The 204663-nt window shown below is 46.3% G+C and carries 197 protein-coding genes and 1 other annotated feature (1 of these 198 only partly in view); of the genes, 169 read left to right on the top strand and 28 right to left on the bottom strand.

The genetic code is table 11. From position 1 onward, the window contains the following. A partial coding sequence (locus tag P364_RS37565; protein ID WP_024630699.1) for a BclA C-terminal domain-containing protein occupies window positions 1-667 on the top strand: 667 nt, incomplete at its 5' end. A gap of 104 nt (window positions 668-771) precedes the next feature. Here P364_RS37565 and serA read toward each other — a convergent pair. Next, window positions 772-2367: a phosphoglycerate dehydrogenase gene (serA, locus tag P364_RS0113790; protein ID WP_024630698.1), complete on the bottom strand. Its 1596-nt coding sequence runs from the start codon at window positions 2365-2367 to the stop codon at window positions 772-774. A 199-nt stretch (window positions 2368-2566) separates the two neighbouring features. Continuing rightward, window positions 2567-2797, bottom strand: a binding site (T-box leader). A 348-nt stretch (window positions 2798-3145) separates the two neighbouring features. Between serA and P364_RS0113780 the strand changes: the two genes are divergently transcribed. Genes P364_RS0113780 through P364_RS0113770 form a run of 3 tightly spaced genes read left to right on the top strand, consistent with a single transcriptional unit; the run spans window position 3146 to window position 5000 of the window. After that, window positions 3146-3739, top strand: coding sequence for a type II CAAX endopeptidase family protein (locus P364_RS0113780; RefSeq protein WP_024630696.1), 594 nt, complete (start codon window positions 3146-3148; stop codon window positions 3737-3739). Further along, on the top strand, window positions 3736-4188 hold the full coding sequence (locus P364_RS35320; protein WP_024630695.1) for a hypothetical protein: 453 nt from the start codon (window positions 3736-3738) through the stop codon (window positions 4186-4188). Before P364_RS0113780 ends, P364_RS35320 begins: the two co-directional genes overlap by 4 nt. Next, complete coding sequence (locus tag P364_RS0113770; protein ID WP_024630694.1) at window positions 4176-5000, top strand: metallophosphoesterase; 825 nt, start codon at window positions 4176-4178, stop codon at window positions 4998-5000. The genes P364_RS35320 and P364_RS0113770 overlap by 13 nt, the downstream gene beginning before the upstream one ends. Window positions 5001-5095: 95 nt before the next feature. On the opposite strand, the gene P364_RS0113765 is transcribed toward P364_RS0113770, so the two are convergent. Continuing rightward, entirely contained in the window at window positions 5096-6028 is a 933-nt protein-coding gene (locus P364_RS0113765; RefSeq protein WP_024630693.1) for a polysaccharide deacetylase family protein, read from the bottom strand. Window positions 6029-6122: 94 nt separating this feature from the next. Here P364_RS0113765 and P364_RS0113760 point away from each other — a divergent pair, with 94 nt between their 5' ends. The 18 genes from P364_RS0113760 (at window position 6123) to P364_RS0113675 (ending at window position 19416) form a co-directional block, all read left to right on the top strand. Next, entirely contained in the window at window positions 6123-6479 is a 357-nt protein-coding gene (locus tag P364_RS0113760; protein WP_024630692.1) for a hypothetical protein, read from the top strand. A 187-nt stretch (window positions 6480-6666) separates the two neighbouring features. Continuing rightward, window positions 6667-7281, top strand: coding sequence for a genetic competence negative regulator (locus tag P364_RS0113755; protein ID WP_024630691.1), 615 nt, complete (start codon window positions 6667-6669; stop codon window positions 7279-7281). Between the two features lie 43 nt (window positions 7282-7324). After that, window positions 7325-8020: a glutamic-type intramembrane protease PrsW gene (prsW, locus tag P364_RS0113750; protein WP_024630690.1), complete on the top strand. Its 696-nt coding sequence runs from the start codon at window positions 7325-7327 to the stop codon at window positions 8018-8020. A 118-nt stretch (window positions 8021-8138) separates the two neighbouring features. Continuing rightward, the gene (locus P364_RS37805; protein WP_167666101.1) at window positions 8139-8309 is read left to right on the top strand and encodes a hypothetical protein; all 171 of its coding nucleotides are present in this window, start codon (window positions 8139-8141) and stop codon (window positions 8307-8309) included. A 122-nt stretch (window positions 8310-8431) separates the two neighbouring features. After that, complete coding sequence (gene ypeB / locus P364_RS0113740; protein WP_024630689.1) at window positions 8432-9778, top strand: germination protein YpeB; 1347 nt, start codon at window positions 8432-8434, stop codon at window positions 9776-9778. Between the two features lie 154 nt (window positions 9779-9932). After that, window positions 9933-10586, top strand: coding sequence for a flagellar brake protein (locus tag P364_RS0113735; protein ID WP_024630688.1), 654 nt, complete (start codon window positions 9933-9935; stop codon window positions 10584-10586). Window positions 10587-10654: 68 nt separating this feature from the next. Continuing rightward, window positions 10655-10870: a hypothetical protein gene (locus tag P364_RS0113730; RefSeq protein WP_024630687.1), complete on the top strand. Its 216-nt coding sequence runs from the start codon at window positions 10655-10657 to the stop codon at window positions 10868-10870. A gap of 115 nt (window positions 10871-10985) precedes the next feature. Beyond that, window positions 10986-11690 carry a (d)CMP kinase gene (cmk, locus tag P364_RS0113725; RefSeq protein ID WP_024630686.1) on the top strand — a complete coding sequence of 235 codons (705 nt, stop codon included), beginning with the start codon at window positions 10986-10988 and terminating at the stop codon, window positions 11688-11690. Further along, complete coding sequence (locus P364_RS0113720; protein ID WP_024630685.1) at window positions 11687-12274, top strand: lysophospholipid acyltransferase family protein; 588 nt, start codon at window positions 11687-11689, stop codon at window positions 12272-12274. Before cmk ends, P364_RS0113720 begins: the two co-directional genes overlap by 4 nt. Before the next feature lie 145 nt (window positions 12275-12419). Continuing rightward, complete coding sequence (gene rpsA / locus P364_RS0113715; RefSeq protein ID WP_024630684.1) at window positions 12420-13634, top strand: 30S ribosomal protein S1; 1215 nt, start codon at window positions 12420-12422, stop codon at window positions 13632-13634. Window positions 13635-13818: 184 nt separating this feature from the next. Further along, window positions 13819-15141 (top strand): ribosome biogenesis GTPase Der, encoded by a 1323-nt coding sequence (gene der, locus P364_RS0113710; RefSeq protein ID WP_024630683.1) that lies wholly within the window; start codon window positions 13819-13821, stop codon window positions 15139-15141. 11 nt (window positions 15142-15152) lie between these two features. Continuing rightward, window positions 15153-15776, top strand: a complete 624-nt coding sequence (gene plsY, locus P364_RS0113705) for a glycerol-3-phosphate 1-O-acyltransferase PlsY (RefSeq protein WP_024630682.1) — start codon at window positions 15153-15155, stop codon at window positions 15774-15776. Next, a complete protein-coding gene (locus P364_RS0113700) occupies window positions 15769-16809 on the top strand; it encodes an NAD(P)H-dependent glycerol-3-phosphate dehydrogenase (RefSeq protein ID WP_024630681.1) in 1041 nt (346 codons plus the stop codon). Before plsY ends, P364_RS0113700 begins: the two co-directional genes overlap by 8 nt. Window positions 16810-16909: 100 nt before the next feature. Further along, a complete protein-coding gene (locus tag P364_RS0113695) occupies window positions 16910-17185 on the top strand; it encodes a stage VI sporulation protein F (protein WP_024630680.1) in 276 nt (91 codons plus the stop codon). 171 nt (window positions 17186-17356) lie between these two features. Further along, complete coding sequence (locus tag P364_RS0113690; protein ID WP_024630679.1) at window positions 17357-17536, top strand: DUF2768 family protein; 180 nt, start codon at window positions 17357-17359, stop codon at window positions 17534-17536. Between the two features lie 82 nt (window positions 17537-17618). Beyond that, entirely contained in the window at window positions 17619-18236 is a 618-nt protein-coding gene (locus tag P364_RS0113685) for a hypothetical protein (protein ID WP_024630678.1), read from the top strand. A gap of 18 nt (window positions 18237-18254) precedes the next feature. Continuing rightward, window positions 18255-18608 carry a 2Fe-2S iron-sulfur cluster-binding protein gene (locus tag P364_RS0113680; RefSeq protein ID WP_024630677.1) on the top strand — a complete coding sequence of 118 codons (354 nt, stop codon included), beginning with the start codon at window positions 18255-18257 and terminating at the stop codon, window positions 18606-18608. A gap of 34 nt (window positions 18609-18642) precedes the next feature. Then, window positions 18643-19416 carry a hypothetical protein gene (locus P364_RS0113675; protein WP_024630676.1) on the top strand — a complete coding sequence of 258 codons (774 nt, stop codon included), beginning with the start codon at window positions 18643-18645 and terminating at the stop codon, window positions 19414-19416. A gap of 146 nt (window positions 19417-19562) precedes the next feature. On the opposite strand, the gene P364_RS0113670 is transcribed toward P364_RS0113675, so the two are convergent. Continuing rightward, the gene (locus tag P364_RS0113670; protein ID WP_024630675.1) at window positions 19563-19883 is read right to left on the bottom strand and encodes a tautomerase family protein; all 321 of its coding nucleotides are present in this window, start codon (window positions 19881-19883) and stop codon (window positions 19563-19565) included. 313 nt (window positions 19884-20196) lie between these two features. Between P364_RS0113670 and spoIVA the strand changes: the two genes are divergently transcribed. The 5 genes from spoIVA (at window position 20197) to P364_RS0113645 (ending at window position 26092) form a co-directional block, all read left to right on the top strand. Beyond that, window positions 20197-21675 (top strand): stage IV sporulation protein A, encoded by a 1479-nt coding sequence (gene spoIVA / locus P364_RS0113665; protein WP_024630674.1) that lies wholly within the window; start codon window positions 20197-20199, stop codon window positions 21673-21675. Window positions 21676-21892: 217 nt separating this feature from the next. Beyond that, on the top strand, window positions 21893-22990 hold the full coding sequence (locus P364_RS0113660; RefSeq protein ID WP_024630673.1) for a sugar ABC transporter substrate-binding protein: 1098 nt from the start codon (window positions 21893-21895) through the stop codon (window positions 22988-22990). A gap of 109 nt (window positions 22991-23099) precedes the next feature. After that, window positions 23100-24617 (top strand): sugar ABC transporter ATP-binding protein, encoded by a 1518-nt coding sequence (locus tag P364_RS0113655; protein WP_024630672.1) that lies wholly within the window; start codon window positions 23100-23102, stop codon window positions 24615-24617. Further along, a complete protein-coding gene (locus P364_RS0113650) occupies window positions 24614-25600 on the top strand; it encodes an ABC transporter permease (protein WP_024630671.1) in 987 nt (328 codons plus the stop codon). The genes P364_RS0113655 and P364_RS0113650 overlap by 4 nt, the downstream gene beginning before the upstream one ends. Before the next feature lie 219 nt (window positions 25601-25819). Further along, window positions 25820-26092: an HU family DNA-binding protein gene (locus P364_RS0113645; RefSeq protein WP_024630670.1), complete on the top strand. Its 273-nt coding sequence runs from the start codon at window positions 25820-25822 to the stop codon at window positions 26090-26092. Window positions 26093-26158: 66 nt separating this feature from the next. Here the strand turns inward: P364_RS0113645 and P364_RS37560 are convergent, their stop codons facing one another. Beyond that, a complete protein-coding gene (locus tag P364_RS37560) occupies window positions 26159-26320 on the bottom strand; it encodes a hypothetical protein (protein ID WP_161634208.1) in 162 nt (53 codons plus the stop codon). 147 nt (window positions 26321-26467) lie between these two features. On the opposite strand from P364_RS37560, the gene mtrB reads away from it, so the two are divergent. The 33 genes from mtrB (at window position 26468) to P364_RS0113475 (ending at window position 54711) form a co-directional block, all read left to right on the top strand. After that, complete coding sequence (gene mtrB, locus P364_RS0113635; protein WP_024630669.1) at window positions 26468-26689, top strand: trp RNA-binding attenuation protein MtrB; 222 nt, start codon at window positions 26468-26470, stop codon at window positions 26687-26689. Window positions 26690-26787: 98 nt separating this feature from the next. Further along, the gene (locus P364_RS0113630) at window positions 26788-27339 is read left to right on the top strand and encodes a hypothetical protein (RefSeq protein ID WP_024630668.1); all 552 of its coding nucleotides are present in this window, start codon (window positions 26788-26790) and stop codon (window positions 27337-27339) included. 101 nt (window positions 27340-27440) lie between these two features. Continuing rightward, window positions 27441-28304 carry a heptaprenyl diphosphate synthase component 1 gene (locus P364_RS0113625; protein ID WP_024630667.1) on the top strand — a complete coding sequence of 288 codons (864 nt, stop codon included), beginning with the start codon at window positions 27441-27443 and terminating at the stop codon, window positions 28302-28304. A 15-nt stretch (window positions 28305-28319) separates the two neighbouring features. Next, on the top strand, window positions 28320-29048 hold the full coding sequence (locus P364_RS0113620; protein ID WP_024630666.1) for a demethylmenaquinone methyltransferase: 729 nt from the start codon (window positions 28320-28322) through the stop codon (window positions 29046-29048). Further along, complete coding sequence (locus P364_RS0113615; RefSeq protein ID WP_024630665.1) at window positions 29041-29907, top strand: UbiA-like polyprenyltransferase; 867 nt, start codon at window positions 29041-29043, stop codon at window positions 29905-29907. Before P364_RS0113620 ends, P364_RS0113615 begins: the two co-directional genes overlap by 8 nt. Before the next feature lie 2 nt (window positions 29908-29909). Beyond that, complete coding sequence (locus P364_RS0113610) at window positions 29910-30527, top strand: UbiX family flavin prenyltransferase (RefSeq protein ID WP_029880979.1); 618 nt, start codon at window positions 29910-29912, stop codon at window positions 30525-30527. 335 nt (window positions 30528-30862) lie between these two features. Beyond that, window positions 30863-31837 carry a polyprenyl synthetase family protein gene (locus P364_RS0113600; RefSeq protein ID WP_024630662.1) on the top strand — a complete coding sequence of 325 codons (975 nt, stop codon included), beginning with the start codon at window positions 30863-30865 and terminating at the stop codon, window positions 31835-31837. A 193-nt stretch (window positions 31838-32030) separates the two neighbouring features. Beyond that, window positions 32031-32474 (top strand): nucleoside-diphosphate kinase, encoded by a 444-nt coding sequence (gene ndk, locus P364_RS0113595; RefSeq protein WP_024630661.1) that lies wholly within the window; start codon window positions 32031-32033, stop codon window positions 32472-32474. Between the two features lie 24 nt (window positions 32475-32498). Beyond that, complete coding sequence (locus P364_RS0113590) at window positions 32499-33293, top strand: CheR family methyltransferase (protein ID WP_024630660.1); 795 nt, start codon at window positions 32499-32501, stop codon at window positions 33291-33293. Between the two features lie 247 nt (window positions 33294-33540). Further along, complete coding sequence (gene aroC, locus P364_RS0113585) at window positions 33541-34710, top strand: chorismate synthase (RefSeq protein ID WP_024630659.1); 1170 nt, start codon at window positions 33541-33543, stop codon at window positions 34708-34710. A 1-nt stretch (window position 34711) separates the two neighbouring features. Beyond that, entirely contained in the window at window positions 34712-35806 is a 1095-nt protein-coding gene (gene aroB / locus P364_RS0113580) for a 3-dehydroquinate synthase (protein WP_024630658.1), read from the top strand. A 4-nt stretch (window positions 35807-35810) separates the two neighbouring features. After that, window positions 35811-36188, top strand: coding sequence for a chorismate mutase (gene aroH / locus P364_RS0113575; RefSeq protein ID WP_024630657.1), 378 nt, complete (start codon window positions 35811-35813; stop codon window positions 36186-36188). 49 nt (window positions 36189-36237) lie between these two features. Beyond that, the gene (locus P364_RS38470; RefSeq protein ID WP_256984761.1) at window positions 36238-36369 is read left to right on the top strand and encodes a hypothetical protein; all 132 of its coding nucleotides are present in this window, start codon (window positions 36238-36240) and stop codon (window positions 36367-36369) included. 326 nt (window positions 36370-36695) lie between these two features. Beyond that, window positions 36696-38267, top strand: coding sequence for an anthranilate synthase component I (trpE, locus tag P364_RS0113570; RefSeq protein ID WP_024630656.1), 1572 nt, complete (start codon window positions 36696-36698; stop codon window positions 38265-38267). 86 nt (window positions 38268-38353) lie between these two features. Then, on the top strand, window positions 38354-39376 hold the full coding sequence (trpD, locus tag P364_RS0113565; RefSeq protein WP_029880978.1) for an anthranilate phosphoribosyltransferase: 1023 nt from the start codon (window positions 38354-38356) through the stop codon (window positions 39374-39376). Next, a complete protein-coding gene (gene trpC / locus P364_RS0113560; protein ID WP_024630654.1) occupies window positions 39366-40157 on the top strand; it encodes an indole-3-glycerol phosphate synthase TrpC in 792 nt (263 codons plus the stop codon). The genes trpD and trpC overlap by 11 nt, the downstream gene beginning before the upstream one ends. Further along, window positions 40154-40891, top strand: a complete 738-nt coding sequence (locus P364_RS0113555; protein ID WP_024630653.1) for a phosphoribosylanthranilate isomerase — start codon at window positions 40154-40156, stop codon at window positions 40889-40891. The genes trpC and P364_RS0113555 overlap by 4 nt, the downstream gene beginning before the upstream one ends. Further along, complete coding sequence (gene trpB, locus P364_RS0113550) at window positions 40888-42087, top strand: tryptophan synthase subunit beta (RefSeq protein WP_024630652.1); 1200 nt, start codon at window positions 40888-40890, stop codon at window positions 42085-42087. Before P364_RS0113555 ends, trpB begins: the two co-directional genes overlap by 4 nt. Continuing rightward, the gene (trpA, locus tag P364_RS0113545; RefSeq protein WP_024630651.1) at window positions 42084-42890 is read left to right on the top strand and encodes a tryptophan synthase subunit alpha; all 807 of its coding nucleotides are present in this window, start codon (window positions 42084-42086) and stop codon (window positions 42888-42890) included. Before trpB ends, trpA begins: the two co-directional genes overlap by 4 nt. A gap of 86 nt (window positions 42891-42976) precedes the next feature. Further along, on the top strand, window positions 42977-44077 hold the full coding sequence (hisC, locus tag P364_RS0113540) for a histidinol-phosphate transaminase (protein WP_024630650.1): 1101 nt from the start codon (window positions 42977-42979) through the stop codon (window positions 44075-44077). 27 nt (window positions 44078-44104) lie between these two features. Beyond that, complete coding sequence (locus P364_RS0113535) at window positions 44105-45199, top strand: prephenate dehydrogenase (protein ID WP_024630649.1); 1095 nt, start codon at window positions 44105-44107, stop codon at window positions 45197-45199. A gap of 719 nt (window positions 45200-45918) precedes the next feature. Further along, complete coding sequence (locus P364_RS0113530; protein WP_024630648.1) at window positions 45919-46512, top strand: RNA polymerase sigma factor; 594 nt, start codon at window positions 45919-45921, stop codon at window positions 46510-46512. Next, window positions 46509-47144: an anti-sigma factor family protein gene (locus tag P364_RS0113525; RefSeq protein WP_024630647.1), complete on the top strand. Its 636-nt coding sequence runs from the start codon at window positions 46509-46511 to the stop codon at window positions 47142-47144. The genes P364_RS0113530 and P364_RS0113525 overlap by 4 nt, the downstream gene beginning before the upstream one ends. Before the next feature lie 40 nt (window positions 47145-47184). After that, entirely contained in the window at window positions 47185-47784 is a 600-nt protein-coding gene (locus P364_RS0113520; protein WP_024630646.1) for a histidine phosphatase family protein, read from the top strand. Window positions 47785-48250: 466 nt separating this feature from the next. Next, window positions 48251-49369, top strand: coding sequence for a hypothetical protein (locus tag P364_RS0113515; RefSeq protein WP_024630645.1), 1119 nt, complete (start codon window positions 48251-48253; stop codon window positions 49367-49369). A 44-nt stretch (window positions 49370-49413) separates the two neighbouring features. Beyond that, window positions 49414-49920 carry a gamma carbonic anhydrase family protein gene (locus P364_RS0113510; RefSeq protein WP_024630644.1) on the top strand — a complete coding sequence of 169 codons (507 nt, stop codon included), beginning with the start codon at window positions 49414-49416 and terminating at the stop codon, window positions 49918-49920. A gap of 23 nt (window positions 49921-49943) precedes the next feature. Next, a complete protein-coding gene (locus P364_RS0113505; protein ID WP_024630643.1) occupies window positions 49944-50123 on the top strand; it encodes an IDEAL domain-containing protein in 180 nt (59 codons plus the stop codon). A 163-nt stretch (window positions 50124-50286) separates the two neighbouring features. Further along, window positions 50287-50709 (top strand): DUF2487 family protein, encoded by a 423-nt coding sequence (locus P364_RS0113500; RefSeq protein WP_024630642.1) that lies wholly within the window; start codon window positions 50287-50289, stop codon window positions 50707-50709. Between the two features lie 193 nt (window positions 50710-50902). Then, entirely contained in the window at window positions 50903-51445 is a 543-nt protein-coding gene (locus P364_RS0113495; RefSeq protein ID WP_024630641.1) for a ubiquinol-cytochrome c reductase iron-sulfur subunit, read from the top strand. Window positions 51446-51460: 15 nt separating this feature from the next. Next, entirely contained in the window at window positions 51461-52132 is a 672-nt protein-coding gene (gene qcrB / locus P364_RS0113490; protein ID WP_017687726.1) for a menaquinol-cytochrome c reductase cytochrome b subunit, read from the top strand. A gap of 21 nt (window positions 52133-52153) precedes the next feature. Next, complete coding sequence (locus tag P364_RS0113485) at window positions 52154-53035, top strand: menaquinol-cytochrome c reductase cytochrome b/c subunit (RefSeq protein WP_024630640.1); 882 nt, start codon at window positions 52154-52156, stop codon at window positions 53033-53035. A gap of 113 nt (window positions 53036-53148) precedes the next feature. Continuing rightward, entirely contained in the window at window positions 53149-53775 is a 627-nt protein-coding gene (locus P364_RS0113480; protein WP_024630639.1) for a DUF1405 domain-containing protein, read from the top strand. 66 nt (window positions 53776-53841) lie between these two features. Continuing rightward, window positions 53842-54711 (top strand): sporulation protein YpjB, encoded by an 870-nt coding sequence (locus P364_RS0113475; RefSeq protein WP_024630638.1) that lies wholly within the window; start codon window positions 53842-53844, stop codon window positions 54709-54711. A gap of 107 nt (window positions 54712-54818) precedes the next feature. Here P364_RS0113475 and P364_RS0113470 read toward each other — a convergent pair whose 3' ends face one another. Next, on the bottom strand, window positions 54819-55688 hold the full coding sequence (locus P364_RS0113470) for a YitT family protein (protein WP_024630637.1): 870 nt from the start codon (window positions 55686-55688) through the stop codon (window positions 54819-54821). A gap of 173 nt (window positions 55689-55861) precedes the next feature. On the opposite strand from P364_RS0113470, the gene P364_RS0113465 reads away from it, so the two are divergent. The 25 genes from P364_RS0113465 (at window position 55862) to P364_RS0113345 (ending at window position 80599) form a co-directional block, all read left to right on the top strand. Further along, complete coding sequence (locus tag P364_RS0113465) at window positions 55862-56191, top strand: nucleotide pyrophosphohydrolase (RefSeq protein ID WP_024630636.1); 330 nt, start codon at window positions 55862-55864, stop codon at window positions 56189-56191. Between the two features lie 51 nt (window positions 56192-56242). Next, window positions 56243-56767: a tetratricopeptide repeat protein gene (locus tag P364_RS0113460; RefSeq protein ID WP_236642079.1), complete on the top strand. Its 525-nt coding sequence runs from the start codon at window positions 56243-56245 to the stop codon at window positions 56765-56767. Between the two features lie 75 nt (window positions 56768-56842). Continuing rightward, entirely contained in the window at window positions 56843-57646 is an 804-nt protein-coding gene (gene dapB / locus P364_RS0113455) for a 4-hydroxy-tetrahydrodipicolinate reductase (RefSeq protein WP_024630634.1), read from the top strand. Window positions 57647-57657: 11 nt separating this feature from the next. Further along, window positions 57658-58098: a methylglyoxal synthase gene (mgsA, locus tag P364_RS0113450; protein WP_024630633.1), complete on the top strand. Its 441-nt coding sequence runs from the start codon at window positions 57658-57660 to the stop codon at window positions 58096-58098. Continuing rightward, window positions 58095-58796: a bacillithiol biosynthesis deacetylase BshB1 gene (bshB1, locus tag P364_RS0113445; protein WP_024630632.1), complete on the top strand. Its 702-nt coding sequence runs from the start codon at window positions 58095-58097 to the stop codon at window positions 58794-58796. Before mgsA ends, bshB1 begins: the two co-directional genes overlap by 4 nt. Window positions 58797-58892: 96 nt before the next feature. After that, window positions 58893-60053 (top strand): N-acetyl-alpha-D-glucosaminyl L-malate synthase BshA, encoded by a 1161-nt coding sequence (gene bshA, locus P364_RS0113440; RefSeq protein WP_024630631.1) that lies wholly within the window; start codon window positions 58893-58895, stop codon window positions 60051-60053. An 81-nt stretch (window positions 60054-60134) separates the two neighbouring features. Continuing rightward, complete coding sequence (locus P364_RS0113435) at window positions 60135-61433, top strand: CCA tRNA nucleotidyltransferase (RefSeq protein WP_024630630.1); 1299 nt, start codon at window positions 60135-60137, stop codon at window positions 61431-61433. After that, window positions 61420-62397: a biotin--[acetyl-CoA-carboxylase] ligase gene (locus P364_RS0113430; RefSeq protein WP_024630629.1), complete on the top strand. Its 978-nt coding sequence runs from the start codon at window positions 61420-61422 to the stop codon at window positions 62395-62397. The genes P364_RS0113435 and P364_RS0113430 overlap by 14 nt, the downstream gene beginning before the upstream one ends. Window positions 62398-62736: 339 nt before the next feature. After that, on the top strand, window positions 62737-63612 hold the full coding sequence (gene panB, locus P364_RS0113425; protein WP_024630628.1) for a 3-methyl-2-oxobutanoate hydroxymethyltransferase: 876 nt from the start codon (window positions 62737-62739) through the stop codon (window positions 63610-63612). Beyond that, the gene (panC, locus tag P364_RS0113420; protein ID WP_024630627.1) at window positions 63609-64505 is read left to right on the top strand and encodes a pantoate--beta-alanine ligase; all 897 of its coding nucleotides are present in this window, start codon (window positions 63609-63611) and stop codon (window positions 64503-64505) included. Before panB ends, panC begins: the two co-directional genes overlap by 4 nt. Further along, window positions 64498-64881, top strand: a complete 384-nt coding sequence (panD, locus tag P364_RS0113415) for an aspartate 1-decarboxylase (protein WP_024630626.1) — start codon at window positions 64498-64500, stop codon at window positions 64879-64881. The genes panC and panD overlap by 8 nt, the downstream gene beginning before the upstream one ends. Before the next feature lie 93 nt (window positions 64882-64974). Beyond that, on the top strand, window positions 64975-65628 hold the full coding sequence (locus P364_RS0113410; RefSeq protein ID WP_024630625.1) for a tetratricopeptide repeat protein: 654 nt from the start codon (window positions 64975-64977) through the stop codon (window positions 65626-65628). Between the two features lie 142 nt (window positions 65629-65770). Next, on the top strand, window positions 65771-68632 hold the full coding sequence (dinG, locus tag P364_RS0113405) for an ATP-dependent DNA helicase DinG (RefSeq protein ID WP_024630624.1): 2862 nt from the start codon (window positions 65771-65773) through the stop codon (window positions 68630-68632). Between the two features lie 238 nt (window positions 68633-68870). Beyond that, window positions 68871-69524, top strand: coding sequence for a redox-sensing transcriptional repressor Rex (locus P364_RS0113400; RefSeq protein ID WP_024630623.1), 654 nt, complete (start codon window positions 68871-68873; stop codon window positions 69522-69524). Further along, a complete protein-coding gene (locus tag P364_RS0113395; RefSeq protein WP_024630622.1) occupies window positions 69511-70815 on the top strand; it encodes an amidohydrolase in 1305 nt (434 codons plus the stop codon). The genes P364_RS0113400 and P364_RS0113395 overlap by 14 nt, the downstream gene beginning before the upstream one ends. 41 nt (window positions 70816-70856) lie before the next feature. Beyond that, window positions 70857-71387: a cell wall elongation regulator TseB-like domain-containing protein gene (locus tag P364_RS0113390; protein ID WP_024630621.1), complete on the top strand. Its 531-nt coding sequence runs from the start codon at window positions 70857-70859 to the stop codon at window positions 71385-71387. A 303-nt stretch (window positions 71388-71690) separates the two neighbouring features. Further along, entirely contained in the window at window positions 71691-72218 is a 528-nt protein-coding gene (locus P364_RS0113385) for a hypothetical protein (RefSeq protein WP_024630620.1), read from the top strand. Then, window positions 72211-73713, top strand: coding sequence for an AAA family ATPase (locus P364_RS0113380; protein ID WP_024630619.1), 1503 nt, complete (start codon window positions 72211-72213; stop codon window positions 73711-73713). The genes P364_RS0113385 and P364_RS0113380 overlap by 8 nt, the downstream gene beginning before the upstream one ends. 133 nt (window positions 73714-73846) lie before the next feature. Continuing rightward, window positions 73847-74719: a 3-hydroxyacyl-CoA dehydrogenase family protein gene (locus tag P364_RS0113375; protein ID WP_024630618.1), complete on the top strand. Its 873-nt coding sequence runs from the start codon at window positions 73847-73849 to the stop codon at window positions 74717-74719. Then, window positions 74716-75921 (top strand): acetate/propionate family kinase, encoded by a 1206-nt coding sequence (locus tag P364_RS0113370; RefSeq protein WP_024630617.1) that lies wholly within the window; start codon window positions 74716-74718, stop codon window positions 75919-75921. Before P364_RS0113375 ends, P364_RS0113370 begins: the two co-directional genes overlap by 4 nt. A gap of 102 nt (window positions 75922-76023) precedes the next feature. Further along, window positions 76024-77319 (top strand): asparagine--tRNA ligase, encoded by a 1296-nt coding sequence (asnS, locus tag P364_RS0113365; protein ID WP_024630616.1) that lies wholly within the window; start codon window positions 76024-76026, stop codon window positions 77317-77319. Continuing rightward, complete coding sequence (locus tag P364_RS0113360; RefSeq protein WP_236642447.1) at window positions 77319-78041, top strand: DnaD domain-containing protein; 723 nt, start codon at window positions 77319-77321, stop codon at window positions 78039-78041. Before asnS ends, P364_RS0113360 begins: the two co-directional genes overlap by 1 nt. 282 nt (window positions 78042-78323) lie before the next feature. After that, on the top strand, window positions 78324-78827 hold the full coding sequence (locus tag P364_RS0113355) for an RNA polymerase sigma factor (protein WP_236642080.1): 504 nt from the start codon (window positions 78324-78326) through the stop codon (window positions 78825-78827). Next, a complete protein-coding gene (locus tag P364_RS36170) occupies window positions 78817-79269 on the top strand; it encodes a hypothetical protein (RefSeq protein ID WP_024630613.1) in 453 nt (150 codons plus the stop codon). The genes P364_RS0113355 and P364_RS36170 overlap by 11 nt, the downstream gene beginning before the upstream one ends. Before the next feature lie 37 nt (window positions 79270-79306). Further along, window positions 79307-80599: a hypothetical protein gene (locus tag P364_RS0113345; RefSeq protein WP_024630612.1), complete on the top strand. Its 1293-nt coding sequence runs from the start codon at window positions 79307-79309 to the stop codon at window positions 80597-80599. Between the two features lie 131 nt (window positions 80600-80730). Here the strand turns inward: P364_RS0113345 and mtnB are convergent, their stop codons facing one another. The 7 genes from mtnB to P364_RS0113310 all read right to left on the bottom strand — a co-directional run bounded on the left by mtnB (window position 80731) and on the right by P364_RS0113310 (window position 88127). Next, the gene (mtnB, locus tag P364_RS0113340) at window positions 80731-81384 is read right to left on the bottom strand and encodes a methylthioribulose 1-phosphate dehydratase (protein ID WP_024630611.1); all 654 of its coding nucleotides are present in this window, start codon (window positions 81382-81384) and stop codon (window positions 80731-80733) included. Between the two features lie 2 nt (window positions 81385-81386). Continuing rightward, window positions 81387-82064, bottom strand: a complete 678-nt coding sequence (locus P364_RS0113335; protein WP_024630610.1) for a 2-hydroxy-3-keto-5-methylthiopentenyl-1-phosphate phosphatase — start codon at window positions 82062-82064, stop codon at window positions 81387-81389. Further along, a complete protein-coding gene (locus tag P364_RS0113330) occupies window positions 82061-83284 on the bottom strand; it encodes a 2,3-diketo-5-methylthiopentyl-1-phosphate enolase (protein ID WP_024630609.1) in 1224 nt (407 codons plus the stop codon). The genes P364_RS0113335 and P364_RS0113330 overlap by 4 nt, the downstream gene beginning before the upstream one ends. After that, on the bottom strand, window positions 83281-84141 hold the full coding sequence (proC, locus tag P364_RS0113325) for a pyrroline-5-carboxylate reductase (protein ID WP_024630608.1): 861 nt from the start codon (window positions 84139-84141) through the stop codon (window positions 83281-83283). Before proC ends, P364_RS0113330 begins: the two co-directional genes overlap by 4 nt. A gap of 36 nt (window positions 84142-84177) precedes the next feature. After that, window positions 84178-85425 (bottom strand): glutamate-5-semialdehyde dehydrogenase, encoded by a 1248-nt coding sequence (locus P364_RS0113320; protein WP_024630607.1) that lies wholly within the window; start codon window positions 85423-85425, stop codon window positions 84178-84180. A gap of 28 nt (window positions 85426-85453) precedes the next feature. Beyond that, window positions 85454-86557 carry a glutamate 5-kinase gene (proB, locus tag P364_RS0113315; protein ID WP_024630606.1) on the bottom strand — a complete coding sequence of 368 codons (1104 nt, stop codon included), beginning with the start codon at window positions 86555-86557 and terminating at the stop codon, window positions 85454-85456. A gap of 361 nt (window positions 86558-86918) precedes the next feature. Continuing rightward, window positions 86919-88127 (bottom strand): pyridoxal phosphate-dependent aminotransferase, encoded by a 1209-nt coding sequence (locus P364_RS0113310; protein WP_024630605.1) that lies wholly within the window; start codon window positions 88125-88127, stop codon window positions 86919-86921. Between the two features lie 151 nt (window positions 88128-88278). Between P364_RS0113310 and P364_RS0113305 the strand changes: the two genes are divergently transcribed. The 3 genes from P364_RS0113305 (at window position 88279) to P364_RS0113295 (ending at window position 89785) form a co-directional block, all read left to right on the top strand. Next, window positions 88279-88623 (top strand): ABC transporter substrate-binding protein, encoded by a 345-nt coding sequence (locus P364_RS0113305; RefSeq protein ID WP_024630604.1) that lies wholly within the window; start codon window positions 88279-88281, stop codon window positions 88621-88623. A 69-nt stretch (window positions 88624-88692) separates the two neighbouring features. After that, complete coding sequence (locus P364_RS0113300) at window positions 88693-89514, top strand: carbon-nitrogen family hydrolase (RefSeq protein ID WP_024630603.1); 822 nt, start codon at window positions 88693-88695, stop codon at window positions 89512-89514. A gap of 85 nt (window positions 89515-89599) precedes the next feature. Continuing rightward, window positions 89600-89785 (top strand): hypothetical protein, encoded by a 186-nt coding sequence (locus P364_RS0113295; RefSeq protein WP_024630602.1) that lies wholly within the window; start codon window positions 89600-89602, stop codon window positions 89783-89785. A 217-nt stretch (window positions 89786-90002) separates the two neighbouring features. Here the strand turns inward: P364_RS0113295 and P364_RS0113290 are convergent, their stop codons facing one another. Further along, on the bottom strand, window positions 90003-90923 hold the full coding sequence (locus tag P364_RS0113290; RefSeq protein WP_024630601.1) for a LysR family transcriptional regulator: 921 nt from the start codon (window positions 90921-90923) through the stop codon (window positions 90003-90005). Window positions 90924-91277: 354 nt separating this feature from the next. On the opposite strand from P364_RS0113290, the gene P364_RS0113285 reads away from it, so the two are divergent. From P364_RS0113285 to nagA, 7 genes are all read left to right on the top strand, one after another. Continuing rightward, entirely contained in the window at window positions 91278-93176 is a 1899-nt protein-coding gene (locus tag P364_RS0113285) for a beta-glucoside-specific PTS transporter subunit IIABC (RefSeq protein ID WP_024630600.1), read from the top strand. 35 nt (window positions 93177-93211) lie between these two features. Continuing rightward, window positions 93212-94051: a BglG family transcription antiterminator LicT gene (gene licT / locus P364_RS0113280; RefSeq protein ID WP_024630599.1), complete on the top strand. Its 840-nt coding sequence runs from the start codon at window positions 93212-93214 to the stop codon at window positions 94049-94051. 27 nt (window positions 94052-94078) lie between these two features. Then, window positions 94079-95536 carry a glycoside hydrolase family 1 protein gene (locus P364_RS0113275; RefSeq protein ID WP_024630598.1) on the top strand — a complete coding sequence of 486 codons (1458 nt, stop codon included), beginning with the start codon at window positions 94079-94081 and terminating at the stop codon, window positions 95534-95536. Window positions 95537-96167: 631 nt separating this feature from the next. Next, on the top strand, window positions 96168-96644 hold the full coding sequence (locus P364_RS35310) for a hypothetical protein (protein ID WP_052016615.1): 477 nt from the start codon (window positions 96168-96170) through the stop codon (window positions 96642-96644). 219 nt (window positions 96645-96863) lie between these two features. Next, entirely contained in the window at window positions 96864-97088 is a 225-nt protein-coding gene (locus P364_RS38715) for a GNAT family N-acetyltransferase (protein ID WP_081717974.1), read from the top strand. A 192-nt stretch (window positions 97089-97280) separates the two neighbouring features. Continuing rightward, a complete protein-coding gene (locus P364_RS0113260; RefSeq protein WP_024630597.1) occupies window positions 97281-98066 on the top strand; it encodes a DeoR/GlpR family DNA-binding transcription regulator in 786 nt (261 codons plus the stop codon). Window positions 98067-98092: 26 nt separating this feature from the next. Continuing rightward, window positions 98093-99235: an N-acetylglucosamine-6-phosphate deacetylase gene (gene nagA, locus P364_RS0113255; RefSeq protein ID WP_024630596.1), complete on the top strand. Its 1143-nt coding sequence runs from the start codon at window positions 98093-98095 to the stop codon at window positions 99233-99235. Between the two features lie 344 nt (window positions 99236-99579). Here the strand turns inward: nagA and P364_RS0113250 are convergent, their stop codons facing one another. Next, entirely contained in the window at window positions 99580-100419 is an 840-nt protein-coding gene (locus P364_RS0113250) for an AraC family transcriptional regulator (protein ID WP_024630595.1), read from the bottom strand. 281 nt (window positions 100420-100700) lie between these two features. Between P364_RS0113250 and P364_RS0113245 the strand changes: the two genes are divergently transcribed. The 25 genes from P364_RS0113245 (at window position 100701) to P364_RS0113125 (ending at window position 135986) form a co-directional block, all read left to right on the top strand. Further along, window positions 100701-101573 carry a chitosanase gene (locus P364_RS0113245; protein WP_029880974.1) on the top strand — a complete coding sequence of 291 codons (873 nt, stop codon included), beginning with the start codon at window positions 100701-100703 and terminating at the stop codon, window positions 101571-101573. An 87-nt stretch (window positions 101574-101660) separates the two neighbouring features. Further along, window positions 101661-104249, top strand: a complete 2589-nt coding sequence (locus tag P364_RS0113240) for a metallophosphoesterase (RefSeq protein ID WP_024630593.1) — start codon at window positions 101661-101663, stop codon at window positions 104247-104249. A 350-nt stretch (window positions 104250-104599) separates the two neighbouring features. After that, window positions 104600-106021, top strand: a complete 1422-nt coding sequence (leuC, locus tag P364_RS0113235) for a 3-isopropylmalate dehydratase large subunit (protein WP_024630592.1) — start codon at window positions 104600-104602, stop codon at window positions 106019-106021. A 32-nt stretch (window positions 106022-106053) separates the two neighbouring features. Next, on the top strand, window positions 106054-106671 hold the full coding sequence (leuD, locus tag P364_RS0113230; protein ID WP_024630591.1) for a 3-isopropylmalate dehydratase small subunit: 618 nt from the start codon (window positions 106054-106056) through the stop codon (window positions 106669-106671). A 274-nt stretch (window positions 106672-106945) separates the two neighbouring features. Then, complete coding sequence (locus P364_RS0113225) at window positions 106946-108352, top strand: N-acetylmuramoyl-L-alanine amidase family protein (protein ID WP_024630590.1); 1407 nt, start codon at window positions 106946-106948, stop codon at window positions 108350-108352. A gap of 258 nt (window positions 108353-108610) precedes the next feature. Beyond that, complete coding sequence (locus P364_RS0113220) at window positions 108611-110023, top strand: N-acetylmuramoyl-L-alanine amidase family protein (protein WP_024630589.1); 1413 nt, start codon at window positions 108611-108613, stop codon at window positions 110021-110023. Window positions 110024-110058: 35 nt separating this feature from the next. After that, window positions 110059-110742: a GerMN domain-containing protein gene (locus P364_RS0113215; protein WP_024630588.1), complete on the top strand. Its 684-nt coding sequence runs from the start codon at window positions 110059-110061 to the stop codon at window positions 110740-110742. A 72-nt stretch (window positions 110743-110814) separates the two neighbouring features. Beyond that, window positions 110815-113553: an S-layer homology domain-containing protein gene (locus tag P364_RS0113210; RefSeq protein ID WP_024630587.1), complete on the top strand. Its 2739-nt coding sequence runs from the start codon at window positions 110815-110817 to the stop codon at window positions 113551-113553. Window positions 113554-113716: 163 nt separating this feature from the next. Further along, window positions 113717-114412: an endonuclease III gene (gene nth, locus P364_RS0113205; protein WP_024630586.1), complete on the top strand. Its 696-nt coding sequence runs from the start codon at window positions 113717-113719 to the stop codon at window positions 114410-114412. A gap of 23 nt (window positions 114413-114435) precedes the next feature. After that, window positions 114436-114708, top strand: a complete 273-nt coding sequence (locus P364_RS0113200) for a hypothetical protein (RefSeq protein ID WP_024630585.1) — start codon at window positions 114436-114438, stop codon at window positions 114706-114708. Window positions 114709-114739: 31 nt separating this feature from the next. Then, entirely contained in the window at window positions 114740-114922 is a 183-nt protein-coding gene (locus P364_RS0113195; RefSeq protein WP_024630584.1) for a hypothetical protein, read from the top strand. Between the two features lie 79 nt (window positions 114923-115001). Next, the gene (locus P364_RS0113190) at window positions 115002-118673 is read left to right on the top strand and encodes a dynamin family protein (RefSeq protein ID WP_024630583.1); all 3672 of its coding nucleotides are present in this window, start codon (window positions 115002-115004) and stop codon (window positions 118671-118673) included. A gap of 321 nt (window positions 118674-118994) precedes the next feature. Next, the gene (locus tag P364_RS0113185; protein WP_024630582.1) at window positions 118995-120767 is read left to right on the top strand and encodes an ABC transporter ATP-binding protein; all 1773 of its coding nucleotides are present in this window, start codon (window positions 118995-118997) and stop codon (window positions 120765-120767) included. After that, entirely contained in the window at window positions 120764-122614 is a 1851-nt protein-coding gene (locus P364_RS0113180; protein ID WP_024630581.1) for an ABC transporter ATP-binding protein, read from the top strand. The genes P364_RS0113185 and P364_RS0113180 overlap by 4 nt, the downstream gene beginning before the upstream one ends. 136 nt (window positions 122615-122750) lie before the next feature. Continuing rightward, window positions 122751-123938, top strand: a complete 1188-nt coding sequence (gene purT, locus P364_RS0113175) for a formate-dependent phosphoribosylglycinamide formyltransferase (protein WP_024630580.1) — start codon at window positions 122751-122753, stop codon at window positions 123936-123938. Next, a complete protein-coding gene (locus tag P364_RS0113170; protein ID WP_024630579.1) occupies window positions 123928-124386 on the top strand; it encodes a GNAT family N-acetyltransferase in 459 nt (152 codons plus the stop codon). Before purT ends, P364_RS0113170 begins: the two co-directional genes overlap by 11 nt. 365 nt (window positions 124387-124751) lie before the next feature. Next, window positions 124752-125537, top strand: coding sequence for a CAP domain-containing protein (locus tag P364_RS0113165; protein ID WP_024630578.1), 786 nt, complete (start codon window positions 124752-124754; stop codon window positions 125535-125537). A gap of 244 nt (window positions 125538-125781) precedes the next feature. After that, window positions 125782-126648 carry a GDSL-type esterase/lipase family protein gene (locus P364_RS0113160; RefSeq protein ID WP_024630577.1) on the top strand — a complete coding sequence of 289 codons (867 nt, stop codon included), beginning with the start codon at window positions 125782-125784 and terminating at the stop codon, window positions 126646-126648. Further along, window positions 126649-127614 (top strand): ABC transporter ATP-binding protein, encoded by a 966-nt coding sequence (locus P364_RS0113155; RefSeq protein ID WP_024630576.1) that lies wholly within the window; start codon window positions 126649-126651, stop codon window positions 127612-127614. After that, on the top strand, window positions 127607-128596 hold the full coding sequence (locus tag P364_RS0113150) for an ABC transporter permease (RefSeq protein ID WP_024630575.1): 990 nt from the start codon (window positions 127607-127609) through the stop codon (window positions 128594-128596). Before P364_RS0113155 ends, P364_RS0113150 begins: the two co-directional genes overlap by 8 nt. A 76-nt stretch (window positions 128597-128672) precedes the next feature. Then, on the top strand, window positions 128673-130652 hold the full coding sequence (gene parE / locus P364_RS0113145; RefSeq protein ID WP_024630574.1) for a DNA topoisomerase IV subunit B: 1980 nt from the start codon (window positions 128673-128675) through the stop codon (window positions 130650-130652). A 12-nt stretch (window positions 130653-130664) separates the two neighbouring features. After that, window positions 130665-133127 (top strand): DNA gyrase subunit A, encoded by a 2463-nt coding sequence (gene gyrA / locus P364_RS0113140; RefSeq protein ID WP_024630573.1) that lies wholly within the window; start codon window positions 130665-130667, stop codon window positions 133125-133127. 229 nt (window positions 133128-133356) lie between these two features. Further along, window positions 133357-133794: a MarR family winged helix-turn-helix transcriptional regulator gene (locus P364_RS0113135; protein WP_024630572.1), complete on the top strand. Its 438-nt coding sequence runs from the start codon at window positions 133357-133359 to the stop codon at window positions 133792-133794. A 237-nt stretch (window positions 133795-134031) separates the two neighbouring features. Further along, a complete protein-coding gene (locus P364_RS0113130; protein ID WP_024630571.1) occupies window positions 134032-134478 on the top strand; it encodes a MarR family winged helix-turn-helix transcriptional regulator in 447 nt (148 codons plus the stop codon). Further along, window positions 134475-135986 (top strand): DHA2 family efflux MFS transporter permease subunit, encoded by a 1512-nt coding sequence (locus P364_RS0113125; protein WP_024630570.1) that lies wholly within the window; start codon window positions 134475-134477, stop codon window positions 135984-135986. Before P364_RS0113130 ends, P364_RS0113125 begins: the two co-directional genes overlap by 4 nt. Window positions 135987-136100: 114 nt before the next feature. Here P364_RS0113125 and P364_RS0113120 read toward each other — a convergent pair whose 3' ends face one another. The 3 genes from P364_RS0113120 to P364_RS0113110 all read right to left on the bottom strand — a co-directional run bounded on the left by P364_RS0113120 (window position 136101) and on the right by P364_RS0113110 (window position 138165). Beyond that, window positions 136101-136445: an MGMT family protein gene (locus tag P364_RS0113120; protein WP_024630569.1), complete on the bottom strand. Its 345-nt coding sequence runs from the start codon at window positions 136443-136445 to the stop codon at window positions 136101-136103. 122 nt (window positions 136446-136567) lie between these two features. Beyond that, on the bottom strand, window positions 136568-137299 hold the full coding sequence (locus P364_RS0113115; RefSeq protein ID WP_024630568.1) for an RluA family pseudouridine synthase: 732 nt from the start codon (window positions 137297-137299) through the stop codon (window positions 136568-136570). A 2-nt stretch (window positions 137300-137301) separates the two neighbouring features. After that, window positions 137302-138165, bottom strand: a complete 864-nt coding sequence (locus P364_RS0113110; protein ID WP_024630567.1) for a class I SAM-dependent methyltransferase — start codon at window positions 138163-138165, stop codon at window positions 137302-137304. Window positions 138166-138535: 370 nt separating this feature from the next. Between P364_RS0113110 and P364_RS0113105 the strand changes: the two genes are divergently transcribed. From P364_RS0113105 to P364_RS0113095, 3 genes are read left to right on the top strand one after another with little or no spacing between them, the layout of a single operon-like run. Next, window positions 138536-138988, top strand: coding sequence for a flavodoxin (locus tag P364_RS0113105; protein WP_024630566.1), 453 nt, complete (start codon window positions 138536-138538; stop codon window positions 138986-138988). Window positions 138989-138994: 6 nt separating this feature from the next. Further along, window positions 138995-139798, top strand: a complete 804-nt coding sequence (locus P364_RS35300; RefSeq protein WP_024630565.1) for a hypothetical protein — start codon at window positions 138995-138997, stop codon at window positions 139796-139798. Between the two features lie 52 nt (window positions 139799-139850). Beyond that, window positions 139851-140417, top strand: a complete 567-nt coding sequence (locus tag P364_RS0113095; RefSeq protein ID WP_024630564.1) for a nitroreductase family protein — start codon at window positions 139851-139853, stop codon at window positions 140415-140417. A gap of 22 nt (window positions 140418-140439) precedes the next feature. Here P364_RS0113095 and P364_RS0113090 read toward each other — a convergent pair whose 3' ends face one another. Both P364_RS0113090 and P364_RS36860 read right to left on the bottom strand, forming a co-directional pair. After that, on the bottom strand, window positions 140440-141897 hold the full coding sequence (locus P364_RS0113090; RefSeq protein ID WP_024630563.1) for a 4-hydroxyphenylacetate 3-hydroxylase family protein: 1458 nt from the start codon (window positions 141895-141897) through the stop codon (window positions 140440-140442). A gap of 204 nt (window positions 141898-142101) precedes the next feature. Beyond that, window positions 142102-142254 carry a DUF1540 domain-containing protein gene (locus P364_RS36860; protein ID WP_072733378.1) on the bottom strand — a complete coding sequence of 51 codons (153 nt, stop codon included), beginning with the start codon at window positions 142252-142254 and terminating at the stop codon, window positions 142102-142104. Between the two features lie 362 nt (window positions 142255-142616). Between P364_RS36860 and P364_RS0113080 the strand changes: the two genes are divergently transcribed. Further along, window positions 142617-143429, top strand: a complete 813-nt coding sequence (locus P364_RS0113080; RefSeq protein ID WP_024630562.1) for an AAA family ATPase — start codon at window positions 142617-142619, stop codon at window positions 143427-143429. 160 nt (window positions 143430-143589) lie between these two features. Here the strand turns inward: P364_RS0113080 and P364_RS0113075 are convergent, their stop codons facing one another. Both P364_RS0113075 and P364_RS0113070 read right to left on the bottom strand, forming a co-directional pair. After that, the gene (locus P364_RS0113075) at window positions 143590-145053 is read right to left on the bottom strand and encodes a sensor histidine kinase (protein ID WP_024630561.1); all 1464 of its coding nucleotides are present in this window, start codon (window positions 145051-145053) and stop codon (window positions 143590-143592) included. Next, entirely contained in the window at window positions 145038-145724 is a 687-nt protein-coding gene (locus P364_RS0113070; RefSeq protein WP_024630560.1) for a response regulator transcription factor, read from the bottom strand. The genes P364_RS0113075 and P364_RS0113070 overlap by 16 nt, the downstream gene beginning before the upstream one ends. 190 nt (window positions 145725-145914) lie before the next feature. On the opposite strand from P364_RS0113070, the gene P364_RS0113065 reads away from it, so the two are divergent. From P364_RS0113065 to P364_RS0112990, 16 genes are all read left to right on the top strand, one after another. Next, a complete protein-coding gene (locus P364_RS0113065; RefSeq protein ID WP_024630559.1) occupies window positions 145915-146634 on the top strand; it encodes a YceI family protein in 720 nt (239 codons plus the stop codon). A gap of 245 nt (window positions 146635-146879) precedes the next feature. Further along, entirely contained in the window at window positions 146880-151244 is a 4365-nt protein-coding gene (locus tag P364_RS36165; RefSeq protein ID WP_024630558.1) for a glycosyl hydrolase 53 family protein, read from the top strand. Between the two features lie 159 nt (window positions 151245-151403). Further along, window positions 151404-152420: an iron-hydroxamate ABC transporter substrate-binding protein gene (locus P364_RS0113055; RefSeq protein ID WP_024630557.1), complete on the top strand. Its 1017-nt coding sequence runs from the start codon at window positions 151404-151406 to the stop codon at window positions 152418-152420. Window positions 152421-152662: 242 nt separating this feature from the next. Continuing rightward, window positions 152663-153703: an SPFH domain-containing protein gene (locus P364_RS0113050; RefSeq protein ID WP_024630556.1), complete on the top strand. Its 1041-nt coding sequence runs from the start codon at window positions 152663-152665 to the stop codon at window positions 153701-153703. After that, window positions 153700-154803 (top strand): hypothetical protein, encoded by a 1104-nt coding sequence (locus P364_RS0113045; protein WP_024630555.1) that lies wholly within the window; start codon window positions 153700-153702, stop codon window positions 154801-154803. Before P364_RS0113050 ends, P364_RS0113045 begins: the two co-directional genes overlap by 4 nt. A gap of 80 nt (window positions 154804-154883) precedes the next feature. Further along, window positions 154884-155597, top strand: coding sequence for a response regulator transcription factor (locus tag P364_RS0113040; protein WP_024630554.1), 714 nt, complete (start codon window positions 154884-154886; stop codon window positions 155595-155597). Beyond that, window positions 155594-156583, top strand: a complete 990-nt coding sequence (locus P364_RS0113035; protein ID WP_029880967.1) for a sensor histidine kinase — start codon at window positions 155594-155596, stop codon at window positions 156581-156583. Before P364_RS0113040 ends, P364_RS0113035 begins: the two co-directional genes overlap by 4 nt. A gap of 182 nt (window positions 156584-156765) precedes the next feature. Next, window positions 156766-157536 (top strand): ABC transporter ATP-binding protein, encoded by a 771-nt coding sequence (locus P364_RS0113030; protein ID WP_024630553.1) that lies wholly within the window; start codon window positions 156766-156768, stop codon window positions 157534-157536. Continuing rightward, on the top strand, window positions 157511-159460 hold the full coding sequence (locus P364_RS0113025) for an ABC transporter permease (protein ID WP_024630552.1): 1950 nt from the start codon (window positions 157511-157513) through the stop codon (window positions 159458-159460). The genes P364_RS0113030 and P364_RS0113025 overlap by 26 nt, the downstream gene beginning before the upstream one ends. Window positions 159461-159575: 115 nt before the next feature. After that, the gene (locus P364_RS0113020) at window positions 159576-160307 is read left to right on the top strand and encodes a ZIP family metal transporter (RefSeq protein WP_024630551.1); all 732 of its coding nucleotides are present in this window, start codon (window positions 159576-159578) and stop codon (window positions 160305-160307) included. 188 nt (window positions 160308-160495) lie between these two features. Beyond that, entirely contained in the window at window positions 160496-160774 is a 279-nt protein-coding gene (locus tag P364_RS0113015) for a hypothetical protein (RefSeq protein WP_024630550.1), read from the top strand. Window positions 160775-160927: 153 nt separating this feature from the next. Further along, on the top strand, window positions 160928-161578 hold the full coding sequence (locus tag P364_RS0113010; protein WP_024630549.1) for a hypothetical protein: 651 nt from the start codon (window positions 160928-160930) through the stop codon (window positions 161576-161578). Next, complete coding sequence (locus tag P364_RS0113005) at window positions 161575-162135, top strand: hypothetical protein (RefSeq protein ID WP_236642081.1); 561 nt, start codon at window positions 161575-161577, stop codon at window positions 162133-162135. The genes P364_RS0113010 and P364_RS0113005 overlap by 4 nt, the downstream gene beginning before the upstream one ends. 72 nt (window positions 162136-162207) lie before the next feature. Continuing rightward, a complete protein-coding gene (locus P364_RS0113000) occupies window positions 162208-162960 on the top strand; it encodes an SMI1/KNR4 family protein (RefSeq protein WP_024630547.1) in 753 nt (250 codons plus the stop codon). A 3-nt stretch (window positions 162961-162963) separates the two neighbouring features. Then, a complete protein-coding gene (locus tag P364_RS0112995; RefSeq protein WP_024630546.1) occupies window positions 162964-164265 on the top strand; it encodes a hypothetical protein in 1302 nt (433 codons plus the stop codon). A gap of 43 nt (window positions 164266-164308) precedes the next feature. Beyond that, window positions 164309-164920: an SMI1/KNR4 family protein gene (locus P364_RS0112990; RefSeq protein ID WP_024630545.1), complete on the top strand. Its 612-nt coding sequence runs from the start codon at window positions 164309-164311 to the stop codon at window positions 164918-164920. Between the two features lie 94 nt (window positions 164921-165014). Here the strand turns inward: P364_RS0112990 and P364_RS37800 are convergent, their stop codons facing one another. Continuing rightward, window positions 165015-165317, bottom strand: a complete 303-nt coding sequence (locus P364_RS37800; RefSeq protein WP_094937035.1) for a hypothetical protein — start codon at window positions 165315-165317, stop codon at window positions 165015-165017. Between the two features lie 193 nt (window positions 165318-165510). Between P364_RS37800 and P364_RS0112980 the strand changes: the two genes are divergently transcribed. Beyond that, window positions 165511-166218, top strand: a complete 708-nt coding sequence (locus P364_RS0112980) for a cupin domain-containing protein (protein WP_024630543.1) — start codon at window positions 165511-165513, stop codon at window positions 166216-166218. A 125-nt stretch (window positions 166219-166343) separates the two neighbouring features. Here the strand turns inward: P364_RS0112980 and P364_RS0112975 are convergent, their stop codons facing one another. Then, entirely contained in the window at window positions 166344-167390 is a 1047-nt protein-coding gene (locus tag P364_RS0112975; RefSeq protein WP_024630542.1) for an aromatic ring-hydroxylating oxygenase subunit alpha, read from the bottom strand. A 356-nt stretch (window positions 167391-167746) separates the two neighbouring features. On the opposite strand from P364_RS0112975, the gene P364_RS0112970 reads away from it, so the two are divergent. Together P364_RS0112970 and P364_RS0112965 are read left to right on the top strand one after the other, a co-directional pair. Next, window positions 167747-168199, top strand: a complete 453-nt coding sequence (locus P364_RS0112970; protein WP_024630541.1) for a carboxymuconolactone decarboxylase family protein — start codon at window positions 167747-167749, stop codon at window positions 168197-168199. Window positions 168200-168232: 33 nt separating this feature from the next. Continuing rightward, window positions 168233-169159 carry a sigma-70 family RNA polymerase sigma factor gene (locus P364_RS0112965; RefSeq protein ID WP_024630540.1) on the top strand — a complete coding sequence of 309 codons (927 nt, stop codon included), beginning with the start codon at window positions 168233-168235 and terminating at the stop codon, window positions 169157-169159. 174 nt (window positions 169160-169333) lie between these two features. Here the strand turns inward: P364_RS0112965 and P364_RS0112960 are convergent, their stop codons facing one another. Next, a complete protein-coding gene (locus P364_RS0112960) occupies window positions 169334-169978 on the bottom strand; it encodes a spore coat protein (RefSeq protein WP_024630539.1) in 645 nt (214 codons plus the stop codon). A gap of 131 nt (window positions 169979-170109) precedes the next feature. On the opposite strand from P364_RS0112960, the gene P364_RS0112955 reads away from it, so the two are divergent. Both P364_RS0112955 and P364_RS0112950 read left to right on the top strand, forming a co-directional pair. Continuing rightward, window positions 170110-170643 (top strand): hypothetical protein, encoded by a 534-nt coding sequence (locus P364_RS0112955; RefSeq protein ID WP_024630538.1) that lies wholly within the window; start codon window positions 170110-170112, stop codon window positions 170641-170643. Window positions 170644-170677: 34 nt separating this feature from the next. Then, on the top strand, window positions 170678-171409 hold the full coding sequence (locus P364_RS0112950; RefSeq protein ID WP_024630537.1) for a DUF1361 domain-containing protein: 732 nt from the start codon (window positions 170678-170680) through the stop codon (window positions 171407-171409). 78 nt (window positions 171410-171487) lie between these two features. Here P364_RS0112950 and P364_RS0112945 read toward each other — a convergent pair whose 3' ends face one another. Further along, the gene (locus tag P364_RS0112945; RefSeq protein ID WP_024630536.1) at window positions 171488-172468 is read right to left on the bottom strand and encodes a serine hydrolase domain-containing protein; all 981 of its coding nucleotides are present in this window, start codon (window positions 172466-172468) and stop codon (window positions 171488-171490) included. 320 nt (window positions 172469-172788) lie between these two features. Between P364_RS0112945 and P364_RS0112940 the strand changes: the two genes are divergently transcribed. The 8 genes from P364_RS0112940 to P364_RS0112905 all read left to right on the top strand — a co-directional run bounded on the left by P364_RS0112940 (window position 172789) and on the right by P364_RS0112905 (window position 182512). After that, on the top strand, window positions 172789-175125 hold the full coding sequence (locus tag P364_RS0112940) for an ABC transporter permease (RefSeq protein WP_024630535.1): 2337 nt from the start codon (window positions 172789-172791) through the stop codon (window positions 175123-175125). A gap of 11 nt (window positions 175126-175136) precedes the next feature. Next, window positions 175137-175901 (top strand): ABC transporter ATP-binding protein, encoded by a 765-nt coding sequence (locus P364_RS0112935; RefSeq protein ID WP_024630534.1) that lies wholly within the window; start codon window positions 175137-175139, stop codon window positions 175899-175901. A gap of 27 nt (window positions 175902-175928) precedes the next feature. Next, on the top strand, window positions 175929-177254 hold the full coding sequence (locus P364_RS0112930) for an MFS transporter (RefSeq protein WP_024630533.1): 1326 nt from the start codon (window positions 175929-175931) through the stop codon (window positions 177252-177254). Between the two features lie 198 nt (window positions 177255-177452). Continuing rightward, window positions 177453-178526, top strand: coding sequence for an ankyrin repeat domain-containing protein (locus tag P364_RS0112925; protein ID WP_024630532.1), 1074 nt, complete (start codon window positions 177453-177455; stop codon window positions 178524-178526). A gap of 410 nt (window positions 178527-178936) precedes the next feature. Beyond that, window positions 178937-179743 carry a helix-turn-helix transcriptional regulator gene (locus P364_RS0112920; protein ID WP_024630531.1) on the top strand — a complete coding sequence of 269 codons (807 nt, stop codon included), beginning with the start codon at window positions 178937-178939 and terminating at the stop codon, window positions 179741-179743. Between the two features lie 126 nt (window positions 179744-179869). Further along, window positions 179870-180823 (top strand): aldo/keto reductase, encoded by a 954-nt coding sequence (locus tag P364_RS0112915; protein WP_024630530.1) that lies wholly within the window; start codon window positions 179870-179872, stop codon window positions 180821-180823. 231 nt (window positions 180824-181054) lie between these two features. Then, entirely contained in the window at window positions 181055-181639 is a 585-nt protein-coding gene (locus tag P364_RS0112910; protein WP_024630529.1) for a cupin domain-containing protein, read from the top strand. A 204-nt stretch (window positions 181640-181843) separates the two neighbouring features. Next, the gene (locus P364_RS0112905; protein WP_024630528.1) at window positions 181844-182512 is read left to right on the top strand and encodes a hypothetical protein; all 669 of its coding nucleotides are present in this window, start codon (window positions 181844-181846) and stop codon (window positions 182510-182512) included. A gap of 162 nt (window positions 182513-182674) precedes the next feature. Here the strand turns inward: P364_RS0112905 and P364_RS0112900 are convergent, their stop codons facing one another. Continuing rightward, a complete protein-coding gene (locus P364_RS0112900; protein ID WP_024630527.1) occupies window positions 182675-183562 on the bottom strand; it encodes a LysR family transcriptional regulator in 888 nt (295 codons plus the stop codon). A gap of 112 nt (window positions 183563-183674) precedes the next feature. On the opposite strand from P364_RS0112900, the gene zwf reads away from it, so the two are divergent. The 5 genes from zwf (at window position 183675) to P364_RS0112875 (ending at window position 189614) form a co-directional block, all read left to right on the top strand. Next, window positions 183675-185192, top strand: a complete 1518-nt coding sequence (zwf, locus tag P364_RS0112895) for a glucose-6-phosphate dehydrogenase (protein WP_024630526.1) — start codon at window positions 183675-183677, stop codon at window positions 185190-185192. A 39-nt stretch (window positions 185193-185231) separates the two neighbouring features. After that, window positions 185232-185897: a fructose-6-phosphate aldolase gene (gene fsa, locus P364_RS0112890; protein WP_024630525.1), complete on the top strand. Its 666-nt coding sequence runs from the start codon at window positions 185232-185234 to the stop codon at window positions 185895-185897. A gap of 60 nt (window positions 185898-185957) precedes the next feature. Beyond that, window positions 185958-187376 carry an NADP-dependent phosphogluconate dehydrogenase gene (gene gndA, locus P364_RS0112885; RefSeq protein WP_024630524.1) on the top strand — a complete coding sequence of 473 codons (1419 nt, stop codon included), beginning with the start codon at window positions 185958-185960 and terminating at the stop codon, window positions 187374-187376. Window positions 187377-187658: 282 nt separating this feature from the next. After that, on the top strand, window positions 187659-188765 hold the full coding sequence (locus P364_RS0112880; RefSeq protein WP_024630523.1) for a metallophosphoesterase: 1107 nt from the start codon (window positions 187659-187661) through the stop codon (window positions 188763-188765). A 255-nt stretch (window positions 188766-189020) separates the two neighbouring features. Continuing rightward, on the top strand, window positions 189021-189614 hold the full coding sequence (locus P364_RS0112875) for a 5' nucleotidase, NT5C type (RefSeq protein ID WP_024630522.1): 594 nt from the start codon (window positions 189021-189023) through the stop codon (window positions 189612-189614). A gap of 31 nt (window positions 189615-189645) precedes the next feature. Here the strand turns inward: P364_RS0112875 and P364_RS0112870 are convergent, their stop codons facing one another. Beyond that, window positions 189646-190527 (bottom strand): AraC family transcriptional regulator, encoded by an 882-nt coding sequence (locus P364_RS0112870; RefSeq protein ID WP_024630521.1) that lies wholly within the window; start codon window positions 190525-190527, stop codon window positions 189646-189648. A 138-nt stretch (window positions 190528-190665) separates the two neighbouring features. Here P364_RS0112870 and P364_RS0112865 point away from each other — a divergent pair, with 138 nt between their 5' ends. From P364_RS0112865 to P364_RS0112810, 10 genes are all read left to right on the top strand, one after another. Continuing rightward, window positions 190666-193377 (top strand): alpha-L-rhamnosidase, encoded by a 2712-nt coding sequence (locus tag P364_RS0112865; RefSeq protein WP_024630520.1) that lies wholly within the window; start codon window positions 190666-190668, stop codon window positions 193375-193377. Window positions 193378-193554: 177 nt separating this feature from the next. Continuing rightward, window positions 193555-193791 carry a VOC family protein gene (locus P364_RS0112860; RefSeq protein WP_024630519.1) on the top strand — a complete coding sequence of 79 codons (237 nt, stop codon included), beginning with the start codon at window positions 193555-193557 and terminating at the stop codon, window positions 193789-193791. Between the two features lie 57 nt (window positions 193792-193848). Further along, entirely contained in the window at window positions 193849-194382 is a 534-nt protein-coding gene (locus tag P364_RS0112855) for a GNAT family N-acetyltransferase (protein WP_024630518.1), read from the top strand. A gap of 138 nt (window positions 194383-194520) precedes the next feature. Continuing rightward, window positions 194521-195609 (top strand): acyltransferase, encoded by a 1089-nt coding sequence (locus P364_RS0112850; protein ID WP_024630517.1) that lies wholly within the window; start codon window positions 194521-194523, stop codon window positions 195607-195609. A gap of 179 nt (window positions 195610-195788) precedes the next feature. Beyond that, entirely contained in the window at window positions 195789-196349 is a 561-nt protein-coding gene (locus P364_RS0112845; RefSeq protein ID WP_024630516.1) for an AAA family ATPase, read from the top strand. Between the two features lie 23 nt (window positions 196350-196372). Next, the gene (locus P364_RS0112840) at window positions 196373-196678 is read left to right on the top strand and encodes a hypothetical protein (protein ID WP_024630515.1); all 306 of its coding nucleotides are present in this window, start codon (window positions 196373-196375) and stop codon (window positions 196676-196678) included. 811 nt (window positions 196679-197489) lie between these two features. Next, window positions 197490-198329 (top strand): BglG family transcription antiterminator LicT, encoded by an 840-nt coding sequence (gene licT / locus P364_RS0112825; protein WP_024630513.1) that lies wholly within the window; start codon window positions 197490-197492, stop codon window positions 198327-198329. A 366-nt stretch (window positions 198330-198695) separates the two neighbouring features. Next, entirely contained in the window at window positions 198696-200612 is a 1917-nt protein-coding gene (locus tag P364_RS0112820) for a beta-glucoside-specific PTS transporter subunit IIABC (protein WP_024630512.1), read from the top strand. 35 nt (window positions 200613-200647) lie between these two features. After that, a complete protein-coding gene (locus P364_RS0112815) occupies window positions 200648-202090 on the top strand; it encodes a 6-phospho-beta-glucosidase (protein ID WP_024630511.1) in 1443 nt (480 codons plus the stop codon). A gap of 311 nt (window positions 202091-202401) precedes the next feature. Further along, a complete protein-coding gene (locus tag P364_RS0112810; protein WP_024630510.1) occupies window positions 202402-202800 on the top strand; it encodes a RidA family protein in 399 nt (132 codons plus the stop codon). Window positions 202801-202924: 124 nt separating this feature from the next. On the opposite strand, the gene P364_RS0112805 is transcribed toward P364_RS0112810, so the two are convergent. Further along, window positions 202925-204085 (bottom strand): S8 family peptidase, encoded by a 1161-nt coding sequence (locus P364_RS0112805; protein WP_024630509.1) that lies wholly within the window; start codon window positions 204083-204085, stop codon window positions 202925-202927. Window positions 204086-204303: 218 nt separating this feature from the next. On the opposite strand from P364_RS0112805, the gene P364_RS0112800 reads away from it, so the two are divergent. After that, window positions 204304-204663, top strand: partial view of a GNAT family N-acetyltransferase gene (locus tag P364_RS0112800; RefSeq protein WP_024630508.1) — the 5' portion only. The gene runs 165 nt beyond the window's last position; only the first 360 of its 525 coding nucleotides appear in the window; its start codon is at window positions 204304-204306; its stop codon lies beyond the right edge, outside the window.

The raw sequence follows: 204663 nt of genomic DNA, 5'->3' as shown, positions 1-204663 counted from the left end.
AACGGGAAGCACTGGAGTCATTGGGGATACCGGAGATACAGGAGCAACGGGAGTCACAGGCGTAACCGGAGATACAGGAGCAACGGGAGTTACGGGAGCTACTGGTGTGAGTGTAACGGGAAGTACAGGAGTCACCGGAGAGACTGGAGTTACTGGAAATACAGGAGCACTGGGAGTCACGGGGGCTACTGGTGTCAGTGTAACGGGAAGCACTGGAGCCACTGGAGATACAGGTGCAACGGGAGCAACCGGAGCAACCGGAACTTCTGTAACTTCGAATTCGGCATTTGCTGAGAACACAAGTGGTACCATTGTTGTAATTTTGGGTGGAACATTGATTCCATTGCCGAATAACCAAAATATAGGCACTGGCATAACCGTCAATGGAACGAATGATACCTTCACTCTTGCCAATGCAGGGCGCTACTATATCTCTTATAAAATAAATCTGACAGCCGCACTTGCTATTCAATCCCGTATTTTACTTAACGGGACAGCTATTCCAGCGAGTGTTGTATCCCCAGTACTCTCTCTCAGTCAGTTGCAATCAGACTTTATTGTGACGGTTACAGCCGGATCTACTATCCAGTTCCAATTATTTGGGCTTGTTGCTACAGCTATCCTTTCTCCACCAGGGGCTACTATAAACATTATTCAATTAGCTTAATGCATGAATTACGCTCTTAAAAAGTAATTTTTGAGTTACAAAGAAGAGACGAACCCGATAAGGTTCGCCTCTTCTTTTTGTCTTATAAGTGTATAATCCGGCAATTAATTCAAAACGATTTCAACAGCAGTATTGATTTCTGGAAGGGCTGCAAGTTGCACAAGCACGTCTTTTGGAACTTCCTTGTCAACAGTCAAAATCATGATAGCAGCTCCACCAATGATTTTACGTCCAACCTGCATGGAGGCGATGTTAACTTCATTTTCTCCAAGCAATGTCCCAACACGTCCGATGATACCCGGTTTATCATTATGCGAAATCAAAATTTGATGACTTTCCGGAGCAATATCCACTGGGAATTTGTCCAGACGTACGATTCGCTCTCCGTAACCAGCAAGAAGTGTGCCCGCAACACGACGCTCTTCAGCATCCTGAGTCGTTACAAGTGTAACGGTAATGAGATTGGTAAACCCTTTAGTGGTCGATGTTTGGCTAACCACTACGTTGAGATCCCGCACTTTAGCTAAATGCATGGAGTTGACAATATTGGCTTCCCCGCCTAAATGTCTTGCCAGAATACCTTTTACAATGTAACGAGTCAAAGGAGAAGTATCCACTTCAGACAGATCTCCAGCATAGTCGATCCGAATTTCCTGAACCGCATTTTGAGTGATCTGAGCTGCAAAACTACCCAGTGTTTCGCCCAGTTTAAAATACGGCTGCAGTTTGTTCATTACAGTTGGGGCTACTGCAGGCATGTTAACCGCGTTTTTGAACGGTTCATTGCGAAGGATATGCAGGACTTGCTCGGATACGTCGATCGCTACATTTTCTTGTGCTTCTACTGTGGATGCACCAAGGTGAGGCGTGACAATAATGCTAGGATGATTTAGGAAAGGGTGATCAGCAGCTGGTGGCTCGCTCTCGAATACGTCGAAGGCTGCACCGGCAACGATACCTTCATCAATGGCTTCAACAAGTGCCATTTCGTCAACAACTCCACCGCGGGCACAGTTAATAATACGCATGCCTTTTTTCATCACTTCGAATTGTGGGCGGGAAATCATATGGTGTGTCTCAGGTGTTAATGGTGTGTGAACGGTCATGAAATCAGCATTGCGAATGATATCATCCACACTAGCTAACTTAACTTGAAGTTTCTCCGCACGGTCTTGAGTGAGGAACGGGTCATAAGCCAGAATATCCATTCCGAATGCTTTGGCACGTTTAGCTACTTCGCTACCGATCCGTCCCATACCGAGCACACCCAGCGTTTTATTTCTTAACTCCACACCCAGGAAGGTTTTACGATCCCAAGTACCTTGAATGGTTTTGGCATATGCCTGAGGAATATGTCGTGCCAGTGCCATCATCATGGCAAATGTATGTTCACATGTCGTAATCGTATTACCGTCAGGGGCGTTAATAACAATGATACCGCGTTGGGTAGCAGCTTCCAAATCAATGTTATCTACACCTACACCAGCACGTCCGATGACTTTGAGGTTTGTACCTGCCGTCATAATACGATCCGTTACACGAGTCTGACTTCGAACCAGAAGGGCATCATAATCGCCGATAATTGCAATAAGCTCATCTTCGCTAAGACCTGTTTTCTTCTCAACTACAACATCATTTGCATCCACCAGTTGCTGAATTCCCAGATCACTAATGGGGTCCGACACTAACACTTTGTACATGGTTTCTTCCTCCTTAGGTATGTGTATCTATATCGTCAAGGTTTCACCTCACGAAAGAGGCATTCCTTAAAACCGTTGGAACTCTTCCTCCCAACAACGCGGTGTCGCAGCAGAGGAGGAAGGTGTAGCAAATAGGGCAATTCCACGTCTGTACTTTAAAATAAATCAAAAAACTCTCAATCCACATACTGCTTGCGCAATAAGGGACGAGAGTTGTCGTGGTACCACCCTAATTCACCGCCGTTTCGCAACGACAGTCTTAGCGGTCAATGAAGACCGAAGAGGATAACGGGTCTAAACCGATTGCACCTACTCCAATTTCAATGCAATAACTCAGGAGCGCTCAAGATCATCTGCCTGCCACCGATTTGCACCATCCATCGGCTCTCTGTAAGACAAAGCAACGTCTTTTTTCCATCATCGTGTTTAACGTGACTAATTTTTTCATAATGTATCATGGCTGACATGAGCATGTCAATAGGCTTAAATGTTTTAATTCGATTTACTATTATATCATTTCCTTCAGTGGCAAAGGAAGCATACAAATATTAAGAATGGAGCTCCCTAATGGATATAAATAGCTCGATTAGAAGCTGTTTTACGAATTAGATTTTAATGCATTAATGAAATAACGCATTTGATAAAGCTTCGCTTAAAAAACGGGACTTGGGGCAGGCCTTGAACCAATTTGGTTTTTTGGCTATCATTTAGTATACTATCCGATTGGACAACGAACTTGTTATCCATCAAATATAAGTCAAGAGGACAGACACAGGCGATGAAAAAATTAAAGTTTCCCAAGTTCAAGATTCAGAAGGCTGAACCACAGCAACTTACCGAGCGTTTGCTTCTGATCAATCTATACTTTACACAAGGGTTAACTTTGATCATTGGGGTTGTATGGATTTTATTGCAGAAGAGAAATCTGTTTGATGTGCTTGCTTGGCCTGACAGTTACCATTTTATTTGGTGGGGCCTTGGTCTGGCTGGCATTATGCTTGTTATGGACCTGGTTCTTTCTTATGTTATTCCTCAAGAAAGTATGGACGATGGGGGAATTAACGAGATGCTGTTCCGTCAGCGTCCGATCTGGCATATTGTATGCATAGCAGCCATCGTTGCTGTTTGTGAAGAATTGTTATTTCGCGGAGCCATACAGTATGCGTTAGGTCCTTACTGGACAAGTATTTTATTTGCGGTCATTCATATTCGCTATCTGCGGCATTGGATTCCGACGGGTTGGGTATTTGTCTCAAGTTATGGATTGGGTTGGATTTATATGCAATCCGGCACATTATGGGCGCCTATTTTATGTCATTTCATTATTGATTTGGTGTCTGGATTAGCGATACGTTTTCGGAGGGGATCATGAATCAGCAATTAAGTAGAATGAAAACTTACGGCAGTCAGCGCCATCGTAACTCAGATAAGACAGAGACATCTGAGCGTCCTGAAGCTTCTCAAACAAATCTGGTCGTTGAATCAGCTGCCGCCGCAGAGGTAGGAGAACTTACACCGATTACCTCTGTTTCTATACCAAGATCACAACGCAAGTCTTATACATCATCGCTGGAAAGTCCGGTACTTCCCCGGCGGGCACCAGCACGTGCCAATAAAGAACAAAAGCCAACAGAAGAATCCGTTTCCGAAGCGGGCTCACTTCCTACACGGACGGAGCTTCATCCTTCTCGCCGTTTACGGCTCAGTAAACGATTTGTGAATTCACTCATTTTTATATTTGTTTTGCTCACAATCAGTCTGGTTTGGTGGGGAATAAAAGGAGCGCCTCCTCTGAATACTTTTCTTCCATGGCCATGGTAATGCTGGCCTGGGTCGTTGCTGTTTTATTGGCCGGGATTGCATTGCTCGTTCATATGTGGAGGGAGGCCCATCTTCACCACATTGTTACAGAAGAGGTTGAAGTGCCGAATTTACCGTCTTCTTTTGATGGAAGCAAAATACTGTATATATCTGATATTCATAAACGCAAGCTGAAAAACAATGATCTGGAACACCTTCGAAATCAGGTGGACTGGGTTATCATTGGGGGAGATGTGGCAGAAAAGGGAATCTCATGGCCCATCGTCAGACATAATATGAGCTTGTTATCATATATTGCACCTGCGTATACTGTGTATGGAAACCATGATAAAAGAGCAGGAATTGCGCAGCTCGAACGTATATTTCGAGATACACGCGTTCAACTTTTACAAGATTCAACCGCCTATCTTCATAAAGGCAAAAGCAAACTGTGCCTGGTCGGAGTTGATTATCGTTCACGGCGAGGGGATTCGCTTCTTGCTGAATTGGATACAAAAGATTGCAAGATTGCCATCGTGCACGACCCCTTACAGGCTCTTCACTTGAATGAACCTGTGGATCTGATATTGAGTGGTCACACCCACGGTGGACAATTGGTAATTCCGGGCGTCGGCCCCGTGTTTCTAAACAAAGCGTACCGCTCCGTGTCTAGCGGGTGGTTCTCTTTGAAACGTGATGATAAGGATAATGAGCAAGAAGGTAAAATGCTGGTTAGCAAAGGATATGGAACAAATCATTTGCCACTCAGACTTTGTTGTCCAGCAGAGATGCATATCATTACATTGAGAATGCTCTCAAATAAACAGCCTTGATCCGCACAGGATCAAGGCTGTTTGAGTTAACTTTGTATGTTGCTTCGGGTCAATTCCAGATTGGCCACTGAGACTACACCGATTGTAATTGAAATTCAGCGTGCTTCCAGTTCAATGGAGCGAGGGTCGACGAATGTGTAGCCTTTCTGTTCGAGTTTGGTTAACAACTCATCCAATGCTTCAACCGTCCAGGGCAACTCATGCATCAAAATATTACTCCCGGGATTTAATTGATCCAGCACATTCTGAATGACTTTCTCCGGTTTGTCTTTGGTGCTCTTATCCCAATCCAGTGAGCCATTGGACCATGTCATATATAACATGCCGTTATTTTTGACTGTAGCCTTCAGTGCATCATTTCCGGATCCGAACGGCGGGCGGAAGAACTGAGGCTCCACGCCAATCGTTTCTTTTACAATTTTTTGCACATCGGTTACCTGTTTGGCGGCTGCCGTAGTGGACATTTTTTTCAGATCTTCATGATCCCAGGCATGATTTCCTACAACCTGACCACGTTTATGAATGATCTCCAGCAACTCGGGATGACTTTTCACTCGGTATCCGTTAACAAAAAATATTGCTTTCGCGCCATGTTTATCCAATGTGTCGATTAATCCGGTAATCATTTTTTCTTCTTTAGGTCCATCATCAAATGTCAACAATACAACCTTGCTTTCGCTCGTTTTGGCGTTGGGTTTGATGTAATAATTGGCGTTCATGTGATACGTTTTTTCAATATTATCTTCGGTTGTTTGTCCGGAAGTGTTGTCATTTCCTTCCTTTTCTGTAGTGGACGTTTCGTCACGCCTAGGTGATTCTTGATCAGATGTTGAGTCCGTTGTGGACTGGGAATCAGTGGTTTGTGTTTCTTTTGTGCCAGTGGCAGTTGGCTCGTTAGATTGCTCCTGCATCGAATTAACCGATCCATTGCTGGACATCGTGGTTTCAGGCGTTGTTTCGTCCTTGGCTCCACACGCTGACAAGAGCATGCAAACGATCATAATTAAGGCGGTGGTGTGTCTAATCATGAGTTCAACTCGCTTTCCTGTATTTATGCGGAATGAGATGACGCGCTCCCGCAAACACTAGTTGTGATTTTAACATTAAAAGGAGGTTGGTGTAATGAAGGCGTCATCCTTTTTCTGGGGTGTTGTAATTGGTGTAGCAGCCACTTCTTGGCTGTCCAAAGGTAAAATGTCTATGCTGTCTTCCGGTTCATCCCGCAACATGATGAATCAGGCCAAACACAAAATGATGGAGATGACGTTCCCTGGTATGGACGGGTTCAGCTCCAAGTCAAACGAACAAAGCGGAGATTCCCACAAAAGTACGCATAAAAAAACGGCAAAACCGATTACTCCGCAGGAAAAAGAAGAGAACATGAACATGCTTAAAGATTTTATTCGCACCAATCCGGATGTTAAACATGAAGTTGAGCAAATCTTAACTCAAACAAACACAACAGTACCGGGTTTATAAACAAAAACTTCCCATTAGAATCATCCACAGTCTTGTTTTGATGTGGAATGATTCTTTTTTTGTCGATTTTACTTCGTGCATTTGGAGGTATAAAATGATAACATAACTACATAGATTTATTTTCAGCACATATTGTTTTGTGCTTCATAATCTGTTATAAGACTTGCTTATAAAGGGGAGATCCTGTATGAAAATAGAACGATTAAGTCACGATAAGATACGGATTTTCCTGACCTTTGACGATCTGAGCGAGCGCGGAATACAAAAGGAAGATATGTGGCAGGAAATACCTAGAGTTCATGAACTGTTCACTGAAATGATGGACCAGGCTTATTCCGAACTTGGATTTGATGCTACAGGTCCGCTTGCTGTCGAAGTATTCGCACTTCCCGCTCAAGGGATGGTTGTCATTGTTACCCGGGGGAAATATGATCCGCAACAATATGGTTCAGGTAATGAGGATGATCTGCCTGAAGAAGTATATGAGATGGAAGTTACACTGGAGCAAAGCGATTCCATCGTCTATGCATTCAAAGATTTTGAAGTGCTAATTGAGGCTGCACATATGTTGCGTCAGCACGTAACGGATGCTGGAAGACTCTATTCCTATAAAGACAAGTGGTTTTTGCATTTGGAACCGGATGACGTGGATTCCACCAAACACGCAGCGCTGATTGCACTGCTTGCTGAATTTGGTGAAGGGTCTTCAGTTACTCCAGCAGTCATGGAAGAGTATGGAAAGGTTGTTATGCCTGAGCAAGCGATTGAGGTTATTTGCACCCACTTCAAACGTCAGGATTAAGCTCTAGTTGTAATTGCGTTCTTAGTCAGAGGAGGGAATTTCGGTGCTTTTGTTTTCGGTTTTAGCGGCAGCAGTAGCTCCGGGTCTCGCCTTGTTAACATACTTTTATCTGAAAGACCGTTATGACTCTGAACCTCTTCACATGGTATTTCGAGTCTTTCTCATGGGAATTCTGATGGTATTACCTGTGATGATTATTCAGCGTGGCATGATGATCTGGCTTGGAGATAATCCTTATGTTGAAGCCATCCTCATTTCAGGTTGGGTTGAAGAGTTCGTCAAATGGTTTGTGATATACCATATTATCTATAACCATACTGAATTTGACGAGCCTTATGATGGGATTCTTTACTCCGTTGCTGTTTCACTCGGGTTTGCTACGGTTGAGAATGTGTTGTATGCCTTTGCGGGGAATGCTTCCGTCTCTGCCATGTTTATTCGTGCTTTGCTTCCTGTATCGGGTCACGCCATGTTTGCAGTAATTATGGGTTATTACATGGGGCGGGCCAAATTCACGGATGGCAAGAAAAAACGTTGGTTTCTTATGCTTTCACTCGTTTTGCCGTTCTTCTGGCATGCACTTTACGATGTCATTATGAATACCATGGTGAATCATTGGTTGTGGTTCATTGCGCCATTGATGGCGGGATTATGGTACGGAGCAATCGGCAAGATTACGAGGGCCAATAATCGTTCTCCTTTTCGTTTTGTGAAGCGTGAGGAAGAGATTAAATTATAAAAATACGGACACACTGGTGGACATGGAGCGCAACCTGCGCCTGATGCCCTGGTGTGTTTTTTTTGCTGCAACAATAAAAATTCCCGGGGAAAGACAAATAGAAACGGGGATAAGCGTGATGAGAATCAAAATTAAAATCAGATGCAAACAATGTGGAGAACGTTTTACACTGCGAGGCAAGAAGGAACGCGGAAGAATCGAGACCGGTTTTAAACAGTGTTTGTGTGACAATCGGGATCAGTTCGAAATTGAGGAAGATGGCGGTACAACCTGGGTTCAATTGAATTAAACTAACGGCTTGGAACCATTCGTAATAAGCCCGTCATTGGACAGACTGGAAATCGCATGCATAAGAGGTCTTTCTTCGATCCACAATAGAGGTAGTGGCTTAGAAGAAAGGAGACTCTATCGATGTATAAACGTTTAAGTTCAGTTATGTTTCCGATATTTGCAGTTCTGCTAATCGGTGCTCTCGTATGGGGATACCAAGAGAACCAGGAGAAAAATGCAATTCTGATCAAGGCAGAGAATCAATACCAGCGTGCTTTTCACGATTTATCATTTCATATGGACAAATTGCACTCGGAGATTGGGAATACACTGGCGGTTCATGCCACGTCCCAAGGGATGCATCGTAAAGGTCTGATGAACGTATGGCGACTTACCAGTGAAGCGCAAAATGAAATTAACCAATTGCCACTCACGATGCTGCCATTCAGTGAAACGGAGGAGTTTCTCTCCCGCATCTCCAACTTTGCTTACCAAGCGTCCATGCGTGATCTGACCAATGAACCTTTAAGTGAAAAGGAAATGGGTAACCTGAAAAAGCTGTATGCGAATTCATCCGAGATTACCAAAAATCTGCAAAATGTTCAGCAGAAAGTTATTTCGGACCGTTTGCGCTGGATGGATGCGGAGTCGGCTATGGCGACGGAACAGCAAACAATGGATAATACCATCGTGGATGGATTCCGGACGGTCAACAAAAAGGTACAGGAGTACCCTGAACTTGACTGGGGTCCTTCAGTCTCCAGCATTTATGCCAAACGTTCGGTGAAAAAGCTGGATGGCTTACCGATGACCAAAGAGCAGATCCAAACGAAAGCTGCCAAGTTTTCTGACGCCGAGCACAGTAAGATTCAAGTACAGGAAAATGGGAAAGGCACAGATTGGGAATCGTACACAGCCACGATTAATCAGTCCAAAGACAGTAAATTGATGATGGACTTTACACGTAATGGTGGTCTGCTCATCTCATACAGTGACACTCGTCCGATCGGGACAAAGAAAGTAACACGTAAAGATGCCATGTCAAAAGCGGATCAATTCCTTTCCAATAAGGGTTACAAAGATATGAAGGCGGTCAATTACGATGAGTTTGGCAATCTCGGTAACCTGACCTATGTGCGCAAACAAGGCGATACATTGATTTATCCGGAAAAAATGTCTGTTCGAGTAGGTCTCGATAACGGGGATGTTACCGGCTTCCAGGCAAGTGACTTCGTGTATGAGCATCAGAAGAAACGGGAGATTCCAAAAGCTACACTCACAGTTGAACAAGCCCGCAAAAAGCTGAATCCGGAATTCGAGGAGAGCTACGTTCGTAAGTCACTCATTAAGAATGATTACAGCAAAGAAGTTCTTTGTTACGAATTCGGCGGACGCATTAATGGCACGAAATATAGAATTTACATCAACGCCGATACAGGTATGGAAGAAGCTGTTGAGGAAATCAAACCGGTGAATGAGACCACATAACCTCCTGAAGTCAGCAGCTTGTTAAAAGGCAATTAGATTACGAAACAGACCACTAGTTGGTCTGTTTTTTGTTGTCCACTATGAGAAAGGTCATGGTATAATAGTCCTTGTACATATGATGCCAAGATAAAAAGCTAAGGTGGCGGTGAACAGCTTGTTTCCCAAAATAAATGAAGTTTTATACATCCAGATTGCCTCTGCAGATGAAAAAGAGGAAAGCAAAGAATATAAATCACGCATAGCGGATGTGGATGAGCATAGTTTCCTGATCGAAGTTCCGATGCAGCAGGGAAGCAGTCGGTTGAAAAGGTTGTTTATTGGTGAGGAATTGTCCATTTCTTATATTACGGAAGACGGGGTTCGTCATTATTTCAACACGTACGTTACCGGATTTGAAGAAGATGTGGTTCGTCTTGTACGAATTCGCAAACCTTTGCCGGATGACATTACCAAAATTCAACGTCGCAGTTTTCTGCGTGTTCATGCAAACCTTGAAATGGCTATACAGGGTGAAGATCTGACCCGAGCCGTGGGCTTGACTGAAGATATTGGCGGCGGTGGGTTGTCCATTTACGGTGAACCCAGTTTTCCTATTGCGGAAGGGCAAAAGCTGAAATGCTGGCTGCTTATTCCTTATCGTAATGCAGTGATTGAACATGCGAATTTTGAAGCCGAAGTGGTACGGATCAAAACACTGGAAACGGGCAGACAGTTGTGTATGTTAAAGTTTGTGCAGATTTCGGATTCGGAGCGGCAGAAGATCATCAAGTTTTGTTTTGAACGCCAATTGGATTATCGAACGAAATAAGAATCGTGATTGTCTGGATAAAAAGAGACAGTGGCGGGCACTGTAATGGAAAAACGGAGGTTCGGGTTGTGAACAATCTTCGCCATGCGTCCCGCAGATACGAGCGCCTATATTATGTATTGTCCAAGCGAATGGAGAGAAGGGCTCTGAAACTGATTACAGCTCTTCTCATTCTGCTTGTGATCTACCAGTTAATACTTCTTGTGCCTGATATGAAAAAAAATATGACCTCCATTGATCGTCTGGAAGGAACACCAATACAGATACAAAAGGTGCACGAATAATAGCATCACTGATTTGTCTGTTTTTGCATCCATGTGTATAGTGTGGTATAATTTTGACGATGCAGGCAATGCCTGTTTTTTTATTGAGGCTTATCGTTTGAGGAGGAATGCCCCGTTGGCAAGCCAGAACACATCAGAGAACGGGAAGATGAACGTTGCAATTGACGGACCTGCCGGTGCCGGGAAAAGCACGGTGGCCCGATTGGTTGCAGAGGCGCTCGCGTATATATACGTTGATACTGGCGCAATGTACCGTGCGGTAACCCTGCATATGCTTCGGAAAGGTATTTCACCGGAAGATGTGCCAGAGGTGCTTCAGGAAACCCAAAAGCTGGTCATTGATTTACAACCGGATCCCGACGGACAGAAAGTGTTCTGTAATGGGGAAGATGTAACCTCGGAAATCCGCTCCCGTGAAGTGACGGGAATCGTGTCCCGATATGCGCAAATCGAGGGGCTGCGTACGCAATTGGTGGATACACAGCGGCAAATGGCTTTGCGCAAGGGCGTCGTCATGGATGGACGCGATATCGGAACGACAGTATTGCCCGACGCGGAAGTGAAAATCTTCATGACTGCCAGTGTGGAAGAGCGTGCACTTCGCCGCTTCAAAGAACTGGACCCCTCAGAAGGACTGACGTTGCAGCAACTTGAGCGAGACATTGCCACCCGTGACAAATTGGATGAAAGTCGGGAAGTATCCCCGCTTCGTTGTGCTGAGGACGCTACCGTGCTCGATACAACTGAGATGAGCATCCATGAAGTGGTTGACAAAATCGTGTCTTATTGCACAATGGTCAGAGGAGAGATCGGTCTATGATTTACACATTTTGCAGCACATTACTGCGGATCATTTACACCATTCTTTTCCGCCTGGAGGCAGTTGGACGGGAGAACATCCCGAAAGAAGGCGGCGTACTTTTATGTTCCAATCATATCAGTAACTTTGATCCTCCAACGGTAGGTATCAAGATTAGCCGTCAGGTGCGCTTCATGGCTAAAAGTGAATTGTTTGATGTTCCGGTTTTCGGCCGAATTATCAAAGCCGTAGGCGCTTTCCCAGTTAAACGTGGAGGCGTCAGCAAGGAATCCATCAAGACCTCACTCAACATTTTGCGTGATGGTGAAGTGCTTGGCATTTTCCCTTCGGGAAGTCGACACAATGATGGAGGCATCGGCAAAAAAGGGGCAGCGAGCTTCGCTCTCCGAAGTGGTGCTACAGTTATTCCTGCTGCTATTATCGGTAACTACAAGGTTTTTCGTAAGATGAAAGTGGTCTATGGAGCACCAGTGAATTTGGACGAGTTCAAGGAAGATCCATCCGGCGATGCGCTGGAGAGAGCGACGGAGAAGATTATGTCCAAGATTAATGAAATGGTGCAGACAGGCGTGCCAAGCAAATAATGGCGTCGTCGTCAGACAGCTGAGTGCATGTTTCCATATTTTTGAGGGAAGCTAAAGATGTTCATTCAGTGATGAAAGTGTTTTGAACTCTGCTACAGGCAGGTTTGAATATAATGGGGTTTTTGAATTGAGGAGGGTATTTGACATGTCGGAAGAAATGAAAAATCAAGAAGCAACCCAAGATGAGTTGGATCAATTCGTTTCCTTGAAAAAAGGAGATACCGTAAAAGGAACCATCGTCAAATTGGAAGATAACCAAGCCTATGTGAGCATTGGATATAAATATGACGGTGTAATTCCAATTCGTGAACTGTCTTCTCTGCACGTAGACAGCGCGTCTGATGCAGTTGAAGTTGGACAAGAAGTTGAAGCTAAAGTACTTAGCATCGACGACGAGAAAGAAAAACTCGTTCTGTCCAAACGTGCAATCGACAGCGAAAACGCTTGGGATCAATTGCAAAAGCACTTTGAAGACCAAGACGTATTCGAAGTTGTTGTAGCTGACGTTGTTAAAGGCGGTCTGGTAGCAGACGTGGGCGTACGCGGATTTATCCCGGCTTCCATGGTAGAGCGCCATTTCGTTGAAGATTTCAGCGATTACAAAGGACGCACATTGCGTGTTAAAGTGAAAGAGATCGACCGTGAGAACAACAAAGTGATCCTTTCCCAAAAAGACGTACTTGAGCAAGAATTCGAAGCAAACAAAGTTAACGTTATGGCTGGTTTGCAAGAAGGCCAAGTGATCGAAGGTACGGTACAACGCTTGACTCAATTCGGTGCTTTCGTTGATGTAGGCGGAGTAGACGGATTGGTTCACGTATCCGAGCTGGCTTGGACACACGTTGACAAACCATCGGACGTTCTGTCTGAAGGCGATAAAGTAAACGTAAAAGTGCTGAAAGTTGATCCTGAAAAAGGTAAAATCAGCCTGAGCATGAAAGCTGTTCAACCAGGTCCTTGGGAAACAGCTGGCGACAAATTCAACTCTAGCGATATCGTAACAGGTGTTGTAAAACGTCTGGTTGACTTCGGTGCTTTTGTTGAAATCGCTCCTGGTGTTGAGGGACTTGTGCATATCTCGCAAATCTCCCACAAACATATTGGCACTCCGCACGAAGTGTTGAAAGAAGGACAAGAAGTTCAAGTTAAAATCTTGGACATGAACCCTTCTGAGCAACGTGTAAGCCTGAGCATCAAGGAAACTGAAGAAGCTCCTGCTCAAGCACAAAAATCAGAAAGACCAGCAAGAAACAATGCTCCACGTGAAGAAATCAACAACCCGAACGTTTCCATGAGCAATCAAGGTCTGAGCATCACGCTCGGCGAGCGCTTCGGTGACAAACTCAGCAAATTCAAATAAGTTATACATGCATGGTTCTTAGTTATATACTGCATATTTTGCTGAACAATAAAAGCAAGATCGGCGAGCCCCAGCGGGTTCGCCGATTGTTGTTATTGCGAGTATAACGGCATGAAACGTTAGCCAAGACAGGTGTTTTTTGCTATGATGAGTATCGTAAGTATGGACAGGAGGAGTGGAATGTATGGCAAGACCCGTTGTGGCAATTGTCGGGCGACCGAATGTGGGCAAATCCACCATTTTTAATCGGATCATCGGCGACAGATTAGCCATTGTGGAAGACAAGCCGGGCATTACCCGTGACCGTATCTACGGAATCGGCGAATGGAACGGTAAACCATTTAGCATTATCGATACAGGTGGTATCGAAATCGACGGCGAGGACGTCATTTTAAAATCAATCCGGATGCAGGCAGAGCTCGCCATTGAAGAAGCGGATGTTATTGTATTCATGTGTGATGCAAAAGCAGGGATTACGCAATCTGATGAAGAAGTCGCAGAGATGTTGTACCGCTCAGGTAAGCCTATCGTTGTAGCCGTTAACAAAGTGGATAATATCGGGCGTAGTGAGCTCATTTATGAGTTTTATGGATTTGGATTTGGTGATCCAATCGGAGTATCAGGAAGTCATGGTACAGGTGTAGGAGATTTGCTCGACGCCATCGTAGAGAAATTACCTGAACTTGAGGAAGAGACTTACGATGACGATGTCATTCGTGTAGCTCTGATCGGACGTCCTAACGTGGGTAAATCTTCATTGGTGAACGCCATTTTGGGCGAAGAACGTGTTATTGTCAGTGATGTTGCTGGAACAACGCGGGACGCTATTGATACACCGTTTGAAAAAGACGGCCAGCGTTATGTGCTGATCGACACAGCAGGTATGCGTAAACGTGGTAAAGTCTATGAAACCACGGAGAAATACAGCGTAATGCGTGCGATGCGTGCCATTGAGCGTGCAGATGTTGTTCTGATTGTTATTAATGGCGAAGAAGGCATTATTGAGCAGGACAAGCACATTGCGGGTTACGCATTCGAAGCAGGTAAAGCTTCTATGTTTGTTGTGAACAAATGGGACGTTGTCGAGAAGTCTGATAAAACAATGAATGAGTTTGAGAAAAAAATTCGGGATCATTTCCTGTTTATGACTTACGCTCCGGTTGTATTTTTGTCAGCCAAGACAAAACAACGCTTACAAAAATTGTTGCCTGTTGTGCAGCGTGTAGCACAGCAGCATTCTATGCGTGTTCAGACGCATCTGCTTAACGATGTCGTGTCTGATGCAGTGGCGATTAATCCGCCGCCAACAGATAAAGGACGCAGAATGAGAATTAACTATGTGACGCAGGTTGCCGTTAAACCTCCGACCATGGTTATCTTTGTAAACGATCCGGAATTGATGCACTTTTCTTATGAACGTTACCTGGAGAATAAAATTCGTGCAGCGTTTGATTTTGAAGGGACACCAATTCGTATATTTACTCGGAGGAAGTCCGACGAAGGTTAGGGGAGAAGTTTGTGATTTTACAAATCGCAGCGATTGTCCTGAGTTATCTGCTCGGTTCAATCAGCTTTAGTGTCCTCCTTGCAAAAGCACTACGGGGGATCGATATCCGTCAGCACGGAAGCGGAAATGCAGGAGCCACCAATACTTTGCGGATATTGGGAAAAGGGCCGGCAATTCTGGTACTGCTGCTGGATGTACTCAAAGGTATTGCGGCCGTTTGGATTGGGGTTTGGTTCAGCGACGGTTCCAATTGGAGTCCTGCACTTAGTGGTATAGCTGCTATTGCAGGACATAACTGGCCGCTGTACTTCCGTTTCCGTGGAGGAAAAGGAATCGCGACAGCAATCGGTGTGCTCGTGACTCTTGCACTTATTCCTGCGCTGTGCGCCGGGGTATTTGCCATCCTGTCCATCGTATTGACACGATATGTTTCACTGGGTTCCCTTATTTTTGTAGCTTTGACACCGCTCTTCATCCTTGTGTTACCCGGATATTCAATGAGTATCTTCTGGGGAAGTCTGATTATTTGTCTGTTTGCGTTCTGGAGACATCGTACCAATATTGCGAAGCTCGCCAAAGGACAGGAAAATAAATTGGGATCGAAAAACCCTGGAGGGGGAAAACGCGTTGTCTAAAAAAGTTGCTGTTCTGGTTGCGGGCAGTTGGGGTACTGCACTCGCCAGTGTATTGGCTGCCAATCAGCTGGATGTGATCATGTGGACACGTGGTGAAGACCAGGCCACAGAGATCAATACTAAACATACCAACCAACGCTTCCTTCCCGATGCAGAGCTGTCGCCCCGTATTCAGGCAACAACGGATATGGCAAAGGCAGTTGAAGGGGCTTCAGCTGTGTTAATTGTTGCTCCTTCATCGGCGATGCGTTCGGTTGCTCATCAGCTTAAGGCCCATTACAAACCGGAAATGTTAATCATTCATGCAACCAAGGGTTTCGAGACAGAAAGCCTGAAACGCATGTCCACGGTCATATCGGAAGAACTTGAATGTGAAGAGGGACGTGTCGTTGTACTTTCTGGTCCAAGCCATGCGGAAGAAGTGGTTAAGCGTTGCCCAACAACGGTTGTTGTGGCATCACTGGATAAAGCTTCTGCCGAGGCAGCCCAAGGTTTATTTATGAATGCTTATTTCCGTGTGTACACAAATCGAGATATGATCGGTGTAGAGCTGGCGGGAGCGTTCAAAAATATTATCGCGCTGGGAGCAGGTATGTCAGATGGCCTTAACTTTGGTGACAATGCCAAAGCTGCGCTGCTAACACGTGGGCTGGCCGAGATCACACGCATAGGTGTGGAGATGGGAGCGAATCCGCTCACGTTCTCCGGACTTGCAGGAATCGGCGATTTGGTCGTGACCGCGACGAGTCAGCATAGCCGTAACTGGAGAGCAGGTTCCTTGCTCGGTAAAGGCCAGAAGCTGGACGATGTTTTGAGTTCCATGGGCATGGTTGTGGAAGGCATTCGGACCACGCAGGCCGCCCACTTTATTTCTCAGAAATATGGTGTGCAAATGCCGATTGCAGATCAGCTTTATCACGTTCTTTTTCAAGAGAGACAGCCGCGGGATGCGGTTGAAGCATTGATGGGACGTGATCCGAAGACCGAAATGGAAGTCATGACGCTTGAAACCTGGGAGCAGTGGCATTCCTGATGGTCGCGTAGGCGGCTTTCCCGAAATGAGAAAGCTTATTCACCTTTTTTGCGGTACACTCATACTATACACATGAGTATTGCCGGAGGAGGGGAGACGAATGGCTAACAACATTTCCAAGGAAGCGCTGAAAGCGATCAACAAAAAAACAGGGAAATCGATTACGGAAGGTGCCGTCAAAAAATTGGCGAGTACAGTAAAACCGTCCACCATGCAGAATGAAGCTCAGTTGCGCCAACTGATCAAGCAAGTATCCGCCATGGCAAAAGTGCCGGTATCTGAGGATACAGTTCAGGATATCGTGAGTGCCGTCAAAAAAAGCGGATTAAACCCAAACAGTATGGAATCATTAATGAAAATGATGATGAAAAAATAATAGATCGCGCCTGTTCTGCAGGCGATCGAGTAAGACAAAAAGACGAGTCGGCATCTGCCGGCTTGCTTTTTGTCTTTTTTTTGGAAAGTGGAGCTATGTTTCGTGTTATAATAGTTGCAATTGTCACAGTGTCAGTGATGAATAACGGACTGAAGGGGAGAACTCTGGAATATGAACGCAATGGACAAGATGTGGCTGTCATTGGTCGCAATCCTCATTATGGGACTATCTGTATTCCTGATTACGTTTGCTCGTGCCAAAACGAAAGGAATTGTACGGGGAATTCTTTCGTTAATTGCTTTTCTCATTATGCTGATTGGCTTTTTCGGCGGAATAGCTTCTCTAACCTGATCTTTCTCGCCTGAGAGATAACATCCGCATAAACACATCATAAGAACTGACACAACGAAAACGGATGAAGGAAGGTGAGCCGATGAGGCCGCATGAAACGGAGGATCGGACAGGGCGCTATCCGGAATTACACGCGGCTTTGCTGGAGACGGCGAAAGCCTGGGATACAGAGCCTCATACATGGTTGCTTGGGGGCAGCTGTGGATTATTGCTCCAACAGGTGGAGTTACAGCAGGCTCCCAGAGATATTGACATTTACGCTGATATCACCGCGGCGAAGGTGCTGCATAAATCTGCGCCTGGATTGGTGATGGACGAGCCTGTGGTAGATAAGACTGGACCTTATGCCTCGCTGCTTAGTCATTATCAGGTAGGGACATGTGCGTTGGAGCTGGTTGGTGGTTTTGAAGTGTGGGCACGTAAAAGTTGGTACCGTATTGAAATTGAACATGTATTGGCCGAGTATGCACCTGAGGCGAAAGTGGGTTCGTACACATTGCGACTAATGCCGCTTGCGCATGAGCTGTTGTTCAATCTGATGAGAGGCCGAGCCGATCGGTATGAACCCATTGCAAGAGAGATTCGGAAGATACCCGAATTACATCAACCTCTAATGACTTTATTGGGGCAGCAAAATATATGGACAAGTCGATTCAGAGCAGAAGTGGAAGAGCTTGTTGGCTTCGAATGGCCTCAGTAGGTTGAGGGAGGAAGAGTTATGGATTACAATATTACTTTTTTACCACAAAATAAGACGATTCGGCTAAAGCAAGGGGTAACGCTGCTAAATGCTGCACGCCGTGCAGGGGTAAAGATAGCAACTCGTTGTGATGGAAAGGCAGCCTGCCTGATGTGTAAGGTGAAAGTAGATGCGGAATATTTTGCTGCGCTGCATCCACCAACAGATGCGGAGAAGCATAAGCTGGGTTCGCTGCTGGATGCAGGCATCCGGCTATCTTGTCAGGCGAAAGTGCGGGGATCCGTAACGGTTCATGTTCCGGAGGATCCCTTGAAGGCGGCGATTCGTAAACAACTAGAGCGTCAGCAGCAGGAAGAGGACGATTGGTTCTGAGAATACGGAGTGGAACGATTCAAGGAGGATACGGATGAACGTGAATATGACGAAGAACGTGAAGCCACGTGGGCAGAGGCGTCAGATGCAGAAGATGTCCTGTCTACTCGTATTCCTGTTGTTTGCTATGACAGCAACGGGGTGTATGTATCAATCTCAGAGTAATCCCGATCCCAAAGTAGCTTATAAGGAAAGTGTAAGCCGTATTCAAACTGCGGTAGAAGCGTTCCAACAGGATCAGGGGATTTTGCCGATGATCAATGCAGATATGGAAACACCTAAATATGAAAAATTCAGAGTCGATCTGTCCAAGCTGAAACAGCAGGGATATCTGGATGAAATACCCGGAACGGCGTTTGAAAGTGGTGGTAGCGCTTACTTTCTCATTCAGGATGAAGAAGTGAAGCCAACAATTAAAGTCATGGATCTTCAAACCGTGCAGAAAGTAAATGATGTTCAACGAATGGTTAATCAGTATAAGTCCGTACATAACAATCAACTGCCACGCGGGGAAGAACTGTATCCGGATCTATACGCTGTAGATATGGAACAAGCTGCACAGGCTGGTGCCCCAGCGGTTACGTTGAATAGTGTATATTCAGGTCAGGAACTGCCTTTCATGATGGATGACGAGGGCAATGTCTATGTGGATTATGCCTTTGACATTATGCAGGCTGTAGAGAAGTCAGAGAAGACTCCAACGAACGTGGAAGATATGCGTGAATTTTTGCTGGAGCATTCTTATTTTGTCCCTGTAAAATCGGTCGCCTACACGTGGCAGAACAACACTCCGATTGCAAAAAAATAATCATGAGGCATTTATTCGATTCGAATGCATGCAATCCAATGATTGGCCCTAAAAAAAGAGATATTCCGCATTACGGGATATCTCTTTCTTGTATGTTGGTTTAAAGTCACATCATATGGTCCGTAAGCTATACTCAGATAATTTGTTCAGACCTCCACTTTATAACTCAAGTTAAGTTCATCGCCAGGCAATCCTCGAATACCCCAATGACTGCGTGGTGTTTCAAATATGGTAATTTCCACATCATTGGGTGACAGCTTTAACTGTTCATTTATTCGAGTGAATAATTGCTGAATAAGCTCTTTTTTGACTTGATTTGTTCGGCCTTCGAACATGCTGATTTCAATTATGGTATATCCATTTGATCGATCGGCGGGAAAAAGAAAATCCGCTGTGTTCATGGGAAAATAACGATGAAACTTCTTGTTCTCAGCAAGGAACCGGCATAAAAGCTTTGGTACGCTCATAAAGTAGATTGAAATAAAGACGCGCAGTCCGAGAGCGGGGCGATTCTCTTAAGGTCACTACCTTGAGAAAAAAACAAAAAATACGCGTCATAATGCTGCATACGGATACATAAGATGATACTAGTCCAATTGCATGTACGAGTTAACGCCGCTTTCGCCGGTTTCATCAGAATGCAACGTTCGGCGGCGGACGACTTCCGGGCACTCACAAAGGCGGCTCTACCGTTGCAGGGATTTCAGTCTTCTGATTGAAAAAACGAAGCGGATGCTCTTTAGCATTTTTCCTTCGGAGTAATTTAGGGAGGGGATTTCATTGGAGAAAGTGGACATTTTTAAGGACATTGCCGAGCGGACCGGAGGGGATATTTATCTCGGGGTTGTCGGCGCAGTCCGGACAGGTAAATCAACATTTATCAAACGTTTCATGGAAACGATTGTGCTGCCAAACATCACAAACGAGGCAGACCGTGCCAGGGCAGTAGATGAACTGCCCCAGAGCGCAGCTGGCAAAACCATCATGACTACAGAGCCAAAATTCGTACCGAATAACGCGGTTCAAATCAAGGTCGCAGAGGGACTTGATGTCAATGTGCGCCTTGTGGATTGTGTAGGTTACGCAGTGGAAGGTGCCAAGGGATACGAGGACGAGAATGGACCACGCATGATCTCCACGCCTTGGTTTGAAGAACCGATTCCGTTCCAGGAAGCTGCCGAAATTGGCACACGCAAGGTCATTCAGGAGCATTCAACACTGGGTGTCGTGGTCACAACAGATGGCACGATTGCGGAGATTGCCCGGAGCTCCTATGTGGAATCTGAGGAACGTGTCATTGCTGAACTGAAGGAAGTGGGAAAACCATTCGTGTTGGTGATCAACTCGACTCGCCCTCGCAGTGAAGAAGCGCTGCAATTGCGCAGCGAGCTTGCTGCCAAGTATGACATTCCGGTCATGACTCTCAGTGCAGCTACAATGACAGAAGACGATGTGACAGGTGTGCTTCGCGAAGTGCTGTATGAGTTCCCTGTACATGAAGTGAATGTGAATCTGCCGAGCTGGGTAATGGTCCTGAACGAAAATCACTGGCTGCGCAGCAACTACGAAAACTCCGTGCGCGATACCGTTAAGGATATTCGCAGGCTGCGTGATGTGGATCGGGTTGTTGCTCAGTTCATGGAATATGAATTCATCGACCGTGCCGGTCTGAGCGGCATGAACATGGGGCAGGGTGTGGCAGAAATTGATCTGTATGCACCGGATGAATTATACGATCAGATCCTCGTGGAAGTCGTTGGTATTGAAATTCGAGGCAAGGACCATCTGCTGCAGTTGATGCAGGAATTCTCCCATGCCAAGAGGGAGTACGATCGCTTCGCTGAAGCGCTGGAGATGGTCAAAACGACCGGCTACGGTATCGCAGCTCCATCCCTCGCCGAGATGGCACTGGATGAACCAGAGCTCATCCGGCAGGGTACGAAGTTCGGCGTCCGCCTGAAAGCAACCGCACCATCCATTCACATGATCCGGGTCGATGTGGAATCGGAGTTTGCACCGATTATCGGAACGGAGAAACAGAGTGAGGAACTGGTGAGGTACTTGATGCAGGACTTCGAGAACGATCCAATCAAGGTATGGGATTCAGATATGTTCGGTCGTTCGCTGCATTCCATCGTGAGAGAAGGCATTCAGGGTAAAATTGCGATGATGCCAGATAACGCACGATACAAGCTGCAAGAGACACTGGGACGTATCATTAACGAAGGTTCAGGTGGATTGATCGCCATTATTCTGTAAGGCCAAAAGACCGTAAAGGCCCCCCTTTACGGTCTTTTTCTTGTGTTATTTTCATGATTCTGGATGAACTGGATAAGATGATTTGGTTTCTAAAAAAACTTAGCGAGTTTTAGCTTTAAATTACTAAAACCCATTTACATACTAGGGATTAGCCGTTATATTAATATTCAACGATTGTGATCGAGATCACAGAGAGTGTGAACAGGGGGAGAAAGAGATGAGAAGGAAAGATACAAAATGGGTATGGTTGAGTGTGCTGCTTGTATTTACATTGGCGCTGTCCGCTTGCGGAATTAAAAAAGAGCCTGCTTCAACTACAGCTTCTGGCACGACAGAGGACAAGCCTCAAACTGAAGCAGTAACAGGTCCACTCAGTGGAAAACGCATTGCATTGATTATGGAATTTAACACAGGTACGTTCTCGCAGCAATATGTGCAAGGGGTTAAAGAAGAAATCGAAAAATTCGGTGGAGAACTGACTACGTTTGTCGCCGATAATGATAAAGCCAAAATGGTATCGTTGCTCGATAGCGCAATTAACCAGAAGTTCGATGCTATTCTGACGGATCACGGGGATTCCTTGCTGGAGCCTGGCGTGAAAAAAGCAGTAGAACAAAACATTCCGGTTGTTGTGTTCGATGCAGACATTAGTGTTCCGGGAGCAACAGTCTTGTCCCAAGATGATCAGAAGATGGCTGAGCTTACGCTGGAGCAAATGAAAAAAGATATTAATGGACAAGGCAACATCGTAAAAGTATGGGTTGCTGGCTTTGCGCCAATGGAACGTCGTCAGGTTGCTTATGGCAAGTTCTTGAAAGAGAACCCGGACATCAAGGAGATTGCAACGTTTGGTTCAGCACAGAATCCGGCGCTGGATACACAAGCCAAAATGGAAGCGATTCTGAAACAATATCCAAAAGGTGAAATTACAGCGGTATGGACTGCATGGGATGAGTTCGCCAAAGGTGCAGCGCGTGCTATTCAGCAAGCAGGACGTGACGAGATCAAGGTATACGGTATTGACATGAGTGATGAAGATTTGCAGATGATCCAGGATCCGAAAAACCCTTGGGTGGCTTCTGCCGCCGTTGATCCTACAGACATTGGGCGTGTTCAGGTTCGTTATGCGTACCAGAAGCTGAATGGGGATGAGACAGAGGATCAAGTGGTTCTTAATCCGGTGTATGTACAGCGTGATGCGCTGCCTGACAAACAAATCTCCACTTCAGAGCTGTCCGAGTACGTTGAGGGCTGGGGAGGAAGTACACAGGGAATCAAGGATTGGATGTCAGAATACGGAGTTACTGCTAAATAAAGCAGCGTAACGAGGCGCGCCGCAAGGCGCGTTTTTTCTAACCAAGATGAAAATAAAACGACTTGAGAATAGTGATACTCCCAGAGGGGAGCGATTGGAGGTTTGTGTCATGAGTACTGCACCGATTCTGCTTCAAATGGAACATGTCCACAAGCAGTTCGCAGGCATTCCGGCACTGAAAGATGTAGAGTTCTCCGTCAAAGGTGGGGAAATTCATGCGCTGCTTGGTGCGAATGGTGCCGGTAAGAGCACTTTGATGAAAATTCTTTCAGGTGCCTATCAATTGGATCAGGGCACCATCCGGTTAAGTGGGCAAACTCTTCATCTGAATTCACCAGGAGATGCCAAAGCGAGTGGTATTCACTGTGTGTACCAGGAGGTGGATGCTGCACTGGTACCCCAATTGACAGCTGCCGAGAATATTATGCTGGATCAATTGGCATCCCCTGCCGGAGGTTGGTGGAAAAGTCCGCGGAAACTGCAACAGCGTGCAGCTGAAGCTCTGCAGCAGTTGGGAGCGAGCATATCCGTGCACAAAAAAGTAGCTGACCTGACCCTCGCGGAGAAGCAGATGATACTACTTGCACGTATTCTGATTCAGGATGCCAAGGTCATTATTTTTGACGAACCGACTGCGCCGCTGAGCCAGGAAGAAACGGATGCTTTTTTCCGAATCGTACATTTGTTGAAAGAACGCGGAGTGGCATGTATTTTCATTACTCACCGTCTTCCGGAAGTTACAAGTCACTGTGATCGCGTTACCGTTATGAGAGATGGACAACATGTGTTTACGGGTGAGGCACAGGAGCTTACGATCAATGATCTGGTGACGCAGATGCTCGGAAAAGCGTTTGAGGAAGAGTTCCCCAAGACAGAAGCACCGCTCGGTGAAGTGCTGCTGGAAGCACGGGGACTTCAGCGGGGAGTCCGGGTCAAGGGTGTGGATCTGTCTGTTCGTCGTGGCGAAGTGCTTGCTGTGGTAGGGCTTGTAGGTGCGGGGAAAACGGAATGCTCCCGCTTGTTGATTGGTGCAGATCGGCTAGAGAGTGGAGAGATTCGACTTAACCATCGTGAACTTCACCTTTCCCAACCTGCTGACGCCGCGGCTCTGGGCATTGTCTCAGTGCCTGAGGAACGACGGAAACAGGGGATTCTGATTGAGGAAAACGTTGAACGGAATTTGAGCCTTCCCTTGCTTGGACGTCTCAGCAAATTAGGCTTTGTAAGCCGAAAGCGCGAGCGTGAGAATGCGGAATCTTTGGTACAGCAGCTCGGTATTAAAACATCGTCAGTGCGGCAGGAAGTGAAGTATTTAAGCGGCGGCAACCAGCAAAAGGTGGCCATCGGTAAATGGTTGAATGCGGACGCAGACGTCTTTATCTTTGATGAGCCGACAAAAGGTGTCGATATCGGCGCCAAAAGTGACATTTTTCGCATCATTAACGAACTGGCTTTGGCTGGCAAAGCCGTGATCTATTTTACATGTGAATTGGATGAAGGATTGGGTATCGGTGACCGGATCGCAGTTATGTGTGAAGGGACCATCGTAAAAGAATTTAAACGAGGCGAGACTAACCAAGAACAGCTGCTATACTACGCAAGCGGTGGACAAGAGGTGGAAGCATGAAGGATAAATCATTAGATTTTGCGTTCCGTTATGGTGCGATTATCGTTATTATTGGTGTTATTGCATTTTTCGGTATTAAATTGCCTTATTTCTTTACGTACAGTAACTTGACTGATATTTTGGGTTCTATCTCCATTGTGACATTTGTGGCTATCGGTGTTACCTTATCTCTCATTGTAGATGGATTTGACCTCTCGGTGGGGGCAACTGTCTCGCTAACCACTGTCGTTACTGCTTCGTTAATGATTTGGTACCAGCAGCCGCTGGCCGTTGTCATTATTGTCCCTCTAATCATTGGGGCTGTAATTGGTTGGCTTAATGCTTTGCTGATCGTGAAACTCCGTATCCCGGATCTGCTGGCTACACTTGCCACGATGTACATCATTGGTGGAATTCACAAAACGTATGCTCAAGGCTACACGATCTATAACCATATGCAATTCCCTGACGGAAGCAAGGCAGCCGGAGAGATGGACCCCACATTCCTGCAGCTTGGGCAGGGAAAATGGCTGGGAATGCCGATTTCGGTTATTCTGCTGCTCATTGCGGTGATCGGTGTGCATATCTTTTTGACCTATACGAAGTATGGGCGCCAGATGTACGTTACTGGAGGTAATGAGGAAGCTGCACGTCTATCCGGCATCAAGGTAAAAAAGGTGCGTACACTCGCCTATGTAGCTGCTGGAGTGTTTGCTGCAATCGGTGGTATTATCTATGCCTCCAAAGTAGGCTCAGGACAAATTGATGCAGGTTCTCCGTTGTTAATGGAATCCGTAGCTGCTGTGTTTGTCGGTTTCTCTGTATTTGGTGCAGGCAAGCCGAACGTCATTGGAACATTCATTGGCTCCGTTCTAATTGGTGTACTGGTGAACGGTTTAACGATGATGAATGTTCAATATTTCACGCATGATATTGTAAAAGGTGGGGTGCTCGTGCTTGCCCTGGCGGTTACATTTTACGTGTTAAACCGCAACCGCACTTGAAATTGTGTGCTGTCTGTATTAGTATAAAATTTGTTCGGCGTCTGGAACACCCTTGGTTTCAGGCGACATTCTGCCGAAAATGACTGTTGACCGCAGGCCGAGATTTGTGTTCATCACGCTCAAGATGTACGTAGATTTTTTGTGTATGAACGTATATTTCGCTATAAAACGGAAACACAGTATAACATTCAGGACATTGATTCAGGAGGTGAAAAACAAATGAACAAATCAGACTTGATTACACACGTGTCCGAAGCGACTGAATTGTCCAAAAAGGATGTAACGAAAGCGGTTGATGCCGTATTCGAAGCAATCTCTGAGGCTCTTCAAAGCGGAGACAAAGTACAATTGGTTGGTTTTGGGAACTTCGAAGTTCGCGAGCGCTCTGCACGTAAAGGACGCAACCCGCAAACAGGTGAAGAAATCGAAATTCCTGCGAGCAAAATTCCTGCATTCAAACCAGGTAAAGCGCTCAAAGACGGAATTAAATAAGATTTCTACATATTCCATATGTCGACAAAAAGACCGTGACTTGTTCACGGCCTTTTCTTTTGTCTTTTAATCATCTTTCTTCCTGCTGTCCAAAGGCTCTGGCTCATCCGGCTGCTGTGCATAGGCAATCAGAATGAGTTCTTCTCCGGCAGCTGAAGACAGATGCTGTTCAATTTCCTTTAACTGGTGAATATGCTCGTCTGTCAGGTCTGCGGGGGTGTACTTCAACGTGACTCTCCTTTCTGTAGCTGGATAACTTGTAGTATGACCCGGCGGTAACAGATTATTGCGCTCTATTCATATAAGGGCTGGTTGACAAATGAAACAATCTTTATCATCATTAACGCTATTGAACAAGGAGAGGGGATGTGCGTGATGGATCATCCAACCGGCAGTGATTATATCGTCATTAAGGCGGAAGAAAATGGTGTCCAGGTCATTGGCTTAACCCGAGGTCAGGATACCCGTTTCCACCATACGGAGAAGCTGGATAAGGGAGAAGTCATGTTTGCCCAATTTACCAATCATACTTCCGCCATTAAAATCCGTGGAAAAGCCACGCTGATCACCAAGCATGGACAGATTCAGTCGGAATAATGAAAATTGCAGGCATAGCCTGCTTTTTTTCATTGTACAATGAGGTATGAGCCTTTACCGGACAGACTACACTAACAGGTAAGGGCAGGGAGGCATTTATGAAACCGCGGATGATCGTGACTGCTTCACTGCTGGCAACGGTTGCGGCGGTCCTTCTGCTTGTTGCCATACAAACCTTACATATGCGTACCTTGGGCGGTGAAAACGTACAACCCGTTTCTGCCGCGAGGCATCCATTCCAGCTAACGGAAGACAATCTGGTGGACGTGCTGAGTACCTTAAAACTTTCCACACCGATTGCCAGAGTGGAATGGAAACGATCCATTTTGACGCTTGACCTAAAGGTTACCGGAACCGACACAAGTTACACCGAAATCTATGGTAATATGGCTGCTGTGGCTGATCTTGGCTTTCGAAGCCTGGATAACGTGGACCAGGTGATGCTGCGTGTAATGGCTGAGGATGAATGGCTTCATAAAAGGCATTTGCTGCTCGCTGCCGATATTCGGCGTGGGGAGTGGCCGATGTATGCGATCGAAACGCTTCGAGACTGGAAAAGCCCGATCCTCTCCGATGAATTGAAGGACTGGTTTCACATGATGGAGACCGAACTTTGGAAGAAGCAATTCGAAATGTCAAGTCAGGGGTAATAGAATAGCAGGATTCAGTGCGTGCCCGATAAACATATGCTATAATATATAAGATTGTAGTGCAGAAAAGGTTTAACAATGCAAATGCTCGGAGGCTGAGAATGAATTCATATCGCGTACCCCAACTAGCAAAGAAATATACGGATTACGACATGATTCGACAACATACGGAAATCCCATCATTTCCGGATAGCCGGGCTCGTCTGCTGCAGGTATTTGTGGGCCGCACAGACGAAAAGGTGCATGATGAGCTATACGCTCTCGCAACCTCGCTCGTTCAGTTGGCCATGGATACGCATGATCGAATCGATACGATCTCTGGAGAGCGTAGAGAACTGGAGATGCGTTCACGCCAGCTGAACGTGCTTGCCGGAGATTATTTCAGTAGCCGTTTCTATCAGTTGCTTGCCCATGCAGGCAAAATTGAAATGATCGGCAAACTTAGTGGTGCTGTATCCGAAGTGAATGCACGCAAAATGACGCTGTATGAACGGATGAAAAAGCTTCTCGTTTCGGCTGAAGAATACTTGCGTGAAACAATACAGCTGAAGATGCAGCTGTTTCTTTCTTTTACAGGCATGATCCGCGATAACGAAGCGTCGTTATGGAACAATCTGCTGGCCGAATTCAGCTGCTGCGAAGCAATCATGGAAGAGCTGCGGCGGATGAATGACGAACAGAACTTTTATCACAGTTATGCCTTCTGGCATATATACGAGTACGGCAATGATGACGAGCGGAATTTGCTGCGCCAGCCCGAGCCGGATGCAAGAGCATGGAGCGGCATGGTGCTGAAGTATCGGATTGGCGATTTGTTGCTGGACAAGCTTCGTGAATGTACACGCTGTATACAACTGTTGCTGCAAGACGAGGAAGATCAACTGGGCCTGGATGAGTTCGATGCAATCCTGGAGCCTTACCTGACGTATTTGCAGCCTTCACATGCGGCAGTTAGGGAAGATTGAGGGGGAGACAGACGAATGGGGAGCGGAGAGACCAAACCGAAAGAAGAATTTGTCCATTCGGTTTTTCAGAGTATAGCCGGGAAATATGATGTCATGAATGACATTCTGAGTTTCCGCAGGCACAAAGCTTGGCGTAAATTCACCATGAAGAAGATGAATATGTCTAAAGGCGATACCGGGCTCGATTTGTGCTGCGGCACTTGTGACTGGACGCTCGCGATGGCAGAAGCAAGTGAAACGGGTCACATGCACGGACTCGATTTCAGCAGCAATATGCTGGAGGTTGGACAAACCAAGGTTAACGCTGTAAATAGACAAAAACAAATCACGCTGGTACAGGGCAATGCGATGTCACTTCCTTTTGAAGACAATTCATTTGATTATGTCACCATTGGATTTGGACTGCGTAATGTGCCGGATCTAAGACAGGTTCTGTCGGAGATGAAGCGTGTAGTGAAACCGGGCGGCATGGTGGTGTGTCTGGAATTGTCCAAACCAACATGGCAACCGTTTAAAGGCATTTATTATTTTTATTTTGAACAAGTGTTACCGAACCTTGCCAAATTGTTTGCCAAACGTTACGAGCAGTATAAATGGCTGCCTGACTCACTGGCACTTTTTCCAGGAAGGAAGGAACTGGCCGACATTTTCGCAGAAACCGGATTGCAGCAAGTGCAGGCCTATCCTCTAACCGGAGGCATCGCGGCACTGCATATTGGAACCAAGGAGAATCAGCATGTTTAGGAAAATTCGCATCTTTTTAGAAATGATCAAGATTGAACATACGCTTTTTGCTTTACCTTTTGCATTTATGGGAGCCATCCTCGGTTCCATGGTAGTAAATGATACATTCCCGACCTGGATGCAGATTGTATGGGTACTACTGGCCATGATTGGTGCACGGAGCGCAGCTTTTGGGTTGAACCGTATGATTGACCAGGCGATAGACAAGAAAAATCCTCGTACCGCGATGAGAGCAATTCCTGCTGGTTTGTTGAAAAACGGTGAGGTTGTTATCTTTATCGTATTGTCATTTGTACTCTTGTTCTGGGCCTCATCCAACCTTAATGTGTTATCCATGCAGCTGTTGCCAATAGCTGTATTTATGCTGGTATTATATTCATATACCAAACGTTTCACTTGGCTATGCCACATCGTTCTTGGGATGACTATCGGTCTGGCTCCGCTGGGCGGTTGGGTAGCTGTAACGGGTACGATGGATTGGACAGCAGTTGTGCTGTACGTTACGATTGTGTTCTGGACTGCAGGCTTCGATATCATCTATGCATGTCAGGATCTGGAGTTCGATCAGGGAGAGGGCCTTCATTCTATACCTTCTCGTTTCGGTCTTAACAAATCATTGCAGATTGCCAAGGTTTTTCATGTGATTACGGCGGTTGGCTTTCTAGCATTGTTATTGATGACAGATCTGAGCTGGTGGTATGGTGCAGGGATGCTGATTACTTATGGTATTCTTTTCTATGAGCACTATATCGTATCACCAAATGACATGAGCCGAGTACAAACTGCGTTCTTCACGATGAACAGTGTGCTGAGCCTAGTTGTATTTACGTTTACTTTAATTGATCTGGCGGTGAAATAAACATGCAGCAACCGGACAATAAACGACTTGTTGTCGGAATTACCGGGGCCAGTGGAAGTATATATGGCATCAGATTAATAGAAACGCTGCTTGACCTGGAATACACCGTGCATTTGGTGATATCCAATGCTGGCTGGCGTGTATTGAAAGAAGAAATGGACTGGGATGTTACGAACCGGGACCGTGTGCTGGAAGAAAAATTCGGCGGTCGTGCGGGTTCCCTGATCTATCATCCCGTTAGTGATATTGGTGCCTCCATCGCAAGTGGTTCTTTCCTGGCCGAAGGCATGATTATCATGCCATGCTCCATGGGTACTCTTTCATCCATCGCACAAGGGGCGTCGGACAATCTGATGTCCCGGGCTGCCGATGTCATGATGAAAGAGGGAAGAACACTGATTCTGGTGCCGCGCGAGACGCCGCTGCATGCGATCCATCTGGAGAATATGCTGAAGCTTTCCAGGCTCGGTGTCCGAATGATACCGGCCATGCCCGCTTTTTATTACAAACCCCAGACGATGGACGAGTTGATTCTATTCCTGGTGGGTAAAGTGCTCGATAGCCTGCGCATCCCACATCAACTGTTTACAAGGTGGGGAGAACCGGATGAACGGGGATAGGTGGAGTTCCTTACACATTGATCTGCTGATGAAGTGTAGGGTTTTCTTGACCATCCCTGAATCCCGGGGTATTGGTGAGCGCTGATGGTGATGTTTGGATGTGACCACAGCCTTGACCCATGCTCCGGCAGCTTCTGTAATTATGTTTCAGAACAAGTCGCAGAGTTTAATTCCCGGATGTCGGCCTTGACATTCGAAGAAGAGCAGCACGTCTTAGTAGAATACAAGCAGGAAAGGCAAGCCCTGGTTTTTCGTTATGCCTGCAGGCCCGACTTGCTGGAGGGGAAGGTAAGCATGGATTTATGGACTGACAATACGCTGACACGGGTGAACGAATGAAACTATTGGATATTTTCGGGTTGTTAAAAAAAGACATGGACTACATTGAAAAAGAGCTCTATCGCAGTGTTCAGGGAGAACAGAAGCTGCTGAGCGAAACGTCACTTCACCTGCTCAAGGCAGGAGGTAAGCGATTGCGGCCGGTATTTGTGTTACTCGGTGGGAAATTCGGTACATACGACATTGAACGTCTGAAGCTTGTAGCGGTTCCGTTGGAACTGATTCATTCGGCTTCTCTGGTTCACGATGATGTTATTGACAATGCCGCGACACGGCGAGGTAAACCAACCGTGAAGTCCAAATGGGATAATCGGATTGCCATGTACACCGGAGATTATATTTACGGCAAGGCACTTGAAATGACTGCAGGTCTGTCCGATCCGGCGATACACCGTATTCTGGCCAAAGCGATGGTGCAGATGTCCATCGGAGAGATGGAACAAATTCGTGACTTTTTCAATACAGGACAAAGTGTACGTAACTATCTTTTGCGAATTCGTCGCAAAACGGCACTTCTAATTGCAGTGAGTTGCCAGTTGGGGGCTTTGGCTACGCGTGCACCGGAACATGAATCTTCGTTGCTGTACACCTACGGTTACAATGTGGGTATGGCGTTCCAGATTCAGGACGATGTACTTGATCTGGTTGGTACCGAGAAACAACTGGGCAAGCCTCCAGGCAGTGATATGAAGCAGGGGAATATTACGCTGCCTGTCCTGTATGCATTGCAGGAGACCAATTTGCGTGAACCTTTGTTGGAGGAGATAACCCGCATCCAACACGAGGAGGGACGGGCGAGTGCATCGGATGCCATAGGAATGATTCGCCAAAGTCAAGGAATTGCTAAAGCAGAAGCCCTGGCTGACCGATATATGAAGAAAGCGCTCGATGCTCTGGATCAACTGCCTAACATCAAGACCACCAAAAACCTGCGGGATATCGCTCATTTTGTGGTCAAACGTACGCATTAATATGTTTGATCACACTCTAATATGAACGGGGCATCTTTTATGAATGAAGAAGGTCCTTGTGTATATGTTCTCACTAAAAAATTAACGTTCGTGTGATATTCCTCATTGGGAGGATTTGGACATGTATGTTACAATCAAAGAGATTACGTTTACATAATGAAATAACTTTGAACCGTGAGTGAGGAGTGAGCCGATGGATCGTACATTTTTGATGGTGAAGCCGGATGGTGTGCAGCGTGGTTTGATAGGGCGTATCGTTAGCCGTCTGGAAGACAAAGGGTTTAAGTTGGTGGCAGGCAAGCTGGTGCAGATGTCTGAAGATCAGGCCAAACGCCATTATGCTGAACATGAGGGGAAACCGTTCTTCGATGATTTGGTTCGTTTTATCACATCTGGACCTGTATTTGCTATGGTGTGGGAAGGCGACGACATCGTGGCGCTTGCGCGCATCGTCATCGGGAAAACCAATGTGAAGGAAGCGGCTCCGGGTACGATTCGCGGAGATTTCGCCAGCCACACACCGCATAATCTGATTCATGGGGCAGATTCACCGGAAAGTGCCTCTCGTGAAGCAGCAAACTTCTTTGCTCCGGATGAGCTGGTAACGTACGACAAGAGCATCGCAGCCTGGTTGTAATTTTTTAGCCAGAAGGGTGATACGATGCTGGAGCAGGAACAAATACTAGACCCGGATTATTCCGGATTTATTCGGAAAATTAAAGAGAGCACAGGCATTGATCTTGCTCAATACAAGGAAGGCCAGATGAAAAGAAGGCTGACCACACTTCGTAACAAAAACGGATTTCATACGTTTTCTAACTTTTTTGATGCCATGCAGAAGGACAAGTCCCTGTTCTTTGAGTTTCTGGATCGGATGACCATTAACGTCTCGGAATTTTGGCGTAACCCGAATCGCTGGGAGGTGCTGCGTGATGAAATCCTGCCCGAGTTGCTGGGTTCGAAACGCGGCGTTAAAGTGTGGAGTGCCGCTTGTTCCACAGGCGAAGAACCATACACTTTGGCGATGATCCTGGATACGATGGGCATTCTCAAGGGCAGCTCCATTACGGCAAGTGACCTGGATGAAGGTGCTCTCGCCAAAGCCAAGGAAGGGCGTTATATGGAACGCTCGCTCAAAGATGTACCGAAGGATACGGCTAACCGTTACTTCAAGCAGGATGGCTTGGTGTATCGTATTGATGAACAATTGAAAAGCTCGGTCAAATTCATGAAGCAAAATCTGTTGTTGGATCGGTTTGACGAGGGGTATGATCTGATTGTGTGCCGAAATGTCATGATCTATTTTACCGAGGAAGCCAAAAACCTGTTGTATCATAAGTTTGCAACCAGTTTGCGTCCTGGTGGTATTTTGTTCGTAGGCAGTACGGAACAGATTTTTTCCCCGGGACAATATGGTCTAGAGACAGCGGAAACATTCTTTTATCGCAAAAAATAATTTCAGTTCATTCCATAACCGTCTGGTGCGCACATGTATATGTGTCCAGGCGGTTATTTTCATAATGGATGAATGGATATTTCTCTGACACGTCGGAATCTCAATCAATCCCCAATCGAGTCCAATCCATTTTAGGACAACAAACGACCGGCTTTCTTGTCAAAGCCGGTCAGCTATACTATAATAAGCAAAGAAATTATGGGATTTTAGCAATGTGAAGTTTAACAGTTTAAAGGGGGAACGTATTATGAGTTTACGCTATTTAACCGCAGGGGAGACGCACGGACCCCAATTAACCGCAATTATTGAAGGCTTACCAAGCAATCTGAATATTGACTTTGAAGAGCTGAATTTTCAGCTTCACCGCCGCCAGAAGGGCTATGGCCGTGGACGTCGCATGCAAATTGAGAAGGATCAAGCCAATTTCGTTGGTGGTATCCGTCACGGATATACAACGGGTGCTCCCGTAGCACTGGTTGTGCAAAATAATGACTGGAAACACTGGCAGAATATTATGAATATTGAGCCGATTGAAGGCAGTGACGAAGAGAAACGCCGCGTTCATCGTCCGCGTCCAGGACATGCCGATCTGAATGGCGGACTCAAATATAACCTGAAAGATTTGCGTAATGTACTTGAACGTTCCAGTGCCCGTGAGACTACGGTGCGTGTAGCTTGTGGTGCTATTGCACGTCAATTCCTGGCTGAATTCGGAATCAAAGTCGCTGGACGTGTGTTGCGTATCGGGGAAATTGAAGCTCCTTATCAAGATCTGCCGATCGATGAACTGATCGAAGTGACAGAAGCCTCCTCCGTACGTGTGACCGATGCAGAAACCGAGAAGAAGATGGAAGCCTACATCGACCAAATCAAGCAGGAAGGCGACTCCATCGGTGGAATCGTGGAATGCATTGTTGAAGGTGTGCCTGTGGGTCTTGGTAGCCACGTACAGTATGACCGCAAACTGGATGCACGAATCGCACAGGGTGTAATGTCCATTAACGCATTCAAGGGTGTGGAAATTGGTATCGGCTTCGAAGCCGGAACGATTCGTGGTTCTCAGGTGCATGATGAGATCGTTCATAGTGAAGAGAATGGTTACCACCGGGCTACCAACCGTCTGGGCGGATTCGAGGGTGGAATGACGAACGGCATGCCAGTCGTAGTGCGTGGGGTTATGAAACCTATTCCTACGTTGTACAAACCGCTTCAAAGTGTGGATATCGATACCAAAGAAGCATTTACAGCTCAGGTTGAGCGTTCTGATGCATGTGCTGTTCCGGCAGCTAGTGTCGTTATGGAGCATGTAGTAGCCTGGGAAATTGCAAAAGCTTTCCTTGAGAAATTTGGCGGAGACTCCATGGAGGAAATCCGCGCGAACTTTGCCAACTACAATAATCAACTGGAGAATTACTAAGATGCGCCAGCTGACAGTGCAGTTGGAGGAGCGCTCTTATCCAATTCTGATTGGCAGCGGCCTGTTGGCTCAAGCGCCTCAATATTTTGAGCAATATGGCTTAACCAAAAAAAGCCCGCTACTCATTATTACTGATGAGCATGTAGCCCCCAAATACTTGTCCGATCTGGAACAAACGCTGCGTACGGCTGGTTTTACAGTCGTCTCCGCAGTTGTTCCATCTGGTGAAACATCGAAATCCCTTTCGGTATATCAGGACATGATGACTATCGCCATTGAAGGCAAACTGGATCGCAGCTCGGCTATTGTTGCTCTAGGCGGCGGTGTAGTGGGGGATCTGGCTGGCTTTGTCGCAGCTACATATATGCGTGGAATCAAGTTTGTACAAGTGCCTACGACGATCCTCGCGCATGACAGCAGTGTTGGCGGCAAGGTGGCTGTCAATCATCCTCTGGCTAAAAATATGATCGGCGCATTCCATCAGCCAGAGCTGGTGCTCTATGATGTGGATACGCTCCAATCTTTGCCGCCCCGCGATGTCTCGGCTGGTTTGTCAGAGATGCTGAAGCATGGACTGATTCGGGACGGAGCTTTTGCATATTGGTGTGAGGAGCATGCGGAGGATCTGCTTGCTCTTGATCCTGAAGCTCTGGAATATGGTTTAGAACGAGGATGTAGCATCAAGGCAGAGATTGTATCTCGAGACGAACGTGAGAATGGTGAACGTGCATTGTTAAACCTGGGTCATACCATTGGTCATGCTATTGAAGCGATTGCCGGTTACGGCGAATTTCTGCATGGTGAAGCCATCTCGATTGGTATGGCGGGCTCCGCTTTGCTTGGCGAGAAGCTGGGAGCCCCAGCAGGACTCTATGAGGATACGGTTCGTATGCTGCGTTCATTGCGTCTGCCGGTGACGATGCCTGAACATTTGGATACGGATGCATTAATGGATGCGATGATGCACGACAAAAAGTTTCGTGAGGGTCATATGGTCTTCATTATTCCTGACCGGATCGGCGCTGCCAGAATTGTGAAGGATGTACCGGTAACGGCAGTGCGTGACGTCATTGAATTACTTAAGAAGGGAGATTAAAAGCATGGTTACTCGGGGAATTCGCGGGGCCACAACGGTCACGCATAACAACGAAGAGCATATTTTGAAAGAAACGGCTGTACTATTGCAGGAAATCGTGGATCGTAACGAGATCACACCCGAAGATATTTGCAGTGTGTGGATTACGATGACTGGAGATCTGGATGCAGCTTTCCCAGCAAAGGCCATTCGACAGTTGGATGGCTGGGAGCTTGTTCCCTTGATGTGTGCGCTGGAAGTTCCAGTTGAAGGTGCCTTGCCACAGTGCATTCGTTTTATGGTACACGTTAATACAGCAAAAGGTCAGAATGAAATCAACCATGTGTATCTTAACGGTGCACAGTCTCTACGGCCTGATTTGGCGGCACCTTCCAATTCGTAAGATTAGAGTGGTTGTCAAACCATTCGGAATGTTGTATAGTGAGAACCAGTTGAGTAGAGAAGAGATTGAGCTGAGAGCAGCTGAGCTGAGTGGAGTATATAGCAGAGTCCAGCGGGTGGTAACCGGAGCAACAGAAGCCGGTCAACTGATTCGCGGTACGTCGTGCTACGGGATTATTTGATACAGGATGAAGGAAAGCAAGCGTGTCTAGCGACATCGTTTTGTTTTGGTATAACACGACCGATATCCTCATGGTTTTATGAAAGAATGAATGCCATGGATGAGATTCGTGTATGCCGATACATTTCCTTTGTATTTGATGGAAGTATGATGCATCTATACAACAACCTGTGTGATAATTCGGTAAGGATGAATGTATAGGGACTTGTTATTTATGAAGCAACAACTTGTTGAAACAGCTTATAACCAAACCTCTACCTGATGGTAGAGGTTTTTTTGTTGTATATATTACTTTTTCTTCTACCTAATCTGAAAGGACGTGATCTAATGATAACGCCAAACGTTAATCAAGTACTGAAAATGTCGAATGAATATAATCTGATTCCGGTAGTCAAACGGATTCTGGCAGACATGGAGACCCCGATTCGGATTTTTCGCCGTTATGCTGACAACGACCGGGCATTTCTGCTGGAAAGTGTGGAGGGTGGTATTCAATGGGCGAGATATTCCTTCATTGGTACAGATCCGTTCCTGATGATCTCGGCCAAAAAAGGCCGGATTGTGGTAGAAGAAGCGGGACAGATTCGAGAGCTTCCAGGCAAACCGATTGAAGAACTCAAAGCGCTGCTGCGTAAGTATCGCAGTCCGAAGGATGATGAACTGCCGCCATTTACAGGTGGGGCGATTGGTTTCTTTGGATACGATCTGCTGCAATATTATGAAAAGCTCCCGGCCCACGTGCTGGATGATCTGAAAATGGATGATATTCGCTTCATGTTCTGTGACCAGATTATCGTGTTTGACCATGTGAAGCAGCAGATGCTGCTCGTGGGAAATGTGCACGTGAAAGACGGTGCAACGGATGATGATATCCGCCAAGCGTATGCTTTAACTTCTGAGAAGCTGGAACAAGCCGCTGAACGCTTGCAGCAGCAAGGACCTGGGGAGAACCTGAACCCGCGTTCCATTCCAGGAGACGTGGAGCTGGGGGATATTCGATCCAATCTGACGAAGGAACAGTTTATTGGGAATGTAGAGCAGGCCAAAGAGTACATTCGGGCAGGAGATATTTTTCAAGTGGTATTATCCCAGCGTTTCCATATTGATACCGAAGTTTCTCCGCTGCACGTATATCGCGTGCTTCGGACGTTGAATCCATCTCCCTACATGTATTATCTGAAAATGGACGATGAGATTATTGTTGGGACATCACCGGAAGCGTTGGTAAAAGTGGATGGAAACCGCGTAGAGACACGACCAATTGCGGGGACTCGCCCAAGAGGAGCTACGGAAGCAGAAGATCGTGCCTTGGCCGCAGATCTATTGCAGGATGAGAAGGAACGTGCAGAACATCTGATGCTTGTCGATTTGGGACGTAATGATCTGGGACGTGTATCTACCTTCGGAAGTGTGAAATGTGACATGTTCATGGAAATTGAACGATATTCTCACGTCATGCACATGGTGTCTAACGTTACAGGTGAGCTTAGAGATGACAAGGATTTCTTTGATGCATTTCTTTCATGCTTGCCAGCGGGGACGGTATCCGGTGCGCCGAAGCTGCGTGCGATGGAGATCATCGCAGAACTGGAAAAAGAAGCACGGGGTGCTTACGCAGGTGCTATCGGTTATCTTGGTTTCTCGGGAAACATGGACTCTTGTATTACGATCCGAACGATTATTTTCAAAAAAGGAAAGGCGTATGTGCAGGCCGGAGCCGGAATCGTATGGGATTCGGTGCCTGAGAATGAATATGAAGAAACCGTAAATAAAGCCAAAGCGTTGCTGAAGGCGATTCGTACGGCAGAAGCGATGTTTCCTGCCAAAGAGAAGGATCACACTTTGAAACTTGCCAACGCCGATTATTTTGTTACCCCAGCCACGGCTGCACAAAACTGAGAGAGGAGAGACCGGAAATGAATATGAACCCAGTCATGAATGAAGAATCCGAGCGATTCGCAACTGAAGTTAGTCATGCGGAAGGCATGAAGAATGGCCTTGCCAAAATTTTGGAGGGCAGCCATCTGGAGCAAGCGGAAGCACGCGATTTGATGTACTCCATCATGAGAGGTGAAGCCACTCCGGCTCAAATCGGAGGTTTGCTTATGGGCTTGCGGATGAAGGGGGAAACGGTGGATGAAATCACGGGGTTTGCCGAAGCCATGCGTGGGCAGGGCGGAAGGATTCTGACTGACGGCAATGGACTGCTGGACACCTGTGGAACAGGGGGTTCGGGTATTCATAAATTCAACATTTCAACGGCATCTGCTATTATTGCTTCAGCCGTTTCTGTCCGGGTCGCGAAGCATGGCAATCGCTCTGCCTCAGGTAAGGCGGGCAGTGCGGATGTACTTGAAGCATTGGGCGTGAATATTCATCTGGACGGAGAGCAGGCGAGACAATGTCTCGATGAGATCGGAATCTGTTTCTGTTTTGCTCAGGTGTATCACCCTTCCATGAAACATGCAGCTGCACCAAGAAAAGAGCTGGGTGTACGTACAATCTTTAATATGCTTGGACCGTTAACTAACCCTGCCGGTGCGGATCGACAATTGCTTGGTTTATATGACCGCAGCCGGACACCGATGATTGCAGAAGTGCTGAATCGTCTGGGGCTGAAAAGAGCTTTGGTCGTAGCCAGCCATGATGGTTTGGATGAAATCAGCATCTCCGCACCGACCCAGGTATCCGAGCTGCGTAATGGTGAAGTGCATACGTATGACATTGATCCACGTGATATGGGATTATCGTTACATCCACTGGAATCGGTTCTTGGAGGAGATGCGGCTCAGAATGCCGAAATTATTAAAAGGATCTTCCAGGGAGAACGAAGCGCATACCGCGATGTCGTGCTGTTAAATGCCGGGGCATGCATCTATGTATCCGGTCTAGCGAATACCATTGCAGAAGGTGTGTTGATGGCGACAGAAGCTGTAGACTCTGGCAAGGCTGCCAAGAAGTTGGAACAGTTAATTCATACAACGGAGGCGTACAGTCATGTATCTTGATCGAATCGTAGCAACCAAACATAAAGAAGTTGAAGTTCTCGCACAAACATTTCAGATGGACGATGCGCTGAAAAAGATAGAGGCATTATCTCAAACGCGTGGATTCGAGCGTGCCTTATCCGAGAGACGTAACCGTAAGCTGGGGTTGATTGCCGAAGTGAAGAAGGCATCTCCGTCCAAAGGACTGATTCGTCCTGATTTCCATCCGGTAGAGATTGCTTCCGCATATGAACGGGCTGGAGCGGATTGTATATCGGTATTGACTGACGTTTCTTATTTCCAGGGAAATAGCGAATACTTGCAGGCCATTCATCAGACTGTGAACATCCCGCTACTGCGTAAGGATTTTATTATAGATGAACGACAGATTGCCGAGGCAAGGCTGCTTGGCGCGGACGCGGTTTTGCTAATTGCAAGCATTCTGACACCGGAACAGATGCGTCAATATCTGACGTTTGCCAAAAGTTTGGGGCTTGATGCCTTAATTGAAGTTCATGACCGTGCAGAACTGGAGCAAGTACTCGATATTCCGCAGGCAACACTTGTGGGCATTAACAACCGCAATCTGAAAACATTCGAAACCAGTCTGAACACTACGCTGGATTTGATGGACCTGATACCGGATGGTGTGACATTAATCAGCGAAAGTGGAATCGACGGCCCTCAGCCATTGGAATCTCTTATTGAGGCAGGTGTGCACGGTATTCTTGTTGGGGAGCATCTGATGCGTAAGGACGATGTTGAGGCTGCGGTATACGAATTGATGGGACCAAAAGCATGAATGCATTCAATCATGACGGCTCAAGCAGCAGAGAGGTGGATCTGCGAAACCGGCCGGCAGCGGCTGTAAAAATATGTGGACTTCAGGACGTTGAAGTGCTAAAATCGATGATAAACTTGCCTGTGGATTACATTGGTGTTGTCTTTGCCCCATCCCGTCGTCGTATTACGCCTGAACAGGGTGCCGAGCTGAGAACGGTTCTCTTGGGCTGGACGAAGTTCGATCGGCCGAAGCTGGCAGGTGTTTTCGTGAATCCCACGCTCGAAGAGCTGGAGAGCATCATGAAGATTTCACTCCTGGATGTCATTCAGCTGCATGGACAGGAATCGCCGGAATTTTGTGAACAGGTGAAGAAACGCTTCGGGACCGAAGTGTTCAAGGCCTTCTCTTTTCCCAAGGATGAAACAGGTTCATTAGCTGACGATACTGCCTTGATGGCACTTGATCCATATAAAAATGTGGTGGACGCCATATTGCTCGATACGTTTGATCCTCTCTACGGTGGGGGCTCCGGTAAAACCTTTGCATGGGAACGAATTCCTTTCTATGCCGAATGGGCAAGAAAACATGGAATTGCGTTGTTCGTGGCAGGAGGGTTACAGCCGGATAATGTGCAACAACTGATACAGACATATGCACCGGAAGGCGTCGATGTATCCAGCGGCGTAGAGTCCGAAGGTGTGAAAGACATTGCGAAAATAACAGCATTTGTAGAAAGGGTGAAGCAGGCATGACACATCAATTGCCGGATCAACACGGGCGTTTCGGTCCCTTCGGAGGCCGCTTTGTACCTGAGACACTAATGAACGCTCTGATCGAACTGGAGGAAGCATACAGCCACTTCTCCAAAGACGAGGAATTCAATAAGGAACTGAATTATCTGCTAAGCGAGTATTCTGGACGGGAAACGCCTCTATACCATGCAGAGCAACTGTCCCGCCGCTTGGGTGGACCCAAAATTTATCTGAAACGTGAAGACCTGAACCATACAGGAGCGCACAAGATCAATAACGCTATTGGACAGGGATTGCTGGCTAAACGGATGGGGAAAAAGAAAGTCATTGCCGAAACCGGTGCAGGACAGCATGGCGTTGCCACGGCAACAGTTGCTGCTTTGCTGGGTCTTGAATGCAAAGTGTTTATGGGCGAAGAAGATACACAGCGACAACAATTGAACGTATTTCGCATGAAGCTGCTTGGGGCAGAAGTCATTCCGGTGACATCTGGAACACGGACATTGAAAGATGCAGGTAACGAGGCGCTTCGCTACTGGGTTAGTCATGTGGAGGATACCTTTTACGTGCTTGGATCGGTAGTAGGCCCTCATCCGTATCCAATGATGGTGCGTAACTTCCAGCGAGTGATTGGTGATGAGACGCGTCGTCAGATTCAGGAGATTGAAGGACGTCTGCCGGATGTGATTGTTGCAGCTGTAGGCGGCGGAAGTAATGCCATCGGCATGTTCTATCCGTTTATTGGCGACCAGGATGTGAAGCTTATTGGGGTTGAAGCAGCAGGTAAAGGGGTGGACACCGAGTTCCATGCGGCTACGATGAGTAAAGGGACACATGGTGTATTTCAGGGTTCAATGAGTTATCTGCTGCAAGATGAATATGGACAGGTTCAGCCAGCCCATTCCATTTCGGCGGGACTTGATTATCCGGGTGTTGGTCCTGAGCATTCCTATCTCAAGGATATCGAACGGGCAAAATATGTCCCGATTACGGATCAGGAGGCATTGGATGCTCTGCAGTTGCTAAGCCGAACAGAAGGCATTATCCCCGCCTTGGAGTCAGCCCATGCTGTTGCGCAGGTCGTCAAGCTTGCGCCTGAACTCAGCGCTGATGATATCGTTGTGATCTGTCTTTCCGGTCGTGGTGACAAAGACGTTGAATCGATTATGAAATATACAGGAGGGGACTTGGCATGAACCTGATGGACCAGACCTTCCGGCAACTGAAAGAACAGAACCGTACAGCACTTATTCCATTCCTTACGGTTGGAGATCCGGATGTGGATACGACGGTGGAAATCATTAAGGAATTGGAACAGGCCGGGGCGGACATTTTGGAACTCGGAGTCCCCTATTCTGATCCGCTCGCGGATGGACCGGTAATCCAGCGTGCTTCCGAGCGTGCATTGAAAAGTCAGATCACGATTCGGACTTGTATGGAAACCGCAGCAAGAGCTCGTGCCGCGGGTGTGAAACTTCCTTTTGTGCTGTTTACCTACTATAATCCGGTGTTACAGACGGGACTGGATGTGTTTTTTGACGAGTTGGTCAAACATGAGATCAGCGGCATGATCATCCCGGATCTTCCGATTGAGGAAGCAGAGGATATGCGACGCCGTGCGGATGCTGCAGGTGTGCATCTGGTTCCGCTCGTAGCCCCTACGTCCAACGCAAGAATCGAGCGTATTGTCACGGGAGCACGTGGTTTTATCTATTGTGTCTCTTCTCTGGGTGTTACGGGAGAGAGAGCTTCCTTTTTCGATGGGGTAGAGAGCTTCATTGAAACTGTAAAGAGTCTGACAGATCTTCCGGTCGCTGTTGGCTTCGGCATTTCCAGTCACGAGCAGGTAGCGCGTTTCTCCCGGATTTGTGACGGCGTTGTTGTAGGCAGTGCTATCGTTCGTCAGGTGGAGGAAGCCATCCCTCTTCTTGGAAACCCGGATACTCGTCAGGCAGGACTGTTGCAAATTCGCAACTTTGTGGCACAATTAAAAGGATAGGGATTAAATGATGTTACATCCCCGGGGCATGCTCAGTTCATACTGATGCATGTCCATAACTATTTTAAAAACAGGAGGCGGTCGGGTTGAAACCGAAGTCCCAGATTGTCAATCTGCCTGTATATAAACCGGGCAAACCGATTGAAGAAGTGAAACGTGAACTGGGTTTGGAGCAAGTGATCAAGCTGGCCTCCAACGAAAATCCATATGGAAGCTCTCCTGCTGCACTTGAAGCAATCACCAGAGAATTGGTCAATGTAAGCATATATCCGGATGGCAGTTCAACCGAACTGACTGAAGTGCTGGCAAATCATCTCGGTGTGGAGCCGAGTAATCTGATTTTTGGTTGTGGATCGGATGAAATCATTGCGCTGATCACTCGTGCATTTTTCCTCCCGGGAGATGAGAACATTATGGCTGACCAGACGTTCTCTGTATACAAAAGCAATGCTGATATCGAGGGTGCTGTGAGCATTGAAGTACCCCTTAAAGATGGAACTCATGACCTGACTTCCATGCTGGCAGAAATCAATGACAAGACCAAAGCGGTCTGGGTTTGTAACCCCAATAATCCAACGGGTACTATCATCTCTGAGCAGGAATTGACTGCATTTATGGACCGTGTACCATCCCATGTTATGGTTGTGCTGGATGAAGCTTATTATGAGTTTGTAACGGATGAGGCGTACCCACAAAGTGTTCCTATGATTGAGCGTTATCCTAACCTGGTCATTTTGCGGACATTCTCCAAAATCTATGGCCTGGCTTCATTGCGTATTGGATACGGTATTGCACGCCCGGAAGTGATCGATCTGATCAACCGTGTGCGTGAACCGTTCAACACATCACGTTTCGGTCAGGCTGCGGCGAAGGCTGCGCTTGAGGATCAGGCTTTTGTCCAAGCGTGCGCGGAAAAAAATGCGATAGAGCGTGATTACCTGCAGAAAGAATTCACGCGTCTAGAGCTGCCGTTTTTCACTTCGCAGGGGAACTTCATCATGGTTGATCTGGACATGCCTTCTGCAACGGCGTTCCAGTCGCTGTTGAAACAAGGCATCATTGTTCGTCCTGGATTCCATGTATATCCAACATACATTCGTGTGTCCGTTGGTACAACAGAACAGAACCGTGCTTTTGTCACGGCACTGGAGAACACGCTGGCTGAGAAGGCGGTAGCACGCCCTTAAATCTGGCGATGAAAAGAGTGAGGACCCATGAAATTAAAAATTGCAATGATCGGTGTAGGGCTCATCGGCGGATCACTGGCGCTTTGCTTCAAAGACAAGCCTGGTGTTACGGTGATGGGCTACGCTCACCTGCCTGAACTGAAGGACAAGTACATAGCGAGTGGGGTAGTGGATGACGCTACGCTCTCTCTGGAGGAAGCGGTACAGGACGCCGACTTTATTTTTTTGTGCGTACCTGTTGGGCTGCTTGAATCCTATTTTGAACAATTGGTTAAGCTTCCTCTGAAACAAGGATGTATTATTACGGATGTGGGAAGCACCAAAGCGTCCATTGCAGCCTGTGCTGAGCATGTCCGCATGCGTGATGCATACTTTATCGGCGGTCATCCAATGGCCGGATCTGAGCGTGCAGGGGTGGATGCAGCCTCGGCTGTGTTATTCGAGAATGCATACTATGTCTTGACCCCTTCAGAACATGTACCTGAGGAAGCATACGACAGGTTATCTGACCTACTTGCGTATACCCGTGCCCAAATCGTCCGTGTAGAGCCGCTGCTTCATGATGACATTGTGGGAGCGATTAGTCATTTGCCACATGTTATTGCAGTTGCGCTGGTGAACCAGGTGCGTGAATATAATGAATCGAACCCTTTGTACAAAATGCTGGCTGCAGGCGGTTTCCGGGATATCACTCGGATTGCCTCCAGTGACGCCATTGTCTGGAGAGATATCCTGCTGAGCAACCGTGAGGTGCTGCTGGGCTTGCTTAAGGACTGGAATAGCCAGATGACGGCTTTCACCGAAATGCTGGAGCAACAGAATGGTGAGGGCATTGAGGATGCATTCCGTCAGGCACGCGAGTTCCGTAGTGTGCTGCCAGAACGACGGAAAGGCATGATCTCGTCGTTGTTTGATCTTTATACGGATGTGCAGGATGCGCCGGGGATGATCGGCAAGATTGCCACCGAGCTTGGGGCGAATGATATTAACTTAAGCAACATGGAGATTATTGAGAACCGAGTCGATGTGCCAGGTATTATGCGTTTGTCGTTCAGGCAGGAAGAAGAAATGGAACGTGCTAAAACGTTGCTCGATTCCCTAGGATATCAAGTGTGGGTTTAGGCTTTTGGAAGGGGGCGAAAGCCCTCTTTTTTTATGTTGAAAACTAACTGTTACCGTAAATATCCTAAAAAAGGACAAAAAAAAGACCGCTTACATAAGCGGCCATTGCTCACGTGGAGCAATACAGTTATTGGATAGGAGTGGAGAGAAACCATACTGTACTTTTATTATATGTATACGTTTTCATTTTGTCAACACTTTGAGTAAAATTGTTTAAAGTAATTATAACATTCGTAAATTAAGGAAATATAATCCTTGCATAAAGGGGTATAAAACTTAGAGAATGCTTGGTGAAGTGAAGTTGATTGGTGCATTTTTTGAAAATATGTTATAACGAAATTCTTCTGAAATTTTATATTTATTTCGTTTTCACCTAAACTTTTTTGGGTCTTCGTTCGTCCAATATAAGAGTGGCTTCACAAAAGGGATCAAATTGAAGTCATGGACGAGAAAATGGCTGCATAATAATGACTGGTCGGGCTTCAATGGATGCCATGGATTTGCCAGGATGATGCAGACCGTTGTACAATAAATACTGTTAATGTAGAAACGTTGGGGAAATTGCCATTACATAGGGGAATTTGGCGGGAAGGCCTGTTATGGCGCTGAACGCTGTTTTATGCGGTGAAAACCGCAACTTTTTTGTGCCTGTTCGGTAATACATGGATAGAGTCGAACGGGGAGAAGCACATGGATGGGCGAGGAGGGGTCGCACTCAAATGACGGATTCCCAGTTGATTCGAGAGATCAAGGAAGGTAACCTGGAGTTATATTCCGAGCTGATGAGTCGTTATCAGCGTAAAATACTGGCTTTCGTATATCATATGTTGAAAAGTTCTAATATGGAGCTGCTTGCGGAAGATCTCTGTTCTGAGACTTTCTATAAGGCGTTCCGCAGTCTGCACTCATTCCGAGAGGTGGATGCCTCGTTCTCAACCTGGTTATATACCATTGCGAGAAATACGGTACTGAGTGAGCTTCGCAAACAGCGTAGTGGGAGTGTTCCACTTGAAGAGAGCGGTATTGTACCTGTTGCTCCTTCTGAGAATGCGCCAGAGTATGCTGTATTGCGCAGTGAGCGGGTGATGCTGGTTAGGGATGCCATTAACAATTTACCGGAGAAGCAGCGTTCTGCCATTATACTCCGTGAGTATGATCAACTAGACTACCAGGAGATTGCAAATATTCTTGGGCAGAGCGTCAGTTCTGTGAAATCGTTATTGTTCAGAGCAAGGTCAAGCGTAAAAACTCAATTGGAACCTTATTTCTTCGAACCGGTCTACGAGCCATATGAAGGGATGAAGAACCGATGAATTGCAATGAAGCCCAGGAACTGTTTGCACTGGTCTGGGACTTGCCGGCAGCTCATCCTCAGCGGATTGCATTTCATGCTCATCTCGCTGGTTGTGAAGATTGCTCGCAGCAATTTGAGGTTTGGGAAGAAGCTCAAATTCTGCTGCACAGCATACCGGTCCCAGTGACAGAACAACAGGCAGAGAAAGTGAACCGTAATGTTATGGAACGGATCTATGCGGAGTCTCCATGGCTATTGCCGGAAGAGGCAAAGGTTAATCGTTTCTCTGCTGTGATCCGCAAGCATATGTCTTTGTGGATTGCTGCGTTCCTGGCAATTTTCTTATGCAGCTTTTTGTACATGGCGATGTTTAAGCCAGACGTAACAGAAGCTGAGCAGACCAGCGTGGTCTCTACGGGTATATTGGAGACAGGGGTAGCGGGCAGTGAGCCCTCATCCTCCGGATTGTACAAGTACAACATGACGGGAGCGGACAGAGGGAGTATTATTGAGCCCTTCGTTGTGAGCATGGGCCCAGCATATCCTCAATACTGGATGGGGTTGTCGTTGCTTGCAATAGGTATGGCTTTGTTCTCTCTTGGACGTATGCATCGTACCACGAACAAACGCAAACAAGGTGCACGTGCTTAGGTAAAGCTTTCGTTCACCGTATAGAGAAATGAGGGATGAGATGCGTATTGGGCTTATTCGTCACGGTCTAACAGACTGGAATGCGGCGGGACGTATTCAGGGACAAACAGACATACCTCTGAATACGGAAGGTCGTGAGCAAGCTGAGCGTCTGGGTAGACGTTTGCTTGCCGAAGAGTACCGCTGGGACCACATTATTACAAGCGGGCTTTCCAGGGCTCAGGAGACGGGAGAGATTATCTCCGGGCTATTGAATGTTCCACTGCTGGAGCCAGATGCACGCTTGAAGGAGCGGGCGTTTGGTCAAATTGAAGGTCTGACATCCGAGGAGCGTGTTGCTCGCTGGGGCGCTTCCTGGGAGACGCTGGATTTAGGCCAGGAACAGATTGCTGATATTCAGACACGTGCTTTGGGCTTTCTGGAGGATTTGTGGGAGACGTATCAGAACAAAAATGTGCTGATTGTCTCTCATGGCGCCTTCCTTGCGAATCTGCTGTCAGCTTTGTTTAAAGACCGCTATACGGAACGAATTGGAAACTTGTCGCTTACGATTCTGGAAAAGGAACGTGAAGATTGGAGTCCGTTGCTTTATAACTGTACACGACACCTTTCATTGGATCTGGCAAAACAACCTGAGTAATTAACTCAGGTTGTTTTTTTGCGTTATAGCAATGTGTAACTGTCATTCTATAGAGATCGAAATAAACATTTACACGAGAACGGAGAGGACAGAAATAACCTGAGGAAGCGGAGCTAAAAGCTTTCTGAAAGAAAGCTGCATCGTAAGCATACGCTTCGCCTTTATCCCCGGAGTTTACCCTCTGAAAAAAGGGAATCCCAAAAATCTGGGGATAACAGCGATCAGAAGGTTGTTCTGTCATTGGAGTGGCAAGTGTACATATTCTTTAGTTCAATTTCTATATGATTTTGAACCTCTCATTCTTCTTCTGAGCAGGCAACTTCGGGCATAGTATGGTTAAAACATAAAAGATTTGCAAAAAAGAGGTTTAGATCATAGGAATTCCGTCAACGATGTTTACAAAACCAAACTACTCCAGGCCCCGAAGCATCAGCCAAAAAGTAGTCAAGGGCGAGGCGATGGACCCATGAATCTAGCAGATATGCTTACTTTTGCCGATATCGGCCAGCTTAACCGAATAGCAGATTATTACCAGTGCGAGTGTAAGCCCAATTCCAAACATGAACTCATCCAGAGTATTCTCACTACATTGGGCAGCAGACCTTTTTTTGAGCAGCAGGTTCGCGAACTAAATCAGGTAGATCTGCGATTTTTGAACAACTTGCTGTTTGACGCCCGCCAATACTTCGGTATGGAGGAACTTGTCGCCATTGCTCGTCAGTCGATGGATAAAAAAGATAGCGAGGCTGGAGCCAGCCCACGTGATCTTATCGTACGCTTCACGAAGAGTGGATGGTTGTTCAATGGTACAACCCAACAGACCAGATACCTGTATCAGGTGCCCAAGGATCTGCAAATGAGATTTAGGGATGTGTTAGCCACACACCTGAAGGCAGGCATTGCACAAACGAGCGAACCTCCCGTTTACAGGGATGAATACCATTTGCTTGCTGATGATCTCAAACTGTTCCTGCAATTCGTCCAGCAGCATGAAATAGCATTAAACGCAGAAGGTATGATGTACCGTCGTTCTCAGCAGCAGATTATGGAGCATTTGCATGTGAGTGAGGCGCTGGTGGGTAAAGCCGGATGGAGATTCGGTTATGGGCGTTCGTTCAAAGACTACCCCGACCGATTTGCGTTCATCTATGACTACGCCTTTCATCATCGTCTGGTCCGCGAGGAGCAGGGAATGCTGAAATTGTCAGCTTCCGGTGAAGACAAGCTGGGGGCGGAGAAAACAGCCGAGATGATACAGCTATTTCGGTTTTGGTTAAGACTTTATAAAGGTGCTATTCCAAATCTGTCCTCCATTGTGTACTGGACAGGGGAATGTGCAGCCGGCTGGTCCACAGCAGAGTCTTTGTTCCGCCAGATTGGTCCTTACATTCAGCCGTTCTATTACGACACTGCAGAGACGATTTATGACAACAGGATACTCAAAATGATGCTGCATCTAGGCATGCTTCGCATTGGGGAACATGCAGAGGGGCGAACAGTACAAATGACAGCTTGGGGTTCACGCCTCGCGTCATCCTGTCGTTCGTTGTCCGGGGATATTACACCCGTTATGTTTGACAAGTGAAGGACAAGTTGCTAAAATCACTCCCAAATTAAGGAGTGATACTTATGATAATTCCATACAAAGGTATGCAACCACGGTTACACCCTTCGGTATATATGGCTGAAGGAGCCAAACTTATTGGTGATCTGACACTGGGTGAAGAATCTACGATCTGGTTCAATGCTGTACTGCGAGCTGATCTGGCACCCATCGTGATTGGACGGCGATGTAATATACAGGATAATGCTGTTGGACATGTCAACATGAATCAGCCTTTGATTTTGGACGACGAAGTGTCTGTAGGTCATTCTGCGATTATCCATGGATGTCGTATTGGAACAGGTTCGCTGATTGGTATGGGCGCTATCCTTCTCAATGGAGCCGAAATTGGTGAATATACGCTGATCGGGGCCGGTTCTGTTGTTACTGAAAATACCAAAATTCCGCCCTATACCCTTGCTTTGGGCACACCTGCCAAAGTGATACGTGAGTTGACTGATGCAGATCTTGAGCGGATGTCGAGGACTACACTAGGTTATGTTGCCAAAGGAAAGGAGTATAGGAGCTCTTAAATCCGTTTTGGAGGTGCATCCTATTGGATAAAATGAAAGTTACGTATGAAGTCATGTTGGGGCTGGCTGCTGAGATGGTGTGGGACGACGCGCTTCGTAAACAGCGCAGCGAGAAGCTGTATATGGAAATCGATAAGGCATTAGCTACCGGAGACGAAGTAGCTTTCCGGAATCTGACGGATGAACTGAAGGCCATAAACTGATGAGCATATCCAAATAAAATTTAACACAGGAAATGCGTGAAAAACGCATTTCTTTTTTGTGTTCACTATAATTTATACACGGGTAAAGGATGAATCTCTGGATTTATAATATAAGCTCATATATAATATGGGAATAAAATGGATAGAGAGGGGAATTAGGGAATTGAAATTCAGTGAGATGACTCAAGACAGCTGGGCGGAACTGCAACTCTATCTGGATACATGCCTTATTCCATACACAGCCCTGACGGGAAAGCAGTCTCCGGTTGAAGCAACCGAGGCGTTGGAGCGGCTTAGAGATTTTTTGGATCTGGTGGAGATTCCTTTTAAAGGACGTATTATGACTTACCCTGCATTCCATTATGCTGGTCCGGATATGTCAATGGCATTAAATACCTTATCCGAACAACTCAAATCTTCAGGTTTCAAATATGTGGTTATAATGTCATCTGATGGTGTGTTGGAACAGAGCCAAATATCTTCAGCAGATCTGGTATTAAGCCGTTCCATTTTATCCCAAGAGGTAGGAGAAGAAGGAATTGCGCGTTTTGTCGGGGAGAAAATCCGTGAGTTATGGAAAAGATGACCTCCATGTGACAAATGTGACAATTTACCAACATTTTTTTAATAACGCTTACAAATGAACCTTAAAAATGTGTGACAAATTCTTGACGGTGTTCTAGGGCTACTATATGATTATGTATGTTCTAGTAAGTCGTGGAATTTCTGATAATGAAAACGATTGAGAGAGTTGGCTGAAAAAGGGGGTTGGAGACAGTATGAGCAGTGAGCATGACCAGCACGAAGCTTCGATGAAATTGCCAAGCCGCATGGAAATGTCACGCAGGCAGTTTTTGACGTACACGCTTGGTGGAGCTACAGCCTACATGGCCGCCGGTGCAATACTCCCCATGGTCCGTTTTGCGGTGGACCCGATTTTGCAGCACAAGGGAGAAGGCACCTCTGTCAAAGTAGCGGAAATCAGCAAAATTACGAGTGAACCTCAAGAATTTACGTTTGAACTGAAACAGCAAGATGGTTGGTATTTGAGCAATGCTTCGTTAATCGCTTGGATCAGGAAAGATGAACAGGGCAAAATCTATGCGCTTTCACCCATTTGTAAACATTTGGGCTGCACCGTAGGCTGGAATAGTGATAAGCAATTTCCCGACGAATATCATTGTCCATGTCATGGTGCGCATTATAACAAAGAGGGCAAGAATCTTGCCGTAGCCCCGAAGCCGCTGGATGAGTATGTGGTTAAGGAAGATCAGGGTTGGGTTTATCTGGGCGACATTATTCCGAACACCCGAGTCAAATAGGAGGCGTGAACGCAGATGTTTAAAAATGTCTATGACTGGATTGACGAGCGTCTCGATATCACGCCAATCTGGAGGGACGTTGCGGATCATGAAGTTCCAGAGCACGTAAACCCGGCTCATCACTTTTCCGCATTCGTGTACTGCTTTGGTGGATTGACGTTCTTTATCACTGTTATTCAGATTTTGTCAGGGATGTTCCTGACCATGTATTATGTGCCTGATATTATTAATGCTTACGCCAGTGTCGAGTATTTGCAGACCAAAGTAGCCTTTGGCCAAATTGTACGCGGAATGCACCATTGGGGAGCCAGTCTGGTTATCGTTATGATGTTCTTACATACGATGCGTGTGTTCTTTACCGGCTCTTACAAAGCACCGCGCGAGATGAACTGGGTTGTCGGCATGCTGATCTTTTTTGTCATGCTGGGTCTCGGGCTTACAGGGTACCTGTTGCCATGGGATAACAAGGCTTACTTTGCAACCAAGGTTACGCTGGAGATTGCGAATACGGTTCCTTGGCTGGGGCCGATCATTAAGGAATTCCTGCAAGGCGGAACCATTGTAGGTGCACAGACGTTAACACGGTTCTTTGCCCTGCACGTCTTCTTCCTTCCGGCTGTGCTTCTGGTGCTTCTGGTCGGTCACTTTATTATGATCCGCAGACAGGGCATTTCGGGACCACTATAATCTGAGAAGGGAGGAATCGACATGGCTCACGGACACAAGTCAGATGACCAGGAAAAGATTATCTTCGTCGGGGACTCACGCGTCCGTAAAGGAGCGGGGTTTATAACTCCACCGGATTACACGGCGTATCCCGGCAAATCAGAGGCTTTTATTCCTAACTTCTTGCTGAAAGAATGGATGGTTGGTGTCGTTGTACTGGTTGGTATTTTGGTACTAACGATTTCGGAACCTGCACCATTGGGCTATCCGGCCAATCCAAGTGCATCGGTTATTCCGATGCCGGACTGGTATTTCTTGTTTCTGTATCAGTATTTGAAATACCCGTATGCCTCAGGGGATTATGTCCTGTTGGGGGTACTTGGAGTCAGTGGAGTCGCTTTCGGCGCTCTGCTGCTCGCCCCGTTTCTGGATACAGGCAAGGAGAGACGGTTCTACAAACGTCCAATTGCATCATCGCTGATGATTTTGTCGGTGATGGCCGTATTCTACCTGACCAATGTTGCGTGGACACACTACGAGCATGAGTTGGAAGCAAGCGGTAAGAAGCCGGAACATATTCAGCGTGAGGAAGAAGCGCTGGAGAAACATCTGCAGGGTCTGCCTACCTCCAATGCGCCAGGTCAAAAAGAAGAAGTGGCGATCGTCGAGAAGGATGACCCTGCAATGGATACCTTCAAAAAGGCCGGGTGTATCGGATGTCATGCCGCTGATATGAAGGGAGCAGGTGGACCTTCTCTACGTGGTGTGGGCGACAAACACAGCCAGGAAGAAATCCTGACGATTATCAAAGAAGGGTATAACACAATGCCCGCGATGTATGATCAAGCCATAGCTCAAGGTTTGACAGATGATGAAATCAATCACCTGGCAGAATGGCTTGCGAAACAGAAGGCAGAACAGTAAAATCGAATTAAGCAGTGAAACCTGATCGTTTATGCGGTCAGGTTTTTTTGAGGAGTTTTTCGCAACACCTTTCTTTGGAACGCAGAACACATAGGATGGAAGGGGCAGAGAACGTGGCTTTATCGTACTTTTGGAGTCGGGAATTTCTAACAAATCGTTATTTCCTGTGGCTCTTGTTTTGGTGTAATGCATTAGGAACTGTATACGGATACATATGGTACGGGGATCAAATGGAGTATACGCTGGCACAGCAACCACTGTGGCAGATTGTGTTTGTGCCGGACAGTCCCACAGCGAGTTTGTTCTTCACGTTATCTTTATTGTGGGTATTGTACAAGCCAAAATCGATGGTCCTGAATCGAATTGGACATGTCTTCCAGGCACTTGCTGTTGTCACTTCGGTAAAGTACGGTGTATGGGCGGTATCTATCATTTTTGCAGGCTGGATGCAGGGGGGGGCACAACATTGGCAGGATTGGATGTTGATTGCATCTCATAGTGCTATGGCTATTGAAGCGCTCTTGTATGTCCGATTCTTTGGGTTCCGTTGGGGGGCTTTGGTGATTGCTGCCTTGTGGACGCTGCTAAACGATACGATAGATTATACCTATGACATTTTCCCTTGGCTGCCCGCATCGCTGATGGACCATCTGGATGGTGTACGCAATTTCACCGTCGGATTGACACTAGTGAGTATTCTATGCGCGTGGCTTGCACTGAGACAGGCCAAACGGGCCTGAATTCATAACGCAAGCTTGTTCTAAGGAACTCTCCCCTGCCATACATTGATGGTGGGAGGGATGTCCATGAAGAGAACGTTCAGGATCAAAACTGGATTTATGGTGGTGTCGTTCATGACTCTACTGTTCTGGACGAACTTGTCATACAGCGTATCGGCGGAAAGTACAAGTGCGAACGGAAATACAGATCAGCAAGTATCAGCCAAAAATTCAATAAAACAATTAAATGAAGAAGCGGCCCTGCTGTATCGACATGCCTTGGATAATGATATTGAAGAGGTTAGAGGCAGTATTTTGCGAATCAGTAAAGGTCTGGAGCATATATCCTTTGAGGGCCAGACGACAGTAGAAGGCATTCATGCCCTATCCGAGACCATTGTTGAAGTGAAAGAAGCTGCCGTTAGGGTGAAAAGTGATGATAATTCTCTCCAGCAGGCCTCTGCCAAACTTCGACTTGCGGCGGACAGTCTTGCCAACCCAGCCAAACCCTTATGGCTCCAGTATTATAAAATCGTAAAAAATGATATTGATGCGCTATCAACTGCAGCAGATCAGCAGTTAAGCACCGCGATCATAGCAAGCCGCTACGCCTTGCTGGAGGAGCACTACGAGACGATCCGGCCTGCGGCAATGATTCGCCGAGAACCTTACGAGATCGCCCAGTTGGACGCCTGGTTGTCTCATACAAAGGGGCTGACTGCGGCCAAGCAGACTGACATCGCACAATTAAAGAGTATGGTAGCCCATGGTGAAGAGTTGGTAAACAAGCTGTTTGGTCGTGAAAAGGATGAGAGCGCCTTTGTGCCGTTTGTTCAGGGGCCAGACCGGAGGGCAGCCGGATTGCTCATTAGTTCCGCAATTATAGCCGTGCTCAGTTATGCGGGGTATCGTAAGTATCGAGCGCAGCAGCAAGGGATTTTTCCTTTCCGGCGGTAGCTCCTTTTCTACCATCACGATATAAAAAAAGACCTCTATCTACAAGAAAGGCCATCTGATGGCTCTTGTCTTGAGGAGAGAGGTTTTCTTTTTGTAGAGATACACGGTCAGCTTTCCTTAAACCCTTCTCCATGCACATCATGGACATCGCTAATAATAACAAAAGCTCTGGGATCGACGGAACGCACAATCGTTTGCAAACGTCTGAATTCCTGCCTGGAAATGACACAGTATGCAACATGCTTGGCTTGTTTAGAATATGCGCCAATGGCGGGAATTAGCGTGACGCCGCGATCCATATCACGGGTAATCAAATCCGCAATCTCGGGTGCGTGGTCACTGATGATCATAAATGCGCGGGCCGAGTACGCTCCTTCCTGAATAAAGTCGATTACTTTAGAGGCAATAAATACAGTTACAAGGGTATACAGTATTTTTTCTTTGGGAATGTAGACGAGAGAGATGCCAATAATGATGAAATCGATACCTAGCAGCACACGTCCCATACTCCAGCCATACTTTCGATTAAGAATGCGGGCAATGATGTCAGAGCCACCTGTTGTTCCGCCCCAGCGGAATACGATGCCAAGGCCTGCACCGAGTGTAACACCGGCGTAAAGCGCCGCAAGTAAAAGGTCATTCTCTGTATGTAGCGGTTCGATCCAGCCGAGATGAATCATTTTTTCAAATAACCAGAGGAACAACGTAAGCGCTCCAATACCCACGCCTGTATAAATCATCTGTCTGCCGCCCAAAATCTTAAGTCCAACCAGAAAGAGCGGAATGTTAACAACCAAGGTTGTAAGTGAAGGAGAGATGTTGAACGCGTACTTCAGCAGGACCGTAATCCCGGTTACGCCGCCTTCCATGAGCTGGTTGGGGATGATGAAGTACAGAAGTCCAAAGGCATATAATGCCGTACCCAATAGGATGGGGAGAATCAATTTAAATTGAACCCAGGTTTTGGAAGTGCTCATAAGTTCCCTCTCCATTTTACAAATTAGAATGAGAAAGAAATCATTCCCATCTTAGTATACCTGTTTATCGATTCTTTAAAAATGATTTGTCGTTTCTGATGGTGGAAGTGAATCTAAATAACTGATATATTAGGAACAAATACGACACAATTTCAAAAGGAGAATCCGTTCTCATGGAGAAAAGCATTGCAGAAATGCAGCGTGAGGTTGATTTGTATATTTCCCAGTTCAAAGAAGGATACTTCAGCCCGCTGGCCATGCTCGCCCGTATGTCTGAAGAGGTGGGAGAGCTTGCAAGGGAAGTGAATCACGAGTTCGGTGAGAAACCGAAAAAATCTTCCGAAGCAGACAATTCCATTGAGCTTGAGCTCGGGGACATTTTATTTATCACGATTTGTTTTGCGAATTCTCTCGGGATCGACCTGGCAGAGGCGCACGACAAAGTCATGCATAAATTTAACACACGCGATGCAAATCGGTGGACGCCAAAAAACACCGATTAGGCGTAGATTACATATGCTGTACCATCACCTCAATGGGGGAGGACAGCTTGGATGATGAAACCGGAAGAGTACTTGCAGCATGCTTACCGCTGTATTTTGCAAAATGATTTTGAGCAGGCGATTCGTTGGTTTGAATCTGCCATTGATGCTCACCCTGAACATGCTGAGCTCTATTATCGTTGTTCCATTACACATGCCCGCAGTCAGCACCTGGGTCCAGCGCTCGAATATGCGCGCAAGGCTGTTGAACTGTCTCAGGGGCTTGAGGAATACGTATTGCATCTGCAGACCCTGGAAGCCAAACAGTTAAGTACTCAGGCCAAGGCATTGCTTGAACAGGCCGGGAACGAAACGCATGAACAATATGTGAAGGCGGCGGATCTGCTGAAACAAGCAGTTAAACTTGACCCGTTATACGTGGAAGCGCATATTATGCTTGCTCTTGCTTACAGTGATCTAAATGAGTTCGATCTTGCAACCCGGTCCGTTCGTAACGCATTGTTGCTAGACCCGCAGAATGATCAACTGCATCTATTATTACAGGAAATTAAGCAGCGTATGAAATCCATTCAATAAGAACCCATTTCAGATGGGGATCGTTTGAAATGGATTCAACCAAACGAACTAACATAGTGAGGAGATGCAGCCAAGATGAGTGAAGTAATAAGAGTGGCCGTAATCGGAGCGGCTGGCCGGATGGGCCGTGAAGTAGTGAAACTGGTGCTTCAAGATCCTGATCTGGAGCTCGCAGCAGCGGTCAACCGCTCCGGAGCAGGCACGGATGCCGGAACGCTTGTTGGTCTGCCTGAATGTGGGGTGCTTTTGACCGATGATATCGAGATGGCTTTTGCAGAGACTAAACCACAGGTTATGGTAGACTTCACAGTTCCACAATACGCCTTCGCCCATACAGAGATTGCCATTCGTCATGGAGTCAGACCTGTTATGGGGGTTACCGGCTTTACGCCGGAGCAGATTGAACAGCTGGACAAGCAGTGTCAGGACAAAGGCATCGGAGGGTTAATTGCCCCGAACTTCTCGATCGGTGCTATTCTGATGATGAGGTTTGCTGCGCAGGCTGCCAAACATATGCCGAATGTGGAAATTATCGAATATCACGGCGATCAGAAGCTGGATGCTCCTTCAGGTACAGCAATTAAAACAGCCGAGTTAATTGCAGCAAACCGCGAGGAACTTCGTCAGGGCAATCCGAACGAAGAAGAGACGATCGAAGGAGCACGAGGCGGATATTATAATGGATTCCGTATTCATAGTGTACGGCTGCCGGGGGTATTTGCACAGCAGGAAGTCGTATTTGGAGACTTTGGCCAATCCCTCAAAATTCGCCATGATTCCTATGAACGTGCAGGTTATATGCCAGGTGTTAAAATTGGTGTACAGAAGGTTATGGAATATACAGGACTCATCTACGGATTTGATCACTTTATCGACTAAAGGAGATTGTCATGTTGAAAATTGCATTTATTGCCCATGATCGCAAAAAAGAAGAAATGGTTAACTTCGTGACAGCCTACGAAAATGTTTTTACAGACCATCAACTATACTCGACTGGTACAACAGGTCTTCGTATTATGGAAGGAACCTCATTACAGATCCATCGGTTTGAATCCGGTCCACTGGGCGGGGATCAACAGATCGGAGCCTTGGTTGCGCAAAATGAGATGGATCTGATTATTTTTCTGCGTGATCCATTGATGGCACAGCCGCATGAACCAGATATTAACGCTTTGCTGCGTCTGTGCGATGTACAGGGGATTCCGCTTGCCACGAATATTGCAACTGCAGAGATTCTTGTTAAAGCACTGGATCGCGGTGATTTTGGCTGGAGAGAGCTTGTACATAAATACAAGCCTGAAGGTGGATTGAATTCGGGTGATGCTCAATGAGTTTGGACATTCTCATATTCGGTGCACACGCGGATGATGCAGAGATTGGGATGGCAGGAACGATTGCCAAACATACTGCAGCGGGACTGAAAGTAGGCGTGTGTGATCTGACCCGGGCAGAGATGTCTTCCAACGGGACAGTAGAGCGCAGAGCCGAGGAAGCGGAGCAAGCCTCCCGCGTCCTCGGTCTTTCGTGTCGAAGCAATCTCGGTTTGCCTGATCGCGGGCTGTATATTACTCCTGAACACATAGAGGCTGTGACGGCGGAGATACGCCGTCAGGCGCCTCGAATCGTGTTTGCGCCATATTGGGAGGATCGCCATCCGGATCATGTAATGTGCAGCAAGTTGGTGCAGGAGGCTGTATTCAATGCCAAGCTTAGAAACTATAAGCCAGACATGCCCGCAGTTCAGGTGAAAGAATTGTATTTTTACTTCATTAACGATATCGGACCAACGGATTTGATTGTGGATATTACGGAACACTATGAGCAAAAGGAAAATTCATTGCTTAGTTATCGTTCTCAGTTCGAATTGGGAGAAGGGGCAGTTGCCACTCCATTGACTCAAGGGTATATTGAACGTGTGAGAGCTAGGGATTCTTTGTTGGGACAGCGGAGCCTTATTCCTTATGCAGAAGGATTCGCTAGTATTACACCTTATGTAGTTCATCAATTTGGCCAAGCAGCCAAGTCATAAAACGATCGAACTTGCTCGTATACATCAGTTATCAATTGCATTTCCGTTGCATTACATCAACCTGCACAAGCGGGAGATTAAAGGAGCGTCCACCGGATGGATCAAAAGCTAAAAATCGGTATTACCTGTTATCCGTCCCTCGGAGGGTCTGGCGTTGTCGCAACGGAGCTGGGCAAATTGCTTGCCGAACAGGGTCACCAGGTTCATTTTATTGCTAATAGTATCCCGTTCAGACTGGGTACATTCCAGAAAAATATTTTTTATCATGAAGTTGAGGTCAATGATTATTACGTCTTCCGTTATCCGCCATATGATCTCTCATTGGCCACGAAGATGGCGCAAGTAGCCAAAGCACAGAAGTTGGATCTGCTACATGTCCATTATGCGGTGCCACATGCGGTATGTGCCTTTTTGGCAAAGCAAATGGTTGGTGAGGATTTAAAGGTGGTAACAACGTTACACGGAACAGACATTACCGTACTGGCACAGGATGAGTCGTTGAAGGATTTGATTCGACTTGCCATTAACGAGAGCGATGCTGTTACGGCAGTATCACAAGATTTGATTCGTGAAACAATCGATTTGCTCGATATTAGACGTCCCATTGACCTGACCTATAACTTTATTGATAAAAGAATCTATTATCCACGTGATGCAGCAAGTCTGCGTAGAGACTTCGCAGCTCCTCATGAAAAAATACTGATGCATATCTCCAACTTCCGCCCTGTGAAGAGAACACAGGATGTGGTGGAGGTGTTCCGTCAGGTACAGGAACAGGTACCTTCCAAACTGTTATTTGTTGGAGAAGGACCAGATTTACCGAAGATTCAATGGAAGATTAATGAGCTTGGACTGAATGACAAAGTTCATTTTCTGGGTAAGCAGGATGATATTGCGCAAGTCATTTCAATGGCTGATGTGTTGATGCTGCCGTCGGAGAAAGAAAGTTTTGGACTGGTGGCACTCGAAGCCATGGCTTGTGGTGTCCCTACCATTGGATCACAGGCAGGGGGTATCCCTGAACTGGTACTGCACGGCAAGACCGGATTTTTGTCTCCAATCGGCGACACACAATCAATGGCAGAGAACACAATTCGTTTGTTGACGGACGACCGTTTAATAGCGGATTTCAGAGAAGCGTGCTTGAAACGGGCACACCATGATTTCTGCAATGATGCCATTCGGCATGAATATGAACAAATATACTACCGCGTGCTGGGACGTGAAGTTCCGAATCTGAAGCCGATTTGTGGCTGATTATTAGATCGGATAGTTCCATCGCGGAAATATATCTGTGTAAGCCACACCAAGCAACACGTAGTTATGAGGTGATAATAAGTGGTTCAATGGACACAGGTAGATCCTGAAATGGCAAGACAAAGTGAACAGGTGCTGCGGACATTAAATGATAAAGGGTACAACGCCTACTGGGTAGGTGGTTGTGTGCGTGATGAATTGCTGGGACGTCGCGTGGATGATATGGATATCACCACGTCAGCTTCCCCTGAGCAAGTCATGGAATTATTCGCAAATTGTATTCCTACGGGCCTCCAGCATGGAACGGTTACTGTTCGTTCAGGAGGCTTTTACTTTGAGGTTACGACATTCCGCACCGAATCCGAATATAAGGATAATCGAAGACCTGCTGCCGTTCATTTTGTGCAGGATGTCAAAGAGGATTTGCAGCGGCGTGACTTCACGATGAATGCTCTCGCTGTGGATCGGGACGGAAATATCGTTGATCCTTTTGGTGGACAGTTGGATATTCAGGATGGACGGGTCAGATGTGTGGGATTGGCGACTGAGCGCTTCGGTGAAGATGCGTTGCGCATGCTTCGATGTGTTCGTTTTGCTTCGGTATTTGATTTTAAAATTGCCCACAACACCTGGAAGGGGCTAATTCGACAAAAGGATCTGCTACAACATATCGCCATGGAAAGAGTACGTACCGAAATGGTGAAAATGATGGCAGGCCCACATCCGCTGCACGGTCTGGAATTGCTGTTTCGCAGCCAGGCGCTGGAGCATGTGAAGGCACCAATCCACATGGAACGATTCAATAAAGACCTCCTGTCCAATATGGAACAATTGATAGAAGAAAACGTATTATTACGCTGGTCCCTGCTGCTGATTGCCGGCCATTATACCAGGGATGAAGCAGAAGCTTTACTTCGAAAATGGACATTTTCTAATGATGATCGTTCCCGCATCAGTGGAGTTCTCCAGGTCGAACAGTTAATCAAGGCTGTCGTACAAGAGCAGAAGGACGAAGAGGCACTGCGTTCAGAATGGATTGTAACTGTGCTGTCTAGCGGACGTCAGGCGACAGAGGACTGGCTCATGATTCAACGACTGCTTCCAACAGGCTGGCGAGAACATGAGGTTCTGCACGAAGAACAGATTGCTGTAATACAGTCCCGAGGTGCTGCGTGGAGTCAATCCATGAAGGTGTATGAACTGAAAGATCTGCATATTACGGGTGAGAACGTTTTGCAGCAACTTGGACGCAAGGGCGGACCATGGCTGGGACAATTGATGAAACATCTCCTAAGAGAGACTGCGATCGGAAATATAGCGAATCAGCATGATATGCTGACCAACGAAGTAAAGCGGGTGGCTGCAGATGACAAAGCATGAGGATCTGTTACATATGTTGCTGAATGCAGAGGGAGAGTTTGTGTCTGGTGAAGAGATCAGTCGCAACCTGTCCATTAGCCGAACAGCCGTGTGGAAGCACGTAAACAAACTGCGTGACATGGGTTATGAGTTTGAAGCCGTATCACGCAAAGGGTACCGCTTGGTCACGCAACCGGACAGCATTGATGCCACTGCGCTTCAGCTGGCACTGGAAACCACGGTGTTTGGTCGGAAAGCCATAATCCTGAATTCCACTTTGTCCACGCAAGGGGATGTTCAGCAGATGGCTGAGCAAGGGCAAGGCGAAGGAGCAGTTGTTCTGGCGGAAGAACAGACGGGAGGGCGAGGCCGCTTTGGCCGTAAATGGTTCTCCCCACCCGGGAGAGGTATCTGGATGAGCGTTCTTATGCGCCCTGAACTTGCTCTGCAAAATACACCACAGCTGACCTTATTAACGGGTGTGGCCGTGTGTCGTGCTATTCGGTCATATACAGGTGCAGATGCTGGAATCAAATGGCCAAATGATCTTTTGATAGCTGGTCGGAAGGTATGTGGGATTCTGCTTGAATCAACTGTTGAAGATCACGAAGTGCGTTATTGTGTAGCGGGCATAGGCGTTGATGTTAACTTCGATTCGAAGGATTACCCTGAAGATTTGATACCCATTGCAACTTCACTCAAAATGGAGACAGGACAAACCATAGACCGGACTAGACTTGCAGCGGCCATTCTCTCGGAATTGGAGCGTTTGTATTTTTTGTATCAAAAAGAAGGCTTCGGTGTGATCTCTTCACTCTGGGAAGCTTTGTCCATATCCATGAATCGTGAAATTAAGGTGGCTAATCCACAGGGCATCATCGAAGGTATAGCAATGGGCCTTGATCCTTCTGGAGCATTGATTGTGGAGAAGCCAAACGGTGAGCGTGTCTCGGTTTACTCTGGTGAAGTTTCATTGGTAAATTAAACAATTTGTCGAATTTACACCGTCAAAATGAACATAAGACGTGAACTTTGGGCAGAACTTTGGTATACTGTGTTCGTGAGGCGATATCGGCTATTACAGACCGAATTGCACTCCGGCAATAGTATGCTTTGTTCTGCTTCATATTTGTTGCAGTGACAAGGCAGGAATGGTAATAAATGAACAAAGTGAGTTGTTGGATTCTGCTCTGAGCCGAAGAGGACCGAGACAGAAGGGACGATCGCAAGTGACTCTTTTTTGACTTTTCGGGACTTTTTAGTGGAAACTAAAAGGTTTTTTTGTTGCGTTTAAATTGAAAAGATGAGAGGAGCCATGATGAAAATGGCAAACAAACAACCATTGAATATTGTGAAAATGAAAAAATATAAGCAGGACGGCGTGCCGCTTAGTATGATTACAGCTTACGATTATCCGACAGCTCAATTGGCTGAGGAAGCAGGTATCGATCTAATTCTGGTGGGTGATTCACTGGGCAACGTGGTGCTGGGTTATAACTCTACCTTACCTGTTACGATTGACGATATGGTGTACCATACACGCTCTGTTGTGCGTGGTGCGGGAAATACGTTTATCGTTGCGGATATGCCCTTTATGACGTACCATGGCAGCGTGGACGAGACACTCAAAGGTGTCCGTCGCCTGATGCAGGAAGGACATGCACATGCGGTCAAGATGGAGGGCGGTCTCGAAATCGCAGATACGGTAAAAGCGATTGTTCAAGCTGGTGTGCCTGTTCTTGGACATATTGGACTGACTCCTCAATCCGTGAATCAAATTGGTGGTTATCGCATTCAGGGCAAGGATGCTGCAGATGCCAGACGTCTCATGGACGAGGCCAAGGCGCTTGAAGCGGCCGGAGCTTTCGGCATTGTACTGGAATTGGTCACTGAAGAAGTGGCAAGAGCGATCTCGGAAGAATTGACTATTCCTACGATTGGTATAGGCGCAGGCAGAGGATGTGATGGTCAGGTACTGGTATTCCATGATGTGGTTCAGTATGCTTCCCCATACACGCCAAAACGCTTTGTCAAAACGTATGGAGACGTAGGTACATTGATTCGCAATAGCATTGAATCCTATGTGAAAGAAGTTAAGGACCGTTCGTTCCCGGCCGAAGAGCATGTATTTACCGCTGCTGACGGCGTTCTAGATCAACTGTACGGACAACGTAAAGAAAAGGTGGAGACCAACGTATGAAAGTGATACGGACAATCGCAGAATTAAGACAAGAACTTAGCTTGCAACGTCAGTCGATTCAGTCCAGAGAGTCGGTTGTAGGACTTGTGCCTACGATGGGATTTCTTCATGAAGGCCATGCAAGTTTGATGCATGCGGCCAAACAACAAAGTGATATCGTGGTTTTGAGCATATTTGTAAATCCGATTCAATTCGGTCCCAATGAAGACTTTGACAGTTACCCTAGGGATGAAGCAAGAGATGTGGAAACAGCACGTGCAAAAGGAGTGGATATCGTATTTATTCCCTCTGTTGAAGAGATGTATCCACAGCCTACACAAACGACCGTATCGGTTTCCCGTTTAACGGATCGCTTATGCGGTGCTTCCCGTCCGGGTCATTTTGACGGAGTAACTACGGTCGTCTCGAAGCTGTTTAATATTGTACAACCGCAGCGTGCATTTTTCGGCATGAAGGACGCACAGCAGGTTGCTGTGATCCAACAGATGGTTAACGATTTGAACATGGCAGTAGAGATTGTACCATGTCCTATTGTCCGTGAAAGTGATGGTTTGGCGCTTAGTTCTCGCAACGTGTACCTCAGCACCGAACAACGTCAGGAAGCTCTTGTTCTGTCCAAGGCACTGCGTGTGGCACAGGAAGCTGTAGATGCAGGGACGGCGATGACAGCAGCGGATATCCGCGGCATATTGCGCCAGAACATTGAACGTTCACCAATGGCCGTGATTGATTATGCTGAAATTCAGGCTTTTCCAAGTTTGGAGCCACTTGCGGATCAGGAAAAAGTTCATGGCCGGGACGATCTGCTGATCGCACTTGCAGTAAAATTCGGCAAAACGAGATTGATTGACAATATAAGACTGCAAAAATCGGAGGTGCTGTCCCATGTTTAGAACACTAATGAAATCCAAAATTCACCGGGCAACCGTTACAGAAGCAAACCTGAACTATGTGGGTAGCATTACCATTGATGAAGATCTGATGGAAACTTCTGATCTAATGGAAAATGAGAAAGTACAAATTGTGAATAACAACAATGGTGCCCGTCTGGAAACCTATGTCATTCCAGGGCCACGTGGAAGTGGTGTCATCTGTTTGAATGGAGCAGCAGCCCGTCTGGTACAGCCTGGCGATACCGTCATTATCATTTCATATGCAATGATGTCTCAAGAAGAGGCAAATAATCACAAACCTACAGTTGTATTTGTGGATGGACAGAATAAACCAGTGCAAACGATGAAGCACGAAGTTCATGCAACGATTATGTAATCGACTGGTAAGGGGAATGAAATCGACCCATTCTACAAAAAATGAGTACAGGTCACTGCACTAATCCATTTTTTCAAGGGTGGGGATGCATCGATGTTCCAGCATGTTTTCGCAGAAATGAACGACATGTTAGATGAAATTATCAAGCGCTACCCTTCTGCTGAAGGCCTAAACAAACAGGAATTGCTGCAAAAGTGGAATTTGCTAAAGCGGATGAGTGACGGGATGATTGATGAGTGGCTGATGTTTGAAGAAAAAATGAGCCAGGTAAGGGAACGGGAATTGGATAAAGATAAGCCCGCTTCCCTTGAGCCTGAACAGGAAGCTGTTACCGCACTGCCAGAACTGCATCTGGAGTGTTTCAGTCGCGGTCAGGGTTATTTCAAACTGCAAATGTACCCGCAGGCTATTATGCAATTTTCCAGGGTTGTGACCGACTATCCGGAAAGTGCATTGACTCGATTTTACCTGGCGCTTGCTCATCTTAACCTGGAACAAACCGAGGAAGCTGGAATACACTTGCAGCGGATTATGCATCTGAACGGTTCGCCGAGATTGAAGGGACTGGTATGTAACGTCCTGGGCTGTATTGAGGCTAAACTCGCGAACCCTGAAGGTGCATGTTCACTATTTGCGCAGGCGCTTCAGTATGACCCGACGTTGACCGAACCGCTGTATAACATGGAAGCCTGTCGATTAAACAGCGGAAAATTGCAATATGCAAATCAGCTGACTGCCTTAAATTAAAGGCCATTCGGCGGCATAAAGACGGTGTTCCCTCCTCTGGCATAGCGGAGGGGACACCGCCTTTTTTGTCAGTTAATTTTCAAATGCCCTTTTTTTTGCTATGCTGTAACATAGACTGGAATGGAAGGGACCGTACATTGCAATGAAATTTGCCGTATTGGATTTCGAAACAACCGGCACGCAGTCCGACGGTGAGATTATACAAGCCGGACTTGCCATCATAGATCATGACTACAGCATAACTCAAATATATAGTTCTTATGTGAACCCAGGTGTACCGATTCCTCCGTTTATTACGGGGTTAACCGGTATTACTGATGAAGATGTAGCGGATGCTCCCTCATTGGAAGAGATGATGATGGAGATGGTTCCGCTACTCGACGATGTTGTTCTTGTTGGGCACAACGTTGCTTTTGATTTTCACTTTCTTCAAAATGCACTCGATCGCTGCGGTTACCTGCCGTTCACCGGACGTATCCTGGATACGATTGATTTCCTGAAGATCACGTTCCCGTCACTGGGCTCTTATCAACTCGGATATGTGTCTTCAGAATTCGGATTTCAGCATGACCGCCCTCATCAGGCAGACAGTGATGCTCTTGCGACAGCTTTTGTATTACTGAAGTGTCTCGATGAGCTGCGTGCATTGCCTCTGATCACGATCCAGCGCCTCAGTGATCTGTTTGCGCCAGAAGATAGTGACTTGGGTTGGTTCTTCGACGGAATGCGTACTGAGAAGGAATCAGAGCCGATTCAGGACCTGGATGGTCATACGTATTATCGCCAGCTCGCCCTGAACGTGAGTGACTGGACTGATATAGGTTCACCACGTGATGAGCGGGAGGGTAACCCGCTGGAAAACGTAAGTTTCGAGCAGTTTATGGATCAGGTTAGAGATAACCTGAAGGAGACGCTGGACCATTATGAGGAGCGTGAGGCGCAAACTCAGATGTTCAGCAGTGTACGACAAGCTTTGGATGAAGAGAAGCATCTATTGATTGAAGCTGGAACGGGTACAGGCAAATCGCTTGGTTATTTGTTGCCTGCCATCTATGAAAGTGTGAAACAGGAACAGAAAGTCATGGTCAGCACACATACCATCAACCTGCAGGAGCAATTGAGAGAGCGGGATATTCCTATGCTGACCCAAGTGGTTCCGTTCCCGTTCAAGGCAGCGGTGTTCAAAGGTCGTGGGCACTATCTGTGTCTGCGTAAGTTTGAGCATAAAATCAATAAACGTGAATTCGCTACACCGAAAGAGGATTATTTTACAGCAGCTCAGATGATTGTCTGGCTTACCCAGACGGAGACTGGAGACGACGAGGAGCTTAATCTAAGCGGGCGCGGAGGAGACTTCTGGGAGACGGTACAGAGTGAGTCTGAATCCTGTCTTGGACGCTCCTGTCCTTGGTTCCGCAAATGTTTCTATCATCGGGCGAAACACGAAGCCGGGCTGTCTGATATCGTCATTACGAATCATTCGAAATTGTTTACGGATGTCAAAGCAGCACATCAGCTGCTGCCAGCCTACGAAAGTCTCGTCATTGATGAAGCACATCATCTGGAGGATGTAGCAGGTAAGCATCTTGGTCTTCACATGAAATATTTTACGTTGGTTCATACATTGACCCGACTGTTTAAAGATAGCCGTAATGGCCAACTGCCGATGCTTCGTTCTCAATTGTCGGGACATGAAAATTCGGTACAGTGGGGCTCCATGATTGATCAGATGTTCCCGCTTGCCGTTGAAGTTAAGGAGATATGGGATCGACTAAGCGATACACTGTTCGGCCTGCTGCCTGAACGTAGCGATGCTTCTCCAGGCGAGACTGGACAATTTTCACTTAGACTGAAGCCTTCGCAAAAACCTGCCAAATGGCAGGAATTGCAAGATGTAGAAAACCAAATCTATGTAACTCTAGGCGATTTGATTCGTAAAGGCGACAAGCTGCTGCTTGAAGTGAAAGAAGATCAGGATGATTATCAGTCCGATAGTCTGATTACGGATATCTCAGGACTGCTCAAGGATTTGGCAACGATCAAAGATAATCTGCGTTTCTTCATGCGCATGGATGATGCCAATACCGTGTACTGGATGGAGGCTAGCGGCCAGTTCCGCAGTAAATCACTGCAGCTCTATGCCGTTCCTGTCGATGTCAGTGCGCAATTGAAGGATATGTTCTTTGATAAAAAGAAAAGCGTTGTGCTTACATCGGCTACGCTCTCCGTTGACAAGTCATTTCAATTCATGATCGAACAGCTGGGCTTGCAGGAAGCTGCCGAGAATAACCGCTTGTTGACATCCATGCTGCCGTCACCATTCAACTATCGCGAACAGGCCCTGCTCGTCATCCCGCGTGATTTCCCAAGTGTGAAGGGCAGTGTAGGTGATGCCCACTTTGTGGATATGCTCGTGCATTCGCTCGCGGAAACGGCTATCGCGACTCGTGGACGCATGATGGTGTTATTCACCTCCTACCGCATGCTGCGCCAGGTCTATGACCCGCTTAAGGAGGCCTTGTCAGGTAATGACATCTCTTTGCTCGGGCAAGGGGTGGACAGCGGCAGCCGTTCCAAGCTTACACGTCGCTTCCAAGATGCGAAAGCAACTGTACTTCTTGGCACAAGCAGCTTCTGGGAAGGCGTGGACATTCCTGGAGAGGCTCTGACCTGTCTTGCAATTGTCAGACTGCCGTTCCAGCCACCAAATCACCCATTAGTTGAAGCAAAGAGTGAGCTTTTGCAACAACAGAAGAAAAATCCGTTTATGAAGCTGTCCGTGCCGCAAGCCGTTATCCGCTTCAAACAGGGATTCGGCAGACTGGTTCGTACGGGTAAAGACAGAGGTATTGTGATTGTATACGATACACGTGTCATTGAAGCATATTATGGTAAGTACTTTTTATATTCATTACCAGGTCCCAAAATGGAACACATGCTCACAGAGCAGATGGTTCCTCGCATTTCGGAATGGCTTGAGAGACCAACCGATGAACAGCAATAACAGCTATGCTCTGTAGCTTATATGATTGCATGAAGCCACTATTTGGCGGTAAAATTGAGCAATATCATTCATTCATTTCATGAATAGTGAGTAAAGCGATTAAAGAAGTAATTTAAGCAATTATCCATTATATAACAAGGAGCATCCTGTTTAATTCAGTCATCTTTTTGCATCGTTTTAGACAGGGTGCTCATTCTTTTCATCTATCTATCGTGGCCTTGGTAAGGGGGAGCAATGAATGAAATCAGATAAAATTTCGGAAGCCGTGGTGCGTAGATTGCCTGTTTACTTGCGTTATTTGAATGAACTGCATCAGCGCGAAGTCAATACGGTTTCTTCACAAGAACTTGGATTGAGACTGGATTTGAATCCGGCTCAGATTCGTAAAGACCTGGCTTACTTCGGTGACTTTGGTCGTAAAGGGATCGGATATGACGTTTCATATCTCATCGAGAAGATCCGCCATATTCTGAAAATAGACCAGCAGATCAATGTAGCTCTTGTCGGAGCAGGTAATTTAGGACACGCCTTGTCCAATTACAATGCCTACCTCAAAGACAACATGAAGATTGTCGCTGTATTTGATGCCTTCGGTCCGAAGATTGGAAGTCAAATTAACAGTCTGACGGTGCAACCGATGAATGAATTAACGGATTCGGTCAAAAAAGATAACATTCGTATAGGGATTATCACGGTTCCGGATACGGAAGCCCAAAATGTTGCCGATCAGTTGATTGAGTCAGGAATTGAAGCGATTCTGAATTTTGCGCCAACCATCCTGAAGACCCCGCCGCATATTCGCATTCATCATGCCGATTTTACGACGGATTTGCTTAGCCTTGCTTATTATTTGGAGAACGGAAAGGACGACGAGGATGATAACGACAAATAGATGGGTAATTCACAACGGCAAATTTGCAGTGAGTGAGGGCACGAATTGGAAAGTGGTTCAAGGTTATATGGTTGTCGAGAATGACAAGATTGTGCATATTGGTGAGACTTTGCCGGAAGGAGACGAAAGTCTGACAAAGGTGGACGGAAAAGGACTGCTCTTCTTGCCGGGTCTGATCAATACGCATGGTCACGCAGCCATGTCGCTTCTGAGAGGTCATGGAGATGATTTGGCATTACAAGTATGGTTGCAGGAGAAAATGTGGCCAATGGAAGCCAAAATGACGTCTGAAGACGTATATTGGGGCACATCACTTTCCGTACTTGAAATGTTGAAAGGTGGAACAACAGCGTTTCTGGATATGTATGATCATATGGATCAGGTTGCAAAAGTGGTGGAACAATCCGGCGTTCGGGCTGCTCTGGCACGAGGGGTAATCGGACTTTGCTCAGCGGAAGAACAACAGCGCAAGCTGGAAGAATCCGCAGCATTTGCCCGTCAATGGAATGGACAAGCAGACGGAAGAATTACAACCGTAATTTCTCCACACGCACCTTACACTTGCCCTCCGGATTACATAGAGAAGCTGGTACAGGTTGCTCATGACTTGAATCTGCCTTTGCATACGCATATGTCTGAAACGCTTCGTGAAGTGGAACAGAACGTGGCTGATTACGGACTGCGTCCGGTTGCACATCTGGAGAAGCTAGGATTTTTCTCCCGTCCATCTCTGGTTGCACATGCGGTACATCTGAATGATGAGGAGATCGAAATTCTTGCATCACATGATGTAGCAGTCTCCCACAATCCAGGCAGTAATCTGAAATTGGCTTCGGGTGTTGCACGAGTACCTGATCTGCTGAAAGCAGGGGTAACCGTGTCCCTCGGAACAGATGGACCAGCAAGTAACAATAACCTCGATATGTTTGAAGAGATGAGACTTGCTGCTTTGATTCACAAAGGTGTGTCCGGTGACCCTACCGCAGTGCCAGCAGGTGAAGCACTTCTGCTTGGAACTTCGTATGGTGCCAAATCCATATTCCTGAACAATACAGGAGCACTGCAAACAGGCATGAAGGCTGACTTCATCGCCTTGAATATTGAACAGGCCCATTTCTATCCGCATACGGATCTGATTTCCCATACCATTTACTCGGCATCAGCCAAAGATGTAGAGCATGTGTGGGTGGATGGTAAACAAGTGGTTAAACATGGCGAATGTCTTACGATGGATGAAGAGCGTATTTTGCGTGAGTCTCAACTGGCATTTGACGGTCTGCTTGCCCGTTAATTCCAAGGACAGCATCGTCATAGGGAAAGGAAGTTCGGCTTTTGAAGAAAAAAAAGAAGTGGATATGGATTTCGCTGCTGCTCCTGGTTCTGATTCTGTTTGGACTTCAGCGTTATTATGTCTATGTTACTCAGGATCAGCGCAAGGAAGAGGCGTTGGCCATACAGGCGGCCCAGGAACAGGTCGGGATTACGTCACACGAAGACCTGCGTAAGTATGTCTGGGGGCAAAAAGACGGCGGAGACAACATATACTGGACCCTGATCGGTAAAAATAATGATAACCAGGATGTCTTGGTGTGGATCAAGTTTGATGAGAATAACAAGCCTGTGACGGGGACCAATGCGGTGCACAGTGAACTGCTGAAGAACGGCATGTCTGAAGCACAGATTCGAAATCGGTTCAGCTCTGAAGTTCCAGGCGGGGAGATCAAACGAATCATGCCAGGTGTTGTGAATGGAATCTATGTATGGCAAGTGTATTATAACGATGCTACTCACAATTATTACCGCTTTTACCGCTTTAGTAACGGGGAACAGGTTGACCTGGTCTATACGATTCCGAATAGCTAGAATCAGCAGACGTACTATTTTCTAAAAAGAATACAGTAAAGAACCGGCAGACGGAAACCCGACTGGACCGGTTCTTTGACGTGTTTTCTTGATCATTTTGGATTTGAATAGTTAAAATTAATAATTTATTCATATTTTCGCCTTAGATATTGTATATACGATGTGATATACTCAAATATGTATTCAAGGATACATCATACACAAATAAATCCTTTTAGACACATCACAGGACTTTACGTACACATATTCATATTCTTGCCTACAAGCTATAGAATGGGCCAAATTATAGGAGGGGTAACTCACTTGAAGATAAAAGTATTGCCTATTGCTCTGACTGCCGTCATTTCAGCCGTTGTGTTGTTTGGAGGTTGGTTTGTGTATCGTCATGTGGCTGTGCAAAGCCCAATTGAAAAGATGGTTACCCAGTACGATGGAGTCAATGATGTACAATTAACTATTAACCGCAATGATGTACAGTTGAAACTCGATCTGCAGCCGGATGTTGATTTGGGCAGGTTGGTACAATATATTCACAAAGAAGGACAAACCCTGATTGGCACTCGTTCGTTGAAGCTGGATGTCGTGGATCATTCCAACGAAGCGCTGGAAAGCTGGTGGGGTAGCGCCATGTTTACCGTAGCTCAGGCTATGGAGAGCAAAGAATACACCGAGATTACACCGACCTTGTCTAAAATGGCTACGAATGGGATCAAGGTAAACACAGCCATGGATGACAATAATGTATATGTCAGCCTCAGAGATGGAGATGCCAGCAAGTTTATTATTCTGCCGCGTGTGCCCGGTCAGATAGGAGTGTGGCCAAATGCCTAAATGGACGAAAGAAATTGCCATTGGATTTGTACCCGTATTAATTATCTTTCTCGCTTTTATCGGTGTAAACATGATTCCCATTCTGATCGCTGCAATGATTGTGGGAGCTTTGCTGCTCATGATGCAAATGCGTGGTGGAATTACGGTGGGTGCGGGTCAGGAACGCAAACGCAAGAAAAAAGGACCGTCCAAGCTGACTTTTGAAGAAATTGGCGGTCAGGAGAGTGCGAAGCAGGAGCTGAGGGAAGCGCTTGATTTTCTCATTCGACATGAGGAAATTCAGAAGTTTGGTATTCGTCCTTTGAAAGGGATCCTGCTCACAGGTCCTCCTGGAACAGGCAAAACCTTGATGGCCAAAGCTGCTGCTCATTATACCGACTCTGTTTTTGTAGCTGCTTCAGGCAGTGAGTTTGTTGAAATGTATGTCGGTGTGGGTGCCGGCAGAATACGGGATTTGTTTCGGGATGCGAGAACTCGTGCTGCAAAAGAAAATAAAGAAAATGCCATTATATTTATCGATGAAATTGATGTGATCGGTGGAAAACGGGAAGGTGGACAACAGCGTGAATATGATCAGACGCTGAATCAGCTGTTGACGGAAATGGATGGCATCTACTCTTCCGAAACACCGCGAATACTCGTGATCGCTGCTACAAACCGAAAAGAAATGCTGGATAGCGCGCTGACGCGTCCAGGACGTTTTGACCGTCATATTCAGGTGGACTTGCCGGATAAAAAAGGCAGAAAACACATATTGGAGCTGCATGCAGTCAATAAGCCTCTTTTGGAAGGGGTAAATCTTGAGAAGACAGCCGAAGAATCCTATGGCTTTTCTGGAGCACAGCTGGAAAGTGTGATGAACGAAGCTGCAATTTATGCGATGAGAGACGGGCTGCTCAACATTGAACAGCGTCATCTGTCCCTTGCGATTGATAAAGTAATGATGGGTGAGAAGACGGACCGCGAATCCAGCGTGGAAGAGAAAAAAAGAGTGGCTATTCATGAATTGGGACATGCCATTATGGCTGAACTGGTTCGTCCTGGCAGTGTGAGTCAGGTGGCACTCAGTCCGCGTGGACAGGCACTGGGATATGTACGTCATAACCCGCAGCAAGAACAATTTCTGTACACAAAGCGTTTCCTGGAAGAGCAGATCATGATTGCCCTCGGTGGTGCGGCAGCAGAGGAAATGTATTACGGTGGACGCAGTACAGGATCACGTAATGACTTTGAACAAGCAACGAATGTGGTACAGACGATGATGGCTTCAGGACTTACTTCGTTGGGTATTGTTAATATGGATATGGTAACGACGGAAGAATTGATGCGGGAGAACAAATTGATCCTGCAAGACCTGATGGAACAGACCAAACAATTGCTTGAAGAACAGCGGACAATATTCGACAATTCCCTCGACACGCTGCTCAGGGAAGAAGTGTTGTCTGGCGATCAATTTCGTTGTCAATTTCGTGACAGCGCCCTTCTACCGGCATAATTTATTTATGTCGGTTATTTTTTTTTACATTTCACTCGTGCTAAGATATTATTATATGTTGGGTCGAAATTTGTAATTTTCGGCGAACAGGGTACAATAGAGAAATAGAGAACCGAAAGGATGGAGCAGAACCATGTTTTTCAAAAAGATAGGAGTTGTCGGCGGCGGCACGATGGGACAAGGTATTTCCCAGATGCTTGCAGCCAAAGGACTTGATGTGCTTCTGGTGGAGCATACGACGGAGAAGCTGGATCATGCATATAACATGATTGAGACCAATCTTGACAAACAACTGGAGAAATGGGCTATTACGAAAGCGGAGAAGAAATTGATTCTCTCCCGTATTACCAAAGTTGCTCATTTGGCTGAACTCGGATCTTGCGATATGGTTATTGAGACCATTTCCGAAGATCTGGACGCGAAAAAAGCGGTATTTAGTCAACTCGACCAAGTTTGCCCAAGCAACGTTATTCTTGCAAGTAATACATCCACGCTGAGTTTGACTGAGCTTGCAAGCTCGACCAAATTCCCAGAGCGTGTTATTGGTATGCACTTTATTCACCCGGTTTCCCGGGTTGATCTTGTAGAGATTATTCGTGGTCTGAAAACCTCAGATTCCACATTTGAAGAAACTAGACGTTTTGTGGAAGAAGTAGCAGACAAAAAAGGCGTTATGATCTATGAATCGCCTGGATTTGTTACGTCCAGACTGATCTGTCTTTTGATTAACGAAGCACTGCATGTATTGCAGGAAGGTGTCGCTTCCGCTGAAGATATTGATGACGCCATGCGTATCGGATATAACTTCCAGCACGGACCGCTTGAGATGGCAGACCGTTTCGGACTGGATTCGGTAGAAGCTGCACTCGAAAGAATGTTCCGTGAATTCGGTGAGTTGAAATATCGTCCTTCCACGGTCCTGAAAAAAATGGTGCGTGCAGGACACCTGGGTGTCAAAACAGGCGAAGGATTCTTCAAGTACGACAAGGATGGTGATCGGCTGTGAAAGTACTCGTAATTAATGCGGGGAGTTCCTCGCTCAAATATCAATTGTATAACATGACGGATGAATCCGTATTGGCAAAAGGTCTGGTAGAACGGATCGGGATGGATTCTTCCATTCTGACGCACAAACCAACGGGCCGTGAGGATGTTACCGAAGTTAGCGAAATTTTGGAACATACAACAGCGATTCGTAAAGTTATTGACATCCTGACAGACAAAGAAAACGGTGTGCTCGGTTCTGTGGATGAAATCCAGGCTGTTGGACATCGTGTGGTTCATGGTGGTGAAGCATTTAAGGAATCGGCCTTGGTCGATACTGCTTCCAAAGCAGAAATCCGCCGCCTGTTCGATCTGGCTCCACTGCATAACCCTGCAGCAATGATGGGTATTCGTGCGGCTGAAGCGAATATGCCGGGCGTACCACAGGTCATGGTCTTTGATACGGCTTTCCATCAAACGATGCCGGAAAAAGCATATCTGTATGCCATTCCACGTGTGCTCTACAAAAAGTATAAGGTTCGTCGCTATGGCGCACATGGTACTTCCCATGATTACGTAAGCAAGGCAGCAGCTGAATACCTGGATCGTCCATTGGAAGATCTGAAGATCATCACATGCCACGTCGGTAATGGTGGTAGCGTAACTGCTGTGCAGGGCGGCGTATCCGTAGATACTTCCATGGGGATGACTCCACTCGAAGGATTGATGATGGGAACACGTAGTGGTGACCTTGATCCGGCAATTGTACCTTATGTAATGAACAAGGAAGAACTAAGCGTGAGCGAAGTAAACTCCATGTTGAACAAACATAGCGGACTTCTTGCAATCTCCGGCATCAGCAGCGACATGCGTGAAATTACGGAGGGTATGGAGGCTGGCGATGCCAACTCCACGCTTGCATTCGAGATGTATGAATACCGTCTGCGTAAATACATCGGTTCTTATGCAGCAGCAATGAACGGTGTAGACGTGATTGTATTTACGGCTGGTGTAGGTGAAAACTCCGTTATTCTTCGCCAAAAAGTATGTGAGCAGCTCACGTACCTGGGCGTTGAACTGGATGAAGCGCTAAATGCGATTCGCTCGGGAGAACCACGTCGTATCACAACCGCAAATTCCAAAGTGGACGTTCTCGTCGTTCCTACGAACGAAGAATTGGTAATTGCAAGAGATACACACCGAATCGTATTGAATTCTCTGTAATCTAATTGTAAAGTGAATATAGCATGACAAGGAAGTGCAGGGGACAGGCATATGCCTGCCCGCTGCATTTTCAAATTCAGGATTCCAAGGAGAGATATGTGCATGAGTACGGATTGTGTAATTCGTAATGTGAGTGAGCATGTGGGCGAGACGGTTAGGATCGGCGCCTGGATTAACAACAAACGTTCCAGCGGCAAAATTCAATTTTTGCAACTGCGTGATGGAACCGGATATATTCAAGGGGTAGTGGTTAAGAGCGAAGTCAGTGAAGATATCTGGAATGCTGCCAAGAGCCTGACTCAAGAAAGTTCATTGTATGTAACAGGTATTATCCGCGAAGAGCCCCGCAGTGCATCTGGTTATGAGATGACGGTTACTGGCGTGGAAATTATCCATCTGACTGAAAATTATCCAATTACTCCGAAAGAGCATGGGGTAGACTTCCTGATGGATCATCGCCATCTGTGGCTGCGTTCGACGAAACAACGTGCGATTATGGTTATTCGTGCTGAGATTATCCGCGCTGTTCAGCAGTTCTTTGATGGTAACGGATTCACACAGGTTGATCCTCCGATTCTTACCCCTTCATCTGCTGAAGGAACAACGAACCTGTTCCACATCAAATACTTTGATGAAGATGCTTACCTGACACAAAGTGGACAGCTCTATATGGAAGCTGCAGCGATGGCACTGGGTAAAGTGTATTCCTTCGGACCTACATTCCGTGCTGAGAAATCCAAAACACGTCGTCACCTGATCGAGTTCTGGATGATTGAGCCGGAGATGGCTTTTGTAGATCACGAGGAGAGCCTGCGGGTGCAAGAGAAGTTTATTGCTCACGTGGTTCAAACGGTTCTGAAAAACTGCCGTGCTGAACTGGAGTCCATCGGACGTGATGTATCCAAGCTTGAGAACATTGTTGCTCCATTCCCGCGCATTACGTATGATGAAGCGATTGAGTTCCTGAATGGACAAGGCTTCGATATTCCTTGGGGAGAAGACTTCGGTGCTCCGCATGAAACGGCAATTGCCGAGAAATATGATACACCGGTCTTTATCACACATTATCCGGCTGGAATCAAGGCGTTTTACATGAAACCTGATCCAAATCGTCCTGAAGTGGTCCTCTGTGCAGACATGATCGCACCAGAAGGATACGGAGAGATTATTGGGGGTTCCCAGCGGATTGATGATCCGGAACTGATGCAGCAGCGCTTTGATGAGCATCAATTGTCGGAAGAGGCTTATCAGTGGTATCTGGACCTTCGTAAATACGGATCGGTTCCTCACTCCGGCTTCGGTCTGGGATTGGAGCGGACGGTAGCATGGATCTGTGGATTGGATCATGTACGTGAAACGATTGCATTCCCACGTATGCTCTACCGTCTGTATCCTTAATGCTTAACCGCGAGTCCATGGAAGAAATCGGCTCCAAAGCCTGGTTGAATGGGGCGGCTTACGGTATGGCATCAGGGACAGCGCAGCTCCCGTATGCTTTATTGCGCTACTATCATCAGCTCGGGTTAAGTGACGCAGAGGTTCTTCTGCTGATTCAATTGTTTGGATTCCGGCAAGTCGAATTTAATGAGTTCCCAACGCTTGAAGAGCTTGCTACCCGTATGGGGCTTGCCCCTGAAGGCATCGCAAGAATGCTGCAACGTCTCATGCGAGACGGGTACATTCACATTGACGAGCATCGGGATGAAGAGCGTGACATTCAGTATGAACGTTATGATCTGCACGGATTATATGCCAAACTGGCTGGATGCACAGCAGAGGATATGGCCGTTGCCCGTAAGCAGCAGCTGGACAGTAATGCATTGCGACCGGATTCGAACAGTGTTCAAAAAGAAGAGGAAGAACGAAACATGTTCTCTATTTTTGAAAAAGAGTTTGGTCGCCCGCTGTCCCCGATGGAATGCGAGACCATATCCAGCTGGCTGGATCAGGATCGCTATCAGGAGGAACTTATTCTCATGGCATTGAAGGAAGCGGTGTTTGCTGGTAAAGTCCATTTCCGCTATATAGACCGAATTCTGCTTGAATGGAGTCGTAACCGCGTGAAAAATGTGCAGGATGCCAAGGCATATACGCAGCGGTTTCGTAACGGCGGACGTTAATATCCATGTTAGTAAATTAATCAATAATTTCATTCAGCATAACCAAAAACAGGCCAGAAGATATTCTGAGCCTGTTTTTTTAGATTATAGAGATGTTAATTTAGACATGTTAAATTCCCGAAGAAACTGACCTTTTCAGGCAATGCACAACCTTTTTATAAAAAATTGAATGAATACGCAGGGGTCAACAAACAAGTTGTCGTCTATTGTAGTGGAGAGGAGGGGAGAGTCATTGATGAAGCGCGCTTAATCGAACAAATCCGTCAAGGCGATACATCCCAGATGCGCTTGTTGATCGAAAAGTACAGCCAGCATGTGTACCATGTGGCCTATTCCGTATTGCGGAACGATCAGGAAGCACAGGATGCAGCGCAGGAGGCGTTCATTCAAATGGTTAAATCTCTCCCCGATTACCGATCCGAAGGTTTCAAAACGTGGTTAACCCGAATTGCTTTTCACAAAGCAATTGATGCCAAACGCAAGCTGGGCAGACGAAGCGCTGAGGATCTGGGCGGAGAAGAAAAAATAATGAACATGCCCGGTCGCGAAGAAGATGTTCTTGCCCGCCTCGTGCGTGAAGAGCGTCAGGAGAAGTTGCGCGAGCGAATCAACCAGCTGCCTGCCCAGCACAGGGACATTATTACGGCGTATTACTTAAGCGAAAAAAATTATGAGCAGATTGCCCGTGATGCACAAGTGGCAGTGAAAACCGTGGAGTCCCGTCTGTATCGTGCCCGGCAGTGGATTCGAAATCATTGGAAGGAGGATGAGTGGCGTGAGGAATAAAAGGATGTATACCGTCCAGGAATGGACTGATTATATTGAAGGCCGAATGACAGCAAACGAGGCAACTATGATGGAACAAGTGCTTATGGACGTTCCAGAAGCGATGGACAACTATCTCGAAGCACTCGGCATTCATCGGGAGTTGCCACAACTGAAGGACCCGGCAGGCTTCGCCGATTCGGTCATGAATCAAATTAAGGATATGCAACCCTCCAAGCCAAAGCGCAAATCGCGTTCAGGACGAAGCCGGCTCTGGATGGATCACAAGGTATTTCATTATGCGGTAGCGGCTTGTCTGACGTTAATCTTCCTCTCCTCGGGACTGTTTGACAAGGTAGCGCCTTATCATAAGTTCCAGGACGGTGATCACAGGGGGTCATTTACGGAAAAATGGACGGAAGCAGCCACTTCCTGGCTGGATCACTTCAAGCCTAGACCATAAATTGTTTCGCATTGCCTGAAAAGAAAGGATGACGACTGTGCAATCAGATCGTAACAAATTACTTGCATTCCTATTAAACCTGATTCCGGGTCTGGGCTTTCTCTATTGGGGTCGGCCTGCCAGAGCTGTAATCTATCCATTACTCTTTTTTGGGACAGCTGTTGGTTCGTTTATGCTGGCCATGCTGGTGAGAGAAAGGGAATTAATGATTCTCGGGGCCTTGGGTGCCATATTCTTCTGGTGTGTCAGCATGCTGGATATGATTATCGTTCTGCTCCGTGCGCCATCTCCAAGTGATGCCCGCTACCATGGATATGGCGCACATTACAGTGGACCACATCAGGGGGCGGCATATCAGGAATACGCTGATCAGGAAGGCCACCTGGGACAGATGGAGATGGACCAAGAAGGAATACATCAGCATCAAAGCGGTGAGTATGGCAGCCCCCAAGGGCAGTATGGTCAACCGCTCTATCGAAAAGGTAGTGATAGCGAACGCTTTTTTACGATTTTGCTTTCGTTTGTTCCAGGTCTGGGACATCTCCATCTCGGATTGTTACATCGCGGTTTATCGTTCCTGATCGCGTTCTTCGGTTCATTTGCCATGATGGTTTTTGTAGCTTCCATTACGAATGAATCCGTATTTCTGATGTTCTTGCTCATTCTGCCTGTCATTTGGGTATACTGCATGTTTGATGCAGTACAGCACGTCCATCGCAAGCAGGCAGGTGAGGTGTTGCAGGATCGGACCTTGTTCGAGGAACTGGAGATGGGCAGGGCATCGGGACGACGCAGTAAAGTGCTTGCAACGCTGTTATCGGCTTTTCCGGGTGCGGGTCATCTGTATCTGGGACTGCAAAAAAGAGGCATGCAATTGATGTTCCTGTTTCTCGGCAGCATTTATATTCTGGACCTGCTTCGCTTATCGGTATTTTTGTTTATGATCCCGTTGATCTGGTTCTATAGTTTCTTTGACGGACTCCAGTGCTCGAGTCGTTACGGCCGTGAACCGCTGACCGATCAACCCATTTTTAAGGATTGGGCTCGTCACCAGCGACTGATTGGATTCGGTATTGCAGCGTTGGGTCTGTATTATCTGGTCATCCGGTTGGTCATTCCACAGCTGAATGAGATGTTCCCCAATGTATTTATGACGTACGAGATTCGTTCGTATGTGAATACGGTCATTGTTTCCTTACTGCTTATTTTTGGTGGTTTGAAGCTGTTGTTCGGCAAGCAGCGTGGGGCGAGTGCGAATAGTGCGATTCATCGGAATGATGAGGGAGCAGACAGCCTCTTTTTATTCAAGGATCAGGATGATCGACTGTAGGATTCATTCGCAGCTGTACACAAACGGTATTGGAAAACGGGAATTTTCTATAAACCAAAAACACGCCAGGGGCTATGTAAACCAGCCTTGGCGTGTTTTTTATGCAGTCTTAATTTTGAATGGAATGATTGCTATTTTGTAGCACCCTTTAGTAGAAGTTGACGGTACATCACTTCGAACAGGAACTCGAACGCTTCCAGATGACGTTTCGCTTCAAAAGCATCTTTACCCCACGCATAAATACCGTGATTACGCAGCAAAATTCCCGGTACGTTAGCGTCAAGTACACCTGGTACCAATTCAGCGATGGATGGAATATCCGCGAAGTTAGGCAGTATCGGTACACGAATCTCCGCATTTTCTTCCCAGATGTTAAAAGCTTTGATCAATTCGATTCCTTGACTCGGTACGTGTCCATCTGCTCCAAAGAACTCACTGATCAGGTTGTTAAATACGGTATGCACATGGAACACGGCGCCACAGCCGGTTAAACGATAGATTTCGCAGTGAATCAACGTTTCAGCGCTCGGCTTCAGGGTTGTGGTCTCAATGGCTTTGCCATGCTTGTCCACAAACAGAAAATCTTCCGGTGTGCGGAGAGATTTGTCTTTGCCCGAAGCTGTAACCGCAAAGTAAAATTGCTCCGGATCGAAGTCGCCCACACGCATCGATAGGTTGCCACTTGTACCTGGGAACCAGTTACGGCTGGCAAACAACGCTTTGATATCAGCCAACTCGTCAAGCACCTGACGTTTGTGTTCCAATGTAATCTTTTCAAAACCCATCTTTACAGCACTCCTTGTGTTTGCTTCTGTTTCATATCTTCCATAATATCGTAAAAGGTCGTGAATGGGACATGATCTACACCGAGTTCGATACACTTATCCGTCAGGATGGAACGGGAATAGACGAGATCGGCGATTTTGGCACCTTCAAAATCAGTCAAACTGTCGCCAATAAGGATACGATTATATTGTTCTTCAGGGAATGTACGAATTACCGTCGTTTTACACATGCCGCAGCCGTTCTCACAAGGAGGCTGACATGGATTAGGCCATTCAATACGGATGAATTCATCTGTGAAATCCGCCCCGTTACAATAAATGTGATCCTTTGGAATATCGAATGGAGCAAGCAAAGGCGCGATAAAAAAGTCCATTCCGCCGCTGGTGACATTGAATTCAATGCCTTCGTCTTGAACATATGCAAGAAATTCGCTGAACCCTTCTCGGATGCCAGCCTGTCCAAGTACAAATTCCACAATCTCGTCTTTCTGTGAAGAAGGCAACAGTGCGAACATCGCTCCAACACCTTCACGGAGGGAAATTCGCTGTTCAATTGTATCTTTCATAATCGCTTCAATACCTTCAGGCTTAAAATGCTTCATAATCGCTACGATATTGTCCGAGAGGGTGATGGTGCCATCAAAATCACAGAAAATGACCGTTTTTTTATCACTTCTCATCGTTCGCCACCCCACAGATCCAGTGCACTTTTCAGTTCTGGATGTTCGGCAGCATACTGTGCCAGTGGAATGGAGCGCTGGGCTGCTTCAATAGCCTGTAAGAATGCCCGTCCGCCTGCCTCCGTACCCATAGGATGCCCATGAATGCCTCCGCCTGCATTAACGATGACATCGGTGCCGAAGTCTCGCAGAATAAGCGGTACAAGCCCAGGGTGTATACCTGCTGAAGGCACAGGCATGCTGGTTCTGACCGGAAGTTCAGGTGACAGCAATTGTTCTGTAATGGCCATATTCTCTTCTTTCGGCATCGTTACCGATCCGTAAGGGGAAGGGAAGAGCACCAGATCCGCTCCGGCAAGTCGCATCAGTTGTCCCAATAGGACGGATGCCGAGATACCGTAATGTGGTGAAGGATACAGTGCACCTGCAAGAGCAGGATGAGCCATAATTGGTACGTTGATGTCCGGATCACTGCTAAGTTCGTGCAGCACGTCATATCCGTAAGACAAGACATTGAACAACAATGCATTGGCTCCTGCACCTATCGCACGTTCAGCCTGTTGTTTCAGGCGTGATGTAGGTCCGGTCAAATTCGCCGCATAGAGCAGTTTTTTGCCCGTCTCCTTGCGTGCCTGTTCGGCAGCTTTCATGCAAACCTCGACTCTTTTTTCGATCGGAGTCAGCTTGTTCTCAAACAGAATTTCATCGTCTTTAATCAAATCTACTCCACCAAGAGCTTGGCGTATAAACTGTTCCCGCAGCTCCTCTGCATCCAAACCAATGACTGATTTAAAAATACTCATCAACAGTGGACGATCGTGTACGCCCAACAGATCACGAACACCATTCAGTCCAAACTTGGGACCGGGGAATGCGCTGAGGAAGCCGTCCGAGAATCCAAGTCTTGTCAATTTGATGCGTCCATCCATTGAAATTTTGCCAAAGACCGTCACGAGCAGGGCAGGAATATCACGGCTGAAATTCACATCAGGATAACCAATGGTAATATCGGCGTAACGTTCGCCGGGGGCAATGCCCTCAGCCTCATGTATCTCTACACTGATGACTTCGCCCAAATGTTTCTGCATCGCCTCACGCTTAGCCTGAGGCAATTCGGTCCAACTGCCAACGGTCATGCCGACAGCAATGGACTCAGCCTTCTTGCGGAAGTCTGCACGATCATCATGCAGACGATATGTGGCTGTGCACATGTTATTCATTTTAAATCCCCTTCCAAAGCAGCTCCCATCTCCCGTGAGCGCTCTGCACAGCGGTTGACGGCTGCGATTACATTTTCAAAGAAATCTCCCTCGTCCAGCGTTTTTAGTGCTGCCTGGGTTGCGCCTCCCGGGGAGGTTACATCACTACGAAGTTTCATCGGCTCCATGCCGGTTTGCTGTACCATACGTGATGCACCCAGCACAGTCTGAACTGTCAGGTCACGTGATTGCTGGCTGGACAAGCCGCCACGAATACCTGCGGCAATCATGGCCTCCATCAAATAGTATACATAAGCCGGACCACTTCCGGAAATACCTGTGAGCACTTCGAGTTTATCTTCAGGCACGATAGTCACAATTCCAACAGCTTCAAACATCGTCATGACTGTACTGCGTTGTTCATCCGTAATCTCTTCAGAAAAGGCAAGTCCGGTTGCGCCAAGCCCAATTGTACTGGATGTATTCGGCATGGTGCGTGCGATCGGTTGCTTGCGCCCCAGGAGCGTCTGCATCGTACGGATCGATAATCCTGCAATAACGGAGACGATTAATTGATCCGGTGACAGGAGCGGCCCAAGTTCACGCAGCGCTGCGGCAGCATCCTTCGGTTTCATACAGAGTACAATAACTGGAGAAGCGGCGAGATGATCCAGCGATTGTGCAGCCGTTCCGGTATGTACGGCATAACGGGTACTGAGCTCCTCCTGACGTTTCTGGTTGCTCCGGTTCAGCATCGTAATATCCTGAGGACGTACGACAAAGCGGGAGATCAATCCCCGCACGATAGCTTCAGCCATCGCACCTGCTCCGTGAAAAGTAATCTTCTGTTGTAATAACGTCTGTTGTTCTTGACTCATATTTATCGTTCCTCCTATATAACTGTAGCTGCGAAATTATTGCCGGATTTGTCCATTGCCAGTAATACGATATTTGGTTGACGTCAGTGCAGGCAGACCCATAGGTCCACGAGCATGCAGCTTCTGGGTACTGATCCCAATTTCAGCTCCATAGCCGAATTCAAATCCGTCTGTGAAACGTGTGGAAGCATTATGGTATACAGCGGCTGCATCTACATCATGTAAAAAACGTTCTGCACGGGTGGTATCCCGGGTGACAATACACTCTGAATGCTTCGTGCCATAACGTGCGATATGCTGCATCGCTTCATCCAGATTCTGAACCACACGGATATTTAAAATATAATCATTATATTCTGTCGCATAATCTTCTTCCGTCACAGGAAGGGCAGAGGGAACCAGACGGCGCACCGTGTCACAACCCTTCAACAAGACATTTGCCTCACGAAGTTGTTCGGCCAGAGCCGGTAGATGCTCCTCCGCGTAAGCATCGTGCAGCAACAAGGTTTCCATGGAGTTGCACACGGATGGACGCTGTGCCTTGGCATTAATAGCAATCTCTGCTGCCATGACTGGATCAGCAGATTCATCCACATAGGTATGACAGATACCTGCGCCGGTTTCGATCACAGGCACTGTTGCATTGGCGACCACATTGCGGATCAGTGAAGCCCCGCCGCGCGGGATGATGACGTCCAGCAGTCCGTTCAACTTGAGCATTTCGTCCACGGAGGAGCGGTCTGCATCCTCAACAAGCTGCAAGGCGTCAGCGGGCATGTCTGTTGTTGCCAGTGCCTGATGCAATACCTCCACAATTTTGCGATTAGAGGAGAGGGCAGAGGAGCCGCCTCGTAGAAGTACAGCATTGCCTGTTTTGAGGCAGAGTCCGGCTGCATCTACTGTAACATTTGGACGGGCCTCATAGATGATGCCAATCAGACCGATAGGCACTCTTAATTTTTCAACATGCAATCCGTTTGGACGAGTGAATGTCTCCAGCACTTCACCAACAGGGTCCTGCAGGTCTACAATCTGACGCAGCCCTTCAGCGATGCCGGCGATACGATCTTTGTTCAGAGCGAGGCGATCCAGCATCGATTCTGGGGTGCCTTGCTGTCTGCCACGTTCCAGATCATCCGCGTTTGCTGCAATAATGGAATCCGCTTGGGCAATCAATGCGTCTGCCATGACCAGCAGCGCGCTATTTTTTTGTTCTGTGCTTAGTCGATTCAACTGCGGAACCACGGCTTGGGCCTTGCTCGCTTTTTCTCTGACTTCACTCATCATAAATTCCTCCCGTATATAAAAGTGTCTATTTTAACGTAATCCACTCGTCCCGGTGAATAACCTCAAGTCGATGGATGCTGTTCAACTGCTTCATCACTTCGCCACTTGGCAGTCCTGCAATGAGCCGCAACTGGTCATCGTCATAATTGACAATGCCACGACCGAGCAGGGTATCGTCCATACCCAGTACCTCTACAACGTCTCCGGCGTGGAAGGTGCCCAGTACGCGCTTGACGCCTACAGGCAGGAGACTATGACCACCATGGACCAGTGCTTCTTCGGCACCATTATCCACAACCACGGTACCGAGCGGTGTAGACATGAAACCAAGCCATTGCTTTTTACGAGAGAGAGCGGCAAGACGAGTCTCGAAATACGTTCCTTTTCCGGTCCCATCAACTGCTTTTTGCATATCTCCAGGTTCCTTCACACTGCCCACAAAGACAGGCACACCTCCACGCGTTGCCACTTTGGCTGCATCGACCTTGGATCGCATCCCACCCGTGCCTACAGATGATCCTGAACCGCCGGCATAGGCATAGATTTCTGCTGTAATTTCCGGGATACGGTCATAACGTACGGCAGCTGGATCTTTGCGTGGATCAGCCGTGTAGAGGCCGTTGGTATCTGTTAGAATGACCAGGTGCTGTGCCTTGACCAGATTTGCCACCAAAGCAGACAGCAGATCGTTATCTCCAAACTTCAATTCATCAACAGATACGGTATCATTCTCGTTAAAGATTGGAATGACCCGCTGCTTGAGCAGCTCTTCCACGGTCATCCCCGCGTTACCCATACGTTTTCGGCTATGAAAGTCAGTACGGGTGAGCAGAATTTGCGCTGTAGTAACGCGGTGCGCTGCAAAAGCCTGTTGATATGCCTGCATCAGCAAAGCTTGACCAACAGCCGCTGCGGCTTGTTTTTCATGCAGCTGCTTGGGACGCTGGGGGTAACCGATCTCCCGGAATCCGGCAGCTACCGCTCCCGAAGTGACCAGAAGAACCTCATGGCCTTGTTCAGCCAAGGCAGCAATTTCTCCAGCAAAAAATGTAATGGCACTGCGATCGAGCCCGCCTTCTTCCGTAGTAAGCGAACTGCTTCCGATCTTAACTACAATACGTGAGGTCATGTTTTCACTTCCTTAAACAATATTAATGATTGACCCTGGAGCAGACCGTTGGGTACAAAAAAAACTCCCGCCCTTTTAGTTAAAAAGGACGAAAGTTCGTTACTTCCGCGGTACCACCTTTATTGATGATTGGATCATCCGGCTTCATGCCCTGTAACAGAAGGCACTGTCCTGTGCATCACAGGCCGCTCAGGGGTAGGGTTCGGAGAGAAGCCGCGGTAAATTCTTGCAGCCCGATGGAATTTACTCTCTGGGCGCGGCTGATCCTCTCGTACTGGTCCCGTCATCACGTTTCGTTCAATATTTCCTTATAACATACCATGGAAACTTGGCAGATGCAAAGGGGTTATACACCTGTAAATTACTTGAATAAATTCAGCTTGCCAATCCGCTGCGCAGCTTCCCTTAATCGATCTTCATCACTTAGCAGTCCTGCACGCACATAGCCCTCACCATGTGAACCGAAACCAATACCCGGTGCGACCGCGACCTTTGCTTCACGCAGTAACACATCTGCAAAGGACGTCGAAGTAAAGCCAGCGGGTACAGGCAGCCAACTGAAGAAGGAACCACCTGATTTGGTGGCCTGCCAGCCGATGGATGAGAGTGCGTCATAGAAAGCGTCGCGACGTGATTCATAGCGTGCAACCAGCGAAGTGACACATTCCTGGGAAGAGGTCAGTGCTACCGCAGCAGCGGCCTGGATGCCTCCGAAGAGACTCACGTAGATATGATCCTGCAGCAGATTAATTTTGGAGATAATATCCGCGTTGCCCAGGGCGAAACCGACACGCCAACCCGCCATGTTGTACGTTTTGGATAACGTATAGAACTCAATGCCCACTTCTTTGGCACCTGGTGCCTGCAAAAAGCTCACTGGCCGATGTCCATCAAATCCGATCGCACCATAGGCGAAGTCACTGGCTACGACGATTTTATTTTGAATAGCGAACTCTACCGTATCTTCATAGAAGGAAAGCGGGGCGGTGGCCGATGTTGGATTGTTGGGATAGTTCAGGAACATCAGCTTGGCCTTTTCCCGTTCTTCGATAGAGATTGCTTCATAATCAGGCAGGAATGCATTGGACTCCAGTAGGGGCATAAAAGACATGTGCGCTTTCGCCAGTGCGACACCGGACCAATAATCCGGGTAACCTGGATCAGGCACGAGACATACATCACCTGGATTGAGCAATACCTGAGGCAACTGGACTAAACCTGTTTTTCCTCCAAACAAAATCGCAACTTCCGTTTCCGGGTCCAGGTCCACGTTGTAATCTTCCTTGTAACGTTTTGCAACAGCTTCCTTGAGGAAAGCATGCCCGCTAAAAGGTGAATATTTGTGATAGAGCGGGTTCTCTGCTGACGCTTGCAGTGCTTTAACAATGTGGGGCTGTGTAGGTGTATCCGGGTTCCCCTGACCCAAATTGATTACGTCGTGACCACTTGCAATTTCGCGGTTTACATTTTGAACAAGGGTAGCAAAAAATTGCGTTGGAAGCTGTGTCATTACATCGGATGTAGGTATGGTAAAGGCTGAACGACCCGATAGGTTAGGCTGATTAGTCATGCTATACATCACTCCGGTTATTAAAGATGGCAATATAGTACTCATTAATTTATCACGTCAATCCCGAGCTGTATAGGGGGAAAACACTTCATGAATACTTGGATGGAGCCAATAGTTGAGTTTTTGTACAAAAGTGAAATGAGGTATTTCAGTGGGCAATATCGGACTGGCTTCGCTGTTATACCATCCGATGGGGTTCAGACCGGTTACGAAAGTGAAGGAAGCGCTCGCCGCGGGCAGAGCCTATAAGCAGATATCATCTGAAGCGGTTCGCCAGTATGCGGGCGACCATATATTTGTATTGCTTCCTGAAGAGAGCGTTGCAAGGCAGGCCACAGAGAAGTTGATGCAAAGTTCAAGCTGGAGAGCTCTTCCGGCTGTAAAGAAGGGGCAGGTGTACGGAGTGGAAGAACTCACATGGAACTTGGGCGATGCTATGACCAACAACCGATTGTTGACTTTGTTGCCCAAATTGTTACGTAGGAGTTCATCTTGAAAACAGGTTGCAGACGTTTGGATGATCAAGCTATGATTACAAATATTACGGTTCAGAGGAGTGCTTATCATGACAGAGCAACAACAAGGGGAAATGCGTGTGGTCCTGATTCAGGGCGATATTCAGCTCGGAGATCCTGAGGCCAACCATAAGCATATGCAGTTTTTACTTGAAGGAGCGGTAGAACAGTATCCCGATCTGGGGCTGGCTGTACTGCCCGAAATGTGGAATACGGGCTATGCATTAGAACAAATTCATGAGCTTGCTGACCCGGAAGGACAGAAATCAAGGGAATGGCTTGCGGCTTTTGCCCAAAAACATCGAATTTCTATCGTCGGCGGATCTATTGCGGAGAAACGTGATGGCCAAATTTACAATACAATGTATGCCTATAATAGCGAAGGCAAACAGGTAACACGTTATGATAAATTACATTTGTTCCGCCTGATGGATGAAGAGAAGTATTTGCAGCCTGGTGCAGAACCGGAAATATTCGAGCTGGAGAATGGTCTTACCGCAGGAGCTTCAATCTGTTACGATATTCGTTTTCCTGAGCTGGCCCGCACGCTTGCCTTGAACGGGGCCAAAGCATTAATCGTACCCGCTGAATGGCCGAATCCTCGTTTGAACCACTGGCGGACATTATTAACAGCAAGGGCGATCGAGAATCAGATGTACGTCATTGCGTGCAACCGTGTAGGAAAAGGCGGAGAAACCGAATTTTTCGGACATTCCCTCATTATTGATCCGTGGGGTGAAATTGTGGCTGAAGGTGGAGAAGGAGAAGAGATCGTGACTGGATTTATCCGCCCTTCGCTGGTGGATGAGGTTCGCGGCCGCATTCCGGTGTTTGAAGACCGCAGACCTGGCATTTATTTTGGCAGCAAATAAAATCTGTAATTTTCCAGTAAAGTGTTTCGTGATCCGGGAGGCGGGTAATGATAACTATCCCGTCACCAAGGAGGATGATCAATCAATGGACAACCATGTGAAAGATACGCTCAGGAGACTGGAACAGGAAAACACTAGGGTAGATCACTTGAGGCCATTCTTAGAGAATGGGGCAGGAGGGCTATCACCCCCTGAACAATCTGTTCAGGATGAAGGCCGCCTTGTGAATCAACAGAACAGGCTGACGAGTGAACGTAATTTGCGAAAATAAACCGACAAACTTGAAATTCTCATATGTACGTTTTTACGTTAACATTTCAATAATGATATCAGTAACATGGTACTGTAACGATGTATTGCTAATCTCATGTAAGAACTTTATCCTGCGGATGCGGGAGACGAGTATAGAACAAAGGCTTGGCCCTTATGGGTCAAGCCTTTGTTTATTTTAGTGCATGGGTGGCAGCCAATACGGTGATCGTTCCAAATTATTCTCCTTGAGAGAGTTCAGCAACAGTTTGTTGAAAGGTATGAATGAATGCTTCCGCGGCTTTGGAGAGAATCCGTCCTTGGCGGTATGCAACTACAAGGGTACGGCTGGGAGTTGGCTCGGCCAGCGGGACATATACAGGCACGAATTCACTGCGGGGAGCACGGGCAATAAAGCGCGGAACCAGCGTAATACCCATACCTGTAGCGACTAGTGACTGTAGCGTTTCGATGTTCGTACTCTCAAACACCACATTGGGATCAAATCCGGCTTCCTCACACAGATCAAATGTAAGTTTGCGGAAGCCCTGTCCTTTCTTCAGTACAACAAATGGTTCATCGCGAAGCTCTTCCATCCTTACTGGGAGCGGATGTTTCGGATCTCCTCTGCGTGCCAAAGGGTGATTTGGGGGAACAGCCAGATCAATTCGCTCTTCACCAATCGTTACATAAGATAGGCTTGGCTCCTGCAATGGGAGAGAGAGCAGGCTTAAGTCAGCCTTGCCACTAGCCGTCAACTTTTCAAGTGTAAGCCCGGAGTCTTCCAGCAAGGTTACTTCAATCTCGGGGTAGGCTTGCTGGAATGCGGGAAGCACATGCGGAAGTAGGTGGGAGCCAGTGATCGGCATGCTACCTACAACGACTTTACCTTTACGCAGCTGGGAAATGTCCGACATTTCCTGTCTAAGCAGCTCGACTGCATCAATGATTTTTTGTGCCTGCTCTACAAAAGTCACCCCTGCATGGGTCAGCTCCACGCTGCTGGTATTACGCTGGAATAGCAGTACGCCCAGTTCCTTTTCAAGTTTGGATAGCTGCTGACTTAAAGAAGGCTGGGCGATGTGCAGCTTCTCGGCTGCCCGGGAGAAGTTTCGCTCTGCCGCGATTTGCAGCGTATATTGAAGTTGTCTGAATTCCATATCCACACGTCATTCCTTTCGTTATGCCATCATTATATCACTAGAGATGAAGAAATCATTATTTTTGCTGAAACGCTTGCACTGCATAAAAAGAGCTGATATACTGTGTCTGAAAACGCTTAATGGTTTAAACTTACCCGGGTATAACAAGAAAATCGTTTTCAGATGTATTCTTTTTCAGTACGATGAAGTTCAACTATTCATATTCTTTTCGTATATATAATTGAATAATGTTCATCCAACGATGGCGTGTTACTGTTCGGCAGGCAAGACCTAGATTGGGTGGGAAGAGTCCTTTTCCTACCCTATTTAGGTCTTTTTTTGTTCCCAGCAGAAAAAAGGCGGAGGTGCACCATGAATCACAAGCAATTAGCCCAATCGATTATGGAGCTGGTTGGTGGCAATGATAATATCAACACGGCAATTCATTGCTCCACCAGGCTCAGACTTACTTTGAAGAATCCCGATGTAGCGAAAACGGCCGAAATCAAAAACCTGGATGGCGTCATCGGCGCAGTGAACAGTGGCGGGCAATACCAGGTAATCATCGGCAATGATGTCGGATACGTATACAACGAACTTGCCAAGATGGTGGATACTCAGCAATCCGGTGAGGTTCAGGAAAAGAAAAAAGCAGATTACAGTCCGAAAGGTCTGTTTAATACCTTTGCCAGTGTGATTGCAGGCATTTTCCAGCCGATTATCCCGGCCATTGCAGCTTCAGGAATGCTGAAAGCCTTGTTATTGTTGGCAACGGTGACCGGGCTGATGTCCAAAGAAAGCCAGATGTACACCGTCTTGAGTGTCATGTCGGATGCAGCCTTTTATTTTCTTCCGGTCCTGCTGGCTTATTCCAGTGCCAATAAATTTAAGACCAACCCTTTTGTAGCTGTCCTTTTCGCAGGCATAATGTTACACCCTAACATGATCGGATTGCTTGGCGGTGAAGACCCGGTGTCCTTTATCGGATTACCTGTGGCTTCGGTTCAATATGCAACGTCAGTTGTGCCAATTATTTTAACCGTCTGGTTTATGTCCTATATTGAGCGTTTCGCGGACAAGATCTCCCCGGGACCCGTTAAGATTTTCCTTAAACCATTGATCGTCATTCTTATCGTGGCTCCAGTCGCCTTAATTGCACTTGGTCCACTTGGCATGTACCTTGGTACAGGCATGTCCAACCTCATTTACTGGATTCAGGACAAGATTGGCTGGTTAACTGTCGTGATTATGGCTATATTGATGCCGCTGATTGTGATGTTCGGTATGCACAAAGTGTTTTATCCGATTATTTTTGCAGCACTTGCTTCACCTGGTTACGAGACACTGGTCCTGGTCGCCATGCTGGCATCTAATATGGCGCAGGGAGCTGGAGCGCTGGCGGTATCGTTCAAAACCAAGGATGTGAAGCTTAAACAAGTCGCACTGTCTGCGGGCATCTCCGGGGTATTTGGAATCACGGAACCAGCTTTGTACGGAGTACATTTAAGACTCAAGAAAACACTTTTTGCGTGTATGATCGGTGCAGGTATCGGGGGCTTGTTCGCAGGTATCGTGAGTCTCAAGGCGTATGCCGCTGTGGGGCCGGGGATTGCATCCATGCCCATGTTTATCAGTGAAGACAACATGAACATTATCTATGCGATTATTACCATGCTGATTTCCGCTAGTATTGCGTTTATAGCTGTGTATGTTATCGGATTTCAGGATGTTGTTCCCGCAGCAGTTCTCGCAACAGAGTCTTCAATAGCTTCAGGGGAAAAAAAGCATGAGATCAAGCCTTCCAACGGAATCAAATCGAAAAAAATGGTGTTTTCTCCACTGGAAGGTACAATTCTTCCCTTAAGAGAAGTGAAGGATGAGGCTTTTTCCCAAGAGGCAATGGGACAAGGTATGGCGATTCAGCCAAGCATAGGCAAAGTGTTTGCCCCGTTTGACGGAACTGTTGAGACGGTATTCCGCACCAAACATTCCATTGGGTTAAAGTCTGTGGATGGGGTGGAGCTTCTGATTCATGTAGGACTGGATACTGTTAAATTGAAAGGTCAGCATTTTGATGTGAAAGTAAACGAAAGAGAACCAATCTCCCATGGTCAACTCCTGATGGAGTTTGATCTTGCAGCAATACAAGCCGCAGGTTATGACACCACGACTCCCGTAATTGTGACCAACTCCTCGGATTATCTGGAGGTACTGGGTAATGAATCATCACCAATAACGGGACCGGAAAAACCATTAATTACGGTGTTATAACCGCTGAAATATGAATGAGAGGCAGGCAGCCCGATATGGAAGTCGTAAAAATACTGAACTCGAGCGTTGTTCTCGCCAAACGTGGCGAGGACGATAAGGAAATTATTGTGATGGGCAAGGGCATCGGCTTCAAGAGCAAATCTGGAGATGTCGTGAATGAAAACGAGATTGAGAAGGTGTATGTACTTGAAAATGAAACCATCTCTTCGGATCTCACTGCGCTGATGAAGGAAACGCCAAAAGAATATCTGATTCTGGCTGACGAAATCATATCCTACGCCAAACATACGTTGTCCCGACATCTGAGCGACCATCTCTACGTCTCGTTAACGGATCACTTGTATATGGCGACTAAACGGTTCAAGGAAAGTATGACCATCCAGAATCGCATGCTGTGGGAAGTAAAGAAGTTCTATCCACAGGAATTCAGCATTGGCATGCAGGGCCTGTCTCTCATTCACACTCAACTTGGTCTCTCCTTGCCTGAAGAGGAAGCGGCGAATATCGCCTTTCATCTCGTCAACGCCCAGCAGAATGATGACAATATGAATCAGGTCATGCTGATGACGGGTACGGTTAAGGATGTACTCAATATTATTAAAATTCATTATCAGGTGGAGCTGGATACACACAGCATTAACTATTCACGCTTTTTAACCCATTTGCAGTTCTTTATCCAGCGGCTGTTTGAACATAAAACGTTAAATACGCAAGATCATGAGCTGTTTGATCAGATTGCAAACAAGTACCCGCAGGAAGAAGCATGTGTGCTGCTGATCAAGGATTACATTGAAGCCCGATTCGAACATACCATCTCTAGCGAAGAGATGATGTATCTTATCATTCATATCAATCGGGTGATGAGTCGCAATTAAGTAAGAACCAGTAAGGAGGAATACACAATGACAAATACAACGAGAACGTTCCCGGAAGGTTTTTTATGGGGAGGAGCCATTGCAGCCAATCAGGCGGAAGGCGCCTGGAATGTCGATGGCAAGGGTCTGTCTACAGCGGATATCGCCATGTATCGAAAAGGTGTGGCAAAGAGTGAGTACAAAAAGCATAATGCGATTACAGAAAAGCAGATTCAGGAAGCGATGGAATCGACGTCGGACAGCGAATATCCGAAACGCAGAGGCATTGATTTCTACCATCGTTATGAGGAAGATTTGGCGCTGTTTGGGGAAATGGGACTGAAAACATTGCGTTTGTCCATTGCATGGACACGAATCTTCCCGAATGGGAATGAAACGCAGCCCAACGAGGCGGGTTTACAGTTTTATGATCGTGTCATTGATGGCATGTTAAAGCAGGGCATTGAACCGCTGATTACGTTGTCTCATTATGAGATGCCGATGTATCTGGTCAATCATCATGGGGGATGGACGGATCGCAAAGTGGTCGATTATTTTGTTCACTTTTGCCAAACGGTGTTCAAACGATATAAAGATAAAGTGAAATATTGGATTACCTTTAATGAGATTGACAGCATCGTTCGTCATCCGTTTACGAGTGGTGGTATTGTTCCAAATCGTATTGACAACGTGGAACAAGCTGTATATCAGGCGCTGCATCATCAATTTGTGGCCAGTAGCCTGGCGGTGAAATATTGTCATGAGATCATTCCCGGTTCTCAGATCGGATGCATGCTTACCAAGTTGACGACATATGCCCATACGTGTAATCCCGAAGATGTATTGGTGGCTTCCAGGGACAATCAGTTCAATCTCATGTTCACGGATGTTCAAGTCCGTGGGGCGTATCCATACTTTACGAAGAGATTGTTTGCCGAAAAAGGGATCGTACTGGATATGCTGGAAGGTGACGAGGAGATTCTGAAAGTGCACACGGTGGACTTTATTTCATTCAGTTATTATATGTCGCTTGTATCGAGTGTCGACGGGGACAGACTGGAGCAGGTGAGCGGTAACACCACGGGGGGTGTAAAGAACCCTTATCTGAACACCAATGACTGGGGCTGGCAGATTGATCCGGTAGGCCTGCGTATTTCCCTGAACGAGCTGTATAGTCGCTATGGAGTGCCATTATTTATTGTTGAAAATGGGATCGGAGCCGTCGATACGATTGAAGAAGACGGCAGCATTCAGGATGATTACCGGATCGATTATTTCCGTTCCCATATGGAGCAGATGCATGAAGCTATTCTCGATGGGGTCGAATTGATGGGTTACACCAGTTGGGGCATTATTGATCTGATTAGTTATTCCTCCTCCGAGATGGAAAAAAGATATGGCTTTATCTACGTCGATCAGGACAATGACGGTAACGGAACGTTGGAGAGAAAACGCAAGAAGAGCTTCTACTGGTACAAAGAGGTAATTACAAATAACGGTCTGTAGAATATGTGTAGTCAAAAATGATTGTAAGACTGAGCAGGATAGAAGACGTGATTGTTTAACCCATAATGAAGATATGGCAGCTCAGGTTTCAGGGCTGCTTTTTTCTATTTTGCGCGTCTAGCCAAGCTAGACACAACTAACCGGTGAAAGTCTGGTCGAGGTAAGAGCCAAGTCGCCTCGTAGCTGACGGGCAACTGGTGGAGAAATTCTAAGGTTGAAGCCCCGTGACAAAGTAACTTCCACGGAAGTGCGAGCAAATCTACAGGCAATACCATGAAGTGAATCCTGCCGCATCGTCAAAAAGAACCTTTTTTTAGGACAAGAGAGAGCCGATTCTCGGAAATATGGGCGAAGGCCATGGAACGCGTGAAGCCCTTGGAAGTGCAGCGCAAAAAAACTCTCCGGTGTATGGGGAACGGCATGTGGAGAAAGTTGGGTCTGGAACTAGGGAGACCCTCCCCCGCACGATGTTTTTTTTCGTAAAGAGTGAACCTATAAGCCCGAAAGGTGAAGTGGAGAGCTGCGGGAAGGGAGTCGGAGGGGGACATAGTACCGTGGAAATGAGGACAACACAACCTCATGGAGGGAAGGACCCCTGCTTTTGTTCACGTACCGAAGGAGGTAAGAGTCAGTGAATGCCCAAAAGGCTAACTACACCAAAGTCAAAGCTCAACAACTTCAAAACGTACTATACCTGGCGGCCAAGGAATATCCGAGACGTCGGTTTCATGCGCTTTATGACAAGGTTTACCGAGAAGATATTCTTTGGGAAGCATGGAAACAGGTCAAGGCGAGTGGTGGCAGTGGTGGCGTCGATGGAGTGACGCTGGACACCATCGTTCAGGAATACGGAGCCGAGCGCTTCGTGGAAGAACTGGGGAACAAGCTGAGAAGCGGAACCTATCGTTCCCAGCCTGCGAGACGGAAAGAGATTCCGAAACCGGATGGCAAGAAGCGTCCGCTCGGCATCCCTGTCATCGCAGACCGGGTGATACAAATGGCTGCCAAGATGGTGATGGAACCCATCTTCGAAGCAGACTATCGGCTATCTCAAATTCTGCTTCTGCGTAAATTAATATACCTGTCCAGCAAATCAAAGACTCTATGATGTCTTACTCTCCCGTTGATTATCATCAACTTTTAGAAAAATCCTTACAAGATATTGAATCTGAAATCGAGCAATTCATTGTTCTTAAACACTTTATTCAGAAAACGCTTAAGGAACACAATGAAATGCAAAGTAATGCAGGCTCAAATTATCAAATTAAAACTTTGGATACTCGACATATGAAGAAGTGGACTGAATTCAAAGAAGAAGAACAAATAAATGCAAGAAATCTTTATGAAAAAAGGGTTCAACTACCCAACTTATTTGAATCGGATCTACATTATTTATATGACATGCCGAAACCAAGGCACTGGCCAGCTTGTTCTTAGTTGGGCTCAAGATTTCATTTATAATCATCCGGAGTTTGAGCAATTGACTTTACATGTGTCAGACAAGAATAAAGGTGCAATTCATTTGTATCAAAAGGCTGGGTTTTTGTATTGAAAAATCAAAAAAATTTTCTTAGCAGTAAATCTTAACTTATGAAGACGTTAACGGATGTAAATTCATCTGGCTAACGTCTTTTTTTATTGAACGGTTAGGAATAAATACTTGAACTAACTTAAGATTTACTTATAATTACTTGCAAAAACTAAAAATCACACTTATAATTACTTAAAAGGAGGTGCAAGTATTGTGTATCAAGAGGAAAGATTGTTAAAAATACTCGAATACTTGAAACAACACCAATCGATGAGTGTTACAGATATATGTACGCTGTTTGAAGTATCAAGGGATACTGCACGAAGGGATATTGTTAGATTAGTACAAGAAGGTGTTGTGATTCGAACTCATGGGGGGCTATCGTTACCTGAGTTACAGAAAGAAATGCTGTCTTATCAGGATCGTTTGATTGATGAATCCGAGAGTAAGAAAAAAATAGGGAAGTTTGGGGCAAAACTTATCCAAGATCATGAGACTGTGATTTTAGACGTATCAACCACGGTGCAATTTGTAGCGGAACAAATTAGCGCAAAAAATTGCACGGTGGTCACGCACTCGATTGATAACGTAGGGATCTTGTCCAATCGAGAGGATCTTCAAATCTATATTCTCGGTGGTTACTTGAATGTAAAGCACCGCTTTTTATATGGCTCTTCCATTATCGATAAACTAAGTGAAATTCGTGCTGATAAAGCCTTCATTGGAGCATCGGCGATCCGGTCTGATGGACTCTATTATCCATATGAAGAAGATGCCCGGGTAAAGAAAGAAATGGCCAGAAGATCTGATCAGGTTATCGTAGTAGCCGATCACACAAAATTTATTGGCAAATCTATTCATCGGCTGGACTTTGATTTCGTTGACATTTTAGTCACAAATCTGGAACTCCCGAGTGAGATCAGAGAAGTTCTGGATCAGAAGAACATCACTGTTATTGAGTGTCAGGAAGAAAATGAAGAGGTTCAAAAGCAAGACTGATAACCATAGGGAAGAGGAGGGTTTTTATGTATTATATTTTGCATAATGTACAAATGGCACTTCGCAACCGTATCGTTCCATCAGCCAATGTGTGGATTTCTGAAGGGAAAATCATGAGGATAGACACAGGTGATCTTCCTACGCTAGAAGGAGAGTATGAACGGATTGATGGGAGAGGACATTTGCTAGTACCTGGAATGATAGATGTTCATATCCACGGTGCCAATGGCTTTGATATGATGGACGGTACTGAAGAGAGTATTCAAGAAGTTTCACGCCAATGTGCTTCAACGGGGTGTACCTCATTTCTGGCTACATCTGTTAGTTCTACGATGGAGGATCTTCTGGAAATGATTCGTAGTGTCAAGCGTGTAATAGGACAAGAAGTGGGAGCAAGGATCGCAGGGATTCACTTAGAGGGACCGTATCTGAACCCGAAGCGAAAAGGAATGCAGAATGAAAAGTATTTGCGGCATCCCAACATAGAAGAAATGAAGATCATTTTCCAGGAAGCAGGGTCACTCATTAAGATGGTTACTATTGCTCCCGAGCTGCCGGGAGGAATGGACTTGATTTCCTTTTTGAAAGAACAGGGAGTAGTTATAGCGATCGCTCATTCGGATGCCACATATGAGGAAGCCAAACAAGCCTTTACATCAGGTGCGAGTCATGTCACGCATTGTTTTAATGGCATGCGGCCGATCCATCATCGAGATCCGGGTCTGATCGTGGCTGCTTTTGAAGAGAAACATGTAAGTCTTCAAGCTATTGTGGATAATGTCCATCTGCATCCTGCTATTATTCGACTGATGCATAACCTGAAAGGACCGGAAGGAATGGTCTTGATCACAGATGCTTTACAAGCAATGGGTATGGGCGATGGGAATTATCTATTTGGAGGCCATCATGTCACGGTATCGGGTGGCATTGCAAGACTGGAGGATGGAACACTGGCCTCCAGTACAGTTACCATGAATGAAGCCTTACGTTATACTGTCGAAACCGGAATTCCCTTGATAGATGCCGTACAGATGGCTTCAACTACGCCGGCCAATATTCTTGGATTTCAACAAAAGGGGGAAATTTCCTCTGGTTTCGATGCTGACCTGGTCCTATTGGATGATGAATTTCAGGTTCTCTGGACGATGGTGGGTGGTCAAATTCTATAAATCACTATTATTTGCGATTCCACAGCGAAAGCCGTGTATAACTGCCTTGAATCAAAAGAATGAAGCACGTAATAAGGAGAAGAATGGCTACCAATAATGCACCGTCATATACCGAACGGTACGTACGGTGGTGTGAGAGGTAGGGGGCTTGACGCCCCCTCCTACTCGATTATGGGTATTTTTCAAAAGGTATCCATAATGGCGAATGAGTATATGAGGTAATCTTACTAACCGGAATGTTAATATTTTATCGTTATACTATGTCGGCAGGGTACGATACTATAGACGGGGAGAGATTGGGCATTTTATTTTCTCTAATGATTGGTATTCCAGTGATTTTGCTATTAAGACTTAAATTGTTTGCGGAAGCAAAGCGGCGAGATGCCCATCATTAATTTGAAGGTTCGTCCGAAATGGGAGGTGTTATCAAACCCAACCATTCCCGCAATTTCAGTTACATTAAAAGAAGAGCCAACCAGCAAATCACGCGCTTCTTTAATACGGATGTTATTAATATATTCAATGAAGCTGAACCCGGTGGATTCTTTAAAGGTTCGGCAAAGGTAGGAAGAGCTTATATCGAATTGCCGTGAAATCTCACAGAGCTTAAGCGGTTCCATATAATGTTGATTTACATAATTAACGATGTCCAGGACTTTCTTGTGTGCACGATTGGATTCCACCAATGGAGCTGTAAGGCTGTCAAACAGTTTACGATTAAGATTGATGAGCAACTCCACCAATAAAATTTGTTGGTACTGTTCATAGCCGCGGGCTTGCTTCTGCTCCTCCTGGATCATCTTCTGAAAAAGCTGTTCAATGAAATACTGATCCTTCCCGGTCATCTTCAAAGCGCGGTAATCACTTTTGAACAATTCGAGCAGTTCCTCACATTGACCTTCGGTGCACAAATACTGCAGGAATTCTTTCTTGAATAGCAGTGTAACCCGTTCATACATATTGCAGCCGGAATTAACCAGCTTGTGCCTTTCGTGAATATCCATAAATAGCAGTGTCCCACCCGCAACCTGGTATGTTCTGTCCCCTATAAAGTAATAAAAATCTCCTGATATTAAATACAGAATCTCATAAGCATCATGATAGTGGCTTGAAGGCATGCTGGTATATATCTGTTTCTTACGGCTGATGTCAAAAAGAGTAGATTCATAAAATATCGGCTTCATTTAACACCTCCTAAGAGGATTGTAGACTTGAATAACAGCATGTAGCAATATATGTATAAAAATTTAATAATTACAAGAGAATACGTGCTGTTCAGACAAACTTTTTGAGATAAGCTTGAAAAGAATTTACCATGTGTTGGAAAAAGGAGGGGTGTCATACTCAGATGTTTGAGGATAAGGTTCATAAGGTTCCCTGCTGCCAAAAGTTAAAGCGCTTATACTATTAAAATAAGGGAGAGATTGCGGTGCTTAATTCAACGAATAATAAGGTTTATAAGAAGATGAAATTTTCATTGTTGATCCTGCTCAGCTTTTCAATTATTTTTTCTTATAGCTCTCTGTCCAATGCCTCTCAACAGATAAGTTATGCGGCAGGGAACCCTGATTCTAATTTCTCACCGTCAACACTTCAATTCTTGCGTGTCAACACAGGGCTGGATGGTGAGCAGTGGAACAATATTATGATGCTTGTCAATAAACCGGAGCAGGACGATCTGAACTGGACCAAGTTTTACGGATATTGTGAAGATATTGATGATGACCGCGGTTATACGATTGGAATATTTGGTGCGACTACAGGCGGCTCAAATGACACCGGTCCTGACGGTCCAGATCTGTTCAAGGAATATGACGCTGCCAAAGGCGCGAGTAATCCTTCGGTTAATGGCGCCCTGGCCCGGATCGGTGTCAAGGGTTCGATGAAAGGGAAAATACTCGAAATCAATGAAAGCGAAAAGAGTTTCTGCAAAAAGATCGGCAATTTGCAAAATGATCCCGAGTGGAGAGAGGCTATGTGGAAAACGTTCTACAATGTCTATATTAAGTACAGTGTCGATCAGGCCCGCAAACGAGGCTTTAACTCGGCATTAACGATTGGTTCCTTTGTGGACGCAGCGCTGAACCATGGAGCGACAGGCGGCTCCGAGACCCTACAAGGGCTTTTGGGTAAATCAGGAGGCAGCACGGATGAGAAGACTTTCATGACCAAATTCTATAAGGAACGGACCAAGATTGTGGATACGAATGACTACAACTCTCCTCCTAACGGGAAGAATCGTGTAAAGCAGTGGAGCAATTTGCTGAATATGGGTGAGACAGACCTGAAGAACGCAGATTCGGCAGTACGTCAAGTTACCGACTGGGAACTCAAGTAACAGGAATGCAAGGGTAGCAGAACCGCCGTTCTTCTCGGTAGCGGCGGTTCGATGAAAGTGAGTTTAATGAAGAGGGAGATGGGCCGAATGGATAAAAACCAATCTTATCTCAAAAACAGATTTTCCAAGGTGATCAGTCTAATGGTTATAGGTATGCTGCTTGCGATGGAGTTGACCGGTTTTGTCTCAGCAGGAAGGGAAGGAAATGAGGAAAATCTTGCAAGCGAAGCAGCTGCAGTTCAGGAAACGATTGCCCAGTGGATTTTTAAAGACAAAGGTGAGAACGGAATATTTCCGGCTACCGGCGGGGTATATCAGACAGCTTCATCCATTCGTGATGTAGGAACAAATACAGATGCATACACCTATGAGTCAGGTGAGAACAGTGTACGCAACCAGGGCTGGCATGAAGGAACGGGCGTTAAATACTGGCTTGCCACGCTCTCAACCAAAGGCTTCGAAGGTATCTTCCTCTCTTCACAGCAAACTTCTTCAAGTACGGGACCCAGGGATTTTAATGTACAATACAGCACGAATCAGCAGGAATGGACAGATGTTATGGGCGGTAAACTGGTTCTTGCCCAGAACAATTTTAATTGTGCCAATAATTCCTGCAAATTAACGAACCTCGCTTTGCCTGCGGGAACAAACAATCAAGATGTACTCTATATCCGCTGGGTGGTAGACCCTGTGAAAAGCGTAAGCGGAGGAACGGTATCCAGCTCAGGCTCAAGCAGAATCAAGGATGTAGTCATTAAAGGAACACGCAGCAGTGGCGAACCTGGGGACACTCCCACACTTGAGGTAAGCAAAACTCCCGCTTCAGGAGCTTCAGATGTTTCTCTTAACGCAGAGATCACAATAAAGTTTAATAAAGCGATCAGTCTCAACAGTGGTTATCAAGTTGTAATCACGGAAAACAGTGCGCCTCTTAACAACATCTCAGCCTCGCTCCTCGATCAAGATACGATTAAAGTCAGCCACCCTAATTTTACTGCCGGCAAAACTTACAAGGTGACCATCCCTAAAGAGCTTCTTAAGGGGACAATGGACGGCCGGACACCCGACAACGATATTACCTGGAGCTTTAAGACAAAGTCTCAGGACACCGGCAACAAAACACCAACGCTGCTGAACATGACTTTTAATGGGGATCCAAAGACAAGTATCGCCTTTGACTGGTATACAGCCGAAACCGTTAGAGGTACAGTAGTGCAAGTGGTAGAGGCTTCCAATGCGGGAGGAAGCGAGTTCCCGGAACAACTGGCGACTTCCTATGAGGGAAGCTCAACAGTTATTGAAACCTTAATGACGTCAGGAGACAGAAGTTCCAAGAAGTATAAAAAGTTCGCCAGTCATAAGGTTATCGCAAGCCGTCTCAAGCCTGGAACCAAGTATATGTACCGGGCTGGTAACGGTGATGCGGACGGCTGGAGCGAGACAGGTTCTTTTACTACGGACAATGCGAATAATCAGGATTTCCATTTCCTCTATGTAACCGACACCCAAGGCTCCAGCAAGTCGAATTTCGATCTGTGGCAGGATACTTTTAAGAGAGCTATTGAGAAAACAGTAGATCCCAAGTTTGTTCTTCTTACAGGGGATCTAACGGATGACGGTGATCTGGAGCAGCTGTGGCAGTGGTTCTTGGGTGTGCCGAAAAAAGAATTTGCCAATGTGCCATTTGCGCCGATCATCGGCAATCATGAGATAGAGGATTATCCGAACAATAACTTCTATAACCATTTTAATCTTCCAAAAGATGTCGGAACGGGTGCGCATGACGGGTCGGTGTATGCTTTCGAATACGGCGATGCCTTGTTCATGCAAATCAATTCCCAGTACGAAGGGGAGGTCAAGCCTTACAAAGCGGATATTCAATTCACGAAGCAATTGGAATGGATGCGGAATCAGGTGGCAAAGACCGACAAGAAGTGGAAATTCGTCTCTATGCATAAGGGAGCTTATTCTTCAGGGGATAATGCTTCAGCAGAAAGTGAACGGGTAGAATTTTACCGAAAATATCTGATTCCTGTATTTGATGAGCTGGGTGTGGATATGGTGTTTGAGGGACATGACCATATGTATATGAGGTCTTTTCAAATGCTGAACAACGTTCCAATTAAGAATGTCATTACCGATGAGCAGGGAAATGTGCTGAATCCCAAAGGCACTGTATATCTAATGGGTAACTCGGCCGCTTCGAAATTCTATGCTCTTAATCCAGACGCAGACACGTTTTTTGCAGCAAAAAACGATCAGCCCAACAAGAAAATGTTTGTGGATGTTTCCATTACAAGCGATGTGCTGAAATTTACATCCTACACAGCAGTTAAAGATAAACCCCTTGCCGTATATGATGCTTACAGTATTAAACGGACTGACGTCAAACCTGGCACAGTTCAAAATGCAAGCGCAGTAAAACAGTCAGCGAACCGTGCAGTTCTTTCGTGGAAAGCGCCGGCAAATAGTTCTGAGCCGGTACGAGGTTACCGGATTTACGAGAAGAATGATAAAGTCAGCACGAATTGGAGCGTGTATGTACCGGCTGTAAGCGGTCAGACGAGTTACAGCTATACATTAAACGGCATCGATTCTTCCAAAGCCTACAATTTCGTTATCAAAGCAGTGGGGACAAGAAGTAATTCGCTTCCAGCAGAGGCAGGAATGCAATGAATGGATAGATATGGGGAATACGCACGTATGGAACAGGCGAGATGTAGTCATGGTAGCCCTGGTAACAGGGCTGCTTTTTTCTATTTTGCATAAAAAGCGTTGACAGCGACGAAGCTGGACCGTAGTATAAGACTTATATGATAATGATAATTGTTATCAATTGAAACCTCTGCGTATAGCTATGGTTTATTTGCTTTTGCCTCATTATAGGTTAAACCTATTACATCTATAGATATTATATCTTGGAACAATGAAGGACAGGGTGATATATTTATGTCATTCAAGAGCTTCACTTTTAGAGGAACAACGTAGGCTCTTCCAAGGACCGAACTTATGATGAGGTGAAAATGATGAGTAAAAAAACGATGTTTGAGAAAATTTGGGAAAATCACGTGATTCATCAGGAAGAAGGCAAACCAAGCATTTTGTACATCGATCTGCATCTGGTGCATGAAGTAACATCGCCACAGGCGTTTGAAGGTCTGCGTCTGAGCGGTCGTAAAGTCCGTCGCCCTGAACTTACGTTTGCAACAATGGATCACAACGTTCCAACGAAGGATCGCTTCAACATTACGGATCCAATCTCCAAACAACAAATCGACACACTTTCACAAAACTGCCGTGACTTCGGCGTAAAACTGTATGATCTGGATACCATCGATCAAGGTGTTGTACACGTTATGGGACCTGAACTGGGCCTGACTCATCCAGGTAAAACAATTGTATGTGGTGACAGCCACACATCTACACATGGTGCATTTGGTGCACTCGCATTCGGTATCGGTACGAGTGAAGTAGAGCATGTTATGGCAACCCAATGTTTACAGCAAGCCAAAGCCAAAACAATGGAAGTTCGTTTTGTCGGCAAACGTAACCCGGGTGTAACCGCGAAGGATATGATTCTCGCAGTCATCGCCAAATACGGTACAGACTTTGCTACTGGATATGTTATTGAATATACGGGTGAATCGATCCGTGAACTGAGCATGGAAGAGCGTATGACCGTCTGCAACATGTCCATTGAAGGTGGAGCAAGAGCGGGTATGATTGCTCCGGATGAAACCACATTTGAATATCTGCGTGGACGTGAATACGTACCTGCCGATGGCAAATTCGATGAAGCGGTTGCTGCCTGGAAAGAGCTTGTAACTGACGAAGGTGCTGAATTCGACCGTATCGTTGAAATCGATGTGGAATCATTAATTCCGCAAGTAACTTGGGGTACTAGCCCAGGAATGGGAACCGACATTTCTTCGAAAGTTCCTGTCCCGGCTGAACTGCCAACAGAAAACGAACGTAAAGCAGCTGAAAAAGCGCTTGAATATATGGGCTTGGAACCTGGAACACCGATCTCCGAAATTCCGGTTGATTATGTATTTATCGGTTCATGCACCAATGGACGGATTGAAGATCTGCGTGCTGCTGCACAGGTAGCTAAAGGCCACACCGTATCCAGTAACGTTACAGCGATCGTTGTTCCAGGCTCGGGACGTGTTAAAATTCAGGCCGAAAAAGAAGGTCTGGATAAAATCTTCACAGAGGCTGGATTTGAATGGCGTGATGCAGGGTGCAGTATGTGTCTGGCAATGAACCCGGATGTATTGAAACCAGGACAACGTTGTGCTTCGACTTCCAACCGTAACTTCGAAGGACGTCAGGGACGCGGAGGACGGACTCACCTCGTATCTCCTGCAATGGCGGCAGCAGCAGCGGTTAAGGGACACTTCGTAGACGTACGTGACTGGAATTTCAAAACGGAAGCAGCTATCTAACAAAGGAACGGATTGAAGGGAGAACGAATGATATGGATGAATTCAAAACACTGCAAGGCATCGTTGCACCGGTAGACCGGGTCAATGTAGATACAGATGCAATCATTCCGAAACAATTTTTGAAACGGATCGAACGGACCGGATTTGGACAATTTTTGTTCTACGAATGGCGTTTTGACGAAGAGGGCAACAACAACCCTTCCTTCGAAATGAATAAACCTCGCTACGAAGGTGCATCTATTCTGATCTCACGCGCTAACTTTGGCTGTGGATCTTCCCGTGAGCATGCTCCATGGGCGATTATGGATTACGGATTCCGTTGCGTAATTGCACCTTCCTATGCCGATATCTTCTATAATAACTGCTTCAAGAACGGGATCTTGCCGATCAAGCTGTCCGAAGAGCAGGTAGAAGATCTGTTCCAGCGTACAGCGACTCATGAAGGCTATGAGATGAATGTGAATCTGGAAAACAAAACGATTACAGATGCTTACGGGCTGCATATTGATTTTGATCTGGATGAGCATCGTCGTCAATTCCTGTTGCAAGGACTGGACGATATTGGTCTCACACTTCAACATGATGACGAAATAGCAGCTTACGAACAACGCCATGCGGCTAAATTGTTTGGACAAACGGCCTCAGTCTAATCTTTCATCTGTACTTCGTATATCAAACCTCCAATCGTGCAGGGAACTTCACCGTTCCTTGGCTCGAATTGGAGGTTTTTTTGCATTTACAACGATGCAATTCTGTCTTCGAATTGCAGGGTATTCCGACTAAATATGACAACGTTGTAACCGGATGGAGTGACAATATCTGATAAACTGATTAGTAGATTATGGAAGGGTAGATAGAGTCGAGTGCTGCATCACAGCGAATCAGATCGAAGGTTCAAAAGACAAACAGAATGGTGGTTGATGTATGAAGAAATGGTCGGCAGCAGTCTTTGTTTTTCTGTTCCTGTGTTTATTTCCTGTCATGGCAAATGCCGATTCGTCTCCCTCGATTGTGCTGGACGGTGTGACCATTAATCAACAGTCAGGAGCTCCGGCCGAGAATATTGGCAAAACCGTGATGGTGCCCATCCGAATCGTCTCTGAAAACCTCGGTTATCAGGTGAAATGGGAGAAAGCCACCCAGACCGTTCGTATTCTCAAAGGCAACAGCAATATCCAGATGACTGCAGGTGAAGATGCTGCCACGGTAAATGGAAATCGGGTAACTCTCGATTCACCGCCTCTTATTAAACAGGGAACTACACTGGTTCCGTTACGATTTGTCGGTGAGGGCATGGGTCTGCGTGTGGGATGGGACAATGGAACCAAGACCGTAAGCCTAGCCAGCATCCCTCCTGTAGCAGATACGGAAAGTGAAATTGATCCCGTGGAAGCTCCTGAGCCGGATGGTCTGTCTGAGCTTCAAAGCATCAGCTTCGGCGGAGATCGTTTGATCCTGGCGACGAATGGGAGAATCACACCGAAGATTTCCAGTCTAAGCGGACCCGATCGGATCATCGTAGATCTGCCTGACACCACATTTGCCAAGGAGTTCATCCAGGGACAGGCTACCAATCCGGATGGCAGCGGAACTCTTTTGGTTACGGATTCATCACTGGTTTCCAAGGTGCGATATGCAGTGTTTAGTCAAACGCCTTCAACGGTACGTGTGGTCCTCGATCTGAGTCAGGTGGCGACCGCCAAATGGTCACTGGGCGAGAACAACGTGTTGCTTGTTGATCTTGCACTGAGTAATGGAGAATTAACCAGTCAGCCTGCTTTGCCAACCAATGATGGCAAAAAGGTCGTGATTATTGATCCGGGACATGGTGGACGACAGTCGGGGGCCGTCAGTGTGACAGGCGCCTATGAGAAGGACTTTAATTTGGCTGTGGGACTCAAAGTTCAGGCACTTCTACAACAGCATGCGGAGATTCAGACGGTAATTACAAGGCAGGATGACACGGAATTATCCCTGCAGCAACGTGTGGATATCGCTCAACTGAATCAGGCGGATATTTTTGTGTCGATCCATGGAAACAAGTTTACAACCCCTGTTCCCAATGGAATTGAAACGTTGTACAGTCGTAAAGAGAGTAAGGATTTGGCCGACATTTTGCACAAGCATGTGTTGCCGATTACGGGATTTAAGGATCGGGGAGTCAAAACGGCAAGTCTGCATGTAACCCGTGAAACAACGATGCCGGCGGTTCTGCTTGAACTCGGATTTCTGAGTAATCCTGCGGATGAAGCATTGATGCTGACCGAAGAGTATCAGAACAAATGTGCACAGGCCATCGTAGACGGAATTGTTGAATATTTGGGTCTTTAATAAAGGTTGTGCGCAAATATGAAGGTCAGGGTAGTCCGTTGTTTCGAGATGCATAATTGATAAATAAGGAAAAATACAGACAATAAAATGTAGAAAAAGCTTGATTTGACAACGTTTTTTTTCTGTTATGTTGGAATATATTCGCAACTTTTGAGAGTACAGGGCGTCTAATAGGTGTCTGGTAATGCCTCAGTGGTCAGTCGGAGCTGAAGGTGCACAACATGCGGCAAAAAAATATGAGAATGGTAGGGGTGAAGGATGAAGAAGTTCGGTTTTTTGGTACTGTTATTTGTCTTTGGGCTCGTTTTCCCGGGCTATAGTCATGCAGCAGCAGATACGCACATTATCCTAGATGGGAAAGAAATTGTGCAGCCTTCGGATGCCAAGGCGGAAATCATCAATAGCAAAGTGATGGTTCCGATTCGGGTTATTTCGGAGAGCCTGGGATATGGTGTGGACTGGAAACAGGCAACAAGCACCGTGACTATTAGCAAAGACCACACTGCCATGCAGATGATTGTTGGACAGAAGACGGCAACGGTGAACGGCAGTAACGTGAACCTGGATGCCCCGCCACTCGTGAAAAATGGAACCACACTTGTGCCTTTAAGGTTCATTGGTGAGCAAATGGGTCTTAAGGTGGGTTGGAACAATACAACGAAGACGGTAACATTAGTTACCCAGAATTCAGGTTCCGGAAACGGGACAACTACTCCTCCGAACTCTGGTAATGATGGTGGAGGATCGGATCAGGATGGTCTTGTACTGGTGAACGGCATCAGCTTCAGTGACAACCGCTTTTTGATTGCAACAAGCGGAAATACGAAGCCGAACGTCTTCACGATGACAGGACCGGATCGAATCGTTATAGACTTGCCAAATACCGCATTCGCTGATTCTTTTAGTGAAGGACAAGCTTTGGACAGCAACCAGAATGGACAGCTTGTAGTGAGTGGATATCCGGATGTGTCGAAGATTCGTTATTCCCTGTACAGCAATAGTCCTTCGACCCTTCGTTTTGTCATTGATCTGAGTAATGCCAAAGGTTATGACGTGCAAAGTGACTCTGGTCTGGTTATGATTGATCTGAACAAAGAAGGCACTACAACGCCGCAGCCTCCTGTTGGAAACAACGGCAAAAAAGTTGTTGTTGTAGACGCTGGACACGGTGATCAGGATCCAGGAGCCATCGGTGTAACCGGCAAGAAGGAAAAAGACTTCAATCTGGCAATGGCTCTGAAAGTGGAAGCATTGCTGAAAAAAGAATCCAACATTGACGTTGTGCTGACGCGCAGCGATGATACATTTTTGGCTTTGAGTGAACGAGTAAAGATTGCAGAAAAATTGAAGGCGGATATCTTTATTTCCATTCATGCGAACAGCGGGTCTGCAGCGGCAAACGGTGTGGAGACGTATTACACCCGTTCAAATAGCAAGGCATTGGCTACGGTGATGCACAAGTACCTTCTGCAATCATCTGGCCTGAAGGACCGCGGAGTAAAAACGGCAAGTCTCCACGTAACCCGTGAAACAACGATGCCGGCAGTTTTGCTGGAAGCCGGTTTCCTGAGCAACAAAAGTGATGAAGCGGCATTGTTCACTGAAAGTTTCCAGAACAGTGTAGCCAAAGGGATTGTTGCAGGGATCAAGGAGTATCTGGGAATTAAATAAGGGTTCAACCCTTATGATCAGGAGGCGGAGTTAGAATGAACAAAAAATTATGGATTGCAGCGCTGCTGGTAACGGTGATGACAGTTGCTGCTGGATGTGGAAGCAAGCCAACAGCAGCTCCAGCTCCAAATCAGACTCAAGGTGCGGGGGCAGAGAATAATGCGTCTGACGATCAGAATAAGACGGATGTTACTGATCCCGTGACAGTGGCACCGGAGGATACAACGACAACGACACCGGATACTACAGAAGGTAGTACGGAGGGCACAACGACTCCATCGGGTGGAACTACTTCAGAGAAACCTGGAACTTCCGAAAGCAATGAGAAGAAGACCATTGATGTGTACTACACAGATCTGGAAGAGTTGGAATTGCATAAAGCATCGGCAGAACTTTCTTACGCTTCGGATGAAGCCAAGTACAAGGCTGCATTTGCAGCGCTGCAACAAAGCAAGGACGACAAACTCGTTCCCCTTTGGGCGAAAGAAATTGAATTGAAATCGGTTCAGTTCAAAGACGGTGCGCTTACTCTGGATATCCATATGCCGGACACAGCACGTCTTGGCGCAGGTGGCGAAGTGTTTGCCATCGATGCTTTGAAGCAAACGTTCTTCCAGTTTGATGAAGTCAAATCACTGGATTTGCTGGTAGACGGCAAGCAATCGGAGAGTTTGATGGGCCATGTGGATCTTGAGCATCCAATGACACGATCCGAATAGGTTGTACAGCATGTTGTTTTACCGTGAATCTGCGGAATATCGGCCGTTTTACATGAGAGAGGGGAATCATAGGTGACTTTTAAATATAATAATCCATCACACTCTAAAAAAGTAGTTTCAGCCGTGCTTGCAGGCATGATGGCCCTTAGCGCCGGCGGAGCAGCCATGGCAGCAGAATCAACAGATACGGGGCAGGGTCAGACTGCAACTGCAAGCAATACAGCTGCACCAACCGGTTTGTTCAGTGATATCAAGGTTGGATACTGGGCTGAGAAACATGTGTACAAGCTGGCCTATCAAGGCATTCTTCTCGGTAACAACGGCCTGTTCCGTCCGGGAGACGCGGTAACGCAGCAGGAAGCTGTGACGATGGCGATCCGTTTTATGAATAAGGAGAACCAGTTGAACGACAGCACGGCTACGGCATTACCGACAAATATGGAAGTGGGAAACTATTTCAAGCCATATGTCGCTTTGGCGCTTCAACTGGGACTAATTGATAAAACCGAAGAATCTACAGTGGATGTGTCCAAAACATCCTGGGGACAAAAACCGGCATCACGTGAATGGATTACGAAATTGCTGATCCGTTCGCTGAACAAAGATGCTGAAGCGAAGGCGCAAAACAATCAATCTACCGGATTTGCGGATAATGATAGCATTTCCGAAAGTGGCAAAGGGTACATCAATCTGGCTGTAAGCCTGGACCTTGCCAAAGGTGTAGATGGCAACAAATTTAATCCAACCGGCTCTGTAACTCGTGCTCAACTCGCAACATTCTTCAGCCGTGGCGAAACGTTAACGGATACGAAGTATCCGAACACATCCACAGGTTATGTTACTGGGTTAAAAGATGGGCAGATCACGTTGGTGGTAGACGGAAAAGCCGTCAACTTTGCAGTGAACAGCAGTACGCCTTACTTTACAAAAGACAGTGAATCCCGTGCGTCGTCTGCGGATGTGAAGCTGTATACAAAAGTTCAGGTTGTAGGCACTACCGGTACGGCTTCTTATGTGGAAGTGGTTGATGCTACACCGCAGGTGGAAAGCGTTGAAGGTACGTTTGCTCGTTCATTGTCAGGTAATAAAATTGGCTTGTTTGTAGGCGAGAATTACGAAACATACGGCTACGATGAGGCAACGGCATTTATCGATCAAAACGGAAATACAATTAAACTGTCTGATATTACAACAGACAGCACCATTGAAGTACAGCGTGAGACGTTCTCGGCTGACAAAAAGACAGTCGTTATTCGTGTGAAGTCCGGTATTGTCAACAAAAGTGATAGTGGTGTCGTTGCTGAAATAACAACTTCTGCCAAAACCATTAAGCTTACCAATGCAGCCGGAACCACTGAGCAATACACCTATAACGATAATCTGATCATTCGTTATCAGGACCGAATCCTTTCCCTGGCTGATCTCAAAGCGGGAAGTGCCGTGAAATATACGGTGAAAGACAGCATCCTGCAAACGATGGAATTGTCGCAAGGTGTAGAGCAGTCTTTACGCGGTACACTGGTGGAGATCGGTGGTAACCAATCCACACTGACGTTTAAACGTGAAGGTGGATCGCTGGAAGCGAAGCTGCTGGCAGAAAAGCCGGAAGTGGTCATTAACGGAATTCAGGATGCAACGCTGAATGATCTGATTACAGACGCAACCAATGGAGATCAGGTTGAGCTTACGTTAAATTCTGAAGATCGTGTGACACGCATTCAAGTGATCGGACGTCAGATGGAGCCTATGAACGGGGTTTCTGTTGTATCCTACAACAGCAAAACAAAAGTATTGACGGTTCTCGACAGCAATAAAAAACCGTTTGTGTTCACGCTGGATGACAAAACGAAGCTGGACTACAACACATCGAAGCCAACACTTGCTGGATTGGAGTCTTTGTTGAATGATGGTCGCAAATTGGATCTGACGTATGTGGGAACTCGTGCGCTATCTGTTAAAGTGATCTACAAATACGAAGGTACAATCAGTAGTATCGATACTTCGGGCAAAAAAATCAGTTTGTTGTCTGGAAGCCAAACGATCACTGTGCCGTACTCTACGGTTCCAACGATTGAGATCTACAACAAATCTGGAGCAAGTCTGAGTGACTTGAAGATCGGTGATAGTGTCACAGTTACGCTGGGTTCGAATCAGGACTATGTGCAAAAAGTGGCTTTGAACACCGTTGCTCAATTTGAAGTAGTCTCTGTAGAGACGAATGGTCGCGTTCGTGTAAAATCGGATTCGCTGACAAGTCAGTTTTATGTTGATCAAGCGGTGCTGACAGGAGAGAGCGGTCAGACTATTACGGCATCACAGTTGACAGTGGGCAACTTGATTAACGTAACATTTGAGGGAACTACACCTAAAGTAGTTCAGGTGGTTAAACGCACGCTTGCAGAGGTGACATCTGTCGATGCTTCGTCAGTCACACTGAAGCTGTTTAACGGTCAGAGTGAGACGGTTCCTGTTAGCGGGGCTGTAAAAGTGGTCAAATCGGGATCTACGTTAACCACGCTGGGCAGCCTTACCGTAGGTGATCGTGTTGAAATGACGAAAGATACGGACAATTCGACTCGTTTCAGAGTGTTAACGGTTATGGGCAAGCAGTTCTGGTCTTACGATGGAGTCGGTAATCAGATTTTGGTTAAACGCGAGTCTACTTCGGACACGAATTATCGTTTTGCACTGGGTACAGGTGCATTTGTTCACCAGGGTGACAACACTTTAAGCGTGCAATCTCTCAAAGATAATGATAATATTGTATTGTATCTCCTGAACAACGTTGTTTTGGAGATCCAAAAACAGTAATCGTTTCTTTTCGAGGATCAAAAGAATGACCGTCTTGATGCGGGATCTTTCCCGTATCAGGACGTTTTTTTTGCAAGATTTTTGGGGTCCCTGCAAAGTACTCGAAAGAAGCTTCGAAGTAAGGCTCCACCGCGTGGGGTCATTTTGTGGGAGGTAGCTCTTCATGAATGCAGCCACTGTTAGGCATATACTCGATACAATGGAAGCGATGTTTCCTGATGCACATTGCGAATTAAATCACAGCAATGCGTTTGAACTGACTGTAGCCGTCCTGTTGTCTGCCCAGTGCACCGACGAAACGGTAAACAAGGTAACCGCAGACTTGTTCCAAAAGTACACCAGCCCTGCCGATTATCTGGCTGTCCCTCTTGAAGAGTTGGAACAGGATATCCGGCGTATCGGCTTGTACCGAAACAAGGCCAAGCATATTCAGAACATGTGCCGAATTTTAATAGAGCAGTATGGCGGTGATGTACCGCAGGAACATGATCAGCTTGTGACGCTCCCTGGTGTTGGGCGGAAAACTGCAAATGTTGTGGTATCCAATGCATTTGGAGTTCCGGCAATTGCGGTGGATACGCATGTTGAACGTGTATCCAAAAGGCTGGCACTGGCAGGTTGGGATGACTCCGTACTTGAAGTCGAGAAAAAACTGATGAAGCGCGTACCCCGGGATGAGTGGACTTTAACTCATCATCGGATCATATTTTTTGGACGCTACCATTGCAAGGCACAAAACCCTCAATGTCATATCTGTCCGTTGCTGGACATATGCAGGGAAGGGAAAAAGCGTATGAAAACGTCCCAAATCAGGAAAGATAAGGAACGTGCCACAACCCCAAAACGAAAAATAAATTAATGAGCAGAAGAGGATGAGTAATCATGAAATGCATTTCCGTGTACACTGACAATTTTGAGGCCTTCTCCGATATTTTCGAACAAATCGTTGAACAGGAAATGGCTGAAAACGAAGAAAAAGAAGTAGAAGGTATCACTGTAAGTCATTCTGGCGATGTGCCTGAACATTATCTGGAGCGTATGTCCACGAAACCAGAAGTAGTTGTCATGAGAGACAAAGGTCGTGACATTACGATTTTGCAGCATGGACAAGTATTTGAAATTTTGCTGCCTTCGATGGAGAACGCTGTTTCTTAAGAGATTTGAAATAAGGAGCTGTGCTGCTTCGATGTCCATAGGTGATCCTATTGAATGTGATCCCCATGGGCATGGACGCAGCAGGCTTATGGAATACAATCGTTTTGCAGATAAAACCGACAGGATCGGTTTTATTTTTTTATGTGGAGAATGGCCGAGAAACTATTCTTTTGTCAGCGATCTTGCGATTGACACCGTTCAATTTCAAACTTGATAATGGTAAAATAAATGGATTATAAGATAAAGACATCGGACCAGATGTCAAATTAGAGGAGCCAGGGGGAAGGCCAGTCATGTCCAGAACAGATTACCCAGTAGAGATGGCCAAACCTCTGCTTCCACTGCGAGAAGCAATGGAGCAGACAGGGGACCATACAGCTGTACAGGCTTTAACGGATTTGATCAGTAAGGCGGAAATGAAACAGTTAACAATTGCGTTTTGTGGACACTTCTCGGCAGGCAAATCGAGTCTAATTAATAGTTTATGTGGCAAGCGGGTTTTGCCTTCGAGTCCTGTACCTACAAGTGCGAATGTTGTATCCATCCGTAACGGTGAGCCGAGAGCACTTATTTATACGTCATCAAACGTAAGCGCTGACAATTCAGGAGGGGTTCTTGAGGTTTCTCCGGAACAATTGGAAGAGTATTGCAAGAATGGCGGGGCATACACCTCCATTGAAGTATGGGATGATATCCCCCTACTGAAAGATGATGTGGTATTACTTGATACACCAGGCGTGGATTCGACCGATCAGGGGCACAGCCTAGCAACACATTCAGCACTACATCTTGCCGATGTGGTGTTCTATGTGATGGATTATAACCATGTACAATCGGAAAGCAACCTTTCTTTTGCTAAAAGTCTATCGGATTGGGGCAAACCGTTGTTTCTTATCGTAAATCAGATTGACAAACATCGGGAACGGGAGCTTTCGTTTGACCAATATGTTGAAGGTGTAGAAGCTATTTTTGCAGCCTGGGAAGTCCGGTATGATGGTCTGTTGTTTACTTCACTTCGGGACAGAGAGCATCGTTACAACCAGTGGGAGCAGCTTCCTCAACTGATTGAACATATGATGAAGGAGAAGGAAGGGTTAATCAGGCATAGCCTTGCAAGCTCGGCGAGTCATGTGACGGAGCAGCATCTGACAAGACAGGCGGAAGAACGCGAAGAGGAAGAGACTGCGCTCCTGGAGGAAGTTGGGGGCAAGGAAGGCATTGAACGCTTAGAACGGGAGCTGGCTCTTCTGGATCAAAAGGAAGCAGAGCTTCGTTCCAAACCATCGCGTGAACGGGAGAAGTTTCGGGCGGAGTTGGAACCTCTTCTGGCGAATGCGAACCTGACCCCGGCCGATATTCGCACCTCTGCCGCGGCTTATTTGGAGAGCCGTAAACCCGGCTTCCGGGTAGGCTTATTGTTCTCTGGTGGCAAGACCGAGCAGGAGAAACAGCGTCGTGCTGCTGAGCTTGTGCGACTTTTGCAGGATCAGGCCTCAGGACAAGTGGAGGTGCATATCCGTACCATGCTCAGACAGCTGGGTGAAGCCCATCAGCTGTGGGGCGCTGAATGGGAGCAGGCGCTGAACGCGGAGCTGCCTGCGGTAGATGAAGCACTTTTGGAGATGAAACGAAGCGCCAGTGCAGAGGTGTCTCCCGAGTATGTGCTTCAATTCAGTAAAGATATACGGGGCGAAATTGAGACCCGTTACCGCAGGGCGGCCATGATGCTGGCCGACCGCTTGCTTGAAGCGCTGGGCGCGCAGGGCGAAGTTGCGCTCCAGGCGCTGGACGCCAGCCGCGCAGCGCTGCTGGCGCAATCCGCGTCGGCGGCGCGCTATACGGCGCTGCAGCGCGCCGCCGACGCCGAGGCAGCAGGGCTGCGCAGCCTGCTGCCTGCTGCGGGCCCCCTCACCTCCGGGCTATTGCCGGAGGTGCAGGGCCCATTCGTGCCCGCGCACGAGCCGGGCGAAGCTCCCGGCCCGCACACGGGCACGGCAGAGTCTGTGGCTGCGCAGCCACAGACTCCAGGGGCACCGCCGCCGCGCAAAGCGGCGGTGCATGGGCAGCCGGCGGCTGGCGCACAGCGCCGCCGGCGCCTGGACGCAGCGGCGGCACGGCTGGAAGCCGCCGCTGCGCTGGTAGAGCCGTACCCCGCCATGGGGTCGGCGGTACGGGATTTGCGTGCACGCGCGGCTTCGCTTGCGGGCGGCACGTTTACGCTGGCGCTGTTCGGAGCGTTCAGCGCCGGGAAGTCCTCCTTCGCCAACGCGCTGCTGGGCGAAGCCGTGTTACCGGTCTCGCCGCATCCAACGACAGCGGCAATTAACCGGATCATGGCTCCGTCCGGTGGTGCGGAGCATGGAACAGCCCGGGTCCGGATGAAGACCCCGGACGCCTTCCAGGAAGATCTCGCGTATTCCTTCCGTTTGCTCGGACTGGGCGAGCCTGGGGCAGACTGGCAAAAACGGGTCAAAGCCCTTTCACCACAGGATGTGCATCCGGCGGGGCGTCCGCATTACAGCTTTTTGCAGGCAGCCGCAGCAGGCTGGGAGGATACTGCAGATCAACTTGGCCAGGATGTGCTGGTAGATCTGAACGGATATCGAAACTTTGTTGCCAATGAGAGGAAGTCTTGCTTTGTAGATAGTATTGACCTGTACTACAGTTGTGATGTGACAGAACAAGGCATTGTACTTGTGGATACGCCGGGGGCTGACTCCGTGAATGCCCGTCATACGGGCGTGACATTCAATTATATGAAGAATGCGGATGCACTCATTTTCGTAACGTACTACAACCATGCCTTCTCTCAGGGAGACCGCCAGTTCCTGAATCAATTGGGACGAGTGAAAGACAGCTCGGCAATGGATCAGATGTTCTTTGTAGTTAATGCTAGTGATTTGTCTTCCTCTGAAGAGGAGTTGGAGCAGGTACTTGACCATGTGAGCACACAACTGCGCAGTAATGGCATTCGGGCACCACGTCTCTTTCCGGTATCCAGCATGCTGGCGATGGAAGGCAAGACGGCCAACGATGCGACGTTACTGGAGCAATCCGGCTTTATTCAGTTCGAGGAAGAATTTAACCGATTCGCAGGAAGAGAACTTGCGGATCTGGCGGTCGGTGGGGCTTCTGAAGAGATCGCACGGGTGATCAAACGACTGAAGACACGTGCTGAGGATGCAACTCAGGGGGAAGAGGTTCTACAGCGACGTCGGGATGAGCTTGGCTCAATCCAGGAACAGTCACTTCAGAGGATACATTTGCTCGCGGAACGGTCCATGAAGGCGGAATTGGCTCAGGAAACGGCTGAACTGCTCTTCCATGTGCGGCAGCGCCTGGGTTACCGTTTTGGTCTGTTCATGGCAGAGGCATTCCACCCATCAGTTCTTCGAGAGGATCGGGGAAATCTGAAAGCAGCCTTCGCTGCCTGCGGTCGCGAACTGCTGCGCATGATTGCCATCGAACTGGAACAGGAACTGCTTGCGACTACACTCAGACTCGAGCAGGCTGGCCAGAATTGGTTGCACAAACAAGTGACCGAATGTGTAGATGAACTCAAACGATTATCCGGAGGGATGGATCTGTCGTTGCCTCTGAACGAACGCTGGAGCACGCCTGTGCTGGAAGAGGTGCGTTTGGAAGAACCTTCGGGTTGGAAAGCGTATCTGAGTTATTTCCGTAATCCGAAACAGTTCTTCGAAGGGGAGGGACGCCAGCGGCTGCAAGAGGCACTTGATCCTGTTATTAAACAGATGGTGATTGATGTTCTGCCTGCTGCAGAGAATAAGCTGGTTCAATTCTATGACACCCAGCTTGAGCAGTCTTTGCAGCATCAATCCCGTCAATTGGAAGAGAGACTTGAGGAAGCCGTAGGTGCCCTTCATGAGACACTGACCAGTGGAATTCCTGCCGGAGAATGGGAGAGCCTGTCTATACAACTGGGGCAGATCGAACGTGAATAAAAGGGAGTCAGATCCATGTCTGTATGGAAACGGTTGTAAAACAAAATGAGTTATACAGCGATATTTTGAAATGTTGTCGCCGTACCAAAAAAGGCCCCTGCCTCTAAAGGCATACAGGGAGCCTTTTTTGGTACGAACAACCTGAAAGGAAGAGAATATTCAAACATTTGATTGATAGGAGGGTATCTACCTCCCTTAATGACGCATTAAGGTGAAAGTAGCCTGAATATGGTCGCTTATTCGCTTTGCCGCGAATGGGGGACGGTGATAAACTTCATAAATGTTCATACTGTTTTTGAACGACATAAGAGGAGGAGAGACATGGATGTTCTCAGGCAATTGCAGATCTTTTTCTGGGAGAAGCGCACGTATTTATTTTTATCGATCTTATGCCTCACCATAGCGACCGCGCTTGGTCTGGTGTATCCGAACCTGCTAAGGATACTGATTGATGACGTCATCACTCCGCGTAATTTTGAAGACGTTCCCAAACTTGCTTTAACGGTATTAGGTGTCGTTATTTTGAAAGCGGGAATGCAATTTTTACACGGTCTTTTTGGAGGTCGTCTCGGGAATTTCCTGGCGTACCGACTTCGTAACGCGTGTTACGAAAAGCTTCAATTTTTATCCTTCCGGTATTATGATACGGCCAAAACGGGAGACTTGATGTCCCGCCTCACGGGAGATCTCGAAGCGATCCGGAACTTTATCGGATTTGGCTTCGCTCAAATTCTCAACATGGTTCTGATGGTCGTATTCGGCGCAATCATGATGATGACCATGAGTTGGAAGCTTACCTTGCTAACGCTCATATGTATTCCTCTGCTTGCCTTCGTTGCGCTGAGATTCGAATCCCGAATTCACCCTGCATTCCAAGAAATGCGGCTGGCACTCAGTTCACTGACGACAGCGGTACAGGAGAATATTACAGGTGTGCGTACTGTAAAGTCATTTGCACGTGAGCCTCACGAAGTGGAGAAGTTTTCCGTCCGCAACGAGCGTTACAAAACGAACCAGATTCATGCAGCAACATTATGGAGTCAATATTTTCCGATCATGGAGATTCTCGCTTCTGTCAGCGTAGTTCTTCTGCTCCTCATTGGTGGGAACATGGTTATTCAGAAAACGTTAACACTCGGTGAACTCGTTGCCTTTTTCAGTTTGATCTGGTACATAATCGGTCCAATGTGGAACCTTGGTTTCCACATCAACAACTATACGCAATCCAAAGCATCGGGTGAACGGGTGTTGGAACTGTTGAATACGCCGGTAGATGTACAAGAGACAGAAGATCCAGTCATTGTGGAGGCTGATCAAGTCAATGGGCATGTAACCTTTGAATCCGTTACCTTTGCTTACGGCAATAAAATGCCGGCAGTAACCGATATTAACTTTGATGCGCCACCAGGCTCGGTCATCGGCTTCCTCGGAGGAACAGGCTCGGGTAAATCAACTATTATTCAACTCCTGATGCGTGCATACAACGTGAACTCGGGCACCATCAAGCTGGACGGCAAAAATATTAAGGACATTGGAATTCGAAGCCTGCGGAGTCAGATTGCTTCTGTGTTCCAGGAAACGTTCCTGTTCTCTTCCAGCATTCGCAACAACATTTCATACGGCCTCAAAAATGTATCCATGGACGAAATTATCCGTGCTGCTAAACTGGCTAAAGCCCATGAGTTTATCATGGAATTCCCTGAAGGATACGATACGGTTGTAGGGGAGCGTGGAATGGGCTTGTCGGGAGGACAGAAACAGCGGATTGCTATTGCAAGGGCATTGCTCAAGAATCCGAAAATCCTCGTTCTGGACGATGCAACTAGTGCAGTCGACATGGAGACCGAGCATGAGATTCAATCCGGATTCCAGGAAGTCATGCGTGGAAGAACGACGTTTATTATTGCGCATCGGATCTCTTCCCTGCGTCACGCAGATGAGATTCTGGTACTGGATGAAGGACGGGTCGTTCAACGTGGCACACACAAACGTCTCATTGAAGAGCCGGGACCTTACCGGGACGTCTATGAGATTCAATACGCAGATTATATTGCCCGCGGTAAGCGGGAGGCTGGGGAGCAGGTGAATTCATGAGTGCCGAAACGGTAGCCGATAGGCGTGAGGTCCAAGAGACCTCTGACAAGAAAATGAATGAACGTTTTGTATATCAGGACGACGAAATAATTGAAAAACCGTTTAACTGGCGTGAGTTCGGACGTTTGTTCTCGTACATGAAACCTTATGCAAGACAACTCTTGCCACTTATTATTCTAATGATGATATTGGGTACCCTCACGAAATTATCCGTTCCATTTTTGATCAGTTTGGCGATAGACAGAGCAATTGCACCTGCAACGGGGCTGCCAAGCTTGACGATGCTCTATATTATTGCTGGTTCAGTGCTTGTGTTATACCTGATCCAGTGGGCAGCCAATACGTACCGAATCAAATTTACGAACATTATCGGGCAACGGGTCATTTATGATCTTCGTTCAGATTTGTTCAAACATATCCAGAAGCTGTCCTTTAACTTCTTTGACAAAAGACCTGCGGGTTCAGTGCTGGTGCGTGTCACTAATGATATCAACTCCCTGCAGGATCTGTTCACCAACGGTGCGGTCAACGTCATGATTGACTGTGTGCAGCTGTTGGGGATTATCGTCATTTTGCTGCTGATCAACTGGAAACTGGGTCTGGCGGTCATCATTACCGTTCCGCTCATGTTTATCATTTCGACCAAACTGCGTGTGCTGATCCGCCGTGCCTGGCAGGATGTACGTATGAAGAACTCACGCATTAATTCCCATTTGAATGAATCCATTCAGGGGATTCGCGTGACTCAGGCTTATACGCAGGAAAAAGAAAACATGAAGTATTTTGACAACATGAATCTGTCGAGCAAAAAATCATGGGATAGAGCATCGGCCATGAACCAAGGCTTCGGCCCTCTGATTGAAATTACGGGCGGCTTCGGAACGTTAATCCTGTTCTGGTTCGGTGCTTACCTGATTCAAGAAGGGCAGCTGACGATCGGTTTGCTCGTAGCTTTTGCCAACTATGTCGGCAACTTCTGGGACCCGATTAACCGTCTGGGACAGATGTACAATCAGTTGCTCGTTGCCATGGCTTCCTCTGAACGGATTTTCGAATTTATGGATGAGGAGCCGAGTATTGCAGATAAACCTGGAGCCAAACCGCTTGCTTCTATTAAAGGGGATATTGTATTCGACAATGTCGTGTTTGAATATGAGAAGGGCAGACAGGCGCTGAAGGGAATCAGTTTCGCTGCAGGTGCCGGACAATCGATTGCACTTGTAGGTCATACGGGTTCCGGTAAAAGTACCATTATCAATCTCATCAGCCGATTCTATGACATCTCTGGCGGACGTCTTACCATTGATGGTCAGGATGTAAGGGATGTAACGGTTGAAAGTCTGCGCAGTCAGATCAGTATTGTGTTGCAGGATACGTTTATCTTCTCTGGCACAATTCGCGATAATATTCGTTTTGGACGTCTGGATGCAACCAATGAAGAAGTGGAAGAAGCTGCGAAGGCTGTTAATGCCCATGAATTTATTATGAAGCTGCCGGCTGGATACGATACGGAAGTCGAAGAGCGGGGGAATGTATTATCCATGGGACAACGGCAGTTGTTATCCTTTGCCCGTGCTTTGCTGGCTGACCCTCGAATCTTGATTTTGGATGAAGCGACTGCCAGTATCGATACCGAGACGGAGCTCAAAATTCAGGAGGCTTTGAAGGTGCTGCTGAAAGGAAGAACTTCCTTTATGGTAGCCCACCGTCTGTCCACGATTCGAAATGCGGATAACATTATCGTGCTGGATCATGGTGAAATCAAGGAAGAAGGAAACCATGAGCAACTTATCCAGAAACAAGGAGTTTATAATGGATTAATAGAAGCTCAATACAGATTTTTGTAAAAATTGATCGAAAAAACACAAAAAATCTTGTAAAATTCACAAGAAAAATAGGGAGCACTCTTGCATTCTTTAACCAAAACCCCGAAAATAGAGAGATAGATATAGAAGATTTCTCTTTGGGAGGATTGGAAAGAACATGTGGGGTGCTCCATTTTCGGCTCAAGCCAAAAAAATGCTGCTACTGGGCAGCGGAGAATTGGGAAAAGAGGTCGTTATTGAGGCCCAACGACTGGGAGTAGAGACGATCGCTGTTGATCGTTACGAAAACGCACCTGCCATGCAGGTTGCGCATCGGTCTTACTGCATCGACATGTTAAATGCCGAAGCTCTGAAACAATTGATCCGAAAGGAACAACCTCATTACATCGTACCTGAGATTGAAGCAATCGCAACAGAAGCTTTACTCGAGCTTGAGGAAGAAGGATTTTGTGTCGTTCCTACGGCCCGTGCTGCCCGTTTAACGATGGATCGCGAAGGCATCCGCCGTCTGGCAGCCGAACAATTGAACCTTCCGACAGCGGCCTATCTTTTTGCAGACAACCTGGAACAACTTCAGGAAGCTGTTCGTGAATTGGGTACACCATGCGTCATCAAACCGCTAATGAGTTCTTCCGGTAAAGGGCAGAGTGTATGCCGCACATCGGATGACGTAGAGGAATGCTGGAACATTGCTCTTTCGGGAGCACGCGGCAAATCCGTACGTGTCATTGTGGAAAGCTTTGTGAAGTTTGACAGCGAAATTACGCTGCTCACTGTTAGATCTGTCTCAGGGACTGTATTTTGTCCTCCGATCGGTCACATTCAGAAAGATGGGGATTATGTCGAATCGTGGCAGCCTCATGCGATGACACCGGAGCAATGGGAGCAAGCTTGTCATATTGCCAAGTCTGTTACGGATGAACTCGGTGGTTATGGACTGTTTGGGGTTGAATTATTCCTGACATCAGATGGGGTCGTGTTCAGCGAGGTATCGCCTCGTCCGCATGATACAGGCATGGTTACTATGGTAACGCAAGATAGTTCCGAGTTTGCGCTGCATGTGCGTGCAATTCTTGGTTTTCCGGTTACAGGTGTACATTTACTGACACCGGGAGCTTCAGCAACGCTGAAGGCTAATGATGAAATATCTGACTTTACTGTAGGCGGGATTGAAGAAGCACTGGCGCTTCCTCGTACTCAGGTTCGTGTATTTGGCAAACCTGAGACCAAAGTGGGACGCCGAATGGCCGTAGCATTAAGTGCCGGCCAAGATGTGGAAGAAGCTCGTAAAACAGCGGTACAAGCCGCTAATATGCTGAAAGTGGAGGTAAATCATGTCCAATAATGTTGAGGCCCCTGTACTGATGATCCGAGAGTGTGAGCTGCGAGATGCTGAAGCGGTAACGGGACTGATGCGAGAGGTCAGCTATCCCACAACAGCCAATGTCATGAAAGAGCGCATTGAATGTTTGGAAAGCAATCCAAACGCGTGCATGCTTGTTGCCGAAGTGGATGAACAAATTATTGGTGTGATTGGCTTGCAATGTGTGCAAAGTCATGCCTATCCGGAACCTGCCGCCCAAATTACGTCCTTGATTGTAGGGCAGGAATATCGTGGGGGCGGAATTGGCCGTCGTCTGATGGCTCGTGCCGAGGATTGGGGCAGACAGCAAGGTGGGAAACAATTGTTTGTCACCGGAGCGAACCGTGAAGTGACTTCAACAACCTATTCTTTCTACGAGCATATTGGTTTCCAGAAGAGAGGCTATCGTTTCAGTAAAGTCCTTCTATAGAAAAAGAGTTTTATTATATCCCGATCTTCACGTTTTTGGTGTGGTGAATGATAAATTGTGGTGAATGATAAATAGAAGATAAGTGGCATTCGGCGAGCTTTTTTTGTCCGGATGCCATTTTTTTATGCCGCATTTTAAGACTTAGGGTTGGAATTTTTGCTGATGTGCCAGCGTTTTAAGAGCAGATTGCAGAATATGGCGCAATGAACTTTAAACCGTCCACCCTCACTTGAAACAGATTGCAAAAATGACAAAAAAGTTACTTTTCCATAATTTATGGGTTCCCAATCTACTTGTGAATTGATATACTCCAAGAGTATTAATTACAAAGTTGTCATAACTAATTCCTAAGGAGATGAATGAATTTGAAGAAGAAATGGATGAAAACCGTCGTAACTAGCAGTCTGACAGCCGTACTTGCCGTAGGGGTTATGCTCCCTGCTTCCGCTTCTGCTGCAGATGCATCATATAAAACTACTACTAAAACGACAACGTATAAAATTACGAGTGCGGAAAGCTTAAAAGCGTACATTGAACAATGGCTCAAAGATAATGGTTACACTGTATCCAATGGCGAAGGGCAAACAACAGTAGAGAAGCCTGCAACACAGCCTGATCAAACAACTAAACCTGCTCAACCGACAACACCTGCAAAACCGGTAACGCCAGCAAAACCAACGCAAGAAGAGAAACCGGCAACTACACCAGCCAAAGATCCTTCGAATACTGGCACTGGGACAACTACAGGTAATACAGGCAACAGTGGCAGTGAGAGCACAAAATCGGATTTTGCAGCTCAGGTCGTAAAACTAGTGAACGCTGAACGTTCCAAAGCAGGCTTAAGCGCATTGGCTTCCGATGCTCTTTTGGACAAAGTGGCTTTAGCCAAAGCTAAAGATATGAGTAACAACAATTATTTTGATCACCAATCACCGACCTATGGTTCTCCGTTTGACATGATGAAACAATTCGGAGTAACTTACAGCTATGCTGGTGAGAATATTGCAAAAGGGCAAAAAACACCTCAAGAGGTTGTAACAGCCTGGATGAATAGTGAAGGTCACCGTGCGAATATCCTGAGCAAAAACTTTACGAAAATCGGTGTTGGATACTATAACGGATATTGGGCTCAAGAATTTACCGGCAACTAATGAATTATATTGAAGATTAATCTGCTTTAATTCTAAAAGGTTATGTCACCGCAGCTTGAAGCTGTGCGTGACATAGCTTTTTTTTTGTAAAAGCTTATTTGATAACGAAATCTGCTTATATATCGGCAAAATTTGCAAATTAGCGACAGAACATTTATGTTATTTAGAAAACGCGTCATCTTAATGTGAAATCATAATCAATTTTAAGTACCCGGCCAGGTGTACATGAGCGGAGATGTGATGAATGAAAAAAAGAAATCTTGATTCGGCGCCATGGATCTGGAGAACAATCAGTACAGTGTCCATACTGACTACATTGCTTCTGTTATTCGGATTTGGCTACGCCATAAAAGATGTCATTTTCCCTAAGGGAGATGCGCAGTTAGGTACAGGACAGCAGACGACAACTCCTGCCAAGGAAAGCGGGGAATCAACGCCTGCGGTGAATGACGGTAAAATTCGAATGGCTGTGATCGGCGATTCCCTGGCACGAGGTACGGGGGATGATGAGGGGCTTGGTTTTGTAAGAAGGGCAGGAAATTTGCTCAAGGATCAGGGATACGATGTACAGGTGTTGAACAATTTGGGTGTGAACGGTTTGAGAACAGACGCATTGTTGAACAAGCTGGATGAACAGGGCGTACGTTATGTCTTACAACAATCCAACTTTATTCTGTTGTCGATTGGAGCCAATGATCTATTCCAGGGAGGACAAGTTCTACAGGGAGAAGACGTGCCAACGGCAGAAACACTTGTAGCGGCATTACCCGAGACGTCAAAGCGTTTGCAGGAGATTCTGAAGAAAGTAAAAGAAATTAATCCTGATGCACAGATTGCCTACATAGGGCTATACAATCCGTTTAGTGATGTGAAAGAACTCAAAGAGCCGGGAAATGCAGTTGTAGCTGCATGGAACGATGCTGCAATGCAGGTTCTGAACAACGAGGACAAGATGACACTCGTACCTACATTTGATCTGTTTGAAAATCATCTGGGACAGTATCTGTCATCAGATCATTTTCATCCCAATGGAGAAGGCTACGAGCAAATTGCGGTTCGGATTGCACAGGAATATCAGGCAGAGACTCCAGCAGAAGGGAGCGGAAAATAAATGGCACAAGAACAGGCTGATCCCGTATTGTCCGTGCAGCATCTGAAGAAAAAAATTGGACGCAAGTGGATCATTAAGGATGTTACGTTTGACGTTAAACCAGGCGAAATTTTCGGTTTTCTGGGTCCCAATGGGGCCGGGAAAACAACAACCATTCGAATGTTAGTCGATCTGATTAAACCAACGGAAGGCAAAATTCAAGTCTGTGGTTATGATGTCAATCGTGATCCTGAACGAGCCTTGAAATACGTCGGTTCCATTGTTGAAAACCCGGAAGTGTACACCTATTTGACTGGATGGGAGAATCTTGAGCATTTTGCCCGTATGCAGCCCGGGGTGGATAATGACCGTATTCAGGAAGTAGTGGATATTGTACGCCTCGATCAGCGGATTCATGATAAAGTAAGGACCTACTCTCTGGGGATGCGTCAACGGCTTGGCATTGCACAGGCATTGCTTGGGCGCCCGCGGCTGCTGATTCTGGATGAACCGACGAACGGACTTGATCCGAAAGGAATTAAGGAACTTCGTATCTTTATCAAACAGCTTGCAAGTGAAGGCATGGCTGTATTCGTCAGCAGTCATTTGCTCAGCGAAATTCAGCTTCTCTGTGACAGAGTGGCGATTATTAGTGCAGGGCGGGTACTCACTGTTGGTGGCGTTAATGAACTGATTGAAGATCACTCCAAATTGGCAATATGGCATATTACTCCGTTGGAGGCAGGCAAAAAAATGCTGCTGGAGGCAGGCATTTCGCTGGTGGATCGTCCTGCAGACGTCATGGATGATACCATTGTTGCAGGACTTGGTTCGAACGCTGTCGTTGCGGAAATGCATGAGGATCGAATTCCGGCCTTGGTACAGCAGATGGTACAAGCCGGAATTCAGGTTGAAGGCGTACAGCGGATTCAGCCAACACTGGAACAGCTATTCTTAAAAATGACAGAAGGTGAATCCATTGAGTAATATCATGCCGCTGATCCGAAACGAAACGATCAAGATGGTGAAGAAAAAACGTCTTTATATTATTTTTATCGTTCTCGCGGTGTTGGTCCCGATGTTTACGTATGCCCAGATGAAATCTGCGGAAAATAATCGTGACAAGTTTGGCGGCGACTGGCGGCTTGAGCTGCAGCAGGCCATTACAGATAATCAGAACTCGCTTGGCAGTGACCGGGTACCTGAAGAATACAAAAAGTACAGGACGGTGTACATCCAGCAAATGCAATACTATCTGGAGAATGACATCAATCCGAAGGAGCCTGGTGGTGTAACGTTTACACGGGAATTCATGAATAACGCTGTCGGACTGTTTATCCCGCTGCTCATAATGGCAATTGCTTCGGATCTGGTATCCGGTGAGCGAACCACAGGTACAATCAAAATGCTTCTGACCCGTCCGGTCAAACGTTGGAAAGTGTTACTGAGCAAACTCATAACGCTGATCATGTTCGTGTCGATTATTGTGGTGTCGGCGTATATTATCTGTTATGTCATCTCGGGAGCAGTGTTCGGATACAAAGGCTTCGGCATGCCGATCTTTACCGGATTCAAGGTTGTGGGTACAGATGTCGATATGTCAGCAGTCCATGCTGTGGACCAGTGGCTATATATGCTGATGCAGGCCGGATTGATCTGGTTCGTCAGTATAATTGTGGCGATGCTTGCATTCATGGTCTCTGTATTAGTGCGAAGTACAGCTGCAAGTATTGTCATTATGATGGCAGCACTCATCGCAGGAACGATTCTCACCAGTATGGCCGCTTCCTGGCAGTCAGCCAAATATTTGTTCATGGTTAACCTCGAACTTCCGAATTATTTGTCGGGCGGTTTGCCACCAATTGAAGGGATGAATTTGGGTTTTTCCCTTATTGTGCTTAGTGTTTGGGGCATTGCTTCACTCTTTGTGTCATTCATTGTCTTTACGAAACGGGATATCTTGAATTAAAATGGACAAGGATAAGAAAACATCTGTTTGCATTTTAGGCATTTTTTTAGTTGCAAGTTAAGAAGGGGGAGCATGAATGGTCGAGCAAATCGATATGTCGGCAGGTTCGACAGGCGGAGGACAAGGGTCTTCAGGCTACGACGCGGACGACATTCAAGTACTTGAAGGACTGGTAGCGGTACGGAAACGGCCGGGAATGTACATCGGCAGCACCAGTGCTTCGGGTCTACATCATTTGGTATGGGAAATCGTGGACAACGCTGTCGACGAACATCTCGCCAAATTCTGCTCCAAAATCGATATCACGCTGCATAAGGACGGTTCTATTACGGTTCAGGATAACGGAAGGGGAATTCCGACAGGTATACATAAAACAGGGATTCCTACTCCCCAGGTCGTGTTTACGATTTTGCACGCAGGCGGAAAGTTCGGTGGATCAGGATACAAAAAATCAGGCGGTTTGCACGGTGTAGGTGCGTCAGTTACGAACGCATTGTCCGAATGGCTTGAAGTCGAGATTTTCCGTGATGGCAAGATTCATCGTCAACGATTCGAGTATTGGCAGGACAAAAAAGGCGTTGAGCATGTCGGAGAACCGGTGTCTGGTCTCGAAGTATTGGGCAATACCAATCGGACGGGAACTAAAGTTACGTTTAAACCGGATATTCGGGTGTTTCAGAACGGCATTCAATTGAATTATGATACACTGGCAGAACGTCTTCAGGAGATTGCTTTTCTGAATTCAGGTCTGAGAATTGTGCTCAAGGACGAACGTTCAGGCAATCAGGATGAGTACATGTACGAAGGCGGAGCAAGCCAGTTTGTTGCTTTTCTTAACGAAAATAAAGATGTGCTGCATGATGTCATTCACTTCTATGCGGAGAAGGATGACATTGAGGTCGAAGTGGCGATCCAGTATAACGCGGGTTATACGGAAACGCTGGCGTCATTCGTGAACTCGATTCCCACCAGGGGCGGCGGTACACATGAGACCGGATTCAGAGCAGCTTATACACGTGTGATGAATGACTACGCACGGCGTACCAGCATGATTAAGGAAAAAGATAAAAACCTCGAAGGTAATGATCTGCGTGAAGGTATGATGGCGGTCATTAGTGTCAAAATGTCCGAGGTTGAATTCGTAGGACAAACGAAGGATCAACTCGGTAGCGCTTCCGCGCGAAGTGCAGTGGATTCTGTCGTGTCTGAAAATATCCAGCGGTTTTTGGAAGAAAATCCGCAGGTTGCGCAAACGTTGATTCGCAAAGCAGTTCAGGCCTCCAGAGCCAGAGAAGCTGCACGAAAAGCCCGGGATGAGATGCGAACCGGCAAAAAACGCAGCGAAAGCTCCAACCTGAACGGTAAACTGACTCCTGCACAATCCAAGGATTTTACCCGGAATGAACTGTTTATCGTCGAAGGGGATTCCGCAGGTGGTTCAGCGAAACAAGGACGTGACTCCAAGATTCAGGCGATACTCCCGCTTAAGGGTAAACCGCTCAATCCGGAAAAAGCGAAATTGGCCGATATCCTTAAAAATGAAGAATACCGTGCTATTACATCAGCGATCGGTGCCGGTATTGGAACGGAATTCGCAGTTGAAGACAGCAATTATTCCAAAATCATAATTATGACGGATGCCGACACGGATGGCGCACATATTCAGGTACTGTTGCTGACTTTCTTCTATCGTTATATGAAACCGCTAATTGATGCAGGGAAAATATATATCGCTCAGCCGCCACTGTACAAGCTGACGCGCAAATCCGGCAAAATGGCCAGTGTGCGTTACGCCTGGACCGATGAAGAGCTGGCAAATTACATGAAAGAATTCGGAAACAATGTGGAGCTTCAACGTTATAAAGGACTTGGTGAGATGAACCCGGATCAACTGTGGGAGACAACGATGAACCCGGAAACGCGTGCATTGCTCAAGGTAGAAATTGTCGATGCAGCCAAAGCAGAACGTCGTGTATCTACACTCATGGGTGATAAGGTTGATCCGCGCAAACGCTGGATTGTAGAGAACGTCGACTTTACAGAGTACGAAGAATAGAAGGTGCTTGGAATGAGTCTATCAGAACAATTTATGCCGGCCTTTCTCGAAGAGGTCGTAGGTGACCGTTTCGGTCGCTACTCCAAATACATTATTCAGGACCGGGCTATTCCCGATGTTCGGGATGGATTGAAGCCGGTGCAGCGGCGTATTCTTTACGCTATGTACGATTCAGGTAATACACCGGAGAAACCATATCGGAAATCCGCAAAAACGGTTGGGGATGTTATGGGTAACTACCATCCTCACGGGGATTCCTCCATCTATGATGGTATGGTGCGGATGGCACAGCCGTGGAAAATGGGGCATATGCTCGTAGACGGTCATGGAAACTGGGGGTCCCAGGATGATGACCCGGCAGCGGCCATGCGATATACGGAGGCCCGTTTGTCGCCCATTGCGATGGAAATGCTTCGCGATATCGAGAAACGGACTGTTCTGTTTAAGGATAATTTTGATAATACGGCCAAAGAACCGGTTGTATTACCGTCCCGTTATCCGAACCTGCTGGTCAATGGTGTAAGTGGGATATCGTCTGGTTTTGCAACGGAGATCCCTCCACATAATTTACGTGAAACTATTGATGCTTGTATTGCCGTGATGGAGAAGCCATCGATTGAACTGGATGAGATCATGATGTTCATGAAAGGTCCGGATTTTCCGACTGGTGGATTAATCATGGGCGGCGATGGAATTCTGGATGCTTATCGCACAGGTAAAGGACGGATCTATCTCCGGTCCAAAACCGATATCGAGAATATGCGTGGCGGCAAACAGCAAATCGTGATTACCGAGATTCCTTATCAGGTCGTAAAATCCCGTCTGGTTACAGCGATGGAAAACATCCGACTGGAGAAAAAGGTTGAAGGGATTGCCGAAGTGCGGGATGAGAGTGGGCGTGAAGGCCTGCGAATCGTAGTTGAGCTGAAAAAAGAAGCAGATGCACAAGGTATTTTGGCTTATTTGCTGAAGAAAACCGATCTTCAAGTCACTTACAACTTCAACATGGTTGCGATTGTGAATAAAGCGCCTCAGCAATTGGGGCTGAAATCCATTCTCGAGGCTTATATTGCTCACCAGCGTGAAGTAGTGACGTTCCGTACCCGCTTTGAGCTGGAGAAGGCGGAAGACCGTGCACATGTGCTGGAAGGTCTGGTAAAAGCTCTTAACATCCTCGACGAGGTCATTGCGGCTATCAAAGCGTCAAAGAACCGTCAGGATGCTCAAAATAACCTGATGTGGATGTTTGGTTTCTCGGAACGTCAGGCGGATTCCATTCTGACTTTGCAATTATACCGATTGACCAATCTCGAGATAACTTCTCTGGAAAAGGAACTCGGCGAACTGATGAAAAAGATCGCGCAGTTACGCTCCATTCTGGATAGTGACCGCAAACTGATCGGAGTCATCCGCAAAGAGCTGATGGAGATTCGTGAGAAGTACGGAATTGACCGTCGCTCAGCCATTCAGGGCGAAGTGGAAGAACTCAAGGTTAATCTGGAAGTGCTGGTGAACGCGGAAGATGTATTTGTCACATTGTCCAAAGAAGGATACATCAAGCGTACAGGCATGCAGTCATTCACACGATCCGGTGGGGAGCGTAACGCAAGTGGTGTGAAAGAAGGCGATTATATCGCCCAGGTCCTTGAAGTCAACACCCTTGAGAATCTGCTGGTATTTACGAAGAAAGGCCAGTATTTCCTGTTACCTGTGCATCAGGTGCCGGAATTCAAATGGAAAGATCCGGGGACGGCGATCGTCAACGTCATTCCTCTGGCGAAGGATGATCGGATCTCAAGTGTGCTTGCTGTTAAATCCTTCGAAGAACCGGATCACAGTCTGGTCTTTGTCACTCGCAAAGGACAGGTGAAGCGTACCGAGCTGAAGGATTACGTCACCAAGCGTTCCGGCGCTGTAGCCGCATGCAAAGTCGGCAAGGATGATGAGGTACTATCCGTTCATCTAAGCACAGGTGGCAAGGACATCATGCTGATCACCAAAGAAGCCATGGCCATCCGTTTCCGTGAGGATGAAGTGAATCCGATGGGGCGTGTGTCTGGGGGCGTACGTGGTATTCAGTTAAAAGAAACGGATGAAATCGTATCTGTTCTGTGGGTGGAAGGTGATGAAGGCGAAGTTGCTATATTGTCTGACTTGGGTTACGGCAAACGCTCATTGCTGCTGGATTATGCTCTGCAAAGCCGTGGCGGCAAGGGACTGGCAACCTTTGAGTTCAAGGAAGGCAAACGGGTGAAACCGAACGGTAGCCGAATTGCCGGAGCGTTCTATTGCAGGGAACAACGGAATGTAACGGTGATGACCAAGGAAGGTCAATCTCATCACATTTCTTCGGAATCTGTACCTATTACTGAACGGAAGCATATCGGTAAATTGCTTGTACATGTGGACAAACAGGATGAAATTGTGGAGCTTATCCTGGATCTCGCAGAGAATCAGGCAGCTTCTTCCTCCTAATAAGGATTCAAATAAGACTCTTTGCAGAGCAGGGAAACCTGTCATGCGAAGAGTCTTATTTTGTTGTTCGGACGCGGATTAAAAGAGAACCTCCATGCGAAGTTTAACAACCTTCGTCGATTACGGTCGATCGCTGGGAAATTGAAAAAAGGCAGCAGGAATGCGGCTTTGAAGGGCGAAAACTTAAGCAGGTGAAGTGATAACCGGTTGCAGAGAGGAGCGATGCAAGATGTATAATTCCGATTTTGCCAAGTGCTGGTCGAGGCTGACCAAGGACTACAAGCTGCATATGGATCATGAGCTGGCACCGTCTTTAACAGAGGCGCAGCTGGCCGTACTGGAGGTTCTTGAGGATCACGAGAAGATGAAACCATCCGATCTCATTCCTTTTCTGGCTACAACACCCGCAGCAGTAACAATGTTGTTGGATCGTATGGAGAAAAACGGTCTGATTCGCAGGGAACGCGATAATCAGGATCGAAGAATCGTATGGGTATCCCTGTCCGATAAGGGACGCATGGAGACCGAACGGGGGATCACGATCCGTAATGAATTTATGAATTCGGTTCTCAGCAATATTTCAATGCATAACCAGCAGTTGCTGGTTTATCTATTAGGCAAAATGACAACACCAAAAACAAAAGAGCATGCCTTGTCCACATCATAATGACGATGGACCAATAATAGTAACCATGGAACTCTTGCTGAAAATGCAGGAGCGCTATGGTTATTTTTTATTGATGTGTATATTAAGAGTTTTGCCTACTTTGAATGACTAAGAATAATTTATAGAATTTTATATGTAAAGAGTTGACTATGTAATTTTTTTTGTTATAATAAGTAATTGTTCCCCTGATATTTCGTGTACGAAATATTATATTCCATAAGTAAAAAGGGTGAATTAATGTCTGACACATACGAAGTATTCTACATTATTAATTCGTTTCGGCAGGTCAATCAAATGCTCTTCCGGGCATTCTGGAATGAAAACAAGGAAATCGAGCTCACTTCGATTCAATTTATGGTGTTATCCATATTGAAGGAGCGTCCTTCAATCGGTATCAATGAAGTGGCTGATCTCTGTCATATGGGCAGCAGCTCCATGAGCGCTGTGGTGGAACGTCTGGTTAAGGGTGAGTACATAGTTCGAACACGTTCGGACTCGGACCGCCGATCCGTAAAGCTACAGATTACGGATAAAGGGGAGCAGGCCCAGCAGGAAACACACCGTTTGTGGATGGAGCGAGTGTCACCCATTCTGGATATCCCGAAGGAAGACCTTGAGCACCTGCTAAGAATTCATAATCAAATGATTGAAAAGTTAGAAGGAAGAGAGATGAACAACCAATGAGTACTACTGCAGCAGCAGCGCCATCCTCCGCGATGGACAACATTAAGAAAGGCCCGATTGTGGCCGCATTGTTAATCGGTGCATTCGTCGCCTTCCTGAATCAAACGTTGATGAACGTAGCTCTTCCTAAGATCATGGAAGACCTCGGCATCGGAGCGAACAAAGCCCAATGGCTGACAACAGGCTATATGCTCGTCAATGGTGTGTTGATTCCGGTTACGGCGTATCTGATCGCCAAATTCTCGACACGTCAAATTTTTATTACAGCCATGACGCTATTTACATTAGGAACCTTGGTCTGTGGTTTAAGTCCGACCTTTGGTATCCTGATGGTAGGTCGTGTTATTCAAGCGGCGGGTGCAGGTATCCTGATGCCTCTGATGACCGTTGTATTCTTGACGATTTTCCCAATTGAGAAGCGTGGTCAGGCCATGGGTACGATGGGGATCGCGATGATTCTGGCCCCAGCCATTGGACCGACACTGTCGGGTTATGTGGTTGAGCATTATTCTTGGAGACTGTTGTTCTATATCATTTTGCCATTCTCTATCATTGCGACGGGAATCGGTATTGCTTTTGTCAAAAACGTAACACGTCAATCCAAACCTAAACTGGATTATCCAGGCGTTATCCTTTCTACACTCGGTTTTGGTAGCTTATTGTACGGCTTCAGTGATGCAGGTACAGACGGATGGGGCAGTGCCATCGTTATTGCTTGTCTGATTGTCGGGGCTGTATCTCTGATCCTGTTCGTTATTAGACAGATGACGACCGATCATCCGCTTTTGGAGTTCCGCATTTTCAAATACAACATGTACACATTAACAACGATCATTAATATGCTCGTAACGATGGCGATGTTTGCAGGTATGATTCTGCTTCCGATTTTCCTGCAAAATATTCGTGGATTCTCACCGATTGAATCTGGTTTGCTGATGATGCCGGGCGCGATCCTGATGGGGATTATGTCTCCAATCACAGGCCGCATCTTCGATAAAGTCGGAGCACGGTGGTTGTCCGTTGCCGGTCTTGCGATTACGGCCATCACCACTTGGGGACTTAGCCGTTTGTCGATCGATACAACGTATGGTTATATGATGTTTATCTACACAGCTCGTATGTTCGGTATGTCGATGTTGATGATGCCAATTCAAACGGCGGGCCTGAATCAGCTGCCACAGCGACTGAACGCGCATGGTACAGCGATGTCCAACACACTGCGTACAGTTGCGGGTGCCATTGGTACAGCGATTCTCGTTACAATTATGAGCAGCAAGCTGAAATCTCATCTGGCAGATACTCTGGCTACGGGCCAAATTGCTGCAGATGATAAGGCTGCAATGATGCGTGCTACCGCAGATGCAACAATCTACGGTGTAAACTATGCGTTTGTCGTAGCGACTGCGATGACTGTCGTAGCTCTGCTGCTGGCGTTCTTTATCCGTAAAACCAAACCGGCTACTGAACCAGTCACAACGGAGCAGCAAAAAGTGAATGCTACAGCTTAAATCTACGTAGATGACTGTTATTATTCATTCCATAAAGACTTTAAATATACCAAAAGAGAGTTCAGGCAGATCATACTGCTTGAACTCTCTTTTTTGTTATGCCTTGTTTTGACTTTATTTTTCATCAGTCGATGGATCAAGCAGGAAGGCAGGACCAGGATCATGCCCGAAGAGTCTGAGATCGATGCTCCCATCCATCTGAAATTCAACGCCCTCACTAACGAGCTCCGTCTCCTGCATCAGCCTCGAATGCTCGTCTGGAATGGAGATTAGACCTTTGGCGTTGACGACGCGGTGCCAGGGAAGACGCTCTTTCCGGCTCATGGAGTGCAGAATGCGTACAACCTGTCTGGCAGCTCTTGGGCTGCCTGCATGAGCGGCAATCTGCCCATAGGTCATGACTTTTCCCTCAGGAATTGCTGAGATGATGGCAACGACCTGTTTCGTAAACGGTGTCATTATAATGGGTCATCCTTTCCATTTGAGTAAAAAAACCGTGTCACTCAGATATGAATCTGGATGACACGGTTTACGGTTAGAAGTTGACCTGATCCTGTGGACGATTATTATTAATTTAAAAATTAATGTTCCGCTTTAAATGCTTTATCATACACAGCAGCCGGCCACTCTGCCCATGGGAATTCACGGGGAGGCAGGGACTGTAGGACAATTTCTTCCTTCGTTACGGGGTGAGGAAAAGCTGCAATGGCAGACCAGAGAGCGATTTGTTGTCCGGGCTTATTCACACTTGCACCGTACTTCTGATCTCCGAATAGCGGGCAGCCGATTTCTTTCATTTGAACCCGAATCTGATGGGATCTGCCAGTGTGCAGTTCGATATGAACCAGACTATAGCGATCGGTTTCGCCAATGACTCGGTAATCCAAAACGGCGTCTTTACCGCCGGCTGTACCCTGAGGTACAACGGTGACGGTATTCGTACGCGCATCTTTTAGCAGGGTGTGTTTTAACGTCCCTTGCTGTGCAGGCAGTTTGCCATGTACAACAGTCGCATATATTTTGCGGAAATGACGTCCGCGAACCGTCTCGGATAATCTTGAAGCTGCCTTCGATGTTTTGGCAAAAATCATCGCACCACCAACGGGGCGGTCAAGACGATGCACCAGTCCGAGATAAACGTTGCCAGGTTTGTTATACCGTTCTTTCAAATCCTGTTTCAGCAGTGTAAGCAAATCCGGATCACCTGATGCATCTTCCTGGGTAGGAACATTGACCGGCTTCGTAATGCCTAACAGGTGATTGTCCTCAAACAGAATCGGAATATCACCGGTTCCTTGCAAATGTTCGGACATGATCAGGACTCCCAGCGGCCCAAGATGCCACAAGGCAGATCCAGACCACTACGGGTAATTGGAAGACCAATCTCGCCTGCGGTAATTTGACCGCCGTACTGGGCAGACATCGTCATTGTCAGCATGTTGCGCAGAACGGTGGAGGAGATACCGGTTGTATAGGAGTTGACCAGCATGAATAATGGGTTATCCGACAAAATTTCCATACACGATTTCAGGAAAGGATAGAGGTTTTCTTCCAGCTTCCATGTTTCCCCGTTAGGGCCTCGGCCATAGGAAGGCGGGTCCATAATAATCGCGTCGTACCGATTGCCACGGCGTTGTTCGCGCTGCACGAATTTGAATACATCATCTGTGATGAAACGAACAGGGCGATCTGCAAGTCCGGATAATTGAACATTTTCTTTCGCCCACTGCACCATGCCTTTGGCTGCATCTACGTGTACTACTGAAGCTCCAGCATAAGCAGCTGCAACTGTAGCACCGCCTGTATATGCAAACAGGTTGAGTACAGAGATGGGACGGCCTGCTCCGGCGATTTTATCCATCATCCAGCTCCAGTTGGCCGCTTGCTCAGGGAACAGACCGGTATGCTTGAAGCTGGTTGGTTTAATGTGAAATTTCAGGTTCTCGTATCCGATGGTCCAGCGTTCCGGGATCGGTTTTTTCATATCCCAGCTGCCGCCTCCTGAAGAACTGCGGTGATAATGGCCGTGCACCTGGCGCCATTCATTGGTTTCTTTTTCAAGGGGCCAAATGATCTGTGGATCAGGTCTGCGCAAAATCACATCACCCCAACGCTCCAGCTTTTCGCCGCCTCCTGTATCGATTACTTCATAGTCCTTCCAGTTCTTTGCTACGTACATAAGTATTTATCCATCCTTCAAAAGTCATTTGGATACTATTGTACAACAAAAAAGGGCCTGTACGCCAGTTACGGTGGGCGGAAACCCATTGTGGAAAGATGATCACCTCATGCTGCACTTTCATAACTGGAATATAATAAATCTGTTCATAAAATGATTTTTTATAATAGTTGATCAAAAACGCTTGGCCTAACGAAGTCAAAGTGCTTTTCATGGTGTTGATTAGGGTTCATCACCATATACTGAAATGGAATGCGAGTGAAAATTTAATTTGACAATGATAATCATTATCACATATGATTTTGATACATTCAAATGTTACTTCTTCAGGGACAATATGACATGATCAATAAAAAGTGAGGGAAAATAGATGGCTAAATTGTTAGTGGCTTATGCAAGTATGACTGGAAATACGGAAGAGATTGCGGAACTGATTGTAGAAGGAATTAAACAAGGTGGGCATGAAGTGGATCTCAAGTCCGTCACGGATTGCAATGCATCTGATGTGCTTGATTATGATGGGTTTCTCATTGGGGTATACACGTGGGGAGACGGTGAACTGCCGGATGAATTCCTCGATTTTTACGAAGATCTGGATGAGCTCGATCTGAGTGGCAAACGAGCTGCGGTGTTCGGAAGCGGAGATACTTCTTATGAGCAGTACTGCGGCGCCGTTGATCTCGCGGCTGCGAAGCTGGTGGAACGTGGGGCGGAGGTATCTCCAGACATGCTGAAGATTGAATACAGTCCGATGGAGCAGGAGAAGGATACGTGCCGTGATTTCGGTAAACGGTTTGCTGCTGCCGGATTACAGGTGTCCTAATAACTTATGTTAAGACATAATGTTAAGGCAGCTTTGCAGCCGGGAATGCCAGACACCCCGGTACGGCTGCTCGAAGATTACAGATTGGAAGAGATGCTGCGCAGCCCGCATCGGTTCATCCGCCCGGAACCGGAGGCTGAGCAGCGCTCTCCGCTGCAATGGAGACACCGTGTACAATATGCAGTCAGCCATGCAGTTAATGCTTTTTACAGTTTGGACCCGGAAGTGCGCAAAGAGGTGCCTGTACAGTATTTGCTCGAAAAGTGGTGGCCCAGAAAGGCAACCGGTTTCGAATCGGTACTTCATTATTGGGATGTAAAAAACAAAATTACGGATGAATTATCCCTCGCCATTGCCATGAACGATGATCTGAAGCATCCAACCATGTTGTTTGAACAATGGCGAACAGAGCTTCCTTCCTTGTCGATGCATCTGTCCATGATCTTTCAGGCAGCTTGGCAGCCAGAGGGCTGGGATTCACTGCTCATTCAAAAATATATGGTTGTCCATGATCCAAACGTCGTTGAGGCATTCCAGCACATGGTGAGCGCGTTCTGTTGGGAAGCCTTTGGCAAGCTGCCAGGCATGATCGAAATCTATTGTTTACTCGAAGGCCGTAAGATTCGATACATCCCTGGACGTCAATCGCTTGTCCGTTCAATGGATTATATTCGATTGATTCGGGATAGCATTCCGAGCGCAGAGAAGTTGGAATCTGACCAATTTACGGTTCGGGACAAAGTCAGAGTGCATGAAGAGGTCGATCGTTGGAGAAGTGAGACTGAACCGAAAAAAAACTGGTTGATGTGAAGAAAGACAAGGATGTTGTGATATATGGTGCAGTTCAAGGGAGGGATAAGCCATGTCTACCGGTTTGAGACATGATGCAGCAAGCGGCAAGAAACGTACAGGAACTTGTGAATTCAGCCCGTTGCCCGTGCCACAGTCGGTTATAAGACAGTTGCTGGATGAAGCAGATCCATCTTTATATGTGACGAGTTCAGAGCCTTGGCGGTTTATGTTGTTCGCCAGTGAAGGACGTCAACTGTATCTGGAGGCGGTGAGACAGAGTTATCCACCACATTTGGCAGACCGTTACGGGGACTGGGCTACATATCAATATACCGAGGCTATCCCGGCACATCTGGTTGTCGTCGCCCCTTCAAGTGCGAGGGAAGACCATTTAATGCCTGCAAAAGCCTGGAGCAAACGTTTTTGCATCCTGGCAGCGGAGCAAGGCTTGAATGCTGTCTGGAAGATCAATGACTATCAACAGCATCCCGTGTTTATGAATTTGATGGGTTTAACGAGTGAGGAAAAGGTATTGGGAGTATTCCACATCGGTTACGGAGACCAGTCTGCACTTCGGGATACTGATGCAGGCAGACCAGCCTCTGAACTGATGACGGTCTACGACCATCTGGTTTGAATGAGGGAATCCTCCCTCATTCTTATTTGCCGGTCTTGGAAATAAAATTACGAACGAGCTGACGATACGATTGATCTGCAGAGTATGCTGAATAAATCCGGTTCGACACGGTGATCGTGTTGCCAAAAAAGAATCGTTCGAACTGGGTCTGTCTGCCTCCAAATGATCCTGCTCCAAGCTCCCAGATCAGGCGGAACAATGCGGTGCGTTCCTGGGATACCATATCGGTTCCCCTTAGGTAGATATCCAGGTGCGGCGCGATATCAGAGCGGAATTCTTCTTCCTGAGGCACCATAATTACGCCGCTGGAACCTAAGAGCTGCAGGATTTCAATCATCTCAGGATACAGCTTGGGGAACAAAAGGTTTGCTGCCATTAATGGTTTGGGGGCAGGTACAATAAATCCCCGTCCATCTGTTATAGCACCGGCTTCTGCTGCCAGAGCCAGTGCTTTTAACGTTTCAAGGCCGGTGAGTACTCTGGCTGTTTTCTCTATCACATGAGTTTCGGCTACCTGGTCAAGCGTATCCGTGAGTAACTGAATGGTACCCAGAACAAATTCCGTTTTGGCAATATATCGGCATATGACCTGATGTCCCGCGTGAATGTGAAAATTGCTACCGCTAAAAAGCCGACCGGAAACTTCTTCATTACCAGCGAAAAATATTCGCTCATGAGGAACAAGCACATGATCAAAAATGACGATGTTGTCCATCTCTTCATATCTGGAGCTGAGTGGATAGTTGAAATTGGATTCGGCTGCGTAGGTATCCCGACAGATGAGACTGATGCCGGGCAGGTCATTCGGTACAGCAAAGGCAAATGAGAACGGATTTTCATCGTCGAACGGTGCTGGTGAAGGGGAAGGATACACCAGTATTTCGTCTGACGTGGCGGCCTGAGTCGCCATCATGAATGCACCATTGATGATCAGACCTTCTTCAGTGCGATCCACCACTTTTGCGGCAATGGAATCTTCGGTCGCATCCAACTGTCCCGAAATTTTACTGGCATGAGGCTGAATGAAAGCATGGGAGAGCGTAATGTCATTATCCCGGCAGTAGGCATAGTAGTTTTTCAAATTTTCGGCGTATTGTGGTGATACTTCTTCAAGAATAGCTGCTCCGGTATAAAAGGCCATGATCGCTGTGTTCATATAGTCGGGTGATCGTCCCAGAAACCCATGATGTGTTCCTGACCAGATGCTCATTGCTTCTCGACGTCTGCGCAGATCATCCACGCTGGTTGGTGGCAAAAAGGATATGCCTACGGGTTTTCCATCAGCTGGGGACGCATAAGTCATCGTGTCGATAAAATTTGGATCGGACTGAAGATCATACAGTTTGGCTTGTGTATCCATCAAACCTGCAAACGCAAAATGTTCAGAACGTTTTCCGGTAACAAGCTCCCCTTTGTACCAGCAGGGGACAGTCTGGGCATCGATACGTTCAATATACTGTTTGCCACTTTTTACGGGCATCGTTACTCACCTCTATGATCTATTCGTTCATGGGCAGTTTGACTGCTCTCGTAGTGTACGTCAATAGGCAGTCCAATGTGCATGAAGAGAGGGGAGTTCAGATTTTGCAGAAAAGAGCTTGATAATAATTATCATTCTTGTTACAATAGCAAAAGAAAAAGGAACCGCGAAGGCTCCTTTAACTTGTACAATATGAATTTCTTCTTATTTTACTTCAAATGTTTTGCAATCCGTTTCAGCGGATTCGCTTACTTTTTTGGAACTGTGACTCACGATGTAGATTGAAGAAGCATTGCATTTGTTTTCTTGAGCCCAGTGACGACAGGAATTAACCTCACATAATACGTCTTTTGCCATGATTGTTAACCTCACTTCGATTGGATTACATTCGTTGGTATAAAGAACATCCGGAAATGACAAGTTGCCGCTTGTAAATCTGGAAAAATTTATGCTCTCTCACGTAAATGGAGGGCTTTTTTGCGTTATACACAACGATGCATATTTAGAATAGCAAATTTTTCTGCTGTAAGCAACAAATTGGACGACCTTGCCAAACAATGATGGACGAGCCATGATAACTTTGCAAATTGGTCGCCATATGTTATGATTTAATAGTAAAAATTACGATTAAAATAAGTGTTAAGTAGGAATGAGAATGAATTGATGGGGTTTAATTTGGGATGACCCCCTGAAACATAGAAGAAGGAGAACGATCAACGATGAGCAAAACTAACCATATAAACCGGATTCCACGTGCAAAAGGCATCGATATGGCCGCTTTTTATTCACCGAAAGAGTGCGGACGAAAGGCAAAGCATATTGTATTCTCCGCAGATAATGAACGAGTGGTTGAAGAGTTTATTACCATTCTCGGTATGAAAGAGCAGTTTGCAGATCACGATGTACCGATGCCGAACAAAATGGTAATGTTTGGTCCTCCGGGTACAGGCAAAACATTAACTGCCTTCCATCTTGCACACCGACTTCAGCTTCCGCTGGTCCTTGTAAGGCTCGATGCCATTATTCACAGCCATCTTGGGGAAACGGGAAGCAATGTTCGTAAATTGTTTGAATATGCCCGGGCTAACCCCTGTGTGCTGTTCCTTGATGAATTTGATGCCGTTGGGCGTACACGTGAAAGCAATGATGAGGTTAAAGAGATGGCTCGTGTTGTTAATACACTGCTGCAATGCCTGGACGAATTCGAAGGAGATAGCATTCTTGTTGCCGCGACCAACCTGGAGACACAGCTAGATCAGGCAATATGGCGGCGATTTGATACCAAAATGACCTACGGGATGCCGGATGAGTCGAGCCGTAGATTATATATCAGCAAGCTGATCGGGCAGTTTGAACAGGAGAGCCGAATGGAAGATTACACGTGTGAACGCCTCACAGGATGCAGCTATGCGGATGTAGAGCAGATTGTCTTAAAAGCAAAACGGAAAGCGATTATTGCGAGTAGCCCGTTGCATGAGCAACTCATTGATGACGCATATGCAGAATATATGCCGCGTGTACTGACCACATAGTATGCTTATATGAATATCCCTTACTGTCGTCACATATCAAATAGCCCGGTCCCCATGAAGGAATGCCGGGCTATTTGATATTTCAGCGTGTTACTTTAGCTATCTGTCTTTGGTTCTTGGCATCTGAAGAAAGCACGCTTATGACATGTGTATCGTGGTGCTACGCATTTGCCGCTGCGCGGTAAAGTGGTTCTATCTCTGGCTTTTCCGGACCCGACCAACGTGGCAAGGCTAAGGTGAACAGACTGCCCTCATGACTGCTGGAAATCAGGGTTAAATCCCCTCCCTGGGCTCGAGCAAGCAGGCGGCTATAGGTCAGTCCCAAACCTAGCCCGCGGGTACGGCGTTTTTTAATCTCGCCACGATAGAAACGTTCGAAGATCTTGGGTTGATCTTCTTTGGAGATACCCGTACCGTTATCCTGTACATCAACAAACAGCTTGTCCGCCTCCACACGCAAACGGATATGAAAGACAGCAGCTTGGTCGGAAGCTGCGGCTTGGAGCCCGTTATTGAGCAGGTTGACCATGATCTGCTGAATCCGAAGTGCATCACCGATGGTATAGAGCGTACCCGGAGGTGTGTGCAATTCAATCTCGGGAGACTTGTCCTCATAAGCGATTTTCCACTGATAGATAATCTCACCCACCAGTAAATTCAGATCTATACGTTCCCGACGAACAGCAACACTTCCAGCGCTCATCGCATTGTAATCAAGCAGGTCAGCGACCATGCGTTCCATACGTTCGGATTCTTTGAGTGCAATGTCCAGAAATTCCTTCGCTTCCTCGGGACTGACGATATCATCCCGAACAGCCATTACAAGTCCTTTAATTGAAGTTACCGGTGTTTTCAATTCATGGGTTACCCCAGCAAGCGACAGGGCACGCCATTCCTCCAACTGCTGCAAACGAATGGACATCTCGCGAAAGGATTCGACAAGTTCATTCATCTCCCGTTCCCGTGTGTTCAGATCCAAATTGACTTCATAATTTCCGTTTCGGATCTGCTCTGCGGCATGAGCGACCTGGCGAATAGGCCTGGAGAGCTTGCGGGACAGGAGGTAGATCGTAAACCAACCACACAGGATTAATGCAACGAACAGGATGCACACCACCAGCATCGTTTCCGGATTGTATGCAATGGACTTTTTGGATTGCATGACCCACACTTTACCGAGCGTTTGATCGTCATCCGTGACGTTAACCGTCACCCCGGCAAATTTTTTGTTTCGGGGTTCACCCATATCGTCTGACAATCGGTTATACACATCCTGCTGAGTCATTTTCGGTTTGGAATAAATTAATTGGTTATTATTGTCCAGCACCATAATACAAAAGTAATTGTCCGTATTGAAAAGTTTGGTACGCTTGTCCACCAGCCTGTCGAGATCCGGAGGGACATGAATTTTATTCTCGGCTCCAGCTACCTTCTCGGCGATTTCCAGTCCCAGCAGTTGGGCCGTTTTAAGACCTTTCTCAATGGAGGTGGTTCGGATCCAGTAGAGTGCCCCTGCAACAATAATGGTGAAACCGATGAATAGGATTAGAAAATATCGAAGCGTCCAGTAGGACAGAATGGATGTTTTACGTTTTGGCGTATTTCCTTTTAGTTGGCGATCCAAAATTGATACCCCATTCCCCGTAAAGTCCGAATTTCTCCTGTTTCCGGCAACCAGTGGGATAGTGCCTGACGCAGCCGTTTGATCGACAGGTCCACAGCCCGGTCACTTCCGTCATAGTCCATGCCCCATACCTGTTCAATGAGATGATCCCGTGTAAATGTACGGTTAGGATATTCTGACAGGAACAGGAGCAGTGACAAATCTCGTGGTGTCAGGGCAACCTCTGCTCCGTTCAAAAGTACCTGTTTGGCAGCCAGATCAATAACCAGATTGCCAAAATAACGTTTGCCTTCACCACCAGCTGTCCAGTGTGGATTGCGGCGAAGTACAGCATTGACGCGGGCTACGACCTCCTCAGGCACAAAGGGTTTGCTCATATAATCGTCAGCACCGGCATTCAGACCGTTCAGACGGTCCTGAATATCATCCAGTGCGGTTAGCATGATGACGGGACAAGCACTTTTTTCACGAATCATTCGCAGCAGATCCCAACCGTCCATTCCAGGCAGCATCACATCCAGCAAGACCAGGGAAGGAACATCCGAATCAAATAGAGTTAGAGCAGTCGGCCCATCCGCTGCATGACGAACGTCGAATCCCGCTTTTCGAAGATAGGCAGCCAGCACTCGGGCAATCGCCTGCTCGTCTTCGACGATGAGTATGGATTTCAAGAAGGCGTCTCCTTTCATTTCAGAAGCTTGTGTACTGATTTTACATGAGCGGAAGCACAATGCCAATGAGGCAATTATTTTCAGAAAAAATGCGTTGTACGTCATTTCTTGACGTCATCCTGACACATTGGGCTGTTAAGATGCTGATACATAACCAACTTATACAGTTACCCATTGGAGGAGAATAGTGATGAACAAAAAGACAAAAACATGGATGATCTCAGGTGCGGCAGCAATCGTCATTCTTGGGGGCGGAGGTTATTATTTCGCGAACAGTTACCTGGGCAACAACGTCGAGATTGAGCAGGTGCTTCCTGCCAGCACCGCCGCGTCCACAACGGGAGCAGGATCGGACAGTGGCACAAGCGTATCCAACGAAACAGCCGCAGCAGGGCAATTGAATGGAGACTGGAGCATCAGCGAAGGTTCGAAAGTATATTTCTCCGTAACGACATCCCAGGAGACGGTTAATTTTGCGGACGAACAGGTCAGCGGTAACTTAATCCTTAATGTAGACGATGCGTCCCAGATGAAAGCGGATGGACAGATTGAGATGAGTGCCATTGATTCAGGTAATAGCCAGCGGGATGGACATGTGAAAGAAGCTGATTTCTTCGATGTTTCTACGTATCCACAAGCTACATTTACCGCTACCTCATTTGAAGGTGTGCCAACGGAATGGCCGGTAGGCCAGACAGTGGACTTTAAAATGAACGGAACCCTTACGGTAAAAGGGATTGAGAAAGAGGCTACATTTGACGTAAAAGCCGCTTATGAAAATGACCAGGTGTTGTTGTCCGCCACAACGATGGTTACCTTTGAAGATTTTGGTATGGAAAATCCACATTCGGTAGTTCTTTCTACTGAAAATGACATTCAGGTACAACTGGAACTGAAGCTCAACAAATAAGCATTTGAACATACAAGACCCGAATCTGTTCCAATCCGCCGGTGTGGTGGAGGGGACAGATTTTTTATGTTAAGAATGGGAATCGATCCGCGTTGAGCAAGGAATTACCAATCAATCTGTTAAAATAACTGCTATTTCCTTGGGATAATACCGTGTCCTCGTTTATTGTTAAGCGCTTACAATGATAATGATTTACAACATTCTTTGTTTAAGTTGAACCAAACACGATTAGGGGGAGATTAAGCATGCACAAAAGATACATAAGCGGCTGTCTCGTATTACTGCTGTTGTTCTGTGATCTGGGTCTGATGGCTCGACCAGCGGCAGCAGCGAAAGTAGACGTTGCACTGGGCAAGACGGTAACAGTCAGCTCGGAGGATCTGCAGTGGGGGGGCAATAAAGAGAACGCAGTGGATGGCAAAGACAATACGAAATGGAGTGCGGACAGTCCTACTTCAGTGGATCAACCGCACTGGTTGACGGTAAACCTGGGAGCTTCATACCATCTTTCCGGCGCGGAAATAACGTGGAAGGATGCAAACCAGGTGGTGAAGTTTTTGGTTGAAGTTTCGGAGGATGGAAATACCTGGACTTCGGTAGCGGATCAAACGACTAACGAAACGCCCCAGAGTGTAGCCAATCTGGATTTTCAGGCGGACGCAGTTCAGTACGTAAAGGTCACGATTCCTTATTATGCGGGTACTGACTGGTGGCCTGGCATTTCCGAGCTGCAAATCTGGGGCGAGAAAGAGGTACGTGACCCGGCAGATATCACAAGTTATGATGCAGTCAACGTGTCTACCGTAAGCCGGAGCGCGCCTGTTTTGCCTACTGAAGTCACGGCACATTACCAGAACGGTAAATCGGGCCTTGTCCCTGTCGAATGGGAGGGAATTGACCCATCACAGTATGCTTCAGCAGTTAACTTCACAGTAACAGGAGCCGTCTACGGAGCATCGGTTCAACCTGTAGCTACCGTTACGGTAGAAGGATACCGCAGTGATTTTGTCAGAGGGGTGGATATTTCCACGTTAACCGCCATTGAGGATAATGGTGGTTATTATCTGGACAGTAATGGCGCAGAACGCGATCTGCTCGATATTCTCAAAGACCGTGGCGTGAACTATGTGCGGCTTCGTCTGTGGAATGACCCACAGAAATCAAATGGATACAACGACAAGGACGATGTGATTCGTCTGGCTCAGCGGGTAAAAGAGAAAGGCATGAAGATCCTACTGGATTTCCATTATTCCGATGAGTGGGCACATCCCGGTCAACAGCTTCGTCCCAAGGCCTGGGAAAACCTCTCGTTCGATGAATTGAAGACGGCGGTGTATGAATACACGCGTGAAGTGGTAGGTGAAATGAAGGATGCGGGCGCCATGCCCGACATGGTACAGATTGGTAATGAAATCAACAGCGGTGTGTTAAACGGATTGAATAGTAAAATCAATTTTGATGAAAACGTGGCATTGCTTCAGAGTGGAGTTAATGGCGTGCGCGATGTCCCTGGAGGAAATCAGGTTCAAATTATGATCCATCTGGCTGAAGGGGGCAAAGCAGATACATTTGACTGGTATTTCGGTGAATTGGAGAAAAAGGGACTGCAGTACGATATTATCGGTCTTTCCTATTATCCCTTCTGGCACGGAACATTCGCAGATGTGCGCAAAACGATGAATGAGGTATCCGCGAAATATGGAAAAGAAGTCATTATTGCCGAGACGTCATATCCATTCTCGTATAAAAACGGGGACGCGCACGGCAACATTATTGGCAACCCGGAAACGCTGAATGTGGGAGGTGCTACCTTCCCGGCAACCGTACAGGGACAATATGATGCGATTGCAGGCATCATGGACATGATTTCTCAAGTTCCAAATCAGAAGGGCGCGGGTTTCTTCTATTGGGAGCCTGCATGGATTGCGGCCGATGTAGGCTGGATCGCTTCCGAGGGAGACGCATGGGAGAATCACGCCATGTTCGATTATGACGAATACCCGGCGAATGGCGGTTACTCGTATGAAGGTCGTGCCCTGCCATCGCTGGATGTGTACAAACGTGGACTCGACATTCTGCCCGCAGATCGGAAAGAGCTGTCGGCAGCCATTACACGTGCACAGGCACTTGAATCCAGCGATTTCACACCTGAAAGCTGGCCCGCATTAGCTCCTGCCATTGCAGCAGCAGAGAATGTTTACAAGCTGGCTTATACATCAGGTGGTGTGACACAACAGGATACGGATGCTGCGGCGACCAATCTTCATACGGTTATGCAGCAGCTCGACGTTATACCTGCGAACCGGAACGCTCTTGAGGCGATCATTGGCGAAGCCAAAACATACAAGGAAACAGACTGGTCTGCTGCAACATGGGCTGTATTGACCAAGGCTCTTGCTCGGGCAGAACAGGTGATGGCAGATCCAAGATCTACCCAGACCGAGGTGAATACATCAGCAAAACAAGTGGAAGCAGCAATCCATGGTTTATCCAATGTGGACAAAACCGAGTTGACACAATTCATTGGTGAAACACAACAACTGACCGAATCGTCCTATACACAGCGAAGCTGGGCAAACCTGAAAGCAGCATTGCTATCGGCAATCACGGTGAAAGACAAGCAGGATGCCAATCAGACCGAGGTGCAGGAGGCTTTGGCTACACTTCAAAAAGCAAATAACAACCTTGTTCTGCTGGAAGCATTAACAACAGGTAAAACAGCTACTGCATCAAGTAGTGCAGGTACAGGTGGTGGACAAGCCAACTCACCTGGAGGTGCAATCGACAGCAATCCGAATACTTCATGGGGAACCGATCAAAGTGTAGGAAGTTGGTGGCAAGTGGATCTTGGAGCGACAGCCGTGATCCGCAAGCTGGAAATGTCCATGTGGAGCGGTGGGATTAAATACAAGATCGAAGTATCCAACGACAATGAGAACTTTGTCAAAGTCGTAGATACGACAAGTGATGTAGTTGTATCGACCAATCCAAGACATATTCTGCCTGCAGGCACGGAGGCGCGTTATATTCGTCTTACTATAACAGCAGGTTCTGAGTGGGTAGGCTTTATGGATTTTGAAGCGTACGGGGTGTTCCCGGCGGACAAATCTTCCCTGGAGACAACAGTGAATTCCGCTGCGAAGCTGCGTCAAAGTGAATATACAGCTGCAAGCTGGAATGTGTTTGCACAGGCATTGTCGTTGGGCCGCTTGCTCATTAATGATGCAGAAGCCAGTGCACAGGAAATTAGTGGCGCGGATACCGCATTGAAAGAAACAGTTAGCCAGCTTGTACGGCAAGAGTCGACCCTGGGTCAGCCGTCACAGCCCGGTCAACCTGCGCAGCCTTCCACGCCTGGATCATCGCAGAATCAGAATCCTGGCAATTCTTCTGTAACGCCATCTGTTGAAACGGGCAATCCAGGAGAAAGTGGTTCCATTACTTTTAAAGGTACAAGTACGGGATCGGGCACATATGTGATCCAACCTGATATGAAACAGTTGTCTCAAATGATCCAAGGAATGGCAGCAGGGAGCAAAAAGCTAACCTTGATTGCAGATGTTCCCAAGGATTCCAAAGCTGTAACCTTCCAGCTAAATGCCAACCTACTTCAAGAATGGGCACGTATTGACGCATTACAGTCGCTGGAGCTGACGATGAAACAGACTTCTGTTCGCATCCCACTAAGTTCACTGAAGGATACCCGTAGCGAAGATGTGGCTACAATGGATGTCATTCTGGCAGAAGACTCCACCGCTAATCTGTCTGAAGCGCAAAAGAAAGCTATCGGTAACCGCCACGTGGTCAGTGTGGATCTACTGTTGAACGGGCAGCCGTTGCAGTGGACAGATCGAGCCATTGAAATGACGATGTCGAATGTGCAATATTCAAATGCAGAAGACGTTGTGCTGGTTATCCAATCCCTTTTGCCAAATGGTGAAATGAAACCAGTAACTTTTACCCAATATGATGAAACGACCAACAGTCTGGCTTTCAAGCCGCTTCAATCAGGCCCTTTTGTGATTACTGAAGTACAGGTGCCTTTAAATGATCTGCAATCCTACTCCTGGGCCATAAAAGAGGTGCAGAATCTGTATGGCAAAGGAATCATTTCAGGCATGACAGATACCCAATTCAGTCCGCAAGCAGAACTGACACGAGCACAATTTTTGCAAATGATTATTAAGGGCATTGGCGAATCACGCTTGCCGGATACATCCACTTCATTTCCAATGGATGTGAAGAGTAATCAGTGGTATTCGGATTCCGTACGCCTTGGTCTGGAGATGGGAATTGTACAAGGCAGAGCGGACGGATCGTTTGGAGCGAATGAACGTATTTCGCGTGAGGACATGGCAGTGATGTTAAACCGTGCTATACAGGTCATGAAGCAGGAAGCCAGTGCAGTCGTTGATTCGTCGTCCAGCAGTGCAGGATTTCATGACGACGCAGCTATCGCTGCAAATGCAAAACAAGCTGTTGCGGCGATGCGGGAGCAAGGCGTGCTTAAAGGTATGGCAGATGGTACATTTGCGCCTAAACAGCATGCGAACCGTGCACAGGGTGCAGTCGCTGTAACCAGAATTATGGAGCAGATCTATTCATTCTAGTGCGCACATGATATAGGGATCGGGTCTTTCTGGCTCGGTCTCTATATTTATGTATACCATTAAAATGGTAGACAGTTCTTAGCCTATTCTGCTATGATTCAAATGATAATGATTACCATTATCATAATAAGCGTTGAATTATAGGAGGCCGTCATGTTTATTTTTAAATCCAAATCGATTCTGTCCATTTGCACGTTATTCATTGTATTTACGCTTGTTCTTGCGGGCTGCGGAAATGCCGGTACAACAAGTAATGAAACGGGGAGCGAATCAGGGCAGACGACTGAGAAGCAGGAATCCGCTGGAGCCGATACAGCTCAGAACGAATCAACGGAAAGTGAAACACGTGATTATGAGACGGATAAAGGGATGGTTACCATTCCTGCACATCCGAAGCGCATCGTGACCGACTACTACGGGGGCGAAATTCTGTCTGTAGGCGGTAACCTGATTGGTGTGGAGCCAAGTGCTTTTGATAATCCGTTCATTAAGGACAAGCTCAAAGACACCACAGATGTGGGTTATCCGGTGAACGTTGAAAAGACGCTGGAATTACAGCCTGACTTGATCGTCGTGATGTACGATGACAACTATGAGGAACTGTCCAAAATTGCACCAACCGTGCATATCCCTTACGGCACAGCAACAGATATCAACAAAACAGTCGAGCTGTTTGGTGATTTGATTGGTCAACCGGAGCAGGCGGAGGCGTTTATTGCCGATTATGAGAAAAAGGCGGCAGAAGGACGAGAGAAGCTAAAAGGCATTGTGGACGAAAATACAACCGTTGGGTTATACGAGTTGACGGACAAAGGGGATCTATGGATCTTTGGCGACAACGCAGGCCGGGGTGGACAAGTCGTATATAATGCTTTGAAGCTGAAAATGCCGAGCAAGGTGAGCAAAGACAATCAGACCGTGCAGCTTTCGCTGGAAGTTCTGCCCGAATACGCTACCGATTACATGTTCATGACGGTATATGATCCAGAAAAAAAAGGTGAAGCGCTGAAGGAATTCAAACAGTCCAAAGTATGGAACGGTCTGGATGCCGTGAAGAATCACCGATTCTTCGAGAATGATTTTGACACATTCTATCGATATGATCCGATCGCCATTACAGCCCAGATTGATTTGTTTGTTGATCTGATCACGAAGAGCGCTGAACAAAATAAATAAATAACTAACAAGTTGCTTAGTTGCTTACTTCTATTATTAAACTAACCACTTATCCCAGTTATGAGTTATCATTACAGACTATATTCAGTGACAATCGACCTGCCTTAAGGCTTCTGCCGGGGGGAGGTCTTTTTTGATGTCAAAAGCAAAAAAAATGTTAATGTCATATTGACAATATCGTATCTGTTTGTTATCATTTCGATAATATCATAATGACAATATTAAGAAATGGGGAATGAGCGATGTTTGGATTCCGATTCGTGAAGTTTCAACCCAGTGAATATGTAATGAAAGTGAAAAATGGTCAGGTGCAGCGTCAAGGTGTGGGTTTGTCCTTTTACTACTATGAGCCGACAACGTCGGTTGTGGTTTTGCCTGTATCTTCTGTGGATGTACCCTTTATGTTCGAAGAGATTACGGCGGATTATCAGACGGTTACGGTTCAGGGTCAGCTGAGCTATCGTATTGTTGATTATATGAAAATCACCCAAAGCTTGAATTACACGTACAATTTGCGCAAGAACAGGTATATCTCCGATGATCCTGGCAAGTTGGATCAACGTGTGATTACGACCGCCAAGGTGCTGACCAAAAAACATCTGGAGCAAATGCCTCTGAAGGAAGCCATTCAATCGAGTGAACGACTGGCCAGCAGCATGAAACGGGAAGTGGTACAGAGTGAGGAACTGGAGAAATTGGGCGTAGAGCTGATGAGTCTTTCCATTCTCGCCATTTTGCCTAATAAAGAGACCATGCGTGCACTGGAAGCACAAGCACGGGAAGAGATTTTGCGTCAGGCCGACGAAGCATTGTATGTACGTCGCAATGCATCCATTGAACAGGAGCGTAAAGTGAAGGAAAACGAACTGAACACGGAAATTGCCGTTGAGACGAAGAAACAGCAGATTCGTGAAACGCAATTGCATGCCGAACGTTCGGTGAAACAGAAACAAAATGAGATAGAACAGGAACAGCTGCAATTCAATACGGCGATGGAGGAACGGAAGCAGCAGCTCATTGAATTGACGATCGCCAATCAGAATGCCGAAGCGGATGCGAAAGCCTATGAAATTGCTGCCGTGATGAATTCGTTACAGCATGTGGAACCTAGCGTGTTACAAGCGATGGCCAACATGGGTATGAACTCGGATAAACTGATCGCTATTGCATTCCAGGAGCTAGCCGAGAATGCCGGGAAAATTGGGCAGCTTAACATCTCGCCGGATCTGCTGCAAGGATTGATGAATCCACCGAAAAGAGAGCAGGGAGGTCGGGCACGATGAGACTTGGGAAGGCAAGCCAGACTGTAGCTGCACACACTGCGGGAAGTGAACCCATGACTGAATACAAGCTGATTTTGGTCAAACGCAGAACAAGGTTGGAAGAATTAGTGGTTCGTTATAATACCGTCCAACAAGCCCAGTTCTATATTGAACGTCTGGGGGCGGACTTCAGTGATTACCTGGAGGAAGATAGACGTTATCATCATTCCGTGCATCAGGCACAGCAGCAGCTCAGCCAACTGGGCCGGGTTCAGATCATTGATCGGGAACATGTGCCCAACTTTATTTTTGGAGCACAGGACATTGTAGTCGTCGTCGGACAGGACGGTCTGGTTGCCAATACGCTCAAGTATGTAACCGAGCAGCCGCTTATTGGTGTAAATCCTGATCCAATGCGTTGGGATGGGGTATTGCTGCCATTTACGGTGGAGGATCTGAGCTTCATTATTCCAGATGTTATTCGTAAACGTCGCTCTCTGAAAGAGGTGACTCTGGCCAAAGTGGAGTTGAATGATGGGCAGTATCTGTATGGCGTCAACGATCTGTTCATTGGCCGAAAGACGCATGTATCTGCTCGTTATGAAGTTCGTATCGGTTCATCAGTAGAACAACAATCTTCCAGCGGGGTGATTGTATCTACCGGAATGGGATCGACGGGCTGGTTCAAAAGTGTACTCGCAGGTGCTGCCGGGGTCGTGGGCTCGGAAGCGTGGCAGCACATCCAATCGGATGAAGCTTTCACCACGGATAAAGACAGCAGGAGCTTTCATCCAGGCTCGAGGCCTAAAGGGAAAGATTATTCAGAAGAACGTAGCCCTGTGACTGCATCTGCACAGGGAAGCATGAGCGGCTTGAATCACTTCGCTTGGGATGCGCCTTATCTGTATTTTACAGTACGTGAGCCCTTCCCCAGCCGGACGACTGCGGCCAATCTGGTGTTTGGACAGATTCATCCGAAACAGCCTTTGCACATGGTCTCCCAGATGCCAGAGGATGGCGTTATTTTTAGTGACGGGGTAGAACAGGACTTTCTTGAATTTAATTCCGGGGTGGAAGCCACCATTGGTTTGGCGGAGAAGCGTGGACAGCTGGTCGTCTGACCTTTATTTCCAAACCGTTTCCGACTAGAATGGTAATCTAGATGTAGAAGATATGTCAGGGAACGGAAAGAGGGTTGACGATGCAATCGATATTGTTGGTTGAAGATGATGCGAAGCTCGCAGGATTGTTGGCGGCATATTTGATCCGGAATGGTTTTCAAGTGCAGATCGTAACTGATTTCCGTCATGTACTGGATGAATTTGTACAGATCGGTCCGGATTTGGTGTTAATGGATGTAAATCTGCCTCAGTTTGACGGCTATTACTGGTGCAGACAGATCCGCTCGCATTCCATATGTCCCATTCTATTTATTTCGGCTCGTGATAGTGGCATGGATCAGGTTATGGCGCTGGAGCATGGGGCGGATGATTATATTACTAAACCTTTTCAATATGAAGTAGTTCTTGCTAAAGTTCGTAGTCACCTGCGTAGAGCGTACGGGATGTATGCAGCTGTACAACCAGAGATGAAAGTGAAAAACGGCCCTATGATACTGTACCCCGAAAGATATGTGTTGGAGTACGGGGGGCGTTCCCTGGAGCTGACACAGAAGGAATCCGTGTTGGTTGAAGCACTGATGGCCAAGGCAGGGCGAGTAGTTAGCCGGGAACGTTTGCTCGAACTGATGTGGGAAGATCAGCATTTTATTGATGATAATACGTTGAATGTGTACATTACACGTGTTCGCCGCAAGCTGAAAGATCTGGGGGCTGAAGAGATTCTGGAAACGGTTCGTGGAGCGGGTTATCGGTTGCTTGATCTGGAGTCAGCTTCCCAGGAGGATAGAAAATGAAACTGTTCTTAAGGGATCAGCTGCCCCTCATCGGATTTTATTTGCTGCAATTGCTGCTGGTCCCATGTGTATATTGGCTCTCAGGTGAAGAGCGGCCCATGAGGATTGTTCTTTATGGCATATTGCTCAGTACAGTGGTATTAATCGTATATCTGACCGTACGTTATTTCCAGCTTCACCCATATTATCGTGTGCTCCAGCATCCACAACGGCTGGTACAGGAGCCTTTCCAATCGCTTGGCAACTCTCCTGTGGCAGAAGCATTACAGGAATTGATGCATGAACTGGAGCGTAACCGTCAGAATGAAATCGGTCAATTGCGCAGTCACAATGAGCAGCAGGTTGTGTTCATGAACCGTTGGGTCCATCAAATGAAGACCCCATTATCGATCATTCAGTTGACCCTGGAAGATGTGGAGGATACAACTGCTGGCAGCATTCAGGATGAACTGGATAAAATGCGCAAAGGGTTGGAAATGGTACTTCATTCTTCACGTCTGGAACAGTTCGAGGGGGATTTCCGTGTGGAGCTTCTGTCTCTACCGGAGGTGGTTCGAAGCAGCATCGCTGAGAATCGTCGTCTGTTTATTCGCCGGGGGATTACGCCGGATATCCGAATGGACAACAACCTTCAAGTCTATAGTGACTCCAAGTGGCTGCAGTTCATGTTTACCCAGATTTTGACCAATGCCGTCAACTACTCAGCCAGCAAAGCGGGTAAAAAAGTCATAATTACTGCCTATATGGAGGAAGAGCGAATCGTATTGGATATTCAGGATCAGGGGATCGGCATCTCAGCTGAAGATATTCATCGCGTGTTCAATCCTTACTTCACAGGAGAGCGGGGAAGACAGTATCATGAATCTACGGGCATGGGACTGTATCTGGTCCGTGAGATTAGTTCACGTCTGGGTAATCAGATTGAACTGTTCTCCAAAACGGACGAAGGAACATTAGTCAGATTCAGCTGGATGAATCGGAAATAGAGGCGCTTTGCCCATGGGCGAGGTGCTTTTTTTATGGATACGGAGTTTTTTCATAGAAGGGGAACATAACCTTAAATGCTTTGTAAGGAAAGTTTAAGGTAAATCGATAGCAGGGTTGTGGGAGGTCGTTTAGGATAAGGATATGAAAAAACACAGATCGTTCAGTTGGAGGGGAAACACCTATGGAAATGTTGCAAGTTTCGGCACTTAACAAAGTGTATCAGGGCAAAGTGCAGACTCAAGCCCTTAGTGATATTCATCTGACCATCAAGCAGGGTGAATTTGTAGGAATTATGGGACCATCGGGCAGTGGGAAAACGACTTTGCTCAATATGGTTTCGACCATTGATGAACCAAGTTCAGGCAAGGTGCTAATTAATGGCATGAATCCGTTTGATATGAAAAAGAAAGAACTCGCCATGTTCAGACGTCGGGAACTTGGGTTTGTATTTCAGGATTTCAATCTGCTCGATACCTTGACCGTCGCTGAAAATATAGTACTGCCATTAACGCTGGACAAGGTCAAGCTGAAGGAGATGGAGAGCAGACTCCATCGGATTACGGCTCAGCTTGGAATCGATCACATTCTGGATAAACGTGTCTATGAAATCTCGGGTGGACAACGGCAGCGTACAGCCATTGCCAGAGCCATGATTAATATGCCATCGATTGTACTTGCCGATGAACCGACAGGTGCACTGGACTCCACGGCATCCCAAGCGGTCATGGAATCGCTTGAACAGATCAACCAAGAAGAGAAAACAACCATTATGCTGGTCACACATGATCCGCTTGCCGCAAGTTATTGCCATCGGATTGTATTTATCAAGGATGGCAAGCTCGCAGCGGAAGTGCATCGTGGAGATAACCGTCAGACGTTCTTCCAACGAATTATAGATACATTATCGTTCTGGGGAGGGAATTCGCATGAGCTTTCCTCAGTTCGCCTTTAACAACATTCGCCGAAACGGGCGAGCATACATCGCCTTTTTTCTAAGCAGTGTATTCATGGTCATGATCTTCTTCGCGTATGCCATGTTCATCTATCATCCGTATGTTGAGAAATTACCGATTGGCAAAACCACGGCAGCGGGAATGCAGGTCGCTTCGGTCATCGTCTATGTGTTCGCGATCTTCTTCGTTATGTATTCCATTAGTGCATTTCTGAAATCACGGAATAAGGAATTCGGTATACTGACCATTTTGGGCGCGGAGCCGGGACAGATTCGAAGACTGGTCATTTTGGAGAATATGTTTATCGGATTTCTATCCATTATAGCCGGGATCGGTGGGGGCATGTTATTGTCCAAGCTGTTTCTGATGTTAACCACCCGATTTATCGGTATGGATGATTTGCCTTTTTATTTTCCTGTAAAAGCGATGTTGATAACGGTAGGTGCCTTTTTAGTACTGTTCTTCTGCATTTCCCTGTTCACACTGTTCTTTATCGGGAATAAGCGGGCACTGGAGCTGTTAACGGGAACGAGCAAACCCAAAAAAGAACCCAAAGCATCTTGGGTGTTCTCTATTCTTGGGCTGGCTTTCCTGGCTACGGGATTCATCGCTCTATACAGCAGTTTGTCGAGTGAAAGCATTCTGATCGCTGCTGTGACAGGCATTGCGGGAACATATTTCTTCTACTCGCAGCTCTCCGTGCTCACCATACGGCTGTTGAAGCGTAATCGGAAACGGGTATGGCATGGGACACGCTTGCTGTGGATTTCGGAGATGAGTTACAAAATAAAAGATAACGCACGTATGCTGTTTATGGTGACGGTGGTCATTGCGATTGCTTCCATGAGTGCAGTTGTCATTTTGTCGCTGGATCAGCAGAATCGACAAATGTTTAGAGACAATCATTTTCCAATTCGTTATAACGTGTACAGCGCATCGGAAGAGCCGAACATGGCTCCTGTCAACGAGGTTCTTGATGCTGCCGGTCTTCCATACCAGGATGTTTATCTGGAATACTTTTGGACAAGTGCGGATGGCAATAGAATCAGTATGATGTCTTTGAGTGATTTCAACCAGTTCAACGCAATCCAGAACAAACCGACTTATACTCTTGCACCCCATACAGGCATATTCATCGATTCCCGTAATATGGAGAAGCCTCGTCAACAGGAACGGTTCCATGCCTATGCCAAGGGCGATCAGTTAACGCTGGATACGAACTCAGAGACTGCTAAGATCGATATTAAGTACACTGAAATTGAACCGGAATTCAACGGACTTTTATATGCATCAGCCCTAGTTATTGTAAATGATGAAGAGTTTAATGCTCTTGCCGGACAAATGGACAAAGATGCAATTTCCGGTAAATACCTTTATCATATCCCTTCTTGGGGGGAAACCGTGCCCGATCGGCAATCATCTGAAGCAATGGTAAGCGATCGGCTGGAGGGCATGGATGAGATCATTAGAAATAGCTCTAATGATAAAGACTTTTCCGGCTTTTTCACGACGCGATATGCTGACTTTGAAGAATTCAGACAGACGACGGCGCTCTTTACCTTTCTGGGCATTTTCATCGGATTGATCTTCTCGATCTCCTCAGCCAGCTTTCTGTATTTCAGACTGCATACGGATCTTGAAGCAGACGGGAAAATGGTACATTCTCTCTCGAAAATGGGTCTTAGCTTTCAAGAGATGAAACGATCATCGACGATCCAGATTGCGATTCTCTTTTTCTTCCCGATTCTGATCTCGATCATTGAAACCCTCGTTGTGGTTAAACCGTTCTTGAAGGAATTCGGTATTACGGAATATACGGTGCCTGTGTTAACCGTGTTTGGTGCGTTTCTGCTCGCACAGACCTTCTATTTCTTCATTATTCGTTCAAGATATATTTCTTCACTACGTAAAATGATGGTTTAGTGTTAAAGGTTTTTCGTTGTTTTCCATTCACCTGGTGATGTACCCTGTTTTTGTTCTCTATGCTCCGGTTAATGGAGTGATAGATCATATATGAACATGAGAGGGGTCATCCCGGATGTGGACTGCATTCATGTGGGGCGGCATCTGCGCCTCGGCTGTTGTCATTGGAGCACTTGCTGCGCTATTTCTGAAGATTCCCAAACGAGTGATAGGCTGGATTATGGCTTTTGGTACAGGCACCCTGATTGGTGCGGCCGCATTTGAACTGATTGGAGAAGCTCTGAATGATGGGGGGATTGTGCCGACCGCGATTGGATTTACTGCAGGGGCGGTCGTGTACACCCTGTTCGATTTGCTCATTTCCAGTAAAGGGGGAGCAGGTCGCAAGCGTTCGGCAAACGCCGGGAAGGGAGATTCCAATCAGAGTGGACTTGGCATTTTTGCAGGGACGGTCATGGATGCCATTCCTGAATCGATTATGCTGGGAGCCAGTTTGCTCGCCGGAAATGGTGTCAGTGTAGTACTGGTTGTTTCTATTTTTGTCAGTAATATTCCTGAGGGTCTGTCCAGTACGGTTGGACTGCAACGCAATAAATACTCCCGCTCCAGGATTATTCTCTTGTGGTTGGGTGTACTGATCATCTCTCCACTTGCAGCCCTGGGAGGGTATCTGTTTCTGGAGCAGCTGCCCGATGAGATGGCCGCGGCTATCGGAGCATTTGCCGGAGGAGGCATCATTGCGATGATCTGCTCCACAATGATGCCTGAAGCATTCGAAGAAGGAGGACCTGTCGTAGGTTTTATTGCTTCAATGGGACTGCTTGTCTCCCTTTTGCTTGACATTTGATCGCGTGGGTTGGAATAGTGAATAGGAGTGCCTTCCAGATGATGATCTGGAGTAAGGTGCTCCTTTTTACGTTGCATTTCCTTGTGCTAAGCACTGGAGTTACATATAATTTTAGGTAGAACAACTGGGAAATGTTGAGTGGTTGCTTTCAGCGACGGCCAGCATACAGGGGAAAGGCAGGGATTAAAATGAAACGTTTCGAAGATGAAGGGGCTTATAAATACAGCTTCTACGCTGTTCTTCGCCGGGGGGAGCAGATCGATGTGAAATGTAAACTATGCGGCGGGCACGCTTTTATTGTCATAGAAGATGATCTTCTGGCATGGAAATGTTCGCAATGTTACGCTCATGGAATGCAAGAGACGGAATATCAGTACAATGCCAAGAACAATTGCATCCGATGCGAGCGTTGGTTCAACGTTGAAGTGACGGATGAGAAAAAGATATCTCAGCTGATTTGCGCGTAAAGCCTGGAAATATACCTTTGAAGACGCCTTCCCATACCATCCCTGCGTATATCAAGAACGCCAAGAACAGAGAGTTGGTTGTCCGCACGTTGACCAAACTTCAGCACACGACAGAATGAACCGGTAAAACAGGGGTCGCTAAGGAGGATGATCATGAAATTTCGTATAAAGGTTACTATATTTGCAGTAATTATAGGCACGTTACTCATTCCGGCTTATTTCATTTTACAGACATATGGTGTGTTTCAAAAAGAGAAGGTACTCTCTGACTATGCTCTCGCTGTCGATGTGAATGGGAAATCCTATGAAGCCTGGCCGCTCATCAACAGTTTCGCTGCCATGGATAAGGAGGAAGACAACAGGCAGTTATATTATCGTGTAGATATGAATCATATCCAATACCTTTTTCACATCGCCTATCAGGAGTTTGATATTAAACCCAGTGAAGACAATCCCTATCTGGCGGGGACGATCAACTATCAATCCACGGAAAACGAATATGTAAAAACCGAAAAGCAATATACCAATGCCAAAGATTATACAACGGTGTTGAATTTTTATAATCAGGATAAAGAGGTGATTTATACTTATCCAAATACCGGAAAAGGGGATGGACAGCTGGTACAATCGATTATTCATCAGGGAATGAGTCGTTCCAGCAATGGGGGCAGTGAAGCTGCTCGTGATCCTTATATCAACGTTACGGCTTTGTTCCATGATAAGTTAGACATGGATGTGAAGCTGGATGTGGATGAAGAACATAAAGTCGTAACCATTCGAATGAATAAAGCGGGGGCGAGATGATGAATTTGTTAGGTGTACATAAAGGACCTACATATTTGGAAGGGTTGGTTCGGGGAATACCGGATGTTCAGACGCATGAAGTGGAATGGAAAGGCAAGTTGAAAGCACGGGATGGACATGACAAGTTCCATATTTTTTATTATGGTGAATTAACCGAAGATGATCTGATAACCTGGCAGGATTCGACACCACTCATCGTATATGCGGAGCACACCGTAACAGGAGAACGCTACTTACTTATCGATTCAGCCAAACACGGTTATGATGCGATGTTGTGTGAGACATATCCGGAGGAAGACCTTAACAACAGGCAGCTACGCCCCTATTTGGACGTTGAAGGAGAAGATATTTTTGAAGTACAGCTCACGGCCTTTTATAACGTGCCGTGGGATGAGGAGTTCGGGGAAGATGTGGACGAAGACGGAACCTACGAATTGATTACGGGAGAGAGTATGGATTTTGAGCAGGTGAAACGTGACGGTTATGATGCATTTGCCATTAGCATTATAAACCGCAAGGGTGTAGTGACCGAAATTGTACAGGAAGAACTGGCTTAGCCTGATTGAATTGCTGATCAATTGAATGAACTGTCGTGAATTGAACGAAACGATCGTAGGGAGATGTCGTGAATGTATATTGTATCTCATGCGTTAAAGCCCGTACCCGCTAAGGAACTGGATCATTTTGAAGAGCAGCATTCCATCTCGCTGCCTCTGTCGTATCGCCAATGGCTGGAACAATACGGGGAAGGGACATACACAGGCTGGATGAATGTACAGCGGCCGGATCAGGAGGTACTAAAACCTTTTGCTGAATATGATTTTTGGATGCACACGGAGGATACGCCAGTCACACAGGAGCAGCTTAAGGAGTGTACCAGTATCGGCAGTTCGGTGGATGGTGATTTCCTGGCAATTCATCCAGATGTGAAGGGACTGCTATGGCTCCCGCGTCATGATGAGTCTATAATCTTGTGGACGTGTTCAGAAGCTGACTTTGGAGAGACCCTCGACCGGATCTATTGCGAATATTACCATCAGGATAAACCGCTGGTCCCAGGGTATTTTGAACCTTGGAATGAGCTGCGAAACCACACGTTCTACCACTTGGTTAACGTCGAGCGCGAAGACTCCATGAAAGCACTGGCTGAGTTGTGTAAGAGCAAATTCAAGTGGGATGCAGTGCTGGAAAATGAGTACACATGTAAGCTTTTTATGGTCTCTATGGGTGGGTATTTACGCTTTAATTATGCGAATGGCAGGGAAATTGCCCTTTTCTATGAAGAGATGAACGGGACTGAAGGTGCAAAGGATCACGATCTGGATCAATTTTTGCTGGCACATCACTGTACAGTCGTCAATAGAGGTGGAGTGGAGGGATAATTATTGAGTTGGTTGAAAGAAGACATTGCAGAAACGTGGCGGAGTGAAGGCAAACGATACGCAAAGGATGTTAACGCATTTGTGCGCAGAGGCATGGCAGGAGAGCAAGTGGACGAATCGGAGCTGGAGGCGGACGCGCGAGCTCTGATTAGCACTGAAGTGTGGAATATGGTGAAGCAGGCCAATCTTCAAGGAGATTTGGAACGGCTTCGGCTTGAACTGCCTGCTGCAACGTGGCCATTGAACGAAAATTTTCAATCTTCCATGCAGGCCGTGAGGGTGGTAGGATATCTGAACGCGGAAACGATTGTATTCACAATCGGCACCTTCACGGAGAAGGGATGTGTATATACCGCTGATCAGCATGGTTGTTTGGCTTTCTCTCAGTATACCTTCGCAGGTTGTTCACCGGACAATGCAGACTACGCGTTGGCCGGATCGGAAGATATTCGTATCATCAGACAGCCTGATCACCATCTGGTAGGACAAGAGATTGCGGCATATCGCTGGGAAGATATCCAATCCAGTATTCAGGAGGCATTGCCCCGCATCGAATCCCTTGCTGACTGTGAGCATCCAGAGCGCACACTTGAAGGACTCATTCCATTTAATGATGGGAAATCCGTTCTTATCTTCTCCACTTATGGAATCTATCTGCTAGAGCAAGGCCAGGTATCCCTACTGCACCCGGATCTTGCAGAGATTGAAGAATACGAGTTGGAAGATACGCAGATCGATATGGGGCATGCGGCGGTCTCACGCGACGGTCGCTGGATTGCCTACGGCAGCCAGGTGAGTAATCATATGGTCCTGGATCGCGAACAGAATAAGACGTATTCGCTTTATCCTGAATCCAGCTATCCTCATTATGCGGTATTCACCACCGATAGCTCGAAGGTATGGTTTAATGCATGTCACTTTTATAACGGGGCTACAATACAAGTTCAGTTGGAAACGATCGATGGTAATGAGAGTAAGGAAGACTGGCCTGTAATGGATGAGAATGCCCGTGTTTACGCTGCTGTGGCCATTGATGCAGGCATGGTGCTTGGGGATGCATACGGATATTTATATTGTGTGAATAGTGACGGGCAGGAAGTGTGGAGACATTTTGTAGGCAGCACCATCTATTCCTTGGCGAGCTCTCCTGATCAGTCGAAGCTTGCAGTGGGAACGTTCGGGGGCATGCTGCATATCCTTGACCTGCACTCCCAAGAAATGGACGAATATGGGATCGGTACAGGAACTATCCGTGAGCTTGAACGTTATGTGTTGTGGCGCGGAGAAGAACCTGCACGCTGGTAAACCCCGCAATAACTTGATCTTAGATGAATAGGAGGGATGCTTCATGACACCTGAGGCTAGTGCAAAATGGAATGAAATGTTCGATGCGCTGAATGAGCTCCTGAGTGAAAAAATCCAGGATGAAGAAATACGGCAGTTATACGAGGAATACCAGCATCGGGAAGGTGCTTCTGAACAGAGTCTAAGCGCATTGGAAACGGAATATGGCGTCCGACTGCCTGAGGATTTCCGCGCCTTCTATCAGCGTAAGGACGGGAGTGGTTATGCATTTCATATTTTGTATCCGGGTGATGCGGAGATAGAGGAGTGTAATCCATTTTATCTGATGTCATTGAAGGAAATTCGGGAAACCAAACAATATTTCTGTGAAGTGGATGAGAAGTTGGACGAGTACTATTCCCCAGATGAGATCAGCAAACTGGACCCGGAGATTAAGCCCTACTTATTCCATAAAGAGTGGATTCCGTTTGCAACGATGGCGGGAGGCTCCCTTTATTTGATGCTTGATTTTGATCCAACAGAGAAAGGAACCTACGGGCAAGTCATTATGTATGTGCATGATCCGGACTTTGTTTATTATGTGTCTGAGACGTTTACAGACTTGCTGGAAGTGTCCAACCGTAACCTGAAGATTATGGATGAAATTGAGTATTGATGGCGGGGTGGGTTAAGCCTTTATCATGCGTGGGTTAAAAGTTGAATAAGGAAAGGAGCTGCTGGCAGCAGCTCCTTTCCTGCTCTTTTGATCATTAAAAAATACGATGGCCGTGAAAACCTCCGCCAGGTCCACCAGGACCCCCAGGACCCCCGTGCCCTCCACCATGTGGTCCGCCCGGATAGCCTCCTCCAGGGAATGGGCCGTGAGGACCGCCCGGGTAACCGCCATGCCATCCTGGGCCTCCGATGGGAAGGGGCAGCGGAAACGGAACGATGGGTGAATAGGGGTATGGATAAGGATATGGATAAGGGTAGGGATAGGGTGGCGGTGGATAATAAGGGTAAGGATAACCCGCAGTTGGCGGGATAGGTACTGAACCGGGTCCGTAAGCCATGATGCATGCCTCCAGTATTGAATTGATGATATCAGCCTATGCTGCGATGTAATGGAGTGACACAGAAGGATTAATAGTATGTGGTACGGGTGAAGGAGCATTAGGCATAAATGGGCTCACGCATAGAAGCCCAGAGCATAAGCTGGCGTATAGGTTATCACCTAAACCGAGAGCGAAGGGCAGGCGTTTTATTTTGGCAACCTCCTATATGGACTACACCTTACCTACCACCCAATTTACATTTGATGTGAACCAGAATCCTTTATTCAAAAAAGACGGAAATAACTATATTAACTTTCTCTCCATTCATCAATTAAACACATTGGGAAATGTATCCTTGTTGGATATTTTTCTTAGCACAGGCAATGTGGTTGAACCTCATATTCATCAAAATGCAACCGAGCTGGTGTACTGCATCAGTGGTTCAGCTGTCGTTTCGCTCATCAATCCATTTACCAATGAGTTGTTAAACTTAACGATTACCCCAGGCCAAGTAGCAAATGTTCCGCAAGGCTGGTGGCACTATGAAATTGCAACGGTAGATCAGACGCATCTGCTGGCTATTTTTGATGCCCCTGTTCCTGAAGCCATTTTTGGTTCGGACATTTTGCGTCTTACACCTGCAAGCGTCCTGGCCCATACGTACTGTCTCGATGAAAACAAGGTGAAGGACACGCTTGCTCCCATTCAAAAAACAGTAATCGTTGGGCCACCTGTGGACTGTGCAACTCAAGTATCGCCGGCCACAAACAACATGCCACATCCGAATAGTCAGCCTAACGAACTGCCTTATGTGAATCGCCTTCCGTATTGGGGAACATGGGTAGATCCCCGTATTATTCACGAACCAGGCTGTCCGTATTATACAGAACCTCCGATGAATACGAATAATCAAAGGTAAGTGACAGATATAAGTATATTATAAGTGAGGTCAATCCCAGTACATCGTCACGAACGAGAATGTAGCAATTAGACAAAAAAGATGCGTTCGCATGAACGCATCTTTTTTGTCTGTTTGTGTTCAAGTTATGATGTGTAGTTTCTTCCCAAGCCCAGCTCAGTCAATAACTGACGATATGCAATCGAGGTACGGTCTGCGGGAATATGTGCTTCTGCATGCAGATCCAGCGGCAATTCCTCCGGTTTCTGTGATTCCACCATTTCACGGTCCTCCTCGAATACCTGCAAGTTAAACTTGATTGTCTCTTCAATTGGAGCATCCTTGTCAAAGTTACGCGTAATCGGACAGAACAACCGTGTAAAGCGTGCAGAAATTGGTGAGGCACAGTTCAGAATGTTCAGTTTGTCGTTATCCGGGAAGTGAACCGTAAGGGAGGCGGAGAATGGCGGAAATACGCGGAATTCACGCAGCCATTGAAAACCTTCGGGGGCTACATTATCCTGACCTTTACCATAGTTGCTGACAGAACTCCAGTATTCGGCAAGCAGTTGATTGCCTTCACGTTTTACTTTGTATTGGGGCACTTCGGTGTTGTTCCGATCGCCAAACGTCTCCGTATGCACGTACGCAAAATGGGATACATCCAGAAATCCCTCCATCTGACGTCCTGCCGAACCTGTGATATCAAAGTTCGGAGGCAAAATGTTGATATAATCAGGATCATCCCATCCTGGGCATGAAGGAATTTGCTCGTCGTTTCCGGCGAGTGAAGTCCAGATCAGGCCATAACGTTCGACCGCAGGATATACGATAAGTTTCAGTTTGGGAGAAATTTTGGAGCTGGGGTGTGCAGGCACGGCGGTGCATTTCCCTTCACAGTTATAACGGAAACCATGATAGGGACAGACGATTTCCCCATTTTCTACCCAGCCCTTACTGAGCGGAGCACCACGGTGAAAACAAAGATCCTTGGCAACTACAACGTTGTTGTTGCTGCGATACAGAACCAATCGAACATCGAGCAATTGAGCGGCCAGTGGTTTATCTGTCACTTCGCTTGCTTGAGCAATCGGATACCAATATTGAGATAAGACATGCCAGTCTTCAGCGGAGAACGTGCAGTCGCGGGGCAGTTCGGATGTAAGTTGGGGATTGGAATTGGAAGTTATCATGGAAGTCACTCCTTGCTGGGATAATGAATCGTTCGTTATTCATGTTAGGAAAGTTTACTTTGTAGTCGTATGTTACTACTCTTTTGTTTGGAGTATCAATAGGTGTAATCGTTTTTTGTTTAAAATGACAAACAATACAGTGGACACCTAACATAAATACGGAATTATCTGCTTATACATAACGTTTGCGTAAACTATATCCATGTTCGGCAAAATTCATTCATTAAGGTTACTCATCTTAAATAGTTGAGCTTTATGCTGTTCTCAAATATGCTGAAGATTTTTTATAGAAAATGTCACAGATATGAGTCTTTATTTGTCTTAAGGTTGTAGACCAAAATACGGAGGCGAATGAGATGAATTTAAGAGTGAATTATAGAGTGGCTAATTCGGGTGCTTTCAAAGCAATGATGGCATTGGAGCAGCATGTTTCGGGTCAGTTTGAAGATAATAAAGTGTTATATGAGCTGTTGAAAATCCGTGTGTCGCAAATCAATGGCTGTGCGTTTTGTCTCGATATGCATGCCAAAGATCTGATGAAGCTGGGAGATTATGCTGATCACATTTTGCTGCTGAGCGTGTGGCGCGAGGTCCCTTTGTTTACGGAAAAAGAACGTGTTATGCTGGAGCTGGCTGAAGCCGTAACGCTTGTTTCGGAACAAGGCGTACCACTTGAATTGTTTGAAAAAGTGAAGGAACATTTCAGTGATGCTGAACTGGTGGATCTGATCATGGCGATCAACACCATTAATAGCTGGAACCGGATCGCAATTACAACAGGGATGTATCCTGGTTGCTTTAATAATTAAAGTTACGACCATCTGCCAGAGGAGGCCATTCTCATGAAATTTGATTCCCTCATCAATGAGCCAGAAGTGTCTTCTCTGGAAGTTGGTGAATTGTATATTCGTTATAAAGCCTATGCCTTTTCCATTGCTTACCGCATGCTCGGTAGTGTTGTGGAGGCTGAAGATATGGTGCAGGACTGCTTTGCGGAGCTTCAGAGCAAGTCTCTTGATAATATCCGTAATCCCAAGTCCTATATTGCTAAACTAGTCGTAAACCGTAGTTTGAATCTGCTGAGCTCTGCCCGTAATCAAAGGGAAAGTTATGTTGGAGAATGGCTCCCTGAGCCGATGAGTGACGGTGGAATAGGGAACGTTCCGGAAGCAACGATGGAGCAGAAGGAGATGATTTCCTACGCTTATCTGGTTATGCTGGAGCAACTCACCCCCATAGAGCGTGCTGTTTTTGTACTTCGTGAGGCGTTCCAGTATGAGTATGCGGAAATAGCAGATTGGCTGGGAAAATCGGAAAGCAATTGCCGTCAAATTTTTAGCCGGGCCAGACGTAAGCTTCCCGATCGTCTTTCCCCGCTGGAACATCGTTCTGCTGATTATGCTGCCAAAGAAAAATTGCTGGCTCGTTTCACAACCGCTTTTCTAAATTATGATGTTTCCGAGATGCTGGAGCTGCTGGCCGAGCAGCCTGTATTTACTGCAGATGGCGGTGGACGTGTGCATACGGTCATGAGAACGATGAAAGTTCGTAAAGGCGTACTCGCCTTGTTGACCTCTCGCCGGGTGCTTACCCGATTGCGAGAACGAGATTGGGTGCCCACATTCATCAATGGAGAGCCTCACCTTGCATTACTGGATAACGGTCAGTTGTCCGAAGTTCTGTGTCTCAAGCTGGACTCTCTAGGAGAGCGGATTGAGGGATTCTATCTCGTTGTGAATCCGGACAAACTTACATCGGTATCGACATAAAATACATTCTTGGAATGGAGCAAGAAGCGCTGAATGCATGCTAAAGCGGCACATCCTTTAGAAAGGAGTGCTGCTTTTTTCACTTCTGGATCGAAGCCGTAGCAGCACAAAGAACAGCATCTTACAACCTTGGGGGTTGAAGTTGCTGTTCTTTGTTGTTCGACTTATTTTAAATTAATGAAGAGGTGGCTTGTTGTTATTTGGCATTTGAGGTGCACCGGTTGCTGGGACATATGCTTGAAGCATCTGTGTCGTATCATTTGCATTCAGTTGAGGCACTTGATAATAAGCATGTTGATTTTGATACATGAAAATTTCGTAAGCCATCTCGATAAATTGTTGTACCTGAGAAGCGATAACTCGGCGTACGGTCCCATTCGTAATTTCAGGAGCAGACATGGCCAGCAGAGAGGCATGTGACTTGATCAATCCCAGCATATGACCACTGATGCCTGCATCTTTGACGTCGGCGAGTGATTGATTCGGCTTTTTCGGTGCAGATGGCTTGAGGCCATATACGGGCGGAACGATGTTTGGAATCATGTAGGTTGCCGTCTCCTCATGCGGTTTCTGTCCAGTTGAGAAACATTCTGCCGTCAGATTGTACTGGGACAGCATGAAATTGTACTGACGATCAAGAAGTTGAAGCAGTTCAGTGTCCTGTACAAACGTTCTGAAAATCATGTATTGATCCAGCACGTTGATGGCCCCTGACAGAATTTCGTGCATATCGAACATTTCATGTCCGCCATGGTTCATTTGAGGTGTGAAGCCTGGATTTGCGTTGTTTGCAGGTTGCATTCGGTTTGAAGGCTGCATTGAATTTGAATTCATGGTAAATTTGATTCTCCTTTGGGAAGTGGTATGATCCTAGTATGGTCTTCAACAGTAAATTTATGTAATGGGTTTTGGTTATAAGCAAAAATAGAGACAGGTACGGTGGTGGTTGGATGGAAACGGACTGGAATGTTCCAAAAGCGTTATTCGTTAAGCATTATGGGAGCGCTGTACAGATGCATCGGAGTGGTGTTTATGCACAATATAAACAATGGGATGTGCCTCAAGAGCTGGAGCAGACATGGATGGAAGAAAGAATAGGTCAGTTAACCTCTGCATTATCTATCATGAACTGGGACGCGGTTGATGAGCTTACGTCGATTGCCAGATATCATGCTAATCCGCTGATTATCACTGCAATCACAGCATTTGCTTCAAGACAACTGACGAGTGCGGACAGTATGGTTCGTCTGGTGTATGCGGAACGTTTGATTGAGTTAATCAAGCGATATGAATCGATTATTCCGGTGGATGAGCTGCGTGAAGCCTATCAATTGACGATGAACTTGTTGGAGGATGTAGTAACCAAACCGTTGGTGCTTGATCCAGGGCATGAACTACAGCAATATGGTTTAAAGGATAAGCGTGGGTTGAATTTGCGTGTGGAAAAGAACAGGGAAGAGATCATCCGATATTTTCGGAACTGAATGTATTTCATTGAATCAAGTGAGGTAAATATCATTGAGAAAACTGAATTATATCAAAATATTGATTTTCCTTAGTATGGTCACGGTGGTGACCCTCGGTTTGTATTATGCAGCTGCGGATTGGTTGGATCAGCGCTATTTTCGCTTCCTGATCTGGAATCTGTTTTTGGGCTGGATTCCTTTTGTATTCTCCTATGTGGCTTATGGCTTCGGCCATGCCAAATGGAAAGGGGCGACATGGTTTGCCGTTGCAAGCGGACTGCTCTGGCTATTGTTCTTCCCGAACTCATCCTACATTGTAACGGATCTCGTTCACCTGACGGCACGCAGTTCCCGCTATTATGGCGGAGGGAATGGATTGGACTACAAGTACTGGTATGACTTAATTGTGCTCTTGATGTTCGTTTGGACGGGCTTGTTGCTCGGATTCCTGTCGATGTATCAGCTTCAGGAAGTGATTCATCACAAAATGGGACGATGGGTTTCGTGGATTTTTGTGCTGGTAGGGTGTGCTCTGGGTAGTTATGGTGTCCTGCTGGGACGTGTGTATCGACTGAACAGCTGGGATGCGTTAACTAATCGTGAAACGCTGGTCGAAATTATGCATGAGAGTGTAAGTCGTCCGTCACTCGCATTCTGTATGTTCTTTGGCACGTTTATTCTAACGATCTATGCAACGCTATACTATCTAATCAATACGAAATCTCCATATGCCGGGAAGACAGAGCTTGGAAGTTCAGAGGCGGATCTGAAAGGTTTGCGATAAACAATAACCCTCAACTCATCGGGAAAACTCCCTAACGGTTGGGGGTTATTTATGCGCATTAAGCGAAAATGAAGATTGTTACAGGCATTTTAACAGTTCAGGAGCAATTCTTTTGGGGAACACATCCAGTGGAGGTTTTTCCTTCTTTCGTTTGTCATTGGTTAGCACTGCAACGAGTTCCAGAGCCGGGACGATATATATAAATTGACCTCCAAATCCACGGGCGTAGTAATAGTGGAGTATGGGAGTGTCCTTTTCCGTAATCCCAGCATCAGCCTCAGAAGTTTCGCTGGTATAGGCATCCACCCACCAGTGCCAACCATAACTACCATGATTGGGTGGAGTAACCGTAATGGCAGGCTTTGTAGAGCGGCTAACAAGATCGTTCGATATCAGCGACTGGCCGTTCCACATGCCTTGCTGCATAAACAGCTGACCGAATTTTAACAAATCCCTCGGCAGCATCTTTAATCCAAACCCACCAGTATGTACACCCTGTGGGTCACTTTCCCATTCATACTCTTGAATCCCCAACGGGCCAAATAGATAACGTTCCGCGAACTCGGCTACGGAAATTCCTGTACTCTGCATGAGGATGGCAGACAAGATCTGTGATACCCCGGAATTGTATTCCATATATGTACCTGGCACATGACTTAAGCGTTGCTCCAATGCAAAATTCACCCAGTGATCCGTACGTGTCATGCGCGGAAATGAATTCTGTCCACCAAACTCGTCCCAGTTGAATCCAGCTGTCATGGTCAATAACTGCTCTAACGTAATTTCCGGTTTGCGTGGGTCAGGATCTGACCCCAGCTGTGGGAAAAAGGTGGAGATTGGATTAGACGCTTCGGGCAGCCAGCCGTGATCCATTGCAATACAAATGAGCGCGGACAGCACACTTTTGGTACAGGAATTCACTTTGGCAATTTGAGTTGCTGCTTCTTGATTACGGTAGTGCTCGTATATGATTTCGCCACGTACGCTGACAAGACAACTGCGCAGATCCAGCGGCGGGATGGTTTGCTGTAACATGGATGGTATGGATGAAGGGTTCATAGTGTCCTTTCTTAATTGGGACATATCCCACAAATTGAGTGTCGTTAGAAAAAGGTTTGAGCCATTATTTTATCACACGATTTAATAAGTTCTCAATTTATAACCTCAGACTCCGGCATTAGTTAAAACTGGACCGCAGACTGATTCAGATATTCGTGTTTATTGATACACTCGGTGCAGTAGATAAATGGGGGTATTTTACAGCAAAAAGGGATATTAACTTTGGTACAGAAGGTTCGGCATACCGATAAAAGAAATTACATATAGTGTACCTGATTAATCCAAAGTAGTGTTCCATGCAAAGGAGCTAATGGTTGTTCATGCTATTACGTATGTTAAGAAATGAGCTTAAGAGGAAAAAAGGAATCAACATTGCTTTATTTGTTTTTATTTTGCTGGCAGCTTTGCTTATGTCTTCAGGTACACGCATGATTATGGAGCTAACAAGTTCAATCCACTATTTATTTACGGAATCCGAGACCCCTCATGTTGTGCAAATGCACGCAGGTGAACTGGATGAAACGAAGGTGAATGAGTGGGCACAGGCCAATGAAATGGTAGAGAAACACCAGATCGTAGAAATGATTAACATAGACGGTTCTCATTTATTTTTTGGAGCGGAAGCTGAGAAAAACAGCATTATGGATATTGATTTTGTTGTACAAAATCAGAATTTTGATTTTCTGCTGAATTTGGATAGTGAGATTGTGCAGGTGAATGATGGAGAAATTGCCGTTCCTGTTTATTACTTGCAGCAGAAGAAGTTGAAAATTGGTGACAGTATTAACATCAAAGACAATTCTTTCATCAGAACCTACAAGATCGTGGATTTTGTACGTGATGCTCAAATGAATCCATCCATTATTCACTCCAAACGTTTTGTCATAAGTCAGGGTGAATTTCAGTCCTTAAAACAAAATACGGGCGAGACGGAGTATCTGATTGAATTCCGACTTAAAGATCCTCAGATGATCAGTGACTTTACTCAAGCCTATCAAAATACGAATTTGCCGAATGCAGGTCCTGTGGTTAACTACAGTCTGTTCCAATTGTTGAATGCGTTGACCGACGGGGTTGTGGCAGCTGTAGTCATACTTGTCAGTTTGATCTTGATTGTAATCGCTGTACTATGTATCCGTTTCACCATGCTCGCCACTATTGAAGAGGATTACCGAGAGATTAGCGTCATGAAAGCTATTGGCATATCCGAGCGTGATATTAAGAAACTCTATTTGAGCAAATATGTTGTTATGGCAGGTTTGGGCTCTATTACAGGCTATTTCACCTCTCTATTGGTGAACCGTTTGCTCATGTCCAATATGATGCTGTACATAGGAACAGCCCCCAAAACATGGTTGCACTACGTCATCACATTATTTGCAGCTGTCATCATTTTCGCCATCGTTGTATTTTTCTGCAACCGTGTGCTTCGACGTTTCAATCATATTTCAGCTGTTGAAGCATTGCGTTCGGGCAGTCTCGGCGAAACCAGAATAAGTCCAAACAGGCTCAGCCTATCCAAAAATCGATGGTTATCGGTTCCGGTTTTCCTGGGTATAAAAGACATCATTCAGCGGTTGAACATGTTCCGTTTGCTATTGTTTGTTTTTATTATAAGTTCATTTATTATGATCGTACCTGTTAATTTCCTCAATACGTTACAAGCCCCTAGCTTTATCTCTTACATGGGTGTTGGTCAAAGCGATATGCGTATTGATCTGAGGCACTCCGAGGATATCGAACAGCGTTACTCCGAATTAATTAATTATATTCAAAAGGATACAAACGTACTTAAATACTCAGCATTTGTCACAAGCCAATTTAAAGTGTTGAACAGTGAAGGTGGCTATGATCATTTAAGCGTGGAGACAGGAGATTTCAATGTGTTTCCTTTATCTTACGTGAAGGGTGTGGCCCCAAAAAATGAATATGAAATTGCTTTGTCTGATGCGAACAGTAATGAAATGAAAAAGAAGACGGGAGACTCCTTAATACTGTTAGTAAATGGAAAGAAAAAAACAATGACCGTCAGTGGTGTATATCAGGATGTGACCAATGGCGGAAAAACTGCAAAAGCACGCTTGCCTTATAACCAAGATCGTGTACTCTGGTATGTCTTGAGTCTGGATTTGAAAGATGATGGAAGTAAAATTTCGAATAAAATTGCGGAGTATGCACAGACATTTGCACCGGCAAAGGTGACAGATTTACAAGGCTATTTATATCAAACGCTTGGAGGGACAATCCATCAGCTGAAACTGGTTACGGTGTTGGCGCTAGTTGTAGCAGTATTGGTCACGATCCTGATTACATCGTTATTCCTGAAGATGCTTGTTGCAAAGGATAACGGTGATATTGCGATTTTAAAAAGTTTGGGATTTTCTATTTCCTCAATCCAATTCAAATATGTAGCGATGTCCCTTATTGTTTTGGGTGTTGGGGTTCTTATAGGAACTATACTATCGAATACGGCAGGTCAATTAATGATTAGTCTAATAATGGCTTATTTTGGAGCATCCCATATTGTGTTTGTCATTGACCCACTGAAGTCATATGTACTTTGTCCGCTGCTGCTGGCAGCTACGATTATCTGTACAGCTATAATCAGTATTCAATCCATTAAAGAATCCAGCATTTCCAAAATGATTGCCGAATAGGGAGGGTGACCTTGACTACGATATTGGAAGCCAAAAACGTGAATAAATCGTACAGTACTGGTGAGCGTGAGAAGCATCCTATTTTGAAAGATATTACTTTTCAATTGAAGAAGGGCGAATTTGTTTCCATTATGGGTCCGTCGGGCTCGGGAAAATCAACTTTGCTTTACAACGTCAGCGGCATGGATCAGGTTAGCAGCGGGAGTGTTTATTTTGCTGGCAAAGAGATTTCTGCTTTTTCAGAGAAAGAATTGGCGCAACTTCGCTTGAACAAGATGGGATTTATATTTCAGAACATCCATCTGTTAAAAAGCCTGAATCTACTCGACAACATCATTCTGTCTGCCTATCTGGCGAAAAAAAGCAGCAGGGATTCCATTCATACACGAGCTCTCAATCTGATGAAAAAAATGGGCATCGAGGAACTCGCCAATCACAATATTACTCAGGCATCGGGTGGACAATTACAACGAATTGGTATATGCAGGGCGCTGATCAATCAGCCGGATATTCTGTTTGCAGACGAACCCACGGGGGCATTAAATTCACGTTCAACCAACGAAATCATGGATATTCTTGGAGACATTAATGCATCTGGAACAACCCTTTTGATCGTCACCCATGATGTTAAGGTTGCAGCACGATCTGAACGGGTTTTATTCATGATGGACGGCAAACTGGTGGCAGATCGTAACCTTGGCAAGTATAACAAGCAGCATAATCTTAAAACGAGAGAAAATATGTTAGGCAAATGGCTTACGGATCAAGGGTTCTAACACGGTTAATTGGAGAGGGGTTATCCAATGAAACAGATGGGACACAGGTCATTTGGTACATTTTTGACAGTATGGTTCGGACAGCTCATATCTACGATGGGTATCGGAATGACGGCATTCTCTCTTGGTGTGTATGCATTTGAGAAAACCCATACGGCGACAGCTGTCGCATTGATTACACTGTTTACCTTTCTGCCTAATATCTTGTTGCGTCCCATAGGTGGAGTCCTTGCAGATCGTTTTGACCGGCGCACGATGATGGTCTTAGGTGATCTTGGTTCTGCGGCTGGTTTAGTTTTTATCTTGACCATGATCCTGACGGGGAAGATTGAACTGTGGCATATCTATGCTGGTGTTGCTTTTAGTTCCGTGTTCTCGGCCGTTCAAAGTCCAGCCTACAAGGCTTCAGCCACCGATTTGCTCAATAAAGATCAATATTCAAAGGGCAGCGGCCTGGTGCAGCTTGCCGAATCATCCAAGTTTCTATTTTCGCCCATTATAGCCGGCATTCTGCTCAGTATAACAACGATTGAAGTCATTCTGGTCATTAATATATTGACGTATCTGGTTGCGATCCTGGCAGTGCTTGTTATACGGAAAAGTCTTAAAGCGGAGCGAACCGATGATGAGAGGAAACCTTGGCTGACTGAGCTTCACGAAGGCTGGATTGAAGTAACGACGAATAAAGGCGTGCTTCTGCTTGTTATCATTATTTCGATTATCACGTTCTATCTGGGATTCCTAGAAACGCTCATAGGTCCAATGATCCTATCCTTCTCTGAATCAAGAACGCTTGGAACATTTCAATCGGTGAGCGCAATTGGCATGTTGATCAGCAGTCTGTGCATTGGCATGTTCACCCTAAGTAAAAAATATTCAAAAATACTTGTTTGGGGTCTGATCATGTCCGGATTGTCCTTCTCCCTTTTGGGATTTACAACAAATATATATTTCATTATCTTTGCAGGCTTCCTGTTTCTGTCCTCCCTGCCCTTTGTCAACATGAGTGCAGATGTATTGGTGCGTAATAACATATCCAACGAGAAGCAAGGCAGGGTGTGGGGCATCATCGGCATTTTATCGCAATTGGGCTTTATCGTTTCATACAGTATCGCAGGATTTTTGGCAGACCATGTCTTTAACCCATTGTTGGAGGAAGGTGGAGCGCTGGCCTTGACCGTAGGATCATTCATCGGCGTTGGTCCGGGAAGGGGCATTGCGTTCTTGTTTATTATTGCAGGCGTGTTTGTTATCGTTATTGCAGCCATCACTTCCCAGCTTAAATCCATTAAGGGGCTGGAGAAGGGCATTGATATTGTGCCAACAGACCCAACAGGATTAGCACATAAATGAGTGAGTTGATGTGATGGAGTTTAAAAGTAGATGACAACCCCGGAACTTTATGTTTCGGGGTTGGTTTGAGCTTTAGGACAAGAACCTGATATTGGTAGAGGCTTTGTACAGATGAAAAGGTTAGCAGGTATACTATGATTAATGAGCATTACAGGACTTATAGTCGTGTAGATATTTAACCAGAGGGAGGTTACACCTTTGTTCAAAATCGGAAATCAAGGAACGTTTGAAACGTTGCCTGATCAAGCCATGGCGATTTATAAGGGAGACGTTACTGGTGTAGAAGAATTCATTAAACAGGGTATGGAGCTTGAAAAAGTGATTACGCTCAGCAAATACATAGCTTTAACACCACTAGATATTGCCCTAATCACCAATCAGCAGGCAGTGGTTAAGCTTTTGGTGGAGCGCGGAGTGAACCTGAATGTGAAGGACAACCCGGCAATCCTCAAGGCGGCCAGATACTGCGGGGAAGATACGGTTCGATATTTGCAGAAGCATGGAGCCAAATTGATTGGACTTAATCATGTGAAGTCGAGTGCGTACGACGAGGCATATTACGGTAACAAAAAGAACATCCCAGTATTGAAGGACCTCGGACTGGATATTCGAAAATATGGTGGAAAAACGTTACGAAAAGCCGTTTCGAATCACGATATGAAGATGGTCCAGTATTTGCTGGACGAGGGCGTGGATATCAATTACAACGAGTCCGATATGGTGTATCCATACAAGGCGACACCCCTTACAGTAGCCGCTCGTAACAACAATATGATGATGGTTCGTTATTTGGTAGAGCATGGAGCGGATGTAACCATTCAAGAGAAGGATGGGGAACGAGCATACACGATTGCCATCAGTCAGAAAAATGAAGAAATGGCAGAGTATTTGAAATCTCATGAGCCGCAAGACTTTCACAATCTGAGCAACAAATTGCATGCGCTCAAATCGTACAAGCTGCCTAAGGAACTTATCCAATTTCTGACCGAAGGGCCAGGTCGTATTGACCTGCCTGACAATGAATCAGGTATTCAATATGTGGAGTTCTTTAATCTGGTGGATACTGTAGAGATGAAGATGGGGAGACAGAAGTTGCTGCGTTTATCTGCTGATTTGCATGAGTACTCGCATAAGGTGATCGTTTGGAATCCAAGTAAAAAAATAATTGGATACGTGGATGTGGAACATCAGGAGAATGGTAATATATGTACGTTCCCTGAGTTTTTAGCTGACCCAGGTAAACAAATCACAGAATTCTTCGATCAAATGTAGCTAAGTACGAACAATGTAACTATCAGATAAGCTCTCGCATATATTAGGGGCGACTTCTCGCTAGTGGTTGGATCAGAGCATGGAGCGAGCGCTAACGAATCGGAGACGTCTTATTCAAGGATTTGAAGTGACTGTAGAAATCTAAGGAACTTGAGACACGCTATATCGGAATAAACAGTCGTTTACAGCGTTTTTGTCAGGAATTTCAGGAAATAACGTGTCTTAGGTTCCTTACATTTTAGAAAGAGCATCTGAAGGCGAAATAAGACGTCCTGAGTTCCTTAGATAATGGTCTACTAATCGCCAGCCCTTATCAGCCGGCTTGACTTCAAGGCTTTTTAGAGGTTAACCATTTTGGATAGAGCCGTAATTGAATCCATAGAAATCTAAATATCTAAGGGAGGTTATTTATGACTACAGGTATTAGCCGAAGTAAAACACTGGGTGAATTTTTGAAATCTCGGAGGAGCCGGATTCAGCCTGATCAAGCCGGAATCAGCGGATCGTATGGACAGCGCAGAACGCTGGGATTAAGACGTGAAGAAGTTGCTGTACTAGCAGGTGTCAGTGCAACTTACTACACTTGGCTTGAGCAGGGGAGAGAGGTTAACGCGTCTCGCGAGGTGATGGAAAGCATAGCGGGAGCACTCCAGTTAAGCGAGGAGGAGAAGGACCACCTATTTCGCTTATGGGACCCTAATGCAGAGCATGAATTTCCTGCCTCCTATTCACATCTCGAAGAGGGATGGCAGAGCATCATTAGTCAACTTGCATACCCTTCTTTTATTACGAATGAAAGGTCTGAAGTACTTGCATGGAATGAGGCAGCGAATGAAAAACTGTTCGCCTTTTCCTCGATGAACGTGAACGACCGTGTCATGATGCGAATGTTATTTCTGGATGCAACGCTTCGAGAACGTATGCATAATTGGGATGAATTTGCACGGCATTCGGTAGCGGTGTTTCGTACGTATTATGACAAGTATCCGGGTGAACCTGAGTTTTCCAAAATAATTCAACAGTTGAACGAGGACAGCACGGATTTTCATAACATTTGGAGCCTGCACCAAATAAAACAGAAAAAAGTTAACCGGATCTATCTCGAAACTACGGATCGGGCGGATGGTATTGCCTATGCCTACGATATCTTTTCCATGAGTAATCTGAACGAACAGTCAGGCATTCATTGTTGTGTGTACATACCCGTTGTGGAGTAACGTAACGATCAGAGTGGTAATTCTAGTACTAGCATAAACAGACTGTGGTTGGGCCTCCGTTCTTGAAATAGAATGAGTACAAGTTCAATATCTTTCTATTTAATAACGAAAAGAGGGAACCGCATGATTAAGACAAGAACGTTGGGAAGCGATCATTTGCAAGTATCCGGGCTTGGGCTGGGTGTAATGATGATGCCAGACAACCAAGATTCGGTGCATACAATTCATGGTGCGTTAGATGCAGGCGTAACGATGTTCGATACAGCCGATTTGTACGGTGAATATGAAAAGCAGCAGTTTGGAGGTAACGAGAAATTGCTTGGGCGTGCGCTTAAAGGGCGAAGAGCCGATGCTATTGTAGCGACCAAGTTTGGTATAACACATACCCAGGGTCCCAAGGGAGATCCGGCGTATATTAAAAAATCAGTGGATGCCAGTCTGTACAACCTAGGTATGGATTATATCGATCTCTATTATCAGCATCGTCCTGATCCCAATACTCCAATTGAGGAAACGGTGGGAACACTTGCAGATCTGGTACAGCAGGGGAAGATCCGATATATAGGTCTGTCTGAAGCGCCTGCAGAGACGATTCGTCGTGCGAATTCCGTTCATCCAATTACAGCGCTCCAAACGGAGTATTCATTGTGGAGTCGTGAGCTCGAAGATGAGATTTTGCCATTGCTCGGCGAGTTGAACATTGGGCTTGTCCCTTACAGTCCTTTAGGGCGTGGCTTCCTAACAGGCCAGATCCAAACGATAGACGACCTGCCGGAGGACGATTATCGTCGTCATTATCCACGTTTCCAGGGTGAGAATTTTCAGAAAAATCTGGAGGTGGTGCGCCTGATCCAGGAGCTGGCTATGCAAAAAGGGTGCACTGCCTCTCAGCTTGCACTCGCCTGGTTACTTGAAAAAGGAGAACATATCGTTCCGATTCCTGGTACTCGTAGTTTGGAGAGAGTTCACGAGAATCTTGGTGCTCTGCAGGTTTCTCTCACCATTGATGAATTGGCAGAGATTGAACGGATATCTCCGAAAGGATTTGCCGCGGGAGGAAGATACCCGGGAATTGCTTAAGATATAGCAAACTATAGATTAAGCACTTAACGCCCCAGACCTGTTTTCAACAGGAAAAGGGCGTTTTTGTGTTTTACTTGAGAGTGAATGTTCATCACTTGAACCTAATCGACAGATGAAGCTACACATTTGGATGAAAATTGAAATACAATCGTGTCACGGTATTATCTCCGCGTATTAACGCATACAGTACAACAATGAGATGTGCGCCTATAAGGAGGAAACAGCGGTATGATTAATCCGATTCTGCAATCCCCGAATGTTCAACTGGCAGCCGATTCGACAACGGTTTTAAATTATCAGCGTGATTCGCGCAATTATATTACCCAGTTGTTTGGGGAGCAGCTGCCAACGATCAAAAATGGGTTTTTCAACGTACACATGAGTAAAGGTATCATCGTTCAGCCACACTGGCATACCAATGTGACAGAGATGGTCGTTCTGATCAACGGTGAAGTTACCACCTCTGTCTACGATCCCTTCAAGCGGGAGCGGATAAGTTATCACTTGAAGCCTGGTCAAGTTTCGATATTCCCTCAAGGGTGGTTTCACTGGTTTGTGGCGGAGACCGACGATGTGCATCTGTTGACGATTTTTGATCAACCTACACCGGACATTGTGCTTGGGGCTGATTTCCTGGCTGCAACACCGCCTGAAGTTGCACATCGTGCATACTGCATTGATGAGGAGGCGTATGCAAAGGCAGTGGCATCCATCAAAAATGACGCTATTTTGGGTCCGCCAATTGGATGCGTGGATTCTGTTTCCGATCAGGCGATCAAAGCTTCCAAATCATCCAAGAACTCAAAGGGATAACGATAATAATTCCTTCTCCAATGAACGCATTCAGGCCCACGACCGGGAAATTCGGTTGTGGGCTACGTTTTGTTCCAAATTAACACGGTCAGAATTCTCTGTTAATATAAGGATAACATTCGTTTGTCACAGTAGTGAGAGCAATAATAGGAGAAGCATAATTCATAAATTGATCATACCCTAATAACGTGGAGGAACCCATCTATGACCATGACTGAGCATATAATACTGGAAACCGCAATGAGTTATGCTCCTGTATTAATGTTTGACCGAAATGAGCCTTTTTATCCGGATTTTGTAGGTGTTTCAATACTGGAACGCTCTGGCCCTTCCCCATCCTTTAGCCGGGAAATTCATTTTCCAGCCGATGCCGTCCGATATGTGATTGAATTTGCGATCTGGTGGGATTACGAAATTGGGCATTTGTACGAAATGGAGCATGTGTGGATCTATGTGGGCCATGACGGCGAAGTCGTGGACTGTGAAGCCAGCTTTCATGGCAGAGTGCTCAGGGGATTGCTGAAGGATCGGGTTAATGTGGTTGGACGCCATGTGTGTCTTTACTCGCAGCCAGGCAAACACGCGTTTTCACCGCTGCCTGTGGTATTTGAACTGTTACCGGATCTGTACAGCGCAGCCGGGGCTAATGCTGGATGTGACGGCCTGCTAGTCAACGAGATGTTCAAAGGTTATTTTGAAACAAATGAAGAGATCAATGCCAGAGTGCAGGCATTCCTGCAGACGAAGGCGTTTGTACCTGCTATGGAGTTTGAGGAATATGTGCTTGACCCCAATGTGTTTATGATCTGGGACCAACTGTTTGCTTTGATTCCTGGAAGAATTGAGGAAAGACTAAGAGAACTCGAAGTATGACATTGAATCCGTTATTGATGTGAATGAAGAGGTGGAGTTATTTCAATGGATAATTTGATTTTCTTTATGATAATTTCTCGTTCGTCATTTTACATATGTATATAATAAAAAGTGCTTCATCATCCGTATGGGTGATGAGGCACTTTTTGTTGACCCGAGAGTCTAATCGCATTTAAAAATGAGATCCATAAATCGGTTCGCTGCCAGGGAAATCGGCATATTCCGCTTTGTCATGATGCCTACATGGGATGGAGGCAGGGGAACATCCAGCTGAATTTCGAAGAGAGAGCCTTCCTCCAGCTCTTTGGAAATAAACTCACGGGTTACATACGATATGCCCAATCCTCGACGTGCAAATTCAATTAACAAATCCACACTGCCGACTTCAATCTCGGGTTTGAGTGTATAGCCATAGCTGTTGAACAATTCCGTTATCGCCATCCGCACCCGGCTGTTCCGGGAGAAGAGAATCAATTGATGCTCCAGGAGCATCTCCAGTGTCATGACTTTATCCTTCAGCTGAGCATAACGTTCACCCGCAACGAAGCAGTCCTTGAGCTGAATACTTTCCCGAACTTCCAGCTGCGGATCAACGATGGGCATTCGAACAACACCCAGATCAATTTTTCCTTCTTTCAGAAACGTGATGACTTCCGGCGTTGTTCCATGACTCAGATGCAGCTTGATGTTAGGATATAGGACATGGAATTCTTCCAGATATGCCAGCATGTAATGCTTAAACAATGAATCACTTCCGCCAATCCTCAGTTCTCCGTTGTCTAAACTCTTCAGGGCGGCCATTTTCTCCTCCGCCAGCGAGATCAGAATCTGGGATTGTTCGATATAAGAATACAGACTGACACCTTCCTGTGTCAGTGCAACTCCCTTGGAATTCCGGTAAAACAACGTGAGGCCAAAGCTTTCCTCCAGCTGTTTGATAGCATGGCTAACGCTTGGTTGAGTGATATATAGCGCTTTGGCAGCTTGAGTCAAACTTCCTGTTTTGGCAGCCCAGTAAAATACCTTATATAATTCATAATTTGTTGTCATAGATATGGTCTATAGCTCCTGTGAAATATATTAATTACTTGTATGGCTATGAAACGTATTATAGTGTAACTACAGCAAAGATACCAGAGTTACTTGGAAGGAGAACAGTGAGATGGAACCAACAACCATTATTTTATTTGGTGCGACTGGCGATTTAGCCAAAAGAAAAATATATCCTGCCTTATATAATTTATACATTGAGCAGAAACTACCTGAATCCTTCTCGCTGATTGGCTTGGGACGCAGAGAATGGTCTGATGAATTCTTTCAGGCACAAGTGGAAAAATCATTGAATGAATTTTCCAGACGCCCGGCCGATCCTAAAGTTGTGAAGTCATTCGTGCAGGCTTTCCGCTATAGTGTATTGAATATAAGCCATAAGGAAGATTATACAGAGCTGTTAGATTTGGTTGAACAGAGAGAGGCTGAACTTGGCATTCCGTCCAATCGTTTATTTTATCTTTCGGTTGGTCCAGAATTCTTTGAACCGATTGCAGCGAACATTCAGGAGAGTGGACTTGGATCTACAGCGGGCTGGAAACGTCTTGTGATCGAGAAGCCATTTGGTCATGATCTGCAATCGGCTCGTGATCTGAATCGCAAATTAAGCGAGGCGTTTACCGAAGAAGAAATTTATCGGATTGACCATTATTTGGGCAAACCAATGGTACAGCGTCTTGAAACCCTGCATCAAAGCAATCCGATCATGAAGGCATTGTGGAACAACCGTTACATCTCCAATGTGCAAATCACCGCTAACGAGACTGTTGGTGTGGAAGAACGGGCATCCTATTATGACCATGTAGGCGCCGTGCGGGACATGTTCCAGAATCATATGCTGCAATTGCTCATGATGATGGCGATCCAGCTTCCATATAACAGCACCACGGAAAAAGTCGGTTTGAAGAAAAAGCACATCATGGAATCGATACAGCCGCTGCAAAAGCAAACTGTGGGTGCAAGTGTTATTCGCGGACAATATGCTGAAGGAAACATTCAAGGCAAATCCGTTAGCGCATATGCAGCTGAACCGGGTGTTGCCGAGAATACGATGAATGATACTTTTATTGCTGCGAAATTGCAGATTGATGACTTCTTCTGGCGCGGAGTACCTTTCTATATCCGTACAGGAAAACGAATGAAGGAGAAATCAACTCGTATCGTCATTGAATTCAAGGAACCATCCGGACAGGCCAACGTGGTTAACGGCTCCAAACCGAACCTGCTTGTGATTGAGATGAGCCCTGACCAGAGCATGACACTGCAGCTGAATGCGAGCGACCCGCAAAACAAAGGGGAGTTCAAGCCGGTTCATATCGATCTGTCACCAGATCGTGAGGATCTGGCCGAAGCTTATGAGAACTTGATTCATGATGCATTGCATGGAGATCCAACGTTCTTTGCCCACTGGGATGAAGTAGAACTGTCCTGGGCATGGGTGCAACCTATCTTGGATGCATTCCAGGAGAATTTGCTCCCACTTCATTTGTACCCTGCAGGAAGCTATGGACCTGTAGAGTCGGATGCTATGCTGGCTGCCGAAGGGCACCACTGGTGGTTTGATCAACCTGCCGATCAGCAGGCCGAAGATGCAACTGAAATTCCTATGGCTGTTAATGCAAACCGGTAACATCAAAAAAACAAACATATCCCTTGGAGGTAATTGAATATGAAATTTTTCATCGATACAGCAAACTTGGTAGACATCAAAAAAGCGTATAAAATCGGCGTACTGTCCGGTGTAACAACAAATCCGTCATTGGTAGCCAAAGAAGGCGTGAAATTCGAAGACCGCATTGAAGAAATTTTGCGTGAGGTACCTGAAGTTGAATCCGTATCTGCGGAAGTAACACCAGATGCGATCACAGCCGAAGAGATGATTGCTCAAGCTGACGAACTGATCAAAATCAATAACAACGACAAAAACATCACAATCAAGCTGCCAATGACACTTGCAGGACTGGAAGCTTGCCGTTACCTGACCAAAAAAGGTGTGAAAACCAACGTAACGTTGATCTTCACGGTGAACCAGGCGCTGCTTGCTGCTCGTGCCGGTGCAACATATGTATCCCCGTTCCTGGGACGTCTCGACGACATCTCCGAAGATGGCGTGCAATTGGTTGCCAAAGTTGCTGAGCTGTTCCGTACACATAACCTGGATGCACAGATTATTGCGGCTTCTGTAAGACATCCGGACCACGTTACACGTGTAGCAATGGCTGGAGCACATATTGCTACTGTGCCATTCTCCGTCATTGAACAAATTTCCAAACACCCGCTGACAGATCAAGGTATGGATAAGTTTGCAGCTGACTGGAAAAAAACGGTTCAGTAATAAAAGATTGTTGATCTCGAATTTTAACCTACTATATATAAAGAGTATTGGGAGGACATAATGAGTAAACAACAGATCGGTGTCATCGGACTTGCAGTAATGGGTAAGAACCTTGCCCTCAATATTGAAAGCAAAGGATTCTCGGTAGCGGTTTTTAACCGTTCCCCTGAGAAAACGAACGATCTCTTAAAAGAAGCTGAGGGCAAAAACCTGACAGGTGCGTTCACCATTGAAGAGTTCGTAGCTTCTCTGGAATCCCCACGCAAAATCTTGATTATGGTTCAAGCGGGTAAAGCAACGGACGCTACGATTGAACAACTGCTGCCACACTTGGACGAGGGAGACATCATCATTGATGGAGGGAACGCATACTTCCCTGACACCCAACGTCGCAGCAAAGATCTGGAAGCTAAAGGTTTCCGCTTCATCGGTGCGGGTGTATCCGGTGGGGAAGAAGGCGCATTGAAAGGCCCAGCAATCATGCCGGGCGGACAACAGAGTGCATATGAGCTTGTTGAACCAATCCTGACAGCCATTTCGGCTAAAGTGGGCGACGATGCTTGCAGCACATATATCGGACCAGATGGTGCTGGACACTATGTTAAAATGGTGCACAACGGTATTGAATACGGGGATATGCAGTTGATCGGTGAAGCGTATCACTTGCTCAAAGACGTGCTGAATGTTTCTGTTGAAGAACTGCATGAGATCTTCTCCGAATGGAACCAGGGTGAGCTGGACAGCTACCTGATCGAAATCACGGCAGACATCTTCTCCAAATACGATCCGGAAACCGGCAAACCAATGGTTGATGTCATTCTGGATGCAGCCGGACAAAAAGGAACAGGAAAATGGACTAGCCAAAGCGCGCTGGATCTGGGCGTACCTTTGTCCATGATTACAGAATCCGTATTCTCCCGCTTCCTGTCTGCGATGAAAGACGAGCGTGTGGCAGCAAGCAAAATCCTAAATGGACCTGCAACTGAAGCATTCTCCGGTGACAAAAAAGCATTCATTGAGAATGTGCGCAAAGCGCTGTTTGCAAGTAAAATCGTATCCTACGCGCAAGGCTTTGCCCAAATGCGTGCAGCTTCGGACGAGTACGGCTGGGATCTGAAATATGGCAACATCGCGATGATCTTCCGTGGTGGCTGCATCATCCGTTCGCAATTCCTGCAAAACATCAAGGAAGCATATGACAAAGACGCAGAACTGAAAAACCTGCTTCTGGACCCATACTTCCAAAACATTGTTGAATCTTACCAAGGCGCATGGCGTGAAGTCGTTGCTGCTGCGGTAACTCAAGGAATTCCGGTTCCTGGATTCTCCAGCGCGTTGTCCTACTATGACAGCTACCGTACAGAGCGTTTGCCTGCGAACCTGTTGCAAGCACAACGTGACTACTTCGGTGCTCACACCTTCAAACGTGTGGACAAAGAAGGTTCATTCCACTTCCAGTGGATGGATACCAACGAATAATTCGTAATGTATGAACAGCCGATTCTGTGTCCGTTCATGAGTTCAACTCATGTTTGGATACAGGGTCGGCTTTTTGTGCTGCATGTGATTAAGCTGTATCCTATAATGTCCGTTTATGAATGCTTGGAATTTAAGTATCAACAAATTGTAATAAAATGTACGTATCTATGATCCGAAACAGATGTTTTGCCCCCCTTAACTACGTTATACTTGTTCAAATGGATAGGAAGCTTTCTAACTGAATTCAGCAATCAACTTATTGACGTGGAGGTTAACGGGGGCATGTTTGTACTTGCAGGCATATTGTTTTTGATTGTATATGGTTTATTAGTGTTTTACATAGGGCGGAGCGGCTGGAGCTGGATGAAGCCTGTCGTCTCAGCGAGATTCCGTTGGTTTTACATCGTTGCGCTTGTATTCTTTGCAGTATCCTTCATACTGGCACGGTTGTTTGGAAGTTTCTCCTTCCTGAGCATAATCGGCTCATACTGGCTGGCTATCTTCTCGTTGCTGTTAATGATCTTGCCGGTTGTTCATTTGACGTTATGGATTCTTAGACTGACAAGAATTCCAAGACATCATGCCCACAAATGGGCGGGTGTGGTTACACTTGTATTGTTGCTGTCTACACTGGGTTACGGTATCTATAACGCCTATAGTCCAGTTGTCAGGCAATATAATATTCAGATTGATAAAAAAGTGGAAGGTGTCGACAGCCTCAACATAGTCATGGCTGCAGATATGCATTTCGGACTGCTTTCTGGTCCTGCACACGCCAAACGTATGGTGGAGGAAATTAACGCACTGAAGCCAGATCTGGTGCTGTATCCAGGTGATATTATCGATGACAACTTGGATATGTACCTCAAGAGTGGGATTGCGGATATTATCAGTGGCATTCAGGCTCCTTATGGAGTATATGCCTCACTCGGCAATCACGATAAATTCAATGGTCCGATCGAGGATTTAATTGCCGCACTGGAGAAGAGTAATATGCAGGTCCTGTATGATGACAAGATTACCCTGGACGATAAGATTACTCTGATTGGGCGTAAAGACCGGACCGAGAAGGATCGGGCAGAAGTAGCAACGTTGATGCAGGATACCGACCTGAGCAAGCCTTTGCTCATGATGGATCACCAGCCTTATGATTTGGATATTGCGGAGCAGAACCATGTAGATTTGGTTGTGTCCGGTCATACCCATCGTGGTCAGATCGCACCCGCTCAGTTTATTACTAAGGCCATCTACGAGAATGATTGGGGTTATCTGCAAAAAGGGTCCATGCACTCTATCGTGACCTCTGGATTTGGCTTCTGGGGACCTCCAATACGTACAAGCAGCCGATCCGAGATTGTACAGATTAATGTAACGTTTCAACAGAAATAAGGTTGTTAGCCTGAGCGAGTGGTGTAATATAGGCTACAATTTTTCTGCTTAAATTGCTGTATCTGACTCACTTCGCGCATTGCTAGAGGGGAGTGAGTTAGCGAAGCAGCCCGAAAATCTTATCCACATGTGGACAGGTTTCTGGGCTGCTTTGCTGTTGATCTCCCCAACAACGGTAGCAGCAGCTTTTTTTTGTAAAAGATGGCTTCATAACATCTGGGATGATATACTGTGATCCTATTGGAGGGGATAAAGATGAAGAAACCTATTATTGCTGTAGATATGGATGATACCATATGTCATCTGGTCAAGCGAGCCATATATCACAATAACATCAACTTTCCAACTCATCCGCTGCGATACGAGGATATGGTGCACTGGGATACATCCCATATTCGCCATCCGGAATGTACACATGATGTATTTTACGGTCGGCCAGGACTGTTTGAGGAACTGGAGATTTATGACGAATATGTGGTGGAAGAGGTGGAAAAGCTCCATCTAGCCTATGATCTCCTTATACTAACGGCGGCTGAACCCAAGACAGTTGTTGAGAAGTGGAATTGGCTCCAGAAGCATATGCCATACATATCTCCAGAACAGTTTATAACCTGTAAACGGAAGAACCTGATTAATTTCGATTTGTTAATTGATGATGGAGCGCATAACCTGATACCTGCGATGAATGAGGGGAAAAAAGTCATTTGCATCCCTCATCCATGGAATGTAAACGAGCGGGAGCAACATCAGTTTCCGTTAATGACCTCCTGGAAAGGTGCAAAGGCTTATGTGGATCGTCTGCTTGAAACAGAACATGAAGAGAGCAAGCGTGAGTCGGTAAAGAGATGAACCCAGGGAAAGGAGCCGAAGGCAGGAACACTTAATTCGATGGTTTAGCTCTGAAGTTCCTGCGATAACCCTGCGGGGTTTCTCCCGTAATGCGTTTGAAGACGGCGTAAAATGAATCTACATCCCTGTAGCCTACAAGTTCAGCAATTAAACTGACTTTATGTTGTGAATTCTTCAGCAATTCACAGCTTTTTTGTATGCGCAAATGTTGCAGATAGGCACCAAACGTCCGCCCGGTGTGGGTCACGAACATACGTCCAATATGTCTTTGACTCCAACCAGAGATATTCACGAGTTCGCTTAGACGGATTCGTTCGTTAACATGTTGGTCCAGGTAATGAAGGATGTGTTCCATATCAGTTGTATTTTCCTTCTCATTGCAGGTGATTTGATGAATATGTCTGTAGGTCGTTACGACGAGTTGACTAACGAGCGTATAAAGGATTGTGGATGAGCCGATTCCCGGAACGGCAGATTCGCGGTACAGCTTTACCATTAATTCTTCCATCCGTTGACTGTAATCAGTGATAGATACATAAGGAACCCGATTCTTTTCCAGATCTGTCAGATGGTTTCGAATCTCCGCCTCCTGAATAATGATGGACAGGGTGTGGATCAGTTCAGAATTGAACAGACAGTTATAGATAATGAGTGGATGCTCTGATACATTCGCTGTAGCTGGACGGAATACATGAGGAACGCCAACCGGAATGACAAACAGCATACCTTTGTGTACCGGAATAATATCTTCACCGATGTGATGAAAGCCCTTTCCTTCTGCCACATAACTGTATTCAACAAATTCATGTGCGTGAAAGGGAACCACAAAATCCTCGGAACACCGGTTCACGAACAGCTTCAGATTATTATGAAAAAAGGATTCGCTCTTGAACAGTTGGACGGTAGAATTCACGAGATAGCCTCCTCCGTTGAGAATGACCAGATGACCGGGTTAAACAGTCCTCTTCGCCAGGTATTTCCGAACACAGAATCGATATAATTATATCGTAACCTTGAATTGGAAACCACGATGGAAAGGGATGTTTCTCTGATGTTGATTGTAAATCATCTGCGTTGTGAGTATAAAATAAATCCGATTGGACTAGATATCACGTCTCCGAGGATAAGCTGGCATTTGCAATCCGATCGCAGAAATTGTGTACAGTCAGCTTATCAAATTCAGTTGTCACGAACAGAAGATTTGGACCAGATTGAATGGGATTCCGGCAAAATGAGCTCTGACCAGTCGTCCCATGTTGAACTGGAGCATTGGGTACCCGAAGCACGAACCCGCTATTATTATCGTATTCGTGCTTGGGATCATGCAGGAGATGAATCAAACTGGTCGGAGACAGCGTATTTCGAGACGGGATTCATGGGTAGTAAAGATGCCTGGCAGGCGGATTGGATTACAGTAGATCCATCCTCTCAGCAGGAGGAGTCTTGCCCGCGATTGCGTACCTTGTTTGAACTGAAAAAACCTGTTGCAGCGGCAAGAATATATGTGACTGCACTTGGATTGTACGAACTTCATCTGAATAATCAGAGAGTGGGCGAAGCATACTTCACCCCGGGCTGGACCAGTTATGGGAAGCGGTTGCAATATCAGGTCTATGATGTAACGGATCAGCTTCAGAATGGACAGAACCTACTCGGTGCTTATCTGGGTGATGGTTGGTATAAAGGACATTTGGGATGGGATAAGGGGCAGAATATCTACGGAGCAGACCATGCTTTGCTGCTGGAACTTCATGTTCATTATGGGGATGGTTCGGAGGAACGCATTGTATCGGATCAAGACTGGGAGAGCGCGTCTAGTGCCATCCGCATGTCGGATATCTATATGGGTGAAACGTACGATGCTCGCCTGGAGTCCGAGTGGACAGATTCATCCTCAACGCCATGGTCACCCGTACGTGTGCTGGATTATACGAAAGAGATCATTGTTGCTCAGGAGAATGTGGCGGTAATGCAAGTACAGGAGTTGAAGCCGATCGCTTTGCTGACAACGCCTCAAGGAGAGCGTGTGCTGGACATGGGACAGAACATGGTCGGCTGGATGAGATTCAGCATTCAGGGTGAGTCGGGTCATACGGTTGAATTACGACATGCCGAGATTTTGGATCATGCAGGTAATTTCTATACAGAAAATCTCCGTAGTGCCACTCAGTGCATCCGCTATACGCTAAAAGGCAACGGTGTGGAGACGTATGAGCCGCATTTTACGTTTCAGGGATTCCGTTATGTGAAGCTCATCGGGTTCCCGGATCACGTTAACCTGGAGGATTTCACTGGAGTTGTGCTGCATTCCACTATGGAGCGTACAGGTCACTTCAAAAGCTCCAGTCCTTTGGTGAATCAGCTTCATCACAATATATTGTGGGGGCAAAAAGGAAACTTTCTCGACGTACCGACAGATTGTCCGCAGCGTGATGAGAGGCTGGGCTGGACGGGAGACGCACAGATGTTTATACGAACTTCTTCATACCTGATGAACACGGCGCCTTTTTTTACCAAATGGCTCAGGGATGTGCAGGCAGATCAGGGAGAGGATGGAGGCATTCCTTTCTATGTTCCTGATCTGAGGAGTCCGACGTCTGAGGGATGGGGAGACACCAATCATTCTTCTGCCGCCTGGGGAGATGCTGCTGTCATTTGTCCATGGACGATTTACGAGATGTATGGGGATGTCAGGCTGTTGGCTGAGCAATATGACAGCATGAAACGCTGGATTAATTACATTCATGCTCAAGGGGAGAATCCTTACTTGTGGAATACAGGTTTCCACTTTGGCGATTGGCTCGGGCTGGATTCCAAACCGGACAGCTATATCGGGGCCACAGACAAGGATTTCATAGCGACAGCATTTTATGCCTACTCTGTTTCTCTTACACGGAAAGCAGCCGAGGTGTTGGGGAAGAAGGAAGATGCAGTGTATTATGATAATCTTCATGACAACATTGTTGCTGCATTTCAGGATGAATTCGTGACACCTGCGGGCAAACTTGCCGTCCCCACACAGACAGCGCATGTACTTGCTTTGCATTTTGACCTATTGGATGCTACATCTCGGAAACGTACCATGGATCAATTGGGGAAACTGGTTGCGGACGCAGGGAACCATCTGACCACCGGTTTTGTGGGAACACCTTATCTGAATCCGGTACTGAGTGATACGGGACATCATGATCTGGCCTATACGCTACTCTTTCAGGAGGATTATCCATCTTGGTTATACCAAGTGACACAAGGTGCGACTACAGTGTGGGAGCATTGGGACGGAATCCGGGAGGACGGAAGTCTGTGGAGTGCTGATATGAACTCATTCAACCATTATGCATATGGAGCCATAGGAGAGTGGTTATATCGTTACGTTGCAGGGATTAATACGGATGAACATCAGCCTGGATTCCGGATTGTGCACATTAAGCCCAAACCAGGACCTGGACTGGAGTGGGTGGAAGCATGTTTCGAGACGATGTACGGTTGTGTGACATCAAACTGGTATCGTCGTGAACATAACGATATGGAAGTTCTTGTGACGATTCCTGCCAATACAACGGGTACAATCCTTCTTCCTGGAGCAGATGTACAGACCGTTCGGGAGAACGGGAAAGCTTTGCACCAAGTAGCGGGTATTCATGATTTTCAAGCGCAGGGAACCGATGTACGAATTGCGCTGGGATCAGGAAGCTATCAATTCACTTACAAGATGCTTGGAGCGGATCAGGAAGTCTATGCACAACAGACGGAATCAGTATAACGGGTATGATTAGAGGAATCCGCCAACAGGATCGTGAACTAATATAATAGCGAAAGCTGGACCCGAGTAGAGGATCTGCATACGCAGGTTCTCTTTTTATACTTGGATAAAGATACTGTTCTTCAGATCGATAAGAGGATCATAAGTTATTAATGCAATGAAGGGAGATGAATCAATTTGACGAGTGGAAAAATACTGGGCATTGCATACAATGTCATTCCTGTGACAAATGTAGAGCAGTCAGCAGCATGGTTTGTGAACCATTTTGGATTCAATATCAGGCAGCCTAGAGAAGGCTATATTAGCCTCTTTAGAGACAATAGACCGATTCTCGATTTGATTGAAAGTGATTTACTTTCGAGGATCTGGACGGTAATCTGTTCGACGTATGGGAGCATCATGACTGTGAATTAGTATATTAGGTTGAAATAGCATGGCAATATCAATATGAGTGAGGAGGACGTGCGTAAAATGAGCAAAGAAAAAGTTAGACTAATCAAACCTTCAGCAGAATATAAAGAAACGTATATGGCATTTTATGAAGACTGGGTTGCAAGCGGAGAATCGATGGTACCGTGGGTCATTTCGAATGAGCCCTACCCTTTTGAAGGGATGTTAGCTTTTTTGGAACGTAATGAACAAGGCATTGATATACCGGAAGGCTGGGTTAGGGACAGTACATATTGGCTCGTGACGGAAAGTGATCGAGTGGTTGGAGCCGTGAATATACGACATGAACTGAATGAGAAGCTGTTTCATAGCGGAGGACATATTGGTTATGGGATTCGTCCAGGCGAACGGCAAAATGGATATGGTGCCGAAATCCTCAAGCTTTCCTTGGAAATCACGAAAGATCTCGGAATCACGAAAGTGCTGGTCGTATGTGACGCGCACAATGAGGCATCCAGAAGAGTTATTCTTCGTAACGGGGGTATTCAGGATCAAGACTATGTTGAGCCTGATGGGAATATCGTAGAGCGATTCTGGATAGGTGATGTCGAATGATGTTGAGAAATGTTGTAATTTAACGAAAATAATATGGATTATGATTGTAATACCCACGTCTGCTGATTTAAAATAAAGGGTAGAATCTGGATTGCGGCCGGAAACTATCATTCTATCAGGCATAAGTGAGGTTTTATTATGAATCATCCGGTTAATCGGCCCCGGCGTATTGAGTATCTGGATCTCTATCGTGCTTTTGCAATCATGGCTGTGGTTGCTATTCATGCGACTTCAACGGCAGTTGCGCATTATCCCAAGCACACGCTGGATCATGACTTTTATTATTTTTGGAACAGCTTTCTGCAATTCGCCGTACCTGCCTTTCTGTTCCTCTCCTCGCTGGTGTTGTTCTACAATTACAGCTCCAAGATGAAGGAAAAGGGCTGGATGCCCACTTTTTATAAAAAGCGATTATTTTATGTTTTTGTGCCTTATCTGGCTTGGTCACTCATTTATTTTATCGTCAAGCAGTGGTTAGCAAACAAAGAGCCTTTGGCACATGTGAAGCAGTTCTCGGAGCAATTGTTAACCGGTACTGCACACACGCATCTATATTTTTTCCTAATTATTTTGCAATTTTATGTGGTATTTCCACTGCTTCTTTCGTTAACACGTTATCGTTTATTTAATCAATATTTACCGTTGTTCTTTATCGCGGCACAGGCAGTTTTTTACGCCCTGCATCTGCAGTTTCATTTCTCACGGATGGGGAGTTTGCTGCCAAGTTACTTGATTGTTATTGGATTCGGTGCCTGGATTGGGTTGAACTTCGATGCAGCAATGAAGAAACTGTTCTCCTACCGTTATGTGTTGATCGCTGCATTGTTGAGCGGAGGGGCCGTCTTTATTTATGGAAATACTTATGTAAAAACGACTTTCGCCGCATCTCCGGCGCTAACCTATACGCTGCTATTTCTTTTCCGTAATCTGTTTACTCTTTCGGCCTGCTTGCTCTTGTTAATGACATGTGAACGAATGGGCGCTTGGAAACAGAGCGGATCTAATCGGGCAACTCGCATTCTGAATTCATTGGGCACGGTGGCATTTGGTGTATTCTTAATACACCCATTAATACTGTTGTTCTGGAGAAGAGAACTCACCGTGGAGCTCGCTCCACATTTTAGCCTTGGCATTATGCTTTCTTATGTTGTAGCAATTCTGCTCTCATGGATTATTGCCATGGGACTCCGACGTATGAAGTGGGGATGGGTTCTGATTGGACGTTAACGTTGGACTGAACATGAATGTGTGAATAAAAAGTGTAACCGAAAAAGAGATTTCAAGCCCTGAACTTTCAGTGGATGGCTTGAAATCTCTTTTTTATTTGTCCACGAGGCGTTATTATGGATTAATGTCCATAAAATTCAATTAATGGAATACATGTAACTGAAGTCAGGAGTGGTGGAATGAAGTTTATCATTATTTTTGGTCCACAGGCTGTAGGGAAAATGACGGTTGGCCAGGAATTGGAGAAGATCACTGATCTGAAATTGTTTCACAATCATATGACGATTGAACTGGTGTCGCCTTATTTCAGTTATGGTACGCCTCAAGGAAAGAGGCTTGTAAACCTGTTCCGTCAGGAGATTTTTGAAGAAGTGGCGAAGAGCGAGCTGCCCGGTTTGATTTTTACATTTGTGTGGGCTTTCGATATGAAAGAGGATTGGGAGTACATTCGAAAAATCAGTGTGTTGTTCGAGTCCGGAGGTGCTGAGGTATGCTATGTTGAACTGGAAGCTGATTCGACGGAACGTCTGGTTCGTAATAAAAGCCCACATCGGCTGCTGCACAAAGCAACGAAGCGGAATGTCGAATGGTCTGAGCAGGATCTGATTTCGAGCATGGAGAAATATCGATTGAATTCAGAGCCTGGAGAAATTACGCACGAGCATTATATTCGAATCAATAACACGGATAAGAGTGCGACAGAGGTTGCTCAACTCATCCAAGAACGATTCAATCTGTAATTGAAAGAGGAGGCGAAAAAGGTATGTACATTATTTTGGCTTTAGTAGTAGGAGTTGTTCTCTGTCTTCTGTTCCCATATGGTACGATTCTGGCAGGTGCTATTATATTTGCACTTGTTGCAGACAATTATCGTCAGACCATGAGTATGCGCGAGGATATTCAATCCATCAAGCATCATCTGGGACTGATGAACAAGGGTGAAGCGGAAGAATACAAGATAGATGAACAGTTGACTAATGTCGAACATTTGGATTCGGATCAGTTGAAAGTAATTAATCGCAGGATTGAAGCAGAGTTGGAGAAGGAAAGCCGCAACAATAAATCATAATGAAACGACTACACGAAAAGGGGGAAACGAATGACTATTCATATAGATAATACTGAAGAATACGATAACCCTGCGTTATACGATCAGGAGAATAATTCATACCTTGAAGATGTGAAATTCTTTTCCAAATGGGCTGCAAATAGGATGGTGTGATTATTGATACATGTGGTACACCGCTCACTGAAGAATGTTATGAAATGATATATGTCTGTCAAAAAAGTGAGCAAAGCGTGACGAAATAAAAATATTTAATTTTTTTGCATGCAATTTTTCATTATTCGGACACATGAAGCCCTCTAAAATTGAGGGTTTTTTTGTATATTTTTTGATCCGATATTTTAATAGTATATAAGAAAAAAAGGTAAATAAGTGCAAGCGTTTTTTGTCTGAAATGAGGCGGAATTATTTATGAACGTATCTATCAATTTTGGCTTATATGGACAAAGCCAAGGGCGAGTAAGAAGAAGGTGTCTAATACAGACAGGTATTGAAATTATGGATTTGGTGTTCCGGGTGTCAAGTATAATTCTCTGGATAAGGCGTCATGCTAAGGGAGTGGTTTTTATGGGAAGGCAGGAAAATACAGCTTGTTTATACGCAAACAGAAAAAAATACAAAGCAGCTGAACAGATTCATTTAGACGTTCAGCATGTGGTTTGTTAGCGATAAAGCATGATCGATTTTTTTGTTGCACATTGTAGAAAAATGTAATACCATGAACGCACATTAGTTAATATTGAAGTGAAAGGGCAAGGCCAGTGACCTCGTGGAAGGTACGGTTTGCCTTTTTCTGTATATTGGAGTGGATAAAGTGAAGATCGAGAAGGTGTTAAACAATAATGCTGTAGTGGCGATTAAAGACGAACGTGAGGTTATTGTCATTGGCCGGGGCATTGCTTTTCAGAAGCGAGCTGGCGATGATGTGTCCGAGCAGCATATTGATAAGATATTTACTTTACAGAATGAAGATATCCAGGAAAATTTCAAGGCATTAATCGCGAGCATACCACTGGAATACATGAAAGTGTCTGAGGAAATTATAGCCTATGCCAAGCTGAAGTTGGGGAAAAAGCTCAACGAGAGCATCTACCTGCATCTGACGGATCATATTCATTTTGCCATTGAACGTTATCGTAACCATCTGCCCATCCGTAATGGATTGCTCTGGGAAACCAAACAGCTTTACAAGGATGAATATGAGGTAGGGCTGGAAGCGCTGAATATGATTTGTGATCAGTTTGGTGTGCTTTTACCGGAAGATGAGGCGGGTTTCATGGCACTTCATTTTGTAAATGCGGCACTCAACGAAGAGATGCCTAACATCCGAAGCATGACGCAGGTCATGCAGGAGATTTTGACGATCATCAAATATCATTTCAAAATGGACTTTGACGAGAACTCACTGAATTATTATCGATTTGTGACCCATCTGAAGTTTTTCGCCCAACGGCTGGTGAAAGGCAAGCATTACAAGAGCAACAACGACGATGAGTTATTTGAGATGATTCAGAAGAAGTATCCTGAAGCGCACAAGTGCTCGGAGAAAATTCGAAAATTCATTGAAAATAACTACACGTATCAACTGACTAACGAAGAAATGATGTACTTAACCATTCATATCGAACGCGTGGTGCATGCCACATCAGAGTAACGATATTACAAAATAAAGATTCTTAAAAAAACGCTTGCAAAAGTTCAAAAGTTATTATATTATGAATTCATAAAGTAAGCGCATACATCAATCGGATTGTAACTGTTCAATCAGGCAATTCCGATACTTCCGACCACTCTGGGTCCGTAAAGATGGGTTGCAACTTACTTTAAGATGAAGTTGTTAGTGTAACAACTGAATATCGCTGTGTACAGCCTTACAGGGTTGCAACCGTTAAGGGCAAAACCTGAATTGCTGAATAACATGACTTATTTCCGACTTATCGGAAACGTTATGTATGTTCAGTAGTTCAGGTTTTCTTTGTTTCACAAGCATCGGGAGTCTACTTAGAGAGGGAGAATTACTATGAACTACGATCAACTGGCCAAAGACATCTTGTCTGGTGTAGGCGGAGCCAAAAACGTAAACAGTGTATTCCATTGCGTAACCAGATTGCGTTTCAAACTCAAAGATGAAAGCGTTGCTAAAACGGAGGAACTTAAAAATCTGCCAGGTGTTATTACCGTCATGCAGAGTGGTGGACAGTATCAGGTCGTTATCGGCAATGAAGTGCCGGATGTATATAAAGCAGTTGTTAAGGCAGGTAATCTGCCTGCTGAAGGACAGGTTGCAGAGGAACAGGAAGATTCGGGTAACAAGGGGAGTTTGTTCAGTCGTTTTATCGATATGATCTCTGGTGTCTTCACACCTCTGCTCGGACTACTCGCTGCGACAGGGATGATCAAAGGCTTTACAGCGATGTTTATATCCTTTGGATGGATAACGAATACATCAGGAACGTACCATCTGTTAAATGCAACGGGTGACTGTCTGTTCTATTTCTTCCCGGTATTCCTTGGTTATACTGCAATTAAGAAATTTGGCGGCTCGCCGTTCCTGGGTATGGCGATCGGAGCTACGCTGGTTTATCCAACGTTATCCGGGTTATCTACGGGAGATCCACTGTACACCCTGTTCGCAGGTACATTGTTTGAATCACCCATTCACATTACGTTCCTGGGCATTCCTGTTATCCTGATGAACTATTCATCATCGGTTATTCCGATTATTATCGCTACATTCTTTGCTGTGAAAATAGAGAGATTCTTCAAAAACGTCATTCCTAAAGTGGTTAGTACGTTCCTGGTTCCATTCTTTACATTACTTGTTATTGTTCCAGCAACATTCCTTGTAATTGGTCCAATCTCTACTTGGGCAGGTCAATTGATCGGTGCAGGAGCAACAGGCATCTATGAATTAAGCCCGCTCGTTACAGGTTTGGTCATCGGTGGTTTGTGGCAAGTGTTTGTATTGTTCGGTCTCCACTGGGGATTAGTGCCGGTTATGCTTCTAAACCTGAGCACGTCTGGATCCGATCCGGTGGTTGCGATGTCGTTTGCCGCTTCCTTTGCTCAAATTGGTGCAGTATTGGCTGTCATGTTAAAAACGAAAAATGCCAAATTGAAATCGTTAAGTATTCCTGCCTTCATTTCAGGTATTTTCGGAGTCACCGAGCCAGCCATTTACGGCGTGACGCTTCCGCTGAAAAAACCGTTTATCATGAGCTGTATTGCAGGTGGTATTGGTGGAGCCATCTTAGGGTTCTTCGGGTCTAAAATGTACATGTTTGGCGGACTTGGCGTATTCGGGTATCCGACCTTTATCAACTCGGCCACTGGCGTTGATTCCGGATTCTACATGGCACTTGTGGCAACAGCGGTTGCGTTCATACTCGGTTTTGTTCTTACCTACGTTGTTGGATTCAAGGACAAAGTAGAAGCAACACCAGTATCCGCACCCGCACCCGTACTTGATCCAAACCCGAACAACAGATATGAAATTTTCAGCCCAATGGCTGGTGAAGTGGTTGAACTGAAAGAAATCAACGACGTTACATTTGCTGGCGAGCATATGGGTAAAGGGATCGCCATCCGCCCAACCAGCGGCAGAGTGGTATCCCCGATTAATGGAGTTGTGCAAACCGTGTATCGTACGAAACATGCCATTGGATTGGTCACGGATGATGGTGTTGAGATGCTGATTCATATCGGACAGGATACGGTACAACTGAAAGGCCAACATTTCAATGCTCATGTGAAAGACGGCGACCGTGTAAATGTAGGGGATCTGATTATGGAATTCGATCTGCAAGCCATCAAGGATGCCGGATATGAGACGGTTACACCCATTATTATTACGAATACGTCGAATTATCTGGATGTCGTGGGAACCAAAGATGCCGTTGTGAATGAAAAAGACAAATTGCTTACAGTGCTCAGTTAATTGAATGTTTTCAATACGAATAGGAGGAACAGCCGATGTTTGAAAAATTAACAGCCTTCCCGGAGAATTTTCTCTGGGGAGGAGCAACGGCAGCGAATCAGCTTGAGGGAGCCTATCTTGAAGGAGGTAAAGGGTTAACTACGGTTGACCTGATTCCAACAGGTGCCAATCGATTTCCTATTGCGATGGGAAAGCTGGATTCTTATGACCCGAAAGCGGGGGAGTTCTACCCTTCCCATGAAGCAATTGATTTTTACCATCGGTATAAAGAAGACATTGCGTTATTCGCGGAAATGGGATTCAAGTGTTTCAGAATGTCGATTGCCTGGGCACGGATATTCCCAAATGGTGATGATGCGGAGCCGAATGAGGCAGGATTGCAATTTTACGATGATGTCTTCGACGAATTATTAAAATACAATATTGAACCAGTGGTCACCATCTGTCATTTTGATGTTCCCGTGCATCTGGTGGAGACTTACGGCGGTTGGAAAAACCGCAAGATGATTGGATTTTTCGAGACTTATGCAAAGACGCTGTTCAATCGTTACAAGGACAAAGTGAAGTATTGGATGACGTTTAATGAGATCAACATGCTGCTGCATCTACCATATATCGGCGCGGGTATTGTACTTCAGGAAGGCGAGAACAAAGACCAGGTTCTCTATCAGGCAGCCCATCATGAATTGGTGGCAAGTGCCCTTACGGTTAAGGCTTGTCATGAAATCATCCCCGGTGCTCAGATCGGTTGTATGCTTGCTGCTGGGATGGTCTACCCTTACACATCCAATCCGGATGACGTATGGAAAGCAATGGAACAGGATCGGGAGTCCTTCTTCTTCATCGATGTTCAGTCCAAGGGAGCTTATCCAGGTTATACCAAGCGTTTCTTCAGAGAACATGAGATCCTGATTGATATGCTGCCAGAAGATGAACATATTCTCTTGCAAAATACGGTCGACTACATTGGTTTCAGTTATTATGCCAGCCGCTGTACAAGCGCGGATCCAGAGATTTTAAAGGATTCGACGGAAGGCAATGTATTTGGCTCGGTGAAGAACCCTTATCTTCAAGCATCGGAGTGGGGATGGACGATTGATCCCAAAGGACTTCGGATTACATGTAACCAGCTGTATGATCGCTACGGTAAGCCGTTGTTTATTGTGGAAAACGGACTTGGTGCTACGGATGTATTGCTGGACAATGACACCGTTGAAGATGACTACCGCATTGAATATCTGAATCGTCATTTTGCCGAGATGGCTGAAGCCATTCAGGATGGAGTTGAGCTTCTGGGCTACACCAGTTGGGGACCCATTGATCTGGTCAGCGCAGGTACTGGGGAGATGAAGAAACGGTACGGCTACATTTATGTAGACCGAAACAATGATGGGACGGGCACACTTCGCAGAGTGAAAAAGAAAAGTTTCCATTGGTACAAAAAGGTTATTGCCAATAATGGGGCGCAATATTTTTAACTCTAGGGTAATCCCTTTCGAATATACAAAGAGCAGTCTCGTTCAAACGAGATTGCTCTTTGCTTATGATGGATGAATTTGACTCATGATTCGTTTCATATATATAATGAAGAGATCAAGAGAATCTTGTCACTTAAGAAGGGAGGAGCATCCAATCATGAAGAAAAAATCACTTGCGTTTATATCTCCGGGATATGGATACTCCACTGCTGTCTTTTTCTAGAATCTATTCCAAGGGAGAAGTGTGCCCAAATTAGGAAGAAAACTAGGGGATATCGCAGAAAAATCTTAAGAATGACGAGGTAATCGACATGAAAACCGACAAAATTACTAGAAAAAATCCAGCTAATATGCCAGCTCCTGTAGGACAGTACACGCATATTACAAGAATTCCGAGGAATGCAGAGTTGTTCGTGACGTCGGGTCAAATTGGAGCAGATCGTAGGGGACACTTTCCTGACAGTTTGAATGAGCAAGTCACGAATACATTCAATAATATTAAAACAGTACTCGAATCCGAGCATTTAGATCCTGAACATATTATCAAAGTTAACGTATGGGCGACGGAGAAAATCGAGTGGGATTTCTTATACGCTGAGTGGGGACAATTATTCAGTCATGATTATCCTGCGATGACAATTGGATATATTACGGAGTTAGGTTTACCCGAAATTAAAATTGAAATCGAAATTTGGGCAGCAAAAGTGTAGAACCAAATAAACTTATTTAAACCATGGAGCTTCGATAGAAGCCCCATGGTTTTTTTTGATTTCTTTATTCGTGAGAAATGGAAGTGGGGATGATCCATGCCATTATGAGTGATTTGTAATTGTGTTATGGCACTTGCAGACTTTGATAGGCATTCAGTCGCCCATACGTCCAGTAGATCCCGGAGCCTGATACAGGGTCCGAAGCGAAGCATAATGCATCCCGAATCTGAGCATTCGTTTTGCCCTGTGCAGCCAGCAGAGCCGCTACTCCCGCTACATGGGGAGCAGCCATGGACGTTCCACTAAGATAAGCATAAGATCCACCCAGATATGTGGACAAGATGGTATCCCCTGGCGCAGCCATATCTACCCAAGATCCATAATTGGAGAAATTGGATTTGAGGTCGGAAGGATTGCTTGAAGCTACTGCAATGACGTTGGGATAAGACGCGGGCACAATCGGATACGAAGTATTATCATTACCTGCTGCTGCGATGATGACAGCGCCTCGATCCCATGCATACTGCACAGCAGCCTGAAGAAAGGCTTCTCCCGTAGGCCCGCCGAGACTCAGGTTAACGACTTGAATACCATTGTTGGCCGCGTAAACAAGTCCGTTTCCGACGTTGCCCGTTGTACCTTGTCCATTGTTATCCAGTACACGCAGCGGAACAATGGAAGCAAGCGGTGCAGCACCTGCAATGCCCACTCCATTGTTGGTAATGGAAGCCGCGATTCCGGCAACATGCGTGCCGTGCCCGTTACCATCTTCGGGGATATTGTCGTAATCAACATAATCATAACCAGGCAGGATCTTGCCAGCGAGCTCGGGGTGATTCAGTTGTACGCCTGTATCAATGATCGCGATTTTTACCGAACGGTTACTCTGGGAAATATCCCAGGCAGCGGGAGCATTGATTTTTTGCAGGTTATATTGGTATTGGAAAAAGGGGTCATTTGGCGTAAACGATGACTGGAGATAATAGTTGGGTTCAGCGTGGTCAATAAGCTCATGATTCTTGTAATGCTTTAATATACGGTGCATTTTCCTTCTTGATTCGACCCGATACCAGCCCAGATCTTCATACGTTTCGGCTATGCTGCATTTTGCTTTTTTGTGCAGCGTGTGCATCTCGTCGGCTGTCGTACCTTCCTTGAACTTAATTAACAACTGCTTGGGCGCATGGGGATGAAACTTCTTGGCTGCACGTTTATCTTCCACATAGCGATAGACGAACCCCAACGCCAGCAGGACTGCAGCAGAGATCCCTAGTGATAACCACATATGTTCTTCCCCCTCGAATTTGATTGATGACACGCCTTATAGTATGCGAACTCTATCAGATCGCGCGGGCTTTCTTCTATTTTGGTTAGTAGCTTAGATAGAATGATAGGGAAGGTTAAATTCGGTAAGATAAGAAGCAGAGGGCGAACTTGCGTCTAAATGGGTTCGTAGATGGAGTTGTCATCAGACTCGAAAATAACGAATAGGAATGTGGTTTTTTGGCACAGTTTGAGATCAAACCGAGAGTGATCGCTATTCAGGAGCACCTTATGAATGATGCAATTGATTTTGCCATGCGTGTACGCAGAGAAGTGTTTCCAATGATAGATCATGAGAGATTACCTGCTGACTTGGAGCAATTCAGAGAACATTATCTGGATTCAGCCGATGCGATCTTTCTTGTTGCCGTCATGGAAGACAATCGGATTGTGGGTTCCATTGGTATCCTGCCGTATGATGGGCGCATCGAAGCATTGGTTGGAAGATATCCGGAGCAGTCTGCAGCCGAAATTGTGAAATGTTATGTAGATTCAAAATATCGCAGATACGGTATCGGTTCAATGCTCGTGAAGGAACTG

It is taken from the genome of Paenibacillus sp. MAEPY2, from assembly GCF_000499205.1.
Lineage (GTDB): Bacteria > Bacillota > Bacilli > Paenibacillales > Paenibacillaceae > Paenibacillus > Paenibacillus vandeheii.
Note: the sequence above shows the minus strand (reverse complement) of the source record. Positions and strands in the feature narration are given on the sequence as shown.

Excerpts from the sequence above, each read along its gene's own strand:
- serA (WP_024630698.1), bottom strand. The coding sequence starts at position 2,367 with ATGTACAAAGTGTTAGTGTCGGACCCCATTAGTGATCTGGGAATTCAG.
- P364_RS0113780 (WP_024630696.1), top strand. The coding sequence starts at position 3,146 with ATGAAAAAATTAAAGTTTCCCAAGTTCAAGATTCAGAAGGCTGAACCA.
- P364_RS35320 (WP_024630695.1), top strand. The coding sequence starts at position 3,736 with ATGAATCAGCAATTAAGTAGAATGAAAACTTACGGCAGTCAGCGCCAT.
- P364_RS0113770 (WP_024630694.1), top strand. The coding sequence starts at position 4,176 with ATGGCCATGGTAATGCTGGCCTGGGTCGTTGCTGTTTTATTGGCCGGG.
- P364_RS0113765 (WP_024630693.1), bottom strand. The coding sequence starts at position 6,028 with ATGATTAGACACACCACCGCCTTAATTATGATCGTTTGCATGCTCTTG.
- P364_RS0113760 (WP_024630692.1), top strand. The coding sequence starts at position 6,123 with ATGAAGGCGTCATCCTTTTTCTGGGGTGTTGTAATTGGTGTAGCAGCC.
- P364_RS0113755 (WP_024630691.1), top strand. The coding sequence starts at position 6,667 with ATGAAAATAGAACGATTAAGTCACGATAAGATACGGATTTTCCTGACC.
- P364_RS37805 (WP_167666101.1), top strand. The coding sequence starts at position 8,139 with ATGAGAATCAAAATTAAAATCAGATGCAAACAATGTGGAGAACGTTTT.
- ypeB (WP_024630689.1), top strand. The coding sequence starts at position 8,432 with ATGTATAAACGTTTAAGTTCAGTTATGTTTCCGATATTTGCAGTTCTG.
- P364_RS0113720 (WP_024630685.1), top strand. The coding sequence starts at position 11,687 with ATGATTTACACATTTTGCAGCACATTACTGCGGATCATTTACACCATT.
- rpsA (WP_024630684.1), top strand. The coding sequence starts at position 12,420 with ATGTCGGAAGAAATGAAAAATCAAGAAGCAACCCAAGATGAGTTGGAT.
- der (WP_024630683.1), top strand. The coding sequence starts at position 13,819 with ATGGCAAGACCCGTTGTGGCAATTGTCGGGCGACCGAATGTGGGCAAA.
- P364_RS0113695 (WP_024630680.1), top strand. The coding sequence starts at position 16,910 with ATGGCTAACAACATTTCCAAGGAAGCGCTGAAAGCGATCAACAAAAAA.
- P364_RS0113690 (WP_024630679.1), top strand. The coding sequence starts at position 17,357 with ATGAACGCAATGGACAAGATGTGGCTGTCATTGGTCGCAATCCTCATT.
- P364_RS0113685 (WP_024630678.1), top strand. The coding sequence starts at position 17,619 with ATGAGGCCGCATGAAACGGAGGATCGGACAGGGCGCTATCCGGAATTA.
- P364_RS0113680 (WP_024630677.1), top strand. The coding sequence starts at position 18,255 with ATGGATTACAATATTACTTTTTTACCACAAAATAAGACGATTCGGCTA.
- P364_RS0113675 (WP_024630676.1), top strand. The coding sequence starts at position 18,643 with ATGAACGTGAATATGACGAAGAACGTGAAGCCACGTGGGCAGAGGCGT.
- P364_RS0113670 (WP_024630675.1), bottom strand. The coding sequence starts at position 19,883 with ATGAGCGTACCAAAGCTTTTATGCCGGTTCCTTGCTGAGAACAAGAAG.
- P364_RS0113660 (WP_024630673.1), top strand. The coding sequence starts at position 21,893 with ATGAGAAGGAAAGATACAAAATGGGTATGGTTGAGTGTGCTGCTTGTA.
- P364_RS0113655 (WP_024630672.1), top strand. The coding sequence starts at position 23,100 with ATGAGTACTGCACCGATTCTGCTTCAAATGGAACATGTCCACAAGCAG.
- P364_RS0113650 (WP_024630671.1), top strand. The coding sequence starts at position 24,614 with ATGAAGGATAAATCATTAGATTTTGCGTTCCGTTATGGTGCGATTATC.
- P364_RS0113645 (WP_024630670.1), top strand. The coding sequence starts at position 25,820 with ATGAACAAATCAGACTTGATTACACACGTGTCCGAAGCGACTGAATTG.
- mtrB (WP_024630669.1), top strand. The coding sequence starts at position 26,468 with ATGGATCATCCAACCGGCAGTGATTATATCGTCATTAAGGCGGAAGAA.
- P364_RS0113630 (WP_024630668.1), top strand. The coding sequence starts at position 26,788 with ATGAAACCGCGGATGATCGTGACTGCTTCACTGCTGGCAACGGTTGCG.
- P364_RS0113625 (WP_024630667.1), top strand. The coding sequence starts at position 27,441 with ATGAATTCATATCGCGTACCCCAACTAGCAAAGAAATATACGGATTAC.
- P364_RS0113620 (WP_024630666.1), top strand. The coding sequence starts at position 28,320 with ATGGGGAGCGGAGAGACCAAACCGAAAGAAGAATTTGTCCATTCGGTT.
- P364_RS0113615 (WP_024630665.1), top strand. The coding sequence starts at position 29,041 with ATGTTTAGGAAAATTCGCATCTTTTTAGAAATGATCAAGATTGAACAT.
- P364_RS0113610 (WP_029880979.1), top strand. The coding sequence starts at position 29,910 with ATGCAGCAACCGGACAATAAACGACTTGTTGTCGGAATTACCGGGGCC.
- P364_RS0113600 (WP_024630662.1), top strand. The coding sequence starts at position 30,863 with ATGAAACTATTGGATATTTTCGGGTTGTTAAAAAAAGACATGGACTAC.
- ndk (WP_024630661.1), top strand. The coding sequence starts at position 32,031 with ATGGATCGTACATTTTTGATGGTGAAGCCGGATGGTGTGCAGCGTGGT.
- P364_RS0113590 (WP_024630660.1), top strand. The coding sequence starts at position 32,499 with ATGCTGGAGCAGGAACAAATACTAGACCCGGATTATTCCGGATTTATT.
- aroC (WP_024630659.1), top strand. The coding sequence starts at position 33,541 with ATGAGTTTACGCTATTTAACCGCAGGGGAGACGCACGGACCCCAATTA.
- aroB (WP_024630658.1), top strand. The coding sequence starts at position 34,712 with ATGCGCCAGCTGACAGTGCAGTTGGAGGAGCGCTCTTATCCAATTCTG.
- aroH (WP_024630657.1), top strand. The coding sequence starts at position 35,811 with ATGGTTACTCGGGGAATTCGCGGGGCCACAACGGTCACGCATAACAAC.
- trpE (WP_024630656.1), top strand. The coding sequence starts at position 36,696 with ATGATAACGCCAAACGTTAATCAAGTACTGAAAATGTCGAATGAATAT.
- trpD (WP_029880978.1), top strand. The coding sequence starts at position 38,354 with ATGAAGAATGGCCTTGCCAAAATTTTGGAGGGCAGCCATCTGGAGCAA.
- trpC (WP_024630654.1), top strand. The coding sequence starts at position 39,366 with ATGTATCTTGATCGAATCGTAGCAACCAAACATAAAGAAGTTGAAGTT.
- P364_RS0113555 (WP_024630653.1), top strand. The coding sequence starts at position 40,154 with ATGAATGCATTCAATCATGACGGCTCAAGCAGCAGAGAGGTGGATCTG.
- trpB (WP_024630652.1), top strand. The coding sequence starts at position 40,888 with ATGACACATCAATTGCCGGATCAACACGGGCGTTTCGGTCCCTTCGGA.
- trpA (WP_024630651.1), top strand. The coding sequence starts at position 42,084 with ATGAACCTGATGGACCAGACCTTCCGGCAACTGAAAGAACAGAACCGT.
- P364_RS0113535 (WP_024630649.1), top strand. The coding sequence starts at position 44,105 with ATGAAATTAAAAATTGCAATGATCGGTGTAGGGCTCATCGGCGGATCA.
- P364_RS0113530 (WP_024630648.1), top strand. The coding sequence starts at position 45,919 with ATGACGGATTCCCAGTTGATTCGAGAGATCAAGGAAGGTAACCTGGAG.
- P364_RS0113525 (WP_024630647.1), top strand. The coding sequence starts at position 46,509 with ATGAATTGCAATGAAGCCCAGGAACTGTTTGCACTGGTCTGGGACTTG.
- P364_RS0113520 (WP_024630646.1), top strand. The coding sequence starts at position 47,185 with ATGCGTATTGGGCTTATTCGTCACGGTCTAACAGACTGGAATGCGGCG.
- P364_RS0113515 (WP_024630645.1), top strand. The coding sequence starts at position 48,251 with ATGAATCTAGCAGATATGCTTACTTTTGCCGATATCGGCCAGCTTAAC.
- P364_RS0113510 (WP_024630644.1), top strand. The coding sequence starts at position 49,414 with ATGATAATTCCATACAAAGGTATGCAACCACGGTTACACCCTTCGGTA.
- P364_RS0113495 (WP_024630641.1), top strand. The coding sequence starts at position 50,903 with ATGAGCAGTGAGCATGACCAGCACGAAGCTTCGATGAAATTGCCAAGC.
- qcrB (WP_017687726.1), top strand. The coding sequence starts at position 51,461 with ATGTTTAAAAATGTCTATGACTGGATTGACGAGCGTCTCGATATCACG.
- P364_RS0113485 (WP_024630640.1), top strand. The coding sequence starts at position 52,154 with ATGGCTCACGGACACAAGTCAGATGACCAGGAAAAGATTATCTTCGTC.
- P364_RS0113475 (WP_024630638.1), top strand. The coding sequence starts at position 53,842 with ATGAAGAGAACGTTCAGGATCAAAACTGGATTTATGGTGGTGTCGTTC.
- P364_RS0113470 (WP_024630637.1), bottom strand. The coding sequence starts at position 55,688 with ATGAGCACTTCCAAAACCTGGGTTCAATTTAAATTGATTCTCCCCATC.
- P364_RS0113465 (WP_024630636.1), top strand. The coding sequence starts at position 55,862 with ATGGAGAAAAGCATTGCAGAAATGCAGCGTGAGGTTGATTTGTATATT.
- P364_RS0113460 (WP_236642079.1), top strand. The coding sequence starts at position 56,243 with ATGATGAAACCGGAAGAGTACTTGCAGCATGCTTACCGCTGTATTTTG.
- dapB (WP_024630634.1), top strand. The coding sequence starts at position 56,843 with ATGAGTGAAGTAATAAGAGTGGCCGTAATCGGAGCGGCTGGCCGGATG.
- mgsA (WP_024630633.1), top strand. The coding sequence starts at position 57,658 with ATGTTGAAAATTGCATTTATTGCCCATGATCGCAAAAAAGAAGAAATG.
- bshB1 (WP_024630632.1), top strand. The coding sequence starts at position 58,095 with ATGAGTTTGGACATTCTCATATTCGGTGCACACGCGGATGATGCAGAG.
- bshA (WP_024630631.1), top strand. The coding sequence starts at position 58,893 with ATGGATCAAAAGCTAAAAATCGGTATTACCTGTTATCCGTCCCTCGGA.
- P364_RS0113430 (WP_024630629.1), top strand. The coding sequence starts at position 61,420 with ATGACAAAGCATGAGGATCTGTTACATATGTTGCTGAATGCAGAGGGA.
- panB (WP_024630628.1), top strand. The coding sequence starts at position 62,737 with ATGGCAAACAAACAACCATTGAATATTGTGAAAATGAAAAAATATAAG.
- panC (WP_024630627.1), top strand. The coding sequence starts at position 63,609 with ATGAAAGTGATACGGACAATCGCAGAATTAAGACAAGAACTTAGCTTG.
- panD (WP_024630626.1), top strand. The coding sequence starts at position 64,498 with ATGTTTAGAACACTAATGAAATCCAAAATTCACCGGGCAACCGTTACA.
- P364_RS0113410 (WP_024630625.1), top strand. The coding sequence starts at position 64,975 with ATGTTCCAGCATGTTTTCGCAGAAATGAACGACATGTTAGATGAAATT.
- dinG (WP_024630624.1), top strand. The coding sequence starts at position 65,771 with ATGAAATTTGCCGTATTGGATTTCGAAACAACCGGCACGCAGTCCGAC.
- P364_RS0113400 (WP_024630623.1), top strand. The coding sequence starts at position 68,871 with ATGAAATCAGATAAAATTTCGGAAGCCGTGGTGCGTAGATTGCCTGTT.
- P364_RS0113380 (WP_024630619.1), top strand. The coding sequence starts at position 72,211 with ATGCCTAAATGGACGAAAGAAATTGCCATTGGATTTGTACCCGTATTA.
- P364_RS0113375 (WP_024630618.1), top strand. The coding sequence starts at position 73,847 with ATGTTTTTCAAAAAGATAGGAGTTGTCGGCGGCGGCACGATGGGACAA.
- asnS (WP_024630616.1), top strand. The coding sequence starts at position 76,024 with ATGAGTACGGATTGTGTAATTCGTAATGTGAGTGAGCATGTGGGCGAG.
- P364_RS0113360 (WP_236642447.1), top strand. The coding sequence starts at position 77,319 with ATGCTTAACCGCGAGTCCATGGAAGAAATCGGCTCCAAAGCCTGGTTG.
- P364_RS0113355 (WP_236642080.1), top strand. The coding sequence starts at position 78,324 with ATGCGCTTGTTGATCGAAAAGTACAGCCAGCATGTGTACCATGTGGCC.
- mtnB (WP_024630611.1), bottom strand. The coding sequence starts at position 81,384 with ATGGGTTTTGAAAAGATTACATTGGAACACAAACGTCAGGTGCTTGAC.
- P364_RS0113335 (WP_024630610.1), bottom strand. The coding sequence starts at position 82,064 with ATGAGAAGTGATAAAAAAACGGTCATTTTCTGTGATTTTGATGGCACC.
- P364_RS0113330 (WP_024630609.1), bottom strand. The coding sequence starts at position 83,284 with ATGAATAACATGTGCACAGCCACATATCGTCTGCATGATGATCGTGCA.
- proC (WP_024630608.1), bottom strand. The coding sequence starts at position 84,141 with ATGAGTCAAGAACAACAGACGTTATTACAACAGAAGATTACTTTTCAC.
- P364_RS0113320 (WP_024630607.1), bottom strand. The coding sequence starts at position 85,425 with ATGAGTGAAGTCAGAGAAAAAGCGAGCAAGGCCCAAGCCGTGGTTCCG.
- proB (WP_024630606.1), bottom strand. The coding sequence starts at position 86,557 with ATGACCTCACGTATTGTAGTTAAGATCGGAAGCAGTTCGCTTACTACG.
- P364_RS0113310 (WP_024630605.1), bottom strand. The coding sequence starts at position 88,127 with ATGACTAATCAGCCTAACCTATCGGGTCGTTCAGCCTTTACCATACCT.
- P364_RS0113300 (WP_024630603.1), top strand. The coding sequence starts at position 88,693 with ATGACAGAGCAACAACAAGGGGAAATGCGTGTGGTCCTGATTCAGGGC.
- P364_RS0113295 (WP_024630602.1), top strand. The coding sequence starts at position 89,600 with ATGGACAACCATGTGAAAGATACGCTCAGGAGACTGGAACAGGAAAAC.
- P364_RS0113290 (WP_024630601.1), bottom strand. The coding sequence starts at position 90,923 with ATGGAATTCAGACAACTTCAATATACGCTGCAAATCGCGGCAGAGCGA.
- P364_RS0113285 (WP_024630600.1), top strand. The coding sequence starts at position 91,278 with ATGAATCACAAGCAATTAGCCCAATCGATTATGGAGCTGGTTGGTGGC.
- licT (WP_024630599.1), top strand. The coding sequence starts at position 93,212 with ATGGAAGTCGTAAAAATACTGAACTCGAGCGTTGTTCTCGCCAAACGT.
- P364_RS0113275 (WP_024630598.1), top strand. The coding sequence starts at position 94,079 with ATGACAAATACAACGAGAACGTTCCCGGAAGGTTTTTTATGGGGAGGA.
- P364_RS38715 (WP_081717974.1), top strand. The coding sequence starts at position 96,864 with ATGCAAGAAATCTTTATGAAAAAAGGGTTCAACTACCCAACTTATTTG.
- nagA (WP_024630596.1), top strand. The coding sequence starts at position 98,093 with ATGTATTATATTTTGCATAATGTACAAATGGCACTTCGCAACCGTATC.
- P364_RS0113250 (WP_024630595.1), bottom strand. The coding sequence starts at position 100,419 with ATGAAGCCGATATTTTATGAATCTACTCTTTTTGACATCAGCCGTAAG.
- P364_RS0113245 (WP_029880974.1), top strand. The coding sequence starts at position 100,701 with ATGAAATTTTCATTGTTGATCCTGCTCAGCTTTTCAATTATTTTTTCT.
- P364_RS0113240 (WP_024630593.1), top strand. The coding sequence starts at position 101,661 with ATGGATAAAAACCAATCTTATCTCAAAAACAGATTTTCCAAGGTGATC.
- leuC (WP_024630592.1), top strand. The coding sequence starts at position 104,600 with ATGAGTAAAAAAACGATGTTTGAGAAAATTTGGGAAAATCACGTGATT.
- leuD (WP_024630591.1), top strand. The coding sequence starts at position 106,054 with ATGGATGAATTCAAAACACTGCAAGGCATCGTTGCACCGGTAGACCGG.
- P364_RS0113225 (WP_024630590.1), top strand. The coding sequence starts at position 106,946 with ATGAAGAAATGGTCGGCAGCAGTCTTTGTTTTTCTGTTCCTGTGTTTA.
- P364_RS0113220 (WP_024630589.1), top strand. The coding sequence starts at position 108,611 with ATGAAGAAGTTCGGTTTTTTGGTACTGTTATTTGTCTTTGGGCTCGTT.
- P364_RS0113215 (WP_024630588.1), top strand. The coding sequence starts at position 110,059 with ATGAACAAAAAATTATGGATTGCAGCGCTGCTGGTAACGGTGATGACA.
- nth (WP_024630586.1), top strand. The coding sequence starts at position 113,717 with ATGAATGCAGCCACTGTTAGGCATATACTCGATACAATGGAAGCGATG.
- P364_RS0113200 (WP_024630585.1), top strand. The coding sequence starts at position 114,436 with ATGAAATGCATTTCCGTGTACACTGACAATTTTGAGGCCTTCTCCGAT.
- P364_RS0113195 (WP_024630584.1), top strand. The coding sequence starts at position 114,740 with ATGTCCATAGGTGATCCTATTGAATGTGATCCCCATGGGCATGGACGC.
- P364_RS0113190 (WP_024630583.1), top strand. The coding sequence starts at position 115,002 with ATGTCCAGAACAGATTACCCAGTAGAGATGGCCAAACCTCTGCTTCCA.
- P364_RS0113185 (WP_024630582.1), top strand. The coding sequence starts at position 118,995 with ATGGATGTTCTCAGGCAATTGCAGATCTTTTTCTGGGAGAAGCGCACG.
- P364_RS0113180 (WP_024630581.1), top strand. The coding sequence starts at position 120,764 with ATGAGTGCCGAAACGGTAGCCGATAGGCGTGAGGTCCAAGAGACCTCT.
- purT (WP_024630580.1), top strand. The coding sequence starts at position 122,751 with ATGTGGGGTGCTCCATTTTCGGCTCAAGCCAAAAAAATGCTGCTACTG.
- P364_RS0113170 (WP_024630579.1), top strand. The coding sequence starts at position 123,928 with ATGTCCAATAATGTTGAGGCCCCTGTACTGATGATCCGAGAGTGTGAG.
- P364_RS0113160 (WP_024630577.1), top strand. The coding sequence starts at position 125,782 with ATGAAAAAAAGAAATCTTGATTCGGCGCCATGGATCTGGAGAACAATC.
- P364_RS0113155 (WP_024630576.1), top strand. The coding sequence starts at position 126,649 with ATGGCACAAGAACAGGCTGATCCCGTATTGTCCGTGCAGCATCTGAAG.
- parE (WP_024630574.1), top strand. The coding sequence starts at position 128,673 with ATGGTCGAGCAAATCGATATGTCGGCAGGTTCGACAGGCGGAGGACAA.
- gyrA (WP_024630573.1), top strand. The coding sequence starts at position 130,665 with ATGAGTCTATCAGAACAATTTATGCCGGCCTTTCTCGAAGAGGTCGTA.
- P364_RS0113135 (WP_024630572.1), top strand. The coding sequence starts at position 133,357 with ATGTATAATTCCGATTTTGCCAAGTGCTGGTCGAGGCTGACCAAGGAC.
- P364_RS0113130 (WP_024630571.1), top strand. The coding sequence starts at position 134,032 with ATGTCTGACACATACGAAGTATTCTACATTATTAATTCGTTTCGGCAG.
- P364_RS0113125 (WP_024630570.1), top strand. The coding sequence starts at position 134,475 with ATGAGTACTACTGCAGCAGCAGCGCCATCCTCCGCGATGGACAACATT.
- P364_RS0113120 (WP_024630569.1), bottom strand. The coding sequence starts at position 136,445 with ATGACACCGTTTACGAAACAGGTCGTTGCCATCATCTCAGCAATTCCT.
- P364_RS0113115 (WP_024630568.1), bottom strand. The coding sequence starts at position 137,299 with ATGTCCGAACATTTGCAAGGAACCGGTGATATTCCGATTCTGTTTGAG.
- P364_RS0113110 (WP_024630567.1), bottom strand. The coding sequence starts at position 138,165 with ATGTACGTAGCAAAGAACTGGAAGGACTATGAAGTAATCGATACAGGA.
- P364_RS0113105 (WP_024630566.1), top strand. The coding sequence starts at position 138,536 with ATGGCTAAATTGTTAGTGGCTTATGCAAGTATGACTGGAAATACGGAA.
- P364_RS35300 (WP_024630565.1), top strand. The coding sequence starts at position 138,995 with ATGTTAAGACATAATGTTAAGGCAGCTTTGCAGCCGGGAATGCCAGAC.
- P364_RS0113095 (WP_024630564.1), top strand. The coding sequence starts at position 139,851 with ATGTCTACCGGTTTGAGACATGATGCAGCAAGCGGCAAGAAACGTACA.
- P364_RS0113090 (WP_024630563.1), bottom strand. The coding sequence starts at position 141,897 with ATGCCCGTAAAAAGTGGCAAACAGTATATTGAACGTATCGATGCCCAG.
- P364_RS36860 (WP_072733378.1), bottom strand. The coding sequence starts at position 142,254 with ATGGCAAAAGACGTATTATGTGAGGTTAATTCCTGTCGTCACTGGGCT.
- P364_RS0113080 (WP_024630562.1), top strand. The coding sequence starts at position 142,617 with ATGAGCAAAACTAACCATATAAACCGGATTCCACGTGCAAAAGGCATC.
- P364_RS0113065 (WP_024630559.1), top strand. The coding sequence starts at position 145,915 with ATGAACAAAAAGACAAAAACATGGATGATCTCAGGTGCGGCAGCAATC.
- P364_RS36165 (WP_024630558.1), top strand. The coding sequence starts at position 146,880 with ATGCACAAAAGATACATAAGCGGCTGTCTCGTATTACTGCTGTTGTTC.
- P364_RS0113050 (WP_024630556.1), top strand. The coding sequence starts at position 152,663 with ATGTTTGGATTCCGATTCGTGAAGTTTCAACCCAGTGAATATGTAATG.
- P364_RS0113045 (WP_024630555.1), top strand. The coding sequence starts at position 153,700 with ATGAGACTTGGGAAGGCAAGCCAGACTGTAGCTGCACACACTGCGGGA.
- P364_RS0113040 (WP_024630554.1), top strand. The coding sequence starts at position 154,884 with ATGCAATCGATATTGTTGGTTGAAGATGATGCGAAGCTCGCAGGATTG.
- P364_RS0113035 (WP_029880967.1), top strand. The coding sequence starts at position 155,594 with ATGAAACTGTTCTTAAGGGATCAGCTGCCCCTCATCGGATTTTATTTG.
- P364_RS0113030 (WP_024630553.1), top strand. The coding sequence starts at position 156,766 with ATGGAAATGTTGCAAGTTTCGGCACTTAACAAAGTGTATCAGGGCAAA.
- P364_RS0113025 (WP_024630552.1), top strand. The coding sequence starts at position 157,511 with ATGAGCTTTCCTCAGTTCGCCTTTAACAACATTCGCCGAAACGGGCGA.
- P364_RS0113020 (WP_024630551.1), top strand. The coding sequence starts at position 159,576 with ATGTGGACTGCATTCATGTGGGGCGGCATCTGCGCCTCGGCTGTTGTC.
- P364_RS0113015 (WP_024630550.1), top strand. The coding sequence starts at position 160,496 with ATGAAACGTTTCGAAGATGAAGGGGCTTATAAATACAGCTTCTACGCT.
- P364_RS0113010 (WP_024630549.1), top strand. The coding sequence starts at position 160,928 with ATGAAATTTCGTATAAAGGTTACTATATTTGCAGTAATTATAGGCACG.
- P364_RS0113005 (WP_236642081.1), top strand. The coding sequence starts at position 161,575 with ATGATGAATTTGTTAGGTGTACATAAAGGACCTACATATTTGGAAGGG.
- P364_RS0113000 (WP_024630547.1), top strand. The coding sequence starts at position 162,208 with ATGTATATTGTATCTCATGCGTTAAAGCCCGTACCCGCTAAGGAACTG.
- P364_RS0112990 (WP_024630545.1), top strand. The coding sequence starts at position 164,309 with ATGACACCTGAGGCTAGTGCAAAATGGAATGAAATGTTCGATGCGCTG.
- P364_RS37800 (WP_094937035.1), bottom strand. The coding sequence starts at position 165,317 with ATGGCTTACGGACCCGGTTCAGTACCTATCCCGCCAACTGCGGGTTAT.
- P364_RS0112975 (WP_024630542.1), bottom strand. The coding sequence starts at position 167,390 with ATGATAACTTCCAATTCCAATCCCCAACTTACATCCGAACTGCCCCGC.
- P364_RS0112970 (WP_024630541.1), top strand. The coding sequence starts at position 167,747 with ATGAATTTAAGAGTGAATTATAGAGTGGCTAATTCGGGTGCTTTCAAA.
- P364_RS0112965 (WP_024630540.1), top strand. The coding sequence starts at position 168,233 with ATGAAATTTGATTCCCTCATCAATGAGCCAGAAGTGTCTTCTCTGGAA.
- P364_RS0112960 (WP_024630539.1), bottom strand. The coding sequence starts at position 169,978 with ATGCAGCCTTCAAACCGAATGCAACCTGCAAACAACGCAAATCCAGGC.
- P364_RS0112955 (WP_024630538.1), top strand. The coding sequence starts at position 170,110 with ATGGAAACGGACTGGAATGTTCCAAAAGCGTTATTCGTTAAGCATTAT.
- P364_RS0112945 (WP_024630536.1), bottom strand. The coding sequence starts at position 172,468 with ATGAACCCTTCATCCATACCATCCATGTTACAGCAAACCATCCCGCCG.
- P364_RS0112940 (WP_024630535.1), top strand. The coding sequence starts at position 172,789 with ATGCTATTACGTATGTTAAGAAATGAGCTTAAGAGGAAAAAAGGAATC.
- P364_RS0112930 (WP_024630533.1), top strand. The coding sequence starts at position 175,929 with ATGAAACAGATGGGACACAGGTCATTTGGTACATTTTTGACAGTATGG.
- P364_RS0112920 (WP_024630531.1), top strand. The coding sequence starts at position 178,937 with ATGACTACAGGTATTAGCCGAAGTAAAACACTGGGTGAATTTTTGAAA.
- P364_RS0112910 (WP_024630529.1), top strand. The coding sequence starts at position 181,055 with ATGATTAATCCGATTCTGCAATCCCCGAATGTTCAACTGGCAGCCGAT.
- P364_RS0112905 (WP_024630528.1), top strand. The coding sequence starts at position 181,844 with ATGACCATGACTGAGCATATAATACTGGAAACCGCAATGAGTTATGCT.
- P364_RS0112900 (WP_024630527.1), bottom strand. The coding sequence starts at position 183,562 with ATGACAACAAATTATGAATTATATAAGGTATTTTACTGGGCTGCCAAA.
- zwf (WP_024630526.1), top strand. The coding sequence starts at position 183,675 with ATGGAACCAACAACCATTATTTTATTTGGTGCGACTGGCGATTTAGCC.
- fsa (WP_024630525.1), top strand. The coding sequence starts at position 185,232 with ATGAAATTTTTCATCGATACAGCAAACTTGGTAGACATCAAAAAAGCG.
- gndA (WP_024630524.1), top strand. The coding sequence starts at position 185,958 with ATGAGTAAACAACAGATCGGTGTCATCGGACTTGCAGTAATGGGTAAG.
- P364_RS0112880 (WP_024630523.1), top strand. The coding sequence starts at position 187,659 with ATGTTTGTACTTGCAGGCATATTGTTTTTGATTGTATATGGTTTATTA.
- P364_RS0112875 (WP_024630522.1), top strand. The coding sequence starts at position 189,021 with ATGAAGAAACCTATTATTGCTGTAGATATGGATGATACCATATGTCAT.
- P364_RS0112865 (WP_024630520.1), top strand. The coding sequence starts at position 190,666 with ATGTTGATTGTAAATCATCTGCGTTGTGAGTATAAAATAAATCCGATT.
- P364_RS0112855 (WP_024630518.1), top strand. The coding sequence starts at position 193,849 with ATGAGCAAAGAAAAAGTTAGACTAATCAAACCTTCAGCAGAATATAAA.
- P364_RS0112850 (WP_024630517.1), top strand. The coding sequence starts at position 194,521 with ATGAATCATCCGGTTAATCGGCCCCGGCGTATTGAGTATCTGGATCTC.
- P364_RS0112845 (WP_024630516.1), top strand. The coding sequence starts at position 195,789 with ATGAAGTTTATCATTATTTTTGGTCCACAGGCTGTAGGGAAAATGACG.
- P364_RS0112840 (WP_024630515.1), top strand. The coding sequence starts at position 196,373 with ATGTACATTATTTTGGCTTTAGTAGTAGGAGTTGTTCTCTGTCTTCTG.
- P364_RS0112820 (WP_024630512.1), top strand. The coding sequence starts at position 198,696 with ATGAACTACGATCAACTGGCCAAAGACATCTTGTCTGGTGTAGGCGGA.
- P364_RS0112815 (WP_024630511.1), top strand. The coding sequence starts at position 200,648 with ATGTTTGAAAAATTAACAGCCTTCCCGGAGAATTTTCTCTGGGGAGGA.
- P364_RS0112810 (WP_024630510.1), top strand. The coding sequence starts at position 202,402 with ATGAAAACCGACAAAATTACTAGAAAAAATCCAGCTAATATGCCAGCT.
- P364_RS0112805 (WP_024630509.1), bottom strand. The coding sequence starts at position 204,085 with ATGTGGTTATCACTAGGGATCTCTGCTGCAGTCCTGCTGGCGTTGGGG.